General features: G+C 63.6%; 212 protein-coding genes and 1 pseudogene (2 of these 213 only partly in view). 119 read left to right on the top strand and 94 right to left on the bottom strand.

The features are described from left to right. Positions 1 to 276, top strand: the end of a protein-coding gene (locus AC1RCO_RS24940) for a mechanosensitive ion channel family protein (RefSeq protein WP_041120721.1). Its footprint begins 1,830 nt before the window's first position; 276 of the gene's 2,106 nt are visible here — the last part of the coding sequence; its start codon lies beyond the left edge, outside the window; it ends in the stop codon at positions 274 to 276. Between the two features lie 89 nt (positions 277 to 365). Here the strand turns inward: AC1RCO_RS24940 and AC1RCO_RS24935 are convergent, their stop codons facing one another. Continuing rightward, positions 366 to 4,652, bottom strand: coding sequence for a DEAD/DEAH box helicase (locus tag AC1RCO_RS24935; RefSeq protein WP_492618142.1), 4,287 nt, complete (start codon positions 4,650 to 4,652; stop codon positions 366 to 368). Between the two features lie 189 nt (positions 4,653 to 4,841). Here AC1RCO_RS24935 and AC1RCO_RS24930 point away from each other — a divergent pair, with 189 nt between their 5' ends. Together AC1RCO_RS24930 and AC1RCO_RS24925 are read left to right on the top strand one after the other, a co-directional pair. After that, complete coding sequence (locus AC1RCO_RS24930) at positions 4,842 to 5,726, top strand: sugar nucleotide-binding protein (protein WP_036995925.1); 885 nt, start codon at positions 4,842 to 4,844, stop codon at positions 5,724 to 5,726. Further along, positions 5,719 to 6,648 carry an NAD-dependent epimerase/dehydratase family protein gene (locus AC1RCO_RS24925; protein ID WP_492618141.1) on the top strand — a complete coding sequence of 310 codons (930 nt, stop codon included), beginning with the start codon at positions 5,719 to 5,721 and terminating at the stop codon, positions 6,646 to 6,648. The genes AC1RCO_RS24930 and AC1RCO_RS24925 overlap by 8 nt, the downstream gene beginning before the upstream one ends. Positions 6,649 to 6,706: 58 nt before the next feature. Here the strand turns inward: AC1RCO_RS24925 and AC1RCO_RS24920 are convergent, their stop codons facing one another. The 5 genes from AC1RCO_RS24920 to AC1RCO_RS24900 all read right to left on the bottom strand — a co-directional run bounded on the left by AC1RCO_RS24920 (position 6,707) and on the right by AC1RCO_RS24900 (position 10,773). Beyond that, complete coding sequence (locus tag AC1RCO_RS24920; RefSeq protein WP_011063748.1) at positions 6,707 to 7,405, bottom strand: OmpW/AlkL family protein; 699 nt, start codon at positions 7,403 to 7,405, stop codon at positions 6,707 to 6,709. Positions 7,406 to 7,572: 167 nt separating this feature from the next. Further along, positions 7,573 to 8,094: a DUF3299 domain-containing protein gene (locus tag AC1RCO_RS24915; RefSeq protein ID WP_169893459.1), complete on the bottom strand. Its 522-nt coding sequence runs from the start codon at positions 8,092 to 8,094 to the stop codon at positions 7,573 to 7,575. A gap of 25 nt (positions 8,095 to 8,119) precedes the next feature. Beyond that, positions 8,120 to 9,385 (bottom strand): ABC transporter permease, encoded by a 1,266-nt coding sequence (locus AC1RCO_RS24910; RefSeq protein WP_015637208.1) that lies wholly within the window; start codon positions 9,383 to 9,385, stop codon positions 8,120 to 8,122. Between the two features lies 1 nt (position 9,386). Then, on the bottom strand, positions 9,387 to 10,097 hold the full coding sequence (locus AC1RCO_RS24905) for an ABC transporter ATP-binding protein (RefSeq protein ID WP_019093216.1): 711 nt from the start codon (positions 10,095 to 10,097) through the stop codon (positions 9,387 to 9,389). Between the two features lie 61 nt (positions 10,098 to 10,158). After that, the gene (locus AC1RCO_RS24900; RefSeq protein WP_220223345.1) at positions 10,159 to 10,773 is read right to left on the bottom strand and encodes a DUF2796 domain-containing protein; all 615 of its coding nucleotides are present in this window, start codon (positions 10,771 to 10,773) and stop codon (positions 10,159 to 10,161) included. 134 nt (positions 10,774 to 10,907) lie between these two features. On the opposite strand from AC1RCO_RS24900, the gene AC1RCO_RS24895 reads away from it, so the two are divergent. Continuing rightward, entirely contained in the window at positions 10,908 to 11,249 is a 342-nt protein-coding gene (locus AC1RCO_RS24895) for a hypothetical protein (RefSeq protein WP_015637205.1), read from the top strand. A 90-nt stretch (positions 11,250 to 11,339) separates the two neighbouring features. Here the strand turns inward: AC1RCO_RS24895 and trxA are convergent, their stop codons facing one another. The 3 genes from trxA to AC1RCO_RS24880 all read right to left on the bottom strand — a co-directional run bounded on the left by trxA (position 11,340) and on the right by AC1RCO_RS24880 (position 13,386). After that, on the bottom strand, positions 11,340 to 12,212 hold the full coding sequence (gene trxA / locus AC1RCO_RS24890) for a thioredoxin (RefSeq protein WP_492618140.1): 873 nt from the start codon (positions 12,210 to 12,212) through the stop codon (positions 11,340 to 11,342). Between the two features lie 62 nt (positions 12,213 to 12,274). Next, on the bottom strand, positions 12,275 to 12,931 hold the full coding sequence (locus AC1RCO_RS24885; protein ID WP_072444890.1) for a class I SAM-dependent methyltransferase: 657 nt from the start codon (positions 12,929 to 12,931) through the stop codon (positions 12,275 to 12,277). Then, positions 12,928 to 13,386 (bottom strand): hypothetical protein, encoded by a 459-nt coding sequence (locus AC1RCO_RS24880; protein ID WP_011063740.1) that lies wholly within the window; start codon positions 13,384 to 13,386, stop codon positions 12,928 to 12,930. Before AC1RCO_RS24880 ends, AC1RCO_RS24885 begins: the two co-directional genes overlap by 4 nt. Positions 13,387 to 13,515: 129 nt before the next feature. On the opposite strand from AC1RCO_RS24880, the gene nrdR reads away from it, so the two are divergent. The 12 genes from nrdR (at position 13,516) to AC1RCO_RS24820 (ending at position 22,190) form a co-directional block, all read left to right on the top strand. Beyond that, the gene (gene nrdR, locus AC1RCO_RS24875) at positions 13,516 to 13,980 is read left to right on the top strand and encodes a transcriptional regulator NrdR (RefSeq protein WP_019095943.1); all 465 of its coding nucleotides are present in this window, start codon (positions 13,516 to 13,518) and stop codon (positions 13,978 to 13,980) included. Further along, the gene (gene ribD, locus AC1RCO_RS24870) at positions 13,977 to 15,110 is read left to right on the top strand and encodes a bifunctional diaminohydroxyphosphoribosylaminopyrimidine deaminase/5-amino-6-(5-phosphoribosylamino)uracil reductase RibD (protein WP_072444894.1); all 1,134 of its coding nucleotides are present in this window, start codon (positions 13,977 to 13,979) and stop codon (positions 15,108 to 15,110) included. The genes nrdR and ribD overlap by 4 nt, the downstream gene beginning before the upstream one ends. 47 nt (positions 15,111 to 15,157) lie before the next feature. Next, positions 15,158 to 15,820: a riboflavin synthase gene (locus AC1RCO_RS24865; protein WP_011063737.1), complete on the top strand. Its 663-nt coding sequence runs from the start codon at positions 15,158 to 15,160 to the stop codon at positions 15,818 to 15,820. A 16-nt stretch (positions 15,821 to 15,836) separates the two neighbouring features. Beyond that, positions 15,837 to 16,928, top strand: a complete 1,092-nt coding sequence (gene ribBA, locus AC1RCO_RS24860; RefSeq protein ID WP_011063736.1) for a bifunctional 3,4-dihydroxy-2-butanone-4-phosphate synthase/GTP cyclohydrolase II — start codon at positions 15,837 to 15,839, stop codon at positions 16,926 to 16,928. A gap of 91 nt (positions 16,929 to 17,019) precedes the next feature. After that, entirely contained in the window at positions 17,020 to 17,496 is a 477-nt protein-coding gene (ribH, locus tag AC1RCO_RS24855) for a 6,7-dimethyl-8-ribityllumazine synthase (protein WP_011063735.1), read from the top strand. Beyond that, a complete protein-coding gene (gene nusB / locus AC1RCO_RS24850; protein ID WP_011063734.1) occupies positions 17,493 to 17,993 on the top strand; it encodes a transcription antitermination factor NusB in 501 nt (166 codons plus the stop codon). The genes ribH and nusB overlap by 4 nt, the downstream gene beginning before the upstream one ends. Positions 17,994 to 18,011: 18 nt before the next feature. Continuing rightward, positions 18,012 to 18,977, top strand: a complete 966-nt coding sequence (gene thiL / locus AC1RCO_RS24845) for a thiamine-phosphate kinase (RefSeq protein WP_011063733.1) — start codon at positions 18,012 to 18,014, stop codon at positions 18,975 to 18,977. Further along, positions 18,974 to 19,477: a phosphatidylglycerophosphatase A family protein gene (locus AC1RCO_RS24840; protein WP_011063732.1), complete on the top strand. Its 504-nt coding sequence runs from the start codon at positions 18,974 to 18,976 to the stop codon at positions 19,475 to 19,477. The genes thiL and AC1RCO_RS24840 overlap by 4 nt, the downstream gene beginning before the upstream one ends. Before the next feature lie 10 nt (positions 19,478 to 19,487). Further along, entirely contained in the window at positions 19,488 to 20,231 is a 744-nt protein-coding gene (locus AC1RCO_RS24835) for a substrate-binding periplasmic protein (RefSeq protein WP_015637198.1), read from the top strand. A 128-nt stretch (positions 20,232 to 20,359) separates the two neighbouring features. Beyond that, a complete protein-coding gene (gene ribA, locus AC1RCO_RS24830) occupies positions 20,360 to 20,977 on the top strand; it encodes a GTP cyclohydrolase II (protein ID WP_011063730.1) in 618 nt (205 codons plus the stop codon). Then, on the top strand, positions 20,974 to 21,393 hold the full coding sequence (locus AC1RCO_RS24825; protein WP_011063729.1) for a hypothetical protein: 420 nt from the start codon (positions 20,974 to 20,976) through the stop codon (positions 21,391 to 21,393). The genes ribA and AC1RCO_RS24825 overlap by 4 nt, the downstream gene beginning before the upstream one ends. Then, positions 21,393 to 22,190 (top strand): cobalamin-binding protein, encoded by a 798-nt coding sequence (locus AC1RCO_RS24820; protein ID WP_011063728.1) that lies wholly within the window; start codon positions 21,393 to 21,395, stop codon positions 22,188 to 22,190. Before AC1RCO_RS24825 ends, AC1RCO_RS24820 begins: the two co-directional genes overlap by 1 nt. A 68-nt stretch (positions 22,191 to 22,258) precedes the next feature. Here the strand turns inward: AC1RCO_RS24820 and AC1RCO_RS24815 are convergent, their stop codons facing one another. The 4 genes from AC1RCO_RS24815 to AC1RCO_RS24800 form a co-directional block, all read right to left on the bottom strand. Continuing rightward, positions 22,259 to 24,151, bottom strand: a complete 1,893-nt coding sequence (locus AC1RCO_RS24815; protein ID WP_492618139.1) for a TonB-dependent receptor plug domain-containing protein — start codon at positions 24,149 to 24,151, stop codon at positions 22,259 to 22,261. Between the two features lie 120 nt (positions 24,152 to 24,271). Further along, positions 24,272 to 26,173: a 1-deoxy-D-xylulose-5-phosphate synthase gene (gene dxs / locus AC1RCO_RS24810; protein ID WP_065363609.1), complete on the bottom strand. Its 1,902-nt coding sequence runs from the start codon at positions 26,171 to 26,173 to the stop codon at positions 24,272 to 24,274. A 112-nt stretch (positions 26,174 to 26,285) separates the two neighbouring features. Beyond that, positions 26,286 to 27,173, bottom strand: coding sequence for a (2E,6E)-farnesyl diphosphate synthase (gene ispA, locus AC1RCO_RS24805; RefSeq protein ID WP_019092778.1), 888 nt, complete (start codon positions 27,171 to 27,173; stop codon positions 26,286 to 26,288). Continuing rightward, positions 27,170 to 27,412 (bottom strand): exodeoxyribonuclease VII small subunit, encoded by a 243-nt coding sequence (locus AC1RCO_RS24800; protein ID WP_011063724.1) that lies wholly within the window; start codon positions 27,410 to 27,412, stop codon positions 27,170 to 27,172. Before AC1RCO_RS24800 ends, ispA begins: the two co-directional genes overlap by 4 nt. Before the next feature lie 367 nt (positions 27,413 to 27,779). Here AC1RCO_RS24800 and AC1RCO_RS24795 point away from each other — a divergent pair, with 367 nt between their 5' ends. The 7 genes from AC1RCO_RS24795 (at position 27,780) to nirK (ending at position 39,208) form a co-directional block, all read left to right on the top strand. After that, positions 27,780 to 28,571, top strand: coding sequence for a YfaP family protein (locus tag AC1RCO_RS24795; protein WP_019092777.1), 792 nt, complete (start codon positions 27,780 to 27,782; stop codon positions 28,569 to 28,571). Positions 28,572 to 28,608: 37 nt separating this feature from the next. Then, entirely contained in the window at positions 28,609 to 30,321 is a 1,713-nt protein-coding gene (locus AC1RCO_RS24790; protein WP_492618138.1) for a DUF2138 domain-containing protein, read from the top strand. Beyond that, positions 30,306 to 30,965 carry a DUF1175 domain-containing protein gene (locus AC1RCO_RS24785; RefSeq protein ID WP_015637191.1) on the top strand — a complete coding sequence of 220 codons (660 nt, stop codon included), beginning with the start codon at positions 30,306 to 30,308 and terminating at the stop codon, positions 30,963 to 30,965. Before AC1RCO_RS24790 ends, AC1RCO_RS24785 begins: the two co-directional genes overlap by 16 nt. Then, on the top strand, positions 30,962 to 35,539 hold the full coding sequence (locus AC1RCO_RS24780; RefSeq protein ID WP_492618137.1) for an alpha-2-macroglobulin family protein: 4,578 nt from the start codon (positions 30,962 to 30,964) through the stop codon (positions 35,537 to 35,539). The genes AC1RCO_RS24785 and AC1RCO_RS24780 overlap by 4 nt, the downstream gene beginning before the upstream one ends. A 1-nt stretch (position 35,540) precedes the next feature. Continuing rightward, positions 35,541 to 37,184, top strand: coding sequence for a DUF2300 domain-containing protein (locus AC1RCO_RS24775; RefSeq protein WP_492618136.1), 1,644 nt, complete (start codon positions 35,541 to 35,543; stop codon positions 37,182 to 37,184). Between the two features lie 3 nt (positions 37,185 to 37,187). Continuing rightward, positions 37,188 to 38,006 (top strand): YfaP family protein, encoded by an 819-nt coding sequence (locus AC1RCO_RS24770; protein WP_015637188.1) that lies wholly within the window; start codon positions 37,188 to 37,190, stop codon positions 38,004 to 38,006. A gap of 113 nt (positions 38,007 to 38,119) precedes the next feature. Then, positions 38,120 to 39,208, top strand: a complete 1,089-nt coding sequence (gene nirK, locus AC1RCO_RS24765) for a copper-containing nitrite reductase (protein ID WP_011063717.1) — start codon at positions 38,120 to 38,122, stop codon at positions 39,206 to 39,208. A gap of 33 nt (positions 39,209 to 39,241) precedes the next feature. On the opposite strand, the gene AC1RCO_RS24760 is transcribed toward nirK, so the two are convergent. From AC1RCO_RS24760 to exaC, 16 genes are all read right to left on the bottom strand, one after another. Then, positions 39,242 to 40,324: a dienelactone hydrolase family protein gene (locus AC1RCO_RS24760; protein ID WP_019092772.1), complete on the bottom strand. Its 1,083-nt coding sequence runs from the start codon at positions 40,322 to 40,324 to the stop codon at positions 39,242 to 39,244. 122 nt (positions 40,325 to 40,446) lie between these two features. After that, positions 40,447 to 40,896 carry a DUF3828 domain-containing protein gene (locus tag AC1RCO_RS24755; protein WP_011063716.1) on the bottom strand — a complete coding sequence of 150 codons (450 nt, stop codon included), beginning with the start codon at positions 40,894 to 40,896 and terminating at the stop codon, positions 40,447 to 40,449. Between the two features lie 10 nt (positions 40,897 to 40,906). Further along, positions 40,907 to 41,278 carry a hypothetical protein gene (locus AC1RCO_RS24750; RefSeq protein ID WP_011063715.1) on the bottom strand — a complete coding sequence of 124 codons (372 nt, stop codon included), beginning with the start codon at positions 41,276 to 41,278 and terminating at the stop codon, positions 40,907 to 40,909. Between the two features lie 156 nt (positions 41,279 to 41,434). Next, positions 41,435 to 41,923 (bottom strand): GGDEF domain-containing protein, encoded by a 489-nt coding sequence (locus AC1RCO_RS24745; protein ID WP_492618135.1) that lies wholly within the window; start codon positions 41,921 to 41,923, stop codon positions 41,435 to 41,437. Between the two features lie 138 nt (positions 41,924 to 42,061). After that, on the bottom strand, positions 42,062 to 42,538 hold the full coding sequence (locus tag AC1RCO_RS24740; RefSeq protein WP_258571616.1) for a hypothetical protein: 477 nt from the start codon (positions 42,536 to 42,538) through the stop codon (positions 42,062 to 42,064). Positions 42,539 to 42,590: 52 nt separating this feature from the next. Beyond that, a complete protein-coding gene (locus AC1RCO_RS24735) occupies positions 42,591 to 42,980 on the bottom strand; it encodes a hypothetical protein (protein ID WP_077934844.1) in 390 nt (129 codons plus the stop codon). A 15-nt stretch (positions 42,981 to 42,995) separates the two neighbouring features. Next, positions 42,996 to 43,523: an inorganic diphosphatase gene (gene ppa / locus AC1RCO_RS24730; protein ID WP_011063696.1), complete on the bottom strand. Its 528-nt coding sequence runs from the start codon at positions 43,521 to 43,523 to the stop codon at positions 42,996 to 42,998. A gap of 217 nt (positions 43,524 to 43,740) precedes the next feature. Then, positions 43,741 to 44,553: a M90 family metallopeptidase gene (locus tag AC1RCO_RS24725; protein WP_053160168.1), complete on the bottom strand. Its 813-nt coding sequence runs from the start codon at positions 44,551 to 44,553 to the stop codon at positions 43,741 to 43,743. A gap of 5 nt (positions 44,554 to 44,558) precedes the next feature. After that, on the bottom strand, positions 44,559 to 45,215 hold the full coding sequence (locus AC1RCO_RS24720; protein WP_011063694.1) for a DedA family protein: 657 nt from the start codon (positions 45,213 to 45,215) through the stop codon (positions 44,559 to 44,561). Positions 45,216 to 45,457: 242 nt separating this feature from the next. Beyond that, a complete protein-coding gene (locus AC1RCO_RS24715; protein WP_011063693.1) occupies positions 45,458 to 45,916 on the bottom strand; it encodes a GNAT family N-acetyltransferase in 459 nt (152 codons plus the stop codon). A gap of 106 nt (positions 45,917 to 46,022) precedes the next feature. Then, positions 46,023 to 46,847, bottom strand: coding sequence for an ethanolamine ammonia-lyase subunit EutC (gene eutC, locus AC1RCO_RS24710; RefSeq protein WP_041120010.1), 825 nt, complete (start codon positions 46,845 to 46,847; stop codon positions 46,023 to 46,025). 11 nt (positions 46,848 to 46,858) lie between these two features. After that, positions 46,859 to 48,253 (bottom strand): ethanolamine ammonia-lyase subunit EutB, encoded by a 1,395-nt coding sequence (locus tag AC1RCO_RS24705; protein ID WP_011063691.1) that lies wholly within the window; start codon positions 48,251 to 48,253, stop codon positions 46,859 to 46,861. Positions 48,254 to 48,304: 51 nt separating this feature from the next. Further along, positions 48,305 to 50,500: an ethanolamine ammonia-lyase gene (locus AC1RCO_RS24700; RefSeq protein WP_220223334.1), complete on the bottom strand. Its 2,196-nt coding sequence runs from the start codon at positions 50,498 to 50,500 to the stop codon at positions 48,305 to 48,307. A gap of 29 nt (positions 50,501 to 50,529) precedes the next feature. Next, positions 50,530 to 51,966, bottom strand: coding sequence for an ethanolamine ammonia-lyase reactivating factor EutA (locus tag AC1RCO_RS24695; RefSeq protein WP_011063689.1), 1,437 nt, complete (start codon positions 51,964 to 51,966; stop codon positions 50,530 to 50,532). A gap of 25 nt (positions 51,967 to 51,991) precedes the next feature. Beyond that, positions 51,992 to 53,272 carry an ethanolamine utilization protein EutH gene (eutH, locus tag AC1RCO_RS24690; RefSeq protein WP_011063688.1) on the bottom strand — a complete coding sequence of 427 codons (1,281 nt, stop codon included), beginning with the start codon at positions 53,270 to 53,272 and terminating at the stop codon, positions 51,992 to 51,994. 177 nt (positions 53,273 to 53,449) lie between these two features. Beyond that, positions 53,450 to 54,970: an acetaldehyde dehydrogenase ExaC gene (gene exaC / locus AC1RCO_RS24685; protein WP_011063687.1), complete on the bottom strand. Its 1,521-nt coding sequence runs from the start codon at positions 54,968 to 54,970 to the stop codon at positions 53,450 to 53,452. Positions 54,971 to 55,345: 375 nt separating this feature from the next. On the opposite strand from exaC, the gene AC1RCO_RS24680 reads away from it, so the two are divergent. The 4 genes from AC1RCO_RS24680 to AC1RCO_RS24665 all read left to right on the top strand — a co-directional run bounded on the left by AC1RCO_RS24680 (position 55,346) and on the right by AC1RCO_RS24665 (position 59,658). After that, positions 55,346 to 57,268, top strand: coding sequence for a sigma-54-dependent Fis family transcriptional regulator (locus tag AC1RCO_RS24680; RefSeq protein WP_065363617.1), 1,923 nt, complete (start codon positions 55,346 to 55,348; stop codon positions 57,266 to 57,268). 131 nt (positions 57,269 to 57,399) lie between these two features. Further along, positions 57,400 to 58,749: a UDP-N-acetylmuramate:L-alanyl-gamma-D-glutamyl-meso-diaminopimelate ligase gene (gene mpl / locus AC1RCO_RS24675; protein WP_011063685.1), complete on the top strand. Its 1,350-nt coding sequence runs from the start codon at positions 57,400 to 57,402 to the stop codon at positions 58,747 to 58,749. Continuing rightward, positions 58,746 to 59,378: a flavin prenyltransferase UbiX gene (ubiX, locus tag AC1RCO_RS24670; protein ID WP_011063684.1), complete on the top strand. Its 633-nt coding sequence runs from the start codon at positions 58,746 to 58,748 to the stop codon at positions 59,376 to 59,378. The genes mpl and ubiX overlap by 4 nt, the downstream gene beginning before the upstream one ends. Then, a complete protein-coding gene (locus tag AC1RCO_RS24665; protein ID WP_011063683.1) occupies positions 59,371 to 59,658 on the top strand; it encodes a YceK/YidQ family lipoprotein in 288 nt (95 codons plus the stop codon). Before ubiX ends, AC1RCO_RS24665 begins: the two co-directional genes overlap by 8 nt. A gap of 60 nt (positions 59,659 to 59,718) precedes the next feature. Here the strand turns inward: AC1RCO_RS24665 and AC1RCO_RS24660 are convergent, their stop codons facing one another. From AC1RCO_RS24660 to AC1RCO_RS24650, 3 genes are all read right to left on the bottom strand, one after another. After that, positions 59,719 to 60,360 carry an oxidoreductase gene (locus tag AC1RCO_RS24660; RefSeq protein ID WP_011063682.1) on the bottom strand — a complete coding sequence of 214 codons (642 nt, stop codon included), beginning with the start codon at positions 60,358 to 60,360 and terminating at the stop codon, positions 59,719 to 59,721. 28 nt (positions 60,361 to 60,388) lie between these two features. Further along, positions 60,389 to 62,107 carry a C13 family peptidase gene (locus AC1RCO_RS24655; RefSeq protein ID WP_011063681.1) on the bottom strand — a complete coding sequence of 573 codons (1,719 nt, stop codon included), beginning with the start codon at positions 62,105 to 62,107 and terminating at the stop codon, positions 60,389 to 60,391. Positions 62,108 to 62,210: 103 nt separating this feature from the next. Next, positions 62,211 to 62,666 carry a MaoC family dehydratase gene (locus AC1RCO_RS24650; RefSeq protein WP_015637175.1) on the bottom strand — a complete coding sequence of 152 codons (456 nt, stop codon included), beginning with the start codon at positions 62,664 to 62,666 and terminating at the stop codon, positions 62,211 to 62,213. A gap of 178 nt (positions 62,667 to 62,844) precedes the next feature. On the opposite strand from AC1RCO_RS24650, the gene AC1RCO_RS24645 reads away from it, so the two are divergent. Genes AC1RCO_RS24645 through AC1RCO_RS24635 form a run of 3 tightly spaced genes read left to right on the top strand, consistent with a single transcriptional unit; the run spans position 62,845 to position 64,521 of the window. Continuing rightward, complete coding sequence (locus tag AC1RCO_RS24645) at positions 62,845 to 63,207, top strand: CidA/LrgA family protein (protein WP_011063679.1); 363 nt, start codon at positions 62,845 to 62,847, stop codon at positions 63,205 to 63,207. Then, positions 63,204 to 63,920, top strand: coding sequence for an LrgB family protein (locus AC1RCO_RS24640; protein ID WP_011063678.1), 717 nt, complete (start codon positions 63,204 to 63,206; stop codon positions 63,918 to 63,920). Before AC1RCO_RS24645 ends, AC1RCO_RS24640 begins: the two co-directional genes overlap by 4 nt. Before the next feature lie 10 nt (positions 63,921 to 63,930). Beyond that, on the top strand, positions 63,931 to 64,521 hold the full coding sequence (locus AC1RCO_RS24635) for an LON peptidase substrate-binding domain-containing protein (RefSeq protein ID WP_011063677.1): 591 nt from the start codon (positions 63,931 to 63,933) through the stop codon (positions 64,519 to 64,521). Between the two features lie 42 nt (positions 64,522 to 64,563). Here AC1RCO_RS24635 and AC1RCO_RS24630 read toward each other — a convergent pair whose 3' ends face one another. Together AC1RCO_RS24630 and AC1RCO_RS24625 are read right to left on the bottom strand one after the other, a co-directional pair. Further along, positions 64,564 to 65,880 (bottom strand): bifunctional DedA family/phosphatase PAP2 family protein, encoded by a 1,317-nt coding sequence (locus tag AC1RCO_RS24630; RefSeq protein ID WP_015637173.1) that lies wholly within the window; start codon positions 65,878 to 65,880, stop codon positions 64,564 to 64,566. 45 nt (positions 65,881 to 65,925) lie between these two features. Continuing rightward, entirely contained in the window at positions 65,926 to 66,612 is a 687-nt protein-coding gene (locus AC1RCO_RS24625) for a DNA-3-methyladenine glycosylase (RefSeq protein WP_019094179.1), read from the bottom strand. A gap of 176 nt (positions 66,613 to 66,788) precedes the next feature. Between AC1RCO_RS24625 and AC1RCO_RS24620 the strand changes: the two genes are divergently transcribed. From AC1RCO_RS24620 to AC1RCO_RS24560, 13 genes are all read left to right on the top strand, one after another. Further along, on the top strand, positions 66,789 to 68,054 hold the full coding sequence (locus tag AC1RCO_RS24620; RefSeq protein ID WP_011063674.1) for a glutamate-5-semialdehyde dehydrogenase: 1,266 nt from the start codon (positions 66,789 to 66,791) through the stop codon (positions 68,052 to 68,054). Continuing rightward, positions 68,054 to 68,698: a nicotinate-nucleotide adenylyltransferase gene (gene nadD, locus AC1RCO_RS24615; protein ID WP_011063673.1), complete on the top strand. Its 645-nt coding sequence runs from the start codon at positions 68,054 to 68,056 to the stop codon at positions 68,696 to 68,698. The genes AC1RCO_RS24620 and nadD overlap by 1 nt, the downstream gene beginning before the upstream one ends. A gap of 60 nt (positions 68,699 to 68,758) precedes the next feature. Further along, positions 68,759 to 69,181 (top strand): ribosome silencing factor, encoded by a 423-nt coding sequence (rsfS, locus tag AC1RCO_RS24610; protein WP_015637171.1) that lies wholly within the window; start codon positions 68,759 to 68,761, stop codon positions 69,179 to 69,181. A 9-nt stretch (positions 69,182 to 69,190) separates the two neighbouring features. Continuing rightward, positions 69,191 to 69,658, top strand: a complete 468-nt coding sequence (rlmH, locus tag AC1RCO_RS24605; protein ID WP_011063671.1) for a 23S rRNA (pseudouridine(1915)-N(3))-methyltransferase RlmH — start codon at positions 69,191 to 69,193, stop codon at positions 69,656 to 69,658. Between the two features lie 12 nt (positions 69,659 to 69,670). Further along, positions 69,671 to 71,566: a penicillin-binding protein 2 gene (mrdA, locus tag AC1RCO_RS24600; protein WP_011063670.1), complete on the top strand. Its 1,896-nt coding sequence runs from the start codon at positions 69,671 to 69,673 to the stop codon at positions 71,564 to 71,566. A 31-nt stretch (positions 71,567 to 71,597) separates the two neighbouring features. Then, entirely contained in the window at positions 71,598 to 72,701 is a 1,104-nt protein-coding gene (gene rodA, locus AC1RCO_RS24595; RefSeq protein ID WP_015637169.1) for a rod shape-determining protein RodA, read from the top strand. A 17-nt stretch (positions 72,702 to 72,718) separates the two neighbouring features. Then, a complete protein-coding gene (gene mltB / locus AC1RCO_RS24590; protein WP_011063668.1) occupies positions 72,719 to 73,729 on the top strand; it encodes a lytic murein transglycosylase B in 1,011 nt (336 codons plus the stop codon). Next, positions 73,729 to 74,727, top strand: a complete 999-nt coding sequence (locus tag AC1RCO_RS24585) for a septal ring lytic transglycosylase RlpA family protein (protein WP_492618134.1) — start codon at positions 73,729 to 73,731, stop codon at positions 74,725 to 74,727. The genes mltB and AC1RCO_RS24585 overlap by 1 nt, the downstream gene beginning before the upstream one ends. A gap of 186 nt (positions 74,728 to 74,913) precedes the next feature. Continuing rightward, positions 74,914 to 76,071 carry a D-alanyl-D-alanine carboxypeptidase family protein gene (locus AC1RCO_RS24580; RefSeq protein WP_011063666.1) on the top strand — a complete coding sequence of 386 codons (1,158 nt, stop codon included), beginning with the start codon at positions 74,914 to 74,916 and terminating at the stop codon, positions 76,069 to 76,071. An 81-nt stretch (positions 76,072 to 76,152) separates the two neighbouring features. Then, a complete protein-coding gene (locus AC1RCO_RS24575; protein WP_011063665.1) occupies positions 76,153 to 76,428 on the top strand; it encodes a DUF493 domain-containing protein in 276 nt (91 codons plus the stop codon). Continuing rightward, complete coding sequence (gene lipB, locus AC1RCO_RS24570; RefSeq protein WP_015637167.1) at positions 76,428 to 77,075, top strand: lipoyl(octanoyl) transferase LipB; 648 nt, start codon at positions 76,428 to 76,430, stop codon at positions 77,073 to 77,075. The genes AC1RCO_RS24575 and lipB overlap by 1 nt, the downstream gene beginning before the upstream one ends. Before the next feature lies 1 nt (position 77,076). Next, complete coding sequence (gene lipA, locus AC1RCO_RS24565; protein WP_011063663.1) at positions 77,077 to 78,099, top strand: lipoyl synthase; 1,023 nt, start codon at positions 77,077 to 77,079, stop codon at positions 78,097 to 78,099. Between the two features lie 151 nt (positions 78,100 to 78,250). Continuing rightward, complete coding sequence (locus tag AC1RCO_RS24560) at positions 78,251 to 79,198, top strand: S66 peptidase family protein (protein ID WP_220223329.1); 948 nt, start codon at positions 78,251 to 78,253, stop codon at positions 79,196 to 79,198. Positions 79,199 to 79,244: 46 nt separating this feature from the next. Here AC1RCO_RS24560 and AC1RCO_RS24555 read toward each other — a convergent pair whose 3' ends face one another. The 5 genes from AC1RCO_RS24555 to leuS form a co-directional block, all read right to left on the bottom strand. Beyond that, on the bottom strand, positions 79,245 to 80,567 hold the full coding sequence (locus AC1RCO_RS24555; protein ID WP_015637165.1) for a lytic murein transglycosylase: 1,323 nt from the start codon (positions 80,565 to 80,567) through the stop codon (positions 79,245 to 79,247). A gap of 63 nt (positions 80,568 to 80,630) precedes the next feature. Beyond that, positions 80,631 to 80,792, bottom strand: coding sequence for an alternative ribosome rescue factor ArfA (gene arfA, locus AC1RCO_RS24550; protein WP_015637164.1), 162 nt, complete (start codon positions 80,790 to 80,792; stop codon positions 80,631 to 80,633). Between the two features lie 112 nt (positions 80,793 to 80,904). Further along, on the bottom strand, positions 80,905 to 81,942 hold the full coding sequence (gene holA / locus AC1RCO_RS24545; RefSeq protein WP_065363623.1) for a DNA polymerase III subunit delta: 1,038 nt from the start codon (positions 81,940 to 81,942) through the stop codon (positions 80,905 to 80,907). A 40-nt stretch (positions 81,943 to 81,982) separates the two neighbouring features. Beyond that, positions 81,983 to 82,588, bottom strand: a complete 606-nt coding sequence (locus AC1RCO_RS24540) for an LPS-assembly lipoprotein LptE (RefSeq protein WP_015637163.1) — start codon at positions 82,586 to 82,588, stop codon at positions 81,983 to 81,985. Between the two features lie 89 nt (positions 82,589 to 82,677). After that, the gene (gene leuS, locus AC1RCO_RS24535) at positions 82,678 to 85,284 is read right to left on the bottom strand and encodes a leucine--tRNA ligase (protein WP_065363624.1); all 2,607 of its coding nucleotides are present in this window, start codon (positions 85,282 to 85,284) and stop codon (positions 82,678 to 82,680) included. Positions 85,285 to 85,544: 260 nt separating this feature from the next. On the opposite strand from leuS, the gene AC1RCO_RS24530 reads away from it, so the two are divergent. After that, complete coding sequence (locus tag AC1RCO_RS24530; protein WP_011063656.1) at positions 85,545 to 85,865, top strand: hypothetical protein; 321 nt, start codon at positions 85,545 to 85,547, stop codon at positions 85,863 to 85,865. Between the two features lie 127 nt (positions 85,866 to 85,992). Beyond that, positions 85,993 to 86,754 (top strand): YdcF family protein, encoded by a 762-nt coding sequence (locus AC1RCO_RS24525; protein ID WP_015637160.1) that lies wholly within the window; start codon positions 85,993 to 85,995, stop codon positions 86,752 to 86,754. A 44-nt stretch (positions 86,755 to 86,798) separates the two neighbouring features. Here the strand turns inward: AC1RCO_RS24525 and lnt are convergent, their stop codons facing one another. The 5 genes from lnt to miaB form a co-directional block, all read right to left on the bottom strand. Then, a complete protein-coding gene (gene lnt, locus AC1RCO_RS24520) occupies positions 86,799 to 88,322 on the bottom strand; it encodes an apolipoprotein N-acyltransferase (protein WP_053160199.1) in 1,524 nt (507 codons plus the stop codon). Positions 88,323 to 88,512: 190 nt separating this feature from the next. After that, the gene (locus AC1RCO_RS24515) at positions 88,513 to 89,352 is read right to left on the bottom strand and encodes a CorC family transporter (RefSeq protein ID WP_011063653.1); all 840 of its coding nucleotides are present in this window, start codon (positions 89,350 to 89,352) and stop codon (positions 88,513 to 88,515) included. A gap of 42 nt (positions 89,353 to 89,394) precedes the next feature. Further along, positions 89,395 to 89,853: an rRNA maturation RNase YbeY gene (ybeY, locus tag AC1RCO_RS24510; RefSeq protein ID WP_011063652.1), complete on the bottom strand. Its 459-nt coding sequence runs from the start codon at positions 89,851 to 89,853 to the stop codon at positions 89,395 to 89,397. Beyond that, positions 89,846 to 90,865, bottom strand: a complete 1,020-nt coding sequence (locus tag AC1RCO_RS24505; protein ID WP_011063651.1) for a PhoH family protein — start codon at positions 90,863 to 90,865, stop codon at positions 89,846 to 89,848. The genes ybeY and AC1RCO_RS24505 overlap by 8 nt, the downstream gene beginning before the upstream one ends. Positions 90,866 to 90,978: 113 nt before the next feature. Then, positions 90,979 to 92,307 (bottom strand): tRNA (N6-isopentenyl adenosine(37)-C2)-methylthiotransferase MiaB, encoded by a 1,329-nt coding sequence (miaB, locus tag AC1RCO_RS24500; RefSeq protein WP_011063650.1) that lies wholly within the window; start codon positions 92,305 to 92,307, stop codon positions 90,979 to 90,981. Positions 92,308 to 92,441: 134 nt separating this feature from the next. Here miaB and AC1RCO_RS24495 point away from each other — a divergent pair, with 134 nt between their 5' ends. Next, positions 92,442 to 92,768, top strand: coding sequence for a DUF1820 family protein (locus AC1RCO_RS24495; RefSeq protein ID WP_007927079.1), 327 nt, complete (start codon positions 92,442 to 92,444; stop codon positions 92,766 to 92,768). A gap of 77 nt (positions 92,769 to 92,845) precedes the next feature. On the opposite strand, the gene AC1RCO_RS24490 is transcribed toward AC1RCO_RS24495, so the two are convergent. The 4 genes from AC1RCO_RS24490 to AC1RCO_RS24475 all read right to left on the bottom strand — a co-directional run bounded on the left by AC1RCO_RS24490 (position 92,846) and on the right by AC1RCO_RS24475 (position 96,359). Next, on the bottom strand, positions 92,846 to 93,400 hold the full coding sequence (locus AC1RCO_RS24490; RefSeq protein ID WP_011063648.1) for a tetratricopeptide repeat protein: 555 nt from the start codon (positions 93,398 to 93,400) through the stop codon (positions 92,846 to 92,848). A 218-nt stretch (positions 93,401 to 93,618) separates the two neighbouring features. After that, positions 93,619 to 94,902: a glutamate-1-semialdehyde 2,1-aminomutase gene (gene hemL, locus AC1RCO_RS24485; RefSeq protein ID WP_492618133.1), complete on the bottom strand. Its 1,284-nt coding sequence runs from the start codon at positions 94,900 to 94,902 to the stop codon at positions 93,619 to 93,621. A gap of 17 nt (positions 94,903 to 94,919) precedes the next feature. Then, a complete protein-coding gene (thiE, locus tag AC1RCO_RS24480; RefSeq protein ID WP_492618132.1) occupies positions 94,920 to 95,543 on the bottom strand; it encodes a thiamine phosphate synthase in 624 nt (207 codons plus the stop codon). Positions 95,544 to 95,561: 18 nt separating this feature from the next. Next, complete coding sequence (locus AC1RCO_RS24475; protein WP_492618131.1) at positions 95,562 to 96,359, bottom strand: hydroxymethylpyrimidine/phosphomethylpyrimidine kinase; 798 nt, start codon at positions 96,357 to 96,359, stop codon at positions 95,562 to 95,564. Positions 96,360 to 96,648: 289 nt separating this feature from the next. Here AC1RCO_RS24475 and AC1RCO_RS24470 point away from each other — a divergent pair, with 289 nt between their 5' ends. The 4 genes from AC1RCO_RS24470 (at position 96,649) to AC1RCO_RS24455 (ending at position 103,027) form a co-directional block, all read left to right on the top strand. After that, positions 96,649 to 99,015, top strand: a complete 2,367-nt coding sequence (locus AC1RCO_RS24470; protein WP_053160197.1) for a hybrid sensor histidine kinase/response regulator — start codon at positions 96,649 to 96,651, stop codon at positions 99,013 to 99,015. Positions 99,016 to 99,089: 74 nt separating this feature from the next. Then, positions 99,090 to 100,742, top strand: coding sequence for an acyl-CoA dehydrogenase family protein (locus tag AC1RCO_RS24465; RefSeq protein ID WP_065363626.1), 1,653 nt, complete (start codon positions 99,090 to 99,092; stop codon positions 100,740 to 100,742). 99 nt (positions 100,743 to 100,841) lie between these two features. Next, positions 100,842 to 102,314, top strand: a complete 1,473-nt coding sequence (gene amn, locus AC1RCO_RS24460) for an AMP nucleosidase (RefSeq protein WP_015637154.1) — start codon at positions 100,842 to 100,844, stop codon at positions 102,312 to 102,314. A 146-nt stretch (positions 102,315 to 102,460) separates the two neighbouring features. Next, positions 102,461 to 103,027 carry a pseudouridine synthase gene (locus AC1RCO_RS24455; protein ID WP_161466734.1) on the top strand — a complete coding sequence of 189 codons (567 nt, stop codon included), beginning with the start codon at positions 102,461 to 102,463 and terminating at the stop codon, positions 103,025 to 103,027. Here AC1RCO_RS24455 and AC1RCO_RS24450 read toward each other — a convergent pair. Next, positions 103,022 to 103,231, bottom strand: a complete 210-nt coding sequence (locus AC1RCO_RS24450) for a DUF2788 domain-containing protein (protein ID WP_003228500.1) — start codon at positions 103,229 to 103,231, stop codon at positions 103,022 to 103,024. The two genes, AC1RCO_RS24455 and AC1RCO_RS24450, sit on opposite strands and share 6 nt — an antisense overlap. A gap of 110 nt (positions 103,232 to 103,341) precedes the next feature. Then, positions 103,342 to 103,821, bottom strand: a complete 480-nt coding sequence (locus AC1RCO_RS24445) for an Lrp/AsnC family transcriptional regulator (RefSeq protein WP_011063640.1) — start codon at positions 103,819 to 103,821, stop codon at positions 103,342 to 103,344. 416 nt (positions 103,822 to 104,237) lie between these two features. Here AC1RCO_RS24445 and AC1RCO_RS24440 point away from each other — a divergent pair, with 416 nt between their 5' ends. After that, positions 104,238 to 105,338 (top strand): DUF6515 family protein, encoded by a 1,101-nt coding sequence (locus AC1RCO_RS24440; protein ID WP_011063639.1) that lies wholly within the window; start codon positions 104,238 to 104,240, stop codon positions 105,336 to 105,338. On the opposite strand, the gene AC1RCO_RS24435 is transcribed toward AC1RCO_RS24440, so the two are convergent. Further along, positions 105,332 to 106,228: a cation diffusion facilitator family transporter gene (locus tag AC1RCO_RS24435; RefSeq protein WP_019093824.1), complete on the bottom strand. Its 897-nt coding sequence runs from the start codon at positions 106,226 to 106,228 to the stop codon at positions 105,332 to 105,334. The two genes, AC1RCO_RS24440 and AC1RCO_RS24435, sit on opposite strands and share 7 nt — an antisense overlap. A 27-nt stretch (positions 106,229 to 106,255) precedes the next feature. Continuing rightward, positions 106,256 to 106,675 carry a polyribonucleotide nucleotidyltransferase gene (locus AC1RCO_RS24430; RefSeq protein ID WP_125062961.1) on the bottom strand — a complete coding sequence of 140 codons (420 nt, stop codon included), beginning with the start codon at positions 106,673 to 106,675 and terminating at the stop codon, positions 106,256 to 106,258. Between the two features lie 130 nt (positions 106,676 to 106,805). Between AC1RCO_RS24430 and hrpB the strand changes: the two genes are divergently transcribed. Beyond that, entirely contained in the window at positions 106,806 to 109,325 is a 2,520-nt protein-coding gene (gene hrpB / locus AC1RCO_RS24425) for an ATP-dependent helicase HrpB (RefSeq protein ID WP_492618130.1), read from the top strand. Positions 109,326 to 109,362: 37 nt separating this feature from the next. On the opposite strand, the gene AC1RCO_RS24420 is transcribed toward hrpB, so the two are convergent. Further along, on the bottom strand, positions 109,363 to 110,439 hold the full coding sequence (locus tag AC1RCO_RS24420) for an endonuclease/exonuclease/phosphatase family protein (RefSeq protein ID WP_342403776.1): 1,077 nt from the start codon (positions 110,437 to 110,439) through the stop codon (positions 109,363 to 109,365). Between the two features lie 88 nt (positions 110,440 to 110,527). Beyond that, complete coding sequence (locus AC1RCO_RS24415) at positions 110,528 to 111,190, bottom strand: hypothetical protein (RefSeq protein ID WP_492618129.1); 663 nt, start codon at positions 111,188 to 111,190, stop codon at positions 110,528 to 110,530. Between the two features lie 181 nt (positions 111,191 to 111,371). Here AC1RCO_RS24415 and AC1RCO_RS24410 point away from each other — a divergent pair, with 181 nt between their 5' ends. From AC1RCO_RS24410 to AC1RCO_RS24400, 3 genes are all read left to right on the top strand, one after another. After that, positions 111,372 to 112,154 carry a DUF2076 domain-containing protein gene (locus tag AC1RCO_RS24410; protein ID WP_053154073.1) on the top strand — a complete coding sequence of 261 codons (783 nt, stop codon included), beginning with the start codon at positions 111,372 to 111,374 and terminating at the stop codon, positions 112,152 to 112,154. Positions 112,155 to 112,290: 136 nt separating this feature from the next. After that, a complete protein-coding gene (locus AC1RCO_RS24405) occupies positions 112,291 to 112,770 on the top strand; it encodes an NYN domain-containing protein (protein WP_011063632.1) in 480 nt (159 codons plus the stop codon). A gap of 27 nt (positions 112,771 to 112,797) precedes the next feature. Next, positions 112,798 to 113,409: a 3'-5' exonuclease gene (locus AC1RCO_RS24400; RefSeq protein ID WP_011063631.1), complete on the top strand. Its 612-nt coding sequence runs from the start codon at positions 112,798 to 112,800 to the stop codon at positions 113,407 to 113,409. 10 nt (positions 113,410 to 113,419) lie between these two features. Here the strand turns inward: AC1RCO_RS24400 and AC1RCO_RS24395 are convergent, their stop codons facing one another. After that, on the bottom strand, positions 113,420 to 113,866 hold the full coding sequence (locus AC1RCO_RS24395; protein WP_011063630.1) for an Lrp/AsnC family transcriptional regulator: 447 nt from the start codon (positions 113,864 to 113,866) through the stop codon (positions 113,420 to 113,422). A gap of 161 nt (positions 113,867 to 114,027) precedes the next feature. On the opposite strand from AC1RCO_RS24395, the gene yedA reads away from it, so the two are divergent. Beyond that, positions 114,028 to 114,936, top strand: coding sequence for a drug/metabolite exporter YedA (gene yedA, locus AC1RCO_RS24390; RefSeq protein WP_220223324.1), 909 nt, complete (start codon positions 114,028 to 114,030; stop codon positions 114,934 to 114,936). Here the strand turns inward: yedA and AC1RCO_RS24385 are convergent, their stop codons facing one another. Continuing rightward, the gene (locus tag AC1RCO_RS24385; protein ID WP_492618128.1) at positions 114,937 to 115,986 is read right to left on the bottom strand and encodes an alpha/beta hydrolase family protein; all 1,050 of its coding nucleotides are present in this window, start codon (positions 115,984 to 115,986) and stop codon (positions 114,937 to 114,939) included. Positions 115,987 to 116,063: 77 nt separating this feature from the next. Beyond that, positions 116,064 to 116,522: a hypothetical protein gene (locus AC1RCO_RS24380; protein ID WP_041119988.1), complete on the bottom strand. Its 459-nt coding sequence runs from the start codon at positions 116,520 to 116,522 to the stop codon at positions 116,064 to 116,066. A 215-nt stretch (positions 116,523 to 116,737) separates the two neighbouring features. On the opposite strand from AC1RCO_RS24380, the gene rhlE1 reads away from it, so the two are divergent. Further along, a complete protein-coding gene (gene rhlE1, locus AC1RCO_RS24375; protein WP_011063626.1) occupies positions 116,738 to 118,072 on the top strand; it encodes an RNA helicase RhlE1 in 1,335 nt (444 codons plus the stop codon). Positions 118,073 to 118,149: 77 nt separating this feature from the next. On the opposite strand, the gene AC1RCO_RS24370 is transcribed toward rhlE1, so the two are convergent. Both AC1RCO_RS24370 and AC1RCO_RS24365 read right to left on the bottom strand, forming a co-directional pair. Next, positions 118,150 to 119,391, bottom strand: coding sequence for a TIGR03862 family flavoprotein (locus AC1RCO_RS24370; protein ID WP_492618127.1), 1,242 nt, complete (start codon positions 119,389 to 119,391; stop codon positions 118,150 to 118,152). Positions 119,392 to 119,845: 454 nt separating this feature from the next. Then, positions 119,846 to 120,766 (bottom strand): histone deacetylase family protein, encoded by a 921-nt coding sequence (locus AC1RCO_RS24365; RefSeq protein ID WP_125062942.1) that lies wholly within the window; start codon positions 120,764 to 120,766, stop codon positions 119,846 to 119,848. 75 nt (positions 120,767 to 120,841) lie between these two features. On the opposite strand from AC1RCO_RS24365, the gene AC1RCO_RS24360 reads away from it, so the two are divergent. The 3 genes from AC1RCO_RS24360 (at position 120,842) to AC1RCO_RS24350 (ending at position 122,972) form a co-directional block, all read left to right on the top strand. Continuing rightward, positions 120,842 to 121,411 (top strand): GNAT family N-acetyltransferase, encoded by a 570-nt coding sequence (locus AC1RCO_RS24360; RefSeq protein WP_011063622.1) that lies wholly within the window; start codon positions 120,842 to 120,844, stop codon positions 121,409 to 121,411. Positions 121,412 to 121,512: 101 nt separating this feature from the next. Next, positions 121,513 to 122,382 carry an acyl-CoA thioesterase II gene (gene tesB, locus AC1RCO_RS24355; RefSeq protein ID WP_011063621.1) on the top strand — a complete coding sequence of 290 codons (870 nt, stop codon included), beginning with the start codon at positions 121,513 to 121,515 and terminating at the stop codon, positions 122,380 to 122,382. Next, a complete protein-coding gene (locus AC1RCO_RS24350; protein WP_015637140.1) occupies positions 122,379 to 122,972 on the top strand; it encodes an HAD family hydrolase in 594 nt (197 codons plus the stop codon). Before tesB ends, AC1RCO_RS24350 begins: the two co-directional genes overlap by 4 nt. 72 nt (positions 122,973 to 123,044) lie before the next feature. Here the strand turns inward: AC1RCO_RS24350 and AC1RCO_RS24345 are convergent, their stop codons facing one another. Both AC1RCO_RS24345 and ypfJ read right to left on the bottom strand, forming a co-directional pair. Continuing rightward, complete coding sequence (locus AC1RCO_RS24345) at positions 123,045 to 124,016, bottom strand: alpha/beta hydrolase (protein ID WP_492618126.1); 972 nt, start codon at positions 124,014 to 124,016, stop codon at positions 123,045 to 123,047. Further along, positions 124,017 to 124,919, bottom strand: a complete 903-nt coding sequence (gene ypfJ / locus AC1RCO_RS24340; RefSeq protein WP_492618125.1) for a KPN_02809 family neutral zinc metallopeptidase — start codon at positions 124,917 to 124,919, stop codon at positions 124,017 to 124,019. A gap of 139 nt (positions 124,920 to 125,058) precedes the next feature. Between ypfJ and pcaQ the strand changes: the two genes are divergently transcribed. The 3 genes from pcaQ (at position 125,059) to pcaG (ending at position 127,427) form a co-directional block, all read left to right on the top strand. Continuing rightward, a complete protein-coding gene (gene pcaQ / locus AC1RCO_RS24335) occupies positions 125,059 to 125,988 on the top strand; it encodes a pca operon transcription factor PcaQ (RefSeq protein ID WP_492618124.1) in 930 nt (309 codons plus the stop codon). 103 nt (positions 125,989 to 126,091) lie between these two features. After that, positions 126,092 to 126,811 (top strand): protocatechuate 3,4-dioxygenase subunit beta, encoded by a 720-nt coding sequence (gene pcaH / locus AC1RCO_RS24330; protein WP_492618123.1) that lies wholly within the window; start codon positions 126,092 to 126,094, stop codon positions 126,809 to 126,811. 10 nt (positions 126,812 to 126,821) lie between these two features. Further along, the gene (gene pcaG, locus AC1RCO_RS24325; protein WP_011063615.1) at positions 126,822 to 127,427 is read left to right on the top strand and encodes a protocatechuate 3,4-dioxygenase subunit alpha; all 606 of its coding nucleotides are present in this window, start codon (positions 126,822 to 126,824) and stop codon (positions 127,425 to 127,427) included. An 80-nt stretch (positions 127,428 to 127,507) separates the two neighbouring features. Here the strand turns inward: pcaG and AC1RCO_RS24320 are convergent, their stop codons facing one another. After that, positions 127,508 to 128,356, bottom strand: a complete 849-nt coding sequence (locus AC1RCO_RS24320) for an aldo/keto reductase (RefSeq protein ID WP_220223317.1) — start codon at positions 128,354 to 128,356, stop codon at positions 127,508 to 127,510. A gap of 320 nt (positions 128,357 to 128,676) precedes the next feature. Here AC1RCO_RS24320 and AC1RCO_RS24315 point away from each other — a divergent pair, with 320 nt between their 5' ends. The 4 genes from AC1RCO_RS24315 to AC1RCO_RS24300 all read left to right on the top strand — a co-directional run bounded on the left by AC1RCO_RS24315 (position 128,677) and on the right by AC1RCO_RS24300 (position 132,544). After that, the gene (locus AC1RCO_RS24315) at positions 128,677 to 129,453 is read left to right on the top strand and encodes an IclR family transcriptional regulator (protein WP_492618122.1); all 777 of its coding nucleotides are present in this window, start codon (positions 128,677 to 128,679) and stop codon (positions 129,451 to 129,453) included. A gap of 236 nt (positions 129,454 to 129,689) precedes the next feature. Further along, positions 129,690 to 130,742 carry a Gfo/Idh/MocA family protein gene (locus AC1RCO_RS24310; RefSeq protein WP_492618121.1) on the top strand — a complete coding sequence of 351 codons (1,053 nt, stop codon included), beginning with the start codon at positions 129,690 to 129,692 and terminating at the stop codon, positions 130,740 to 130,742. A 7-nt stretch (positions 130,743 to 130,749) separates the two neighbouring features. Further along, complete coding sequence (locus AC1RCO_RS24305) at positions 130,750 to 131,565, top strand: sugar phosphate isomerase/epimerase family protein (protein ID WP_492618120.1); 816 nt, start codon at positions 130,750 to 130,752, stop codon at positions 131,563 to 131,565. Positions 131,566 to 131,665: 100 nt separating this feature from the next. Beyond that, the gene (locus AC1RCO_RS24300; RefSeq protein ID WP_492618119.1) at positions 131,666 to 132,544 is read left to right on the top strand and encodes a DMT family transporter; all 879 of its coding nucleotides are present in this window, start codon (positions 131,666 to 131,668) and stop codon (positions 132,542 to 132,544) included. Positions 132,545 to 132,550: 6 nt separating this feature from the next. On the opposite strand, the gene AC1RCO_RS24295 is transcribed toward AC1RCO_RS24300, so the two are convergent. The 3 genes and pseudogenes from AC1RCO_RS24295 to AC1RCO_RS24285 all read right to left on the bottom strand — a co-directional run bounded on the left by AC1RCO_RS24295 (position 132,551) and on the right by AC1RCO_RS24285 (position 135,599). After that, on the bottom strand, positions 132,551 to 133,339 hold the full coding sequence (locus AC1RCO_RS24295) for a methyl-accepting chemotaxis protein (RefSeq protein ID WP_401402786.1): 789 nt from the start codon (positions 133,337 to 133,339) through the stop codon (positions 132,551 to 132,553). A 66-nt stretch (positions 133,340 to 133,405) separates the two neighbouring features. Next, positions 133,406 to 134,173 (bottom strand): annotated as a pseudogene (locus tag AC1RCO_RS24290) (MCP four helix bundle domain-containing protein); the annotation flags it as partial. 91 nt (positions 134,174 to 134,264) lie between these two features. Then, on the bottom strand, positions 134,265 to 135,599 hold the full coding sequence (locus AC1RCO_RS24285) for an MFS transporter (RefSeq protein ID WP_011063608.1): 1,335 nt from the start codon (positions 135,597 to 135,599) through the stop codon (positions 134,265 to 134,267). A 537-nt stretch (positions 135,600 to 136,136) separates the two neighbouring features. On the opposite strand from AC1RCO_RS24285, the gene quiC reads away from it, so the two are divergent. The 3 genes from quiC (at position 136,137) to AC1RCO_RS24270 (ending at position 139,166) form a co-directional block, all read left to right on the top strand. Beyond that, complete coding sequence (gene quiC / locus AC1RCO_RS24280) at positions 136,137 to 138,047, top strand: 3-dehydroshikimate dehydratase QuiC (protein ID WP_492618118.1); 1,911 nt, start codon at positions 136,137 to 136,139, stop codon at positions 138,045 to 138,047. Between the two features lie 102 nt (positions 138,048 to 138,149). Beyond that, positions 138,150 to 138,827 (top strand): TetR/AcrR family transcriptional regulator, encoded by a 678-nt coding sequence (locus AC1RCO_RS24275; RefSeq protein ID WP_011063606.1) that lies wholly within the window; start codon positions 138,150 to 138,152, stop codon positions 138,825 to 138,827. Positions 138,828 to 138,941: 114 nt separating this feature from the next. Continuing rightward, entirely contained in the window at positions 138,942 to 139,166 is a 225-nt protein-coding gene (locus tag AC1RCO_RS24270) for a hypothetical protein (RefSeq protein WP_015637127.1), read from the top strand. A gap of 67 nt (positions 139,167 to 139,233) precedes the next feature. On the opposite strand, the gene AC1RCO_RS24265 is transcribed toward AC1RCO_RS24270, so the two are convergent. Further along, positions 139,234 to 140,088: a shikimate dehydrogenase gene (locus AC1RCO_RS24265; protein ID WP_011063605.1), complete on the bottom strand. Its 855-nt coding sequence runs from the start codon at positions 140,086 to 140,088 to the stop codon at positions 139,234 to 139,236. Continuing rightward, entirely contained in the window at positions 140,085 to 140,534 is a 450-nt protein-coding gene (gene aroQ, locus AC1RCO_RS24260) for a type II 3-dehydroquinate dehydratase (RefSeq protein ID WP_011063604.1), read from the bottom strand. Before aroQ ends, AC1RCO_RS24265 begins: the two co-directional genes overlap by 4 nt. Before the next feature lie 259 nt (positions 140,535 to 140,793). On the opposite strand from aroQ, the gene AC1RCO_RS24255 reads away from it, so the two are divergent. From AC1RCO_RS24255 to AC1RCO_RS24225, 7 genes are all read left to right on the top strand, one after another. Next, complete coding sequence (locus AC1RCO_RS24255) at positions 140,794 to 141,315, top strand: RNA polymerase sigma factor (RefSeq protein ID WP_011063603.1); 522 nt, start codon at positions 140,794 to 140,796, stop codon at positions 141,313 to 141,315. Between the two features lie 63 nt (positions 141,316 to 141,378). After that, the gene (locus tag AC1RCO_RS24250; protein ID WP_015637124.1) at positions 141,379 to 142,392 is read left to right on the top strand and encodes a FecR family protein; all 1,014 of its coding nucleotides are present in this window, start codon (positions 141,379 to 141,381) and stop codon (positions 142,390 to 142,392) included. A gap of 131 nt (positions 142,393 to 142,523) precedes the next feature. Continuing rightward, the gene (locus AC1RCO_RS24245; protein WP_492618117.1) at positions 142,524 to 145,229 is read left to right on the top strand and encodes a TonB-dependent receptor; all 2,706 of its coding nucleotides are present in this window, start codon (positions 142,524 to 142,526) and stop codon (positions 145,227 to 145,229) included. Between the two features lie 83 nt (positions 145,230 to 145,312). Further along, on the top strand, positions 145,313 to 145,930 hold the full coding sequence (locus tag AC1RCO_RS24240; RefSeq protein ID WP_011063600.1) for a heme acquisition protein HasA: 618 nt from the start codon (positions 145,313 to 145,315) through the stop codon (positions 145,928 to 145,930). Between the two features lie 218 nt (positions 145,931 to 146,148). Further along, positions 146,149 to 147,945, top strand: a complete 1,797-nt coding sequence (locus AC1RCO_RS24235) for a type I secretion system permease/ATPase (protein WP_210671129.1) — start codon at positions 146,149 to 146,151, stop codon at positions 147,943 to 147,945. Further along, positions 147,942 to 149,291, top strand: a complete 1,350-nt coding sequence (locus AC1RCO_RS24230; RefSeq protein ID WP_077934818.1) for an HlyD family type I secretion periplasmic adaptor subunit — start codon at positions 147,942 to 147,944, stop codon at positions 149,289 to 149,291. Before AC1RCO_RS24235 ends, AC1RCO_RS24230 begins: the two co-directional genes overlap by 4 nt. Further along, on the top strand, positions 149,288 to 150,628 hold the full coding sequence (locus tag AC1RCO_RS24225; RefSeq protein ID WP_220223310.1) for a TolC family outer membrane protein: 1,341 nt from the start codon (positions 149,288 to 149,290) through the stop codon (positions 150,626 to 150,628). Before AC1RCO_RS24230 ends, AC1RCO_RS24225 begins: the two co-directional genes overlap by 4 nt. A 390-nt stretch (positions 150,629 to 151,018) precedes the next feature. On the opposite strand, the gene trmA is transcribed toward AC1RCO_RS24225, so the two are convergent. Both trmA and AC1RCO_RS24215 read right to left on the bottom strand, forming a co-directional pair. Further along, positions 151,019 to 152,098 carry a tRNA (uridine(54)-C5)-methyltransferase TrmA gene (trmA, locus tag AC1RCO_RS24220; protein ID WP_492618116.1) on the bottom strand — a complete coding sequence of 360 codons (1,080 nt, stop codon included), beginning with the start codon at positions 152,096 to 152,098 and terminating at the stop codon, positions 151,019 to 151,021. Continuing rightward, positions 152,095 to 153,387 carry an NCS2 family permease gene (locus AC1RCO_RS24215; protein ID WP_015637118.1) on the bottom strand — a complete coding sequence of 431 codons (1,293 nt, stop codon included), beginning with the start codon at positions 153,385 to 153,387 and terminating at the stop codon, positions 152,095 to 152,097. Before AC1RCO_RS24215 ends, trmA begins: the two co-directional genes overlap by 4 nt. A gap of 206 nt (positions 153,388 to 153,593) precedes the next feature. Between AC1RCO_RS24215 and AC1RCO_RS24210 the strand changes: the two genes are divergently transcribed. Both AC1RCO_RS24210 and AC1RCO_RS24205 read left to right on the top strand, forming a co-directional pair. After that, positions 153,594 to 154,043 carry a DUF4879 domain-containing protein gene (locus AC1RCO_RS24210; protein WP_015637117.1) on the top strand — a complete coding sequence of 150 codons (450 nt, stop codon included), beginning with the start codon at positions 153,594 to 153,596 and terminating at the stop codon, positions 154,041 to 154,043. Positions 154,044 to 154,109: 66 nt separating this feature from the next. Beyond that, positions 154,110 to 154,661: a DJ-1 family glyoxalase III gene (locus AC1RCO_RS24205; protein ID WP_053154012.1), complete on the top strand. Its 552-nt coding sequence runs from the start codon at positions 154,110 to 154,112 to the stop codon at positions 154,659 to 154,661. Positions 154,662 to 154,664: 3 nt separating this feature from the next. On the opposite strand, the gene AC1RCO_RS24200 is transcribed toward AC1RCO_RS24205, so the two are convergent. Next, entirely contained in the window at positions 154,665 to 154,955 is a 291-nt protein-coding gene (locus AC1RCO_RS24200; RefSeq protein ID WP_053154009.1) for a HigA family addiction module antitoxin, read from the bottom strand. Positions 154,956 to 154,970: 15 nt separating this feature from the next. Then, positions 154,971 to 155,249, bottom strand: a complete 279-nt coding sequence (locus AC1RCO_RS24195) for a type II toxin-antitoxin system RelE/ParE family toxin (protein ID WP_011063591.1) — start codon at positions 155,247 to 155,249, stop codon at positions 154,971 to 154,973. A gap of 437 nt (positions 155,250 to 155,686) precedes the next feature. On the opposite strand from AC1RCO_RS24195, the gene AC1RCO_RS24190 reads away from it, so the two are divergent. Further along, on the top strand, positions 155,687 to 155,983 hold the full coding sequence (locus AC1RCO_RS24190; protein WP_019096028.1) for a hypothetical protein: 297 nt from the start codon (positions 155,687 to 155,689) through the stop codon (positions 155,981 to 155,983). Positions 155,984 to 156,017: 34 nt separating this feature from the next. Here AC1RCO_RS24190 and AC1RCO_RS24185 read toward each other — a convergent pair whose 3' ends face one another. After that, positions 156,018 to 157,256, bottom strand: coding sequence for an MFS transporter (locus AC1RCO_RS24185; protein WP_065363648.1), 1,239 nt, complete (start codon positions 157,254 to 157,256; stop codon positions 156,018 to 156,020). A 572-nt stretch (positions 157,257 to 157,828) separates the two neighbouring features. On the opposite strand from AC1RCO_RS24185, the gene AC1RCO_RS24180 reads away from it, so the two are divergent. The 3 genes from AC1RCO_RS24180 (at position 157,829) to AC1RCO_RS24170 (ending at position 160,559) form a co-directional block, all read left to right on the top strand. Then, positions 157,829 to 159,268: a cytochrome ubiquinol oxidase subunit I gene (locus AC1RCO_RS24180; RefSeq protein WP_011063588.1), complete on the top strand. Its 1,440-nt coding sequence runs from the start codon at positions 157,829 to 157,831 to the stop codon at positions 159,266 to 159,268. A gap of 3 nt (positions 159,269 to 159,271) precedes the next feature. Continuing rightward, complete coding sequence (gene cydB / locus AC1RCO_RS24175) at positions 159,272 to 160,279, top strand: cytochrome d ubiquinol oxidase subunit II (RefSeq protein ID WP_011063587.1); 1,008 nt, start codon at positions 159,272 to 159,274, stop codon at positions 160,277 to 160,279. A 112-nt stretch (positions 160,280 to 160,391) separates the two neighbouring features. Then, complete coding sequence (locus tag AC1RCO_RS24170) at positions 160,392 to 160,559, top strand: DUF2474 domain-containing protein (RefSeq protein ID WP_011063586.1); 168 nt, start codon at positions 160,392 to 160,394, stop codon at positions 160,557 to 160,559. A gap of 96 nt (positions 160,560 to 160,655) precedes the next feature. Here the strand turns inward: AC1RCO_RS24170 and AC1RCO_RS24165 are convergent, their stop codons facing one another. Further along, positions 160,656 to 161,780, bottom strand: a complete 1,125-nt coding sequence (locus tag AC1RCO_RS24165) for a methyltransferase (RefSeq protein ID WP_072444993.1) — start codon at positions 161,778 to 161,780, stop codon at positions 160,656 to 160,658. A 214-nt stretch (positions 161,781 to 161,994) separates the two neighbouring features. Here AC1RCO_RS24165 and AC1RCO_RS24160 point away from each other — a divergent pair, with 214 nt between their 5' ends. Next, positions 161,995 to 162,771: a ferredoxin--NADP reductase gene (locus tag AC1RCO_RS24160; protein ID WP_492618115.1), complete on the top strand. Its 777-nt coding sequence runs from the start codon at positions 161,995 to 161,997 to the stop codon at positions 162,769 to 162,771. 47 nt (positions 162,772 to 162,818) lie between these two features. Here the strand turns inward: AC1RCO_RS24160 and mscL are convergent, their stop codons facing one another. Then, positions 162,819 to 163,232: a large-conductance mechanosensitive channel protein MscL gene (gene mscL / locus AC1RCO_RS24155; protein ID WP_011063583.1), complete on the bottom strand. Its 414-nt coding sequence runs from the start codon at positions 163,230 to 163,232 to the stop codon at positions 162,819 to 162,821. Positions 163,233 to 163,519: 287 nt separating this feature from the next. Between mscL and katB the strand changes: the two genes are divergently transcribed. From katB to AC1RCO_RS24135, 4 genes are all read left to right on the top strand, one after another. Beyond that, entirely contained in the window at positions 163,520 to 165,061 is a 1,542-nt protein-coding gene (katB, locus tag AC1RCO_RS24150) for a catalase KatB (protein ID WP_053160119.1), read from the top strand. A 66-nt stretch (positions 165,062 to 165,127) separates the two neighbouring features. Beyond that, the gene (locus AC1RCO_RS24145; protein WP_015637109.1) at positions 165,128 to 165,688 is read left to right on the top strand and encodes an ankyrin repeat domain-containing protein; all 561 of its coding nucleotides are present in this window, start codon (positions 165,128 to 165,130) and stop codon (positions 165,686 to 165,688) included. Between the two features lie 45 nt (positions 165,689 to 165,733). Further along, complete coding sequence (gene radA / locus AC1RCO_RS24140; RefSeq protein WP_011063580.1) at positions 165,734 to 167,101, top strand: DNA repair protein RadA; 1,368 nt, start codon at positions 165,734 to 165,736, stop codon at positions 167,099 to 167,101. Between the two features lie 34 nt (positions 167,102 to 167,135). Then, positions 167,136 to 167,864, top strand: coding sequence for a hypothetical protein (locus AC1RCO_RS24135; protein WP_492618114.1), 729 nt, complete (start codon positions 167,136 to 167,138; stop codon positions 167,862 to 167,864). A 7-nt stretch (positions 167,865 to 167,871) separates the two neighbouring features. Here the strand turns inward: AC1RCO_RS24135 and AC1RCO_RS24130 are convergent, their stop codons facing one another. After that, the gene (locus AC1RCO_RS24130) at positions 167,872 to 168,240 is read right to left on the bottom strand and encodes a PilZ domain-containing protein (protein ID WP_011063578.1); all 369 of its coding nucleotides are present in this window, start codon (positions 168,238 to 168,240) and stop codon (positions 167,872 to 167,874) included. Between the two features lie 54 nt (positions 168,241 to 168,294). Then, positions 168,295 to 168,756: a methyltransferase family protein gene (locus AC1RCO_RS24125; protein ID WP_015637107.1), complete on the bottom strand. Its 462-nt coding sequence runs from the start codon at positions 168,754 to 168,756 to the stop codon at positions 168,295 to 168,297. A gap of 216 nt (positions 168,757 to 168,972) precedes the next feature. On the opposite strand from AC1RCO_RS24125, the gene AC1RCO_RS24120 reads away from it, so the two are divergent. From AC1RCO_RS24120 to yjiA, 3 genes are all read left to right on the top strand, one after another. Beyond that, positions 168,973 to 171,039: a carbon starvation CstA family protein gene (locus tag AC1RCO_RS24120; protein ID WP_011063576.1), complete on the top strand. Its 2,067-nt coding sequence runs from the start codon at positions 168,973 to 168,975 to the stop codon at positions 171,037 to 171,039. Between the two features lie 16 nt (positions 171,040 to 171,055). Further along, entirely contained in the window at positions 171,056 to 171,253 is a 198-nt protein-coding gene (locus tag AC1RCO_RS24115; protein WP_007937254.1) for a YbdD/YjiX family protein, read from the top strand. A 114-nt stretch (positions 171,254 to 171,367) separates the two neighbouring features. Next, entirely contained in the window at positions 171,368 to 172,339 is a 972-nt protein-coding gene (gene yjiA / locus AC1RCO_RS24110; RefSeq protein ID WP_015637106.1) for a GTPase, read from the top strand. A gap of 6 nt (positions 172,340 to 172,345) precedes the next feature. Here yjiA and AC1RCO_RS24105 read toward each other — a convergent pair whose 3' ends face one another. From AC1RCO_RS24105 to AC1RCO_RS24085, 5 genes are all read right to left on the bottom strand, one after another. Continuing rightward, entirely contained in the window at positions 172,346 to 173,041 is a 696-nt protein-coding gene (locus AC1RCO_RS24105) for a GntR family transcriptional regulator (RefSeq protein WP_011063574.1), read from the bottom strand. 35 nt (positions 173,042 to 173,076) lie between these two features. Then, a complete protein-coding gene (locus AC1RCO_RS24100) occupies positions 173,077 to 173,790 on the bottom strand; it encodes a FadR/GntR family transcriptional regulator (RefSeq protein WP_011063573.1) in 714 nt (237 codons plus the stop codon). Between the two features lie 79 nt (positions 173,791 to 173,869). After that, the gene (locus AC1RCO_RS24095; protein ID WP_011063572.1) at positions 173,870 to 175,183 is read right to left on the bottom strand and encodes a C4-dicarboxylate transporter DctA; all 1,314 of its coding nucleotides are present in this window, start codon (positions 175,181 to 175,183) and stop codon (positions 173,870 to 173,872) included. 352 nt (positions 175,184 to 175,535) lie between these two features. Continuing rightward, positions 175,536 to 176,789 (bottom strand): serine hydroxymethyltransferase, encoded by a 1,254-nt coding sequence (gene glyA / locus AC1RCO_RS24090; protein ID WP_019096025.1) that lies wholly within the window; start codon positions 176,787 to 176,789, stop codon positions 175,536 to 175,538. A 196-nt stretch (positions 176,790 to 176,985) separates the two neighbouring features. After that, a complete protein-coding gene (locus AC1RCO_RS24085) occupies positions 176,986 to 180,834 on the bottom strand; it encodes a bifunctional diguanylate cyclase/phosphodiesterase (protein ID WP_011063570.1) in 3,849 nt (1,282 codons plus the stop codon). A gap of 282 nt (positions 180,835 to 181,116) precedes the next feature. Between AC1RCO_RS24085 and ettA the strand changes: the two genes are divergently transcribed. Then, positions 181,117 to 182,781, top strand: a complete 1,665-nt coding sequence (gene ettA, locus AC1RCO_RS24080; protein WP_011063569.1) for an energy-dependent translational throttle protein EttA — start codon at positions 181,117 to 181,119, stop codon at positions 182,779 to 182,781. Positions 182,782 to 183,068: 287 nt separating this feature from the next. Continuing rightward, entirely contained in the window at positions 183,069 to 184,406 is a 1,338-nt protein-coding gene (gene gdhA, locus AC1RCO_RS24075) for an NADP-specific glutamate dehydrogenase (RefSeq protein ID WP_019093991.1), read from the top strand. Positions 184,407 to 184,412: 6 nt separating this feature from the next. On the opposite strand, the gene AC1RCO_RS24070 is transcribed toward gdhA, so the two are convergent. The 4 genes from AC1RCO_RS24070 to AC1RCO_RS24055 all read right to left on the bottom strand — a co-directional run bounded on the left by AC1RCO_RS24070 (position 184,413) and on the right by AC1RCO_RS24055 (position 187,928). After that, complete coding sequence (locus AC1RCO_RS24070) at positions 184,413 to 184,904, bottom strand: GreA/GreB family elongation factor (RefSeq protein WP_019093992.1); 492 nt, start codon at positions 184,902 to 184,904, stop codon at positions 184,413 to 184,415. 73 nt (positions 184,905 to 184,977) lie between these two features. Continuing rightward, complete coding sequence (locus AC1RCO_RS24065) at positions 184,978 to 185,334, bottom strand: hypothetical protein (RefSeq protein WP_011063566.1); 357 nt, start codon at positions 185,332 to 185,334, stop codon at positions 184,978 to 184,980. Positions 185,335 to 185,493: 159 nt separating this feature from the next. Beyond that, positions 185,494 to 187,347 carry an Lnb N-terminal periplasmic domain-containing protein gene (locus AC1RCO_RS24060; RefSeq protein WP_492618113.1) on the bottom strand — a complete coding sequence of 618 codons (1,854 nt, stop codon included), beginning with the start codon at positions 187,345 to 187,347 and terminating at the stop codon, positions 185,494 to 185,496. A gap of 92 nt (positions 187,348 to 187,439) precedes the next feature. Next, entirely contained in the window at positions 187,440 to 187,928 is a 489-nt protein-coding gene (locus AC1RCO_RS24055; RefSeq protein WP_011063564.1) for a DUF3015 domain-containing protein, read from the bottom strand. A gap of 276 nt (positions 187,929 to 188,204) precedes the next feature. Here AC1RCO_RS24055 and AC1RCO_RS24050 point away from each other — a divergent pair, with 276 nt between their 5' ends. Together AC1RCO_RS24050 and AC1RCO_RS24045 are read left to right on the top strand one after the other, a co-directional pair. After that, complete coding sequence (locus AC1RCO_RS24050; protein ID WP_015637098.1) at positions 188,205 to 190,643, top strand: Lon protease family protein; 2,439 nt, start codon at positions 188,205 to 188,207, stop codon at positions 190,641 to 190,643. 214 nt (positions 190,644 to 190,857) lie between these two features. Next, positions 190,858 to 191,199, top strand: a complete 342-nt coding sequence (locus tag AC1RCO_RS24045; RefSeq protein WP_015637097.1) for a PA4575 family protein — start codon at positions 190,858 to 190,860, stop codon at positions 191,197 to 191,199. A 3-nt stretch (positions 191,200 to 191,202) separates the two neighbouring features. Here the strand turns inward: AC1RCO_RS24045 and AC1RCO_RS24040 are convergent, their stop codons facing one another. Then, positions 191,203 to 193,029, bottom strand: coding sequence for a hypothetical protein (locus tag AC1RCO_RS24040; RefSeq protein WP_019093993.1), 1,827 nt, complete (start codon positions 193,027 to 193,029; stop codon positions 191,203 to 191,205). 162 nt (positions 193,030 to 193,191) lie between these two features. Here AC1RCO_RS24040 and AC1RCO_RS24035 point away from each other — a divergent pair, with 162 nt between their 5' ends. From AC1RCO_RS24035 to bamJ, 3 genes are all read left to right on the top strand, one after another. Then, positions 193,192 to 193,680 carry a TIGR00645 family protein gene (locus tag AC1RCO_RS24035; protein WP_015637095.1) on the top strand — a complete coding sequence of 163 codons (489 nt, stop codon included), beginning with the start codon at positions 193,192 to 193,194 and terminating at the stop codon, positions 193,678 to 193,680. A gap of 135 nt (positions 193,681 to 193,815) precedes the next feature. Beyond that, entirely contained in the window at positions 193,816 to 194,121 is a 306-nt protein-coding gene (locus tag AC1RCO_RS24030; RefSeq protein WP_011063559.1) for a DUF6482 family protein, read from the top strand. Between the two features lie 127 nt (positions 194,122 to 194,248). Then, entirely contained in the window at positions 194,249 to 194,866 is a 618-nt protein-coding gene (gene bamJ, locus AC1RCO_RS24025; protein ID WP_007924751.1) for a BamJ family beta-barrel-assembly machinery protein, read from the top strand. A gap of 90 nt (positions 194,867 to 194,956) precedes the next feature. On the opposite strand, the gene AC1RCO_RS24020 is transcribed toward bamJ, so the two are convergent. From AC1RCO_RS24020 to AC1RCO_RS24010, 3 genes are all read right to left on the bottom strand, one after another. Further along, complete coding sequence (locus AC1RCO_RS24020; RefSeq protein WP_011063558.1) at positions 194,957 to 195,226, bottom strand: PA4570 family protein; 270 nt, start codon at positions 195,224 to 195,226, stop codon at positions 194,957 to 194,959. 206 nt (positions 195,227 to 195,432) lie between these two features. Continuing rightward, a complete protein-coding gene (locus AC1RCO_RS24015) occupies positions 195,433 to 195,774 on the bottom strand; it encodes a zinc ribbon domain-containing protein YjdM (protein ID WP_492618112.1) in 342 nt (113 codons plus the stop codon). 122 nt (positions 195,775 to 195,896) lie between these two features. Further along, positions 195,897 to 196,865: a polyprenyl synthetase family protein gene (locus tag AC1RCO_RS24010; protein ID WP_011063556.1), complete on the bottom strand. Its 969-nt coding sequence runs from the start codon at positions 196,863 to 196,865 to the stop codon at positions 195,897 to 195,899. Positions 196,866 to 197,243: 378 nt separating this feature from the next. Between AC1RCO_RS24010 and rplU the strand changes: the two genes are divergently transcribed. From rplU to AC1RCO_RS23985, 5 genes are all read left to right on the top strand, one after another. Beyond that, positions 197,244 to 197,555: a 50S ribosomal protein L21 gene (rplU, locus tag AC1RCO_RS24005; protein ID WP_003228361.1), complete on the top strand. Its 312-nt coding sequence runs from the start codon at positions 197,244 to 197,246 to the stop codon at positions 197,553 to 197,555. Positions 197,556 to 197,590: 35 nt separating this feature from the next. Next, positions 197,591 to 197,848, top strand: a complete 258-nt coding sequence (gene rpmA / locus AC1RCO_RS24000; RefSeq protein WP_003228360.1) for a 50S ribosomal protein L27 — start codon at positions 197,591 to 197,593, stop codon at positions 197,846 to 197,848. A gap of 195 nt (positions 197,849 to 198,043) precedes the next feature. Next, positions 198,044 to 199,267, top strand: coding sequence for an Obg family GTPase CgtA (gene cgtA / locus AC1RCO_RS23995; protein ID WP_011063554.1), 1,224 nt, complete (start codon positions 198,044 to 198,046; stop codon positions 199,265 to 199,267). Positions 199,268 to 199,453: 186 nt separating this feature from the next. After that, complete coding sequence (proB, locus tag AC1RCO_RS23990) at positions 199,454 to 200,572, top strand: glutamate 5-kinase (protein ID WP_011063553.1); 1,119 nt, start codon at positions 199,454 to 199,456, stop codon at positions 200,570 to 200,572. A gap of 19 nt (positions 200,573 to 200,591) precedes the next feature. After that, positions 200,592 to 201,053, top strand: a complete 462-nt coding sequence (locus AC1RCO_RS23985; RefSeq protein WP_011063552.1) for a CreA family protein — start codon at positions 200,592 to 200,594, stop codon at positions 201,051 to 201,053. Between the two features lie 116 nt (positions 201,054 to 201,169). Here AC1RCO_RS23985 and rpsT read toward each other — a convergent pair whose 3' ends face one another. After that, the gene (gene rpsT / locus AC1RCO_RS23980; protein WP_007924739.1) at positions 201,170 to 201,448 is read right to left on the bottom strand and encodes a 30S ribosomal protein S20; all 279 of its coding nucleotides are present in this window, start codon (positions 201,446 to 201,448) and stop codon (positions 201,170 to 201,172) included. A gap of 252 nt (positions 201,449 to 201,700) precedes the next feature. Here rpsT and murJ point away from each other — a divergent pair, with 252 nt between their 5' ends. From murJ to ispH, 6 genes are all read left to right on the top strand, one after another. Then, positions 201,701 to 203,239, top strand: a complete 1,539-nt coding sequence (gene murJ / locus AC1RCO_RS23975; RefSeq protein ID WP_492618111.1) for a murein biosynthesis integral membrane protein MurJ — start codon at positions 201,701 to 201,703, stop codon at positions 203,237 to 203,239. Between the two features lie 128 nt (positions 203,240 to 203,367). Continuing rightward, on the top strand, positions 203,368 to 204,312 hold the full coding sequence (ribF, locus tag AC1RCO_RS23970; protein WP_041119943.1) for a bifunctional riboflavin kinase/FAD synthetase: 945 nt from the start codon (positions 203,368 to 203,370) through the stop codon (positions 204,310 to 204,312). 13 nt (positions 204,313 to 204,325) lie between these two features. Next, complete coding sequence (gene ileS, locus AC1RCO_RS23965; protein ID WP_011063549.1) at positions 204,326 to 207,157, top strand: isoleucine--tRNA ligase; 2,832 nt, start codon at positions 204,326 to 204,328, stop codon at positions 207,155 to 207,157. After that, positions 207,150 to 207,662: a signal peptidase II gene (lspA, locus tag AC1RCO_RS23960; protein WP_011063548.1), complete on the top strand. Its 513-nt coding sequence runs from the start codon at positions 207,150 to 207,152 to the stop codon at positions 207,660 to 207,662. Before ileS ends, lspA begins: the two co-directional genes overlap by 8 nt. Continuing rightward, the gene (gene fkpB / locus AC1RCO_RS23955; RefSeq protein WP_011063547.1) at positions 207,655 to 208,107 is read left to right on the top strand and encodes an FKBP-type peptidyl-prolyl cis-trans isomerase; all 453 of its coding nucleotides are present in this window, start codon (positions 207,655 to 207,657) and stop codon (positions 208,105 to 208,107) included. Before lspA ends, fkpB begins: the two co-directional genes overlap by 8 nt. Before the next feature lie 102 nt (positions 208,108 to 208,209). Further along, positions 208,210 to 209,157 carry a 4-hydroxy-3-methylbut-2-enyl diphosphate reductase gene (gene ispH / locus AC1RCO_RS23950; RefSeq protein ID WP_011063546.1) on the top strand — a complete coding sequence of 316 codons (948 nt, stop codon included), beginning with the start codon at positions 208,210 to 208,212 and terminating at the stop codon, positions 209,155 to 209,157. On the opposite strand, the gene AC1RCO_RS23945 is transcribed toward ispH, so the two are convergent. Continuing rightward, entirely contained in the window at positions 209,158 to 209,682 is a 525-nt protein-coding gene (locus tag AC1RCO_RS23945) for a GspH/FimT family protein (RefSeq protein ID WP_492618110.1), read from the bottom strand. It lies immediately after the preceding gene. Between the two features lie 130 nt (positions 209,683 to 209,812). On the opposite strand from AC1RCO_RS23945, the gene AC1RCO_RS23940 reads away from it, so the two are divergent. The 7 genes from AC1RCO_RS23940 to thiO are packed head-to-tail and all read left to right on the top strand — an operon-like array spanning position 209,813 to position 216,532. Then, complete coding sequence (locus tag AC1RCO_RS23940; RefSeq protein ID WP_492618109.1) at positions 209,813 to 210,283, top strand: GspH/FimT family pseudopilin; 471 nt, start codon at positions 209,813 to 209,815, stop codon at positions 210,281 to 210,283. Then, positions 210,280 to 210,723 carry a type IV pilus modification protein PilV gene (gene pilV / locus AC1RCO_RS23935; RefSeq protein WP_410036955.1) on the top strand — a complete coding sequence of 148 codons (444 nt, stop codon included), beginning with the start codon at positions 210,280 to 210,282 and terminating at the stop codon, positions 210,721 to 210,723. The genes AC1RCO_RS23940 and pilV overlap by 4 nt, the downstream gene beginning before the upstream one ends. Then, on the top strand, positions 210,720 to 211,430 hold the full coding sequence (locus tag AC1RCO_RS23930; RefSeq protein ID WP_174395143.1) for a PilW family protein: 711 nt from the start codon (positions 210,720 to 210,722) through the stop codon (positions 211,428 to 211,430). The genes pilV and AC1RCO_RS23930 overlap by 4 nt, the downstream gene beginning before the upstream one ends. Then, positions 211,430 to 211,912, top strand: a complete 483-nt coding sequence (locus AC1RCO_RS23925) for a pilus assembly PilX family protein (protein WP_246883223.1) — start codon at positions 211,430 to 211,432, stop codon at positions 211,910 to 211,912. Before AC1RCO_RS23930 ends, AC1RCO_RS23925 begins: the two co-directional genes overlap by 1 nt. Then, positions 211,899 to 214,961, top strand: coding sequence for a pilus assembly protein (locus AC1RCO_RS23920; RefSeq protein ID WP_492618108.1), 3,063 nt, complete (start codon positions 211,899 to 211,901; stop codon positions 214,959 to 214,961). The genes AC1RCO_RS23925 and AC1RCO_RS23920 overlap by 14 nt, the downstream gene beginning before the upstream one ends. A gap of 15 nt (positions 214,962 to 214,976) precedes the next feature. Next, positions 214,977 to 215,378, top strand: a complete 402-nt coding sequence (locus AC1RCO_RS23915) for a type IV pilin protein (protein ID WP_015637084.1) — start codon at positions 214,977 to 214,979, stop codon at positions 215,376 to 215,378. A gap of 53 nt (positions 215,379 to 215,431) precedes the next feature. Next, positions 215,432 to 216,532 carry a glycine oxidase ThiO gene (thiO, locus tag AC1RCO_RS23910; RefSeq protein ID WP_410036958.1) on the top strand — a complete coding sequence of 367 codons (1,101 nt, stop codon included), beginning with the start codon at positions 215,432 to 215,434 and terminating at the stop codon, positions 216,530 to 216,532. Here thiO and AC1RCO_RS23905 read toward each other — a convergent pair. The 3 genes from AC1RCO_RS23905 to AC1RCO_RS23895 form a co-directional block, all read right to left on the bottom strand. Further along, positions 216,529 to 217,863, bottom strand: coding sequence for a sigma-54-dependent transcriptional regulator (locus AC1RCO_RS23905; protein WP_492618107.1), 1,335 nt, complete (start codon positions 217,861 to 217,863; stop codon positions 216,529 to 216,531). The genes thiO and AC1RCO_RS23905 overlap by 4 nt on opposite strands. 425 nt (positions 217,864 to 218,288) lie before the next feature. Beyond that, positions 218,289 to 218,522 (bottom strand): PP0621 family protein, encoded by a 234-nt coding sequence (locus AC1RCO_RS23900; protein ID WP_015637081.1) that lies wholly within the window; start codon positions 218,520 to 218,522, stop codon positions 218,289 to 218,291. 124 nt (positions 218,523 to 218,646) lie between these two features. Further along, positions 218,647 to 219,672, bottom strand: a complete 1,026-nt coding sequence (locus AC1RCO_RS23895; RefSeq protein ID WP_011063536.1) for an outer membrane protein assembly factor BamD — start codon at positions 219,670 to 219,672, stop codon at positions 218,647 to 218,649. 150 nt (positions 219,673 to 219,822) lie between these two features. Between AC1RCO_RS23895 and rluD the strand changes: the two genes are divergently transcribed. From rluD to clpB, 3 genes are all read left to right on the top strand, one after another. Then, positions 219,823 to 220,785 carry a 23S rRNA pseudouridine(1911/1915/1917) synthase RluD gene (rluD, locus tag AC1RCO_RS23890; protein ID WP_011063535.1) on the top strand — a complete coding sequence of 321 codons (963 nt, stop codon included), beginning with the start codon at positions 219,823 to 219,825 and terminating at the stop codon, positions 220,783 to 220,785. Next, positions 220,782 to 221,507: a peptidoglycan editing factor PgeF gene (gene pgeF / locus AC1RCO_RS23885; protein WP_065363663.1), complete on the top strand. Its 726-nt coding sequence runs from the start codon at positions 220,782 to 220,784 to the stop codon at positions 221,505 to 221,507. Before rluD ends, pgeF begins: the two co-directional genes overlap by 4 nt. Before the next feature lie 130 nt (positions 221,508 to 221,637). Continuing rightward, positions 221,638 to 222,833, top strand: partial view of an ATP-dependent chaperone ClpB gene (clpB, locus tag AC1RCO_RS23880; protein WP_011063533.1) — the beginning only. The gene runs 1,369 nt beyond the window's last position; 1,196 of the gene's 2,565 nt are visible here — the first part of the coding sequence; it begins with the start codon at positions 221,638 to 221,640; its stop codon lies off the right edge, out of view.

Below are 222,833 nucleotides of genomic sequence, written 5' to 3'. Positions count from 1 at the left end.
AACCTGCAAGGCGGCCTGGACGTGTTCGGGGTGGACAAGATGGACCTCAACGGCGTGGTGCTGACGGCCCAGTTCCGCACGGTGTCCGGCGGCCAGTACGCGGTGAGCCGGGCCTTCAACCAGCGTCTGAAAAAGCTTGTGGATAACTGCCCCTGGGTGCATTTCGCCCAGACTTATCCACAACCGGTGGTGCTACCGGCGCGGCGGGTGCATGAAGACGAACCGGAACAGGACGACTCGGCGCTGCTGCTCCCCGAATCCCCCCGCCCGCAATGATTGCGCAACGACGGCCAGCGTAAGGGCCGCTGGATCTGGCGCAGGGCTCACGGGCCCTTTCGCCGGCAGCCGGCTCCTACGGGGGGAGGTCAGTGCCGGATGAGCTTGTTGCGCAGGGCCTGGGCGGCCAGGGGTTCCAGCTCCAGCCACAGGTGCTGGGTGCCGCCGATGTCGGCGGCCGCCGGCAGGCCGTCGCGGAACACCAGGCGGTTGCCGCTCAGGGCCGGGACCTTGGGCCCGGGCAGCAGGGTCCCGGCAAGGTTCAGCGGGTCGACGCCGCACACCGCGATCAGGCTGCCGTCATGGGGCCGGCGGCGCACTTCGCGCAGTAGCGGGATGGCTTCCGGCAGGGCGAACTGCTCGCCGGCCAGGCCGCTGACGAAGCGCCCGCCGCGAATTTCTCCGCGGGCTTCCAGGCGATGGAAGGTACGCAGCAAATCGCGCCAGTTGGGCAGCCAGTCGGCCTCGCGCTCCAGCAGGCGCCAGAACACCACGCCATAGCGGCGTAGCAGGGTCATGGCCACGTGCTCCAGGGTGGCGGCGCTATCCTCGCTGGCGGCGCGGCGCAACAAGGCCCAGCGCCCCGCGTCGTCCATTCCTCCGACGAAGGCGCCGCGACCCCGTCGGCTGCTGCGGTTCTGGCGCTTGCTGGCCGGGGTGATCAGGGCCCGCAGCCCGGCGAAGCTGTCGGCGTTCACCCATCCGGCGCCTACCAGTTCCTGCAGCACGGTTTCCAGTTCGCTGCGCAGCAGGTGGGCTTCCTGCAGCAGTTCATCGAAAAACAGTGCGCCCAGCTGGCTCAGTACGGCGTGAACCTTCTGGGCTTTGGGTGACAGGTCACTGCTGTCGATGGGGCAGGTCAGGGCGTTCCAGAGCGCCACGCGGGCCCGGGGCAGCAACACGATGGGAGTGCTGCGCAGGGCGCTGCCGGCGATCTTGCCGCTGCTGTTGATCCGGCTCCAGACCACCTTGCCGCTGCGGCACAGGTCATCCAGCCAACTGGCGGAGTAATCCTTCAGGCGCGCCGGCAGCAGGTCGCTGTCCCAGGCCGAGGCCGCTGCGGGGTAGCCTTCGAACTGCGCGACCACCTCGGCCAGCATGGCGCTGCCCTGGCCCTGGGTACCCGGCGACAGGTGCTGCCAGTCGAACAGAAAGCGCATGAAATCCTGCAAGGCCACCGGTTCGATTTCCCGGCGCAGGCGCTTCACCGTGTAGCGGTGGATCCGCGCCAGCAGGTGACGTTCGCACCATTGTTCTTCATCGCCGCCAGGGCTGAAGCGCCCCCGCAGCACATAACCTTCGCTCTCCAGCTGGATCAGCGCCTGGTGGATGCTGGAAGCGGGCAGGCCCAGGGGCGCGGCGATCTGCGCCAGGGTCAGGGGAGCGAAGCCGCTGAGGCGGGCGCGAATCAGCTCCACCAGGGCCGGCTGTGCCTCCCAGGCCTGGTCGAAACCGGGCACCGGTTGCAGCGCGGGTTGCAAGGCGGCCTGAGGGTACAGCGCCCGCAGACAGCAGATGCGCTCCAGGGCCAGCCACAAGCCGCCGCCCGGGCCGGCCTGCAAGCGGCAGGCGCGGCCCTGGCTGGAAAGGGCTTGCAGCCACTCGGGCCAGTGGAGGTTGGCCTGGGCCTCGGCTTCGCTGATACAGGCCAGGCTCATCAGCGCTTCGTGCATTTCATCGGCACTGGCCGGGGCTGGCCAGGCTTCGGCGGCCACCGCGGCAATCGCTTCGGCATCCAGGGCGCCCAGGTCGTCGGTGGCTTGCGGGTCGCTCCAGCGCCGGGCCAGCACCGCCTGGGTACGGCGTTCCTCCAGGGGCGCGTCATCGAGAAAGGTGTAGGGCTTGGCGCTGAGGATTTCCGCCGCCAGGGGCGAGGGCGCCGGCAGTTCGCGGCTGAGCAGGCGCACCTGGCCCTGTTCCATGCGCCGCAGCAGGTTCAACCAGCCTTCGCTGTCCATGGCTTCGTGCAGGCAGTCGTCGAGGGTCTGCTCCACCAGCGGATGGTCGGGAATCTCGCGCTCGCCGGCCAGGTTTTCCAGGCAGGCGATCTGGTCGGGAAACACGCTGGCGATCAGGTCTTCGCTTTTCATGCGCTGGATCTGCGGCGGCACTTTGCGCCCGCCGCTGTAGCGCGGCAGGGCTAGCGCCACTCCGGCGTTCCAGCGCCAGCGCACGCCGAACAGCGGTGCGTCCAGCAGCGCCTGGACCAGGATGTGTTCGGCGCTGTTGCTGTGCAGGTAACGCCAGACCTCGTCCAGGGCGAAGCTGTGGCTGGTGGACAGGGAAAGGACGATCGCGTCCTCGCTGGCGGCAGCCTGCAATTCGAAATTGAAGGTGCGGCAGAAACGCTTGCGCAGGGCCAGGCCCCAGGCGCGGTTGATGCGGCTGCCGAAGGGGCTGTGGATCACCAGTTGGGTGCCGCCGGACTCGTCGAAGAAGCGCTCCATGATCAGCGTGTCCTGGGACGGCAGCGCGCCCAGGGCCAGGCGCGCCGGTGCCAGGTAATCCACCAGTTGCTCGGCGCTGGCCAGGTTCAGGCCCAGTTCGTGGTGCAACCAGTGGATGGCCGCTTGCAACTGGCCGGGCGTGGCGCCGAGCAACTCGTCGAGTTGGGCCAGCAGGCGCGCCACGGCACCGGAGAGTTCGGCGCTGCGCCCGGGGGCTTCGCCGAGCCAGAAGGGAATGTTCGGCGGCTGGCCCTGGGCATCCTCGACCCGCACCTTGCCGGTTTCCACCCGCAGGATGCGATAGGAGGTGTTGCCCAGCTGGAACACGTCGCCGGCAATGCTTTCCACGGCGAAGTCTTCGTTGACGCTGCCAATGTTCAGCCCCTGGGGCTCCAGCAGCACGCTGTAGTCGGCGTTGTCGGGGATGGTCCCGCCGCTGGTCAGCGCGGTCAGTTGGGCGCCTCGGCGCCCGCGCAGGGTGCGGGCCAGGGCGTCGCGGTGCAGGTAGGCGCTGCGCAGGCCCTGGCGCCCGTTGAAGCCCTCGGCGAGCATCTGCAACAGCGCCTGGTAGTGGGCCTGATCCAGGTCGGCGTAGGACGCGGCCTGGCGCAGCATGTCCAGCAGCGCGGCTTCCGACCACTCCTGGCAGCTGACTTCAGCGACGATCTGCTGGGCCAGCACATCCAGGGGGGCATGGGGAATCAGTAGAGTGTCCAGTTCGCCCCGGCGCACGCAGTCGAGCAGGGCGGCGCATTCGATCAGGTCGTCGCGGGTCAGGGCGAACAACCGGCCCTTGGGCGTGCCGCCCACCTGGTGACCGGAGCGGCCGACCCGCTGCAGAAAGGCCGAGATCGAGCGCGGCGAGCCGATCTGGCACACCAGGTCGACATCACCGATATCGATCCCCAGCTCCAGGGAAGCGGTAGCGATCAGCACTTGCAGGTCGCCGGCCTTGAGCCGCTGCTCGGCTTCCAGGCGCTGCTCCTTGGCCAGGCTGCCGTGGTGTGCGGCCACCGCCTGCTTGCCCAGGCGCTCGCTGAGGTGGCGGGCCAGGCGCTCGGCCAGGCGCCGGGTGTTGACGAATATCAGCGTGGTGCGGTGTTCCCTGGCCAGGTTGGCGAGGCGCTCGTACACCAGCTCCCAGACGTCATTGGCCATGACCGCCGACAGCGGCACCGGCGGCACTTCGATGTCCAGGTCCCGGGGCCGGGCGTGGCCGATATCGACAATTTCGCAAGGGCGGCCGTGGCCCACCAGAAAGCGCGACACGGCTTCGATGGGCTTCTGCGTGGCGGACAGGCCGATGCGCAGCAAGGGTTCGGCGCACAAGGCCTGCAAGCGTTCCAGGCTCAGGGCCAGGTGGCTGCCGCGCTTGCTGCCGGCCAGGGCGTGGATTTCGTCGACGATCACGCTGCGGGTGCTGGCCAGCATCCTGCGGCCGGAATCCGAGCCCAGCAGCACGTAGAGGGATTCCGGGGTGGTGACGAGGATCTGCGGCGCGCTCTTGCGCATGGCGTTGCGGTCTTTCTGCGGGGTATCGCCGGTGCGCACCGCGGTGCTGATGGACAGTTCCGGCAGGCCCATGCGGCGCAATTGCTCGGTGATGCCCGCCAGTGGCTGCTGCAGGTTGATCTGAATGTCATTGCTCAAGGCCTTGAGTGGCGACACATACACCACCAGGGTGGCGTCCGGCAGCTGGCCACCGCCGGCCAGCCCCTGGCGCACCAGGTCATCGATCACCGCGAGAAAGGCGGTCAGGGTCTTGCCGGAGCCGGTGGGCGCGGCGATCAGGGTCGAGCGGCGCTGGGCGATCAGCGGCCAGGCGCGGGCCTGGGCTGGGGTCACAGCGGCAAATGTATGCTTGAACCAGGCGCTGACAGCGGGGTGGAAGCCGTCCAGCACCGGATTCACGGATTGGGCAAGGTTCATGGATGGATTTATGCGGCCGCACCCGGCAACTTGCAAGCACCGTTGATTCCATGGGGCCTCGACACTTTCTGAGTGACGCTTGCGCCACAAACCCGCAAAATGCAACGATTCCGGCAATTATCGACGGCCAGCCCCACGAGACTGGCCGACTCCAACCATCGTTCTGAACAGACTGGGCCTGCTGACTCTATGCGAATGCGCCTTATGTTACTGGGCGGCGGAAATGCCCTTGGGCAGGCGCTGATTCGCCTGGGTGCGGAGGAAGACATCGGTTTCCTCGCCCCCCGTCCGCCGCAAGACGGCTGGGATGCCGCGAGCCTTACGCAACTGCTCGACGACACCCGCCCGGATGCCTTGATCAACCTGGCTTACTACTTCGACTGGTTTCAGGCGGAGAGCGTGAGCGAGGCGCGCTTGAGCGGCCAGGAACGGGCGGTCGAGCGCCTGGCAGAGCTTTGCCAGCATCACAACATCATCCTCCTGCAACCTTCGAGCTACCGGGTGTTCGACGGCTCCCGGGCGACTGCCTACAGCGAAAAGGACGAGCCGGTGCCCCTGGGCCTGCGCGGCCAGGCTCTGTGGCGGATCGAGCAAAGCGTTCGCGCCACCTGCCCGCAGCACGTGCTGCTGCGTTTCGGCTGGCTGCTGGATGACAGCCCGGACGGCATTCTCGGGCGTTTCCTGGCCCGGGCCGAATCCCCGGACGAACTGTTGATGGCCGACGACCGGCGGGGTAATCCGACTCCGGTGGACGATGCCGCGCGGGTGATCATCTCGGTGCTCAAGCAGCTCGATTGCGCCGCGCCGCTTTGGGGCACCTACCACTACGCCGGCCAGGAAGCCACCACGCCCCTGGCCCTGGGGCAGGCGGTGCTGACCGAAGCCCGGCAATTGCACCCGCTGGCCATCGAGGCGCCGACCGCCCAGGCCCATGCCGCCAGCGCCGATGCCGCCGAGGAACCGCAGCACGCAGTACTGGCCTGCAAGAAAATCCTTCATACCTTCGGGATCAAGCCGCGCGCCTGGCGTGCCGCGCTCCCGGCTTTACTGGATAGGTTTTATCGTCATGGCTGAAGGCCTCGTATTGATCACCGGCGGTGCCGGTTTCATTGGCTCGCACCTGGCCGATGCCCTGCTCGCCAAGGGCTACGCGGTGCGGGTGCTGGACGACTTGTCCACCGGCAAACCGAGCAACCTGCCGCTGGCTGATCCGCGGGTCGAGCTGATCGAGGGCAATGTGGCCGATGCGTCGCTGGTCAGCCAGGCCATGCAAGGCTGCTGCGCTGTGGCGCACCTGGCAGCGGTGGCCTCGGTGCAGGCCTCGGTGGACGACCCGGTGCAGACCCACCAGAGCAATTTCATCGGTACCCTGAATGTCTGTGAGGCCATGCGTGAGCACGGCGTCAAGCGAGTGCTGTTCGCTTCCAGCGCCGCGGTGTATGGCAACAACGGGGAAGGCCAGTCCATCGACGAGGACACGGCCAAGGCGCCGCTGACCCCTTATGCCGCGGACAAGCTGGCCAGCGAGTACTACCTGGATTTCTACCGGCGCCAGCACGGGCTGGAACCGGCGATCTTTCGCTTCTTCAACATCTTCGGCCCGCGCCAGGATCCCTCTTCGCCCTATTCCGGGGTGATCAGCATCTTCAGCGAACGGGCCCAGCAAGGCTTGCCGATCACCGTGTTCGGCGATGGCGAGCAGACCCGGGATTTCGTCTACGTCGGCGATCTGGTTCAGGTGCTGGTGCAGGCCATCGAGGCGCCGCAGTTGGAAGTGGGAGCGGTCAACGTTGGCTTGAACCAGGCCACGACCCTCAAGCAGATGCTCGCGGCCCTGGCCGAGGTGGTGGGTGCCTTGCCACCCATCAGCTACGGCCCGGCTCGGGCGGGCGATATCCGCCATTCGCGGGCTGGCAACCAGCGCCTGCTGCAGCGCTTCAAGTTCCCCGAGCCGACCCCGATGAGCGTCGGCCTCGCCCGCCTGATGGGGCGCTGAGGGAAAACACGCACATGAAAAAGGCGCCTTGCAGGCGCCTTTTTTATTGCTGGCGGGTTTAGAACTTGTAACCCAGGCCCACCATGTAGACCCATGGGTCGACGTCCACATTGACCTTGGCACGAGTGCCGGCGGCCAGGGCGTTGTTGTCCACGTAGGCGCGGGTATCGATGTCGATGTAGCGTGCCTGGGCGTTGATCATGATGTTGTCGGTCAGCATGTAGTCGGCACCGATCTGCCAGGCCAGGCCCCAGGAGTTCTTGGCGCGGAAGTTGTCGAAACCTTCGGACTGGGCGCGGCTGCCGACGTGCTCGTCGTAGATCCAGGTGTAGTTGATACCGGCACCGACGTAGGGTTGGAACACCGACTTGTGGTCCAGCGGGTAGTACACCACGCTCAGGGTCGGTGGCAGGTGCTTGAGAGTACCCAGCTTGCCGTTGGCCGGAGCCAGGGACGTGTTGCGGATCTTCACGTCGTGTTCGAACGGGGTGGCGGCCAGCAACTCGATACCGATGTTGTTGGTCAGCATGTAGGCGAAGTTCAAGCCCAGCTGAGTGTCGCTGTCCATGGTCGCCTTGCCGCCCAGGTTGGCGCCAGCCAGTGGGCCGCTGTCGACCTTGACGTCGGAGCTGTTGGCTTTGGGTTTGACGGTAATCGCACCAGCACGAACGATGATGTCACCAGCTTCGTGGGCGTTGGCAATCGGGGCGGCGAGTGCGAGCGCGATCAGGGAGGCGCTAAGCAGAGACTTGTGCATGGGAGCTCCAAAGGACGATTCAGATTGGCTATGTCCAATGGTAAGGATCGTCAAGTTGACCGCCTTGACTCAGCTCAATGAAATGGCAAACCCCGGTTGGCGGGGTGAACTATTCTTTTGCCCCGCACTCTTTTGACGTTCCCCGGGCGTCGCCCGCCCGCACTCTTTTACTCCGGCAACTCGTAGACGTAGATCTTCTGCGCCACCATCTGGTAGCCGGCATCCGCCAGCTCGCTGGTGGAGGGCTTGACCTGCATGTCGCCTTCGATCCAGTACGGCTGGTACAGCTCATCGAGTTTCACCCCGACTTCGCTGGTGACGTGGACGATCTGGTTCGACGGCGGTGGCGGTACGTGGATGCAGGCGCCGAAGTAGGGCACCAGCAGGAAGTCTGTGGTGCGTCCTTCCTCGCTCACTTCCAGGGGCACGATGTAGCCGGGCAGGCGCACCGATTGGCCGTCGAGGCTCTTTACCACCGGGGCATTGGGCAGGTCCTGCTTGGCAGCGGGAGCCGATTCGGCGGACAGCGCATCGCTCATCTGCGACAGGTCGTGCAGCGGCTTCATGTTCGGCACTTCCGGCGGCGCGTCCGGCGGGATCATTTCCGACCAGGTCAGGTCCTTCGGAGCCCCCGCCGCCCACAGCGGCGAGCTGAACAGCAGCGACAGGGCAAGCAGAGAGCGCAGCAAGCGTTGGGTCTTCATAAACCAGGGCTCATAAACGAATCGACAGGCCATCGGCCAGGGATTGCCGGTAGGCGCGCCAGGCCGGCACGCTGCCCATCAGCAGCGCGGCGATCAGAATACCGCCCAGCAGCGTCCACTCATACTGGCTGGGCCAGGACAGTGGCAGGTACAGGCCGTAATTCGACTGCACGTAGCCCTGGGCCAGGGCGATGCCCAGGTACAGCAGGCCAAGCCCGGCCAGCACCCCGAACAGCGCCAGGGCGAAGGCTTCGAAGATCAGCAGGGTCGCAATGTGCCAGGGGCGCGCGCCCACCGAGCGCAGGATGGCCATCTCCCGCCGGCGTTCATTGAGGCTGGTGAGGATCGCCGTGAGCATGCCGATCAGGCCGGTCAGGACCACGAACAGCGACACCACGAACAAGGCTTTCTCGGCGGTGCCCATCAGGCTCCAGAGTTCCTGCAGGGCCACGCCGGGCAGGATCGCCAGCATCGGCTCGCCGCGGAATTCGTTGATCTCCCGTTGCAGGGCGAAGGTCGAGATCTTGCTGTTGAGGCCCAGCATGAAGGCGGTGATGGCCTGGGGCGTCAGGTCCATGTTGCGCGCCTGGTCGGCGCTGATGCGCCCCTCGCCACGGGCCGGCACGCCGTTGTGCCAGTCGATGTGGATCGCCTCCATGCCGCCCAGGCTGATGTGCAGGGTGCGGTCCACCGGAGTGCCGGTGCGCTTGAGGATGCCGACCACGGTGAAGGGCTTGTCGTCGTGCTTGACCAGGCTGATGGCCGCAACGCCATGGGCCAGTACCAGCTTGTCCCCCAGCTTGTAGTGCAAGGCATCGGCGACTTCGGCCCCCAGCACCACTTCGAAGGGGTCGCTGGCGAAGGCCCGGCCCACCGCCAGTTGCAGGTTCTGCTGGTGGCCGTACTGGTAGTGCTGGAAGTAGGCGTCGGTGGTGCCCATCACCCGATAGCCGCGGTGGGAGTCGCCCAGGGAAATCGGGATTGCCCATTTCACCTTGGGGTTGCTGGCGAAGTGCTCGAAGCTGTCCCAGCGGATGTTGTTGGTGGCGTTGCCGATGCGGAATACCGAGTACAGCAGCAGGTTCACCGAACCGGAACGGGCGCCGACGATCAGGTCGGTGCCGCTGATGGTGCTGGCGAAACTGGCCCGGGCTTCGGTGCGCACCCGCTCCACCGCCAGCAGCAGGCAGACCGAGAGGGCAATGGCGAAGGCGGTGAGGATCGCGGTGAAGCGACGGTTAGCCAGGCTGGCCATGGCTAGACGGAACAGATACATCTCAGACCTCTGCGGGCTTGGCGGCGCGATTGAGTTCGGCCAGCGATAGGTTGCGATCGAACAGCGCTGCCAGGCTCTGGTCGTGGCTGACGAACAGCAGGCTGGCCCCGGCTTCGCGGCATTCGGCGAACAGCAATTGGAGGAAGGCTTCCCGGGCGTCGTGGTCCAGCGCCGAAGTCGGTTCGTCGGCAATCACCAGTTCCGGCTGGCCGATCAGCGCCCGGGCCGCAGCGACCCGCTGCTGCTGGCCGATGGATAGCGAATCGGCGCGGCGGCCGAGCAGCTCCGGGTCCTTCAGCCCCAGGTGGGCCAGCAGGGTGGCTGCGGCCTGGTCGACGCTGCCATGGCGCTGTGCGGCGCGGCCGGCCCGTAGCTTGGAGAAGTGGCAGGGCAGCTCGACGTTCTCGCGTACCGAGAGAAACGGCAGCAGGTTGAACTGCTGGAAGATGTAGCCGGTGTGATCGACGCGAAAGCGGTCGCGGGCGCCGGCCGAAAGCTCGGTCAGCTCCTGGCCCAGCAGGCGAATGCTGCCCTGGTTGGGTTTCTGCACGCCGCCCAGCAGGCCCAGCAGGGTGGTCTTGCCGCTGCCGCTGGGGCCCTTGAGGAACAGGGTTTCGCCGACTTCCAGGCGAAAGTCCGGGATGTCCAGTAACGGTGGATGACCGGGCCAGTTGAAGCCCAGGTTGGACAGTTCGATAAGTGCTTGGGTCATGTCGGGTCGATCATCGGATGAGTGTTGTAGCCGCCGAAGGCAGCGGCTACAGGGTTGGCGCTCAGAACTTCAGGGTTGCCGCCGTGGCGCTGGCTTCGACGCCCTGCTGGCCATTCGGCGAAATGAGTTGTACCTGAATTTTCTGGGTGGCGGGGAAGGTCTTGAAGACCTGCCCCAGATCGAGGGTCTTCAGGGCATCCGGCTTGGCGCAGGTGAACTGGTAGTGGGCGTGGATCTCGCTGTGCTCATGGTGATGCTCGTGGCCAGCGGTGTCCTTGGCATCTTCGTCGTGGTCGTCGTCATCGTGATCATCGGCATCGGGCTTGTCGCCGAACAGCGGGCTCTCCAGCTCCTGCTTGGCCACCACGCACGCCGCTGCCTTGGGCAGGCTGAACAGCACCAGCGGCTGTTCCAGCTGGGTGCGGGCGGCAGCCACCTTGGCCTTGTCGGCGTCGGTGCTCGGAGCGTGTTCGAAGCCCACCAGGTTCATTGCCGGGCTCTCCAGCTCCAGTTCCAGGGTCTGGCCGTCGAGCACTGCGTTCAAACGGCCGACTCCATGTTCGTGGGCGCCGAGGCTGCCATGTTCATGTTCATGCTCGTGATCATGGGCTTGCGCGGCCTGGGCGGCGGCCAGCGGCAACAGGGCGAACGGCAGGGCGAGTAGCAGACGGCGCATAGCAAGTCTCCGGAGCGAAGATGAAATAAATGTTATGTGATCTTATAACAATCGGCCGCTGAGTTTGACCGGCCGCTTGGCGTTGCGCAAGACGCGTGGGAGCATGCTCGTCAGAAAAATTCAGGAGCACAGCAATGTTGCGGATTCGTGGAAGCATCGGCGACTGGCCGGTGGATTTGACCCTGGAACTGGACGAAGGCGACTGGGCGCAACTGGGTGCGCAGTTGCAGGCGGCCAAGCCCGAGAGCGTCGCGGTGGCGGCGAAGCCGGCCAGCCAGGACGATGCCCTGTGGCAGACCACCAAGGAGTTGCTGCGCAAGGCCGGGCAGCTCAGCGGGCCGGAGTTGCTGGAGCAACTGGAAGGGCTGGCCGGTAGCGCTGCGGCAGGCAAGCGCTTGTTGGTGCGCTTGCGCCACTGCGCCGAGGTCAAGGTGGTGAGCGGCGCCGATACGCCGATCTACAGCTGGGTGCAATGACCCTGTAGGAGCCAGCTTGCTGGCGGGCGCGTTCGACCTGTGAACGCTTTCGCTGGCAAGCCAGCTCCTACACAAGCCAGCTCCTCCGGCTCAGTACAGGGCGGCGAACAGCTTGCGGCGGTAGGCGGTCACCAGCGGGTGGTCGTTGCCCAGCAGGTCGAAGACTTGCAGCAGGGTCTTGTGGGCGATGCCTTCGTTGTAGCTGCGGTTGCGCATGAACAGCTTGAGCAGGGCTTCGAGCGCCGCTTCATATTGCTGGCGCGCCAGTTGCTGGATCGCCAGTTGGTACAGCGCTTCATCGTCCTGCGAGTCCTTGGCCAGGCGCGCCTTGAGCTCGGCGGCGTCCGGCAGGTCCGCGGCCTGCTTGAGGAAGGTGATCTGCGCCTTGGCTCCGGCCAGGGCCGCCTTGTGCTCATCGCTCTTGACCGCGTCGAGCACGGTCTGGGCTTCACCCAGCTCGCCACGCTCGGCCAGGCAGCGGGCGTAGAGGATCAGCGCCTTGGCGTTGCTGTTGTCTTCGCCCAGCAGCACCTTGAGCAGGGCCTCGGCATCGCCGATACGACCTTCGGCAAACAGGGCTTCGGCCTGTTCCAGCAGATCGGCGGCCGGCGGTGGCGGCATCTGCACATGGGGTTCGAGCATGGCCCGCACCGCGGATTCCGGTTGCGCACCGGCAAAGCCGTCTACGGGCTGGCCGTCCTTGAACAGCACCACGGTGGGCAGGCTGCGGATGCCGAAGCGGGCGACGATGTCCTGCTCGATGTCGCAGTTGACCTTGGCCAGCAGCAGTTCGCCCTGATAGCTCTCGGCAATTTGCTGCAGCATCGGCATCAGCGCCTTGCAGGGCGCACACCACTCGGCCCAGAAGTCCACCAGGACCGGCTTGTGAAAGGAGTTCTCGATCACCGACTGGTCGAAATCAGCGGTGCGGGCGTCGAAGATGTAGGGCGTTTCCTGACTCATGGGGTATCTCGAATAAGCGGGAATGGAACCACTATAAAGGCTGGCCGGGAGGCTGAAAATCGCTATCGCCGCTGTGCGTGATAGAGGCTCACGTTGCGAAATTCCCAGGGTTCGGCCAGGTCGGGCAGGGTGAGGGCATTGAGCATTTCCAGGCGCTGATAGAGCGGGTGCTGGAAGTCCCGTACGCGGGAATCCGCCACCAGGGCCTGGCGGCCACGGCTGAGGAACTGGTCCAGCAGCGGCAGGTTGGCCCGGTCGTAGAGTACGTCCGCCACCAGGATCAGGTCGAAGCGGTCGGCCTCGGCGAAGAAATCCATGGAATAGCTCAGCTCGACGCCATTGAGTCGGGCATTCGCCCGGCAGGCGGCAATGGCCAGCGGGTCAAGGTCACAGGCCACCACTTCCCGGGCCCCGGCCTTGGCCGCGGCAATCGCCGCCACGCCGGAACCGGCACCGAAATCCAGCACCCGCTTGCCCGCGACCCAATGCGGCTGCTGGGCCAGGTAGCGCGCCAGGGCCAGGCCGCTGGCCCAGCAGAAGCTCCAGTAGGGCGGCTCGTGGAGGATGCGCCGGGTTTCTTCCGGGGTGAAGGCGCGGTCCATGTTGTCGGCGTCGATCAGCCAGAGCTTCAGCGTGGTATCGGGCAGCTCGCAGGCTACCAGTCGCGCGTCCCCCAGCAGTTCGCTGAGGGCAGCTTGCAGGTCGAGCGGGACATTCATGGGGCTTTGACAAATTGCAGTTGGCCCAGGGCCTGGCTGGTGGGTTGGTCGATGCGTTGGGCCGGCAGGTGCAGGATCAATTGGCCGGACTGGCTGGCGCGGCCGCGCAGTTCGACCCGGGCGCCGGCCGGAAAGGCTTCGGTGGCAAAGCGCAGGCGGAACGGCAGGGCCTGGCTGGTGCCGCTCAGGTTGCTGCTGGCCAGCAGGCGTTGCGGACGGCCGCGCTCATCGATCACCAGCAGGGCCAGCTCGACGTCGGCGCCGGCCGGTACGCCCTCGAGGGTGCCACTCAACTCGCGCTGGTAGGCCGGCAAGGGGCCTGGATCGGCCGGTTCCTGATTTTTTTTCACCGCCTGCTGCTGTGAAGTGGAGGGGGCCGCGGTTTTTGGTGCATCGCTGCTGCAAGCGACCAACAGGCTGACAAGACTGAGCAGAACGAGCGGTCTGAGCGGCATCTGAAGCTCCAACAAGGCGAATTTCCGTGTGCGAAACATAATAGTCGGTCTGTATACCGTAAAGGCTATGGCTTGTCTTGCCAGTGGGATGCGCTACCATGGCCCTCCCTTTTTTTGTTGCCTGCCACCATGCACTGTCCCTTCTGCGGTGCCAACGACACCAAGGTCATCGACTCGCGTCTGGTCGCCGAGGGCGAACAGGTGCGCCGCCGGCGTGAATGCCTCGCCTGTGGTGAACGTTTCACCACCTTCGAAACCGCCGAACTGGTGATGCCGCGCCTGATCAAGACTGACGGCAGCCGTCAGCCCTTCGACGAAGAAAAACTGCGCGCCGGTATGCAGCGCGCCCTGGAAAAACGCCCGGTGAGTGTCGAGCGTCTGGAGGCGGCGCTGGTGCACATCAAGCACAAGCTGCGCGCCACCGGCGAGCGCGAGGTCAAGTCGCTGGTCGTGGGTGAGCTGGTGATGACCGAGCTGCAGAAGCTCGATGAAGTCGCCTACATCCGCTTCGCCTCGGTCTATCGCCGTTTCCAGGACCTCAACGAATTCCGCGAAGAGATCGACCGTCTCGCCCGTGAGCCGGCCAAGCAATGAGCCAGCCTGCCGAGCAAGCGGTCCTCGACGCCCACTACATGGCCCGTGCTCTGGAACTGGCGCGCAAGGGTCGCTACTCCACCCATCCCAACCCACGTGTCGGCTGCGTCATCGTGCGCGACGGCCAGGTAGTGGGCGAGGGCTGGCACGTGCGGGCCGGCGAGCCCCATGCCGAGGTGCATGCCCTGCGCGCGGCCGGTGAACTGGCCCGTGGCGCCACCGCCTATGTGACCCTCGAACCCTGCAGCCATCACGGGCGTACGCCGCCCTGCGCCGACGCCCTGGTGAATGCCGGTGTGGCACGGGTGGTCGCGGCCATGCAGGACCCCAACCCGGAAGTGGCCGGCCGTGGCTTGCAGCGCCTGGCCCAGGCCGGCATCGACACCCATGGCGGTGTGCTGGAAGGCGAGGCGCGGGCGATCAATAAAGGCTTTCTGAAACGCATGGAGCACGGCTTGCCTTATGTGCGGGTCAAGCTGGCCATGAGCCTGGATGGCCGCACCGCCATGGCCAGTGGCGAGAGCCAGTGGATCACTGGCCCTGCGGCGCGCTCTGCAGTGCAGCGCCTGCGGGCCGAGTCCAGCGTGGTACTGACCGGCGCCGACACAGTGCTGGCGGACGACGCGCGGCTGACCGTGCGCGCCGCCGAACTGGGCCTGGATGCCGAGCAGACCGCCCTGGCCATGAGCCGGCCGCCGTTGCGGGTGCTGATCGACGGCCGCCTGCGGGTGCCTCTGGATGCGCCATTCTTCAAGGCCGGCCCAGCGTTGGTTGCCACTTGTGCGGCGGTGGAAGAGCAATACGCCAACGGCCCGGAATGCCTGATTGTTCCCGGCCCCGATGGCCAGGTGGATCTGCGTCGCCTGCTGTTGGAGCTGGCGGCCCGTGGGGTCAACGAAGTGCTGGTGGAAGCCGGCCCACGCCTGGCCGGGGCCTTTGCCCAGCAGGGCCTGGTGGACGAGTACCAGATATTCGTCGCCGGCAAGTTCCTCGGTTCCTCTGCGCGGCCGTTGCTGGACTGGCCGCTGGCGCAGATGAGCCAGGCGCCATTGCTGAAGATCATAGAAATGCGTGCGGTGGGCGATGACTGGCGAGTCACTGCCATCCCGGCCCCGCCAGCGAGCGTATAATTCCCGACTTTCGCCTACCCGGCGGCCCTGTTCTCGAGGAGGACTCCATGTTCACCGGCATCATCGAATCCATCGGCAGCATTCGCGCATTGACCCCAAAAGGCGGAGATGTGCGGGTCTATGTAGAAACCGGCAAGCTTGATCTGGCCGACGTCAAACTGGGCGACAGCATCGCGGTGAACGGCGTCTGCCTGACCGCTGTTGAACTGCCTGGCGATGGTTTCTGGGCCGATGTCAGCCGTGAAACCCTGGACTGCACCGCCTTTCATCAGTTGAAGGCCGGCAGCCGGGTGAACCTGGAGAAAGCCCTGACCCCGACCACCCGCCTGGGCGGTCACCTGGTCAGTGGCCATGTCGACGGCGTCGGTGAAGTGGTGGCGCGGGAAGAAAATGCCCGGGCCATCCAGTTCCGCATCCGCGCACCGAAAGAGCTGGCCAAGTACATCGCCCATAAAGGCTCGATCACCGTCGACGGCACCAGCCTGACGGTCAACGCGGTCAATGGCGCCGAGTTCGAGCTGACCATCGTTCCCCACACCCTGGCGGAAACCATCATGGCCGACTACCGGCCGGGTCGGCAGGTCAACCTTGAGGTGGACCTGCTGGCGCGCTACCTGGAGCGCTTGCTGCTGGGCGACAAGGCGGCCGAGGCCACGGGCGGCACCATTACCGAAAGTTTTCTGGCCGCTAACGGCTATCTCAAATCCTGACTCAAGGGGGTGCCGAGTGGCGCTCAACAGCATCGAAGAACTGGTTGAAGACATCCGCCAAGGCAAGATGGTCATCCTCATGGATGACGAAGACCGCGAGAACGAAGGCGACCTGATCATGGCCGCCGAGTGCTGCAAGGCCGAACACATCAACTTCATGGCCAAGCACGCCCGCGGCCTGATCTGCATGCCCATGAGCCGCGAGCGCTGCGAGCTGCTCAAGCTGCCGCTGATGGCGCCGCGCAACGGTTCGGGGTTTGGCACCAAGTTCACCGTCTCCATCGAGGCCACCGAAGGCGTGACCACCGGCATCTCCGCCGCTGACCGCGCCCGTACCGTGCAGGCCGCCGCTGCCAAGGACGCCAAGGCCGAGGACATCGTCAGCCCGGGCCACATCTTCCCGCTGATGGCCCAGCCCGGCGGCACCCTGGCCCGCGCTGGCCACACCGAGGCCGCCTGCGACCTGGCGCGCATGGCCGGTTTCGAGCCCAGCGGGGTGATCTGCGAAGTGATGAACGACGACGGCACCATGTCCCGTCGCACCGAACTGGAAGCCTTCGCCGCCGAGCACAACATCAAGATCGGCACCATTGCCGACCTGATCCACTACCGGATGATCCACGAACGCACCGTTCAGCGGATTGCCGAGCAGCCGCTGGATAGCGAACTGGGCCAGTTCAACCTGGTGACCTATCGTGATTCCGTGGAAGGCGACGTGCACATGGCCCTGACCCTGGGCGAGATCTGCGCTGAAGAGCCGACCCTGGTACGGGTGCACAACATGGATCCGCTGCGCGACCTGCTGATGGTCAAGCAACCGGGCCGCTGGAGCCTGCGGGCGGCCATGGCCACGGTGGCCGAGGCCGGCAGTGGCGTGGTGCTGTTGCTCGGGCACCCGCTGGATGGCGACGTGCTGCTGGCGCATATCCGTGAAACCGCGGAGCACCAGCCGGCGAAGAAGCCCACCACCTATAGCATCGTCGGTGCCGGTTCGCAGATCCTGCGCGACCTGGGTGTACGCAAAATGCGCCTGATGAGTGCGCCGATGAAGTTTAATGCGATATCCGGTTTCGACCTGGAAGTTGTAGAATACGTGCCCTCCGAATAAAAGCCGCCTGTTTCCGGCAGCCTATTCGCGGTTCAAATATCACTGAAGAGCGTGTACTAGACACGCTCTGGCTCTTTAAGAGATTTGTCGAATGACCCTGAAGACCATCGAAGGTACCTTCATCGCCCCTAAAGGCCGCTATGCCCTGGTGGTCGGCCGTTTCAACAGCTTCGTCGTCGAAAGCCTGGTCAGCGGCGCGGTTGACGCCCTGGTTCGCCACGGCGTGAGCGAAAGCGACATCACCATCATTCGTGCTCCTGGCGCCTTCGAAATTCCGTTGGTTGCACAGAAAGTGGCACAAAAGGGTGAGTTCGCGGCAATCGTCGCCCTGGGCGCGGTCATTCGTGGCGGTACTCCGCACTTCGAATACGTGGCTGGCGAGTGCACCAAGGGCCTGGCCCAGGTGTCCATGGAGTTCGGCGTGCCAGTGGCCTTCGGCGTGCTGACCGTTGACTCGATCGAACAAGCCATCGAGCGTTCCGGCACCAAGGCCGGCAACAAAGGTGCTGAAGCTGCCCTGTCCGCCCTGGAAATGGTCAGCCTGCTGGCGCAGTTGGAGGCCAAGTGATTAGCGACGATAGCGATCGTTTCAACCCGCGCGATCCCAAGCCTGCCAATGCCGGCAAGCCATCCAAGAGCGCCAAGCGTCGCGAAGCCCGTCAGCTCGCGACCCAGGCGCTGTACCAATGGCACATGGCCAAGCATTCGCTGAACGAGATCGAAGCGCAGTTTCGGGTCGACAACGATTTCACTGACATCGATGGCGCCTACTTCCGTGAGATCCTGCACGGGGTTCCGGCCAACAAGAACGAGATCGACACCGCGCTCGTGCCTTGCCTGGACCTGGCCATCGATGAGCTGGACCCTGTGGAACTGGCGGTTCTGCGCCTGTCCACCTGGGAACTGCTCAAGCGCGTCGACGTGCCGTACCGCGTTGTGATCAACGAAGGTATCGAACTGGCCAAGGTCTTCGGTTCCACCGATGGCCACAAGTTCGTCAATGGCGTACTCGACAAGCTGGCCCCACGCCTGCGCGAAGCTGAAGTGAAGGCGTTCAAGCGCTGAACCGCGCTTGCAGCTGCCATGGGCGAGTTTGAGCTGATCCGCAACTTCTTCGCTGCCGCGCCTTGTGCGCAGGGCGGCGAGGGTGTTGCCCTGGGGATCGGCGACGACTGCGCCTTGCTGGCAGTTGCCCCTGGCGAGCAGTTGGCGATTTCCACCGACACCCTGGTGGCCGGTGTGCATTTCGCCGATCCCTGCGAGCCCTTTCTTCTTGGCCAACGCTCCCTGGCGGTGGCTGTCAGCGACCTGGCCGCCATGGGCGCCACGCCACTGGCCTTTACCCTTGCCCTGACCCTGCCGACGGTAAGCACCGATTGGCTGCAGGCCTATGCCCAAGGCTTGAATGCCATGGCGCAGAACTGCGGGGTGCGCCTGATCGGTGGCGATACCACCCGCGGCCCCTTGACCCTGACCCTGACGGTATTCGGCCGGGTACCTGCCGGCCTGGCCCTGACCCGCAGCGGTGCTCGGGCAGGCGATCTGCTGTGCGTCGGCGGTGACCTGGGCAACGCCGCCGGCGCCTTGCCGCTGGTTCTGGGCCAGCGCAGCGCCGAGCCGGCGCTGGCTGAGCCACTGCTGGCCCATTACTGGTCGCCGCAACCGCAACTGGCCCTGGGCCAGGCGCTGCGGGGCAAGGCCACGGCGGCGCTGGACATCTCCGATGGCTTGCTGGCCGACTGCGGCCATATCGCCACGGCCTCGGCGGTTGGTTTGCAGGTCGAGGTCGAGAAGCTACCGCTGTCGCCGGCGCTGCTGGGCTTTCTCGGCCAGCAGGGCGCTCGCGCCGCGGCCCTGAGTGGCGGTGACGACTACGTCCTGGCCTTCACCCTGCCACCGGCCGAACTGGCGCCGCTACTGACGGCCGGCTGGCCAGTGCGGGTGGTCGGGCGAGTGGTGGCCGGGCAGGGGGTGACCCTGCTGGATGCCGATGGGCAGGACATCACCCCCGGCACCCGGGGTTATCAACACTTTCCGGAGACACAGTGACAGATCATCCCAAACAGGTCCCGGCGGAGTTCGTACCGCCGTCGGTGTGGCGCAACCCCTGGCATTTCCTGGCCTTCGGCTTTGGTTCCGGCACCTTGCCCAAGGCGCCGGGCACCTGGGGTTCGCTGGTTGCGCTACCCTTTATCCCGCTGTGGCAGATGTTGCCGGACTGGGGCTACTGGCTGATGCTCGGCATCACCATGCTGTTCGGCTTCTGGCTGTGCGGCAAGGTAGCCGACGATCTGCGAGTGCATGACCATGAAGGCATCGTCTGGGATGAAATGGTCGGCATGTGGATCACCCTGTGGCTGGTGCCCGAAGGCTGGTACTGGCTGCTGGCAGGTTTCCTGATGTTCCGCTTCTTCGACATTCTCAAGCCCTGGCCGATTCGCTGGATCGACCGGCATGTGCATGGCGGCGTCGGCATCATGCTCGACGACGTCCTCGCCGGGGTGTTTGCCTGGCTGGCGATGCAAGGGCTGGTGTGGTGCTTCAGCTGAGGAAATAGGCATGGGTGTGTGCCGCGCGCTGCTGGTATTGCTGGTTGCCTTGAGCTGTTGCAGCGTTCGGGCCGCGGAGCCGCAGGCGCAGCCCAGGCACATTCGCATCGCCAGCGAGGTCTGGAGCGATTACACCGAAGCCAACGGCGAGGGGCTGGGCTGGGACATCCTGCGCGAAGTCTTCGAGCCGCTGGGTGTGACCATCGAACGTTGCAGCGTGCCCTATACCCGTTCGGTCGGGCTGGTACAGCGCGGCGAAGTGGACGCCCACATGGGTGCCTACCGTGATGAGTCGCCGGGTGTGCTTTACCCCCACTGGAACTACGACACCGATCACATCTACGCCCTGGGACTGGCCAGCAACCCCGAGTTGAGCCTGGCGACTATCGCCAGTTACCGACTGGTCTGGGTGCGCGGCTACAAGTACCAGGACTACCTGCCCAATATCCGTCGCTACAACGAGATCCGCCGGCGCATCGGCATCCTGCCGATGCTGCTGTACAGCCGCGCCGACTATTACATCGATGCCCAGACCGAGATCGACTACGTGCTGGGGCAGGCCTCCGATCCGAGCCAGTTCAAGCGTACCCACCTGACCGAGCTGCCGCTGTACCTGGGGTTCGCCAGCAACCCGCGCGGGCGGGAAATGCGCGAACTGTACGACCAGCGCATGGCACAGCTGGTGAGCACCGGGCGTTTGCGGCCGATCTTCGAGCGCTGGAAACAGCCTTATCCCTTTGACGGGAGCCCTTAGCCGGCGGTGCGTTGATCAAACTTATCGATCTTTATCTCCGATAATTCAGCCTAAGCGTCCAGTGGAGGCTGCTGTTACAATGCCGCCTCTGCGAATCTCCAGTCCTCATACAGATCAGGAGCACAACAGTGCCCGTCGTTTTTGTTGCTGCTTGCAAGCTGCCTACGCCTTTTGCGCAATTCACCATGCATGGTTTTCTCGATGAAGCTACCGGCCGCGAGCATGTGGTGCTCAGCCTGGGCGATATCGCCGACGGCGCTCCGGTTCTCGGCCGCCTGCACTCCGAGTGCCTGACCGGCGATGCACTGTTCAGCCAGCGTTGCGACTGCGGCTCGCAACTGGAAGCCGCCCTGCAGGCCATTGCCCGCGAAGGTCGTGGGGTGTTGCTGTACTTGCGCCAGGAAGGCCGGGGTATCGGCCTCTTGAACAAGATCCGCGCCTACGAACTGCAGGACGGTGGCGCCGACACCGTGGAGGCCAACGAACGCCTGGGCTTTGCCGCCGACCAGCGCGACTACGCCATGTGCCTGCCGATGCTGGAGCACCTGGGGGTCAAGTCCCTGCGCCTGATGACCAACAACCCGCGCAAGGTCAAGGCCTTGACCGAGATGGGGATCCAGGTCGCCGAGCGCGTCCCGCTGCACACCGGCCATAACCCGCACAACAAACTCTACCTGGCGACCAAGGCCAGCAAGCTCGACCACATGATGGGCAACGAGCACCAGGGCGAGGTCGACCGCGCGTGACCCGGGGCCAAGTCAAGCGGCGCCTGACCGTCAGTTGGTGGCAATACCTGGCCCTGGGCCTGTTGCCGTTGTTCGTGATCAACGCGCTGTTCGGCCAGGGCGAGCCCATCCTGCCGGTGCTGGCGATGCCGTTCTTCATTGCCGGGGTGGCATCGATGTTCGTCAGCCTGCGCTTCTTCGGCGGCTACAAGCACGCCCTGATCGCCACCCAGAAAGCCCTGGACACTCCCGAGGAACCGGCGGCCTGGATCAACCTTGCGGCCAGCCGGCGGGTGGCGTTCCTGGCGGCGTCGCTGCCGGCCTGGATCGGCACCCTGGCGGTGTTCGTCGGCCTGGAAGCGGTGCCGCTGATGCTTCTGGCGGTGTCCACGGCGGTGCTGTTCTACCTCTATCGCATTCCGCGTCAACTGGGCTGATGCTGCGCTGGCTGGCGGTCCTGTGCCTGCTGGCCAGTGTTCCGGCGCTGGCGGCGCAGCGGGTGGTGAGTCTTGCGCCATCGCTCTCGGAAATCGTTGTAGAGCTGGGGGCTGCCGAGCTGCTGGTGGGCGTGCTGGATGCCGGTGAACGGCCCGCGCCGCTCAAGGACCTGCCTTCGGTGGGGCGCTACGGCCAGCTGGATATCGAGCGCTTGCTGAGTCTCAAGCCTGATCTGCTGTTGCTCTGGCCGGGCAGTGTCGGCCCGGCCCAGCGCGATCAACTGGCGCGCCTGGGGATCCCCACCCTGGTTGCCGAACCCCATGACTTCCCGCAACTGACCGCGCAGATTGCCGAGATCGGCGAGCGCCTGGGTCGCCCGGCGGCCGGCCGCGAGCTGGCCGCCGAGTTGAACGGGCAACTGGCTGCATTGCGCGTCCGCTATCACCGCGAACCGCCGTTGCCGGTGTTCTATCAGGTCTGGGACCAGCCGCTGTATACCGTGGGTGGTGGGCAGATCATCAGCGAAGCCTTGAGTGTCTGCGGCGCGCGCAATGTGTTTGCCGACCAGCAACTGCCGGCGCCCCAGGTCAGTATCGAGTCGGTGTTGCAGCGCAATCCGCAGGCGATCCTCGCCACCGCCCAGGGACAACTGGATGCCTGGAAGGACTGGCCGCAGGTCGCGGCGGTGCGGCAAGGGCGGTTGCTGCTGGTAAGGGACAAGGGCCTGGAGCGGCCCAGCGGGCAGATGATTGCCGCGACGGCCAGGCTCTGTGCCTTGATCGCACCTGAGCGCTGAGCCCCTTCACCGGCAGGCCTTGCCCTAGGGGCCTGTAGGAGCCGGCTTGCCGGCGAAGGCGGCGGATCTTACAGCTCAGGCGTCCAGGTCACGCCGAGCATCCAGGTACGGCTTTCGCTGCGGTAGCCATAGTCGTTGCCGTTGTACTCGTAGAGCGCGCGGCTATAGGACTTGTCGAAGATGTTGTCGAGTTTCAGGTCCAGCTTCACTTCCTGATTGATCGCCCAACTGCTTCGCAGTCCGAGCAGGCCGTAGCCGCCAATCGGGACCTGCTTTTTCGTGCTCAAGTCCTCACGGCTCTTGCTCACCAGTTGCCAGCTGGCACCTAGCGCCAATTGGTCGAACTGCCGGTCTAGATCCAGATTCAAGGTGCGGCGGGCACGGCGCGGCAGTTGATGGCCATCCTTGCGATTGCGCGGATCAATGATCGCGGTGCCGATGCTGGTCTGCCAGCCGAACAGTTCCTGTTTCAGGGCCGCTTCGAAACCGTTGATTCTCGCTGCGCCAACGTTTTCCGGGCGTTGGGCTATGCGGTCATAAATGATTGCGTCCTTGATATCGGTGCGGAAGATCGAGGTCTCCAGGCGAGTGCTTTGCGTCAGTTGGTTACGCCACTGCAATTCATAGCTCTTGGAGTGTTCCGGCTTGAGGTCGGGGTTGCTGAAGCCGGGGTAATACAGGTCGCTGAAGTTGGGCGCTCGGAAACCTTCGCTATAGGAGAGCAGCAAGTCATTGTCCGGGTTGAGCGGCAGGGTAAAGGTGCCGCTCCAGGTGTTCTGGCTGCCATATTGCTGGTTCTGGTCGCGGCGCAGACCCAGCTCGGTGGAGAAACTGTCACCGCGAAAGCGGTGCTGAATGAAGGCCGCCCGGTTCCAGCGGCTGTCTTCGGCAAATCGCGCCGGGCTGGTATTGAGCCGGTCTTCGTACCAGTCAGCGCCGAGGATCAGGCTGTTGTGTTCGTCCAGGCGCAGATCGTTCTGCCAGTTCAGCGAGTCCCGGTAGGTATTGAATACGTTTCGTTCGTCACTGAGTTTGTCGCGCTTGAGGTCGCGGTTCTCGCTATGCCCCAGCTCTACTCGCGACGTCCAGTAATCATTGATGTGCGCATCGAGATAGCCGCTGACGCTGCTGACACTGAAGTCGGTGTAAGGATCCTGGGCGAAGACGTCGTAGCTTGAGTCGTAGCGCCCGAAGGGGTTGTCATAGCGCGTGCGACCACGGTTATCCAGCAGGTTGAGGCCTACCTCCAGGTCATCGTTCAGCGCATGGCTGAGGGTGAAGCTCAACGACTTGTTGCGGTAACCATCATGGTCGGCATCGCTGGGGAACGATTCCTGGGTCCAGTCGATCCCGGCGGTTTCATCCAGGTTGGCGCCGAGGCTGAAGCGTGTCTGTTGATCTCCACCGGACAGTCCCAGGCTGCGCTCCCAGGTCTGGTTGCTGCCAGCGGCGACGCGCATGCGCCCATGGAGCCCCGAGTCCGCTCCGCGCCGGGTGAAGATCTGGATCACCCCGCCAATGGCGTCGCTGCCATAGATCACTGAGCGCGAGCCACGCAGTACTTCCACCCTTTCTATCTGCTCGATACTGATGAACTGCAGGTTACTGTCGCCGCTCGATGAGCTGCTGATGCGCTGGCCGTCCACCAGCACCAGGCTCTGGGCCGAGTTGGTGCCGCGGATGAAGATATTCGGCAGGTTGCCGCGCCCGCCGCCATGGGCTACCTGCACCCCCGGCACCCGCTGCAGCAGGTCGGTGAGGCTGCCGGGTTGCAGGCGGTCGATGTCTTCCCGGGTGAATACGGTGTTGGCGGCGCTGCTGTCATTGCGCGCTTCCACCTGGCGGTTGGCGCTGATCAGCATTTCGGGCAGTTTCAGGGCCTGATCGCGGTCGGGGGTGTCGGCAAAGAGTTCGGCGCAGGGCAAAAGGCAAAGCGGCAGGGCCAGGCGAGAGAGTTTCATGGCTATTCCGTTGGCGCGGCTCGGCCTTCGCCGCAAAGTGGGAGAGGCTGCACAGTGAAGGCCAAAAAGCGACGCCCGCATGGCGGGCGTGCAACAGCGGCTACAGCTGGCCGTTGTGGATCAAGCCAGGCCCAGCAGCGCCAGGCGCTGGCGCACCGAGGCCTCGATGCCGGCTTCGTCGAGGCCGCACTCGGCGAGCATCTGCGCCGGTTTGGCGTGCTCGACGTAGGCGTCCGGCAAGCCCAGGTGGAGGATCGGCTTGAGGATGTTTTCCCGTGCCAGGTATTCGCTGACCGCACCGCCGGCGCCACCCATGATGGCGTTTTCCTCGATGGTCACCAGCAGTTCGTGGCTGCTGGCGATCTCGCGTACCAGGGCTTCATCCAGTGGCTTGACGAAGCGCATGTCGACCACCGTGGCGTCGAGGTTCTCGGCCACTTGCAGGGCTTCGGCCAGTTGCACGCCGAACACCAGCAGGGCCACTTGCCTGCCCTGGCGGCGGATCACGCCCTTGCCGATCTCGATCGGTTCCAGGCTCTTGTCGATCGGTGCGTTGGGGCCGGTGCCGCGCGGGTAGCGCACGGCCGCAGGGCCGTTGTACAGGTGCCCGGTGCTGAGCATCATGCGCAGCTCGTTCTCGTCGCTCGGGGTCATCACCAGCATGCCGGGGATGCAGCGCAGGTAGGAGAGGTCGAAGCTGCCGGCGTGGGTCGGGCCGTCTTCGCCCACCAGGCCGGCGCGGTCGATGGCGAACAGCACGTCGAGGTTCTGTACCGCCACATCGTGGATCAGCTGGTCATAGCCGCGCTGGAGGAAGGTCGAATAGATCGCCACCACCGGCTTGGCGCCCTCGCAGGCCATGCCGGCCGCCAGGGTCACGGCGTGCTGCTCGGCAATTGCCACGTCGAAGTAGCGCAGCGGGAAACGCTCGCTGAAGGCCACCAGGTCCGAACCTTCCTTCATCGCCGGGGTGATGCCCACCAGGCGCGGGTCGGCGGCGGCCATGTCGCACAGCCATTCGCCGAACACACCTGAATACTTCGGCCCGCCGGCCTTTTTCGGCGCGGCCGCCGGGGCGTCCAGGGGTTCCAGCTTGGTGATGGCGTGGTAGCCGATCGGGTCGACTTCCGCCGGGGCGAAGCCCTTGCCCTTCTTGGTCACCACATGCAGGAACTGCGGGCCCTTGAGGTCGCGCATGTTGCGCAGGGTGGCGATCAGGGTCGGCAGGTCATGGCCGTCGATGGGGCCGATGTAGTTCCAGCCCAGTTCTTCGAACAGGGTGCCGGGGACCAGCATGCCCTTGGCGTATTCTTCGGTGCGGCGAGCGATTTCCCAGGCCCCGGGCAGGCGCGACAGCACTTTCTTGCTGCCTTCGCGCATGCTGGCGTAGGTGCGGCTGGAGAGAATCTTGGCCAGGTAGTTGGACAGCCCGCCGACATTGCGCGAGATCGACATGTCGTTGTCGTTGAGGATCACCAGCATGTTGGCGTCCACTTCCGGCGCGTGGTTCAGGGCCTCGAAGGCCATGCCCGCGGTCAGGGCGCCGTCGCCGATCACGGCGATGGCCTTGCGCTCGCTGTTCTGCAGGCGGGCGGCGATGGCCATGCCCAGGGCAGCGCTGATGGAGGTACTGGAGTGGCCGACGCCGAAGGTGTCGTACTCGCTCTCGGAGCGCCGCGGGAAGGCGGCCAGGCCGTCTTTCTGGCGCAGGCTGGCCATCTGCTCACGGCGCCCGGTGAGGATCTTGTGCGGATACGCCTGGTGACCCACGTCCCACACCAGCCGGTCGTCCGGGGTGTCGAACACGTAATGCAACGCGATGGTCAGCTCGATGACCCCGAGGCCGGCACCGAAGTGCCCGCCGGTCTGGCCGACCGTGTAGAGCAATTCCAGGCGCAACTCATCGGCCAGGGTTTCCAGCTCGGCTTCGCCTAACCGGCGCAGGCCGTCCGGCGTCTGGGCGCGGTCGAGCAGCGGCGTGGTCGGGCGTTTGCGGGGAATCTCATGAAACGTCGTGGGCATCAGGCGAATCGTTATAGGTATAGAAAGAGGCGGCAGTTTACCTTATGCATCGCAAGCTGCCCACGCAGAGCGCCGAACTTGGCCGATATGCGGTCCTGCTGCGGACCGCCGATCAGCTGCGGCGTTCGACGATATAGCGCGCCAGCTCGCGCAGCGGCTCGGCCGCTGCGTCAAACGGACGCAGGGCATGCAGCGCCTGGTCGCGCAGTTCCAGGGCGTACTCCTTGGCTGCGGCCAGGCCCAGCAAGGCCGGGTAGGTCGGCTTGTCCCGGGCGATATCGGCGCCCTGGCGCTTGCCCAGGGTGGCGGTATCGCTTTCGACATCGAGAATGTCGTCCTGCACCTGGAACGCCAGGCCAATGGCCTGAGCGTAGGTTTGCAGGGCCTTGAGCTCGTCCTTTTCGGCCCGGCCGCTGGCCAGGGCGCCAAGGATCACGCTGGCTTCGATCAGTGCCCCGGTCTTGTGCCGATGCATGTATTCCAGGGCCTGCTGGTCCAGCTTGAGCCCCACGGAGCCGAGGTCGATGGCCTGGCCGCCGACCATGCCCGCCGGGCCCGCGGCCTGGGCCAGGGTGGTGACCATGCGCAGGCGGATCTCGGCGCTGGCGTCGCTCAGGGCCGGGTCCAGCAGGGCGCTGAAGGCCAGGCTCTGCAGGCCGTCGCCGGCGAGGATCGCGCAGGCTTCATCGAAAGCCTTGTGGGTAGTGGGCTGGCCGCGGCGCAGGTCGTCATCGTCCATGGCCGGCAGGTCGTCGTGCACCAGGGAATAGGCGTGGATCAGCTCCACCGCGCAGGCGGCGCCGTTGGCTTGCTCGGGCTTGCCGCCCAGGGCCTCGCAGGCGGCGTAGGCCAGCAGCGGGCGCACGCGCTTGCCGCCATTCATCACGCTGTAGCGCATGGCTTCATAGAGGCGGGCAAGTTCGGGGCTAGGGGCGGTGAACAGGGTGTGCATTGCAGCGTCGACGCGGGCCTGGCTGGAGGCCTGATAGGCGGTAATCATTCCGGCTGTTCCGCATCGAAGGGCTGTTCCGCCAGTTCGCCATCGCGCTCCAGGAGGATCTGCACCTTCTGCTCGGCCTGGGCCAGGGCCGCCTGGCAATCGCGGGTCAGGCCGATGCCTTGCTCGAAGGCGGTCAACGAGTCTTCCAGCGACAGCTCGCCGTTCTCCAGACGCTCGACCAGGGTTTGCAGGTCGGCGAGGGATTGTTCGAAATCTAAGGCAGCTTTTTTGCGGGCCATGGCGGCTATCCCGGTTGACGTTAAACCGGCGCGACACTAGCAGACAGCGGGGTTTCGGGCAAATGAGAAGCGCCCGCTGGCGGGCTTCGGACGGGGGGCGTTGGGGTAGGGGGGCTGGGGTTTTCACGACGCGCATTGCTCCCGGGAGTGGAGGGGGTGATGGCGCTGTAATGGCACTTGCTGCGGGGGTTTCAGGGCATTGCCGATTCCCTCGCAAATTCCTTTTTCGGCAATTGTGCAACAGGCGCCAAGTCGCTAATCTGCGGCCTTTCCAACGCCCTTTGTTGCCGGGCACTCTTTCTGAATATTTGCAGCCGCGCCGAGGATCTGGCGCCAGGGTTTTCCCATGCATGGCAGGACGCATTACATGCGCGCTCTATCCTCCCTTCTGCTGACCTTGCTGCTGGCCGGGCCGGCATTCGCCGAGCCTTCTGCCGAGCTGCAGGAACCCCTGGCCGGCTGGCGTTATTCCGGCCTGCTGGACCGCACCGAGCAGGATCGCGTGGCCTATCCGACGCCGCCCATCGACCGCGGCATCCAGCGCAACCGCACCCTGATCGAAGGCCAGCTCAAGGCCATTGGCCATTTGCGCCAGCCCCACAGCCTGTCGGTCAACGGCAACCCGTTGAATCTCTACACCGACGAGCAGGGCCGTTTTGCCCGGCCCTATGCGTTCGGTGCCGGCTCCAACAGCGTCGAAGTGCGCAGCTCCGAGGGCAAGTCCCTCAAGCGCGTGCAGTTCTATGAAGCCAACCTGAACAAGACTCCACCGCGCATTCGCGTAGTGCTGGGCTGGGACGATCCCAAGGCCGAGCTGGACATGCACATCATTACCCCGGACGGTCAGCACGCCTTCTTCGGCCACCCCGGCCTGACCAATGGCGGCGGCCTGGACCCGGACGGCGTCGATGGCCCGGGCCCGGAAATGTTCACCATGACCGCACCGCTGCGGGGCACCTACCTGATCTACGTGAACTACTGGGGCAACTTCGGCAGCGGCGGATACAACTTCGACGAAGGCAGCAATCAGAACGAGGTGATCACCTCGCAGATCAACCTGATCCTTAACGAAAACACCGTCGATGAGAAACGCGAGACCTTTATCGTGCCCATGCGGGCCATCGGCGACCTGTTGCTGGTCAAGTCTTTCAACTATTGAACATCCCGCACCACGGATGAATTGGGCTTTGTGAATCATGAGCGAAAACACAGCATCCCCGGCAGCCGGCGTGCCCGGTACTGAACAACCCGCCAGCAAGCGGCGCTGGCCGGTCCTGGTCATGGGCCTGTGCCTGGTGGCGGCCGCGGTCACCGGCGTGGGCTGCAAGCCCAAGACTCCGGTGGCGGAGCTGGCCGGCGACAAGCTGGGCCTGAGCCGCCCCGATGGGCTGCTGGAAACCCATTCCCTGGCGCAGTTGCCCAAGGACCTGCTGGCGGTGCCTTTCCTCAAGGAAACCCTGACCGAGGATTTCGTCTTCTATTACCAGACCCACGCCGACCGCCTGGGCCTGATCGGTAGCCTGCGGCGGATCATCTACGAGCATGACCTGAAGCTGCAGGACAACCTGATCGAGCAGTTGTTCGACCAGCCGGCCGACGTGGCGCTGTGGCGCGGCGCCGACGGGCGTCTCAAGGACTTCCTGCTGGTGATGGACCGCGGCGGCCTGGCCAAGCTGCTGGAGCCCCTGGCCAAGGTGGCCCTGGATGACACCCAGTTGAGCAAGCTGGCGGACCTGAAGGTCGGTGGCGATGCGGTGACCCTGTACCAGTTGAATTACAACGCCAGCCGGTCCCTGGCATTCGCCTCCCACGGCGACAAGCTGGTGGTGCTGTCCAACCCCGCCAAGCTGTACGACCCCGCCACCGGCGCCGACGACGAGCATGGTGCGGTGTCCACCACCGCCCTGGAGGCCCTGCTCAACGGCGACAAACTGTTCCCCGAGGCCTTTGGCCTGGAAGCGCGCAAGCCTGAAGTGCAGCAGCGGCTGGCAGTCAATTCCAGCGTTTTGGCCATGGGTTACCAGCGCTTTATCCCCAACTTCGCCGGCCTGCGCTTCGACATGGACGACAAGGGCTGGCACAGCTACCTGGCCATGCAAGAGCAGGACAACCAGCCGGCGTTCGACTTCAAGCCGATCTGGCAGGCCATGCCCATGGGCGCCAGCGCCTGCGTAGCCTTGCCCCTGGCGGCGGAGCAGCAGAAGCCGTTGCTGGTCAAACTGGGCGCCGAAGAAGCGGTGGCCACCACCCTGACCGAGCACATGGCCGGGACCGCCGGCCTGTGCTGGTACGCCGACTCGCGGCTGTACACACCGCTGCTGGTGGCCAGCCTCAAGGACAAGGACAATGCCAAGCTCGATACGGACCTGGGCAAGCTGTTCGGCTCCATGGTCGGCACCCGGGAAAGCAAGGTGGCGGAGCGCATCTTCCCGGTGGTCGAGCAGCAGAACGGCGACGTGCACCAGTGGCAGCGCCAGGTCAGTTCCAACTTCGGCCAGTACCCGGCCAAGGAAGCCAAGGACCCGCAAACCATCACCGGTCGCGCCTTCATGCAGGTCAGCCTGGCCCGCCATGGCTCGACCCTGGTCTTCTCCCTGGATGACAAGTTGGTGAACAAGGCCCTGGGCACCCTGGACAAGCGCTTCCCGCCCCTGGCGGACGTGGTGCCCAAGGATGCACTGATGCCGGTGTACCTGGGCCCGCAGTCCCTGGCCCAGTTGATCCAGCAGGAAACCTTCGACAGCCTGCCCCAGGACATGGAGCCGGTGTTCAACAACGCCGCGCAAACCTACCTGGTGCCCAAGCTGCGTACCCTCGGCGGTTATGGCAAGTACGCCCTGACCCTGCCCGAAGGCAGCGAGCCCGACGGTCACTGGCAATGGCTGCCCCTGCAATGGCGTGCCCTGTGAGTGCACTGCGCAAAGGTCTGAGCAGCCTTGGCCTGTTGGCCTTGTTGCTGAGCAGCGCCGTGGGCGCGACCCAGGCTCCGCCCCTGGACGTGCAGCAGTCCCAGGTGTTCCGTGCCTGGTTCGTGCGCATCGCCCAGGAGCAGTTGAGCCAGGGCCCGAGCCCGCGCTGGTACCAGCAGGATTGCGCGGGCCTGGTGCGCTTTGCCGCCAACGAAGCGCTCAAGGTCCACGACAACAAATGGCTGCGGGCCAACGGCATGTCCAATCGCTACCTGCCGCCGGAGCTGCAACTGAGCGAAGGCCAGCGCGGCCTGGCCCAGCAGTGGCAGCAGGGCGGCGGCCAGACCGGGCCCTACGTCAATGCCATCAAGCTGATCCAGTTCAACAGCCATCTGGTGAGCCGTGACCTGGGGCAGGCGCGCCCCGGTGACCTGTTGTTCTTCGACCAGGGCGACGACCAGCACCTGATGATCTGGATGGGCCGCAACATCGCCTATCACACCGGCACCACCACTCCCACCGACAACGGCATGCGCTCGGCTAGCGTGCAGCAACTGATGACATGGAAGGACACTCGATGGATACCCGACTCAGCCAACCCCAACTTCATCGGCATCTATCGACTGAACTTCCTCACCCAATGAGCGAATCCCGTATGTCCCGTTTTCTGTTTCGCCTGACCCTGGCCTTGACCCTGCTCACCCCCGTGGCCCTGGTCAACGCCGAAGACTCGGTGCCGCCCAGCGACTATGCGGCGGTCTCCGGCGAGAGTTTCTTCCTCCTGGCCGACAGCAGTTTCGCCAGCGACGAACAGGCCATGGTGCGCCTCGAGGCCCCGGGCCGTGACTACCGGCGCTTTCGCATGGAGCCCTATGGCGGCGCGGACATCCGGGTGTACCGGATCGACCAGCCGCTGGACTTTCTCAAGCGCCAGAAGAACCTGCACCGGGTGGTCAGCGACGGCCAGTTCAAGGGCGAGGGCCTGTCCAACACCCTGGCCTACCTGTGGGACAACTGGTACCGCAAATCTCGCCGGGTGATGCAGCGCGCCTTCTCCTACGAGTCACGCAAGCAGGTCACCGAAGAGGTGCCGGAACTGAAGGTGGGCAACTCCATGCTGGCGCCGACGCCGTATGACGCCCAGCCGCAATTCGCCCTGATCCCGGGGCTGCCCCTGGTGACCCAGTTCCGTTATCCGCTGTGGCAGGCCAAGCCGATCCAGCCGCCGGCCGGGGTAAACCTGTCCGGTTCCTCCAGCCAGTTCATCAACGTCGCCCCGGGCAACGTCTACATCCCGCTGGGGCAGCTCAAGCCCGGCCTGTACCTGGTGGAGGCCCTGGTGGGCAAGTACCGCGCCACCACCATGGTCTTTGTTTCCAACACCGTGGCGGTGAGCAAGATCGCCGGCGACGAACTGCTGGTCTGGGCCGCGGGCAAGCATGAAGGCAACTCGGTGTCCAAGGTCAATGTGCTGTGGACCGACGGCCTCGGCGTGATGAACAGCGGCGCCACCGACGAACAGGGCCTGGTGCGCCTCAAGCACGTCAGCCCCGAGCGCTCCTACGTGATCGGCGAAGACCAGGAAGGCGGGGTGTTCGTCTCCGAGAACTTCTATTACGACAGCGAAATCTACGACACCAAACTGTATGCCTTCACCGACCGGCCGCTGTATCGCCCCGGGGACTGGGTATCGCTGAAGATCGTCGGTCGCGAGTTCAAGAACGCCCGGGACTCGGTACAGCCGGGTGCCGGCACGGTGAACGTCAGCGTGCTGGATGCCGCCGGCACCGCCCTGCAGAACATGACCCTGAACCTGGATTCCAAGTCCGGCGCCCAGGGCCGCTTCCAACTGCCGGAAAATGCCGTGGCCGGTGGTTATGAACTGCGTTTTGGCTACAAGGGCCAGGTCTACAGCAGTGCCTTCCGCGTGGCCGAGTACATCAAGCCGCACTTTGAGGTTTCCCTGGCCCTGGCCAAGCCGGACTTCAAGACCGGCGAGCCGGTGAAGGGCAACCTGGTGCTGCTCTACCCCGACGGCAAGCCGGTGGCCAACGCTCGCCTGCAACTGAGCCTGCGGGCCCAGCAGCTGTCCATGGTGGACAACGAACTGCAGTACATGGGCCAGTTCCCGGTGGAGTTGACCAGCGCCGAACTGACCACCGATTCCAAGGGCAGTGCGACCCTCGACCTGCCGGCGGCGGACAAGCCCAGCCGCTACATGCTCACCGTATTCGCCAGTGATGGCGCTGCGTATCGGGTCAAGACCACCAAGGAAATCCTCATCGAGCGTGGCGCGGCGAGCTTCAGCCTCAGCGCGCCGCAGCGTTTCAGCGCGGCCGGCGACAAGGTGCAGTTCAGCTACGCCAACCAGAACACCGGCGAGCAGAGCAAGAACGTCAAGCCGAGCCGCTACGGCTGGGTGCGCATGGAGGACCAGTCCACCGGCGAGGGCAAGCTGGCTGCCGCCGACAGCGGTTTCGCCCTGGCCTTCGAGCGCCCCGGTACCTACAACCTGACCCTGCGCGACGAGCACGATCGTGTACTGGGCGGCACCAGCCACTCGGTCACTGGCGAGGGCGTGAAAGCGGTGCCGGGCACCGTGGAAATCGTCCTCGACAAGCCCGAGTACAAGGCTGGTGACGAAGCCCTGGCGCTGATCACCTTCCCGGAGCCGATCAACGACGCCCTGCTGTCCCTGGAGCGGGACAAGGTCGAGGCCACGGCGCTGCTGTCCAAGGGCGGCGATTGGCTCAAGGTGGAAAAACTCAGCCCCACCCAATACCGCGCCCGGGTGCCGGTGAAGGACGGCTTTGCGCCGAACCTGACCTTTTCCGTGCTCTACACCAAGGGCGGCGAGTACAGCTTCCAGAACGCCGGGATCAAGGTGCTGACGCCGCAGATCGATGTGGCCATCCATACCGACAAGGACAAATACCAGCCGGGTGACATGGTCACCGTCGACCTGTCTACCCAGTTCGCCGGCAAGCCGGTGCCCGCACACCTGACGGTCAGCGTGGTGGACGAAATGGTCTACGCCCTGCAACCGGAAGTGGCGCCGAGCATCGACCAGTTCTTCTACCACCCGCGGCGCAACAATGTGCGCACCAGCGCCAGCCTGTCGTTCATCAGCTACGACGTGGCCCTGCCGGGCAGCCCCACCGCCCCGGGCAAGGCCAACCGCAGCGAACGCGGGGTCAAGGTACTGGAGCGTCCGCGGCGCGAAGACGTCGACACCGCTGCCTGGCAGCCTGAGCTGGTCACCGACGGTAGCGGCAAGGCGCGTTTCACCTTCCGCATGCCGGATTCCCTGACCCGCTGGCGCATCACTGCCCGGGCCATCGCCGATGATGGCCAAGTGGGGCAGAAAAAGCAGTTCGTGCGTTCCGACAAGGCCCTGTACCTGAAGTGGAGCGGTCCGACCCGCTTCCGCACGGGTGACAAGCCGGACCTGGGGGTATTCGCCTTCAGCCAGTCCGAACAACCCACCAAGGCCGAACTGGTGATCCATTACGCCGGTGAGTCCCAGCGCCTGCCGCTGACCCTCAACAGCGGGATCAACTATGTGGCGCTGCCGGCCATTGCCCCGGGCAATGGCGAGTGGAGCGCCGAGCTGGTGCAGGGCGGCAAGACCGTGGATGCCCTGGCGGTGCGCCTGGTGAGCAGTGCGGCCGGCTGGCAGAGCGTGCAGACCCAGAGCCTGGACGTGGTCACCATCAGCACGCCGCTGGGCCTGCCGGCCGATGCTGCGGACATTCGCCTGCGCCTGGACGACAGCCCGCAAGCGCTGTTCCGTTCGGCCTTGGATGACCTGCTGGAATACCCGTATGGCGGCGTCGAACAGACCGCCAGCCAGTTGCTGCCGCTGAGCGTTGCCTACCCGGCGCTGGCCAGCAATCCGCAGATCCGCGACCGGCTGCGGCTGATGATGCAGAACAGCCGTCTGCGCCTGGTGCACATGGCCGGGCCGGAAGCGGCATTCACCTGGTGGGGCGAAGATGCCGAGCCGGATGCCTTCCTCACCGCCTACGCCTATTACGCCGACTGGAATGCGAGCAAGGTGCTGGACCTGAACCTGCCGCCGGAGCACTGGCAGCGGGTGCTGGAGGTCTACGCCAAGCAGGCTGGCAATACGCCGTTGCTGCAACGGGCGCTGATCCTGTCGTTCGCCCGTGAAATGAAACTGCCGATCAACACCCTGGTCAGCGGTCTGATGGACGACCTGGCCAAGGCCGGTAGCGGCCCGGCAGCCAGCATGCAGGACAACGGCAGCGACAGCCTGGTGATGGACGATCCGGATTCGGCCCTCGGCCTGGCCAGCGCCCGGGTGCTGGCCGCGGCCCTGGCGCGGGATGCCAAGGTCACGCCACCCGCGGCGTTCGTCGCCCAACTGGAAGCGGCGCAGCAGCAATTGGATATCAGCTCCCAGCCGTTCACCCAGGCCCTGAGCCTGTCGCTCAAACCGTTCGACCAAGGCGCGGCGCGTGCCTTGCTGCAACGCCTGCTGCCGTCGCAATCGACCCTGGAACGGGCCCTGGCCCTGACCTGGCTGCAGCGCAGCATCGCCCAGTCGACCCCGGCGGTGGCCTTGAACCCGGGGCAGGGCTGGCAACAGCGCCAGGGCGCCAGCGGTGAAAGCTACTGGCAGTGGCAAGGGGCGCAGGTGCCGACGGTACTGGCCCTGGGCTCTGTGCCGGAACGTCCGCTGCGGGCGTCGGTGAGCTACCTGAGCAAGCTGGACATGGGCACGCCGTCGCCGGTGAACATCACCCGCCGCCTGTTGCGCCTGGTGCCGGGGGACGAAGCCTTCACCTTCAAGCTGGAACCGGTGGGCAACAAGCCGATCGCCAGTGACGGCCTGTACCTGGACGAAGTGATCATCGCCAACGAAGGCAACCGACCGCTGCTGTACGGCATGCTGGAAGTGCCGCTGCCGCCGGGTGCCGATGTCGAGCGCACCACCTGGGGCATCAAGCTGGCCGGCCCGGCCGGTACGGAGGCGGCGTCCCTGGAGAAGGCTCGTTCCGAACCTGGGCAGATGAGCTACGCGGTGCCGCTGGATGCGTTGAACGACGGCAGCGAAGTGCGCCTGCGCCATCTGGTTCGCTTCTCCCAGAAAGGCCAGTTCAATCTGCCGCCGGCACGTTTCTACCAGGTGTACGCACCGGAGCATCAGGCTCAGGAACGTACCCCGGCCCTGGGTCAGGTCACGGTCAAATAACATGGTGCGGTGCTGGGCCTGGCTATGTCTGTGTTTGCTTCCTGGGTGGGTGACGGCCCAGGACGAGCCTCTGCGCCTGGCCTGGAAAACCGCCCCGGACAGTGAGCTGGTGAGCCTGAGCAAGACCCAGGTTCTGTCTCGCGAGCCGTTGCCCAAGGATCTGCAAGCGCCCCTGGGCAGTGTCTGGAAACTCTTTGTCTACGCCTGGCTGGTGGACACCGGCGCCCAGGAGCCGGCCTATGCCTGCCAGGGCAAGTCCAAGGAAGAGGTCTATTGCTGTGCGGTGGGCGCCAGCATCGCCCGTGATCAGGCGCTGGTACGTTCCTGCGGTTTGTATTTCGAGCCCCAGCGCTTGCAACTGTCCGCCGCTGACTGGCGCCATTACTGGCGGGCCCGCAACGCTCCCGACTGGTTGCAGGACCTCAACCAGCTGCAGCCCCAGACCCGGGTCCCGGTGGCGGAGCTGCTGCAGGTGCTGGCGCTGTTGCCGGCCCGGGACACGGCCCGGCGCGTGCTGCTGGATGTGGTGCTCAATGCCGCCGACGGCGCAGTAGTGGGCGCCTTGGGCGGGCGCTTGCGGGTCAAGACCTGGAGCTGGCTGGCGGATCAGGACCCGCAATCGCGCCAGGGTGGTTTTGCCGGCTGGCTGGTGGATGGCACACCGCTGTGGGTGGGCGGGCGCGGCACCAGCCAACGGGTGTTGAAGGACTACGCCCAGGCCCTGAACCAGGAACTGCCGGACAACCCGCCTGTGGATAAAGGCCGCTGTGTGGAGGTCAGCCTGTTTTCCCGCTACCCGCTCAGAAGCGTCAGCCAGGGCGGCCAGCCGGCTAAACCGGGTGCCTTGCAAGGGGATTACCGGGTGGAGTTTGCCAACGGCAACCAGCTGGATATCCACAGCGCCGGCGAGCTGTTCCTGCAGCAAGACCCTGCGGCCCAGCGACTGGTGGCGCGCCTGGACCGTGAGGAATATGTCGCTCGGGTACTGCAGCGCGAAGCCACCAGTGAGCCAGTGGAGGCCGCCAAGGCGCTGGCCGTGGCCATCCGTACCTACCTGTTGCAGAACGCCGGGCGCAGCGGCGAATGCCTGAGCATCGACGACAGCAGCAACCGCCAGCGGGTCGCGCCGCGCCCGGCCACTGCCCAGGCCCGGGCCATAGCCGCCTGGACCAGCGACCTGGTGCTGGCCGGCACTCAAGTCACCTACCACTCGGACCTGAAGGCGCCGGACAAACTGTCCTGGCAACAGGCCGTGGAGCAGGCCCGGTCCGGGCAACGCTACGACGCCATCCTGCTGCACGCCTATCCCCGGGCCAGCCTCAGCCGCTGGGACAACCCCGTGGCCTCCTGCGAACCCTTGCCGGCGGCCCAGGAGTGGCTGCTGCAGCAGCGCCGGCGCTGGCGCCAACCGCTGGAGCAAGAGATCGGCTACAACGAAATCAGCCAGTTCGCCGTGTGCCGCCTGAGTTTCGGCCGGCCCTACGTCGACCGTGAACGGCAACGCATCTATGTGCGGGGCGTGCTCTCGCTGCAAGACCGCCTCGACCTGACTCACGAATACCTGCACCTGGCCTTTGAAGCTCATCCCAACGGCCAGGATGAAACCTACATCGAAGGGCTCGCCCGTCATCTTTTATTGGAATAGGCCATGAAACTTCCTGCTCCCCCGGTCCTCCTGTTCCTTTGTGGAATGTTCAGCCTGCCCATGGCCCTGGCCGACAGCGGCATCCAGCTCGACACCCCCAAGGGCGGCTGGCGCACTCGAGCCATGGATGGTGAACAGTACATTCAGGAGGTCAACTATCCGGCCTCCTCGGTGAATACCCCCCAGGGCCAGGCCGATACCGCGCGTATTCGCGGGCAGATCAAGGGTGCGCCCAAGGCGAACAAAGAGCCCGGCAAGCTGATCGTCAATGGCGTCAGCATGCCGCTCAAGTTCGATGAGCAAGGCAGCTTCGACCGGCCGTACGCCTTCCCCAACGGCAGCAACAGCGTCGAAGTGCGCAGCCCGGATGGCCAGCAGCGCAAGCGCGTGCAGTTTCTCAACACCGGCGGTGGCGTGACCCCGCCCAAGTTGCGCGTGCTGCTGTCCTGGGACAGCGACAATACCGACCTCGACCTGCACCTGGTAACCCCGGACGGCGCGCACATCTGGTACGGCGACCGCGTGGCTCCCAACGGCGCGACCCTGGATGTGGACGTGACCACGGGCTACGGCCCGGAGATCTTCTCCATGCCGGCGCCGCTCAAGGGCCAGTACCTGGTCTATGTGAACTACTACGGTGGCGGTTATCGCAGTGACGACGATGAAGACGGCGGCCAGGAAAATGCCGTGCAGCCCCTGACCACCGCCCAGGTCACAGTGATTACCGAGGAAGGCACGCCGGATGAAAAGAGCGAGACCTTTGTGGTGCCGATGCGCGCCCCCGGGGAACTGACCCTGGTGCGCAGTTTCAGTTATCCATGACCGGGCTCAACGGATGCGCTTTCCCGGCCATCCGTTCATTGCCCTGAGACAATACGGGCCCCCGGTGTTTGCCTTGCAATGAATCACCATTCATTGGCAGGGAAATGCAGAACATGGGTGCTTTTCAATCGTGGTTGAAGTGCTGTGTAGTGGCCGGAAGCTGTGCCTCCAGCCTGGTGTTGGCCGCGGGCGCCGACGGTTTGCAGCGGGTCAAGGTAGACCTGGTGGCGCCGCCCCAGGTGCATGCTCATGAGCAGGCTGTCAGCGGGCCGCCGAAGGTCGTGCAGTTCCGCATGAACGTGGAAGAGAAAAAGATGGTGGTGGACGATCAGGGCACCACCCTGCAGGCCATGACCTTCAACGGCTCCATGCCGGGGCCGACCCTGGTGGTGCACGAGGGCGACTACGTCGAGCTGACCCTGAGCAATCCGGCCAGCAACAGCATGCCCCACAACATCGACTTCCATGCGGCCACCGGTGCCCTGGGCGGTGCGGCCCTGACCCAGGTGCTGCCGGGGCAGGAAGTGGTGCTGCGTTTCAAGGCTGACCGCAGCGGGACCTTCGTCTATCACTGCGCGCCGCCGGGCATGGTGCCCTGGCACGTGGTTTCGGGCATGAGCGGGACCTTGATGGTGCTGCCGCGCGAAGGCTTGCAGGACCCTGCCGGCAAGCCCTTGCACTATGACCGGGCCTACACCATCGGCGAGTTCGACCTGTACATCCCCAAGGACAAGGACGGGCATTACAAGAGCTACCCGGACCTGGCCTCCAGCTACCAGGACACCCGTGAAGTGATGCGTACCCTGACCCCGAGCCACGTGGTGTTCAACGGCCGTGTCGGCGCCTTGACCGGAGCCAACGCCCTGACCGCCAAGGTCGGCGAAAGCGTGCTGTTCATCCACTCCCAGGCCAACCGCGACAGCCGTCCGCACCTGATCGGCGGCCATGGCGACTGGGTCTGGACCACCGGCAAGTTCGCCAACGCCCCGCAACGCAACCTGGAGACCTGGTTCATCCCCGGCGGTTCCGCCCTGGCGGCGCTCTACACCTTCAAGCAGCCGGGCACCTACGTGTACCTCAACCACAACCTGATCGAGGCCATGGAGTTGGGGGCCCTGGCTCAGGTCAAGGTCGAGGGGCAGTGGGACGATGACCTGATGACCCAGGTAAAGGCCCCCGGGCCCATGACTCCGGCCAAGTGATAGCAGCCGGGGCTCAAGCCCCGGCACCTGGCATCAGAGGTTCAGGGCGAACTTCAGGTAGCCCGGATACACCTGGCGCCAGTCGTCCTGGAAGGTATGGCCTTGCTCATGCTCATGGCTCTGGACCTGGTTGCCGGGTTCCAGGGCCTGTTGCGTGGCGGCGGTGAGCTTCTGGTTGCTCTCGTGCTCCTTGGCGCCATGGACGATGACGATGCGCTTGTCCCGAGCCTTGGTTTCGCCGAAGGGAATCCGGTAGCCGCCGGGTGACAGCAGCAGCGCGCCGCTGTAATGCTGCGGGTACTCGGCGATCAGGTGCGAGGCGTGCTCGGCACCTTGGGAGAAACCCATCAGGACGATGCGCGAGCGATCGATACGGGTCTGCTTTTCCAGTTTCTTCAGCGCTGCGCTGACCGCTTCTTCGGTCGGTGCTACCGAATGCTGCTGCCACATGAATTGGTGCTCGTCGCGCTTGAGAGTGCCGTTGATGCCCACCAGCACGGCTTTTTCCCCCACAAGGTCCGTGCGCATGTCGATACCGTCGCTGCCTTCGGTACCGAACCCCGACAGCCAGACCACTACCGGCCAGCCCTCGCTCGGGGCCTTGCCCTGGGGAATGCTGAAGGCCGCAAGGCCCGCATCCCTGGCCTTGGCCGGGTAGTTCTTCTCGGCGGCCTGCAACAGCTTCTTGTAGGCCGGGTCCTGCTGCAACGATTCCAGTTCGTCGTCTTCCTTGAGCAGCACCAGCTGCCAGAAGCCACGCTCGCGGGCCTGGTCGAGGTATTCGGCGGCGCGCTTGTTCTTGTCCATGGCCGCCAGGCTGCCGGCGGCCTGGTAGGAGGCGTAGGCATTCTTCGGGTCGAGGCGGGCAGCGGTCAGGTAGTAGGCGAGGGCGCCGGCGTAGTTGTCGTGCTGGCTCTTCTCATTGTCCCCGGCCTCGATGAAATCCGCTGGCGTGGCTTCGTCCAGGTACAGGTTGGCCATGCCGGCCAGGCCTTGCCAGCGCCCCTTGGCGACGTCCTGTTGCGCATCGGCATGGGCCCAGGAACTGCTGAGGCTGAGAACGCTGAACAGCGAGAGAAATGACAGGGGCAGGCGTACTGCGGCCGGCAACGACATGACTGAGAGTCCTTTTTCAGTGAGGTCCCGGGCCGTTGCCCGAAACGGCGCGCAGCTTAGCATGGCGGATCGCCCGGATGGACGACCCGCGCTGTGGCCGGAGTCAGCGCCGAAGCGGTAGGTCAATCGCTCTGGTCGGCGGTGGAAATCACTTCATCGATCTTCCAGCAGCCCTTGTCCTTGATCATCCGCACATCGACGATCTGGGTGGTGTCCGGGGTGTTGCCCAACGTCACTTGCTCCTTGGCGCTGGAGCCCTGGACTTGTGGTTCGCTGACCTTGATCTGGGTCAGCCACTCATCCATGTAGTCCTGGGCCTTGAGGAAGTAGTCCTCTTCCAGGCCGTCGGGGCTGGCCATCTGTTTCTTGATCTTGGTGATCAGTGAGTCGGAGACGTACTTCTTCATTTCCGCCACGTTGTCGGTCAACGGATCCTTGTCTTCGCTGAAGGTTTGCAGGTACCAGCTATAAAACGCCTGGGTTGCGGGCTTTGGCGAACTGGCGCAGTCGGCCAGGGCGACCGACTGATGCATCGCGACCGCTGCCAGAAGCGAGCAGAACAGCATTCTCATGGAGGACCCCTTACGGATGGCGATAGATTTTGTAGGCAGGTTTCTGCACCCGGTAGGAATGCCCCGGGTAGAAACCGTGCAGTTGCTTGAAGTCTGACACCCAGAGTGTGCCGTTGAACATCGCCATGTGACCGTGGGGGTGCCCGGGAATGGGCTGGATGATCACCACATCGCCCGCTGCGGGCGTCTGGCCGGCCGGTTGTTCGATGAAACCGGCAGAAGTCAATGATGAGCCGAAGTCCTTGGCCGAGTGCTTCCTGTGCAGAATCACCCCACCGCCACCGGCTTCGATCGCCTGGCGAGTATAGGCCGCACAGCGCCCCGTACTACCGGCGTGAGCGTGAGCGTTCAAGTGACTGATAGCGGCTTCTTTATTCCACATTCCTTGTCATCCGAGAGTCCTGGAGAGCGGCGAGTTTATTCTTGCCCAAGGGCGCCGGAAATACTGGCTAAGTGCCTTATTTGCCGCCTTTGGGGGGCGTATCACAGTTATCCCGCTGATTGGTAAAACCACGCAGGAGCCAGGCGGCCTGGCCGTTCAGTCCGGCTGCAACTCCAGGGCGCTGCGCGATACCCTGTGCACTCGGTTGCGCCCCTGGTGCTTGGCGCCATACAGGGCTTCGTCGGCCAGGGACAACAGGCGCGGCAGGTCGTAGCCCCGGGTTTCACTGCTGACCACACCGATGCTGACGCTGAGCAGCCTGGGTTCCAGCAGAGGCAAGCGGGCAAAAGCCTGGCGAACCCGCTCGGCTACCGTTACTGCGGCCTGCTCATCGGTCGCGGCCAGGAGGCAGGCGAACTCTTCACCGCCAATGCGGGCAAATACGTCTTTTGTACCCAGGGCTTCTGCAAGCACCTGGCTGAATGCGACCAGCACCACGCCCCCCGCCGCCAGCAGCATCATGCCGCCCAGATAAGCCAGTGGCCGCTCACGGGTTTCCCGTAGCCAGGCGTGGAAGGTCAGCAGGCTCATCAGAAAGAAAATGAACACCGAGACTACGAGCAGGGTGGGGATGTGCAGGGCCATGTCCGGAATTCTCGTTAACGTCGCGCTCAAGGGGCAGGAGTCGAAGCCGGCCGCTGCAGAGCGGGCGAATTGCCATCAATGGGCGGGATTGTAGCGAGAACTTGAGGGTCTTGGTGTGGGGGCCAAGGAGGGAAGGGCCTAGCGGAACCTCCCGCAAAGCGCGTTGCCCTGGTAACCGTGCGCGATTGGCCCGAGGAACATGAATGGGCCACAGGCGTAGAAGTCCGAACTGACTTTCTGGTTCACATACAGCAACGCAGCTTCGGCGCCGTTTATATCGTTGCCGTACGAGGTGGCGCTGTAGGACTCGCAAACCGGCAGTTTCAGCGGGATTGGCAGGATCACGAGCAAAACGGTGGTGCCGCACCACTGGCGTTCGGCGGGGCTCTTCTGCGTGCGGGTGATGACCGGGGTCATGGAGTGGCCCACCAGCGTTTGGTGAGCGTCGGTCTTGGTGACTTGCCTTTCGGGCATATCCATCCAGGCACCCACGCACCCGCAAAGGCCAAGGGCTGTCAGCGCCGCCAGCAATGCACCGTTGATGGCTCGCCGCAGGGGCTGAAAATTCACCGCAGGGGATCTTCTGGGAGCTGCAAAGCTGCGTAGGTCGTGCATCCTGCACCTGCTGTAGGAGTGGCCGGTCCTTCCCGTGCCCGGGTTCCAGGCATTAAAAAGCCGGCTTGTGGCCGGCTTCTCGGGGACTGGCTTGGTTCATTTTTGGTAAACCGCACCAGCCTTCAAAACGTACACCCAGCTCTTGCGGCTGGCTGTGGGACTGGGCGAGAAAGTCATCCGCTTCGTCAGGCGCTCTGACCGCTTGAAGGGTCGATGCGCAAATGTGGGGCGCAGCATACGCATATTCGCCGGGAATTCCCAGTGCGAAGCGCGTTCCAGAGGCCTTGAAGCAGTAAAAAGTGCGAAGAATATGTTGCTGGATGCGTGGTCGGCCGAGAAAGCGGTTCACCGGCAAGCCGGCGCCAGCAGGCAACCGGTGCTGCGTGCAGGCATAAAAAAGCCCCGGATGACCGGGGCTCTTTCTTGAAGCTTGTTGCTCCAAGCGTGCAGTTGCTTCTTAGCCTTTGTAGGCAGCAACCGACTTCAGGATCTCGGCGCGGGCTGCATCGGCATTGCCCCAACCGTCGATCTTCACCCACTTGCCTTTTTCGAGGTCTTTGTAGTTCTCGAAGAAGTGCTTGATCTGTTCCAGCAGCAGGGCTGGCAGGTCGGTGTATTCCTTCACGTCGACATACAGCTGGGACAGCTTGTCGTGTGGTACCGCGATCACTTTGGCATCGCCGCCGCCGTCGTCGGTCATGTTCAGGATGCCCACTGGACGGGCACGGATCACCGAGCCTGGCGCTACTGGGTAAGGGGTCACGACCAGTACGTCGAGGGGGTCGCCGTCGTCAGCCAGGGTGTTGGGGATGAAGCCGTAGTTGGCCGGGTAGAACATCGGGGTGGCCATGAAGCGGTCAACGAACAGGCAGTCGCTGTCTTTGTCGATTTCGTACTTGATCGGCGCGTGGTTGGCCGGGATTTCGATAGCGACGTAGATGTCGTTCGGCAGGTCTTTGCCCGCCGGAATCTTGCTGTAGCTCATTGGGCGTTGCCCCCGTTAGTTGACCAAATGACTTGGCCGGATTGACCAAAAAGTGGCGGCGATTATAGACACACTCCGCTACCGATGCCACGTACCAAGGGTCGTAGAACCTTGGTTGTACTGTGTCGCGGGCGTGTTCGGGTTTACCGAGCGACCGGCGGCCTGGTTGTCAGGTAACCGGTCTTCAGATGAACAGCTTAAATAGCGCGACAGGACATTAGTGGTGCGTTTGATAGACCGGATCTTCTGCTTGAAGTTGCTGTAACCGGGCCAGTGGATTCTGCCGATAAAACAGCTGTAGTTGTGCATAGACTTTCGGATAGGCCGCCACCAGCAAGTCCGGGGCGCTGAAGAAGTATTCGCTGGTGACGGCGAAGAATTCCGCCGGGTTTTCCGCGGCGTAGGGGTCGATGGCGGTTTCTGCGTCCGGATTGCGGTCCAACTGGTGGTTGAGGTCGTCGTAGGCGCTTTGCATCACTTGCGCCCACTCGCTGACCCGCATGTCGCTGTGCAGCGGCGGCAGGCCGTTGGCGTCGCCGTTGAGCATGTCCAGCTTGTGGGCCAGTTCGTGGATCACCAGGTTGTAGGCTTCCCAGCCACCGCTGGCCAGGACTCCGGGCCAGGCGAGGATGATCGGCCCCTGCTGCCAGGCTTCGCCACTGTGCTCGCCATCCCATTCGTGCTCGATACCGCTGGCGTCGCGATGGCGTTGCGGGCTGAGGAAGTCGTCGGGGTAAAGGATGATTTCGTGGAAGCCCTGATACCAGTTCAGGTCCCCCAGGTGCAGCAGCGGCAGCTGTGCCTGGGCCGCCAGTAGCAGGCGCTGTTCCTGGTGCAGCTCGACCCCGGGCAGGGCGGTGAGGTGCTTGTCGTCGAGAAACAGCACGCTGGCCTCGCGCAGCCACTGGTCCTCGGCGGCACTGATGCCGTCGAGGAAGGGCAGGTGCTGGCGTACCCGCTGCCAGGTTTCATCGCTGACCGGGTGCCTGGCCAGCCGGCGCTTGCGGCGCCAGGCGCTGAGGGACCACATGGTGCTTAGCGGGTTTCGGCTTTTTCGGTACTGCGGCCAAAACGGCTGCGCAGTACGCCAATGATCATCGGCACCAGGGACAGGAGGATGATGGCCACCACCAGCAGCGAGAGGTTTTTCTTGATGAAGGGCACGTTGCCGAAGAAGTAGCCCAGGGTCACCAGGCCGCCGACCCAGAGGATGGTGCCGGCCACGCTGAAAGCGAAGAACCGTGGGTAAGGCATGCGCGCCACGCCGGCGACGAAGGGCGCGAATGTGCGGATGATCGGCAGGAAGCGCGCCAGGGTCACGGTCTTGCCGCCGTGCTTTTCATAGAAGTCGTGGGTTTTCTGCAGGTAGTCGCGACGGAAGATCTTCGAGTTGGGGTTGCTGAACAGCCGTTCCCCTGCCGTTCGTCCAATCACATAGTTGGTGCTGTCGCCAAGGATCGCCGCCAGCATCAGCAGGCCGCCCAGCAGCACCGGGTCCATGCCGCCGCCTGCGGCCACCGCGCCGGCGATGAACAGCAAGGAGTCGCCGGGCAGGAAGGGGGTTACCACCAGGCCCGTCTCACAGAAAATCACCAGGAACAGGATGGCGTAGATCCAGGGCCCGTAGTTGGTCACCAGCATGTCGAGATAAACGTCGAGATGAAGGATTAGGTCGATCGGGTTGAAATCCATTGGGGCACCTGTGATGACAGCCTGGCTCGGCAGGCCTGTGCGATGACTCGGAGAAAGGGACTACAGGGGTGTGTAGCTTTTCTTACGATCCGAAAAGGTCGGCATTATAAGGGCTGACAAGTGAAATGCGTGTTCAGATTGTAGCGGGGCGTTTCGGCTTGGCCGGTGCTTGGTAGGTTGCCGGGAGGGCGCGCGTCAGGGGCGGAAATACCAAAGCGGCCCTGGGGCCGCTGTCTGCAGAGTCAGTCGTCGCTGAGGGGCAGGACGTAGTTCTTGAACTCGGTATCTTCGCGAAAACCCATGGACTCGTAGGTTTTGCGTGCCACTTCGTTGTTGCTGCTGGTGGACACCCGTAGGCGCACGGCGTTGGTTTCCTTGGCCATCTTCTTCGCGGTGCGCATCAGGTTGTCCGCCACCAGCTGGCGTCGGGCGTCTTCGGCAACGTAGATATCGTTGAGAATCCACACACGCTTGAGGGAGAGGGAGGAAAAGCTCGGGTACAGCTGGCAGAAGCCCAGCAATTTGTTGCTGTCGTCGTCGGCCAGGGCCAGGTAGATCACCGATTCCTTGCGCCGCAGGCGTTTTTCCAGGAAGGCCCTGGACGAATCCGGGTAGGGCAGTGCGCCATAGAATTCGCGGTATTTGACGAATAAGGGGGTCAACAGATCCAGGTGCTCGAGGGTTGCTTGAGTAATCCGCATGGTGGCTCTCAACTTCAAGTGGATGTGACGGCACAGGTTGGATGACTCGGGCAGCCGTGTTGCGATGCTGCCCAAAGCGGCGAAAAAGCGCAATCGTCTTGCAAAATCACGCTTGGGGCGGGCCCAGGAGGAAGTTGCCCTTCATATCTGCCGGCTCGTCGCTGTCCAGGGTCTGCACTTGCGCCTCGTCTTTGAGGTTCACCCCCGACAGTTGGCGGCGGCAGGCTTCACGCATCAGGTAGAGCAGGCGGTGAGCGGCCATGCCGTAGCTCAGGCCCTCCAGGCGCACATTGGAGATGCAGTTGCGATAGGCGTCGGTGAGGCCGATTTTCGGCTGGTAGGTGAAGTAAAGCCCCAGGCTGTCGGGGGAACTGAGCCCCGGGCGTTCGCCGATCAGGATCACCGTCATCTTCGCCCCCAGCAGTTGCCCGACCTCGTCGGCCACCGCCACCCGGCCCTGTTCCACCAGCACCACGGGCGACAGCGACCAGCCTTCGGCGGCGGTCTGTTCCTCCATGCGTGCCAGAAATGGCAGGGTATGGCGATGCACCGCCAGGGCCGACAGGCCATCGGCTACCACCACTGCCAGATCGAACCCGCCGGGATGGGCGCTGGCGTAGTCGCGCAGGGCCTGGGCCGAGTCGTCACTGAGCCGGCGTCCCAGGTCGGGGCGTTGCAGGTAGCTGTGGCGGTCGGTGGCGGCGCTGTGCAGCAGCAGGCTGTCACGTCCGCGCTCGGCCAATTGAGCGCTCAGGCCGGCGTGGTCGAAGGGCAGGTGCACGGCGTCCCGGGCCTGGGCGTGGGCGTATTGGAAGTCCAGTTGAGCATCGGTGGGCAGGCTGGTGCCGGTACGGCCCAGGGCAATGCGTGCCGGAGTCAGGCGGCGCAGTTCCAGCCAGGGGTTCTGCGAATCGGTCGGGTGTTTTTGCATGAGCCTGTTCCTTATCCCAACTGGGCCAGCGCCTGGCGGAAAGCCGGCGGCAGGTTGTTGCCGAAATGCACCTTGCCGTCGGCCTGAGTGAAGATGCCGGTCCTGGCCAGCCATTGCTCGAATTCGGGAGCGGGTTTCAGGCCAAGGGTCTGCCGGGCATAGAGCGCGTCGTGGAAGGACGTGGTCTGGTAGTTGAGCATGATGTCGTCGGACCCGGGGATGCCCATGATGAAGTTGATTCCTGCCACCCCCAGCAGGGTCAGCAGGTTATCCATGTCGTCCTGGTCGGCTTCGGCGTGGTTGGTGTAGCAGATGTCGCAACCCATGGGCACGCCCAGCAGCTTGCCGCAGAAGTGGTCTTCCAGGCCGGCACGGATGATCTGCTTGCCGTTGTACAGGTACTCGGGGCCGATGAAGCCGACCACGGTATTGACCAGGAACGGCTTGAAGTGCCGGGCCACGGCGTAGGCGCGGGTTTCGCAGGTCTGCTGGTCGATGCCGAAGTGGGCGTTGGCCGACAGGGCGCTGCCCTGGCCGGTCTCGAAGTACATCAGGTTCTGCCCCAGGGTGCCGCGGTTCAGGCTCAGGCCCGCCTCGTAGCCTTCCTGGAGCACGTTGAGGTTGATGCCGAAGCTGGCATTGGCCGCTTCGGTGCCGGCAATCGATTGAAAGACCAGGTCCAGGGGCACGCCGCGATTGATCGCCTCGATGGAGGTGGTGACGTGGGTCAGCACGCAGGCCTGGGTGGGGATCTCGTAGCGCTGGATGATGGCATCGAGCATTTCCAGCATGGCGCAGATCGAGGCGATGCTGTCGGTGGCCGGGTTGATGCCGATCATCGCGTCGCCGTTGCCGTACAGCAGGCCGTCGAGAATGCTTGCGGCGATGCCCGCCGGCTCGTCGGTGGGGTGGTTGGGCTGCAGGCGGGTGGACAGGCGTCCACGCAGCCCCAGGGTGCCGCGAAACTTGGTCACCACGCGGATCTTCTGCGCCACCAGGATCAGGTCCTGCACGCGCATGATCTTCGACACCGCGGCGGCCATTTCCGGGGTCAGGCCCGGCGCCAGGGCCCGCAGGCTCTGTTCGTCGGCGGCGTCACTGAGCAGCCAGTCGCGAAAGCCGCCCACGGTCAGGTGGCTGACCGTGGCGAAGGCCTCGCGGTCATGGGTGTCGATGATCAGCCGGGTGACTTCGTCGGACTCATAGGGAATCAGCACCTCTTCGAGAAAGTGCTTGAGGGGGATATCCGCCAGGGTCATCTGGGCGGCAACCCGCTCGCCGTCGTTGAGGGCGGCAACCCCGGCCAGAAAGTCGCCGGAACGGGCCGGGCTGGCCTTGGCCATGACGTCCTTGAGGCTGTCGAAGCGATAGGTCTGAGAACCTACGCTGTGGGAAAATTGGGCCATCTCAGTCTCCGTTTCAACGATGTAGGGGCGTTGCCGAGTGCTGGCGGATCATCAGGATGCCACCTTCTTCAGCAGGTTTTCCAGACGGTTGCCGGCAGCCCGGTGATGGAGGATGGCAAAGGCCTTTTCCGCCACCAGGCTGCCGCCTTCCAGCGGCGGCAGGCCACCGCTGTAGATGTTCGAGATCACTGTGTATTCATAGCGAATGTCGGCATTGCCGCTGAACTGGGCGGCGGCGCGGCGCGCCTGGTCGTCCGGCAGGCGGTAGCCCAGGTAGGCGGACATGCTCCGTGAGGCCAGGGCGTCGCCGCCGGGCCGCTCGCCGATCAGCACGATGATCAGCTGGGGTTGCAGGGCCTCGCCCACCGACTCCGCCAGCTTGACCCGGCCATAGGGCGCGAGGATCGGCTGGCCGATGCGCAGCTCGCGGCTGTGCAAGCCGTCCAGCAGCACCGGCAGCAGCTCGGGAATGTTGTGGTGGATGGCCTCGGCACTGAGGCCGTCGGAAATCACGATCTGCACGTCGTTGTATTCCGGTTTAAGGCGCCGCAGCACTTCCTCGGTCAGCCGCGCGCCCAGCTCCGGGTCTTGCAGATGGGCCAGCTTGTCCGGGGCGGCGGTGTGCAACTCACGCAGGGGAATGGCGCCGATTTCGCTGGGGCGCAAGTCGACGTAGATTGCCTCGCGGGCCACTGCCAGGTTGGCGCGCACAGTACGCGACACGCTGTTGGCCGGGCGCGGCCCGGCGTTGTCGAAGCCGTAGGTGGCCGGGGTGGATTCCAGCAGGCGCTGGAAGTCGATGTCCGACTGGCAGAAAATCCTCGGGTTGCCCCAGTTCGGCCCGCGTTCCACGTTGCCGTGGGCGTCTTCCTGGAAAATCCCCTTGCCCAGGGCCCAGCGCAGGTATTCCGGGGCCGGTGCCAGGTCGTGCACCTCGCGCAGGGTCTGGTTGTCGTGGGCGCTGGTGTCGAAGTAGGCGAGCATGCGGTCGGTGCTCAGGTACACGTCCATGAAGAAGTTGGCGCCTGCGGCAGTCAGCAATTCGGTGGCCATCTGCTGGCCTTCCAGGGTCACTTGCGAGTGCAGGGTGTAGCAGGGGGCCATGCCCATGGGCAGCCCCAGCAACTTGCCCATGAACTGGTCCTGCAGGCAGGAATAGGTCATCTCGAAGTTGTCGAGGTGGGTTTCCGGGCCGATGAAGCCGGTGACGTTGTTCACCATGTACGGCCGGTAGCGCCGGGCAAGCCCATAGCACAGGGCTTCGCAGGTGGTCATGTCGATGCCTTCGTGCTTGCCGTAGGTCAGCTCGCTGCCCTGGCCAGTCTCGAAGTACATGAAGTTTTCCGCCACGTCCCGCAGCGGGCCGCGCTCGGCCATGGTCTGCCAGGCCTGGTCCAGCAGTTGCACGGTAACGTCGAACTCGTCGGTCAGGGTACGTTCGGTGCCCGCCAGGCTCTGGAACATGATCTCTACTGGAGCGCCCTGGTCGAGGCAGGCCAGTTGGGTCTTGATATGGGACAGCACGCAGATTTGGGTGGGTGCTCCGGTTTCCCGGCGCAGCTTGTCCAGGTGGTGGAGCGTGGCGCTGATGTTGTCCACGGTGTCGATGGCCGGGTTGAGGCCGATCAGTGCATCCCCCGAGCCCATGCTCAGGCCGGTGTAGACCAGCAGGGTGATGCCGCTGAGGTTGTCGGTGGGATGGTTGGGCTGCAGGCGCGACGACAGGGTCCCGGGCAGGCCCACCAGGGTTCGGGCCTTGGCGGCCGCGCCACTCTTGAGCTTTTTCGACAGCAGGATCAGTTCATGCACATCCAGCAGCTTGGCCAGGGCGGCCACCATCACCCCGGTCAGGGCGCGGCCGATGCGGCGTATTTCGGTGCCGTGGCTGCGCAGCAGGCGATCTTTCAGGGCGCCCAGGGTAAGAGGGGCGATTTCCCCGAACACTTCGTGGTCGATGTCGTAGTTGACCTGCATGACACTGTCGATATGGCCGTGGCGGTCGGTCAGCGGGTGCTGGAAATAGTGATCCAGGGTCAGTTCCGAGAGCACCTTGCGCGCTGCTTCGCGAGTGATTTCATCCACGGCTGCCAGCCCCGCCACACGGTCCCCGGCCTTGCTGATGTCGGCGGCGCCGAGCACCGCCTTGAGGCTTTCGAAGGCGATCTGGCGATCCAGCACCCGGGTGCTGTAGCCACGTTCGGCCGGGACGACGGGAAGGCGGATGTGCTGCAGTTCGGTGAGTGACATGGCAAGACTCTCCTTGGCCGGCATCGGCATCAGTGCACACCGTAAAAGGCGACGGGCACTATGTGCTGATGGGGTGTTCCCAGATTGATGAAGTGCGCCGAGCGTTCACGTACTTCGTCGATGACGATCAGGTTGCAAGAACTGCGCCCCCAATCCGTGGCGTAGTTGCCCAGGACCTTGCCGACGTTGCTCTCCAACAGCAGCACCAGCGGCCATTGGGGAGCCGGGCGGGCAGTGCCCAGGGCCCGGCACAGCAGGGCGCCGAGGTGGCGTATTTCTTCCAGGCCTGGCGCCTGGCCGCCATCGAGCAGTTGCAGGCAGGCACCGTCGCGGCTGCTCAGGGCCAGTTCCAGGGCCGCCTCCAGTTGCTGCCGGGAGGCGCGCACCGATAGACGGGCAACGATGGGCAGGTCCTTGAGCGGCAGTGCTTCGGGCCGGGGCAGGAACAAGGTGCTGCCTGAGATTTCGGTGTTGTGCAGGGTCAGCCCGTAGACCGTGGCCCGGCCACGGTTTTCCGGGACCAGGCGGCGGGCGTCACGCACCAGCCGCGGCTGGCGGGCAATGGCCAGGGCCAGGTCGATGCCCAGGTCGCCGTAGTGGGTGGTGCCGGGCAGGGTTTCACCCTGCAAGTGCCGATACAGCAACTCGCCGACGCCACCGGAAAAGGTCAGCGCCACATCAGGTTCGTGAGCCGGAAGGTTCAGCGGCAGTTGCTCCGTCAACCGGCCCAGCGGGCTGGCAAAGAACGCTCGGTCCCCCGACACGAGCGCCAGCAGGGCGTCGATGTACCAATCCAGCACGGCCTGCAGTTGTGAGCTGTCGAGGAGTTGTCCGGATGTTTTGCCAATCGCCAGGTGATCGAGCAGGGCCCGGCCGAACTCCGACATTCCGCTGAGCCGATAGCTGCCCGGCTCGAATTGCAGGTGCCGGGCACCGATGAAATGGCAACCGCTGGCCAGCACATTGCCCTCCAGGCCCCAGGCGGCATTGGTGGTGCCACCGCCGATATCCAGGTTGAGCATGGGCTGCTGCGCGTGAAAGCGGCTCAGGGCCGAGCAACTGCCCATGAACGCCAGCCAGGACTCCAGCCCGCCATCGTCGGCACGGGTGATCAGTGCGTTACCGATCAGTTGCCCCACCAGTTGCGCCAGGGCCTGGGCGTTGTGCCGCCGGGCCGCCAGCCCGGTGATGATCACCCCGCCGGAAAACAACTGCTGCGGGCGCACGTCCGCCTGTTCAAGCCAGGTTTCGATCAGGCCGCGGATCGCGGCTTCATCGATGACCTCATCCTTGAAGGGCGTGAACACCGGGTCGCCGCGAAACAGCACCCGGGGTTCGTTGAGGGCCATGCGCCCGGTGATGCAGTGGCTGCTGAGGCTGGCCTGGGCAATCAGCACGCTGCTGGTGGTGGACCCGAAGTCCAGCCCCAGCAGCAAGACCTGGGCGCCGCCGGTGAAGGCTTGCATGCAGGCGTTCCTCGCCGCGCCGGAGTCAGGCCGTGGCCTTCTGGCCTGCCGGTTCCGGGGTTTCCAGGGCTGTACCGCCCAGGTACTCGCCTTCGCCGATGATTCCGGCAGCCCGGTCCTGGGCTTCCAGTTGCAGGGCCTTGGGCACCGATAGCCAATAGGCCAGTCCCACCGCGACGAAGCCGGCGCTGATCTTGCCGATCAATACCGGGAGGATGATGGTCGGCTGGAAGTTGGCGGTGAAGGACAGGTGGTCCCCCAGCAGGAAGGCGGCGCAGACACCGAAGGCGATGTTCACCACCTTGTCCTTGGGCGGCATGAAGCGCACCAGGCGGAACATGGCCAGGATGTTGGCGATGGTGGCCAGCATACCGGCACTGCCTACCGCGCTGAGGCCGATCTTGCCGCCGAGGTTTTCCAGGGGCTTGCCCAGGTACTTGCGCAGCAGGTAGACCATGGGGAAGGCGCCGGCCAGCATGATGCCGATGTAGCCGGCGGTTTCCAGGGCGCGGGTCTGGTCCTCGGCGTCGGCGATGATCGGGTGGAAGCCCCAGCCGCCGAACACCGCGGAGAAGGCCCCGGTGAAATACTCGACGATGGAGAACACCAGTACCAGCTTGATCGCCGCGTCCATGGCCCGGCCGAAGATGATGAAACCCTTGATCATCATGTCCGGCAAAAAGCGCAGGCCCAGGGCCAGGGCCACGACGAAGATCAGGATCGGCAGCAGGTTGGCGAAGATGCTGCCCAGGCCCAGGGCCAGTTGGTAGCTGGCTTCGCCGCTGGTGCTGACCAGTTCGCGTACCTGCGGGTTGCTGAAGGCCAGGATCAGGCTGGCGATCATTACGCCCACGGGAATGGTGAGGATCCCGGACATGATCCCCAGGGCCATGTACTTGTGGTCGCGCTTGTCGAGCATCGCCAGGCCCATGGGGATCGAGAAGACGATGGTGGCGCCACCCATGAAGCCGGTGATCAGCGCCATTACCAGCGCTTCCTTGCTGGCGGCCAGGGCCGAGGCCAGCTGATAGCCGCCCATGTCCGAGGCGATGATCATGGTCGCCGCCAGGGCCGGATCGGCTCCCAGGGAATTGAAGAACGGTCCGAAGACGGTTTCGATGACCACGGTGAGATAGGGGATGGAGGCCATGATGCCCGCGGCCGGCACGAAGATGTAGCCGGTGGCGTGAATGCCTTCCATGAATTCCTTGCCCAGGCCTCGCTCGCTGTCATAGATGGCGGCGAAGGCGCCAAGTACGGCGCAGAGCATGATGAGGTAGAGCACGTAGTTGCCGATCTGATCCATTGCGTTTGTCCCTTGTTATTGTTTTTCAAGCAGGGTCTGTGCACGACTGGTTTGGCGCAGAACTTCCGACAGCAGTGTCCCGTCCGGCAAGCCGTCGGCACCGGATCAGAGCAGGTGAACCTGTGCGGCAAGGCCGCGAAAAGGCCTCCCGGCGGCCTGGGCCGCCGGGAGGATCGATCAGAAGAAGCCCAGCGGGTTGATGTCGTAGCTCACCAGCAGGTTCTTGGTCTGCTGGTAGTGGTCGAGCATCATCTTGTGGGTTTCACGGCCGACACCGGATTTCTTGTAGCCACCGAACGCGGCGTGGGCCGGGTACAGGTGGTAGCAGTTGGTCCAGACGCGGCCGGCCTTGATCCCGCGGCCCATGCGGTAGGCGCGGTTGATGTCGCGGGTCCAGACCCCGGCACCCAGGCCGAACTCGGTGTCGTTGGCGATCGCCAGGGCTTCGGCTTCGTCCTTGAAGGTGGTGACGCTGACCACCGGGCCGAAGATTTCCTCCTGGAACACGCGCATCTTGTTGGTGCCCTTGAGCAGGGTCGGCTGGATGTAGTAGCCGCTGGACAGGTCGCCCTCGAGTTTTTCCACCTTGCCGCCGGTGAGCAGCTGCGCACCTTCATTCTTGGCGATGTCGAGGTAGGAGAGGATCTTGTCGAACTGCTGCTCGGAAGCCTGGGCGCCGACCATGGTGTCGGTGTCCAGTGGGTCGCCACGCTTGATCTGCTCGATCTTCTTCATCACCACTTGCATGAATTCGTCGTAGATCGATTCCTGCACCAGTGCGCGGGATGGGCAGGTGCAGACTTCACCCTGGTTGAAGAATGCCAGCACCAGGCCTTCGGCGGCCTTTTCGATGAACTTGGGCTCGGCCTGCATGATGTCTTCGAAGAAGATGTTCGGCGACTTGCCGCCCAGTTCCACGGTGGACGGAATGATGTTCTCGGCGGCGCACTTCATGATGTGCGAGCCCACCGGAGTCGAGCCGGTGAAGGCGATCTTGGCGATGCGCTTGCTGGTGGCCAGGGCCTCGCCGGCTTCGCGGCCAAAACCTTGCACCACGTTGAGTACGCCGGGTGGCAGCAGGTCGCCGATCACTTCCATGAGCACGGTGATGCCCAGCGGGGTCTGCTCGGCGGGCTTGAGTACCACGCAGTTGCCCGCTGCCAGGGCCGGGGCGAGTTTCCAGGCGGCCATCAGGATCGGGAAGTTCCACGGGATGATCTGCCCGACCACGCCCAGGGGTTCATGGATGTGATAGGCCACGGTGTTGCCGTCGATTTCCGCAGCGCTGCCTTCCTGGGCCCGCAGGCAACCGGCGAAGTAGCGGAAGTGGTCGGCGGCCAGGGGAATGTCGGCGTTCAGGGTTTCACGCACGGCCTTGCCGTTGTCCCAGGTTTCGGTGATGGCCAGCAGTTCGAGGTTCTGTTCGATGCGGTCGGCAATCTTCAGCAGGATCAGCGAGCGCGCCTGCACCGAGGTCGCGCCCCAGGCGTCAGCGGCGGCATGGGCGGCGTCCAGGGCCTTGTCGATGTCTTCGGCAGTGGAGCGGGGGAATTCGGCAATCGGCTGGCCGTTGACCGGCGAGGTGTTGGTGAAGTACTGGCCTTTGACAGGCGCGACGAACTCGCCGCCGATGTAGTTACCGTATTTGCTCTTGAACGAAACGATAGCGCCTTCAGTACCGGGGTGTGCGTAACGCATGGTGGGTATCTCCTGGCTTTTATGCTTATGGGGGAGGACGCGCCGTAGCGCATATCAAGCGTAGAGCAAAGGTCGGGCCAGCGTGCTACAGGCCATATGCATCAAGGGTTTGCGGATGTTTCGAGGGGACCGCTACGGGGCGCTGTGACGGATCCGGTACAGGCTTGAGTGACAGTTTGTAACCTAAGTGGCACAACCTGTGACTCGGGAGTCAAGCCGGCATTGCAATGCAGCAGCGCCTGGAGGATGCTGGTTCGCGTGTCGAATCTTGTCGGACAAGTCTGATGAGCATTCCTCCTTCGTAGTCGATTGCAGCCCGGCAGTGGCGACAGTATTTCGTCTGAGCGTGACAGCGCAGCAGGAGAATAATAAGAAATGCACACTAGCAATTACTTGAGCCGGCATGCCCAGCAGGTGCTCACCGTGGCCCAGGGCAAGGCTCATTTGCAGGGCCCGGGCAGCGATCCTTCCATTGCCCGCTCCTGGCTGCGCTGCCTCGAGGACTATCATCTCGACCCGGCCCAGGTCATGGCCCCTACGGTGCTTGAACATGGCCGCCTGTTGGAGAGCCGCGAGCGCCTGCAAGATGTCTTGCAGATTGCCGGCACCGAGATGGCCAACCTGCACCAACAACTGTCCGGCGCCGGGCATGCGGTGCTGCTGACCGATGCCCGGGGCGTGATCCTCAACTGCATTACCGCCCCCAGCGAACGCAAGATCTTCGAGCATGCCGGACTGTGGCTGGGCGCCGATTGGAGCGAGGCCCGGGAGGGCACCAACGGCATCGGCACCTGCCTGGTGGAGCGTCAGCCGCTGACCATTCACCAGGGTGAGCATTTCCGCGGCCGGCACACCGGCCTGACCTGCTCTGCGAGCCCGGTGTTCGACCCCCATGGCGAGTTGCTGGCGGTGCTGGATGTGTCGTCGGCGCGCCAGGACGTGTCCCGGCAGAGCCAGTTCCATACCATGGCCCTGGTCAATCTGTCGGCGAAGATGATCGAGAGCTGCTATTTCCTGCGTTATTTCGAGAACCAGTGGCTGCTGCGCTTTCATCTGCAGGCGGAGTCGGTGGGGCTGTTCAGCGAGGGCCTGCTGGCGTTCGATGGCGATGGCCGGATCTGTGCGGTGAACCAGAGCGCCCTGAACCTGCTGGGGCATATTCGCGGCGGGTTGCTGGGCAAGCCGGTGGAAAGCTTTTTCGACTGCTCCCTGGATGAACTGCTCGGCCGCGCCAGTATCAATGCCAGCGCCAGTTGGCCATTGCGCACCCGGGACGGGCGACGCCTGTTCGCCTTGTTGCGCGGCCAGCCACAGCCGGCCGCACAACCAGCGGTGCTGCGGGCACCGCAGGCCATTGCGCCGGCGCGGCCCTCGGGGATCTGCCTGGGGGATGACGGCCTGCAGAACGATTTTCGCCGCGCCTCGCGAGTGTTCGAGCGCGATGTGCCGTTGCTGATCAATGGCGAGACCGGCTCCGGCAAGGAGGCCTTCGCCAAGGCGGTGCACCAGGGCAGCGCGCGGGCGGGCAAGGCCTTTGTCGCGCTCAACTGCGCGGCTATCCCGGAAAGCCTGATCGAGAGCGAGCTGTTCGGTTATCGCGGCGGCAGCTTTACCGGGGCGCGCAAGGAGGGCATGCGCGGCAAGTTGCAGCAGGCCGATGGCGGTACCCTGTTCCTCGATGAAATCGGCGATATGCCCCTGGCCCTGCAGACCCGTTTGCTGCGGGTACTGGAGGATCGGCTGGTGGTGCCGATCGGCGGCGAGCCGCAACCGGTCAACGTGCGCATCATCAGCGCGACCCACCGTGACCTGCTGGAGCGGGTGCGCGACGGTAGCTTCCGTGAGGACCTGTATTACCGGCTCAATGGCCTGGAGATCGCCTTGCCGGCCTTGCGCGATCGCAGCGACAAATCCCAGTTGCTGGATTTCCTCCTGGCCGAAGAGGCGGGCGGCCAGCCGGTGATGCTGGAGGAAGCGGTGCGCCAGAGCCTGTTGAGTTATTCCTGGCCGGGTAACGTGCGGCAATTGCGCAACGTGCTGCGTACCCTGGCGGCCTTGTGTGAAAACGGCCGCATTGGCCTGGATGATCTGCCGCCGCTGATCCGCCACAGCCGCCCGGCGCCGCTGGGCGAAGCGGTAGCAGAGGTGCCGGAGCGGCCACTGGAGGACGCCGAGCGGGTGGCGTTGCTGGCGGCCCTGGAGCAGCAGCGCTGGCACATGACCCATACCGCCGAGCAGTTGGGCGTGAGCCGCAACACCCTCTATAGAAAGCTGCGCAAGCACGGCATCGCGCGATAGTCCGAGCTGCCGGCCGCTGCTGGCCCGTCGGGCTTGCGCCGGCGCAGGCCAGCAGCAACCTCCCGGTCAGCTAATGGGTGCGATTTGCAGCCCTCTACGCTAACCTGCGCCGATGTTTTTCGAGGTCGACTATGCACATCCATATTCTCGGTATCTGCGGCACTTTCATGGGGTCGATGGCGGTTCTGGCCAAAGAGCTGGGCCATCACGTCACCGGTTCCGACGCTAACGTGTATCCACCGATGAGCACCCAGTTACAGGCCCAGGGCATCGAGCTGACCCAGGGCTACGATCCTGCCCAGCTGGACCCGGCGCCGGACCTGGTGGTGATCGGCAATGCCATGTCCCGCGGCAACCCGGCGGTGGAGTACGTGCTGAACAAGGGCCTGCCCTATGTGTCCGGCCCGCAATGGCTGGCCGACCATGTGCTGCAGGGGCGTTGGGTACTGGCGGTGGCCGGGACCCACGGCAAGACCACCACCAGCAGCATGCTGGCCTGGGTCCTGGAGCATGCGGGCATGAGCCCGGGCTTCCTGATCGGCGGCGTGCCACAGAATTTCGCCGTCTCCGCGCGCTTGGGCGGTACGCCGTTCTTCGTGATCGAGGCTGATGAGTACGACAGCGCCTTCTTCGACAAGCGCTCGAAGTTCGTCCACTACCGCCCACGGACCGCGATCCTCAATAACCTGGAATTCGATCATGCGGACATCTTCCCTGATCTTCCGGCTATCGAGCGGCAGTTCCATCATCTGGTGCGGACCATTCCCAGCGAAGGCCTGGTGATCCATCCCACTACCGAGCCTGCCTTGCAGCGGGTGATCGAGATGGGCTGCTGGACCCCGGTGCAGACTACCGGCGCCGGTGGCCAGTGGCAGGTCAAGTTGCTGAGCGCCGACGGTTCGGCCTTCGAGGTGATGTTCGAAGGCGTGAGCCAGGGCGTGGTGGAGTGGGAGCTGACCGGCCAGCACAACGTCGCCAATGCCCTGGCCACCCTGGCTGCGGCACGCCATGTGGGCGTGGTGCCATCGATGGGCATTGCCGGCCTGAGCGCGTTCAAGAGCGTGAAGCGGCGCATGGAGAAAGTCGCCGAAGTGCATGGCGTGACCATCTACGATGACTTCGCCCATCACCCGACGGCCATCGCCACTACGCTGGATGGCTTGCGCAAGCGGGTTGGCGATGCCCCGGTGATCGCCATCATCGAGCCGCGCTCCAACTCCATGAAGCTTGGCGCGCACCGCGATGGCCTGCCGGAAAGCGTCAACCAGGCCGATCAGGTGATCTGGTATGCCCCGGCCAACCTGGGCTGGGACCTGGCCGCCACGGCGGCCTTGTGCACGGTGCCGTCGATTGTCAGCGACTCTCTGGAAGGCATCATCGAGCGGGTGAAGAGCCAGGCCAAGCCGGGCACCCAGGTGGTGATCATGAGCAACGGCGGCTTTGGCGGCCTGCACGGCAAACTGGCCGAGGCGCTGCGATGAACAACGGCCCGGAACGCATCACCCTGGCCATGACCGGTGCCTCGGGCGCCCAGTACGGCCTGCGCCTGCTGGACTGCCTGGTGCGTGAGGACCGGGAGGTGCATTTTCTGATCTCCAAGGCTGCGCAGTTGGTCATGGCCACGGAAACCGATGTGACCCTGCCGCCCAAGCCGCAGACCATGCAGGCCTTCCTCACCGAATACACCGGTGCGTCGGCGGGGCAGATCCGCGTTTATGGCAAGGAGGACTGGATGTCGCCGGTGGCCTCGGGCTCCGGCTCGCCGGCGGCGATGGTAGTGGTGCCGTGCTCCACCGGCACCTTGTCGGCGATTGCCACCGGTGCCTGCAACAACCTGATCGAGCGCGCCGCGGACGTGACCCTCAAGGAGCGCCGGCAGTTGATTCTGGTGCCTCGCGAGGCGCCGTACTCCAGCATTCACTTGGAGCACATGCTCAAGTTGTCGAACATGGGCGTGACCATTCTGCCGGCCTCGCCGGGCTTCTATCACCAGCCGCAGACCATCGATGACCTGGTGGATTTTGTCGTCGCGCGGATTCTCAATCTGTTGAACATCCCGCAGGACATGTTGCCGCGCTGGGGCGAGCATCATCTGAGCAGCGATGAGTAAGTCCCTGCTGGTGCTGTTGGCCGCCCTGCAACTGGGCGGCTGTGCCACGGCCCGGACCTTGAATGCCGCCCAGCCCGGGGCGCCGGTGGTGTATTCGGGGACGCGCCTGGACTTGTATGCGATGCAGGGTGGGTGCTGCGCCATGGACCGCTTTGGCGCCGAGGCACCGAGCTATCCTGGCGTGGATCTGCCAGCCAGTGCCCTGCTCGATACCCTGTTGCTGCCGCTGTCGGTGCTGACGGTATTGGGGGTGGGGTTTCAGGCAACAGGCGGGTTGTAGTGCTTCGCCGGCAAGCCGGCTCCTACAGGTACGTGCGGGAGCGGCTTGCGGGCGAGCGATTCATTTGCCCAGCTTGCGTAGTTCGTCGGACTCGACGATCCGCGTGCCGGTCTGCTCTTCCAGGGCCAGGCGCCACATGGCCCGGGCCAGTTGGCAGGCTTCGATCCCGCGGTACTTGCCCGGTATCAGCCGCGACAGTGGTCCGGCCAGCTGTTCGCCCAGGCGCGGCTCGATGCGATCCCCCAGCAGCAGTGATGGCCGGCAGATGGTCAGTTGTGGCCAGCCCTGCAGTTTCAGCGCTTCTTCCATCTCACCTTTGACCCGGTTGTAGAAGATCGACGACTTGGGGTCGGCGCCCAGGGCGCTGATCACGATCAGGTGCCGTGCGCCCAGCTCCCGCGCGCGCTTACCGAAGGCCACCACCATGTCCAGGTCCACCGCGCGAAAAGCGGCTTCGGAACCGGCCTGCTTGAGGGTGGTACCCAGGCAGCAGAAGGCGATTTCCACTTTGCCGCTGAGTTGCGGCAGGAATACGGCGGGGTCGCCGACCGGGTTTTCCAGGCGTGGGTGTTCGCTCAGTGGGCGTCTGCTGGGCGCGAGGACGCGGGTGATGGTGGGCTCGTTGAGCAGACGATCGAGCAGTTGCTCCCCGGTCAGGCCGGAGGCGCCGGCGAGCAGGATATGCTGAGGCGTCAAGTACATGGTCATTCCCCCTTGATACTGTTTCAGCTTAGTTGCTCTGTGCTTCCTTGCTGCTTATAGAGACACTCTGCAGGGCCTTTCGTGCCTGCTGTTTGCGCAATTGTTGCCAATGGGCAATGACGCCTCTGGGCGCCCAGATCTGCGGTTCCGACGCTTCGAAGCCGTCTGCCTGCTCACGCTCGGCAACGATGCCCCGGGCCAGCTTGAATGCATGCTCCAGGTCGTCGGTCTGGTTCAGCGCCTGGGCGAACAGGGCATCGCCAAAGTAGGTGAAGTCGGCCTCTTCCGAGCAGCCGAAGGACACTCGGTCTGCCTGGGATGCGGTCATGATCAGGGTTCGCTCATCCTTGAGGGCCGGGATGAAGCCGCCGGAGTAGCAGGAAGAGATGACGATGATCTTGTCGCGGTTCTTCAGCGGGGCCAGGGCGGTGGCCAGTTCATCGGCGGGCAGGTCTGCCAGCTCCAGGCGCGGCTGGTCCAGCACCAGTTCGTGGGCGCTGGTGCCGTGGCTGGTGAGGTAGATGAACACCAGGTCTTCCGGGCCGCTGCGTTCGGCCAGGGTCTGGGCGGCGCGGCGCAGGTTTTCCCGGGTGGCCATGGGCCGGTTCATCAGGTGGTCGCGGTGATTGACCAGGCGGATCTGGCCGTAGGCGCCGAAGCGACTGGCGAGCATGTTGCTGACATAGTCGGCCTCGCGCAGGAACACGCTCTGCTTGCCGTCGCCGGCCAGGGTCAGGCTGTAGAGTTCGATGGCCGGGGTGGAGGCGGGCACCGTATCGAGGGCTTCCTTGAGCAAGCGGCCCTGGACCAGCAGCGCAGTTTCCAGCGGGTCTGGCAGTAGCTTGCCATCGGCGTCGCGAACCCGCAGGCCGTTGTTCCATACACCGCTTTGCACGCTGCCATCGCGCAGTACCAGTACGCCGTGGCCTTGGTAGTTGTCACTGTCGAAGCCGCCAACGTAGAAGCTGCCATCGCTGAGGTTGAGCCGCCCCTCACCGCTGAAGCGCCAGTCGCTGAAGGTGCCGACATAGTGGCTGCCGTCGGCGCCGGTCAGTTCGCCCTTGCCACTCAGGGCGCCTTCCTTGAACTGGCCGATCCAGACGTCGCCGTCGGAGTTTTCGTAGCGGCCCTTGCCGTTGAGCTGGTTGTGCTTGAAGCCGCCGACGTAGATGTCGCCTTCGGCACTGTTGAAGGTGCCGTTGCCTTCCAGCTGGCCGTTGACGAAGTTGCCGGTGAACTGGTTGCCGCTGGCGTCGCTGCGCTGGCCTTCGCCATTGGGCTTGCCCTTGGCGAACTGGCCCTGGTACTGGCTGCCGTCGTCCAGTTCCAGGCGCCCGAGGCCCGAATACAGGTCGGCCTTGAATTCGCCGCGGTAGGTCATGCCGTCTTCTTTGAGGGTGCCTTCGCCATCCCGGCGGCCGAGCTTGAAGCCGCCGCTGTAGCTGCTGTCCTTGGTGGTCAGGGTGCCCTGACCATGGAACAGCCCTTGCTGGAACTGGCCGCGATAGACCTCGCCGTTGCTGCCGTGCCATTCCCCCTGGCCATGCCACTGGCCCTTGTCGAACTGGCCGGCGTACCAACTGCCGTTGGGGTAGTCGATGCGCCCTTGTCCCTGGAGCAGGCCATTGACCAGGTCGCCTCGATAGCGCCCGCCATCCGGCAGGCGGGCATCGGGTGGCAACAGCGATTCGCCGTCGCCACAGGCACTGAGCAATAGGGTCAAAACCAGGGGTGCAAGTGGGCGCATAACGGGTTCCGGATAATTAGGGGACCGAGTATGCCGCAGCGGTGTGTCTTATATATAGAGAGGTTGAGCGAAACAGCGTGAGCTGTTTCGCATCGGAGGGATTTCAGACGAAACAGAGCGACAGCGGCTCGGCGATATAGGCCGGTTTTTCCTGGCCGTCGATTTCCAGGGTGGCGGTCGCCTTGAGCAGCCACTGACCGGGTTTCTTTTCGGTAACTTCAGTCAGGTCGACCTTGAGCCGCACCTTGGAATTGACTGGCACCGGCTGGATGAAACGCACGCTGTCCAGGCCGTAGTTGACCACCATCTTCAGGCCCTGGGGCAGCACGAGGATGTCTTCCATCAGTTTGGGGATCAGCGACAGGGTCAGGAAACCGTGGGCAATGGTGCTGCCGAACGGGGTCTGTGCGGCCTTGACCGGATCCACGTGGATGAACTGGAAGTCACCGGTCGCCTCGGCGAAGAGGTTGATGCGCTCCTGGTCGATGGTGAGCCATGGGGAACGTCCGAGTTCCTTCCCGACATAATCTTTGAGCTCTGCAACAGGAACATGGGGCATTGAGACTCTCCTTGGATCAACGATTTATTAGTATTCGACGTTGTGTGGTGCGCTCTGAAACTTCCACTTTAGATCATCATGGCGATCCTTCCCGGTAAACATCCATGCTTTTGGCGAATGCCGGTTCATAGCACCTGCGTGCTTATAATGCGCGACGGGATCTGGCTGGAGAGGCGGTATGTTGTTACGCGGTTTGACATGGCTGGTGCTGTTCCAATTGCTCGGAACGGCGCTCAATCACCTGCTGTTGCCCGTGCTTCCCGGGCCCATCATCGGCCTGTTGCTGCTGCTGGTTTTCCTGGTGGTGCGCGGTGAAGTGGGCGAGCCGCTGAATCTCGCGGCTGGCAGCCTGCTGCGTTACCTGCCGCTGCTGCTGGTGCCGCCTGCGGTGGGGGTCATGGTCTATGCCCGTGACATCGCCGCGGACTTCTGGGCCATTACCGGCGCGCTGGTGTTGTCCCTGGTGATCTCGATGGCCTTTGTCGGCGTGCTGATGCAGCGCCTGGTCAAGCGCCAGGGCCGGCAGGAGGACAGTCAATGATCTTCGATTGGCAGGGGGCCTGGGCCGCGGTGATCCATCACCCGCTGTTTGGCATCGGCATCACGCTGGGTGCCTATCAACTGGTGCTGGCGGCGTTCGAGAAGACCCGCTGGATGTTCCTGCAGCCGGTGCTGGTGTCCATGCTACTGGTGATCGGCGTGCTGCTCGGCTGCGGCCTGAGCTATGCCGAGTACCGCAAGAGCACCGAAATCCTGAGCATTCTGCTGGGCCCGGCGACGGTAGCCCTGGCGGTGCCGCTGTACCTCAACCTGCGACGGATCCGCCAATTGTTCTGGCCGATATTGGCTACGCTGGTGGTGGGTGGCGTCGTGGCTACCAGCCTGGGCGTACTGCTGGGATGGTGGTTTGGTGCCGAGCACATGATCCTAATGACCATGGCGCCCAAGTCGGTGACCTCGCCCATTGCCATGCTGGTGGCCGAGCAGATTGGTGGCGTGGCGGCGTTGGCGGCGGTCTTCGTGCTGATTACCGGAGTGATCGGAGCGATATTTGGCCCGGGCCTGCTCAACCGTTTGGGGGTGCATGGCCCGGAAGCGCGAGGCATGGCCCTGGGCATGACCGCCCACGCAGTGGGCACCTCGGTGGCCTTGCAGGAAAGTGAGGAGTGCGGCGCCTTTGCGGCGCTGGCGATGAGTCTGATGGGCGTGGCCACGGCAGTGTTGCTGCCGTTGGCGGTGTCGTTGCTGGTTTAAGGAAGGAAGTATGAACCTGGCGCTTTTTCCTCTGAATACCGTGCTGTTTCCCGATTGCATTCTCGATCTGCAGATTTTCGAGGCGCGTTATCTCGACATGATCGGGCGCTGCATGAAGCAGGGCAGCGGGTTTGGGGTGGTGTGCATCCTTGAAGGGGAGGAGGTCGGGACGGCCGCCCAGGGCTATGCGCAAATTGGCTGTGAAGCCTTGATCACCGACTTCCACCAGCAGGACAACGGGCTGCTGGGAATCAGGGTCAAGGGCGGTCGGCGTTTTCGCATTCTGCAAAGCGAAGTGCAGAAAGACCAACTGACGGTGGCTCGGGTGCAATGGCTTGAAGAGGCCCCCGAACAGCCGTTGCAGGATGAGGATGCGGACCTGATTGCGCTGCTCAAGGCCTTGGCCGAACATCCGATGGTCGAGGCCCTGGATATGGGGGTCGAGGCTACGGGGCAGCTGTCACTGGCCAATCAGTTGGCCTATCTGCTGCCTTTTTCCGAACAGGACAAGATCGACCTGCTGCAACTGGATGATCCACAGCAGCGTCTGGATGCCATCCAGCAGTTGCTGGACGAGCTGCAAGGCGAACTCTTCGCCTGAGCCGCAGCCTGTAGTGGCGGCTGCAGCTTGCCTCTGGCGTTTTTAATAGGCGTACCGCAGCAGGGCGTGAGGCAAGTGCCGTGTCGCCATGTATCCGCACATCAACAGCATGACCGGCAGTAGCAGCCACCAGGCCCTGGCCGGCATCGGCTTGAGCGGGCCTTGCCATTGGCTCAGGGTCAGGCTGGCGGCGCAGACACAGGCCGCGAGCATGGCGCCGGCGAGAATGTCGGTTGGCCAATGGGCCCCCAGATAGACCCGCGACAAGGCAATGGCGGCCGCCGGCAGGCAGCCCAGCAACAGCCAGGTCAGGCGCATGCGGGGTGGCTGGCCACGGCCGGCCAGAACTGCCAGGGTCAAGAACAGGGCGAAGGAGCCGGAAGAGTGACCGCTGGGCATGCTGAAACTGGTGAGAGGCTCGCTCAGCACTTCAGGGCGTACCCGTGCGAAGAACCATTTGCTGCCGGTGTTGGCCAGGGCAGTACACAGCAGGGTCGCTCCGGCGAACGCGGCCTGGCGCCATTGGCGCAGGGCCAGGAGCAGCAGGGTCAGCACTGCGCTGAGGATGAACATGGCGCGGAACTCGCCGATCTGGGTGACCATGACCATGATCTTGTCCAGAGCCGGGTCCCGGTGCTCCTGTACCAGGGCGATCAGGCCCTGGTCGAACTGCGTCAGGTACGGATAGCCGATGAACAGCCCTGCCAGAATCAGCAGGCTCAGGCCGGACATCAACAGGGTTGCCCGGCGATGGCGCCGCAGGCTGCTGTTGACGCTCAGGCCGACAAGCACCACCAGGCTGCCAATGACGATGCCCGCCTGGGGCCAGAAGCCTTCGGGCAGGGGCAGGCGAATCGCCGCGCCAGTGGCCCAGCCCGGCAGCAGATAGGCCAGCGACCAGCCCGCCGCCGCCAGCAGGCTGACGGCGAGGAAGCGTGGGAACGGCATGTCGAACATTCCGGCCACCATCGGCAGCATCGGTCGTAGCGGGCCGATGAAGCGGCCCACCAGCAGGCTGGCGATGCCATAGCGCTGGAAGTAGCTTTCCGCACCGCTGATCCATTCAGGGTGATGACGAAGGCCGGGCAAGCGGCGAATGCCTTGGTGGAAATGCCGTCCCAGCAGATAGGACATCACGTCCCCCAGCAATCCGCCGGCAGCACCCAGGAGCAGGGTTTCCCCCAGTGACAGGGCGCCATTGCCGGCCAGTACCGCAATCGCGAACAGCAGGACCGTGCCCGGCACGATCAGGCCCACGATCGCCAGGCACTCCATGCAGGCCACGATGAACACTGCGGCTGCCAGCCATTGGGGGTTGCTGGTTAGCCAGGCGGTCACGCTGTCGAGCCATGGGCCCATAAATTCAACTCCGTTGTTGTTTTTTGCTGAGGTGGGACGGTGGCGTCAGCCGAGCACCAGGTAGTCGCGCCCTTCGACCTGGCCGCGACGCAAAGGGTTGCGCGTGCAGTAGGGGGCGTAGGCGGCATCGACAAAGCGATACATCAGGTGTTCGTCACGCCCATGGGGGATGCCCAGGCGGGTGGTTTGGAGGATGTGTGGCACGGCGGCACCCACATCTTCGACGAAGAGAATCTCGTGATCGAAGCGTTTCGCATCCCAGACCGGAACCTTCAGGCCCAGGGCCTTGCACAGCAGGGTCTGGCCGGCGCAGAGCTTTTGCGCGGGGCGCGGCCGGCCACTGGCGTCCGGATTGTTCAGCAGCATCTGCGCCAGGCTGGCAGGGCCGGAGACTTCATCGACCCAGGGATAGGCGGACTTGATCAGTACGGCATTGCCAGGGCCCCGGGCGCTGAAGTTCAGGGAGTCGCCGCCGCGGGCGTAGTACATATAGATGTGGCCGCCGTCCAGAAACAAAGCCTTACGCTTTTCTGTGTAGCCGAGGGAGGCGTGGCTGCCTTTTTCCTCGCAGTAATAGGCTTCGGTTTCGATAATGCGCGCGGACAGCCACAGATCGCCGACTTTATGGCGGATGACTTTGCCCAACAGTTCGCGGGCCAAAAGCTCGGCATCACGGTCGAAAAAGCCGTCCGGCAGGGCTTTTGGCAGTTTTGCAGAGGTCAGAATGGACATGGTGGCGAAGGGTTATGGCGGAAAAGGTGACGCAATGGTAACAACTCCAGGCTTAATTCAGGCTGAACGCCGGGTATTTGCACTCCATTTCGACCATCCGCCCGTGACCGCTGTCCGTGGGCCGGCGCGACAGCTATAATCAGCCGCTTTCCTCTTTGCCAAGACCACACCAGACCATGACTGAGTCCGTTCTTGACTACATGACCCGCCTGGGTCGCGCTGCCCGCCAGGCTTCCCGGGTGATCGCCCGTGCCACCACCGCGCAAAAGAATCGTGCGCTGCTGGCGGCTGCCGATGCGTTGGACGCGGCACGACCGGAACTGACTGCGGCCAACGAGCAGGACCTGGCCAACGGCCGGGCCAATGGTCTGGAACCGGCCCTGCTGGATCGCCTGGCGCTGACCCCGGCGCGTATCGACGAAATGATCGAAGGCCTGCGTCAGGTGGCCAAGCTGCCTGACCCCATCGGTGAAATCCGCGACATGCGCTACCTGCCGTCGGGCATCCAGGTGGGCAAGATGCGCGTGCCCCTGGGGGTGATCGGCATCATCTACGAGTCGCGCCCGAACGTGACCATCGATGCGGCCAGCCTGTGCCTGAAGTCGGGCAACGCCACCATCCTGCGCGGCGGTTCCGAGGCGATCCATTCCAACCGCGCCATCGCCACCTGCATTCAGCAGGGCCTGGCGGCGGCCGACCTGCCGCCTCACGTGGTGCAGGTAGTGGAAACCACCGACCGCGCTGCGGTTGGAGCGCTGATCACCATGCCCGAGTTCGTCGACGTGATCGTGCCCCGTGGCGGCAAGAGCCTGATCGAGCGGGTCAGCCGTGACGCCAAGGTGCCGGTGATCAAGCACCTGGACGGCGTCTGCCACGTGTATATCGATGTCGCGGCGGACCTGGACAAGGCCATTCGCATTGCCGACAACGCCAAGACCCAGCGCTATGCACCGTGCAACACCATGGAAACCCTGCTGGTTCATTCCGCCATTGCCGAGCGCGTATTGCCGCCATTGGCCGCGATCTATCGCGACAAGGGCGTCGAGCTGCGTGGCTGTGCGCAAACCCGCGCACTCCTCGGTGCCGGTGTGTTGGAAGCAACCGAAGAAGACTGGCGCACCGAGTACACCGCGCCGATCCTCTCGATCCGCGTGCTGGACAACCTGGAGCAGGCCATCGAGCACATCAATACCTATGGCTCGCACCACACCGACTCGATCGTCACCGAAAACTTCAGTGACGCCCGGCGCTTCCTTAACGAAGTGGATTCCAGTTCGGTCATGGTCAATGCCTCGACGCGCTTTGCCGACGGCTTCGAGTACGGCCTGGGCGCGGAGATCGGCATTTCCACCGACAAGCTGCACGCCCGTGGCCCGGTTGGGCTGGAAGGGCTGACCAGCGAGAAGTACGTAGTCTTTGGCGACGGTCACGTGCGTACTTGATGGGCAAACGTATCGGTCTGCTGGGCGGCACCTTCGATCCAGTGCATATCGGCCACCTGCGTGGCGCGCTGGAGGTGGCGGAATCCATGCAACTCGATGAGCTGCGCCTGGTACCCAGTGCCAGGCCGCCCCATCGGGATACACCGCAGGTGTCGGCCCTCGATCGTCTGGCGATGGTCGAGTGTGCGGTGGCGGGCGTTTCACCCCTGGTGGTGGACGACCGTGAGCTGAAACGGGACAAGCCGTCCTACACCATCGACACCCTGGAACAGATGCGGGCCGAGCTGGCCGCAGATGACCAGTTGTTTCTGTTACTGGGCTGGGACGCGTTTTGCGGCCTGCCCACCTGGCATCGTTGGGAAGAGTTACTCCAGCATTGCCACATCCTGGTGCTGCAACGCCCGGATGCCGACAGCGAACCGCCGGATGCCTTGCGCAACCTGCTGGCAGCGCGTTCGGTGAGCGACCCTTTGGCCCTGCAAGGGCCTGGGGGACACATTGCATTCGTCTGGCAGACGCCGCTTGCGGTGTCCGCCACCCAGATCCGTCAACTGCTGGCCAGCGGTAAGTCGGTACGTTTCCTGGTGCCTGACGCGGTCCTGGCCTATATCGATGCACACGGGCTTTACCGTGCGCCGAACTGAAGGAGCGCTGCCGGCCTGTGCTGAGCGGCGTTCCAAACATACGAGCTAAACGAGTTTTATATGACTAACCAAGTAATGAAAGGCGAAGATCTGGTCAAGGTGGCTGTCGCCGCGCTGGAAGACGTCAAGGCCCAGGACGTCCTGGTGATCGATGTTCGCGACAAGCAGAGCATCACTGACTACATGATCATCGCTACCGGTACCTCCAACCGCCAGATCGGCGCGATGCTGGAAAAGGTCCGTGAAATGGTCAAGGCCCAGGGCGTGCGCCCATTGGGTGAAGAAGGCAAGGGCGACAGCGACTGGGTGCTGCTGGACCTGGACGACGTGATCGTGCACATGATGACCGCCTCGGCCCGCCAGTTCTACGACCTGGAGCGTCTGTGGCAGGGCGCCGAGCAGAGCCGCGCGGCCGATGGCAAGCACCACAGCCCGGAGCATGGCCACGAGCACTTCACCAAGCTCAACAAAGACCAGCAATAAGGGACGGCTGTGCGCCTGCGTCTGATCGCTGTCGGTTCACGCATGCCCAAGTGGGTGGAAGAGGGTTGGCACGAGTATGCCAAGCGTCTGCCATCCGAGCTGGCGTTGGAACTGGTGGAAATTCCGCTCAATACCCGGGGCAAGAACGCCGACGTGGCTCGCTTCATCCGTCAGGAGGGCGAGGCCATGCTGGCCAAGGTCGGGCATAACGAGCGCATCGTCACCCTCGAGGTGCATGGCAAACCCTGGAGCACCGAGCAACTGGCGGTGGAACTGGATCGCTGGCGTCTCGATTCGCGCACCGTGAATTTCATGGTCGGCGGCCCGGAAGGGCTGGCGCCGGAGGTCTGTGCGCGGGCGGATCAGCGCTGGTCGCTGTCGCCGCTGACCTTGCCGCACCCGCTGGTGCGGATTCTCATCGGTGAACAGCTGTATCGCGCCTGGACCGTGCTGTCCGGGCACCCTTACCACAAGTAGCCCGCGCCCCTCATGTCCCAGCCGATCCGCATCAAGGACCACGAAAAAGACGCCCGTCTGGTGCGTGGCCGTGTCGTGTTCGGCGCCATCATGGTGGTTTGCCTGATCGGTGTGCTGATTGCCCGGCTGTATTACCTGCAGGTGATCCAGTACGACTATCACTCCACCCTTTCGGAGAACAACCGAGTCCACGTGCAGCCGATTCCACCGACTCGCGGGTTGATTTTCGACCGCAATGGCGTGGTGGTGGCGGACAACCGGCCCAGCTTCAGCCTGAGCATGACCCGCGAGCGTTCCGGCGACTGGCAGCAGGTGCTCGACGTGATCGTCGAGGTGCTGGAGCTGACTCCGGAAGACCGGGTGCTGTTTGAAAAGCGCATGAAGCAGGGGCGTCGGCCTTTCGAGCCGGTGCCGATCCTGTTCGAGCTGACGGAAGAGCAGATCGCCCGGATCGCGGTGAACCAGTTCCGCCTGCCCGGTGTGGAAGTGGTGGCCCAGCTGGTCCGGCATTACCCCCAGGGCGCGCACTTTGCGCACTCCGTGGGCTATATGGGGCGGATCAACGAGAAAGAGCTCAAGTCCCTCGATCCGGTGAACTACAGCGGCACCCACCATATAGGCAAGACCGGCATCGAGCGCTTCTACGAGCCTGAGCTGCACGGCCAGGTGGGTTACGAAGAGGTCGAGACCAACGCCCGTGGCCGGGTGCTGCGGGTGCTCAAGCGCACCGACCCGATTCCCGGCAAGGACATTGTCCTGAGCCTGGACATCAAGTTGCAGGAAGCCGCGGAACTGGCTCTGGGCGGGCGCCGTGGCGCGGTGGTAGCCCTGGACCCGAGTACCGGTGAAGTGCTGGCGATGGTCAGCCAGCCGAGCTTCGACCCCAACCTGTTCGTCACCGGCATCAGCTTCAAGGCCTATGCCGAGCTGCGCGATTCCATCGACCGGCCGCTGTTCAACCGGGTGCTGCGTGGCCTCTATCCGCCGGGTTCGACCATCAAGCCGGCGGTGGCCATTGCCGGGCTGGATGCCGGCGTGGTCACGGCTTCGACCCGGGTCTACGACCCGGGCTACTACCAGTTGCCCAACTACGACCACAAGTACCGCAACTGGAACCGTACCGGTGACGGTTATGTCGACCTGGATACCGCGATCATGCGGTCCAACGACACCTATTTCTACGACCTGGCCCACAAGCTGGGGATCGACCGGCTGTCCGCCTACATGAGCAAGTTCGGTATCGGCCAGAAGGTCTCTTTGGACATGTTCGAGGAGTCGCCGGGCTTGATGCCGACCCGCGAATGGAAGCGCGCCACCCGGCGCCAGGCCTGGTTCCCGGGGGAGACCCTGATTCTCGGGATCGGCCAGGGCTACATGCAGTCCACGCCGTTGCAACTGGCCCAGGCCACCGCCCTGGTCGCCAGCAAGGGCAAGTGGAACCGGCCGCACCTGGCCAAAAGCATCGAGGGCGAGAAGCCGGTGGATCACAACCCGATGCCGGACATTGTCCTGCGTGACCCCTCGGACTGGACGAAGGTCAACCATGGCATGCAGCAGGTGATGCACGGTGCCCGGGGCACCGCGCGCAAGGCTGCGGCCGGTTCGCCGTACCGGATTGCCGGCAAGAGTGGTACCGCCCAGGTGGTGGCGATCAAGCAGGGCGAGAAGTACGACCGCTCCAAGGTCCAGGAACGGCATCGTGACCACGCCTTGTTCGTCGGCTTCGCTCCGGCGGAAAACCCCAAGATCGTGGTCTCGGTCATGGTCGAGAACGGTGAGTCGGGCTCCGGCGTCGCGGCACCGGTAGTGCGTCAGGTGATGGATGCCTGGCTTCTCGGCCAGGACGGCCAGCTCAAGCCCGAGTTCGCCAGCCCTATCAGCGCGGAGGCTACGGCCCGTGAAGAGTAATTTTGACCGCATCCTCTCCAGTGAGGATGTGATGCGTCGTCGCGCGACGCTGTTGCAGCGCCTGCATATCGATGGCCCGCTGCTGGTGCTGCTGCTGACCCTGGCTGCCGGCAGCCTGTTCGTGCTGTATTCCGCCAGCGGCAAGAGTTGGGACCTGCTGGCCAAGCAGGCCACTTCATTCGGTATCGGCCTGGTGTCGATGATCGTCATCGCCCAGTTCGAGCCGCGCTTCATGGCCCGCTGGGTGCCGCTGGGCTACGTGTTCGGCGTGGTGCTGCTGGTGGTGGTAGATGTCATGGGCCACAACGCCATGGGGGCGACCCGCTGGATCAACATCCCCGGGGTGATCCGCTTCCAGCCGTCGGAGTTCATGAAGATCATCATGCCGGCGACCATCGCCTGGTACCTGTCCAAGCGCACCCTGCCACCCCATCTCAAACATGTGGGGATCAGCCTGGTGCTGATTGGCATTCCGTTCATCCTGATCGTGCGTCAGCCTGACCTGGGTACGGCCTTGCTGATCCTGGCCGGCGGCACCTTCGTGCTGTTCATGGGCGGCCTGCGCTGGCGCTGGATCCTCAGCGTGCTGGCGGCTGCGGTTCCCGTGGCCATCGCCATGTGGTTCTTCATCATGCACGACTACCAGAAGCAGCGGATCCTGACTTTCCTCGACCCGGAGAGCGATCCGCTGGGCACCGGCTGGAACATCATCCAGTCCAAGGCCGCCATCGGCTCCGGTGGGGTGTTCGGCAAGGGCTGGCTGCTGGGCACCCAGTCGCACCTGGACTTTTTGCCGGAGAGCCACACCGACTTCATTATCGCTGTCATGGGCGAGGAGTTCGGCCTGGTGGGCATCTGTGCGCTGCTGCTGATCTACCTGCTGCTGATCGGGCGCGGGCTGGTGATCACCGCCCAGGCCCAGACACTGTTTGGCAAATTGCTCGCGGGCAGTCTGACCATGACGTTTTTTGTTTACGTTTTCGTCAACATCGGTATGGTCAGTGGCTTGTTGCCGGTCGTAGGGGTGCCGTTGCCGTTCATTAGCTACGGAGGAACTTCGCTGGTGACGCTACTGTCAGCGTTTGGGGTTTTGATGTCGATCCATACCCATCGCAAGTGGATCGCGCAGGTTTGATTAAGGTGAAGAATTCAATGCAAGCAATGCGTGGCTGGGCCGCTCGGCAGGCGCCGTGGGTCGGTCTGGTAAGCATCCTTGGTGCAGCGCAGCCCGCGTTCGCCGGTGATTACGAAGGTTCGCCCCAGGTGGCCGAATTCGTGGGCGAAATGACTCGGGACTATGGTTTTGCCGGGGAACAGCTGATGGCTGTGTTCCGCGAGGCCGAGCGCAAGCAGTCGATTCTTGACGCCATTTCGCGGCCCGCCGAGCGGGTCAAGCAGTGGAAGGAATACCGGCCGATGTTCATCACCGACGCGCGCATTGCCCGCGGTGTGGATTTCTGGCGCCAGCATGAAGCGGTGCTGGCCCGTGCCGAGCAGGAATATGGCGTACCGGCCCAGGTAATTGTGTCGATCATCGGCGTTGAAACCTTTTTCGGTCGAAATACCGGGAATTACCGGGTGATCGACGCATTGTCCACCCTGGGGTTCGATTATCCGCCCCGTGCCGAGTTCTTCCGCAAGGAACTGCGCGAGTTTCTGTTGCTGGCGCGTGAGGAGCAGGTCGATCCATTGAGCCTCAAGGGTTCCTACGCCGGAGCCATGGGCCTACCACAGTTCATGCCCAGCAGTTTTCGGGCTTATGCGGTGGACTTCGACGGTGACGGCCACATCAATATCTGGACCAACCCCGATGATGCCATCGGCAGTGTGGCCAGCTATTTCAAACGCCACGGCTGGGTGGCCGGCGAACCGGTGGTCAGTCGCGCCGATGTGCGTGGCGATCGGGTAGATGAAGGCTTGACCACCGGGATCGAACCGACGAAAACCGTCGGGGAGTTGCGGGCCCTGGGCTGGTCGAGTCATGATGCGCTGCGCGATGATATGCCGGTCACCGCTTTCCGTCTGGAAGGTGACAATGGCCCGGAATACTGGATGGGCCTGAAGAATTTTTACGCGATCACTCGCTATAACCGCAGCGTGATGTACGCCATGGCCGTACATCAGTTGTCTGAACAGCTGGTCCAAGCACGGGGCGTCAAGTAATGCTGGCAATGCCAATTCGCAAACCCCTGAAGCTGGTGGCTTTTGCCGCGTTGTCCTTGCTGGTGGTCAGTTGCTCGACGAGTCGCTCGCCGCAGCAGAAATCTTCCTCCGCTGTGCGTTCCATGCCGGGCCTGGACGTCAACCGCGCCCACAAGGATGGCGCGCCGTGGTGGGATGTCGACGTTTCGCGCATCCCCGATGCGACCCCGACCCTGCATACCGGCCCCTACAAGGCCAACCCCTACACGGTACTGGGCAAGACCTATTTCCCCATCCAGGAATCGAAGAACTACGTGGCCTCCGGCACGGCATCCTGGTATGGCACCAAGTTCCACGGCCAGAACACCGCCAATGGCGAGGTCTATGACCTGTACGGCATGAGTGCCGCGCACAAGACCCTGCCGTTGCCCAGTTACGTGAAGGTCACCAACCTGGACAACAATCGCAGCGTGATCCTGCGGGTCAACGACCGTGGGCCGTTCTATTCCGACCGGATCATCGACCTTTCCTACGCCGCGGCCAAGAAGCTCGGCTATGCCGAGACCGGCACCGCCCGGGTCAAGGTCGAGGGCATCGATCCGCAGCAATGGTGGGCTCAGCGTGGCCGTCCGGCGCCGCTGATGCTCAACGAGCCGCAAGTGGCGCAGAATAGCGCGCCGGTGGTTACGGCCTCGGCCGGCACTGTCGAACAATGGACCCCGCCGCCCCAGCAGCACGCGGCGGCTGTGGTTCCCGTACAAGTGAAAAACACGGCAGCAGCTTCTGGCCAGTATCTGCAGGTGGGCGCCTTCGCCAACCCTGACGCTGCCGAGCTGTTGAGGTCGAAATTGAGTGGCATGGTGAGCGCCCCGGTGTTCATCAGCTCGATCGTCCGCAATCAACAGACGCTGCATCGGGTCCGCCTGGGGCCATTCGGCACGCCGGGTGAGGCCCAGCAAGCGCAGAACAGCGTACGCCTGGCGAACCTTGGGCAGGCCAGCGTGGTCTCTGCCGAGTAAGAATACTGAAGATTGAAGATCCGCTTGCGGTATTGGGGGGTGGGTCCTGGTTGTTGGCTCGTCGAACAACAAAAGCCCGGCAAGGGTCAGTGAGTGAACAACTGCACACGCGACAGCCCTTTAGAAGGCTGTCTGAAATAGTTTTGCCCGCAAGGGCAAGTTTCCATTAGCAACTTCGAGAGACGGATGAACATCACCACCTTTGCCAAACGCCTGTGCCTGCTTGTCCCGCTGATCATCACGCCCGCCGCCTGGGCGGTCGAAGCGATGCCGTCGCCACCGCAACTGGCCGCCAAATCCTATGTGCTCATGGACGCCAGCAGCGGTAACGTGCTGGTGGAGAACAATGGTGACCAGCGCCTGCCGCCGGCCAGCCTGACCAAGCTGATGACCGCCTACATCGCGACCCTGGAAATCCGTCGCGGCCAGATCGGCGAGAACGATCCGGTGACCGTCAGCGAGAACGCCTGGCGTACCGGCGGCTCGCGGATGTTCATCAAGGTGGGTTCGCAAGTCACCGTCAGCGACCTGCTGCACGGCATCATCATCCAGTCGGGCAACGACGCCAGCGTCGCGGTTTCCGAGCATATCGCCGGTAGCGAAGACGCGTTCGCCGACATGATGAACAAGACGGCTACCGACCTGGGCATGAGCAACAGCCACTTCATGAACCCTACCGGCCTGCCGAACCCAGAGCATTACTCGTCGGCCCACGACATGGCGGTGCTGGCTCGCGCGATTATCCACGAAGACCCTGCGCACTACGCGATCTACTCGCAGAAGGAGTTCTTCTGGAACGGCATCAAGCAACCCAACCGCAACCTGCTGCTGTGGCGCGACAAGACCGTTGATGGCCTGAAGACCGGCCATACCGACGAAGCCGGCTACTGCATGGTGTCCTCGGCGGTGCGTGATGGCATGCGCCTGATCGCCGTGGTGTTCGGAACCAACAGCGAACAGGCTCGTGCTGCTGAAACCCAGAAGCTGCTGACTTACGGTTTCCGTTTCTTCGAAACCCAGACCTTCTACCAGAAGGGCACCGAGCTGGCCCAGGCCCAGGTCTGGAAGGGCACCACTCATCAGGTCAAAGCCGGTCTGGCCGAAGACCTGACCATGACTATGCCTAAAGGCCAATTGAAAAAGCTCGCCGCCAGCATGACCATGAACCCGCAACTGATCGCGCCGATCGCCAAGGGCGACGTGATTGGTAAAGTCGAAGTGAAACTGGACGACAAGGTGGTGCACAGCGCTGACCTGATCGCCCTGGAAGCGGTCGACGAAGGTGGTATCTTCCGTCGCATGTGGGATAGCATCCGTCTATTCTTCTACGGCTTGTTCAACTGATATTGTCGACCTGCGTGGCCCTCGTTCCCCAGTGGAGCGGGGGCCATGTCCGTCGTCCGGCTATACGAGGCCGTTACTGCCATGACAGACACTGACGTTAAGTCGCACAAGATTGAGTTTCCCGTCGATGACTATCCGATCAAGGTGATCGGTGACACGGTTGTCGGCTTCAAGGACACCGTGATCGAGATCCTTGCCAAGTACGCCAAGCTGGACATCAAGTCCCTGGCCGAGCGTCAAAGCAGCAACGGCAAGTACACCACCGTACAACTGCACATCACCGCCACCGGTGAAGACCAACTGCGTGATATCAATAGTGCCCTGCGTGCTACCGGTGTCGTCCACATGGTGCTGTGATGCCACAGACGCTGGGCTTTCGTGAGCTTGGCCAGATGGCTTACGAGCCGGTCTGGCAAGCGATGCAGCGCTTTACCAATGAACGCGGTAGCGATGCACCGGATGAAGTCTGGCTGGTGCAGCATCCACCGGTATTCACCCAGGGCCAGGCCGGCAAGGCCGAGCACCTGCTGCTCCCGGGGGATATCCCCGTGGTGCAGGTGGACCGCGGCGGCCAGGTGACCTATCACGGCCCTGGCCAGCTGGTGGCCTACCTGCTGCTGGATGTGCGCCGATTAGGTTTCGGTGTGCGTGACCTGGTCAACCGCATGGAGCACTGCCTGATCGAGCTGCTGGCCAGCTACGGCGTGCCGGCGGCGGCCAAGCCCGATGCACCGGGCGTCTACGTCAATGGGGCGAAAATCGCCTCCCTGGGCCTGCGTATCCGTCACGGATGCTCTTTTCACGGTCTGGCCTTGAACGTGGACATGGATTTGCAGCCGTTTCGACGGATTAACCCCTGTGGTTATGCCGGGTTGGCGATGACCCAGCTGAGCGACCATGCAGGGCCGATTGAATTTGCCGAGGTAAGTGCCCGGCTGCGTGCGCAGCTCGTCAAACACCTCGACTATGCTGAGCAGACGACCCTAACGGGCGGAATCGACTGATATGACTACTGCGCAAGACGCTGTTCAAACCCTGATCCCGACGCTGGATATCTCCGAGCGAGCGGCCCGTCCGAAAGTTGAAACCGGCGTCAAATTGCGCGGTGCGGAAAAGGTCGCGCGCATTCCGGTGAAGATCATTCCGACTACCGAACTGCCGAAGAAACCGGACTGGATTCGCGTACGCATCCCCGTCTCCCCGGAAGTCGATCGGATCAAGCAGCTGCTGCGCAAGCACAAGCTGCACAGCGTCTGCGAAGAGGCGTCCTGCCCGAACCTGGGCGAGTGCTTCTCCGGCGGCACCGCGACCTTCATGATCATGGGCGACATCTGCACCCGTCGCTGCCCCTTCTGTGACGTTGGTCATGGCCGTCCGAAGCCTCTGGATGTCGACGAACCGATGAACCTGGCGGTGGCCATCGCCGATCTGCGCCTGAAATACGTGGTGATCACCTCGGTGGACCGCGATGACCTGCGTGACGGCGGTGCCCAGCACTTTGCCGACTGCATCCGTGAAATCCGCAAGTTGTCGCCGAACGTGCAGTTGGAAACCCTGGTTCCCGACTACCGTGGCCGCATGGATGTTGCCCTGGAAATCACCGCCGCCACGCCGCCGGACGTGTTCAACCACAACCTGGAAACCGTGCCGCGCCTGTACAAGGCCGCCCGTCCTGGCTCGGACTACCAGTGGTCGCTGACCCTGCTGCAGAAATTCAAGCAACTGGTGCCGCATGTGCCGACCAAGTCCGGGCTGATGCTGGGCCTGGGTGAAACCGATGACGAAGTCATCGAGGTCATGAAGCGCATGCGCGAGCACGACATCGACATGCTGACCCTTGGCCAGTACCTGCAACCGTCGCGCAACCACCTGCCGGTCCAGCGCTTCGTGCACCCTGACACCTTCGCCTGGTTCGCCGAGGAAGGTTATCGGATGGGGTTCAAGAACGTTGCTTCCGGCCCGCTGGTACGTTCTTCGTACCATGCCGACGAACAAGCGAAACTGGCCAAGGCAGGCCTGGTTTCCTGATTTGCCTGCCCGCAAGGCGCACGTCTTGCGGGCAGTTCCCCGGCTCTTTCGAGCACTTTCGCAGCGCCCGCCGCTTTTTAAATCCCGCCTCTTCTGTTTGACACCATTCATGGCTACTGTGCTTGGGTGAATTCACACAGGGAGAATCTGCATGCCTATCCAACCGACTGCTGCGCTGAACGCCCACCTGCCGGTGCCGGCGCTGGCCGCAGAAGGCGTTATCGGCCTTATTGCACCTGCCGGTCCCGCAGCGCTGGATACTGAAAAAGCCCACCAATGGATGCGCTCCAGGGGATACAGCCTACGGATTTTCCCGGGTGTCGGGTTGCAGGAGGGGTACCTGGCCGGTAGCGACGAAGCGCGCCTCAAGGATCTGCATGAGGCTTTCGCCGACACGGACATAGACGCCATTCTGTGCCTGCGTGGCGGCTACGGCAGCCCCCGCCTGCTGGACAAGATCGATTTCGATCTGTTGCGGCGCAATCCCAAGCCCTTTGTCGGCTACAGCGATATCACCGCCCTGCACCTGGCGATCAACCGTTATGCCGGCTTTGTGAGCTTTCACGGGCCGATGCTCAACGCCGACCTGCTGGGCGACAAGCAGGCGCCCACCGAGGCCTCCTTTTTCAATCTGCTTCGAGGCCAGGCCCGGGCTGGCAGCCTGCTGCCCCATCCCGTGGCCTTCCCCTTGACCACCATCGAGCCGGGCATTGCGCTGGGCTCCCTGCTGGGCGGGAACCTGTCGCTGATCGCCAGTACCCTGGGTACCCCGTATGAGATCAATACCGACGGCATCATCCTGTTTATCGAGGATGTCAATGAGCCGCTGTACCGCATAGATCGCCTGCTCAATCACCTGCGCCTGGCCGGCAAGCTGGAAAGTCTGCGTGGGGTATTGGTGGGGGATGTGGCCGGTGTGGATTTTGCGGCGTTGTGCGCTTTGCTCAAGCAGACCTTCGAACCGCTGCGGATTCCGGTGCTGGCGGGATGGCGCAGTGGTCACTGCGACCCCAACCTGACCTTGCCCATGGGCGCGCTGGTCAGGCTGGATGCGGGAGCCAGGGAACTGACCCTGGCGCAGGATGTGGTCTTCAAGTAATCGCAGGGCCGGCGAGGGGAGTGTTTCCCCTGCGCCGGACCGGCTCCTAACGATTGCGCAGGCTTTCCAGCAGCTTGTGGGTCGGATAGCCATCCGCGGGCCAGCCCAGTGCCTGTTGGGCATTGCGAATGGCCTTGCGGGTGTTGGCGCCGATGATGCCATCGGGATTGCCGGCGTCATAGCTGTTGGCACTGAGCAGTGTCTGTAGCTCGATGCGCTCGGAGCGGCTCAGGGGCAGGTCGTCCTTGGGCCAGCTGCCGCTGATCTGGCCGGCTCCGCCGAAGCGTTCGGAGAGCAGGTTCACCGCCAGGGCATAGGACGAGGAGTTGTTGTATTTGAGCACTGCCCGGAAGTTGTCCAGGATCAGGAACGCCGGGCCGCGGTAACCCGCTGGCAAGAGCAGTGAGGCCGACAGGTGTTCCGAGCCGTAAGGCAGGGCCTTGCCATTGGCAGGAGTCATGCCCAGGCGCATCCATTCGCCTACAGTCTTGCGGGTGGAGGCGTCGGCCAGGGCGTAGTCGAAACCACTGTTGAGCTGTACTTCAAGACCCCAGGGCTGTCCCTGCTGCCAGCCGGAACTCTGCAGATAGTGCGCGGTGGAGGCCAGTGCATCGGCCGGGCTGTTCCAGATATCCCGGCGGCCATCGCCGTCGAAGTCCACGGCGTGGGTGTTGTAGGTGGTGGGAATGAACTGGGTCTGGCCCATGGCTCCGGCCCAGGAGCCGAGCATTTTCTCGGGCTGTATATCGCCATGCTGGATGATCTGCAGCGCAGCGATCAATTGGCTGTTGGCAAAGGCCGGGCGCCGACCTTCATAGGCCAGGGTGGCCAGGGAGCGAATGACCGATTTGTTGCCCTGGAAGTCGCCGAAATTGCTTTCCATGCCCCACACCGCCACCAATGCCTGGCGGTCGACGCCGTAGCGCTGTTCGATCCGTTGCAGGATGTCGCTGTACTGCACCAGCAGTGCCTGGCCCTTGCGTACTCGGACCGGGGACAGCGCCCCCTCCAGGTATTCCCATACTGGGCGGCTGAACTCGGGCTGGCTGCGGTCGGCCTTGATCACGCTCATGTCCGGGGTCACGCCGGCAAAGGCGCGATCAAATACTTCGGCACGGATACCGGCGCCCAAGGCTTCGGCGCGGAAGGCGTTCAACCATTGGTCAAAGGTCTGGGTGGGCTGGATATCCAGGTTGTCGACGGTGAGGGGCGCGACAGTGGCAGGTGCGGCAAGAGGGGCTGCCTGGAGGCTGGGCAGTGGCTGGGCGTCGGCGGCGGTGGGTTTTTCCGCGCAGGCGACTAGCAGAATAAGGCTGGAGGCAGCGATCAGTTGGCGCATGTGCCAACGACGGGAAAGACAAAAGGGCATGCACGGGTCCAGAGAGAATAACAATCAGGTGCAGACCTTATCATGCCGGCGGGGTTCTGGGCTTCAGGCAGCCAGAAAGTAAGAAGCCTCCCAGCTTTTAGACTGGAAGGCTTCGCGGCGGTAGCTGCCTTTGCCCTTGGCCGGGCGTTCCTGACGGCTGCGGAACAGTGGCTGGGCGACGATGGATTTGGCCTTGTTGGGGCCATGCTTGGATGGCTTGCTCATGCTCAATACTCACTTTGGGAGGGAGGTGTTGCGGCGCAGATCATCGGCCAGAGTCGGGCCGCTGTCCAGCATCATGGATGCAGAAAATTGTAAGCGTGACGGGGTGGCAGCTTTACTCGGCCGCAAGCGTCAGGCGCTGGCCGGCCATCAGCAGCGATAAGCGGCTCAGGCTGCTCCAGGGCGAGCCACTGGCCTGTCCCTTGATCTGCGCATCAATGCGCTGGGCATCGAGCAGCAGTTGGCCCCAGCGTTGTGCGGAGTAGCGCTGCAGGGCTTTGCTCATCAGGGGTTTGCGTTTGTCCCAGACGGGCGGGCGAGCCTGGCTGAAGACCTTGTCCAATGGCACGCCCTGGCTGAACTGCAGGGCCAGGTTGGCCAGCAGGCGCAGTTCCCGGGACAGTGCCCAGAGAATCACCGGTGGTTCCACGCCTTCGCCGCGCAAGCCTTCCAGCATGCGCAGGGCATGGGCCGCTTCACCATTGAGGATGGCGTCCACCAGGCCGAATACGTCGAAGCGGGCACTGTCGGCCACCGCCGCCTGGACCGTTTCGACGGTGATCTGGCCGCCCTCGGCCATCAGCTTGAGCTTCTCGATTTCCTGGGCGGCAGCCAGCAGGTTGCCTTCGACCCGGGCGGCGATCAATTCGACGGCATCCTGGCTGGCGGACAAGCCGGCCTGGGACAGGCGCTGGCGAATCCACTGCGGCAGCTGGTTGGCATCCACCGGCCAGATCTGTACGAACTGAGTCTGGGTACCCTCGACCAGCGCCTTGCCCCATTTGGTTTTCTGCGCGCTGCCATCGAGTTTGGGCAGGCTGATCAACAGCACCGTGTCTTCGGCAGGCCGCGAACAGTATTCGATCAGCGCTGCTGCGCCCTTGTCACCGGGCTTGCCCGAGGGCAGGCGCAATTCCAGCAGGCGTTTTTCGGCGAACAGCGACATGCTGGCGCCTGCTTGCAGCAGGGTGCCCCAGTCGAAACTGGCGTCGGCGCTGAATACCTGGCGCTCATCGAAGCCCTGCTGGCGTACGGCAGAGCGAATGGCGTCGGCGGCTTCCTGACAAAGTAGTGGATCATCACCGCTGATCACGTAGATCGGTGCGAGAGTGCCTTGCAGGTGTTTGCCGAGTTGGGCGGGGGCTAGTTTCATAGGCGGGTGCCAGGGGGGGCGCCGGAGCGCCCCGCATGGCTTACTGGTTCGGCAGTTCCATAGGGGACTGTCGCGGGGTTTCCGCCTCAGCCTTGCGTGCGGCTTCCAAGGCGTCGGCTTCTGCCTTGGCCTTGGCTTCGGCGGTCGCCTGCAACTGGGCAAGCTGTTCCGGGGTCAGCAATTGCAGACGGATCAGCATGCGCTGGATCAGGTCACGACGCATTTCCTTGCGGGTCTCGGAAGACTCCTGGTCGGAACCGGTGATGTTGTTGCCGTCGTGCAGGAAGACTTTCTGCACTTCCAGTTTGTCATCCAGCAGGTGCAGGTTGTCGTGAGTCAGGATCTCATACCTGAGCGTGGTGCCGATCTCGTACTCGGCCGAGCTGCCACCGCCGGTGTAGCTGAGGGTACGCTGGGAGTTCTCCTCGCTCAGCAGCACCAGCTTGTAAGGTGCGCCGGCATGGACTCGCACACCGCTGCTTTCCAGCTGCTGCTTGAGCATCTTGATGGTGGTGCCGTAGGCGTCCCGGGCGCTCAGGTCCAGTTCCTTGATGGACAGCTCCTGGGTTCCAGTACCGCGCAGCTGGAAGCCGCAGGCGCTCAGCAGCACGGCCAGGCCCATCACCAGCAGATTACGTTTGATCATGTATTGCTCCCCTTGAAACCAGATGGGCCAACCTTGTGGCCCTGGAGGTTTTATTCGGCGCCCGATCCCGGACCGGGCGCCTGATCCAATTAGCTGGCGACGATGTTGACCAGTTTGCCCGGCACCACGATGACCTTGCGAATCGTAAGGCCTTCGGTGAAGCGCAGTACGTTCTCGTTGCTGCGAGCGGCCGCTTCGACTTCTTCACGGCTGGCGCTGGCTGGCATCTCGATCTGGCCACGCAGTTTGCCGTTAACCTGGATCACCAGTTGCAGGCTGTCCTGCACCAGCGCGCTTTCGTCCAAGGCTGGCCAGCCGGCATCGATGATCGCGCCGCCTTGACCCAGCTGGCCCCACAGCTCATGGCTGATGTGTGGAGTGATCGGGGCGAGCAACAGGGCTACGGTCTGCAAGCCTTCCTGCAGCAGTGCACGGTCCTGTTCGCTGCCTTGCGGCGCTTTTTCCAGGACGTTCATCAGAGTCATCACCTGGGCGATGGCGGTGTTGAATTTGTGATGCTGGCCTACGTCCTGGCTGGCCTGCTTGATGGCCAGGTGGATTGCGCGGCGAATGGCTTTCTGCTCGTCGCTCAGGGTCGCTACATCCAGAGCCCCCGGCAGCCCCTGGCTGACGTGGGCCTGGGCCAGGCGCCAGACGCGCTTGAGGAAGCGGTGCGCACCTTCAACGCCAGAGTCGGACCATTCCAGGCTCATGTCGGGCGGCGAGGCAAACATCATGAACAGGCGGCAGGTATCGGCGCCGTATTGTTCGATCATCGATTGCGGGTCGACGCCATTGTTCTTCGACTTGGCCATCTTCTCGGTGCCGCCGATCTCCACCGGCAGGCCGTCGGAGATGAGTTTGGCGCCAATGATCTTGGCCTTGCTGTCACGCTCCAGCTCGACATCCGCCGGGTTGTACCAGGTGTAGCTGCCATTGGCTTCGCGACGGTAGTAGGTCTCGGCAATCACCATGCCCTGGGTGAGCAGGTTCTTGAACGGCTCGTTGGAACTCACCAGGCCTTCGTCACGCATCAGCTTGTGGAAGAAGCGCGCGTAGAGCAGGTGCAGGATGGCGTGTTCGATACCGCCGATGTACTGATCCACCGGCAACCAGTGGTTGGCCGCGGCCGGATCTACCAGGCCGGCTTCATAGTGCGGCGAGGCGTAACGGGCGTAGTACCACGAGGACTCGACGAAGGTGTCCATGGTGTCGGTTTCACGCTTGGCAGGTGCTCCACATTTCGGGCAGCTGCACTCGTAGAACTCGGGCATGCGCGCCAGTGGCGAACCGGCGCCATCGGGAACCACGTCTTCCGGCAATACCACCGGCAACTGCTCTTGCGGGACGGGTACATCGCCGCAGCTGTCGCAGTGGATGATCGGGATCGGGCAGCCCCAGTAGCGCTGGCGGCTGATGCCCCAGTCCCGCAGGCGGAACTGGGTGCGCGATTGGCCGAGGTTCTTCTTCAGCAGCGCCACTTCGATGGCATCGAACGCGCCAGGGAAGTCCAGGCCGTTGAACTCGCCGGAGTTGATCAGCTCGCCATGCTCGCCGTAAGCGTCCTGCCAGGGCGCCGGAGTTTCATCGCCAGCGCTGGTGCGTACCACGGCCTTGATCGGCAGGTTGTACTTGGTGGCGAACTCGAAGTCGCGCTCATCGTGGGCCGGTACCGCCATGACTGCGCCGTCGCCGTAGTGCATGAGCACGTAGTTGGCGACCCAGACCGGGAGTTTTTCACCGGTCAACGGGTGCTCGACGAACAGCGAAGTCGGCAGGCCTTTCTTTTCCTGGGTCGCCATGTCGGCTTCGGCGACGCTGCCACCCTTGCATTCGGCGATGAAGGCCTGCAGCTCGGGGTTGTCCTGTGCTGCCAGGGTGGCCAGCGGGTGCTCGGCTGCCACGGCAACGTAGGTCGCGCCCATCAGGGTGTCTGGACGGGTGGTGAAGACTTTCAGGGTCCCGGCTTCGCCGATGGAGGCCTGGTCGTAGGGAAATTGCACTTCCATGCCACGGGATTTGCCGATCCAGTTGCGTTGCATGGTCTTGACCTGCTCGGGCCAGCCCGGCAGTTCGTCGAGGCTCTCCAGCAGCTCATCCGCGTAGGCGGTGATCTTGAAGTAGTACATCGGAATTTCGCGCTTTTCGATCAGCGCGCCGGAACGCCAGCCGCGGCCGTCGATCACCTGTTCGTTGGCCAGCACGGTCTGGTCGATGGGGTCCCAGTTCACGGTACCGTTCTTGCGGTAGATCACGCCTTTTTCGAACAGGCGGGTGAACAGCCACTGTTCCCAGCGGTAGTAGTCCGGCTTGCAGGTGGTGACCTCGCGGGACCAGTCCACCGCCAGGCCCAGGCTGCGCAGCTGGGTCTTCATGTAGGCGATGTTTTCGTAGGTCCACTTGGCGGGAGCCACGTTGTTTTTCATCGCGGCGTTTTCCGCCGGCATGCCGAAGGCGTCCCAACCCATGGGTTGCAGAACGTTCTTGCCTTGCATGCGCTGGTAGCGGGAGATCACGTCGCCGATGGTGTAGTTACGCACGTGCCCCATGTGTAGTTTGCCGCTGGGGTAAGGGAACATCGATAGGCAGTAGTAAGTTTCCTTGCCTGGCTGTTCACTGACTTCAAAGGACTTTTGCTCGTCCCAGAACGACTGGGCGGCGGCTTCGATTTCACGGGGCTGATAGTGTTCGTGCATGGCTACTTTTGTACTGAATAGGGGTGGCCTAATCCTCTTCAACGCAACTTCGGGTGGCGATGACGCCAAATGCGGCGTTTTTCAGTGCCCGATGGAGCTGGAAGTGGAGTTACAGGAAGCGCCGTAGCATACATGACCGCACTCTGCCGAGGGAAACCCTGATTGCTCGGGCGGGCCGTTGGTCGCGGCGGCGCGTCGCTTTCGGCTGTCCGACTAAGCTCAAAAAGGGGAGTGAGTCTTATCTTCGATGAGGTGAACGGATGCTTGAATCGCAGCGAAAAGCAACAGAACCGGAGGTGTATGAAAGGCTCCTCAATCGACTGGCTCTGGCCCTGGATGCGGCAAAAACGGCGGATCGACTGCGCAATGAGCGGCCTATCGAGCTGGAGCTGCGGGGGTTGAGCCGGGCGGAGTTTGAATTGATCAGGGCCTATCTGGCCCGCCATCAACGTGAAATGCAGATCAATCCAATGGGCAGTCTGCAACACCAGGAGGTGCCTCGTTCGGCCAAGATCATTTGGCTGAAGGATCAGGCGCCCGTCAAGGCATCGGTGAAAGTCCGATCTCAGCAGTTCAAGTAGGTCCCAGGGCCCCTTATCGGGTCGAGCGAGGTCGCGGCCGAGGACCTCGGGAGCAAAAATACCAGGCATTGGTTGTTGCCGGACAGGTATCCCCTTTAGGCTTCGGGCATCTTGTTGGAGATGCTCGATGCCTTTTCGCTATTTCATCAAACAGTTGCTGCTGCCGCCCGGCATTCTATTGCTGTTGCTGCTGCTTGCCTGGGGCTTGCGCCGTTCCCGGCCACGGCTGGCAGGTTGGTGTTTTGCCTTGGGGCTGGGTGGTTTCTGGTTGATGAGCCTGCCGGTCATGGTGGAGTGGGGCGCGCGCGGTCTGGAGCGCCTGCCGCCCTTGCCCCAAAGCCAATGGGCGAGCCTGGCCGAGCAGGCGGATGTGATTGTGGTGCTGGGTTCGGGGCGGGAGCGGGGCGATCCGGCGTGGGGCTCCGATCAGCCCACCGGCGTGGGCCTGGAGCGCGAACGCTATGCCGCGCGCCTGGCCAAGGCCTCCGGGTTGCCGGTGCTGACCAGCGGCGGCTTGCATTACGGTACGCCGCCCACCGAGGCTGCGTTGATGGCGCAATCCCTGCTCGATGACTTTGGCGTGACGGTGCGCTGGCAGGAAGGCCGCAGCCGCACCACCTGGGAAAACGCGCAGTTCAGCGCCGAAGTCCTGCTGCCATTGGGGATCAAGCGTGTGGTGGTGGTGACCCAGGCCTGGCACATGCCCCGCTCGGTGTGGAGTTTCGAGCACGCCGGGTTTGAAGTGGTCCCTGCACCCGTGGGGTTCCTGGGAATGGATAACGCCCGTCCGCTGGGAGGCTGGATGCCTGAGTTCAAGTCGATCTGGCAGAGCGGGCAGTTGCTCAATGAGGCAATGGGCCAATTGGGCTACCGGTTGTTCTATCGCTGATGGCAATCCGGCTCCCTCGGGAGCCGGATTGCCAGTGAGGGCCCTCAAACGGTCTTGGCAATACGGCTGGCCAGCAAGGCCCAGCCAAACAGCAGGGTGCAGAGCACCACCAGCGGCCAGGAGCGCCATTGCAGATACGGCGTCAGGTTGTGCATGGGCACGACTTCGCCGTACAGAATGCCGCGCTCGAACTGGGGAATCTGCACCGTGATCCTGCCGAACGGATCGATCAGCCCGGTGACGCCGTTGTTGGTCGCGCGAATCATCCAGCGCCCGGCTTCCAGGGCGCGCATCTGCGCCATCTGCAAGTGTTGCAGGGGGCCGATGGAAGTGCCGAACCAGGTGTCATTGCTGATGGTCAGTAGCAGGTCGCTACGGGCCGAAAGGCTGGCGGCGAATTCGGGGTAGACCACTTCGTAGCAGATGAACGGCGCTATCTGATAGCCCTTGGCCTGCAGCAGCGGCTGGTCGGCCGGGCCGCGGGCGAAGTCCGACATCGGCAGGTTGAAGAAGTCGATCAGGCCGCGCAGCACTTCCTGCAGGGGCACGTACTCGCCAAAAGGCACCAGCTTCTGCTTGAGGTAGGTGCCGTCCCCTTCGCCGGTCACGGTGATGCCGTTGAAGTAGCGTTTTTCATGGCGTACCAGTTGGCGCACCGGAACGCCGGTAATCAGCGCGGAATGACGGTCGGCGGCAAAGTTGCCCATCATCGTCAGGTAGCCTTCGGCCGACTCCTTGAGCACCGGTACTGCGGTTTCCGGCCAGACCAGCAGGTCTACGCGCTTGCTGCGAAAACTCATGTCGCGATACAGCGCCAGCTGGGCGTTGAGCTCGGCCGGGTCCCACTTCATGCTCTGTTCGATATTGCCCTGGATGGCGGCGACCGATAGCGGCTCTCCGGCCGGGCTGGTCCAGGCATGGCCTTTCAGGGCCAGGCCCACGACCCAGGGGGCTGCCAACAGGAGCACGCCCGCAACGATGAAGGCTTTGCGCCCGGCCTTGATCAGTCGCGGCAGGTTGTAGAGCAGCGCTGCGGTGAGGGCCAGGGAGAAGGAGATCAGCCAGATGCCGCCCAGCGGCGCAAGCCCGGCCAGTGGGCCGTCAAGCTGGCTGTAGCCGGAATACAGCCAGGGAAAACCGGTGAGGAACCAGCCGCGAAAGGCTTCCTGGCCCAGCCACAGGGCCGCGAATGCCAGGGCGTCCGCCAGCGGCGCTTCATTGCGTCGCAACCAGCGGGCCCAGAGCCAGGCAGGCAGTGCGAAAAACCAGGCGATGGCGGCGATGAAGGCCAGCATCAGCAGGCCGGCAAGCAGGGCCGAGGCGCCTCCATAGGTGTGAATGCTGACGTAGATCCAGCTGGTGCCGGCCCCGAACAGGCCGAAGCCGAAGCACCAGCCGCGGCCCAGGGCCTGGCGCGGTGTCAGCTCGCGCAGCCCGGCATAGAACAGGCCGACTGCTAGCAGCGCCAGAGGCCAGATGTTGTAGGGGGCCAGGGCCAGGGTGGTGATGGCGCCGGCGATCACGGCCAGCAGGTTGCCGGGCCAGCCGGGGCGGGTTGAGCGCTGCAAGAGGCGTTTCATCAGCTCTTTCCTGTGTCGTACCGGGCGAGGCACGAGGAGAATGGTTGGGTTGTTTCAGATGAGCGTCGAGTCTCGCAGCGCTGCTCGGCCGATGCGTCCCCGCACTGTATCGCCTGAGGCCGGGCAAGTGGCCTCAAGACGATATCGCGGTGCGGGGGAGGGCAGATGACCCGTTTCCTCAGCGGGAAATGGGGGTCAGGCGCAGCAGATGAATCCGCCGGCTGTCGGCGTTGAGCACGCGGAAGCGATAGGCGCCGATTTCAGTGATTTCGTTGCGTTTTGGCAAGTGGCCGAACGCACTCATGACCAGGCCGCCTACGGTGTCGAATTCGTCGTCGGAAAAGTCGCTGTCGAAAAACTCGTTGAAGTTCTCGATGGGCGTCAGCGCCTTGATCAGGAAGTCGCCGCTGGGCAGTGGCTTGATGTAGCTGTCTTCCTCGACGTCATGCTCGTCCTCGATGTCGCCGACGATCTGTTCCAGCACGTCTTCGATGGTCACCAGGCCCGCCACGCCGCCGTACTCGTCGATGACGATGGCCATGTGGTTGTGGTTGGCGCGGAACTCGCGCAGCAGCACGTTCAGGCGCTTGGACTCGGGGACGAAGGTCGCCGGGCGCAGCAGGTCCTTGATGTTGAAGCTGTCACCGTTCTCCTTGAGGATCAGCGGCAGCAGGTCCTTGGCCAGCAGGACGCCCATCACGTCGTCATGGCTTTCGCCGATCACCGGGTAGCGCGAGTGCGCCGAATCGATGACTGCGGGCAGGAACTCCCGAGGGGTCTGGGTCGCCTTGATGCTAATCATTTGCGAGCGCGGAACCATGATGTCCCGGACTTGCAGGTCAGCGACCTGGATGGCGCCTTCGACGATGGCCAGCGCTTCGCTGTCCAGCAACTTGTTCTGATGGGCTTCGCGCAGCAGCTCCAGCAGCTCCTGGCGGTTTTTCGGCTCATGGGCAAAAGCCTGGGTCAGTTTGCCCAGCCATGACTTTTGCCCGTTGCTCGATCGATCTTCGCTCATAGCGATTGCTCTGAATCCTTGGTTGTTACAGGGGGTTGTTGATCAGCTTTCGTCATCTGCATAAGGGTCCGGATGACCCAGTTCTGCAAGCAACGTTCGTTCCAGCGCTTCCATTTCTTCGGCTTCGTCGTCATCTATATGGTCGTAGCCCAACAGATGCAAGCAGCCGTGAATCACCAGATGGGCCCAATGGGCCTGAAGTTCCTTGCCTTGTTCAGCCGCTTCGCGCTCGACCACCGCAATGCAGATCACCAGGTCCCCCAGCAATGGGATATCCAGCAGCTCATCCGGTACATCGGCAGGAAATGACAGCACATTGGTGGCGTAATCCTTATGACGCCAGGTGTGGTTCAGCTCACGCCCTTCTGCTTCGTCCACCAGGCGGATGGTCAGTTCCGAATCGGCGGTGCGCTGGCGCAGGGCCAGCTCGCACCACTGGCGGAACTGTTCATCGCTGGGGGCCGGCTGTTGGCTGGCGCGCTGCAGGTCAAGCTCAAGCATCGTGGCGGTTGCCTCGGTCTGCGGCAGCCTTGGCGGCCTCGTCGGCAGCGTGCAGTTCGAAGCGCTCATAGGCTTCGACGATGCGTTGCACCAGCGGATGGCGCACCACGTCCTTGGGCATGAAGTGAGTGAAGCTGATACCAGGCACATCCTTGAGTACGTTGATCACATGGGCCAGGCCGGACTTGGTGCCCTTGGGCAGGTCGACCTGGGTGATGTCGCCGGTGATCACCGCAGTGGAGCCGAAACCGATCCGTGTCAGGAACATCTTCATCTGTTCCACGGTGGTGTTCTGGCTCTCATCGAGGATGATGAAGCTGTTGTTCAAGGTGCGGCCGCGCATGTAGGCCAGGGGCGCGATCTCGATGACCTGGCGTTCGATGAGCTTGGCCACGTGTTCGAAACCGAGCATTTCATACAGGGCGTCGTACAGCGGGCGCAGGTAGGGGTCGATCTTCTGGGCCAGGTCGCCGGGCAGGAAACCGAGCTTTTCGCCGGCTTCTACCGCCGGGCGCACCAGCAGGATGCGTCGCACCTGCTCGCGTTCCAGGGCGTCCACGGCGCAGGCCACGGCCAGGTAGGTCTTGCCGGTACCGGCCGGGCCAATGCCGAAGTTGATGTCGTTGCCGAGGATCTCTTTGACGTAGCGCTGCTGATTCAGGCCGCGGGGGCGAATCATGCCTTTCTTGGTGCGCAGGGCCACGGCGGCATCGGCTACCGAAGGGTTGTCCAGCTCTTGCACGGCAGACTCCTGCAAGAACAGGTGGACCAGGTCCGGCGACAGCTCGGTGCCCTTGGTTTCCCGGTAGAGACGGCGCAGAAGGTTTTCCGCGGAGGTGGTTTGCTTGGGTTCGCCGATCAGTTCGAACTGATTGCCGCGGTTGCGGATCTCGATCGTCAGGCGCTGTTCGATCAAGCGCAGATGCTCGTCGAATTGCCCGCACAGATTGGCGAAGCGGCGAGCCTCGAAGGGCTCGAGGATGAAACGATGAGGTTCTATGGGTGCGTTCAAGGTCGTTTTTAGCCGCCCAACGGCAATTAAGATGAATTCAAGGATAACGCCAGCAGCCTGGGTGCGAAAGCTCTTATGCGGAGCAAGGGCTGCTGGGGCTTTTCCCTGCCAGGTTATTGCAGCAGGGAGCCGCGCAGCGAGTGAGGCTGCGCCGAGTCGATGTACACGTCGGCGAACTGGCCGATCAGCGTGGGATTGTCACAGCGGAAGTTGACGATGCGGTTGTTCTCGGTCCGTCCCTGCAGTTCGCCCGGGTCTTTCTTCGAGTAGTCGGTCACAAGGATGCGCTGGGTAGAGCCGACCATTTGTCGGCTGATTTCAAAACCTTGCTGGTTGAGGCGGTGCTGCAAGGCGTTGAGCCGTTCCTTTTTCACCGCCTCCGGTGTTTCGTCGGCCAGGTCGGCGGCCGGTGTTCCCGGCCGTTGGCTGTAGACGAAGGAGTAGGAGAAGTCGAAACCGACGTCTTCGATCAGTTTCATGGTCTGCTGGAAATCCTTCTCCGTCTCGCCTGGGAAGCCGACGATAAAGTCCGAACTGATGCAGATTCCCGGAACAGCCGCCCTGAGCTTGCGCAGCTTGGACTTGTACTCCAGGGCGGTGTGATTGCGCTTCATGGCCGCGAGGATCCGGTCCGAACCGGATTGCACCGGCAGGTGCAGGTGCTTCACCAGTTCTGGTACTTCGGCATGCGCCTGGATCAGGCTGTCGGAGAACTCCAGCGGATGTGAGGTGGTGTAGCGGATTCGCTCGATGCCATCGATCGCGGCAACCACACGAATCAATTCGGCCAGGTCGGCCATGCGCCCGTCGTGGGTTTGGCCGCGATAGCCGTTGACGTTCTGGCCCAGCAGGGTCACCTCGCGGACGCCGTTTTCCGCCAGGTGGATGATCTCGGCGATCACATCGTCGAAGGGCCGGCTGACTTCTTCGCCGCGGGTGTAGGGCACGACGCAGAAGGTGCAGTACTTGCTGCAGCCTTCCATCACCGAGACATAGGCGCTGGGGCCATCGATCCGGGGCTCGGGCAGGTGGTCGAACTTTTCGATTTCCGGGAACGAGACGTCGACCTGCGGCAATTTGGTGATGCGCGCGACGTCGATCATTTCCGGCAGGCGGTGCAGGGTCTGCGGGCCGAAGACCACGTCCACATAGGGTGCGCGGTCGCGGATGGCCGCGCCCTCCTGGCTGGCCACGCAGCCGCCTACGGCGATCACCATGTCCGGATTGGCCAGCTTGAGCTCACGCCAGCGCCCGAGCTGGGAGTACACCCGGTCCTGGGCGCGTTCGCGAATGGAGCAGGTGTTGAGCAGGATGACGTCCGCATCTTCGGCGCGTGCGGTGACTTCCAGGGCCTGATGTTCGCCCAGCAGGTCCACCATGCGCGAGCTGTCGTACTCGTTCATCTGGCAACCGTGGGTTTCGATGTAAAGCTTCTTGGCCATGGACGGGATCATCACGTGATTCAAAGAACCGCGCATTATAGGGGCCATGCCCACAGGTTCCTAGGGTTGTGCATCGGGTAGCTATGCTATAGTTCGCGCCCTATTTTTGTCCCCCGATGTGTTACCCGCCCGCCATGACCAAACGTGAAGCTCCAATCTACAAGGTGATTTTCCTCAACCAGGGCCAGGTGTTCGAAATGTACGCCAAGCAGATCTATCAGAGTGATCTGTGGGGTTTCCTGGAAGTGGAAGAGTTCGTCTTTGGCGAGCGCACGCAAGTGGTCGTTGACCCGAGCGAGGAGAAGCTCAAGGCCCAGTTCGAAGGTGTAGTGCGCAGCTTTGTGCCGATGCATTCGATCGTGCGCATCGATGAAGTCGAGCGCCTGGGTACGCCGAAGATCAGCGAGGCCCGCGGGGTGAGCAATGTCATGCCGTTCCCGATGCCGATGCCGGAAAAGTAAGCCTGGCCGATTCCGTCTTTCCGGGAGGGCGGTTGTCTGTGTGGAAGCCGGCTCACCGGCGACTGAGGCGCAAATGCCTACGGCAGGGGCGAGAAGGGTGAACGCCCATCGGCGCTCTGCAGTTCCATCAGGTATTTGCGGAAAATCTGTCCCAGTACCTGGGTCGCAACTTCCAGTTCGTCGCGCTGCATGTGTTCGGCGACTTCGTCGGCGGTGTCCAGGGCGTCTTCGGCGCCATTGACCGCAGCCATCTTCAGCACGATGTAAGCCTGCACGTTATTGGCCGGCACGCCTTCACCGTGGAAGAACATGGTGCCCAGCTTGAATTGCGCCTGGGCATGGCCTTGCAAGGAGGCCTTTTCGAAGTAGCTCAGGGCTTGATTGAAATCTTGCGGCGCACCTTTGCCCTCGTAGTAGAACTCGCCCAACTCGTATTGCGCCTCGGCATCCCCCTCGTCGGCGGCCTTCTGGCAGGCGGTGAGGGCCTCGGCCTGGTCCTGAGCCTGGGGATCGAGGGTGCAGCGACCCAGCGCCGGGATCAACAACGAGTTGCCACCTGCTTGTGCATGCGCGAGCAGGGGCTGAAGGAGCAACAGGCAGCCCAGTGTCAGGGCGCGGCCGGTGCGGTTCATGGGAATCGACTTACCTCTGAGGGGCGCGGGGCCCAGCGTGGGGCCCAATAAGCGCGCATTATGAAATAAGCAGGGCCCACCTTACAAAGTCTTTACTCGTTTTTCTGCTGCGTGGGCGCTATATCCCAAGGATTCATCAGCATTTCCAGGTTTCACTGGAGAAAATTCAAGTAAAGACTACAACGGGCGTGATGTTTCACACGCCCGCCGTCCAGCGCTTACTTCAGGGCGGCGAATGCCCGCTCTGCCGCATCCAGCGTCAGCTGCAACTCGGCCTCGCCGTGGGCGATGGAGGTGAAGCCCGCTTCGAAGGCACTCGGCGCCAGGTACACGCCGCCTTCCAGCATCAGGTGGAAGAAGCGCTTGAACAGGTTGGCGTCGCTGGCCATCACATCGTCGAAGGTGACGATGTCATCGGCACCGCTGAAGTACAGGCCGAACATGCCGCCAGCCTGGGTGGTGACGAACGGAATGCCTGCTGCATCGGCGCGTTGTTGCAGGCCTTCGAGCAGACGGCTGGTGTAGTCGCTCAGTTCGGCGTGGAAGCCCGGGCGGCTGATCAGGCGCAGAGTGGTCAGGCCAGCGGCCATGGCCAGCGGGTTGCCGGACAGGGTGCCGGCCTGGTAGACCGGGCCCAGGGGCGCGATGTGCTCCATGATCTTGCGCTTGCCGCCGAAGCAGCCTACCGGCATGCCGCCGCCGATGATCTTGCCGAAGGTCGACAGGTCGGGTGTCACGCCGTAATGGGCCTGAGCGCCACCGAGGGCAACACGGAAACCGGTCATCACTTCGTCGAAGATCAGCACTACGCCGTGCTGATCGCAGAGGCGACGCAGGCCTTCGAGGAAACCCGGTGCCGGGGGTACGCAGTTCATGTTGCCGGCCACTGGTTCAACGATGATGCAGGCCACTTCCTGGTCTACTTCGGCGAGCATTTTTTCCACCGCCGCAATGTCGTTGAAGGGCAGGGTCAGGGTGTGCTTGGCGAAAGCCGCGGGCACACCGGCGGAGCTCGGCACGCCTTGGGTCAGGGCGCCGGAGCCAGCCTTCACCAGCAGGCTGTCGGAGTGGCCGTGGTAGCAGCCTTCGAACTTGATGATGCTGTCCCGGCCGGTGAAGCCTCGGGCCAGGCGAATGGCACTCATGGTGGCTTCGGTGCCCGAACTCACCATGCGCACCATTTCCATCGACGGCACGATGGAGCACACCAGGTCGGCCATTTCGGTTTCCATGGCGGTCGGTGCGCCGTAGGACAGGCCGTGTTCCAGTTGCTTGCGCACGGCGTCCAGGACATCAGGGTGGCTGTGGCCAAGAATCATCGGGCCCCAGGAGCCAACGTAGTCGACATAGCGCTTGTCGTCTTCGTCGGTGACGTAGGCACCTTCTGCGTGTTTGAAGAACAGCGGGGTGCCGCCCACGCTCTTGAAGGCGCGGACAGGCGAATTGACGCCACCCGGGATGTGTTTCTGGGCGTTGGCAAACAGGGTTTCGGAACGAGACATGATCGGGCTCTCAAAAATCAGCTGTTGAATAGGGCGTTGAAGGCGCGGGCGCGGCGGGTCACTTCTTCGGCGCTCTCGGCACCGAACAGGCCGTGGACCACCGCCAGCAGGTCGGCGCCGTGGTTCACCAGTGGCGCGGCGTTGTTCAGGGTGATGCCGCCGATCACGCAGATCGGCAGGTGCAGGCTGGCCCGGGCCTGGTCCAGCAGCTCCAGGCTGGCCGCAGGCGCGCCGGGCTTGGTGGTGGAATTGAAGAAACGGCCGAAGGCGACATAGCTGGCGCCTTCCTTGGCGGCTTGCTCGGCCAGTGGCAACTGGCTGTGGCAGGTGGCACCGATGATCGCCTGGCGGCCCAGCAAGGCTCGGGCCGGGGTCAATGGGCCATCAGTCTGGCCCAGGTGCACGCCGGCACCGATACGCGCCGCCAGCTCGGCATCATCGTTGATGATCAAACGGGTCTTGTAGCGCTCGCACAAGGCCAGCAGGGTTTCGGCTTCCCGCAGTCGGCGGGCCTGGTCGTCGCTTTTGTCGCGGTACTGCAACAGCGTGACACCGCCTTCCAGCGCCGCCTCCACGTACTTCAGAAACTTGCCGGCCAACAGTTGGCTGTCGGTGATGGCGTACAGACCACGTAGTTTCATTGAGCAGGCCTCATGACATTACGAGCAGAAATCCAGCGGCAAACGGCGCGGAACGAACTGGCCACGGCCAAGCTGTTCGGCATCGCGCAGGGTGCGCCAGGTGTAATCCAGGGTGGACTTCACCGCACTGGCCAGGTGTTCACCTTGGGCCAGGCGGCCGGCCAGTGCGCTGGCCAGGGTGCAGCCGGAACCGTGGTAGCTGCCCGGCAAGCGCTGGCAGGTATAGGTTTTGCGCAGGCCGTCACGGCTGTACAGGCGATTGTGGACTTCGTGTTCATCGCCGTGGCCGCCGGTGATCAGCAAATGCTTGACGAAGGGCAGGAGTTTTTCGGCGCATTGGTCGGCGCTGCCTTCAGGCAGTTCCGCGAGAATTCGAGCTTCGGGAAGGTTGGGGGTGGCAATGGTTGCCAGGGGCAGGAGGCGCTCGCGCATGGCGTAGCCGACCTCATCCTTGCCCAGCCGGCCACCGCCGCCGGCGCGCAACACCGGATCGCAGACCACTGGCAGGTGCGGGTGGGCCTGGAGCAGCTCGACCACGGTGTCGACCATCTCCAGGGAACCGAGCATGCCCAGCTTGACCGCCGCTACCGTGGAGTCGTTGAGCACGGCATTGGCCTGGGCCAATACCCACTCGCGATCCAGGACGCGGAAGTCGCTGACATTGACCGTGTCCTGCACGGTCAATGCGGTGACAGCCGGAGCTGCATGACAACCCTGAGCCAGCAGGGCTTCGATATCTGCCTGCAGGCCGGCGCCACCACTGGGGTCGTGGCCGGAGAGACAGAGGACAACGGGGCGAGAGCTGTAGATATTCATGGGCGGCGAGCTTACCACCAAACGTTTTTTTTCGCGGCGCTCGACATATAAGAGAGGGGCGATCTGGCGCCGGCCAGCCCACTTGACCGAAGCAACAGCTCTAGCCCGCTGGATTGCGCTGAAAGCCCCGTTCTAGAGCCTTTAGACTAAAACTTACAATGGTGTTCAATGGCCATCAGCGGCTATGCTAGAGTGGATTCAAATCAATAACAGGTCATGCCGGTTCTACGTCTGCTCAAGGGAAATGGGGGACTTCCTGACACCACCGGACAAGCCACGCTGGGGCTTTATGCACTATTTGCTGATGTTGCTGTTGAGCTTGCCGATGCTGGCTGGCGCCGCCGAGTTCGACGAGTTCACTCAACGCCTGCCCTTGGGCCGAGTGATGCAAGTACTCGAAGACGCGGGGGGTGAGGCGACCATTGCCGATGTCAGCTCGGGGCCTCTGGCTGAACAATTCAGACCCCACGACAAAGACACCCTCAACGCCGGTTATTCGCGCTCGGCGTTCTGGCTGAAGATCGACCTCGACTATCGCCCCGCCAACCCGAGCGCACAACGCAGCTGGTTGCTGGAGTTGGCCTATCCGCCTCTGGACCACCTTGAACTGTACGTCCCTGACGAGTCTGGTGGTTATCGCCTGGCGGGTCGTACCGGGGATGCCTTGCCCTTCGACAGTCGAGAGATTCGCCAGAACAACTACCTGTTCAACCTGAATTTTTCTCCCCACGAGCACAAGACCGTCTACCTGCGGCTGGCCAGTGAAGGCTCGATCCAGGCGCCGGTGAGCCTGTGGTCCAGCAGTGCTTACCTGGAAGCCCAGCCGGTGCGGTTGTATGTGCTCGGGCTGATTTACGGCGTGCTGCTGGGGATGCTGGTGTACAACCTGTTCATCTACCTCAGCGTGCGGGACACCAGCTACCTCTACTACATCGTCTATATCGCTTCCTTCGGTCTCTATCAGCTGTCGGTCAACGGCGCCGCAGTGGAGTACTTCTGGCCCGACAGCCCCTGGTGGGCCAATGCCGCGACACCGTTCTTCATCGGTTCGGCAGGTTTGTTCGGCAGCCAGTTCGCCCGCAGCTTCCTGCAGACTTCCCGCCACAGCCCCTGGGTCGACCGTGTGCTACTGGCCTTGATGGCCTTTGGCGCGCTGGTCATGGCGCTTTCACTGATGACCAGTTATGCCCTGGCATTGCGCCTGGCCACCACCCTGGCCCTGGTGTTCACCGTGGTGATCTACGTGGCCGGGATTGTCGCCTGGTGTCGAGGCCTGCGCGTGGCACGCTATTTCATCATCGCCTGGTCGGCCTTTTTGTTTGGAGGGGTGATCAACACCTTGATGGTGCTGGGTTACCTGCCGAATGTGTTCCTGACCATGTACGCCAGCCAGATCGGCTCGGCGATCGAAGTGGCGTTGCTGTCCCTGGCCCTGGCCGATCGCATCAATGCCATGCGTGAGCAACAGGCCCAGACACTGCTCGAAGCCGGGCAGAAGCTTGAAGTGCTGAACCAGCAACTGGCCCACAGCAACCGGCTCAAGGACGAATTCCTGGCCACCCTGACCCATGAGCTGCGGACCCCGATGAATGGCGTCATCGGCTCCCTGGAACTGATGCAGACCCTGGAACTGGATCCGGAGCTGGAGCAATACCAGCAGACAGCGGCCGGCTCGGCGCGGGACATGATGCGCATGGTCAACGGCATTCTGACCCTGACCGAGCTGCAGGCCGGCAAGCTCAGCGCCCAGCGTCAGCCGTTCAGCCTGCGCTCCCTGCTGACGACACTGCAGACCCAATACGGCGCCAGTGCCGCCGCCAAGTCGCTGGCTTTCCAGATTGACTTGAGCGCCGGGCTGCCCGATCGCTTGCAGGGCGACCGCTGCAAACTCAGCCACTGCCTGGAGTGCCTGCTGGACAATGCCATCAAGTTCACCCCTTCGGGCAGCGTGGTGCTGCGGGTGCTCACGCGTTCCGTGTCAGCGCAGCGGGTCAGCCTGAGTTTCGAGGTGATCGACAGCGGTATTGGCTTCGTCAACCTGGATGAAGCGACCCTGTATCAGCGTTTCTTCCAGCTCGATGGTTCCATGACCCGCGAATATGGCGGGCTGGGTATCGGCCTGGCGATCTGTCGGCAGTTGGTGGAGTTGCTGGGCGGGCAATTGACCCACGAATCCACGCCAGGCCGGGGCAGTTGTTTCCGCCTGCTGGTGGAGTTCGACGCCCAGGAACCCGCCCCGCGCTCGCCGGCGGCAGTGGCGCGACGCTTGCCCCGGGACTGCACCGTGCTGCTGGTGGACGACAACGACGTCAATCAGTTGGTGGTCAGGGGCATGCTGCTCAAGCTGGGCTACCAGGTGCGCACCGCCGGTAGCCCTACTGATGCCCTGCAATTGCTCGGGCGTGAGCTGGTCAGTGCGGTGTTGATCGATGGCGAGATGTCCACGGCGCAACTGGGGGCGTTTCGCTTGCAGGCCCAGGCGCTGCCCGGCTATTCCCAATTGCCCATCCTGCTGGCCTGCGTGCCCGGCAAAGAGGGCTGCCCGGCGGGGGCTGGCTCCGACTATCTGGCTAAACCGGTGAAGTTCGAGGCCTTGCAAACGGCATTGTCGAGATATGTGCTCTCTGTGGAACAGGGCGAAAGCGCCGACATTTAGGCAGGTATGCCACTTTGTTCGGGGTGGGGGCGGTGCTTAACTGGGGTCTTGGCACACCCTGAAGGAGCCCCGCGATGAACCTCCACCAGTTCGCTGAAACCCACGAAGTCACCAACCAGCCGCCAGCTTTGGACGGCGCCAATCTCTATCGGATCGACCTGCCGCTGCAGCAATGGATGCGCCGTTTCGATGCCGGTTGGGCCGAGTCGCGGGTCGACGCCTATGGCGCCCTGGCCGGTGGTCCGTTGATGGAGGCGGGGTTCCTGGCCAATCAGAACAAACCGGTATTTTCCAGCCACGACCGCTTTGGCCACCGGATCGATCTGGTGGAGTTTCATCCCGCCTATCACCAATTGATGCAGGCGGCGATCGAAGCCGGCCTGACCTCACTGCCCTGGACCGATCCGCAAGCGGGGGCCCACGTTGCCCGCGCCTCCATGACCTATCTGCACAGCCAGGCCGAGGCCGGCAGCGGCTGCCCGCTGACCATGACCTTCGCCTGTGTACCGGCCTTGAAGCTGCAACCTGATATCGCCGACCAGTGGCTGCCCAAGATCCTTGCCACCCGGTACGACCCGCGCAATGTCGGCATGCAACACAAGGCCGGGCTGACCATCGGCATGGCCATGACCGAGAAACAGGGCGGCACCGATGTGCGTGCCAACACCACCCGGGCCTACCCGGTGGGGGCTGGCGGCCCCGGGCAGGCGTACGAGCTGGTGGGCCACAAATGGTTCTGTTCGGCGCCGATGTGCGATGCCTTCCTGACCCTGGCCCAGACCGACAAGGGCCTGACCTGCTTCCTCCTGCCCCGGCACCGTCCCGATGACACGCGCAACCAGTTCTATATCCAGCGCCTGAAGAACAAGCTCGGCAACCTTTCCAACGCTTCCAGCGAAGTGGAGTTCCGCGGTGCCCTGGCCTGGATGATCGGCGAGGAAGGCCGCGGCGTGCCGACCATTATCGAGATGGTGGCCATGACCCGTTTCGATTGCATGGTCGGCTCCAGCTCCCTGATGCGCCAGGCCCTGACCCAGGCCAGCCATCACTGTGCCCATCGCACCGTGGGCGGGCGGGTGCTCAGCGAGCAGCCCCTGATGCAGAACGTGCTGGCCGACCTGGCCCTGGAAAGCGAAGCGGCCCTGGCCCTGAGCATGCGCATGGGGCGGGCCCTGGATCATCTGGACGATGCCCAGGAGGCGAAGTTTTCCCGGCTGGTGACGGCGGTGGGCAAGTACTGGATCTGCAAGCGGGCCCCGGCGATGATCAACGAGGCGGCGGAGTGCATGGGCGGTGCCGGTTACGTCGAGGACAGCATCCTGCCACGGCTGTACCGCGAGGCGCCGGTGAACTCCACCTGGGAAGGTTCCGGCAACGTGCAATGCCTGGATGTGCTGCGAGCCTTGTCGAAGGAGCCGGGCGTGCTGGACGCCTTGTTCGCCGAATTGGGCGATGGCCATGGCGACAAGCGCCTGGCCGCCCATATCAACGGGCTGAAGGAGAGCTTCAAGGACACCGGCGACATTCAATACCGTGCTCGTCAACTCACCGAGGACATTGCCCTGGGCCTGCAGGCCAAGCTCTTGCTGGAAGCCGGCAACCAGGTGGTCAGCGACGCTTTTATCGCCAGCCGCCTGGGCGGCCAGGGCGGGCGGGTCTACGGCACCTTGCCGCGTGGCCTGGACGTGGCGGCCATTGTCGCCCGCTCCTCCCCTCAGGGCTTCTGACCCTCCCCGGCGCCGGCTTCCCGGCGCCAGCGGTGATTACGCTGTTCCCGTGGGACGGTCTTGCAGGCAAGATGAACGCCTGCAAGTTCAGAACACAGGATGCTTATCGTGACCGAAGCTTTTATTGTCGTTCAAACCGCCGAGCAAGCCGTGGACCGGCTTGCCGCCCTGCATGAGCGGGCCACCACGGCGCTGAGCCAGGCGCTCAAGCGTTATCTCAAGGACCGGGTCGAGCCGGATGCCGAGCAACGAGCACTGTTTCGCTACCCTGAGTTGCGCCTGACCTACCACTGCCACGGCGAAGTCCCACAGACCACAAGGGCCTATGCCAAGGTCCAGTTGCCGGGCACCTACAGTGTCACCGTGACCCATCCTGCAGCCTTCCGTAATTACCTGCTCGAACAATTGGTGCCGTTGATGCACGACTTCACCGTGACGGTGGAAGTGGGCGTCAGTGAGCAGAACATTCCTTATCCCTATGTCGTGGAGCAGGGCGACGAGCTGGCAGGTTCCGGCGTGACCGCTGCGGCGCTGGCGCGGGTGTTCCCGAGTACCGACCTGTCGGCCGCCACCGATGGCATCGCCGATGGCCTCTACGATTGGGAAAATACCCATCCGCTGCCCCTGGCGCTGTTCGATGCCGCGCGAGTGGATTTCTCCCTGCGGCGCCTGGTGCACTACACCGGTAGCGACTGGCGTCATGTGCAGCCGTGGATCCTGCTGACCAACTATCACCGCTATGTGGACCAGTTCATCGTTCATGGCCTGGAGCAGTTGCGCAGCGATCCGCGCTTTGTGCGCATGGTCCTGCCGGGCAACGTGATCATCGAGAAAAGCATGGATCACGGCGAGGCCTCGGCCATCGCCGCCGGTGTGGTCTGGCACCGCTACCAGATGCCGGCCTACCACTTGCAGGCCAGCGATGGCCACGGTGTGACCCTGGTGAATATCGGTGTCGGCCCGTCCAACGCCAAGAACATCACCGACCACCTGGCGGTGCTGCGTCCGCATTGCTGGCTGATGATCGGCCACTGCGGCGGCCTGCGGCAGTCCCAGACCATTGGCGACTACGTGCTGGCCCACGCTTATATGCGGCGCGACGGCATTCTCGACCGCGTGGTGCCGCCGAACATTCCGATTCCGGCCCTGGCCGAAGTCCAGCTGGCGTTGCAGCAGGCGGCGGCCAATGTCACCGGGGAAAAGGGCGAACAACTGAAGAAACGCCTGCGCACCGGCACCGTGCTGACTTACGACGACCGCAACTGGGAGTTGCGTTGGGCCGAAGAACGTCCGCTGATCAACCTGTCCCGGGCCGTGGCGGTGGACATGGAAAGCGGCACCATCGCCGCCCAGGGGTATCGCCTGCGGGTGCCGTACGGCACCTTGCTGTGTGTCTCGGACAAGCCATTGCACAGTGAAATCAAGTTGCCGGGCGCGGCCAACGCCTTTTATGAGCGTGCGGTCAGCCAGCATCTGAAGATCGGTATCGAAGCGGTGGACCTGATGCGCAGCGAGCTCAACTCCCTGCACTCGCGCAAACTGCGCAGCTTCGACGAGCCGCCTTTCCGCTAAGCGTTTAAGCCATGGTCATTTGGCGGTCAGGCCACTAGCATTGTCGGTCCTGATCGCTGAATGTTCCTGCTCCCATGTCCCGTCCGCCCCGTCCCGCTTCCCGCCGCCCTGGCGCCAAACCGTTTTCCTCCTCTCCCGCCAAGCGTGTGGCCAAGGCCGCGCCGGTCGAGCCGAAGCTGATCCTGTTCAACAAGCCTTTCGATGTGCTGACCCAGTTCAGCGATGGCGAGGGGCGGGCCACGCTCAAGGACTTCATTGCGGTTCCCGGGGTCTACCCGGCCGGGCGCCTGGATCGCGACAGTGAAGGGTTGCTGCTGTTGACCAATGACGGGCAGTTGCAGGCGCGCATCGCCGATCCCAAGCACAAGCTGGCCAAGACCTATTGGGTGCAGGTCGAGGGCGAGCCCAGTGCCGAGCAGTTGCAGCGCTTGCGCGAAGGTGTGCAGTTGAATGACGGCATGACCCTGCCGGCCGAGGCGCGTCAGCTCGAAGAACCGACGCTATGGCCGCGCAACCCGCCGGTGCGCTTTCGCAAGAGCGTGCCCACCAGTTGGCTGGAGCTGGTGATACGCGAGGGGCGCAACCGCCAGGTAAGGCGCATGACCGCTGCGGTGGGGCTACCGACCTTGCGCCTGGTGCGGGTCAGGATCGGCGACTGGACCCTGGATGGCCTGGAGCAGGGCCAGTGGAAAGAGGTGGCGGCGCGCTTATAAGGCGCCGGACTCGATCAGGCCGATCACCACGCTCTTGATGATGAATGCTGCAACGCCCAGGCCCAGCACGAAGAACAGGATGAACGAGCCGAAGCGCCCGGCCTTGGACTTCTTGGCCAGGTCCCAGACGATGAAACCCATGAAAATGATCAGGATGCTGACCAGGCCGGTCATCATCCACTCTTCGAATACTGCTGGGTCCATCACTCATCTCCAGTGCAGGCAGGGCAAAAAATGCCGGGCGAGTATACGCCAACGCCCGCGGCCCAAGCATTGATCTGCATGCGTTATGTCGCCACAGCGGGGGCCGGGATTCAGTTGCGCAGGTGGGTCAGCGGCAGTTCGGTGCTGTTGAGCACCTGATTGAGCACGAAGCTCGAACGCACGCTGGTCACGCCCTCGATACGGGTCAGATGGCCGAGCAGCAGCTTCTGGTAATGGTCCATGTCCGGTACCACCACCTTGAGCTGGTAGTCGGCATCGACCCCGGTCACCAGGCTGCACTCCAGCACTTGGGGCAGGCTGCGGATCGCGGCTTCGAAATTCTCGAAGCGTTCCGGCGTGTGCCGGTCCATGCCGATCAGGACATAGGCGGTCAGGCTCAGACCGAGCATCTTGCGGTCCAGCAGGGCGACCTGGCGGGAAATGTAGCCATCGTCCTCCAGCTGCTTGACCCGGCGCGAGCAAGGGGAGGGCGACAGGCCGATGCGCTCGGCCAGTTCCTGGTTGGAGATACGGGCGTCGCGTTGCAACTCCGCCAAAATGCTCAGGTCGTAGCGGTCGAGTTTGCTCATCAATCAGGCCTTTGTCGTAACTATTGCGTTTAATTATCTATCTTGAGTTAAAAATTGCGCAAGTGGTGTTTTTACAAGCAATCTTCGCAATCCTCTGTCTTCGCTGCGCGCCTATTCTTATCACCAGAATCACTGCCCGGACATAGAGTCCACTGCGGCCCGCCGAATCAGGCCTGCCGCGGCCGCCAATCCCACAGGGTTGAGCCGGCCCCCGGGCTACACACTGTCCAGAAGACGGAGTGAGGTGAGCCGGTGTCAAAAGCGCCGAGCACGGACAAAATCTCAAAGGGCGGCCGACGGGCCGCCCTTTTTTATTGCCTGCGAAATAAGTCTCGTGACTGATAACCTGATGCAGAACCGCCCAGGGCTTTTTCAGTCTTATGTACAGGCCCCCCCTATCCGCAGTGAGGAATAGCATGAAGTCGCGCATCTGGCGTATGGCAGGTGTTGGTGTGTTGTGCCTGAGCGTCAACGCTCAGTTGCTCGCCGATGAGCGAGACGAGAATCGGCCGCCTGCGCAGCATGGCGCTCCCGGGGGCGAGCAGCGAGAGCATCAAGGCCAGGGCCGCCCGGAAAATGCCCCGCCGCGGCCCGCCAATGTTCCCAACCGTCCACCACCCAGTGCGCAGCCACAGCGGCCGCAGAATGAAATCATTCGCGGCGATAACAGCCGTCAGTTCGAGCACAACGGCCAGAACCCGGGAGGGCAGTGGCAGAACCGGCCTCAGCACGATCCCAATCAGCAGGTTCGCCCGGCCCCTGTGCCACAACCCCAGGTGCAGCAGCCAAACAACCTGCCGATCCAGGGCCGCCCCGACACCGTGCGCCAGACCCAGGAGCCACAGCGTGGCTACTATCAGGACATTCCCCGGCGCAACGACTACAACCAGCATTGGCAGGCTGGCGGCCCGGGCTCTCGGCCAGGTGGCGGCCATCCCAACGACTACCGCTGGCCGGGCCGCCCTGATGGCCATGGCAATGGCTGGGGCCCCGGGCCGCAGTACCGCCCCGGGTATGTGATCGACCGCTTCCCCGGGCGCAATGACCGGGTCGCCTATCGCGGCCAGGATTACTTTTTTTCCGGTGGTTACTGGTACCGCCCGCAAGGCCCGCGCTATGTGGTGGTGCGCCCGCCCTATGGCATTCGCGTGACGTACCTGCCCGACTATGCGCGGGAAGTCTGGATCGGCAGCGCGCTGTTCTTTCTGGCGGCAGGGGCCTACTACACCTACGAAGCCAACACCCAGCAGTACGTGGTGGTCGAGCCACCTGCCGGCGTGCCGGTTGCGGACCCGCAGCAGAGCGGCAATGGCTATGACGTGCTGGCCTACCCGGTCAACGGCCAGTCGCCGCAGCAGATCGACCAGGACCGTTACGACTGCTATCGCTGGGCGGTGCAGCAGAGCGGCTTCGATCCTGCGAGCGTGACCTATCAGCCGGCCCCGCAAGTGGTCCAGGCCTACCGCCAGGCCCAGGGCAACTGCTTGAGCTCACGGGGCTATCAGGTGACCTACTGAGCCCTGGCTGCCTTCACCACTTCCTGCGGGTCGGCGTGCACCAGCACTTCGGCCCGTGGATAGGCCTTCTGGATGGCATCGGCGGCCTGGTCGCTGATGCCATGGGCCACCGAAAGGGTCAGTTCCCCGGGTAATTCCAGGTGCAGTTGGACAAACCAGTGGCTGCCGGAAATCCGTGTGCGCAGGTCATGGGCCCCCAGTACTCCCGGCACACTGCACGCCAGCTCCAGCATGTGCTGGCTGACGTCCGGTGGCAGCTCCTGGTCCATCAGCACCGAGAAGCTCTCCCGGGCGATCTGGATCGCGCTCCAGAGAATGTAGACGGCAATCCCCAGGCCGAACCAGGCGTCCACCTGATGCAGGCCGAACGCCGCCAGCACCAGGGCCAGCAGGATGCTGCCGTTGAGCATCAGGTCGGAGCGGTAGTGCAGGGAGTCGGCGCGCACTGCATTGGAGCCGGTCGCCCGGATCACCCGGTGCTGCAGGAGCAGCAGGGCGATGGTCAGCGCCAGCGACAGGACGATCACCCCGATGCTCAGCCAGGGCGCGCCTACCGGTTCCGGATGTTGCAGGCGTTGCGCCGCCTGGAAGGCAATCAGAACCGCGCTGCCGGCGATGAACAATGCCTGGGCCATGCCCGCCAGGGACTCGGCCTTGCCGTGGCCATAGCGGTGGTCGTCGTCTGCCGGGCGCAGGGCGTAATGCACTGCCAGCAGGTTGAGCAGCGAGGTGAAACCGTCCAGCACCGAGTCGGTGAGCCCGGCGAGCATGCTCACCGAGCCGCTGAGCCACCAGGCGACAGCCTTGGTCACGATCAGTATCCCCGCCACGGTGACCGAGGCGCGGGTGGCCAGGCGCAGGAGGCGGGCGTGTTCCGAGTTGGCGGTCATCGATGGCGGGTTCCTGGGTAAAAGTGATCAGGCAGCAGGTTGCAGGCCGTACAGCGCCAGTTGTTGCACGCTGCCCTTGTGCTGGATCAGGCGTGGGTCATCCAGGGGGAAGTTGCCCCCCAATTCGCTTTCCAGGATGGCCTGCAGCTTGCGGTTGTCGACTTTACCGTCGGCGCCGATGGCCTGTTGCAGTTTTTCCGGCGCGATCTGCGCGGTCTTGCCCGGCTCCAGGTAGATGGCCCCGGTGGCGAAGTCGACGCCGAAGGCGATCAGCCCTGGGATCACGTAGAACAGCAGGCCAACGGCATCCAGCACAGCCACCAGGGGATCGATCTTGCCGTCGATCTGGCCGCGCCGGTCGGGGAAGAAGATCGAGCCGCAGGCGGTGAGTTGGGTCAGCAGGGTGGCCACCAGAACGCCGCCGATGACACGGTGGGAAATACGCATGGAAATCTCCTAGCAAGCACGAAAGCAACGAGGGATGAAGCGGGGTGTTGAGTCTTGTCGATCAGCACTCAGACCATGATTAACCCCAGGCAGTTCGCCGTTATACTCGCGCCTCTGTTTTGGAGCCAGCATGAATTCTTTGCCAATTGATGAAGTTTTGCCTGCACTGCGTACCGCCCTGGCGACACGCCATGAAGCGGTGCTCGAAGCCCCGCCCGGTGCCGGCAAGACGACCCGCGTGCCCCTGGCGCTCCTGGACCAGGACTGGCTGGCCGGACAGACCATCCTCATGCTCGAACCCCGGCGCCTGGCCGCCCGGGCCGCCGCCGAGCGCCTGGCCAGCGAGTTGGGAGAGAAAGTCGGCGAGACCGTGGGTTATCGCATCCGCCTGGACAGCAAGGTCGGCCCGCGTACCCGCATCGAGGTGGTCACCGAAGGCATCCTCACCCGGCGCCTGCAGGATGACCCGGCCCTGGAAGGCGTCGGCCTGCTGATTTTCGATGAGTTCCACGAACGCAGCCTGGACGCCGATCTGGCCCTGGCCCTGAGCCTCAGTGGCCGCGAGCTGTTTCGTGACGAGCAGCCACTGAAGATCCTGCTGATGTCGGCGACGCTGGAAGGCGAGCGCCTGTCGACCCTGCTCGGCGATGCGCCGATCCTGCGCAGTGAAGGGCGCATGTACCCGGTGACCCAGCGCTGGGGCCGACCCTTCCAGCCCGGTGAATTCATCGAGCCAAGGGTGGTGCAGACCGTGCTCGAGGCCCTCAACGATGAAAGCGGCAGCCTGCTGGTGTTCCTCCCCGGCCAGGCGGAGATCCGCCGGGTGCACCAGCAGTTGGCCGAAGCCCTGGGTGAGCGCAGTGAGATCCTGCTCTGCCCGTTGCATGGCGAGCTGGACCTGGCAGCCCAGCGCGCAGCCATCGACCCGGCGCCGTCGGGCAAGCGCAAAGTGGTGCTGGCCACCAACATTGCCGAAACCAGCCTGACCATCAATGGCGTGCGGGTGGTGGTGGATGCCGGGCTGGCGCGGGTGCCGCGTTTCGATCCCGGCAGCGGCATGACCCGCCTCGATACCCAGCGTATCTCCCGGGCCAGCGCCACCCAGCGCGCCGGGCGTGCCGGGCGTCTGGAGCCCGGCGTGTGCTACCGCTTGTGGTCGGCCGATCAACAGGAGCAACTGACCGCCTATGCCAGTGCGGAAATCCTCCAGGCGGACCTGGCCGGACTGGCCCTGCAACTGGCGCGCTGGGGCGTGACGCCAAATCAACTGGTATGGCTGGACGCTCCCCCCAGTGCCGCTTATGCCCAGGCCCAGGACTTGCTGGTGCGCCTGGGGGCGTTGAATGACGATGGCAGCCTGACCCGCCACGGCCAGGCCATGGCCGAGTTGCCGGCTCACCCGCGCATCGCCCATCTGCTGCTGCGCGGCCAGTCCCTGGGGTTGGCGCCGATGGCTTGCGATGTCGCGGCGCTGCTGGGGGAGCGGGATATCCTGCGCGGCGCCGGCGCCGACCTGCACAGCCGCCTGGTGCTGCTTGGCGGGGAAGAGCGTGCCGCTCGCGGAGCCCAGGGCGGGGTGCAGCGTGCCCGACAACTGGCGCGCCAGTACCGGGGCTATCTGCGCGGGCAGCCCGAGGCTGCGGTGGCCGACCCCGAGCACCCGCGCTGGCTCGGCGCCCTGTTGGCCCTGGCCTATCCCGATCGGGTGGCCCAGCAGCGGCGCCCCGGCGGTGCCGAATACCGCCTGGCCAACGGTCGCGCGGCGCTGTTCAGCGAAACTGACAGCCTGATGAAGCAACCCTGGCTGGTGATCGCCGACCTGGGCAGCCGCCAGGGGCAGCGCGAGGAGCGCATCTACCTGGCGGCGGATTTCGATCCGGTGTTGTTCGATTCGGTACTGGCGGAGCAGGTGCGGCAAGTCGATCAGCTGGATTGGGACGAGCGCGAAGGCGTGTTGCGGGCCGAACGCCAGCGCAAGGTCGGCGAACTGGTGCTCAGTCGCGAACCGCTAAGCGGGCTGGATGAGTCCACCCGCACCCAGGCCCTGGTCAATCTGGTCCGGCGCAAAGGCCTGGAGCTGCTGCCCTGGACCCCGGAGCTGCGCCAGTGGCAGGCCCGGGTAGCGTTGCTGCGCCAGCTGGACCTGGAGGCCATGGGCACCAGCCAATGGCCGGATGTCAGTGACGGGGCCTTGCTCAAGGGGCTGGAGCAGTGGTTGCAGCCCTACCTGGGCAAGGTCTCGCGGCTCAGCCACTTCGCCAACCTGGAACTGGCCGGAATTATCCACAACCTGCTGCCCTGGCCACTGCCTCAGCGCCTGGATGAGCTGGCCCCCCATCACCTGACGGTGCCTTCCGGGTCGTCGATTCGCCTGGACTACAGCGAGCATCCACCCATCCTGGCAGTACGCCTGCAGGAGCTGTTCGGCCTGGCGCAAACACCGCGCATTGCCGGTGGCCGCCAGGTGGTCAAGTTGCACCTGCTGTCTCCGGCACGACGTCCGGTACAGGTCACCCAGGATCTGGCGAACTTCTGGCGCAGCACCTACGCCGAGGTGAAAAAGGACCTCAAGGGCCGTTACCCCAAGCACTACTGGCCGGATGACCCGCTGATCGCCGAAGCCACGGCGCGGGTCAAACCGCGCAAATAACCCGAACTCCCGTACTGCCCTGTAGCCGCTCTGGGGTTTATTGCGCCGGCAAGAGGAAACGGGCCAGCACCGGCAGGTGGTCGGAGATGCGCAAGGTGTCGTCCTGGCGCACCCGGGATTCGACTCGCTTGAGCCGCGGGCTGTAGAACAGGTAGTCCACCGTGCGATCCGGGCCGTCGAGGCTCGGGTCGTTGGGGTAGTGGGTCAGCCAATGTGCGCGGTCGACGCCGCTGGCCTGGGTGTTGCTGGGGATCATCGGGTATTTGTCCCACAGCAGGTGCAGCGGGCTGTCGGCACTGTAGGGCGCCCGTTGCACGTCGCTCAGTCGCTGGTACTGGCCCAGGGGCAACAGGTTGAAATCCCCGCCAATCAGCCAGGGCGTGCCGCGGCCTTCGAGTTTATCCAGGACTTTGCCAATGGCTGCGACCTGCCTTGATTGCGTCTGGCCAGGCGTGCGAGCACGTTCCAGATGGGTATTGAGCACCGCCACCTGGCCGCCGTCGTTCAGGGGCAGGTAGCTCAGCAGCAGGGCCTCCCTGGGCTGGAACTGCCGGCCGATGAAGCCGTGTTCGGCTGTGGGCAGTTGCAGGCGTTCGGCGTGGTCGATGCGATAGCGGCTGAGGGTGGCCAGTTGTCGGCCGACGCTGCCGAAGATATGCGGCGATGGTACGAAATCGGCTTTCCAGTCGTACGCCTGGGTGCTGCAGGGGTAGAGATCGGTGAGGCGTTCCTGCAGGAGTTTGAGCTGGTCCTGGTAGGCGCTGGCCTTGGCGCCGTTGTCCACTTCCTGCAGCAGCACCAGGTCCGGTTGTTCGTCGCGGATCACGCGAGCCACTTCGTCGAGGCTGAAGGCCATGTCCTCCAGGGTCGGCTGCTCGTCCTCGCCCTGTGCCTGGTCGTTCCAGAACACATAGCGCTTACCCGCCAGGTACTGCAGGTTCCAGGTCATCACTTTCAGGGCCTGGCCCGGCACCAGCGGCGCGGCCTGGGCACTGCAACTGACAGCGAGGCTTTCCTTGGCTTCCGGGCGCCAGGTCAGGTTGTAGACCAGCCCGGCCAGCACCAGACCGATCAACAACAGGCTCAACAGGGTGATGCGAAGTAGACGGATCATCGGCTCGGCTTATGGCGTTGCAGGATGGCCCCGGAGCATAACCGAGAGCACGGCCGTCACCCAAGGGGCAGAGCGGCCGGGGGAGGATTCAGCGCTTGTCCGGCTGCTCGCTGATCAGCATGAACAGGCGGAACAGCACCACGCTGGTGAACAGCTGCAGGAAGCTGTAGGCGCTGTCGATGGCCAGGGACAGCAGCGGGTTCAGCGGTTCGGAATAGGCCGCTTCACTGGCACCCTTGAGCAGCCACAGCGGGGTCATTACCGCCAGGATGCACACCAGGATCCGCAGGAAGTGCCCACGGCTGAGGCGGAAACTTTCACTGATGGCCGCCAGCGGCGCCATGCCCTTGAGCACCAGCAGGTACTCGGCGAAAGCCAGTACCACCATCAGCCACAGCCCCGGCAGGAAATACAGCGACAACCCCACCAGGATCAGCAGGGTGCTGACCGCCGTCAGCAGGGCAAAACGCGGCCACAGGGCCAGGGCCATGGCCAGCAGGTCCCGGGTACGCGGCGACTCGCCCCGGGTGCGGGCGTCGAGAAACAAGATCAGCGCACCGGTGTACAACGGATACACCAGAAGGCCCACCACCACGCTGTAGCCCGGGAAGGTATCGGGGCCCAGGGCGCTGTTGACCCCTTGTTGCAGCAAGGCTTCGAGAATCACCAGCGGCAGGCACAGCTGGGCGATCTGCCCGAGGTTGCGCTGGAAGAAATACAGAGAGTCACGCAGTACATCTAACGGATTCATTCGATGAGATCGCAGTTGAAGAAGCGGTTGCACACTTTAACCGATGCAGGCCCCGCCCGAGCAAACGTAAACCTTGGGTAAAGACCATTGAAAGTCGTCGCACCAGCCCCATAACTGGTGCGTACCACCGCTCTGTCCGAGCGGCGGACCAGATTTCTACCGGCAATCTAAAGAGGTCGCCATGAACAACCAAGAGCAAACCCTGATCGATGGACTGTTTTCACGGTTGCAGCAAGCCGAAACGGATTCAGCCCCGCGCGACGCCCAGGCAGAGGCGCGGATCAAGGAGCATCTGACCCGCCAGCCTGCGGCCGGGTATTTCATGACCCAGGCGATCCTGGTGCAGGAGGCCGCACTCAAGAGCCTCAACGAGCAGAACCAGCAGCTGACCCAGCAAGTCCAGCAATTGCAGGCTGACCTGCAACAGGCCCGGGCCCAGGCCAGTGCTCCGGCACCGGCGGCCGGTGGCGGTTTCCTGTCGAGCATCTTCGGCGGTTCCCGCGAGCCACAGCCGGCACCGAGCCAGAGCGCGCCGCCGCCGTCGTCCGGTGGTGGCTGGCGTGAACCGGCGCGCTCTTCCTTTGGCGCCCCCGCGCAACAGAACTTCGGCGCGCCGCAGCAGAATTACGCCGCACCGCCACAGAACTATGCACCGCAGCAGGCACCGGCGGCGGGTAGCAGTTTCCTGGGCGGCGCCTTGAAAACTGCCGCCGGCGTTGCGGGCGGGGTCATGCTGGCCCAGGGCATCAGCAGCCTGTTCCACAACAACCAGCAGCCCCAGGAAATCGTCGAAGTCATCAAGGAAGAACCGGCGCCGGCCAGCGACAACAGCGGCTGGGGCAATGACGACCAGCGCCTGGCCAACAACGACTCCTGGGGCAACAACGACCAGGGTGGCTTCAGCAACGCCGACTACGACAACGACGACAGCTCGTTCTTCTCCGACGACGACTCCTTCGTCTGACCTGCGTCGGTCCGGGGCAGACACCTGCCCCGGACCGATTATTCGCGGAACAATCCCTGCGACTGGCATACTGGGCGACTTTTCGGGGCCTGAGGCCCGATCCAGCCCTTGCGCTGCTGCGCCATGAGGATTAGCGGTGAAGAAAATCGCTGTGTTCGCCGATGTCCAGAACCTCTACTACACCGTTCGTCAGGCCTATGGTTGCCACTTCAACTATGCGGCGCTGTGGGCGGATATCAGCAAGCAAGGGCAGATAGTCGAAGCCTATGCCTATGCCATCGACCGTGGTGACAGCAAGCAACAGCAGTTCCAGCAGATCCTGCGCAACCTGGGCTTCACGGTAAAACTCAAGCCCTACATCCAGCGCAGCGACGGCTCGGCCAAGGGCGACTGGGACGTGGGCATCACCATCGACATCATGGACGCTGCGGCCCATGTCGACGAAGTGGTGCTGGCTTCCGGCGACGGTGATTTCGACCTGCTGCTGGAGCGCATCATCCACAAGCACGGGGTCAGCGCGGTGGCCTATGGGGTGCCTGGGCTGACCGCCAATTCGCTGATTCGCGCGGCTACGCGCTATGTGCCGATCGAAGGCGCCTTGCTGCTTAAAAGCTGATCAATTTTCATACGGAGCAGGACAGGTTTGGAACGCATTGCCGTCATCGACTTTGAAACCACCGGGATCTCCCCGAGCAGCAGTTGCCGGGCCACGGAAATCGCCGTGGTGATCCTTGAGCAGGGGCGCATCGTCGAGCGTTACCAGAGCCTGATGAATGCCGGCGTGCGGGTGCCGGCCTTTATTGAGCAACTGACCGGCATCAGCAATGCCATGTTGCGCAGCGCACCCCCGGCAGAGCAGGTGATGAACGAGGTCAACGAGTTCGTCGGCATCACGCCGTTGCTGGCGCACAACGCGGCCTTCGACCAGAAGTTCTGGGATTTCGAGCTGGGCCGGATCAAGCGCACCCGCCTGCAGAACTTCGCCTGTTCCCTGCTGCTGGCGCGGCGCCTGATGCCGGCGGCTCCTAATCACAAGCTGGGCACCCTGACTTCATTCGCCGGCCTGCCGCACACCGGCCAGGCTCACCGGGCCATGGCCGATGCGGAAATGGCAGCCAACCTGGTGGCCCACCTGGCCGGCGAACTGAGGCACAAGCATGGCCTGCGCGAGCTGTCCCATGACTTCCTGTGCAAACTGCAGAAGGTTCCCGCGGCCAAAGTCCCCGAACACCTCAAGCGCCACCGCGGGTTCTGAGCCCCGAGGTTCATTTGCTTTCCAGTTGCCCCAGGGGCACGCGCCGTTCAATGGCGCTGGAGAGCACGATGGAGGTCTTGCTGAAACCGAACTGGGCCACGCGGTTGATCAACTCCTCCAGCTCCGGCATCGATCCCACTGCGGCCTGCATGATCACGCAAGGGTCGCCGGTGACCCGGTGGCACTCGGTGAGCTGGGGAATCTTGATCAGTTCGTCATAGGCCTTCTGGTTGCCGTGCTGGGCCAGGCGCAGTTCGATCACGCACTGGATCGGCAAGCCGACCTTGGCCATGTCGACTTTGGCCTGGTAGCCGGTGATCACTCCGCTGGCCTCCAGCTTGGCCACGCGTTCGGCCACCGCCGGTGCCGAGAGATTCACCTTGCGTGCCAGCTCGGCGTAACTCGCCCGGCCATTTTCCAGCAGGCTGGCCAGGAGCATGCGGTCGTACTTGTCCATGGAAGGCTCTCGATCTATCCAGCTTTCGAAAGCACGGTATATAGCCCTTATCTCCATCTTTTGGAAAGTGTACGGGCGTTATAAACAGGTTTTGTAACTTAAGTTCCCTGGGCCGAGTTTCTAGAATAGACCTCCCCCTGCCTGCCTCAGAGCCGCCTCCCATGCCTGGCCAAAGCCGTTTTCCGCTGCCATTGATCGCCGCCTTTTTTGCCCTCTATGTAATCTGGGGCTCGACGTACCTGGTGATTCGCATCGGTGTCGAATACTGGCCGCCACTGATGCTCGGCGGCATTCGCTTCATCATCGCCGGTAGCCTGATGTACGCCTTTCTGCGCTGGCGCGGAGTACCGGCGCCGACCTGGGCGCAATGGAAGGCCGCAGGGATCATCGGTGTGCTGCTGTTGAGCTGTGGCAATGGCGCGGTAACGCTGGCCGAACACTCCGGGGTGACCTCCGGCGTCGCGGCGCTGGCGGTGGCCACGGTGCCTTTGTTCACCTTGCTCTGCGGGTATTTCTGGGGTGCACGCAACACGCGCCTGGAGTGGGCCGGGATCATCCTCGGGATGATTGGCATCGGCATGCTCAACCTGGGGTCCAACCTGCAGTCGAGCCCGATGGGCGCCGCCTTGCTGCTGTTCGCTGCGGCGGCCTGGGCTTTCGGCTCGGTGTGGAGCAAGCATCTGCCGCTGCCCCAGGGCGCCATGGCCAGTGCCGCGGAAATGCTTGTCGGTGGCGTGGTGCTGATGATCGGCAGTGCCCTGAGCGGTGAGCATCTGGACACCCTGCCTCCGATGGAAGGCTGGCTGGCCCTGGCCTACCTGGCCGGTTTCGGTTCGATCATCGCCTTCAACGCCTACATGTACCTGCTCAAGCACGTGCGCCCAGCCGCGGCCACCAGCTACGCCTATGTCAACCCGGCGGTGGCGGTGCTGCTGGGCATCGTCTTCGTCGGCGAAACCATTGGCATCGAGGAGGCCATGGCCATGCTGGTGATCATCAGTGCCGTAGTGCTGATCGGCCTGCCCCAATGGCGCAAGCCCAAGGCCGCGGCCCAGGAAGAGGCGGCCTGATCACTGTCCCGGTGGCAGGCCGGCCAGGCTCCGTTGGAGAAAGTCGCCGATGACCTGGCTCGCTTGCTGGTGAATCGCTTCGCGGCTGCGCTGGCCGCCGTCCCGGCAGATGATTTCATCCTCGGGGTTCTCTTCCCGGAGCAGGGCCGTGGCGCCTGGCTTGCAGATTTGCATGAAGCTGAAATGGCTGGCATCGGCGATCACCAGCAGGCTGGAGGTGGCCGACGGCAGGTGGGTTCCCAGGTAGCCCGACTCCTGCTCCACCGGCATGCTGGCAATATCGACTCCTGCTCCCAGGATCAGGGTCGGCGTCTGCACCGCTGACAAGCTTTGCGGGGTGAACCCACGGACCAGCCCCGGGTCCAGGGAGACGACCGCCTTGACTCGCGGGTCCCGCAGGTCGGTGCCCAGAGAGCCCTGGTTTTGCGGTGCAATCCCCAGTTCCGGAGCCAGCCCGCACAGACGCGGGTTGGGATGCAGCCGACATTCCTCAAGGAAGCGTTGCGGGCTATAGCGGGCGCCGGCCAATGCGGTGACCGTCCAGCCGCCCAGCGAATGGCCGATGGCGGCGATGCGCTGCGGGTCGACCGCGCCTGCCAGGGACTGGTCAGCGCTGAGGGCGTCGATGACCCGGCTCAGGTCCCGCGGCCGCTCCCAGAGCCTTGCGGCTTGCACCGGGCGCTTGTCGAAGGTGCTGGTGCCCGGATGATCAGGTGCCGCCACTATATAGCCCTGGCTGACCAGTGACGGTACCAGCCAACTGAGGTTGCGCCAGTTGCCGCCATAGCCATGGGACAGCACCACCAATGGATGGGCGGGGGAGGTGGGGTGGGCATCCTTGATCGCCGGCACCCCCTGGAAAACCGGATTTTCCGAGGAGTTGGCAGGCGTTGCCCCGTCCTCGGTGGGGTACCAGAGGCCGACATGCAGCTCACGGTTGTGGCTGGAATCCCCTAGCTGGATTTCACGAAAGCCGATGGATTCGGCTGCATAGGCGTGTGGCAGGCAAAGCCCCACTAGCATTGAGGTGTACAGGACAAGATTGCGCATCGCTCACTCCATTGAGCCAGGCCGCAAGAGGCTGCCCGGTGGGGGCTTGTGGCGGCCGAAAGGGCCGCCAGGGGGCCTTACTCGAACCCGCTCAGCAGGACGAGGGCGAATAACACTGCCGCCAGGGCCAGGGAAAACAGCAGGCTGATTCCCGCCACTCGCCATAGCGAGAAGAAGCGCCCGTTGCCGGCCTTGTGCTCTATCACCTGGGGGCCGAACAGTTGGCGTGCGTAAGCGTTCATCCCGTAGATCGGCGGCAGGATGAACACCACCGCAGGGATACTTTCCGGAAGGAAAAAGCCTGCCACGCTCATGGCAATGAAAAGGCCGATGCCCATGGCCCAGACTTTGTTCACTTCGCTCTCGCGGCCCATGGCCTTGAGGTTCTGGCTGATGAAATAGGCGCCGGCCACGGAGGTGCCGATGAAGGTGCTCAGGCCAATGGCCGCCACGCTGTAGAGGCACAGGCTCTGATCGGTTGGCTTGCTGGCCAGGAGTTCGGCGGCAGGGGCCTGGAAGGGGTTTTGGTTGTCCATGCGCGGTGAGGCTCCTTGGGAAGGGCAAAGGGGCGGTTGAGTGCCAGCTCGGGTGTTGCGCCGCCCTTGTACGCGACCCGTGGCAAACAGTGGGGCGAGCATACACTCACCGGGGCGGGCTTGGCAGGCCTGGGGCGGCCCGGGAGCGAGCCCCTGAATTAGGGTAAACTGCCGCCCATTGCGTCCCTGTGCTGACTTTTTCCTACGGTACCCCCATGACATTCGCCACTCTTGGCCTGATCGAACCCCTGCTGCGCGCCCTCGAAACCCTCGGCTACCAGACCCCGACCCCGGTGCAGGCGCAAGCCATTCCGGCAGTGCTGGGCGGGCGTGACCTGATGGCCGCGGCCCAGACCGGCACCGGCAAGACCGCCGGTTTCGCTCTGCCGCTGTTGCAGTTGCTGACCCTGGAAGGGCCGAAAGTCGATAGCAACTCGGTACGCGCGCTGATCCTGGTGCCGACCCGGGAACTGGCCGAGCAGGTCCACGAAAGCGTGCGCCAGTACGCCGAACACCTGCCGCTGCGCACCTATGCGGTGTACGGCGGGGTCAGCATCAACCCGCAAATGATGAAGCTGCGCAAAGGCGTGGACCTGCTGGTGGCGACTCCGGGGCGTCTGCTGGACCTGTTCCGTCAGAATGCGGTGAAGTTCAGCCAGTTGCAGACCCTGGTGCTGGATGAGGCCGACCGCATGCTCGACCTGGGGTTCTCCGAAGAGCTCAAGAGCATCTACGCGGCCCTGCCGAAGAAACGCCAGACCCTGTTGTTCTCCGCCACCTTCTCCGACGCCATCCGCCAGCTGGCCGGGCAGATGCTCAACGATCCGCTGAGCATCGAGGTCAGCCCGCGCAACGTGGCTGCCAACACGGTCAAGCAATGGGTGGTGCCGGTGGACAAGAAGCGCAAGCCGGAGCTGTTCAGCCACCTGCTGCGCAAGAATCGCTGGAAGCAGGTGCTGGTGTTCGCCAAGACCCGCAACGGTGTGGATGCACTGGTGGAGAAACTCCAGGGCCAGGGCGTGAACGCCGACGGCATCCATGGTGACAAGCCCCAGGCCACGCGTCAGCGCGCCCTGGACCGGTTCAAGGCCAGTGAGATCCAGATCCTGGTGGCCACCGATGTGGCGGCCCGCGGCCTGGACATCGAAGACCTGCCGCTGGTGGTCAACTTCGACCTGCCGATCGTGGCCGAGGACTACATCCACCGCATCGGGCGTACCGGCCGTGCCGGTTCCACCGGCGAGGCGATTTCCCTGGTGTGCGCCGACGAGGTGAACCTGCTCTCGGCGATCGAGATGCTCACCCGCCAGACCCTCAAGCGCCATGAGGAACAGGATTTCGAACCCGAGCACCGGGTGCCGGAAACCGACGCCAGTGGCCAGGTGGTGAAAAAGCCGAAGAAGCCCAAGAAACCGAAAACCTCCGGCGGTGGCGGCAAGCGCAACCTGGGCAAGTGGGTGGACAGTGGCGAAGTGGCTGAAGCCCCGGCGGTGAAGCCGGTGCGCAAGGTGCCGGCTTTCAACACCGGGCCGCGCAAGCGCAAGCCTTGATTTGACATCGCGCCGGGCCCTTCGCCGGCAAGCCGGCTCCTACCCTTGCGTAGGTGCCGACTTGCCGGCGAAGCTGTTTATGGCTGGCGCCGCAACCACTTCAGCATCCCCAGCCCCGCCTGGCGCCCGCTGGCAAAGCAGGCGGTCAGCAGGTAGCCGCCGGTCGGCGCTTCCCAGTCGAGCATTTCCCCTGCGCAAAACACTCCAGGCAACTGCCGGAGCATCAGGTCGTCGTCCAGGGCTTCAAACATTACGCCGCCGGCGCTGCTGATGGCTTCGTCCAGTGGGCGAGGCTTGATCAGCGTCAGGGGCAGGGCCTTGATGGCTGCCGCCAAGAGCGCCGGATCGTTGAAGCTCTCTGCCGGGGCCAGCTCCCGCAGCAACGCCGCCTTTACCCCCTCGATTCCCAACTGGCCCTGCAAGTGCTTGGCCATGGACCGCGAGCCGCGTGGCTTGGAAAGGGCGGCCTGGACCTTGTCCAGGGGCTTGTTCGGTAGCAGGTCGATATGGATCGTCGCCTGCCCGTGCCGGTTGATGGATTCGCGAATCGGCGCCGCCAAGGCATAGATCAGGCTGCCCTCGATGCCGCTGGCGGTGATCACGCATTCACCCAGCCGTGGTGCGTCGTCATCAAGGCCGATGGCCACGTTCTTCAGCGGCGCGCCGGCGAATTTGCTGCGCAGCAGCTCGCTCCAGGCGCTGACCTCAAAACCGCAATTGCTCGGTTGCAAGGGCGCAAGCTGCACACCGCGCTGTTCCAGCAGGGGCAGCCAAGCCCCGTCGGAACCCAGTCGTGCCCAACTGCCGCCGCCCAATGCCAGCAGGACCCCATCCGCCCGTACCGCACTTTCACCCTCGGCATGCCGGATGCGCAGGCTGCCGTCGGCATTCCAGCCCAGCCAGCGGTGCCGAGTGTGGATAACGACTCCGGCATCGCGCAGGCGCTTGAGCCAGGCGCGCAGCAGCGGCGCAGCCTTCATGTCGGTAGGAAACACCCGGCCGGAGCTGCCGACAAACGTCTGGATACCCAGCTCATGAATCCATTGGCAGAGTGCCTCGGCGCCGAACTCGCGCAGCAGCGGGGCGATTCGCGGCGCACGCTCGGCATAGCGGAAAAGGAAGGCCGGATAGGCTTCGGAGTGGGTGATGTTCATGCCACCGACCCCGGCCAGGAGGAATTTTCGGCCCACCGATGGCATGCCGTCGTACAGGTCGACCTGAACCCCGGCCTGGCTCAGTACCTCGGCGGCCATCAGGCCGGCGGGGCCACCGCCGATAATCGCGACGTGGTGGGGCGTGGAAGAGTGCGATGCAGTCATGGCAGAGGCGGGGCTGAGGAAATAGGTCGGGCATTCTACCCGAGGTGCAGGGGGCGTGCTGGGGCGATGATGCCTGGTCAAAAACTAGGCAGCGGGCTGCGGGCCTTGTGTCCCGTGGGCTGGCGTGACTTTCGCGCAGGTTGTCCACAGGCGGCTCCACAGCGATTGGGGGTAAGCGCTACGGCGTCGCCGGAGGCCTGCTGCGCCTGATCAAAAAACAGGCGCCACGCTGCAAGTCACGCCGATAGCGAGCTGTAGCGTGTTTCACGCAGGTTATCCACAGGCGGCTCCACAGGGATTGGGGGTAAGACGCTCACAACTGTATGACCGTCTGATGTCACTGATCAAAAAACAGGCGATGGCCTTGAGGCCCCGTGGGACATGGGCTGCAGAGGCTTTCTCCCAACTTATCCACAAGCGGTTCCACAGTGGATGTGGGTAAGGCCTGCGGATGTCAGTAGCACCCTGACGATTCCCAGACCTTCTGGGCACTGTGGTGAAGAATGCCGTGGCGCCGGGCCAGGGCCTGGCGGTCCTTGCTGTAGCCGCCGCCGATCACGCCGACCACCGGGATGTCGCGGCCCAGGCAATGGCGCATGACCCGTTCGTCGCGTTCGGCCACGCCGGCATCGGTGAGTTTGAGGTAGCCCAGGGCGTCGTCCTGATGCACGTCGACCCCAGCGTCGTACAACACCAGGTCCGGCTGGTACAGGGGCAGCAGGTAGTTGAGCGTGTCGTCCACCACGTTCAGGTAGTCGGCGTCGCCCATGCCCATGGGCAGCGGGATATCCCAGTCGCTCTGGGCCTTGCGCGCGGGGAAGTTCTTTTCACAGTGCAACGAGACGGTCACCGCGTCGGCGGTATGTTGCAGGATCCGCGCGGTGCCATCGCCCTGGTGCACATCGCAGTCGAATATCAGCACCCGGCCCACGCGCCCGCTTTCCAGCAGGTAATGGCTGATCACCGCCAGGTCGTTGAAGATGCAGAACCCCGCCGGGTAGTCATAGTGGGCGTGGTGGGTGCCGCCGGCCAGGTGGCAGGCCAGGCCATGTTCCAGTGCCTGTTCGGCGGCCAGCAAGGAGCCGCCGACCGCACGCACCGTGCGCCGGGCCAAGGCTTCGCTCCAGGGCAGGCCAAGGCGCCGCTGGTCCTCCCGGGGCAACTCGCCGCTCATGTAGCGTTCGATATAGGCCGGGTCGTGGGCCAGGGCGAGGATTTCTGCCGGGCACAGCTCGGGGCGCAGCAGGTCGGCGTCGCGGGTCAGGCCACTGTCCACCAGGTGATCGCGCAGCAGGCGGAACTTGTCCATGGGGAAGCGGTGCTCCGCCGGGAACTCGGGGCTGTAGTCGTCGTGATAGATCAATGGCAATGGCATGGCATTTTCTTAGAGGAACCCGTGAAGGATCCTACCAGCGATGTAGACTTGTACCCACGGAAACGGAGGGCACTGATGGAGCCGATACTGCAACTCGAAAGCGCGCGCCTGCTGCTGCGTCAATGGCGCGACGATGATTTGCCGGCATTTGCGGCGATGTGTGCCGATCCGCAGGTCATGCGCTACTTTCCGGCGCCCTTGAGCCGTCTGGAAAGCGCGGCGCTGATCGGCCGGGTGCGTGGGCATTTCGCCGAACATGGCTTCGGACTCTGGGCCCTGGAGCGTAAGGATAGCGGTGAGTTCATCGGTTTTACCGGTCTGGGCGTCGTGGGTTTCGAAGCGCCCTTCACGCCGGCGGTGGAAATCGGCTGGCGCCTGGCCCGCGAGCACTGGGGCCTGGGTTACGCCAGTGAGGCCGCCTGGACCGCCCTGCGCTGCGCTTTCGATCGTCTGGCGCTGGAGGAGGTGGTGGCGTTCACGACCCGGACCAATCTGCCGTCGCAGAAGGTCATGCAGGCCATTGGTATGCATCACGCCGTCGAGGATGACTTCGAACACCCGAACCTCGCTGGCGATCACCCGCTGCGCGAGCATGTGCTGTACCGCATTACCCGCGAACAATGGTTGGAAACCTTGCATGGATAGCAAGCGCGCACGTTTAGAATGTGCCGATGAGGTGCGACCCCAATTGATTTGACCGCCGCAGCCGAGATTGCGCGGTTTTGCTCTGTGTGAGGAGAGTCTGAATGAGTCATGTGCTGGATGATCTGGTCGATCTGTTGACCCTGGAAGCCATCGAGGAAAACCTGTTTCGCGGTCGCAGCCAGGACCTCGGTTTTCGCCAGCTGTTTGGCGGCCAGGTGCTCGGCCAGTCGTTGTCCGCGGCCAGTCAGACGGTGGAGGAGGCGCGCCATGTGCACTCCATGCACGGCTATTTCCTGCGCCCCGGGGATGCCGCGCTGCCGGTGGTCTACCAGGTGGACCGGGTGCGCGACGGTGGCAGCTTCAGCACCCGGCGAGTGACGGCGATCCAGAAGGGCAATCCGATCTTCACCTGCAGCGCCTCGTTCCAGTACGACGAACAGGGTTTCGAGCACCAGAACAGCATGCCCCAGGTGGTCGGGCCGGAAAACCTTCCATCGGAGCTGGAGATCACCACCCAGCGTGCGCACCTGATTCCCGAGCACATGCGCGAGAAACTGCTGTGCCCCAAGCCCATCGAAGTGCGCCCGGTGACCGAGAAGGACCCCTATAACCCGCAGCCCATGGATCCGGTGAAGTACGTCTGGTTCCGCGCCGACGGCGCCCTGGCCGACAGTCCGGCGCTGCACAAGTACCTGCTGGCCTACGCTTCGGATTTCGGCCTGCTGACCACCTCGATGCTGCCCCACGGCAAGTCGGTGTGGCAGAAGGACATGCAGGTCGCCAGCCTCGACCACGCTCTGTGGTTTCACGCCGACCTACGCGCTGACGACTGGCTGCTGTATGCCATGGACAGCCCCTGGGCCGGAAACTCCCGGGGCTTCTCCCGGGGCAGCGTGTTCAACCGTGCCGGGCAGTTGGTGGCCTCGGTGACTCAGGAAGGGTTGATCCGCCATCGCAAGGATTGGGCATGAGTCTTTCAGAGATAAAACATTGGGTGTTCGACATGGACGGCACCCTGACCATCGCTGTGCATGATTTCGCGGCGATCCGCGAGGCGCTGTCGATTCCTGCCGAGGATGACATCCTCACACACCTGGCGGCCTTGCCGGCGGACGAATCCGCGGCCAAGCATGCCTGGCTGCTGGAACACGAGCGCGACCTGGCCCAGGGTTCGCGCCCGGCGCCGGGTGCGGTGGAACTGGTGCGGGAACTGGCCGGGCGCGGTTATCGCCTGGGCATCCTCACCCGCAATGCGCGGGAGCTGGCCCATGTGACCCTGGAGGCCATCGGCCTGGCGGACTGCTTTGCCGAGGCCGACGTGCTGGGCCGCGACGAAGCACCGCCCAAGCCCCATCCGGGCGGTTTGCTGAAGCTGGCCGAAGCCTGGGATATCTCGCCGTCACGGATGGTCATGGTGGGGGACTACCGCTTCGACCTGGACTGCGGGCGGGCCGCCGGGACCCGTACGGTGCTGGTCAACCTGCCGGACAACCCCTGGCCGGAGCTGACCGACTGGCATGCCCGGGATTGTGCGCAGTTGCGCGACCTGCTGTCGGCCTGAGGGCTCTGTTCGCCGGCAAGGCTCCCGTCGGAGCCTTGCCGGCGAAAGCGTCTTTCCAGGCAGTGCCTTTCTTTACTTGAACATTGCCGCCTGCCCCTCGGGCGAGGTGAACATCCGGTCACCGTCATGCCCGACCCCGGGCACCTCCACCAGCCGTTGCAGCAAGCCTTGCGGATGACGCCGCACCAGGTAGTCGAAGTAGTTGTGCCCGCGAATCAACCGGTACGCGCCCTGGGTCTCGGCGGCGCAGCTCTTGTCCAGGGCGGGATGGTTGGGATCGGTGTCCTGCTGGCCCAGCAGGTAGGTGATGTCGCGCGTCACGTAGCCCTGTTCAAGCTGCGCCGGGGAATGGCCGCCGGCATAGGCCGGTAGCCGGTTCAGGCCGTACTTCCAGTCGTTGAAGCCCGGGCAATTGGCCGGTTCGAATGCCACCGGGCGGCATGCGTCGAAGTAGGCGTAGGACGACGGATTGGCGATCACGTAGCGCAGGCCGATCCCGGCCTTTTCCAGCTCGGGGTGGCTGCCGGTGCTCAGCGCATAGCGCTGCACCACCTGGGCGCCGCCGGAGTGACCGGCGATCACCACTTCCTTGAGTGCCGGAAAACGTTTGCGGTCTTCCAGGCGCTGGAGGATGGCATCGAGCACCGCATAGGAGCTGACGGCCTGCGGGCCCACTGAAGGCTCGCCGGCCATCCAGCCATTGCCCTTCCAGCGCAGTAGCGCGTCTGGCAATTGATGGCGGGTGATGTCGCTCTGGTTGAGAAACTGCGGGGCGATCACCAGGGTTGTTGTGCTTTGCCCGGCCTGCCCGGCAGCGCTTTGCCCACTGTGCAGATACGTCTGGGCGTTGCGCAGCCGGCCGTGAACGATGATCAGGGCCCGCTCTACGCCCGGCAGCGGCTGGCGCCAATCCTGGCTCAGGCCCAGGGCCAGTTGCCCGCCCTCCAGGGGCAGGCGTTGCGGGCTGATGACCTTGACCCCCTGTTCCGCCGCCTGGACGCCGCAGCCACCCAGGCACAGCAGCAGGACCAGCAAGCGGCGCATCTACAGGCTCCTGGCGCTGAAGGTATCGCACTGGCTGACCTGGCCCTGGCTGAAGCCGGTCTTGAACCAGCGCACTCGCTGCGCCGAGGTGCCGTGGGTGAAGGAGTCCGGCACCACCCGGCCCTGGCCTTGCTGCTGCAGGCGGTCGTCACCGATGGCATTGGCGGCGTTCAGGGCTTCTTCCACATCCCCGGGTTCCAGCCAGTTCAGGCGCTTCTGTGCGTGATAGGCCCAGACCCCGGCAAAGCAGTCGGCCTGCAGCTCCTGGCGTACCAGCAGGCCGCCATCGCCTTGCATCTGCTGGCCCTGCTGGCGCGCGGCCTGGATTTTTGCCGAGACCCCGAGCAGGGTCTGCACGTGGTGCCCGACCTCATGGGCAATCACGTAGGCCTGGGCGAAGTCGCCGGCGGCGGAAAAGCGCTGGGCCATCTCCCGGAAGAAGTCCATGTCCAGGTACACCTGGCGGTCGGCGGGGCAGTAGAAGGGCCCGCTGGCGGAAGTGGCCGCGCCACAGGCGGAATTGACCCGGCCCCGGAACAGGATCAGCTTGGGCGGCTGATACTGGCGGCCGGCTTGCTGGAAGATCTGGCCCCAGGTGTCTTCGGTGTCACCGAGGATGGCGCGGACAAACTCTGCCTGTTCGTCATTGGCCGGTGGTGCCTTGCGTGCCTGGGTGGTGGCCGGCGCTGAAGTCTGCCCGCTCTGCTGGCCCAGCAGTTGCCCGAGGATCTGCAGCGGATCCTGGCCGGTGGCCCAGCCGATGCCGACGATCAGTACGATCGCCGTCAGGCTCAAGCCCTTGCCTCCACCGAACCGCATGCCACCGCCACCGCCACCGCCGGCGCTGCTGTCATCTCGCGCGTCCACGACGTTGTCGCTGCGCCGGCCTTTTTTCCAAAGCATGGGGGTGTCCTCGTTTTTTCTGCTGGTCAGTGTTGCTGGTGGCTCGAACCGGCGCCAGTCCGGTCGTCAGGGATTTTTCTGCACGCTACCATGGCCCGGTTACGGATCGATCCGGTCCAGGCGCATTCGGGGCTCCCTATTGAACATCGATACCCGCATCAAATTCCGTCACTTGGTGTGTTTTCTTGAAATGGCCCGCCAGGGCAGCCTGGCCCGGGCGGCCGATGTCCTGGCGGTGAGCCAGCCGGCGATGTCGAAAACCCTCAAGGAACTGGAAGCGTTGCTGGAGACCCGGCTGTTTGCCAGGAGCAAGGCCGGCCTCAGCCTGACCGAGGCCGGGCGGGCCTTCCTGCGTTATGCCGGGCCTTCGGTGCAGGCCCTGCGGGAGGGTGTCAGCAGCCTGCGCGGCGGTGAGTACGCCGCCGGGCTGGTGCGCATCGGTGTGCTTTCCACGGTGGAAAGCCTGCTGCTGCCGGAGGTGATGCGGCGCCTGCATCAGCGCCATTCGGCGCTGACCGTGAGTGTGCTGACCGGCCCCAGTGCTTACCTGCTGTCGCAATTGCGGGTCGGCGACCTGGACCTGGTGGTGGGGCGCATGACCGAGAGTCCGGAGATCCACGGCCTGAGCTTCGAGCACCTGTACAGCGAATCCATGACCCTGGTGGCCCGCCCGCAGCATCCACTGGCAACCGGCCCTCTGGACCGCGACGCGGTGAGCGCCTATCCCCTGGTGCTGCCCCTGGCCGGCACCAGCATTCGCAAGCACGCCGACAGCCTGTTCATCCAGTGCGGCATTGCCCCGTCGCAGCAGCGTCTGGAAACCCTCTCGGTGGCCCTGAGCCGGCGCTACACCTTGTCCAGCGACGCGCTGTGGATCGCGCCGCTGGATGCCGTGCGCCTGGACCTGGCCAATGGCGAGTTGCAGGAGCTGGACCTGGGCCTGCGCGAACCCGGCGGCTCGGTGGGGATTTCCAGCAATGCCAGCCTTCCCTTGTCCCTGGCGGCGCAATGGGTGGTGGAGGTGCTCCGGGAAGTGGGGCTGGCCTATCGCGAGGGCAGTTATCCATAACCATTTGGTTATTGATTGAGGGCGGCATTTCAATTTTCCCCGCTCCTGGTTTGTTTGAAACTGCGCCGGCTGCGCTCCATAAATCAAACAACAGGAGATCGACATGTCTGATGCAGACAGCAGTCGCTTCGTGATTCGCGACCGTAATTGGCACCCCAAGGCCCTGACCCCCGACTACAAGACCTCCGTCACTCGCTCCCCGCGCCAGGCGCTGGTGGGCATCCCACAATCGGTCAGTGAAACCACAGGCCCGGACTTTTCCCACCTGCGCACCGGGCGTTTCGACAACGACCTGCTGCTCAACTTCAACAACGGTGGCTTGCCCGTGGGCGAGCGGATCATCGTTTCCGGGCGGGTCTGCGATCAGTACGGCAAACCCATTCCCCATACCCTGGTGGAAATGTGGCAAGCCAACGCCGGCGGCCGCTACCGGCACAAGAACGACCGCTACCTGGCGCCCCTGGACCCGAACTTCGGTGGCGTCGGCCGGGCCCTCACCGACCGTGATGGCTACTACAGTTTCCGCACCATCAAGCCCGGCCCCTACCCGTGGCGCAACGGCCCCAATGACTGGCGCCCGGCGCATATCCATTTCTCCATCAGTGGCCCGTCGATCGCCACGCGCCTGATCACCCAGCTGTATTTCGAAGGCGACCCGCTGATCCCGCTGTGCCCGATCGTCAAGTCCATCGCCAACCCGGACGCGGTACAGAGCCTGATCGCGCGCCTGGACATGGGCGGCGCCAACCCCATGGATTGCCTGGCCTACCGCTTCGACATCGTGCTGCGCGGCCAGCGCAAGACCCACTTCGAGAACTGCTGAGGAGCCTGACATGCCTGTTCAACTGCTGCCTGAAACCCCCTCGCAAACGGCCGGCCCCTATGTGCATATCGGCCTGGCCCTGGCGGCCGCGGGAAACCCGCCGCGCCCCGAGGAAATCTGGAACCAGATGGCCAAGGCCGATGCGCCGGGTGAGCGCATCCTGCTGATCGGCCACGTCTACGATGGCAATGGCCACCTGGTGCGCGATTCATTCCTGGAGTTCTGGCAGGCCGACCACGCCGGGGTCTACGACCCGGTGTTCGATACGGAGAAACCGTTCAACTGCTTCGGTCGCACCGCCACCACCTTCGATGCCGGGGAATGGACACTCAACACGGTCAAGCCCGGGGTGGTGAGCAACGCAGCTGGCGTGCCCATGGCGCCGCACATCAACCTGTCGCTGTTTGCCCGGGGGATCAATATCCACCTGCACACCCGGCTGTACTTTGCCGATGAGCCGGAAGCCAACGCCCAGTGCCCGGTGCTGAACCTGATCGAACAGCCCCAGCGCCGGGAAACCCTGCTGGCCCATCCCTGTGAGGTCAATGGCCAGCGTGCCTACCGTTTCGATATCCGCATCCAGGGTGAAGGCGAGACAGTGTTCTTCGATTTCTGAAGCATCGCCAAGCCAGGGATGGCCAGCGCTCGAGAATCCGCCCCCTGACGCCACGCTGCGGTGTCAGGGGGCGTTTCGTTTCAGTGGTCGAAGTGGTCCCACACCGGAGCGAAATCCGGGCTGACCTGACGCTGGTCCTTGGGCAGGGCGGCGATCAGCGCCCGGTCTGCATCGTCCAGGTGGATCTTCAGGGACTCCAGGTTGGCCAGCTGGTTGGCCCGGCTGCTGGCCTTGGGGATGGCTGCCACATTGTCCTGGTCGAGCAGCCACTTGAGGGCCACCTGGGTCGGCAGCACGCCGTGCTTGGCGGCGATCTGCTGGATTTCGGCCACCTCTGAGACCTTGTTGCGCGCCAGCGGGGTATAGGCGGTCAACACCATGTCGCGCTCGCGGGCGTAGTCCAGAAGGCCGCTCTGGCCCAGCAGCACGTGGTACTCCACCTGGATCGCCGACAGCGGCGCGCCCAGCCCTTCGACCACTCGGCGCAGCAGGGCCAGGGGAAAGTTGGCCACGCCAATGTGTTTCACCAGCCCCTGCTCCTTGAACGACACCAGGGTTTCGATGCTGCGTTCCAGTTCCCAGTCGCTGGTGGGCCAGTGAATGTGGAACAGGTCGATGTAGTCGGTTTGCAGGGCTTTCAGGCTGCGCTCCAGTGAGTGGCGCATGGCGGTGGGGTGCAACTGGTCCCACCAGACCTTGGTGGTGACGTGGATCTGCTCCCGGGGCACAGGAGTGTTGGCCAGGGCCTGGCCCACCGCTTCTTCGTTGTTGTAGGCCTGGGCGGTGTCGATATGCCGGTAACCCAGTTCCAGTGCCTGTTCCACGGCGCGGGTGCATTCCTGGTCGAGCATTGGCCAGGTGCCCAGGCCGAGCTTGGGCATGTGCAGGCCGCTGTGGGTGAGGACGGGGCAGTCAAGGGTATGAGGCATGGGCAATCTCCCTGTGGATAAAAGAGCACAGCCGGTTGAGGGGCGAGTGACGATCCGGGCTGCGGGGGTGTTGCTGAAGGTTGGACAGCATTGGCGGGCGGAAAATGCCCGGAAAATCGATGCGGCGGGCAAGCCGTTATTTTGCGTTTTATGGAAGCGGGTTCCAAAAAATATACGAGCTCGGCTACCCTGCCACAAGGCGCCGTGCCGGGTACAAGACTCGATCGGCGCCGATTCCGGGCGGTAATCGAACACCGCCGCCCGGTTCCCCAACCGGCCGCTTGTCTCTAGAATCGGCCAAATTTTGTCGGGACCCGACCATGGCTGGCAGTCAAATCGAACGCGTCTTCAGTGTTCTCGAACGTCTTACCGCTGATCCCCGTGGGCTGCCGTTGCAGACCCTGGCCGAGCAACTGGAGATTCCCAAAAGCGCCACCCACCGCTTGCTGGCGGAGCTGATCCGCCTGGGTTATGTGCGGCAGAACCCGGACAACCTGCGCTACCAGCTGTCCACGCGGCTGGTAGCCATGGGCTTTCGCTACCTGTCCGCCAGCGGCGCCGATATCGTTCAGCCAGTACTGGACCGCCTGGCGGTCGAATCCGGCGAGCTGGTGCGCCTGGGCGTGATCGAAGGCGAGCGCCAGACCTGGATCGCCAAGTCCCAGGGCGCCCGTTCCGGCTTGCGCTACGACCCGGACATGGGCCGTGAGGCACCGTTGTTCTATACCGCCTCCGGGCATGCCTGGCTGGCCACCCTGAGTGATGCCGAGGCCCTGTCCCTGGTGGAGCGCCAGGCGGCCGAGCCCCCGACGGACCTGGGGCCCAACGCTCCGCGCTCGAACATCGAACTGCTGGAGCGCCTGCGCCTGGCCCGGGAGCAGGGCTATGCCTGGGTCGAAGAAAGCTCCGCCGTGGGGACCTCGGCGATCGCCGCGGTGGTGCGCCATCCCATTGATGGCCGGGTCGTGGGCGTGCTCAGCGTTGCCGGGCCCAGCGCACGCCTGCCTCTGGCGCGGCTGCACGAGCTGGCGCCACTGCTGTTGCAGTTTGTCGAGGAACTGTCGGCCGCCAGTCAGGCGTCCGAGTTGTTCAATTGAGATAACGCCGCAGGGCCTTGCTTGGCGATCTGCCGCAGGGCCGGTGGTGGCCTTGATACCGCCGCGTCTGTATCACAGCCGTTCGCAGCCTGCGGCAGCGGCTACGTAGACCTCGACTCGGCACAAAGCTGTTCGATAATCGGACGGTATTTTTTATCCCTCTTGTGTGAAAGTGGAACTGAGTTCTAAATATTTGAAATTCAGTGTCCCTATAACAATCACAAGAGGATCTTCCATTGAGCACGCCACTGCGCATCGCCCTGATCGGCGTCGGCAATATGGGGCAGCAGCACTATCAGCACCTCAAGACTCTGGCCGAGGCCTGCCTCTGCGCGGTGGCCGATCCCGGACCCCAGGCGGCGGCTGTCGCCGCACAATGGCAGGTGCCGCACTTTGCCGATCACCAGACCCTGCTCCGGGAAGTCCGCCCGGATGCGGTGATCGTTGCCAACCCTAACAACCTCCATGTCAGCACCGCCCTGGATTGCCTCGCCGCAGGCGTGCCGGTGCTGCTGGAAAAACCGGTGGGCGTGCATCTGGATGAAGTGCGCGAATTGGTAGCGGCCACGCGGACTACTGGGGTCCCGGTGCTGGTGGGGCATCATCGACGGCACAACCCATTGATCGCCCGCGCCCATGAACTGCTGCGCAGCGGCGCCCTGGGGCGCCTGACCAACGTCACCGCACTCTGGCAATTGCAGAAGCCCGAGCACTATTTCGACATTCCCTGGCGCCGCGAGGCCGGGGCCGGCATGTTGCTGACCAACCTGATCCACGACCTGGACCTGCTGCGCCACCTGTGCGGCGAGGTGCGCCAGGTCCAGGCCATCACCAGCAACAGCGTGCGCGGCTACGCCAACGAGGATTGCGCAGCGGTGCTGCTGCAATTCGACAACGGCGCCCTGGGCAGCCTGACCGGTTCCGACGCCGCGGCCGCGCCCTGGAGCTGGGAGCTGGATTCCGGGGAAAACCCGGTGTACCCGCGCCAGCCGGACCAGCCCTGTTACTTGCTGGCCGGGACCGCAGGCGCCTTGAGCATTCCCCAACTCAAGCGCTGGCACTACGCCAAAGCCGGGGCCGGCTGGCATGAGCCTCTGCTGATGGAGCAGGAGGCCTTTGACCCGGGCGAAGCCCTGCGCCTGCAGTTGCAGCACTTTGTCCAAGTGGCCCGGGGCGAAGTCGAGCCTCTGGTCAGTGCTGCCGATGCCGCGCGCACCCTGGCGCTGATTGAAGCGATTCGAGAGGCCGCCGCCACCGGCCGTGCCTGCACCCCAACCCTGATTGAGTGAAGAACGCATGAGTGAGCGGATTTTCTCCCTGGCCAGCCTGACCGTGCTGGAGCTTTCCCCGCCGCAGATGGTCGAGGTGGCGGCCCAGGCCGGCTACAGCCACGTTGGCCTGCGGCTGGTGCCGGCGACGCCGCAAGAGCACCATTTTCCCTTGGTGGCGGATGCCGATCTACGCCGCCAGACCCTGGCCCGGTTGCGTGATACCGGGGTGCGGGTGCTGGATGTGGAAATCCTGCGGCTCAAGCCGCAGACCCGGATCAAGGACTTCGAGGGCGTGCTGGCAGTGGGCGCCGAGTTTGCCGCCAGCGAGTTGCTGGTGGCGGGCAATGATCCGGATGAAACCCGCATGACCGACAACTTTGCCGCCTTGTGTGATCTGGCGGCGCAGTATGGCTTGCACCCCCATCTGGAGTTCATGCCCTGGACCGATGCGCGCAACCTGGAGCAAGCCGTGCGCGTGGTGGAGAACGCCGCTCGCAGCAACGGCTGCGTGCTGGTGGACGCCTTTCACTTCGACCGCTCGGGATCGCGCCTGGAGGACCTGGCCAAGGTGGCTCCGGCGCGGTTGCGGTATGCCCAGTTGTGCGACGTGGCCGGGCCGCGGCCGGACGATATGCAGGAAATCTTGCGCCAGGCCCGTAACGAGCGGCGTTTTCCGGGGGAGGGCGATTGCGATCTGGCGGGGCTGCTCAAGTGCCTGCCGGAAAACCTGCCCCTGAGCCTGGAGATTCCTACGGTGCAATTGCTGGAGCAGGGCGTGAGTGCCTTGCAGCGAGCACAGATGGCCCTGGACAGAACCCGGGAGTTGCTGGCTCGGATTTGAAGCCGCGCAGGCCTTTCGCCGGCCTGCCGGCTCCTGCCAACATCCGGTAGGGGCCGGCTGGCCGGCGAAGCCGTTTCTACACTTGCCCCAAGGAAAGCCCATGACCCGCAGCACGCCCCTTTCCGGGACCAACCACCCTTTCAAGGGCATTGTGCTGATCGTTCTGGCGACCTTTCTGTTCGCCAGCCACGATGCCCTGTCCAAATACCTCTCGGGATTCTTTCCGGTGATCATGGTGGTCTGGGCCCGTTACCTGATCCACACCCTGCTGATGGCCGGGATCTTCCTGCCGCAATCCGGCCTGCGGGTACTATGTAGCAAGCGACCGCTGCTGCAACTGCTGCGGGCTCTGTGTTTGCTGAGCACCAGCCTGTTGTTCACCTCGGCGCTGCTGTTCATTCCCCTGGCCGAAGCCACGGCGGTCAACTTTCTCGCGCCGGTACTGGTCACCGCGTTGTCGGTGCCTTTGCTTGGCGAGCAGGTGACCCGGGGCCAGTGGCTGGCGGTAATCTGCGGTTTCGTCGGGGTGCTGATCATCGTGCATCCGGGCGGCGAGCTGTTCACGCCGGCGGTGTTGCTGCCGTTCTGTTCGGCGCTGTTCTTCTGTTTCTATCAACTGCTCACACGCAAGCTGGCCGAGCATGACAGCCCCACCACCAGCAACTTCTTTGCCGGGCTGTGCAACACCCTGGTGATGACGGCGCTGGTGCCGTTCTTCTGGCAGACCCCCGGGTTCCTCCATGGCTTGCTGATGCTGGCGCTGGGCGCCTGCGGCATGAGTGCCCATCTGTTCCTGACCCAGGCCTTTCGTCATGCGGCGCCGGCGCTGCTGGCGCCCTTCGGTTATTGCCAGATTGTCTTTGCCGGGTTGCTGGGCTGGTTGCTGTTCGGCCACGCGCCGTCGTTGATCACCCAGGTGGGCATCGCCGTGATCTGCCTCAGCGGGCTGGCGGCGGCCTGGCAGCAACGCCACCGCTGAGACGGCTCAAAAGCGCAAGCGCACCACCAGGTTCTGCAGGCCGGCCGCCAGGTGCGACAGCTCCTGGCTGGTGGCGTTGGTGCGGGTGGCGGCGTCGGCGCTTTCCAGGGACAGGTCGCGGATGTTCAGCAGGTTGCGGTCCACTTCACGGGCCACCTGGGCCTGTTCTTCCGAGGCACTGGCGATCACCAGGTTGCGCTCGTGGATCTGTTCCATGGCCCGGGTGATTTGCCCCAGGGCCAGCCCGGCCTGCTCGGCGATGGACAGGGTCTGGGCCACCCGCTGACTGTTGCCGTGCATGGACTGCACCACGCTGTCGGTGTCGCCCTGGACCCGGCCGATCATCTGTTCGATTTCCTGGGTCGACTGCTGGGTGCGATGGGCCAGGGCCCGCACTTCGTCTGCCACTACGGCAAAACCACGGCCGGCTTCCCCAGCCCGCGCGGCCTCGATGGCGGCGTTCAGGGCCAGCAGGTTGGTCTGTTCGGCAATGGCGCGGATCACGTCCAGCACCTTGCCGATTTCCCGTGACTGCTCGGCCAGGGTCTGCACTTGCTGCAGGGCGATGCCGACATCGCTGCTCATGGCCTGGATCGCGTCCAGGGTCTGGGTCACCCGGGTTTGCCCCTGGGTGGCCTGGGCGGTGGACTGGCGGGTGGTATCGGAGGTGGACACTGCGTTGCGTGCCACTTCCTCGACGGCCGCGGTCATCTCGTTGACGGCCGTGGCTGCTTGCTCGATTTCGTTGTGTTGCTGCTGCAGCCGGCTGGAGTCCTGATGGGTGCTCTGGCTCATCTGTTGCGCGGCGGCGGCCAGTTGGGTCGAGGTGCTGCTGATCAGTTGCAGGGTTTCACGCAGGCTGGCCTGCATCCTGGCCAGGGCCTTGAGCAGGCGCGCGGTTTCATCGCTGCCCTCGCAGTGGATGGGGCGGCCGAGATCGCCGGCGGCCACTTGCTCGGCCACGTCCACAGCCTGGCGGATGGGCACGACGATGCTGCGAATCAACAGCCAGGCCAGGCACAGGGTCAGCAGGGCGACGGCGATCAGGGCGCCGATCACCGTGATTTTTACTTGGGTGTAGAGCGCGTCTGCATGCTGGGCCGACTGGCTGACTTCCTCGGCAGTCAGGTTCATCAGCTCGGCGAACTGATCGCCGGTCTGGGTCGAGTAATCCTGGATCTTGCCGTTGAGCAGCGCTGTCATCTCGCTGCTGCGATTGTCCCGGGACAGGGCTTCGTACTGGGCCAGGGCCTGTTGGTAGCTCTTGACCGTGGCGAGGAATGCTTCGTATGGCACCCGATTGTGATCGCCCACCAGCGGCGCGAACCTGGCCAGGGCCTGGTCGAGCCAGGCTTGTACCTGATGCAGGCGGGCAATGGTGCTTTCCAGCACTTGCGGTTCACGGTTGAGGGCCATGCGCAGGCTCAGCACGCGGATGCTCAACACGTAGTCGCGCACTTCTCCCAGGTAGCGAGTGCTGGGCAGGGAAATGTTTTCGGTGTGTTGGCCGGTGGCGCGGACTTCGGCCACTTGCTTGAGGGCGAACAGCCCCTGCAGCAGGACCAGCAGGGCAATCACGCCGAAGCTGATCACGGCGCGTTGGGGGATGCTCAGGTTACCGAGCGTCATGGGACGATCTCCGAGTCTGGAAAAACAAAAGGGGGGAGGGCGAGCCGATAAAAAAAACGCAGGCCCGGAGTGGGCCTGCGTGAAAGGAGCATCAGTCTTCTACGCGGGGAATCTTGCGCGGGGCCATGAAGTACATCCAGGTCAGGGCAATGAAGTACATCGCCGGGATCAGGGTGAACAGCAGGGTGTAGTTGTTGTTGGTCACGGTCAGGATGTGGCCGACGATCTGGGTCATGAACATGCCGCCGATGGCCGCGCACATGCCGCCGAAGCCGAACACCGTGCTCATCATGTGCTTGGGCGTGTAGTCCATCACCAGGCTCCAGATGTTGGCGGTCCAGGCCTGGTGCGCGCCGATCCCCAGGGAGATGGCGAACACGGCCAGCCACAGGTTGGCGGTGCCGGCGGCCATGATCACGCCGATGATGCAGCAGGCGAACAGGAACATCGACAGCAGCCGCGCCTTGATCGGGTTCATGCCGCGCCCGATCAGGAACGAGGAGAGGATGCCGCCGCCGACGCTGCCGAAGTCGGCGGTCAGGTAGATGATGATCAGCGGGATGCCCATCTGGGTCACGTTGATGCCCAGGTTGTACTGCTGGTTGAGGAACGGTGGCAGCCAGTACAGGTAGAACCAGAACACCGGCGCTGTCATCGCATAGGCCAGGGCGAAGGCCCAGGTGCCGCGCATGCGCAGGATGCGGCTGAAGGGTACGCGGGTTTCTTCCGGCTCCACCTGTTGCTGGATGTAGGCCAGCTCGGAGGCTTTGACGCTTGGATGATCTTCAGGGTTGAAGTACTTCAGGCCCCAGAACAGCAGCCAGATGCCACCCAGCGCGGCCATGCACAGGAACGCGGCCTGCCAGCCCCAGGCGTGGAGGATCAGCGGCAGCAGCATGGGCGTGAACATTGCGCCGACGTTGGTCCCGGCGTTGAAGATCCCGGTGGCCACGGCCCGTTCGCCGGCCGGGAACCACAGCCGCGTGGTCTTCACGCAGGCCGGGTAGTTGGCGGCTTCGGTGAGCCCGAGAATGAACCGGCAGACCATGAAGCCTGCCGCCGAAGTGGCGAGGCCGTGGGCGCCGGTGGCCAGGCTCCACAACAGCACGGCGAAGAAGAACACCCGCTTCACCCCAACCCGGTCGATCAGGCGGCCCTGGAGCACGAAGCCCACGGCGTAGCCGACCTGGAACCAGAAGTTGATGTTGGCGTAGTCCATCGCCGTCCAGTTCATTTCCTTGGCCAGGATCGGCTGCATCACGCCCAGTGCGGCGCGATCTATGTAGTTCAGGGTGGTGGCGAAGAACACCAGGGCGAGCATGCCCCAGCGGGTCTTGCCGACCGCCATGGCGCCGCGGATCTTGTCGCCGATGCCGCCGGCAACGCTGAGGCTCGGGGCGATGCGAGAGCTTTGGGAAGGAGTCATGTGGGCCATCCGTTCAGTGACTGGCGAGCCGGGGCTCGTCGGAACTCAAGGGCGCGTGATCAACCGTCGGCGGGGGCATGGCAGCCCGGGAACCTGCGGGTTGATCGGCTGGGGCGGCGCGTCGTTGCGGCAGATGCCGGGCAGGCGAACGCCATCGGGTCGGCTGCAGCTCAGGGCTGTAGCGCGGCGTATTCCAGGGTGCCGGTTGAGGCCGTTGGCGGTATCAGCCAAAGGGATGTGCAGCAGTGAAGGGCGTTGAGTGCAAGCATGAGGGTGTACCCGATTTTTGAAATTTTTATGGTGTGTTCTGGGTCTGGGTGATTGAAGCCGGGGGTTTGGGGCCGGCTCAACGTGCTATCGATGGTGCGCAGTGGCTGAAAAATCGTCAATTCGCCAATCTGTATTTTGTTCGATAATCGAACACAAAACTAACTGGTTCGTACACTTTAACAAGGCCTGTGGAATAATCCGCAACATCCAATAAAAAGCCGCGGTCCCCCTGTGCCCGACTGGCCGTCCTTACCCGGGAGTCGAATCATGCAGCGTTCCATTGCCACCGTGTCCCTGAGCGGTACCCTGCCGGAAAAACTCGAAGCCATCGCCGCCGCCGGGTTCGACGGCGTGGAGATCTTCGAGAACGACCTGCTCTACTACGACGGCAGCCCTCGGGAAATCAAGCAGATGTGCGCCGACCTGGGCATTGCCATCACCCTGTTCCAGCCATTCCGGGATTTCGAGGGCTGCCGTCGCGACCGTCTGCCGCGCAACCTGGAGCGCGCCGAGCGCAAGTTCGACCTGATGCAGGAATTGGGCACCGACCTGGTGCTGGTGTGCAGCAACGCCTCGGCGGACAGCCTGGGGGACCGGCAGATCCTCATCGACGACCTGCACCTGCTGGCCGAGCGTGCCGGTGCCCGGGGCCTGCGCATCGGCTACGAAGCCCTGGCCTGGGGCCGTCACGTGAATACTTATCAACAGGTCTGGGACATCGTGCGCAGCGCCGATCACCCAAGCCTCGGGGTGTTGCTGGACAGCTTCCACACCCTGTCGCTCAAGGGCGACCCGGCGGCGATTGCCGAGATTCCGGGGGACAAGATCTTCTTCGTGCAGATGGCCGATGCGCCGATCCTGGCCATGGATGTGCTGGAGTGGAGCCGGCATTTCCGCTGCTTCCCCGGCCAGGGCGAATTCGATCTGCCAGGCTTTCTGGCGCCGATCATCAAGAGCGGCTACACCGGGCCGCTGTCCCTGGAGATCTTCAACGACGGCTTTCGCGCCGCGCCGCCGCGGGCCAACGCCGCCGATGGCTTGCGCTCGCTGCTGTACCTGGAAGAGAAGACCCGCGAGCGCCTGCTGCAGGAAGGCCAGCCGGTGGCGAACATCGACACCCTGTTCGCGCCGCCTGCGGTGCAGGCCTATGGCGGCACCGAGTTTCTCGAGTTCGCCGTGGACGAGGCCCTGGGCGCCAAGCTCGGCGGCTGGCTGGAGCGCCTGGGTTTCGCCAGGGCCGGGCAGCATCGCTCCAAGAGCGTCAGCCTGATGCGCCAAGGGGATATCAACCTGATCCTCAACTCCGAGCCCTATTCCTTCGCCCACAGTTTCTTCGAGGCCCACGGCCCTTCGGTGTGTGCCACGGCAATCCGGGTCAAGGACAGCGCCAAGGCCCTGGAGCGGGCGGTGGCCTACAAGGGCCAGCCCTATCGCGGCCTGGTGGGCCCCAATGAGCTGGAGCTGGCGGCGGTGCGCGAGCCCGATGGCAGCCTGATCTACCTGGTGGATCAGCAGCAGGGCGGCCAGCACCTGTACGACACCGATTTCAATATGCACAGCGGCGTGGTGGCCAAGGGCGGCCTCAAGCGCATCGACCACATGGCCATGGCCCTGCCGGCGGACAGCCTGGACAGCTGGGTGCTGTTCTACAAGAGCCTGCTGGACTTCGAGGCCGACGACGAAGTGGTGCTGCCCGACCCCTACGGCCTGGTGAAAAGCCGCGCCCTGCGCAGCCGTTGCAGCTCGATCCGCCTGCCGCTGAACATCTCGGAAAACCGCAATACTGCGATCTCCCATGCTTTGTCCAGCTATCGCGGTTGCGGGGTGCACCACATCGCTTTCGATTGCGAAGACATCTTTGCCGAAGTCAGCCGGGCCAAGGAGGCTGGCGTGCCGCTGCTGGACATCCCGCTCAACTACTACGACGACCTGGCGGCACGCTTTGATTTCGACGACGAATTTCTCAGCGAACTGGCCTACTACAACGTCCTCTACGACCGCGATGCCCAGGGCGGCGAGCTGTTTCACGTCTACACCGAGCCCTTCGAAGGGCGCTTCTTCTTCGAGATCATCCAGCGCAAGAACGGCTATGCCGGCTACGGTGCGGCCAACGTCGCGGTGCGCCTGGCGGCCATGGCCAAATCACGCAGCGGTGCCGTGCGCCAGGCCAAGTTGTAGAAGATTGTTAACGACGGCGGTAACGGCCGCCGTCGCGCTTTCTTTCGCAGGGTGACGCGGCCCATAATCGCCCGCGTGTGCAGTGATGGCCGTGAGCCCAGAATGACAATGACCAGTGAACGCTCGATTGCGCCCGATGAGCCTGCTCTCGAACCGCGCAAGAGTCGCAAGAACAACCCGGAAAAGACCCGCGAGAACATCCTTCAAGAAGCCATTGTCGAGTTTGTCCAGCAGGGCTTGTCCGGCGCGCGAGTGGATGCGATCGCCGAACGCATCCATACCTCCAAGCGCATGATCTATTACTACTTCGGCAGCAAGGAGCAGCTGTACGTCGAGGTGCTGGAGAAGCTCTACGGCGATATCCGCAGCACCGAGAGCCGCCTGCACCTGGCAGAGCTGGCGCCGCAGGAAGCGATTCGCCGGCTGGTGGAGTTCACCTTCGATCACCACGACCGCAACGTCGATTTCGTGCGTATCGTCAGCATCGAGAACATCCACAAGGCCGAGTACGTGAAGCAGTCCGGCGTGATCAAGGCCATGAACAACACCATTCTCCATGCCCTGGGCGAGATCCTCGAGCGCGGCGCGCGCGAAGGCGTGTTCCGCGGCGGCCTGGATCCGCTGGATGTGCATTTGCTGATCAGCTCGTTCTGTTTCTACCGGGTCTCGAACCGCCACACCTTTGGCGAGATCTTCCAGATCGACCTGCCGGATGAAGGCATCAAGCAACGCCACCGGGAGATGATCTGCGAATCGGTGCTGCGCTACCTGCAGGCCTGATCCCACTCTTTGTAGGCGCTGGCTTGGCAGGCGCTGGCTTGCCAGCGAAAGCGCCCGTAAGATCGCCATCGCCACCAAGGCTTCTGCAACCTGCACCACGACAAGGAAGGCACCATGGGCAACCCCGTTCCAACCCTGAAAATAATCCTGATCCTGATGATCGTGGTCGACACGTTCTGGTTCGGCGAGCGCCTGCTGTCCCTCACCGGGTTCAGCATGTTCGACTGGTTGCCGTCGTCGGTGATCAGCCTGGTGGGCATCCTCGGCAGCCTGCTGATGATTCTCTTCAATGTGCTGCTGATCGGCCTGCTCTCGCGCCTGCAGCTCAAATCCGACTAAGCAGGCTGTAGCCGCTGCCGCAGGCTCGCCAGCGCCCTGAAGGCCGCAGCTGCTACCGAGCCCTGTCTCAGCCGTTCATGCTGTGAAAGTGCGCCAGCATGCGCTGCGGGTCCGCGCGTTGGCCGCTGAACAGCTCGAACGCCTTGACCGCCTGGAACACCGCCATGGTGCCGCCGTCCAGGGTCCTGCAACCCAGGGCCCGGGCGTTGCGCAGCAGTTCGGTTTCCAGGGGAAAGTAGACGATCTCGGCAACCCACAACTGCGCTCGCAGCAGTTCCACCGGCACCGGCATGCCCGGCAGCTTGGCCATGCCCATGGGTGTGGTGTTCACCAGCCCGTCGGCGCTGTGCAGGGCACTCGACAGATCACCGCCTGCCCGGGCCCGGGCGCTGCCGAAGTGCTGGTTGAGGTTGTCCGCCAGGCTTTGCGCCCGCTGCGGCTCCACGTCAAAAATGTTCAGTTGCTCCACGCCTTCACTCAGCAGGGCGTGAGCCACTGCGGCCCCGGCACCGCCGGCGCCCATCTGCACCACCTGGCGCCTTGCCACGTCCGGCAGGCCGCGGCGAAAGCCCTCGGCAAAACCCAGGCAGTCGGTGTTGTGGCCGACTCGTTTGCCATCCTTGAGCACCACGGTGTTCACCGCACCGATGCCCCGGGCTTCCGGGGACAGTTCGTCGAGCAGCGGCAGGATGCTCTGCTTGCAGGGAAAGGTGATGTTCAGGCCGGTGAAGCTCATCTGCTCGGCGGCGCGCAACAGTTCAGGCAGGGCGCTGCTGTCCAGGCCCAGTTGATCCAGGTCGATCAAGCGGTACAGGTAGCGCAAATGCTGGGCATCGCCCTCTTGTTCGTGCAGGGCCGGGGTGCGGGAGGCCTGGATGCCGGCGCCAATCAGCCCGGCCAGAACACTGGCTTGCCGGCTCATGCGCCTTGCTCCTTGAACCGCTGGCTGAAGTGTTCCAGCGCCAGGCGATAGCCATGGCTGCCAAAGCCGCACATCACCGCCTGTGCGATGGCGGAAACGAAGGAGTGATGACGAAACGGTTCGCGCGCGTGGACGTTGGACAGGTGCACTTCGATCACCGGCAGCTCGCTGGCCACCAGGGCGTCACGGATTGCCACCGAGGTGTGGGTCCAGGCGGCCGGGTTGATCAGGATGCCGGCGCAGCGACCACGCGCCCCGTGGATCCAGTCGAGCAACTCGCCTTCGTGGTTGGTCTGGCGAAACTCCACGGCGAGGCCGAACTCCTCGGCGGCGCGGCCGCACAGGGCGGAAATGTCAGCCAGGGTTTCGTGGCCGTAAGTGGCCGGCTCGCGGGTGCCGAGCAGGTTCAGGTTCGGGCCGTTTAGCACCAGAACGATAGGACGCATGGGGTAAATCTCCGTTGTTATTGTCGGCCTCGGGAGAGCGTACGAGGCGTTGAAAGGTAAATTGTACTAACTGGTTAATTTGGTCAATTGGCGGTAGATGCACAACGGGGGGCGGGCGGATTAAGTGTTCGGTAATCGAACGGCAGCGTAGGGCTCGCAGGTGCAAGGCTGCCGCCAATGAGTGCTTATATCAATTGAAAATCATTCTCGACTGACCGTAAGATGCCCGGCAATTTCCTTCATGTTCCAGGGAGTCGGTTTGTCGGACGTGGATCTCAAGGGACTGTTTCTCAAGCATGCCGCTGCCTTGCGTGGGTACCTGGCGCGCAAGATACGGGACCCGCAGTTGGCCGCTGATCTGGTGCAGGAGAGTTTCCTGCGGCTGGCCGAGCACACGCGCGGCGAGCGTATCGACAACTCCCAGGGCTATCTCTACCGCACGGCGAACAATCTGCTGATCGACCATGTACGTCAGGAGGCGCGGCGCAAGACCGAGACCGTGCCCCATGAAGTGCTGGCCGACATCGAGGATGAGGCGGCCGGGCTGGAGGCTCAGGCGATGGCGCAGCAACAGCGCAAGGCACTGAAACAGGCGATCATGGAACTGCCCCCGCGGACCCAGGAAATCTTTCGCCTCAACCGTATCGAAGGCATGACCCACGCCGAGGTGGCCCGGCACCTGAATATTTCCGACAGCTCGGTGCAAAAGCACCTGTCCCGGGCGCTGGCCTATGTGATGCAGCGTTTGCAGGCTACCGACGGTCGGCCGGTCGACGAGTGAGTTACGGTAAAAGTCGGGGTCAGACGTCACTGCTTATATATAACGAGAAATCGAGATTCACACGTGAATAGCCAGGGTCCGCAAGAGCGCAGTATCACCGAGGCCGCCGCCGACTGGGCGGTGCGTTTGCACGCGGGAGGCCTGAGCGCCACCGAGCAGGCGCAGCTTGCCCAATGGCAGGCCGCCGACCCGCGTCATCCCCAGGCTCTGGTGTTTGCCCGGCAGACCTGGGAGGCCCTGGGCGAGTTGCGCCTGGACCCCGAACTGGCGGCCACTGCCCCACCACGGCGCCAGGCGGCGCGGCCTGCGGCGACAATACCGCGCCCGCGCCGTCGACGCCGGCTGGTGCGGGCCGCCAGCGTGGCGATGCTGGTACTGGCGGTGGCCCTGGGCTGGCTGCAAGGGCCGCAGGCGCTGCTGTACCTGCAGGCTGACTACCTTACCGGCAAGGGCGAGGTGCGCACCGTACAACTGGCCGATGGCAGCCAGGTGGAGCTGGATTCGGGCAGCGCCATTCGCCTGGACTACAGCGGCGACAAGCGCCAGGTTCAATTGCTGGCCGGCTCCGCGGTGTTTGACGTGGCGCCTATGGCCGGCGAGGAAAAAAGACCTTTTATCGTGCAGAGTGCCGGCGGCCAGACCCGCGCCCTGGGCACCCGTTTCGTGGTCGGGCGCGAGAGTGCTCAACAGGCCTGGGTCGGCGTGTTGCAGCACAGTGTCGCGGTGAGCCTGGATGCCCCGGCGCAACGTGGGGCCTCCGAGCGGGTGCTGCAAGAGGGGCAGAGCGTGCGCTATGACCCGCAGTCGGGGGTGGTGGCGCTTGATGGGCTCGACCTGCAGCGGGCTACCAGTTGGCGGCGCGGCGTCCTGGTGTTCGACCGCCAGCCCCTGGGCCTGGTGGTGGAGCGCCTCAATCGCTATCGGCCCGGGCGAGTGGTGCTGACCAACAGTGCCCTGGCCCAGCGTCAGGTCAGTGGTGTCTTCCGCCTGGACATGCTCGATGCAGCCCTGGTTACCCTGACCCAGGAACTGCAGGTGCAGCGTTTCGACCTGGCCGGCGTCAGCCTGATTTACTGAGGCCTGCGGGCCTTTTTCCACCCTTGTGCAAAATAATTCAAAAAAACCTTACTGAGTTTTCCTGCCTGGCACGTCTAGCTAATTGAGATGCATTCGCATAAACAAAAATAGCCAGCGCAGGAACAAGGGACATGAGGGTAGGCAGTCGCACTGGAATTCACGCAGCAAGTCGTTTGGCCCTGGCCATTCACTTGGGCGTCGCAGGGCTGTTGGCAGGAGGCGGTTTGCTGCTCGCGGCAGAGCCTGTGGGTGCAGCCCCACAGAGCGCCCAGCAGCAACGCGAGATGGATTTCGATATCCCCGCCCAGGCCCTCGGCAGTGCGGTGCTGGTGTTTGCCGAACAGGCCGGGGTGCAGGTGCTGTTCGACAGCCTGCGCCTGCATGGCTTGCACAGCTCGCCGCTCAAGGGCCGCTACAGCGCCGAGGAAGGCCTGGCGCGGTTGCTGGGCAATGCGCCGGTGCAGTACCGCTTCACCGGCGAGCGCCAAGTGACCCTGAACCGGGTGGAAACCGGCCGTGACGGCGCCCTGGCCCTGGCGCCCACCACCATCTCCGGCAACCTCGAAGGCCGCCAGAGCGACTGGGTGTATAACGCGCCGCGTTCGGTGAGCGTGGTCGGCCGCGAGCAGCTCGATCGCAACCCGCCCCGGCACGCGGCCGACATGCTGGAGGAAACCTCCGGTGTGTATTCGGCAGTCAGTCAGCAGGACCCGGGCCTGTCCGTGAATATCCGCGGCCTCCAGGACTATGGCCGGGTCAACATGTCGGTGGACGGCATGCGCCAGAACTACCAGCAGAGCGGCCACCAGCAGCGCAACGGCACCCTCTACGTCGACCCCGAGCTGCTCTCCGAGGTGGTGGTGGAGAAGGGCGCCACTTCGACCATGGGCGGCGCCGGGGTGATTGGCGGGGTCGCCAATTTTCGCACCGTCGAAGCCCGTGACCTGCTCAAGCCCGGCCAGGAAATCGGTGGCCGGATCCGCGTAACCAGCGGCCTGGGTGGCCGCAGCAACGGCACCCATTTCATCGGCAGCACCGCCTTCGCCATCGGCACCGAGGTCTGGGACATGCTGCTGGCCGCCAGTGAACGGCACCTGGGGGACTACAACCCGGGGACCAAGGGCGGCATTGGCGAGCTGCGCACTGGCAGCTGGATGGACCCGTCGATCAATGACCGGGTGAAGAATTCCAAGGTGGCCTATTCCGCTTCCGTGATGCGTTCGCGCCTGGCCAAGCTGGGGCTCAACCTGCCCCAGGACCAGCGCCTGCAACTGAGCTACCTGACCACCCAGGTGTCCTACGACGACGCCAACATGATGAACGTCGAGAACAAGCAACAGCTCTGGGAAAAGCTCGGCAGCAGCGATGTGCGCTCGCAGAACTTCGGCCTCGACTACAGCTACACCCCGGACAACCCGCTGATCGACTTCAAGGCCAAGCTCTACTACGTCGACAACAGCAACGACCAGAGCACCCTGACCCGGCGCAGCAGCCCCGGCTACTCGATCACCTACCAGACCGACACCTATGGCGCTCAGGCGCAGAACACCTCGACCTTCGCGCTCGGCGAGCTGGCCACGCTGAAGGCCAACTACGGCCTGGAATTCTTCTATGACAAGGTCCGCCCCGACTCCCGCCAGCCGGTGCCCAAAGGATCGGCGGTCAGCGCTTCGCCCGCGGCCAGCATGACCCCCGAGGGCGATCGTGCCCTGGGCAGCCTGTTCACCCGCCTGGATTTCGACTACGACGGCTGGCTGAACCTCAACGCCGGTTTGCGCTACGACCGCTACCGCCTGCGGGGCGAGACCGGAATCAACACCCGCACCTTCGTGATCGGCAAGACGCCCCAGCAGATTTCGGTGCCGGTGGCCTATGACATCGACAACGAGGAAGGGCGCTTCTCGCCGACCTTCGGCCTGTCGGTCAAGCCGGGCGTCGAATGGCTGCAGTTGTTCGCCAGCTATGGCAAGGGCTGGCGGCCACCGGCGGTGACCGAAACCATGATCACCGGCCGGCCCCACGGCGGCGGCTCGGAGAGCACCTTCCCCAACCCCTTCCTCAAGCCGGAGCGTTCCAGCACCTGGGAAGCGGGGGTCAACGTCTTCAAGGAAAACCTCTGGTTCAACGATGACCGCCTGGGGATCAAGGTGGCGTACTTCGATACCCGGGTCGATGACTTCATCTACATGGCCATGGGTGTGCAGCCCCCTGGCTACGGCTCGCCCGGCATCGGCAACAGTGCCTATGTCAACGACCTCAGCAGCACCCGCTTCAAGGGCGTGGAGTACCAGCTGGACTATGACGCCGGCCGCGCCTACGGCCAGCTGAACTACACCCGCATGATCGGCGACAACGATTTCTGCACGAAAATCGCCTGGCTGGGGGGCGTGACCCAGCCGGTGAAGAATGGCAGCGGGCGTGGCGCGATCGTCACCGGCATGCGCCCCGATGATGCGGCCAACAACGCCAGCCGTTGCAATGCGGCGATCCTCGGTTCGGCCGAACACATGCCCATGGACCGCGGCACCCTGACCCTGGGCGCACGCTTTTTCGACCGCAAGCTGGATATAGGCGCCCGGGCCCGCTACAGCGCCGGCTATTCGATCGCCGGCTCCGCCACCGGCACCGTGAGCCAGACCGGCGTCTACCCGGCCGACTGGAAGCCCTACACCGTCTACGACCTGTATGGCAGCTACCGGGCCACTGAAGAACTGACCCTGCGCCTGGCCATGGAAAACGTCACCGACCGCGCCTACCTGGTGCCCCTCGGCGATGTGCTGGCCTTCACCCTCGGCCGTGGCCGGACCTTGCAGGGCACCGTGGAGTATCAGTTCTGACCGCTTTTGCCCATTGATGGGCAAAACCGCAGCAGGCAGTGGCGTGCTGCGGACATGACCCCCCTAATGTATTGGAGTTTTGCATGAGCATTTCGATCTCTTACAGCGCTACCTACGGCGGTAATACTGTTGCGCAATACCTGACTGACTGGTCGGCCTACTTCGGCGACGTCAACCACCGCCCAGGCGAAGTGGTCGACGGCACCAACACCGGTGGCTTCAACCCGGGCCCGTTCGACGGCACCCAGTACGCCATCAAGAGCACCGCCAGTGACGCGGCCTTCGTCGCCGACGGCAACCTGCACTACACCCTGTTCAGCAACCCGAGCCACACCCTGTGGGGCTCGGTGGACACTATCTCCCTGGGCGACACCCTCGCCGGTGGTTCGGGCAGCAACTACAACCTGGTCAGCCAGGAAGTCAGCTTCACCAACCTGGGCCTCAACAGCCTGAAGGAAGAAGGCCGTGCAGGCGAAGTGCACAAGGTGGTCTACGGCCTGATGAGTGGCGACAGCTCGGCGCTGGCCGGCGAGATCGATGCCCTGCTCAAGGCGATCGACCCAAGCCTGTCGGTGAACTCCACCTTCGACGACCTGGCCGCTGCTGGCGTTGCTCACGTCAACCCGGCTGCCGCAGCCGCTGCCGATGTCGGCCTGGTGGGTGTGCAGGACGTGGCCCAGGACTGGGCGCTGGCCGCCTGAGTGCAGGCCTGAGGCATAAAAAAGCGAATGCAGGATCGCTCCTCCATTCGCTGGCTTGACTCACCTCCGTCGCCCGAGTTTTCGAAGGCCAGGGCGGCGGCGGTGGCAAATTCTGGGGAGCGCCGTGGTGCCTGTCAACGCACCGGGCGCGCCTCTTGTCGTTCCGCTCTGCCCGAGCGGAAGGCCCTGTAACCCTAAACTCTCCACAGGACACCTTGATGAGCAGGCCGAATCCACTTGCCGCTTCCGAGACGCTGGCGGCCTTGACGGCCTACAAGGGCGGCTTTTTCAACATCGGCCTGTTCTCGGCGGTGATCAACCTGCTGATGCTGGCCCCGGCCCTTTACATGCTGCAGGTCTACGACCGGGTGCTGGCCTCGGGCAATCAGATGACCCTGCTGATGCTGACGCTGATGATCCTCGGCCTGTTCGGCCTGATGGGGGCGTTGGAGTGGGTGCGTAGCCAGGTGGTGATCCACCTCGGTACCCAGATGGACATGCGCCTGAACCAGCGGGTGTATGACGCCGCTTTCGAAGCCCAGCTCAAGGGCAGCCCCCAGGCCGCCGGCCAGGCCTTGAATGACCTGACCGCGCTGCGCCAGTTCGCCACCGGCAATGCCTTGTTCGCGTTCTTCGATGCGCCCTGGTTTCCGGTCTACCTGCTGGTGATCTTTCTCTTTCACCCCTGGCTCGGCCTGCTGGCCCTGGCCGGTGCGGTGCTGCTGGTGGTGCTGGCCTGGATCAACCAGCATATCTGCCAGGCACCCCTGGCCCAGGCCAGCCAGTTGTCGATCATCACCAGCCAGCAGGCCACCGCCAACCTGCGCAATGCCGACGCGATCGAAGCCATGGGCATGCTCGGCGCCCTGCGCGAGCGCTGGTTCATCGGCCACCAGGGCTTTCTGGCCCAGCAGAACCTGGCCAGCGAAAAGACCGCCACCATCAGCGCCTGGTCCAAGGGCGTGCGCATGGCCCTGCAGTCCCTGGTGCTGGGCCTGGGCGCCTGGCTGGCGGTGCAGGGCCAGATCACCCCGGGGATGATGATCGCCGGCTCGATCCTAATGGGCCGCGTGCTCAGCCCCATCGACCAGTTGATCGCGGTATGGAAGCAATGGAGTTCGGCGCGCCTGGCCTACGAGCGTTTGTCCGAGTTGTTGCAAGCCAACCCGCCACGGCCGGCGCGCATGAGCCTGCCGACGCCCAAGGGCAAGTTGAGTGTCGAGCAGCTGAGTGCCTGTGCCCCTGGCAGCCGGCGCCCGGCCTTGAGCAACCTTGGTTTCACCCTGGAGGCTGGCCAGGTCCTGGGGGTGATCGGCCCTTCCGGCTGTGGCAAGTCGACCCTGGCCCGGCTGCTGGTCGGTGCCTGGACGCCCCTGACGGGAAAGGTACGCCTGGATGGCGCAGACCTGGCTCAGTGGGACAGGCAGCAACTGGGGCCGCATATCGGTTACCTGCCCCAGGACATCCAGCTGTTCGCCGGCAGCATCGCCGAGAACATCGCGCGTTTTGCCCAGCTGGACTCGGATCAGGTCCTGCAGGCCGCGCAAATGGCCGGGGTGCACGAACTGATCCTGCAATTGCCCCAGGGCTATGACACGCGCCTGGGCGAGGGCGGTGCCGGGTTGTCCGGCGGCCAGCGCCAGCGCATCGGCTTGGCCCGGGCGCTGTACGGCCTGCCGGCGCTGATCGTCCTCGACGAGCCCAACTCCAACCTCGATGAGGCCGGTGAGCAGGCTTTGTTGCAGGCCATCAGCCAGCTCAAGCAACGGCAGCGGACCCTGGTGCTGATCACCCACAAGCCCAACGTGCTGACCCTGACCGACCAGTTGATGATCCTGCGCGACGGCCAGTTGCAGGCCTATGGTCCTACGGCGCGGGTGCTGGAGGCGAACCAGAAGGCCAAGGCCGCGCCGCCGCCGGCTGTACCGATGAGCAATCCGGCGAGCAGCCCGGTGACCAGCTTGAACATGAACTACCGCCTGGGCGTGGCCGGCGGCGAAGGGAAAAAAGCATGAAGGCGAATTTATCCACGGGTCCTGCTGCGCCGGTCGCGGGGCCGGCCGCCAGCAATGTGTTGTCCCTGGACGACAGGAAGTATTCGCGGCTCGGCTGGCTCCTGGTGCTGGGAGGTTTTGCCGGGTTTATCGGCTGGGCCGCCCTGGCGCCGCTGGACAAGGGCGTGGCGGTGTCGGGCAAGGTCATGGTCTCGGGCCATCGCAAGACCGTGCAGCACCAGAGCGGTGGCATCGTCGAGCGGATCGAGGTCAAGGAGGGCGACCGGGTCAGTGCCGGGCAGGTGCTGCTGCGCCTCAACGAGACGCCGCTGCGCACCCAGATGCAATCCCTGCGCAGCCAGTACCTGGGTTCCCTGGCCAGCGAAGCGCGGCTGAATGCCGAGCGCGATGGCGCCAGCGATATCGTCTTCGACCCGCAGCTCCAGGCCCTGGCCAGCGAGCCGGACGTGGCCGCCAGCCTGGCCCTGCAACGGCAGCTGTTCAGCAGCCGGCGCCAGGCCCTGAGCATGGAACAGCAAGGGATCGCCGAGACCATCGCCGGCTCCGAGGCGCAACTGCGGGGTACTCGGGATTCCCAGGCCAGCAAGCGGCAACAGCGCAGTGCCTTGAACGAACAGCTGCAAGGCCTGCGGGAACTGGCCCGGGACGGCTACATCCCGCGCAACCGGCTGCTGGACAGCGAGCGCCTGTACGCGCAGATCGACGGCTCGATCGCCGAGGACTTCGGCCGCATCGGCCAGTTGCAGCGGCAGATCCTCGAATTGCGCCTGCGCATCCGCCAGTCCAGCGAGGATTTTCAGAAAGACCTGCGTAGCCAGTTGGCCGATACCCGGATCCGTACCGAAGACCTGCGCAATCGCCTGGCGTCCGCCGAGTTCGAACTGGCCAACAGCCAGGTACGTGCCCCGGCCGCCGGGGTGGTGGTGGGGCTGGAGGTCTACACCGAGGGTGGGGTGATCAAGCCGGGCCAGCCGCTGATGGACATCGTGCCCCAGGATGAGCCGTTGCTGGTGGAGGCGCGGGTGCCGGTGCAACTGGTGGACAAGGTGCACCCGGGGCTGCCAGTGGAGCTGATGTTCTCGGCCTTCAACCAGAGCACCACGCCCAGGGTGCCGGGGGAGGTGACCCTGGTGTCCGCCGACCGGCAGGTGGACGAACGTACCGAAGAGCCTTACTACACCCTGCGGGCCACGGTCAGCGCCCAGGGCATGCAGCAGTTGCAGGGCTTGCAGATCCGCCCGGGCATGCCGGTGGAAGCCTTTGTCCGTACCGGCGAACGTTCGATGCTCAACTACCTGTTCAAGCCTCTGCTGGATCGGACTCACATGGCGTTGGTGGAAGAATGATTCGAGCCTGGTGCTACTACCTGCCCCTGCTGTGCCTGTTGGGCAGCCCGTCGGTCCAGGCCCTGGGGTTGCTGGACGCCTATGACCTGGCCTTGCGCAATGACCCGACCTTCCAGGCGGCGATCAAGGAGCGCGATGCCGGGGAAGAGAACCGGGCCATTGGCCGTGCCGGGCTGCTGCCGAACCTGTCCTGGAGCTACAACAATTCGCGCAACCAGTCCGAAGTGACCCAGGAGACCGTTCGCGGTGATGTCACCAATGACCGGGACTACCGCAGCTACGCCTCGACCCTGACCCTGCAGCAACCGCTGCTGGACTACGAAGCCTATGCGCGCTACCGCCAGGGCTCGGCCCAGGCGCTGTTTTCCGACGAACGCTTTCGTGGCAAGAGCCAGGAACTGGCGGTACGCCTGCTCAGTGCCTACAGCCAGGCGCTGCTGGCCCAGGAGCGTATCGAACTGAGCCGGGCGCAGAAGCGTGCCTACGCCGAACGCTTGCAGCTCAACGAACGCCTGCTCAAGGGCGGCGAGGGCACCCGCACCGATGTGCTGGAGACCCAGGCCCGGCTGAGCCTGGCCCTGGCGCAGGAGATCGAGGCCCAGGACCAGCAGGATGCCGCCCTGCGCGAGCTGCAAGCCATAGTCGGCGAACCGTTGCAGATCGACGAACTGGATCCGCTGACCCGGCAGTTCCAGATCCAGCCGCTGCTGCCCAACCGCTTCGACAGCTGGCGTGACCTGGCCATGGCCAACAACCCGGACCTGGCGTCCCAGCAGCAGGCGCTGCGAGTGGCGGAGTACGAAGTGGAGCGCAAGCGCGCCGGGCACCTGCCCAAGGTGAGTTTGTATGCCAGCAGCCGTCAGACCAGTTCCGATTCGGAAAGCTCCTACAACCAGAAGTACGACACCAATACCGTGGGCATCCAGGTCAGCCTGCCGCTGTTTGCCGGTGGTTCGGTATCGGCCTCGACCCGCCAGGCGGCCAGCCAGCTGTCCCAGGCCCAGTTCGAACTGGATGCCAAGACCGCCACCACCCTCAACGAACTGCGCAAGCAGTTCAACCTCAACACCAGCGCCGCGGCCAAGGTCCGGGCCTATGAAATGGCCGTCAGCTCCGCCGAGGCCCTGGTGACCGCGACCCAGAAGAGCGTGCACGGCGGCGAGCGGGTCAACCTGGATGTACTGGACGCCGAGCAACAACTGTTCACCGCCCGCCGCGACCTGGCGGATGCCCGTCATGCCTACCTCTTGGCGCGGATCCAGCTCAAGTACTACGCCGGCCTGCTCAACGAACAGGACCTGCAGCAACTGGCCGGTTACTTCCGCCCCACGGGCTGAACCCCATTGCCGTACCGCCCCCTGTAGGAGCTGGCTTGCCAGCGAAAGCGTCGGCCAGATTGGCGCAAGGCTCAAGGGCCCCTTCGCCGGCAAGCCGGCTCCTACGGAGGGGGGCGTTACGTCTGGTTTGGCCTTGTAGGAGCTGGCTTGCCAGCGAAGGCGTCGGCCAGATCGGTGCAGGTCTCAAGGGCCTCTTCGCCGGCGAGCCGGCTCCTACGGAGGGGGTGTCGCGTCAGGCTTGGCCTTGTAGGAGCTGGCTTGCCAGCGAAGGCGCCGGCCAGATTGGCGCAGGTCTCAAAGGCCTCTTCGCCGGCAAGCCGGCTCCTACAGGACGGGCATTGGAATGCAAACAGCCGTCACGAGGACGGCTGTTGGCGGGAGCGGGGCGGATCAGCGGCGGGTCAGCAGGACCCCGGATTCCATGTGGTGGGTCCAGGGGAACTGGTCGAACAGCGCGCAGCGGGTGATGCGGTGGGTGTCGTGCAGCTGGGCGATGTTGGCCGCCAGGGTCTCCGGGTTGCAGGAGATGTACAGGATGTTGTCGAAGCGCCGGGTCAGTTCGCAGGTGTCCGGGTCCATGCCGGCCCGGGGCGGGTCGACGAACACGCTGCCGAATTCGTAGCTCTTGAGGTCCACGCCCTGCAGGCGGCGGAACGGCCGAACTTCGTTCAGGGCTTCGGTCAGCTCTTCGGCCGACAAGCGCACCAGGGTGACGTTATCCACAGCGTTTTCGCTGAGGTTGCTCAAGGCGGCATTCACCGAGGTCTTGCTGATCTCGGTGGCCAGCACCTTGCGCACCCGGGTGGCCAGGGGCAGGGTGAAGTTGCCATTGCCGCAGTACAGCTCCAGCAGGTCGTCCTGGCGCTCGCCCAGGGCTTTATAGGCCCAGTTGAGCATCTTCTGGTTCACCGTGCCGTTGGGCTGGGTGAAGGCGCCTTCGGGCTGGCGGTAGCTGAAGGTACGCCCGCCGACTTCGAGCTTTTCCACTACGTAGTCCTGGCCGATGACCTCGCGCTTGCCCTTGGAACGGCCGATCACGCTGACCTTGAGGTCGGCGGCCAACTGGCTCGCGGCCTTGTGCCAGTGCTCGTCCAGCGGGCGGTGGTAGCACAGGGTGATCATCGCGTCGCCGGCCAGGGTGGTGAGGAACTCCACCTGGAACAGCTTGTGGCTCAGGGGCGCGCTGGCTTGCCAGGCGGCCTTGAGCCGGGGCATCAACTGGTTGATGCGCTGGCTGGCGATGGGGAACTCCTCGATGAGGATCGGTGTGCGCTTGTCGTCCTGGGAGAACATCGCGTAGTGCCGTTCCCCGGCCTCGCGCCACAGGCGGAACTCTGCCCGCAGGCGGAAGTTCTGCAGGGGCGAGTCGAAGACCTGAGGCTCGGGCGCATCGAAGGGGGCCAGCAGGTCGCGCAAGCGCGCGACCTTGTCATTCAACTGGGTGGTGTAGCTTGCGGCGTCAAAAGTCATGCGGGGTAACCGAGCTTGATCACGAACAGGATCGACAGGATCACCAGGGGCGCGTTCAGCTCACGGGCACGGCCCGACAGCAGCTTGATCACGGTCCAGGCGATGAAGCCGAAGGCGATGCCGTTGGCGATGGAATAGGTGAACGGCATGGCCAGGGCGGTGACGACCACGGGAGCGGCGACGGTGATGTCTTCCCAGTCGATTTCTGCCAGGCCCGAGGTCATCAGCACGGCGACGAACAGCAGGGCCGGTGCGGTGGCGAAGGCGGGCACGCTGGCTGCCAGTGGCGAGAAGAACAGCGCCAGCAGGAACATGATCGCCACCACGATGGCGGTCAGGCCGGTGCGGCCGCCGGCGCTCACGCCCGCCGCGGATTCGATGTAGCTGGTGGTGGTCGAGGTGCCCAGCAGGGAACCGGCCATGGCGGCGGTGCTGTCGGCGATCAGCGCCCGGCCCATTTTCGGCATGTGGCCGTCCTTGCCCATCAGGCCGGCGCGCTTGGCGACGCCGATCAGGGTGCCGGAGTTGTCGAACAGATCGACGAACAGGAAGGCGAAGATCACGCTGATCAGGCCGATATCCAGGGCGCCCTTGATGTCCAGTTGCAGGAAGGTCGGGGCCAGGGACGGTGGCATCGAGGTCACGCCGCCGAACGGGGTGACGCCCATGAGAATGGAGACGACGGTCACCGCGAGGATGCCGATCAGCACCGCGCCGCGCACTTTCAGGGCTTCCAGGGCCACGATCAGGGCAAAACCCAGGGCAGCGAGGATGGGGGCCGGTTTGCTGAGATCGCCCAGGCCGACCAGGGTCGACTCGTTGCCCACGACGATCTGGGCGTTATGCAGGGCGATCAGCGCCAGGAACAGGCCGATACCGGCGGCAATGGCCGAGCGCAGGGGCAGGGGGATGCTGTTGATGATCCATTCGCGGATGCGGAAGATCGACAGCAGGAAGAACAGCACCGCCGAGATGAATACCGCACCCAGGGCCACCTGCCAGGTGTGGCCCATGTGCAGGACCACGGTGTAGGTGAAGAAGGCGTTCAGGCCCATGCCCGGTGCCAGGGCGATCGGGTAGTTGGCGATCAGGCCCATGACGGTGGAACCGATGGCCGCCGCCAGGCAGGTGGCAACGAAGATCGCGCCCTTGTCCATGCCCGTCTCGCCGAGAATGCTCGGGTTGACGAAAAGGATGTAGGCCATGGCCAGGAAGGTGGTCACGCCCGCAAGAATCTCGGTGCGCACGTTGGTGTTGTGTGCCTTGAGTTGAAACAGCCTTTCCAGCATGTCTGCTCCCCGTGGCGCCGCCGGGCGCCGTGAATGTATCGACTCCAACAGCAAAGCACAGACTTTATAAGGTGCCTGCGGATTTGCTCTGGGTCGGAAAAAGCCGCGCATCATACCAGCAGCGTGGGCCAATGGCTGCGATCGTCGGCGATGTTTTGCCGCGCTGGCAAGTAGCGCATACTGCGCCCTGGTTTTAGGGGGGATTTATGCGCAGCACAGTGAAAATGACAGCCCTGGCATTGCTCGGCGCGACAGCCTGCTGGCTGGCGGCCCCGGCCATGGCGCGCTCGGCCCCGCCGCTGAGCCGGGTGGAGATTCTCAAGGTGCTGTCACCTTCCTGCGGCCTGGAGGATGTCTCCGACGGCCGTGAACGGACCCAGTGCGATCACAACGGCCCGAACATCAAGGTCTACGTGCTGGAGATCGGCTACGGTCGCGAGCCCCATGTGACCCTGGACGGCTTCGAGGTCGATGGCACCCGTTCGCCGGTGTGCGAGGACGGCTCCAGCTATGTGCCCTGCGGCAACTCGGGGACTACCGTCGGCTATGTCTATGTCTTCGACCTGGCGGGCAAGCAGGAGGGCACCTTCAGCTTTCGCAACACCTCGCTCAACGCCCCGGGCAACAGCCTGGGCGCGCAGATCTACATCAAGTGACGGCGCCCTGAACGGCAGCCGGCAAAGCTGACTAAGCTCTAAAGACCTCCACGCGGAGTCATCCCCATGACCTTCAGAGCCCTGGTCACCCTTGCCGAAGGCATCGACGACCTGCAAAGCGTGACCCTGATCGACGTACTGCGCCGTGCCGAAGTCGAAGTGCTGGCCGCCAGCGTCGAAGGCCGGCGCATGCTCACCTGCGCCCGGGGCACCCGATTGACCGCCGACGCCATGCTGGTGGACGTGCTGGCCCAGAACTTCGACCTGATCGTATTGCCCGGCGGCGCGGTGGGCGCCCAGCACCTGGCGGCCCATCAACCGCTGCAGCAACTGCTCAAGGATCAGGCCGCAGCGGGACGCCTGTTCGCCGGCATCGCCGAAGCCCCCGCCCTGGCCTTGCAAGCCTTCGGCGTGCTGCGCCAGCGGCGCATGACCTGCCTGCCCAGCGCCAGCCATCATCTGCTGGGCTGCACCTTTGTCGACCAGCCGGTGGTGGTGGATGGCAACTGCATCACCGCCCAGGGCTCCGCCGCGGCCCTGGCGTTTGCCCTGGCCCTGGTGGAAGCGCTGTGCGGTCGCGGCAAGCGCGCCAAGGTGGCTGGAGAGCTGCTGGTTTAGGGCTCAGCCAACATGGGCCACGATGGGCTCGATCAGCGGTTGCAGTTCCTGCTCGGTGTGCCAGATGTCGTAGTCGGCCTGCACCGCCAGCCAGACCTTGGCCTTGCCGATCCCGGCGCGTTCCAGCTTGACCGCCAGTTCCGCGCGGATTGGCGCATGGCCGTTCAGCACCTTGGACAGGTGCGGGCGGGCGTAGCCGATATGCCGCGCCAGCTCCGTCACGCTGATGCCCAGTTCGGGCAAGATATCCAGGCGCAGGGTGTCACCGGGGTGGGGCGGGTTGTGGATGGGCATGATCCTGCCTCCTGTTCAGTGGTAGTCCAGATAATCCACCAGCTCGATATCCGAACCTACGAAACGAAAGATCACTCGCCAGTTGCCGGACACCACCAGGGACCAGTAGCCAAGCAGGTCGCCCCTGAGCGGGTGCAGCCGCCAGCCCGGCAGATTGAGGTCTGCCGGTTCGCTGGCGTGATCCATGAACGACAGCTGGCGGGCCAACCGGCGTGCATGCTCGGCCCGTATTCCACGAGTCGATCCGGTTTCATAGAAGGCGCGCAGGCCTTTGTGCTGAAAGGACTTGATCATGGGGTGCGAGTGTAAGGCGATACCTTACACGCTTCGTAGTGGTTTTGTATTGCAGAGAATGATCAATAACCTGTTACGAGGCGCCCCACGGGGCGTTTCTCTGTCGCAGCTCGGTTCGGCAAGGAGTCGGGCACGGGGCTTGTGAACGGGTAACAAAGGCTAACCAGCCGCTTCTTGCACCGCCCGTCCCATCACCCCTATAGTTCGCGCCGTCGCTGCCAATTCAGCGGCCGGGTTTGGTCACCCGAAATTAGAAGGCGCACGCGCCACCCTGGTTTGCAGGCACTTTTTCGTGTCCGCACGCTTAATGGTGGGCTGTGCGCGGGACACCTTCGGGTGTGCCGGGTGCCTTCTTCCCGGTTGACCAACCTGTGCACAGTCCGCCACCCATCGTTTGGTCACGATTGGGGCGGTCATTCATAAAGAAGGATCTAATGATGAATACCCCGGAAACTGCTGCTCACTATGTGCCGCTTAAATCCAACATAAGCCGGCCAGGTGTGTTTTTTATCAACGCCAATGCCTCCCCTGAGGCGCTGCACGAAGCCGCCGAGCAACGCATGCGCACGGCTGCCAATCTGCTGGAAACCCTCTGCTGCCTGAATTTCAGCCACGGCGATGTGAAGGACATCCCGCACATCATCGACGTGCTCTATGTACTGACGCAGGATGGTTGCGACCTGCTGGAGGCGGCGAAATGGCGAGCCGCTGCTGAAGCTCAGCCCAGCCACTGAGGCTTGAACCTGGCCGCGCCAGCCCGGCGCGGCTTCAGGCCTTGGGTTGCTCGAGCCGTTCGATCATCCGATCGCGCTGGGCCAGGGTCGGAAACAGCTTGATCCAGACGCCGGTCACCAGCAGCGTGCCGACCCCGCCCAGCACCACCGCCGGCACCGTGCCGAACCAGTGGGCGGTCAGCCCGGATTCGAACTCCCCCAACTGATTCGAAGCGCCGATGAACAGGCCGTTCACCGCGCTGACCCGGCCGCGCATTTCGTCCGGGGTTTCCAGTTGCACGAAAGAGGCGCGGATCACCATGCTGATCATGTCCGCCGCCCCCAGCACCACCAGCACCGCCAGGGAAAACCAGAACGAGGTCGAGAGGCCGAAGGCGATGGTGGCCACGCCGAATACCCCGACCGCGGTGAACATCACCCGCCCGACCTTGCGCTCGACGCTAAAACGCGCCAGCCACAGGGACATCAGCAAGGCTCCCACCGCTGGCGCCGAACGCAGCAGCCCCAGGCCCCAGGGGCCGGTGAGCAGGATGTCCTTGGCGAACACCGGCAGCAGCGCGGTGGCGCCGCCCAGCAGCACGGCGAACAGGTCCAGGGAAATGGCCCCGAGGATGTCCGGGCGGCTGCGGATGAAGCGGATGCCCGCCAGCAGCGAATCGAGGGTGGCCTTGCCCTTGTTCAACGGGGTCTGCCGGGCCGGCAGGTTGAGCATCAGCACGCAGGCGATCAGGTACAGGACCACGGTGGGGCCGTAGACCCAGACGCTGCCGAAGGCGTACAGCAAACCGCCCAGGGCCGGGGCGACGATGGTCGCCGACTGCTGCGCCGATTGCGCGGCGGCCACCGCCCGGGGAAACAGCGCCGCGGGCACGATGCTCGGCAGCAGGGCCTGGGTGGTGGGCATTTCGAAGGAGCGGGCGCCGCCGAGCAGGAAGGCCAGAATGAAGATCATTTCCCGGGTGACGCTGTCGGTCAGGCTGCCGACGGCCAGGGCCAGGGCGATCAGGGCTTGCAGCGACTGGCAGATAGCCGCCACCCGGCGCCGGTCGTAGCGGTCGGCCACATGCCCGGTGTGCAGCATGAACAGCACCCGCGGGGCGAATTCCACCAGCCCCACCAGACCCAGGTCCAGCACATTGCCGGTCAGTTGGTAGAGGTTCCAGCCAATGGCCACGGTGAGCATCTGGAAGCCGCTGGCGGTAAAGATCCGCGCCAGCCAGAACGCGATGAACGGACGATGGTGACGGAGCAGCAGAGGGTCTTGGCTGGGCATCGGGCGCTAGATCTGAGCGGGGAGTGCCACGAGATTATCACCAAGATGTAACCAATAGTTGCGGCTCGGGGAAAATTCGTTAGCCGCGCATCTATCTTGTTTTTCGCTCGAACACCTGATCGCGAATCCTGTAGTCGCTGCCGCAGGCTGCGAACGGCTCCGGAGGAGACGCCAGGATCTTGAATACGCCGCAGGTTCGACGGGAAGTTGCCAGCCAAGGCCCTGCGTACCGAACGCGGCCCGGCCTTTCGCAGCTTCGCAGGCTCAGCAGCGGCTACAGGCGTTTTGTGTGGGAAAAGCCGGGAAAACCCCGGGCTTGAGAGGGTGAGGCAAGCTGTCACGCGGCAAATAACCACAGAGTTGCATGGCGAAATTAGGACTACTCTTTCAACGTTGCTTGATCCAGATCAAAACCTTTTTGCAAAGGCTGATGTGGTGGCCCAAGTGCCAGACTCCCTGCGTAGCGATGGTTTAAAAAAGAACGAATCCGAATTCGCCGCACTCCATATCCGTGGGGGCAGTGGGTGCAGGCCTCTGGCCGGCAGCCGGTATTACCTGATAGAGGAAAGCTTATGTTCGGTTTAGAGGCTCTTGATCTCGCCCGAATTCAGTTCGCGTTCACCATCTCGTTCCATATCCTGTTCCCGGCGATCACCATCGGCCTGGCGAGCTACCTGGCGGTACTCGAAGGCCTCTGGCTGAAGACCCGCGACGACACCTACCGCGATCTCTACCACTTCTGGTCGAAGATCTTTGCCGTCAACTTCGGCATGGGCGTGGTCTCCGGCCTGGTGATGGCCTACCAGTTCGGCACCAACTGGAGCCGCTTCTCGGACTTTGCCGGGTCCGTCACCGGCCCCTTGCTCACCTATGAAGTGCTCACGGCCTTCTTCCTGGAAGCCGGTTTCCTCGGGGTGATGCTGTTCGGCTGGAACAAGGTCGGGCGCAAGCTGCACTTCTTCTCCACGGTGATGGTGGCCATCGGCACCCTGATCTCGACGTTCTGGATCCTCTCGTCCAACAGCTGGATGCAGACCCCGCAAGGCTATGAAATCGTCAACGGCCAGGTGATCCCGGTGGATTGGCTGGCGGTGATCTTCAACCCGTCATTCCCCTATCGCCTGGCGCACATGGCTGTAGCGGCGTTCGTCGCCACGGCGTTCTTCGTCGGTTCGTCCGCAGCCTGGCACTTGCTGCGCGGGCGGGACAACCCGGCCATTCGTCGCATGCTGTCGATGGCCATGTGGATGGCCCTGATCGTGGCGCCGGTGCAGGCGGTGATCGGCGACTTCCATGGCCTCAACACCCTCAAGCACCAGCCGGCGAAAATCGCCGCCATCGAAGGCCACTGGGAGAACGTTGGCAACGAGCCGACCCCACTGATCCTCTTCGGCTGGCCGGACATGAAGGCCGAGAAAACCCGCTTCGCGGTGGAAATCCCTTACCTGGGCAGCCTGATCCTCACCCACTCGCTGGACAAGCAGGTGCCGGCGCTCAAGGAGTTCCCACCCGAGGACCGGCCCAACTCGACCATCGTCTTCTGGTCGTTCCGGATCATGGTCGGCCTGGGCATGCTGATGATCTTCACCGGCCTGTGGAGCCTCTGGCTGCGCAAGCGCGACACCCTCTACACCTCGCGCCCGTTCCTGTACCTGGCGTTGTGGATGGGCCCGTCCGGGTTGATCGCGATCCTGGCCGGCTGGTTCACCACCGAGATCGGCCGCCAGCCGTGGGTGGTCTATGGCCTGATGCGCACGGCGGATGCCTCTTCCGGCCACAGCTTTGTGCAGATGAGCATCACCCTGGCGCTGTTCGTGGTGGTGTACTTCTCGCTGTTCGGCGTGGGTATCGGCTACATGATGCGCCTGGTGCGCAAAGGCCCGGTTACCAACGAAGGTGCCGAAACCAGCCACGGTGGCCCCGGCCAGAAACGCACCCCGGCCCGTCCGCTGTCCGCAGCCGACGATGACCACGACGCCGACCACGGCACCCGCCTGAACAAGGGGAACTGAGTCATGGGTATTGATCTTCCGCTGCTCTGGGCCGTGATTATCATCTTCGGCATCATGATGTACGTGGTCATGGACGGCTTCGACCTGGGGATCGGGATTCTCTTCCCGTTCGTCAAGGACGACCGCGACCGTGACGTAATGATGAACACCGTCGCGCCTGTCTGGGACGGCAACGAAACCTGGCTGGTACTGGGGGGCGCGGCGTTGTTCGGCGCTTTCCCGCTGGCCTACTCGGTGGTGCTCTCGGCACTCTACCTGCCGCTGATCCTGATGCTGGTGGGCCTGATCTTCCGCGGCGTGGCCTTCGAGTTCCGCTTCAAGGCCAAGGAAGACAAGCGCCACATCTGGGACAAGGCCTTCATCGGCGGCTCGGTGGCGGCGACCTTCTTCCAGGGCGTGGCCCTGGGGGCATTCATCGATGGCCTGCCGGTGGTCAACCGCCAGTTCGCCGGCGGTTCCCTGGACTGGCTGACCCCGTTCACCCTGTTCTGCGGCCTGGCGCTGGTGGTGGCCTATGCCTTGCTCGGTTGCACCTGGCTGATCATGAAGACCGAAGGCAAGCTGCAACTGCAGATGCATGACCTGGCGCGGCCCCTGGCCTACGTGGTGCTGGCGGTGATCGGCGTCGTCAGCATCTGGACGCCCCTGGCCCACGCCGAGATTGCCGCGCGCTGGTTCACCCTGCCGAACCTGTTCTGGTTCCTGCCGGTGCCGATCCTGGTGCTGGTGACCATGTACGGCCTGCTCCGCGCCGTGGCCCGCAACGCCCACTACACGCCGTTCCTGCTGACCCTGGTGCTGATCTTCCTCGGCTACAGCGGCCTGGGCATCAGCCTGTGGCCGAACATAGTGCCACCGTCGATCTCCATCTGGGACGCCGCCGCGCCGCCGCAGAGCCAGGGCTTCATGCTGGTGGGCACCTTGTTCATCATCCCGTTCATCCTGGGTTATACCTTCTGGAGCTACTACGTGTTCCGCGGCAAGGTCACCCACGAAGACGGTTATCACTAGGTAGGAGCCGGCTTGCCGGCGAAGAGACCTTCGCGCCTTGCGCCGAGCTTGCGGTCGCTTTCGCTGGCACGCCAGCTTCTACGGGAATCCGGGTTAGGCAGGAGTTGAGGTCATGAGCGGTAAACACTCTTTGCAGGAAATCGAACAGGCGGAAAAGAAGCCGCTGTGGCAGCGCCTGGGTTGGCTGGTAATGATCTGGGGCGGCAGTGTCCTGGCCCTGTTCGTGGTCGCCAGCCTGATGCGCATGTTCATGAATGCCGCAGGCCTGACCACCCACTGATCATCCCATCCCGTTGCCTTGCGGCACGGTTTCAACCCTCCCTTGGTGGAGGGTCTTTTTTGCCTGTCGAAAAGGCCGCTGTGTTCTGGCGAGACCTTACTTGCGGGCCTTGAGGATGACGAACTTGGGGGTTGCCGCCACTTGCTCGACGCCGCGGAACAGCCGCGCCAGCTTGCTGTGGTAGCCCAGGTGGCGGTTGCCGACGATGTACAGTGCGCCCCCTACCACCAGGGCCTCCCGGGCCTGCTGGAACATGCGCCAGGCGAGGAAGTCGCCCACCACCTGCTGCTGGTGGAACGGCGGGTTGCACAGCACCACCTCCAGGGATTGCGCTGCCTGTCCGGCCAGGCCGTCGCCGGCTCGCATTTGGGCTTCGCGCTCGCCCAGCACGGCCTGCCAGTTCTCCCGGGCCGATTGCACCGCCATGAAGGATTCGTCCACCAGGGTGTAATGGGCCTGGGGGTTGTCCAGGGCGCTGGCAATGGCCAGTACGCCGTTGCCGCAGCCCAGGTCCGCGACCCGGGCGCTGCCGAGGTTCTGCGGCAGGTGCGGGAGGAAGGCGCGGGTGCCGATGTCCAGGCCTTCGCGGCAGAACACGTTGGCGTGGTTGAGCAGCTCGATGGCCGGCTGTTCCAGGCGATAGCGGGTCGGGTAGGGCGACACGACGGGCTGCTTGTCTTGCGGCGTGGCAATCAGCAGCCGAGCCTTTTTCACCGCCAGCGAGGCCTGGACCGGGCCGATGTAGCGCTCCAGCAAATCACCGGCGGCGCGGGGCAGGTGCTTGACCATCGCCGCCGCCACCACCTGGGCGCCGGGGGCCAGTTGCCCTTGCAGGCGGATCAGTTGCTCTTCCAGCAGGGCCAGGGTCTTGGGGACGCGGATCAGCACCCGGTCGAAGGGGCCGGCCAGGGGCTCGCTGGCCGGCACCACGCGCACGGCGTCGAAGGGCAGGCCGTTGCGCACCAGGTTTTTTTCCAGGGCCAGGGCGCCCAGGTAGGAGTCGCCACTGCTGCTGACCTGGACCTTGCCCAGCAGGCTCGCGGCCAGGGCGCCGAAGCTGTCGTTGAGCACCAGCACCCGGGTGTCGCTGGCCGGTTGTTGTTCGGCCAGGTGATTGAGCAGGTATTCGTCCGCCGCGTCGAAGGCTTGCAGTGGCTCGTTCTGCTGTTCGGGCTGGCGGATCAGGTCGAGTTGGGCGAAGGAGCTTGCAAGCAGGGGCATGGGGCGGACTCTAGGTAATCGGTGAATGTCCCGGCGGTGGGGGCTGTCGAGCGCACGGGAACCCTCGGACAGCGGCAGTGCGGGCTGTTCGAAGCGGGGCTAAATGGTACGTTTTTTTGTCGCTGATTGCCCGCGCTCTATGCCACTACAAACCGCCGGTGTTTCTGCGCGGCGCTTTGCGGGACACTAGCGCATCGGTTTTGTGGAGCCTGTCATGACTGCCAGTGAAGAAAAGTACACCCGCCAGACCCTGCTCGAGGTCCAGCCCCTGACCTCCAGCCTGTTCACCCTGCGCACCACCCGGGATGCGGGGTTTCGCTTTCGTGCCGGGCAGTTCGCTCGCCTCGGGGTGACCAAGGCCGACGGCAGTACGGTGTGGCGCGCCTATTCCATGGTGTCATCGCCGTTCGATGAGTTTCTCGAGTTCTTTTCCATCGTGGTGCCCGGCGGCGAGTTCACCAGCGAGCTGAGCCGCCTGGAAGTGGGGGACAGCCTGCTGGTGGATCGCCAGGCCTTTGGCTACCTGACCCTGGACCGTTTCGTCGATGGTCGCGACCTCTGGTTGCTATCCACCGGCACCGGGATTGCGCCGTTCCTGTCGATCCTCCAGGACTTCGAGGTGTGGGAAAAATTCGAACGCATCATCCTGGTCTACAGCGTGCGCGAGGCCAAGGAGCTGGCCTATCAGCGCCTGCTGGCCGAGTTGCCCCAGCGCGAATACCTGGCGGAATTTGCCCACAAGCTGCAATTCATCAGCACCGTGACCCGCGAGCAGCATCCGGGCAGCCTCAACGGGCGCATCACCCAGTTGATCGAGAACGGTGAGCTGCAGCGTGCCGCCGGCGTGGAGCTGAGCCCCGAGCACTCCCGGGTGATGCTCTGCGGCAACCCGCAGATGATCGATGACACCCGCGCCCTGCTCAAGCAGCGGGGCATGAGCCTGAGCCTGACCCGGCGACCGGGGCAGGTGGCGGTGGAAAACTACTGGTAATGAAAACGGCGCCATCAGGGCGCCGTTGTCGTATTGCGGGATCAGCCTCAGGGCTTGTTGTTCTGAGCCTTGAGCAGATCGCGGATCTCCCCCAGCAGCTCTTCTTCCTTGGTCGGCACCGGCGGCAGCGTCGGGGCCACGGCCTCTTCGCGCTTGAGACGGTTGATCACCTTGACCCCCATGAAGATGGCGAAGGCAATGATCACGAAGTCGATGATGCTCTGGATGAACTTGCCGTACGCCAAGACCACTGCCGGCGTATCGCCCGCAGCCGCCTTGAGCGTGACCGCCAGATCCCCGAAGTTCACCCCACCGATCAGCAGGCCGATTGGCGGCATGACCACGTCGCCAACAAAGGACGAGACGATCTTGCCGAACGCGGCGCCGATGATGATACCGACGGCCATATCGACCACATTACCTTTGACCGCGAAGGCCTTGAATTCACTTAGCACGCCCATAGGTTATTCCTTGCTACAGATGAGGTTGGTTACGGCAGTGTAATTCAGCAAAAAGCATTTTGCCGAAACAACTTTTTACAGCTCGCGGGGTTATCGACCGATAAAGAGGCAAATAGTTTATTCAAAGTGCCATCAAATCGCGCGCGATATACCCCGCGCCCCACGATATAACCAGTACATTCTGTCAATCGAGCGGTTACGGCCTTTCTATTTATCTTTCAAATATTTAGTCACTAGCCTCTAGCAGGCGCATCGAGATGCGCCTTATATAACTAGAGGAATACAACATGACCGCTTCTCTTGGCCTTGGGAGTCTTTCCCAGCGACGCGTACTGGGCGTGCTTGCCGCCAGTATGCTTTCCCTTTCCGTACAGGCCGCCACGCTGACCCGCGACAACGGTGCGGCAGTGGGCGACAACCAGAATTCGCAGACTGCGGGCGCCACCGGCCCGGTGCTGTTGCAAGACGTGCAGTTGATTCAGAAACTCCAGCGGTTCGACCGCGAGCGCATTCCAGAGCGTGTGGTGCATGCCCGTGGCACGGGTGCCCACGGTACTTTCACGGTAACCGACAACCTCACGGACCTGACCCGTGCCAAGGTGTTTGCCGCCGGCGAAGTGACCCCGGTATTCGTGCGTTTCTCGGCGGTGGTGCATGGCAACCACTCCCCGGAAACCTTGCGCGATCCACGGGGCTTCGCCACCAAGTTCTATACCGCGGACGGTAACTGGGACCTGGTGGGCAACAACTTCCCGACCTTCTTCATTCGTGATGCCATCAAGTTCCCGGACATGGTGCATGCGTTCAAACCCGATCCGCGCACCAATCTCGACGATGACTCGCGGCGTTTCGACTTCTTCTCCCATGTTCCAGAAGCCACCCGTACTCTGACCGAGCTGTATTCCAACTCCGGCACTCCGGCCAGTTACCGGGAAATGGACGGTAATGGTGTGCATGCCTACAAGTTGATCAACGCCAAGGGCGAAGTGCACTACGTGAAGTTCCACTGGAAGAGCCTGCAGGGTCTGAAGAATCTCGACCCGAAACAAGTGGTGGAGGTACAGGGCCGCGATTACAGCCATATGACTAATGACTTGGTAACCCACATTAATAAAGGGGACTTTCCCAAGTGGGACTTGTATGTCCAGGTATTGAAACCCGAAGACCTGGCCAAGTTTGATTTCGACCCGCTGGACGCTACCAAGATCTGGCCCGGTGTGCCCGAGCGCAAAGTCGGGCAGATGGTGTTGAACCGCAATCCGGCCAACGTCTTCCAGGAAACCGAGCAAGTGGCCATGGCACCGGCCAATCTGGTGCCGGGCATCGAACCGTCGGAAGACCGCCTGCTGCAAGGCCGGGTGTTCTCCTATGCCGATACCCAGATGTACCGCATCGGCGCCAATGCCCTGCAACTGCCGATCAACGCGCCGAAGAACCCGGTGAACAACGGCAACCAGGACGGTGCGATGAACCTGGGCCACAGCAGCACGGGGGTCAACTACCAGCCAAGCCGCCTGATGCCACGCGAAGAGCCGCAGACCGCGCGCTACAGCCAGATGGCGCTGGCGGGCAGCACCCAGCAGGCGAAGATCCAGCGCGAGCAGAACTTCAAGCAGGCCGGTGACCTGTATCGCTCCTTCAGCAAGAAGGAACGCCAGGACCTGATCGACAGCTTCGGCGGCTCCCTGGCCACCACTGATGATGAGAGCAAGCACATCATGCTGTCGTTCCTTTACAAGGCCGACCCTGAATACGGCACTGGGGTGACCAAGGTGGCCAAGGGCGACCTGGCCCGAGTCAAGGCCCTGGCGGCGAAGTTGAGCGACTGATCGAGCGAGCCTTACCCGTCACGCCCGTCCGGGCGTGACGTCTTTTTCCGACAGAGGAGTCGCGCCATGCGTCTTTTTATAGCGCTGCTGTCAGTGGCCTGGTCGTTTGCCGCCTACGCGCAGCCTACGGCCGAAGCAGCGGCCGCCGCCGACCCGGTGGCGGTCAAGGTCCAACTGGAAAACTACTATTTCGATGCCGCCCGCCGTGGCGATGTGGAAATGCTCGACACCTTTATCGCGGCCGGCTATTCCCTCGATACCCAGGATGAAAAGGGCTACACCGCGCTGATCCTCGCGGCCTATCACGGCCAGGGCCCGGCGGTGGAGCGCCTGCTGGCCGCTGGGGCCAACGCCTGCGCCCAGGACAAGCGTGGCAACACGGCCTTGATGGGGGCGATCTTCAAGGGCGAGGTGCAGATCGCCCGGCGCCTGCTGGCCGCCGATTGCAGCCCTGACCAGCGCAATGGCGCCGGGCAGACCGCCGCCATGTACGCCGGGTTGTTCAAGCGGGTCGAATTGCTCGACGCCCTGGCCGCCAAGGGCGCCGACCTGAATGCCGAGGATCCCCTGGGCAATAGCGCCACGCGCCTGGCCAGCGGGCAGATACGTACCGCCGCACCGCGCTGATCCGCGCCAGCTGAGCTATCATCGCGGTTTTTGCCGGGGGTTCAGATGGCCAAGGCCAAGCGCATGTACGGCTGCACCGAGTGCGGCTCCACCTTTCCCAAATGGGCCGGGCAGTGCGGTGAGTGCGGGGCCTGGAACACCCTGACCGAGACCATGATCGAAAGCGGCGGCGCGGCGGCACCTGCCGGGCGCACCGGCTGGGCCGGGCAGCAGGCGCAGATCAAGACCCTGGCGGAAGTCAGCGTCGAGGAAATTCCGCGTTTCTCCACCGCTTCCGGTGAACTCGATCGGGTGCTGGGCGGCGGCCTGGTGGACGGTTCGGTGGTGCTGATCGGTGGTGATCCGGGGATCGGCAAGTCGACCATCCTGCTGCAGACCCTGTGCAATATCGCCACGCGCATGCCGGCGCTGTATGTCACCGGTGAGGAATCCCAGCAGCAGGTGGCGATGCGCGCCCGGCGCCTGGGCCTGCCCCAGGACCAACTGCGGGTGATGACCGAGACCTGCATCGAAACCATCATCGCCACGGCCCGGGTAGAAAAACCCAAGGTCATGGTGATCGACTCGATCCAGACGATTTTCACCGAACAACTGCAGTCGGCCCCGGGCGGCGTGTCCCAGGTGCGCGAGAGCGCGGCCTTGCTGGTGCGCTACGCCAAGCAGAGCGGCACGGCGATCTTCCTCGTCGGCCACGTGACCAAGGAAGGCGCCCTGGCCGGGCCGCGGGTGCTGGAGCACATGGTGGACACCGTGCTGTATTTCGAAGGCGAATCCGACGGGCGCCTGCGCTTGCTGCGGGCGGTGAAGAACCGTTTCGGTGCGGTGAATGAGCTGGGTGTATTCGGCATGACTGACCGCGGATTGAAGGAGGTCTCCAATCCTTCGGCGATTTTCCTCACTCGTGCCCAGGAAGAGGTTCCGGGCAGCGTGGTGATGGCCACCTGGGAAGGCACCCGGCCGATGCTGGTGGAGGTCCAGGCGCTGGTGGATGACAGCCACCTGGCCAACCCGCGCCGGGTGACCCTGGGCCTGGACCAGAACCGCCTGGCCATGCTGCTGGCGGTGCTGCATCGCCATGGCGGCATCCCCACCCACGACCAGGATGTGTTCCTCAACGTGGTGGGCGGGGTCAAGGTGCTGGAAACCGCCTCCGACCTGGCGTTGATGGCCGCCGTGATGTCGAGCCTGCGCAACCGTCCGTTGCCCCATGACCTGCTGGTGTTTGGCGAAGTCGGCCTGTCGGGTGAGGTGCGCCCGGTGCCCAGCGGTCAGGAGCGCTTGAAGGAAGCGGCCAAGCACGGCTTCAAGCGAGCTATCGTGCCCAAGGGCAACGCGCCGAAAGAGGCGCCGCCGGGCTTGAAGATCATTGCCGTGACCCGCCTGGAGCAGGCGCTGGATGCACTTTTCGAGTAAGCATGCTGGTCTTTTTTGAAAGGAAGCAGGTGATATGGCCATGAGCGGATTCAGGAGGCGGGTGTTGGGTTGGGGGTTGCTGGGCTATTGCGGCCTGGCCCTGGCACAGCCGGTCGAGGTGCCGGAAGGCTATCGGATTGCCCAGCAGGTGCTGGTGGGCGACGGTTCGGTGCTGGAGGTGCTGGAGGATGTGCGCATCACCCCCCAGTTGCATGCCGATAGCTGGGGCAATGGCCTGGACGCCGACAGCTTTGCCGAGCCGGAGGGGGATCAGCCGAGCGCGCCGTTGGGAGCCCAGGCGCGCCTGGTGTCCGATAGCGGCGAGGTACTGGCGCAGAAGTCCCTGGGCTACCCGATGGCCACCGTGGAAAAGGCACCGCTGAACGGCCTGCCGTCCCCGGCGTTTTTCCTGACCATCGACCAGACCGCTCCCATGGGCAGCTACAGCGGCCCGGCCACCCAAGTGCTGATGCCGGAACAGAATCAGTTGGACCCGGTGCTGTGCCAGGGGGAGGGCGCGGAGAAGCAGCCGCTGGTGTTTGCCCAGACCGGCAAGGCGGCCTGGCAGATCGTACCGTCCGTTGGTGGTGGCACGGAAAGCATCCAGCAGGTGTCGTCCGCTTCATCGATGGAGAACGAAGAGTTCGTCACCACCTATCGCACCTTCCGTTATGCCGACGGCCAGTGGACTGTCACCACGCGCCAGCAGGCGGCTTACTGGGACACGGAAAGCGAGTTTCCCGAGCCCGCGCTGTTTCCCTGAAAGGCCATCAGATATCGATCAAGGCCCCGAGCTCGCGCTCAAGCTCCTCGGGGTCTCCCAGGTTCAACTCGATCAGGCGCCTGAGGTGCTCGATGGACTCCAGGCCGATGTGCAGGCAGACGAAGCCCAGTTGGCCCTTATTGTCATGGGCCAGTTGTACGTCCATGCGCACATCGGCGTCGGAGCTCAGGTGAATGTCGGCCTCGAAGGGGCGCGCCGGGTCGCCCAGCCACGGATCGGGGCGCTCGATCAGCAGGCCCTTCAGTGAAAGATCCAGCAGCCGTACCGGCCAGCGGTGGGTGCCTTGGCTGAGTTCGGTCCGGGCATCGAAGGCGATGCGTTTGAAGCGTCGGCGGTCGTCGTGTTGCTCGGTCATGGGCTGGCCCTCTGCATGGTGCCCTGAACTATAGACCCCGGTTCGCGCCTGTCGCTACAACCAGCGCCGGACCTTGCGGCAGTAGTCACGGTAGGGCTGGCCAAAGAGCTCCAGCAGTTGTCTCTCGTCCGGGCGGATTACCGTGCGGTTCATCAGGTACAGCAGCCCCGGCAGCAACAGCCAGGGCCACAGGTTGCCCAGCAGCAGGGCAATGGCGCAGTAGCCCAGGGTGTCGCCCAGGTTGATCGGGTTACGCGAGATGGCGAAGGGGCCATCGCGGAGCAACTGGTCGGGCTGGTCGAAGTTGCTGGAGGTGGTGCGCTGTTGCCGGAAACGCCACATGGCCCAGAACGACAAGCCCTGCCCGAAGACGATCAGGATCACTGCCAGGCTGCGCACGCCGTTATTGACCGGCAGCGGCAAGGGCAGCCAGCCGCTGAGAAACAGCGCCAGGGTCAGGCACAGTAAATACAGGAGTGGCGGTGGCAATGGCGGTTGTTCGGGTGGCGTTGACATGGAGGTTCCTGCACCAGGGCTCAAGCGTGCGACTGTCGGCAAGTGCCCAGGGTTCCGGTTTTTTCCTGGCGGGCGCCGCTCAGGCAGATCGGGAGCAAGAAAAAACGCCCTCATAAGTTAAAAGAAGGCTCTAGACCAACGTGGGGGGTGGTCTTTAAGAGCAGTAGCGCTACACTCGAAACGCGGTTTTTCTATCCTCCTGGCTGGAATAAAAAAATGAAAAATAATAATAGCCTGTTGCGCCATGTTCCTTGGCTGCTGCTGGCAATCGTAGGAGCTTGCGCCCTTGGCGTAGTTGCATTGCGTCGCGGCGAGGCGATCAACGCCTTGTGGATTGTGGTCGCCGCCGTGGCCATCTATCTGGTGGCGTACCGGTATTACAGTCTGTTCATTGCCAACAACGTGATGCAGCTGGACCCGGGCCGGGCCACGCCCGCCGTGGTCAACAATGATGGCCTGGACTACGTCCCGACCAACAAGCACATCCTCTTCGGTCACCACTTCGCGGCCATTGCCGGCGCAGGCCCCCTGGTGGGCCCGGTGCTGGCGGCGCAGATGGGCTACCTGCCCGGCACCCTGTGGCTGATTGCCGGGGTGGTCCTGGCCGGTGCGGTGCAGGACTTCATGGTGCTGTTCCTGTCCACCCGGCGTAACGGCCGTTCCCTGGGCGACATGGTCCGTGAGGAAATGGGCCGTATCCCGGGGACCATCGCGCTGTTCGGCTGCTTCCTGATCATGATCATCATCCTCGCGGTGCTGGCGCTGATCGTGGTCAAGGCCCTGGCCGAGAGCCCGTGGGGCATCTTCACGGTGATGGCGACCATCCCGATCGCGGTGTTCATGGGCGTGTACATGCGCTACATCCGCCCGGGCCGCATTGGTGAGATCTCGTTGATCGGCGTGCTGCTGTTGCTCGGCTCCATCTGGCTGGGTGGCCAGGTGGCGGCGGATCCGGTGTGGGGCAAGATGTTCACCTTCACCGGCGTGCAGATCACCTGGATGCTGATCGGCTACGGTTTCGTCGCGGCAGTACTGCCGGTGTGGCTGATCCTGGCACCGCGGGACTACCTGTCGACCTTCCTCAAGATCGGCACCATCATCGCTCTGGCGATCGGCATCCTGATCACCATGCCCGAGCTGAAGATGCCGGCCCTGACCCAGTTCACCGACGGCACTGGCCCGGTGTGGAAAGGCGGCCTGTTCCCCTTCCTGTTCATCACCATCGCCTGTGGCGCGGTCTCCGGCTTCCATGCGCTGATCTCCTCGGGCACCACGCCCAAGCTGCTGGATAACGAAGCCAACGCCCGCTACATCGGCTACGGCGGCATGCTCATGGAGTCCTTCGTGGCGATCATGGCCATGGTCGCGGCCTCGGTGATCGAGCCGGGCGTGTACTTCGCCATGAACAGTCCGGCGGCCATCGTCGGCGGCGACGTGGTGGCGGTAGCCCAGACTGTCAGCAGCTGGGGCTTTGCGATCAGCCCGGACCAACTGCAGGCGGTGGCCAAGGACATCGGTGAAAACACCATCCTGGCCCGTGCCGGCGGCGCGCCGACCCTGGCAGTGGGGATCGCGCAGATCCTCCACCATGTATTGCCGGGTGAGAACACCATGGCCTTCTGGTACCACTTCGCGATCCTGTTCGAAGCCCTGTTCATCCTCACTGCGGTGGACGCCGGTACCCGTGCCGGGCGCTTCATGCTCCAGGACCTGCTGGGTTCCTTCGTTCCGGCGCTGAAACGCACCGAGTCGTGGACCGCCAACCTGATTGCCACCGCAGGCTGCGTGGCGCTCTGGGGCTACCTGCTGTACCAGGGCGTGATCGATCCTCTGGGCGGCATCAACACCCTGTGGCCGCTGTTCGGCATCTCCAACCAGATGCTGGCCGGTATCGCCCTGATGCTGGGTACCGTGGTGCTGATCAAGATGAAGCGCCAGCGCTACATCTGGGTCACCCTGCTGCCGGCTGTGTGGCTGCTGATCTGCACCACCACCGCAGGCTTCATCAAGCTGTTCGACGCCAACCCGGCGATCGGCTTCCTGTCGCTGGCGAAGAAATACAGCGATGCAATGGCCAACGGCCAGATCATCGCCCCGGCCAAGGACATCACGCAGATGCAGCACGTGATCTTCAACGCCTACACCAACGCGACCCTGACAGCCCTGTTCCTGCTGGTGGTGTTCAGCATCCTGTTCTACGCGCTCAAGGTCGGCATCGCCGCCTGGGGCAGCAAGGAGCGTACGGATAAAGAATCGCCCTATCAGGCCGTGCCGGACGCGTAACTCGAGGATTGCAACGATGTTCAATGACCTGAGTCGCCTCGGTAAATACCTCGGTCAGGCCGCGCGCCTGATGGTCGGCATGCCCGACTACGACAACTACGTCGAGCATATGCAAACCAAGCACCCGGACAAGCCGGTGATGTCGTACGAGGCGTTCTTCCGGGAACGCCAGGAGGCGCGATACGGCGGCAAGGGCGGTCCGAAGTGCTGTTGAAACACAGCGTTTGAGCCACACCCCTGTAGGAGCCGGTTTGCCGGCGATAGCGGTTCTTCGGACGCCATCGCCGACAAGCCGGCTTCTACGTTTTTATGCGTGGGAGATCCTGTTTTGCACAACCCTATTCCCGTGACCGTGCTCAGCGGTTTTCTTGGCGCCGGCAAGACCACTTTGTTGCGCCACCTGCTCAAGGCCGAGCACGGCCTGAAAATCGCCGTGATCGAGAACGAATTCAGCGATGCCGGCATCGACACCCAGTTGCTGGGCGAGCAGCCGGTACAGGTCATGACCCTGTCCAACGGCTGCGTCTGCTGCACTATCCACACCGACCTGACCAAGGCCCTGTACCTGTTGCTGGAGCGTCTGGACAGCGGCGAGATCGACTTTGACCGGCTGGTGATCGAGTGCACCGGGTTGGCCGATCCGGCGCCGGTGGCACAGACCTTCTTCATCGATGAGGAACTGCGCGAACGCTATATCCTCGACGGCATCATCACCCTGGTGGACGCCAAGCACGCCGAGTTCCACCTGACCCAGACCATTGCCCAGGCGCAGATCGGTTTTGCCGACCGGCTGCTGGTGAGCAAGCGTGACCTGGTGGACGAGGCGACTTTCGAAGCCCTCGGCCAGCGCCTGACCCGGATCAACCGCCGGGCACCGATCCGCCTGGTGGAGCACGGCCAGATCGACCTGGCCGAACTGCTGGATGTGCGGGGGTTCAATCTCAATGCCGACCTGGGGGGCGGTCTCAGCCTGCGGCCAGTGAGCAAGGCGCCGTCAGTGGACCGGATTTCCAGCCTGGTGCTGCGCACCGAGCAAGCCCTGGACCTGGATCGCCTGAGCGAATTCATGAATGAGCTGCTGGAAGACCACGGCAAGCAACTGCTGCGCTACAAAGGTGTGCTGAGCGTTATCGACGAGCCCCGGCGCATGGTGTTCCAGGGCGTGCTCAAGCTCTATGGCTTCGATTGGGACAGCGAATGGGCCGAAGGCGAAGTGCGCGAGAGCGTGATGGTGTTCATTGCCGACGATCTGCCGGAAGAGAAGATCCGGCAGGGGTTCGAGCGGATGCTCGCGGGCTGATGGCGGCTACAGGCCGCCCAGCAGGCGCTGCTCCAGGTGCGCCAGGTGCTGGTTCATCAGGGTTTCGGCCTTTTCGGCATCGGCCTCCTGTAGTGCATCGATGATCTTCGAGTGTTCCTGCCAGGAGCAGTAGTTGCGGGCCTGGCCCTCGAACTGGGCGATGGCCAGTGAGGTCAGGGGCACCAGGCTGCCGAGGAACTGTGCCAGGGGCCCGTTGCCGGCGATTTCCGCCAGTTGCAGATGGAACTCCCCGGACAGGCGGATAGCCGGCCCGCGCTGGTCGCGGGCAATGGCCTCGCGCTCCTGGGCGATCAACTCGCGCAAGGGTTGCAACTGGCGCCGGGGCTGCTGGCAGGCCAGGCGCACCAGGGTGATTTCCGTCAGGCGCCGGGCATGCAGGATCTGCCGGGTCTGTTCCAGGTCCGGCGCCGCCACCTGGGGCCGGTAATTGGGCCGCAGGATCACCACTTGCTGATGGGAAAGCCGCGCCAGGACCTGGCGCACTATGCTGCGGCTGACGCCGAAGGCCTGCCCCAGGCTGTCTTCGGTGAAGCGGCTGCCGGGAGCGATGCGCTGTTCGAGAATGGCGTCGAAGATCTGCGGGTAGACATCATCCACCAGCAGCTTCCTTTCGCCCCGAGGGCGCCTTGGCAGGCTGGCCACCCGGGTGAAGGGATTGTTTTTCAGGGCGTAGCTGACCATGGCCTGTCTCCAGTCCGGTTGCTGACTCGGGGGGATTACTGGGCGCTGTTGCCCAGGTGATCGTCCGGGATATTCAGTTCGATGCCCATGCGCTGGCCTTCCTGGAGGATGTGCCGGCGCATCTCGGCGCTGGCCAGGGCGCTGTTCTTGTTGCGGATGGCCCGCACCACCGCCTCGTTTTCTTCCAGGCGTTCGGCCAGGTGCTCCGGTGAATTGCGCAGGATCTGTGCACTTTGCTTGAGGGCATTGCTGGTCTGTTGCACCACGTTCTGGAAGATCGGGTTGCTGGTCAGGGTGAACAGTTCCTCGTGGAAGGCGATGTAGGCGTTGACCCCGGCTTCGCTGTCGCCGGCTTCAAGGGCTTCGCGCATGTCCATCAGGGTCAGGCGCAACTGGCCGACTTCCTTGCTGCTGATGGATTGCGCCACCAGGCCGACGATGAAGGGCTCCAGGGTGTAGCGCAGTTGCAGCACGTCTTCGAGGCTGGCCCCGGCCACTGCACTGTCGCTGTTCTGCGCTTCGTCCAGGGGGGTGTCCAGCACCACCACGCCTTTGCCGGGCATGGAGCGCACCAGGCCCAGGGTCTCCAGGACGATCACCGCTTCGCGCAGGCTGGGGCGGCTGATGCCCAGTTGCTCGGCCAATTCGCGTTGCCCTGGCAGCATGTCGCCGGAGCGCCACTGGCCGCGGGCCAGGGCGGCCCGGAGCTTTTCTACCACTGAATTCACCACTGTTGACGAGCTGATCACTGTTGACTCCATGAACGATTAATAGCGCGCTGTTGCCGCGCCGAGTGTTGTGCCTGCCGATGACAGGCACAAGATCGGGTCAAAATTCCTGCTGGTGGGCGCCGGTCACCGGTTTTCGGGCCTGGAAGGTGTAGCCCTGCTGGCCGCTGAGCACCTTGTTGGCCCGCTGCACGTCGATGTCCTTTTCCCAGCGGGCGATGGCGACGGTGGCCACGCAGTTGCCGATCAGGTTGGTCAAGGCGCGGCCAATGCCCATGAACCAGTCCACCGCCAGCACCAGCACCAGGCCCACCACTGGAATCGCCGGAATTGCAGTCAGGGTTGCCGCCAGGATCACCAGCGCCGAGCCGGGGATGCCGTGGGCGCCCTTGGAGGTGATCAGCGACACCAGAAGAATGGTCAAGAGGTCCGACATGGACAGCGGAGTACCGGTGGCGTTGGCAATGAAGACGATGGCCAGGGTCAGGTAGATGGAGAAGCCGTCGAGGTTGAACGAGTAGCCGGTGGGAATTACCAGGCCTACGGTGGAACTGCCGATCCCCAGGTGTTCCAGCTTGCGCATGATCTGCGGCAGCACCGCGTCGGAGGAAGCGGTGCCGAGGACGATCAGCAACTCTTCGCGCAGGTACTTGAGAAAGGGCAGCATGCGCAGGCCCGACAAACGCATCACCAGGCCCAGGATCACCGCGACGAAGGCAAAGCAGGTCAGGTAGAACAGCCCCACCAGGCTGCCCAGGTGCTGCAGCGAATCCAGGCCGTACTTGCTGGTGGTGAAGGCGATGGCACCGAACACGCCGATGGGCGCCAGACGCACGATCATGCCCATGATGCGGAAGATCACATGGCTCAGTTCGTTGATCAGCCGGGAGATGCCCGAGGCGGCTTCACCCACCAGGTTAAGGGCGCTGCCGAACAGCACCGAGAACAGCAGCACCTGGAGGATGTTGTTCTCGGCGAAGGCACCGATCACCGAGGTGGGAATCAGGTCCATGAGGAACTGAGTGGTGGTGTGCATGTGCTGGCCACGCTGGGCGATGTCGCCCATGTCCGCGGTGGACAGTTGCTCCAGATGGATGTTGGCGCCGCTGCCGATGCCGGTGCTGAAGGCCATGACCAGGCCGATCACCAGGGCGATGGTGGTGAGTATTTCAAAGTAGATCACTGATTTGAGGCCGATGCGGCCGACCTTCTTCAGGTCGCCGGCACCGGAGATGCCGCTGACGACCACGCAGAACACGATCAGCCCGATCAGCATCTTGATCAGCTTGATGAAACCATCGCCTAGGGGTTTGAGCTGGGAGGAGTATTCGGGGAGGGTGAGTCCGCACACGATGCCGAGCATCAGTCCGAGGACAACCTGGAGGAAAATCGAACGCGAGCACCATCTGAGCATGGGGGGAATCCTGGTCGGTGTCCTGTCTGCCGTGCGCGGGGGATGCGCAGCGGATGGAGGACTTAATTATTGTGGTCTTACCGGTATGTCCAGTGCAGGCGCAGTCTACGCTCGGGTTTTATGGGTTTACAAGGGGGAGGGTGCAGATTGGCTTTACCGGTCTGACCAGTGGTTTTTCCTCCCCTGGCCACTGTAGCCGGTGTCGCAGGCTGCGATCGGCCGGACCAGCCGCCCGGGTATCCTGCGTTCGCAAGACCTCGCAGGCTCCTTTCACCGCCTGTCTGCGCGGCCCTGCGGGCACAAAAAAGCCCGGCACTGGGCCGGGCTTTTTCTGCTGCGGTCTGCGGGCTGATTAAGCGCCGTATACCGGCAGCTTCTTGCAGATGGCCTTGACCTTCTCACGCACGGCGTCGATCACCGCTTCGTTGTTCAGGTCCGCCAGGATGTCGCAGATCCAGCCGGCCAGTTCCTTGCACTCGGCTTCCTTGAAGCCACGAGTGGTCACGGCCGGAGTACCGAAGCGCAGGCCGGAGGTGACGAACGGGGAGCGTGGATCGTTTGGCACGGAGTTCTTGTTCACGGTGATGAAGGCTTTGCCCAGAGCGGCGTCAGCGTCCTTGCCGGAGATGTCCTGCTTGATCAGCGACAGCAGGAACAGGTGGTTCTTGGTACCACCGGACACCACGTCGAAACCGCGCTCGATGAACACTTCGGCCATGGCCTGGGCATTCTTCACCACTTGTTCCTGGTAAGCCTTGAACTCAGGCTGCAGTGCTTCCTTGAAGCAGATGGCCTTGGCGGCGATCACGTGCTCCAGTGGGCCGCCCTGGGCGCCAGGGAATACGGCGGAGTTCAGCTTCTTCTCGATGTCGGCGTTGGCGCGAGCCAGGATCAGGCCGCCACGTGGACCGCGCAGGGTCTTGTGGGTGGTGGTGGTGACCACGTCGGCGAATGGTACTGGGTTCGGGTAGACGCCAGCGGCGACCAGACCGGCCACGTGGGCCATGTCGACGAACAGGTAGGCGCCCACTTTGTCAGCGATTTCGCGGAAACGCGGGAAGTCGAGGATCTGCGAGTAGGCGGAGAAACCGGCCACGATCATTTTCGGCTTGTGCTCGACGGCCAGGCGCTCGACTTCGTCGTAGTCGATCAGACCGTTGGCGTCGATGCCGTACTGAACAGCGTTGTACAGCTTGCCGGAGGAGGAAACGGCAGCACCGTGGGTCAGGTGACCGCCGTGGGCCAGGCTCATGCCCAGGATGGTGTCGCCACCTTGCAGCAGGGCCAGGTAGACCGCGGCGTTGGCCTGGGAGCCGGCGTGTGGCTGGACGTTGGCGTAGTCGGCGCCGAACAGCTCCTTGGCGCGGTCGATGGCCAGCTGTTCAACCACGTCGACGTATTCGCAGCCGCCGTAGTAACGCTTGCCCGGGTAACCTTCGGCGTACTTGTTGGTCAGTACCGAGCCTTGAGCTTCCATCACCGCTGGGCTGGTGTAGTTTTCCGAAGCGATCAGCTCAATGTGCTCTTCCTGGCGCTGAGCTTCTTGCTCCATGGCGGCAAAGAGATCGGCGTCGTACTTGGCAATAGTCAAATCACGGCTGAACATGGCGGTCCTCAAGGATCGGGGGCAGAAAAGGGAGGCATTCTAACCCAATGGGTTTTAGATGGCATATGAAAGGACATCATGTCGCAGACAAGTGGCCTTCACTTGGGTACGGGCTTGTATAGGAGCTGGCTTGCCAGCGAAGAGGCCCCTGAGACCGCCTTCGCCGGCAGGCCGGCAATTACGCAAGCAGGGGATGTTAGTCGAACATGAACAGGGCGTCGTTGCTGAACTGCGCCTCGAAGCGGTTGGCCGGCATCGGCCGGCCGAACAGGTAGCCCTGGACCTCGTCGCAGCCATGTTCGCGCAGGAACTCCAGCTGTTCGTGGGTTTCCACGCCTTCGGCGATCACCGCCAGGTTCAGGCTGTGGGCCATGGCGATGATGGCGCGGGCGATCTGCGCATCCTGCTCGCCGGACGGCAGGCCGTCGACGAAGGTGCGGTCGATCTTCAGCACGTCGATGGGGAACTGCTTGAGGTAGTTCAGCGATGAGTAGCCGGTGCCGAAGTCGTCCACCGCGATGCTCAGGCCGAGGTTCTTCAAGCCATCGAGAATCTGCATCGCCTCGCTGACTTCGCGCATCAGGATACTTTCGGTCAGTTCCAGCTCCAGGCACGCCGGTGGCAGGCCGGTGTCCTTGAGGATGGTGGCGATGCGCATGCCCAGCTGGCCGTCGGAGAACTGCCGGGCGGAGATGTTCACCGAAACCTTCGGCACCCGCACCTTGGCCTGGTGCCAGGACTTGAGCTGGCGGCAGGCTTCGCTGATCACCCAGTCGCCCACATCCACCACCAGCCCCAGTTCTTCGAGCACCGGAATGAAGTCACCCGGCGGTACCAGGCCGCGACGCGGGTGGCGCCAGCGCAGCAGCGCCTCGGCGCCGGTCAGGCGCTTGCCGTCACCGCTGAACTGCGGTTGGTAATAAAGCACGAATTCCTCCTGCTCCAGGGCGTGGCGCAGGTCGCTTTCCAGTTCCAGGCGCTCCAGGGCGCTGGCGTTCATGTCTGCCTGGTAGAACTGGAAATTGTTCTTGCCGCGTTCCTTGGCGTGGTACATCGCGGTGTCGGCGTTCTTCATCAACTGGCTCAGCTCGTTGCCATCCTGGGGGCTCAGAGCGATGCCGATACTGGCGGTAACAAAGAACTCGCGGCCTTCGAGGACGAAGGGTTTGACCAGGCTGGCGAGAATCTGCTCGGCCACATGGATCGCCCGGTTCAGGGCCATCTCGCGGCTGGAGCGCGGCTGCAGGAGCAGGGTGAATTCGTCGCCGCCCATGCGTGCCACGGTGTCGTCGTCATCGACGCAGCCCAGTAGGCGCGTGGCCATTTCCTTGAGCATGCGATCGCCGGCGGCATGGCCCAGGGAGTCGTTGATCGGCTTGAAGCGGTCCAGGTCGAGGAACATCAGCACCACCCAGGACTTCTGTCGTTCTGCCGATTGCAGGGCGGTGTGCAGGCGGTCCTGGAACAGAGTGCGGTTGGGCAGGTGGGTCAGGGCGTCGTAGTAGGCCAGGCGGTGGATGCGCTGTTCACTGGCCTTGCGTTCGCTGATGTCGCTGAAGAAGCACACGTAGCTGGCCAGGTCGCCTTCATCGTCGAGCACTGCGGTGATCCCGACCCACGCCGGGTAGTGCTCGCCATTGCGGCGCTTGAGCCAGACTTCGCCTTCCCAGGTGCTGTGCTGGTTCAGTTGCTTGAGTACATAGCGCAGGTGGGCTTCCTGCTGGTCGTCCACGGTGAGCATGTTCGGCAACTGGTCGAGCACCTGGGACACCGCGTAGCCGCTGACCCGGCTGAACGCCTCGTTGGCCTGGACGATATAGCCGGCGGGGTCGGTGATCAGGATCGCCGAGGTCGAGTGCTCGAATACCGTGGCCGCCATGCGCAGGTCCTTTTCCGCTCGGCGCTGCTGGCTGATGTCGCGGCCGACCCCGAGCACACCCTCGAAGGCGCCATGCTCGTCCCACACCAGTACCAGGCGCAGCTCGATGGGGATCTTGCGGCCATCGGCCCGCAGGCAGTCGAACAGGAACAGCTGGGTCTGCACTTGGCTGCGCAATTGCGCCAGTTGCTCGGGTTTGTCCAGGGCCTTGCTGACCCGGTCCATGAGGGTGTAGATGCCGCTCAGCTGCTGCGGGTTGGCGATGGTCGACTGCCAGCCGTTCTGGAAGATCCACTCCACGTCGTAGCCGAGCACCGCGTGCACCGAAGGGCTGACGTAGTTCAGCGAAAGCTTGCTGTCGGTGGAGAAGATCACATCGCTGATGCTTTCGGCGAGCATGCGGTAGCGCTGCTCGCTGTCACGCAGGGACTCGCTGGCCTCGATCTGGTCGGTGATGTCCTTGGCCACGCCGATGATCCGTGTCACCTGGTCGTAGCGGTCCCGGGCCAGGGCCTGCTCGCGGATCTCGAAGCGCCGCCACTGGCCGCTGCGGTGGCGGAAGCGCAACTGGCATTGCAGGAGTTGGGCGTAGGCCGAATGCCGCTGCTCCTGGCGCAGGCGGTGATAGAGGTCGGCGTCTTCCGGGTGCAGGAGGATTTCCCAGAAGTATTCGCCCATCTGGTGCAGCTCGGTCTTGTTGTAGCCCAGGGTCTGGCCCAGGTGGTGGTTGCTGAAGATCATCCGTTGGCTGATCACGTCCTGCACGTACAGGTGATCGGGCACGGTGCGCACCACGTCCGACCAGAAACCTTCGCGCTCCAGCAGTGAAAGTTCGATCAGCTTGCGGCTGGTGATGTCGCTGATGCTGAGGATCACCGCGCTGTAGTCCGCGATGGCCTCGGGCAGGCGCAGGACCAGCCACAGATGCTGGTCGTTGCCCTGGGCGTCGCTGAGCTTGATCTCCAGTTCCAGCTGTTTCTGCTGGTTGATCACGGCTTCGAGCAACTGGCTGCCGATGGCGTTGCCGTTCTTCGGGCTGCCTTCGATCAGCAGTTGCCAGGCCTGCTCGCTGGATTCGACGTTGAGCAGGCGCAGGGCAACCTGGTTGACCTCGGTGATGCGCAATTCACTGAGCAGTTGCAGGCGGTGGCCAGGATCGCTGGCCTGCCAGCGCTTGAGTTGGTCGCTGTTGTGCAGGTTGTGCTTGTCGAGCAACCCTGGAAGCCCGGAGATATCCATGACGCACAAGGCCACGCCGGTGCCTTCGAAAATATCCTGATAGCGCCGCCGGCCTTCGTGCAGTTGGCGCTGGCGCCGGCGCATGTTCAGCAGGGCGATCACCGGCAGCAGGGAGAAGGCCAGGCCCAGCAGGCACTTGCCAATGAAGGCCGGCAGCAGCGCCTCGAGCACGGCCCGCTGGTCGAACAGGCCGCGCAGTTGCCAGTCGCTGTTGCTCAGGGGCACCAGCAGTACGCTGCTGGCCATTTCGTCGGGATCCAGCATGCCTGGGGTCGAAGTGCTGCGCTCATCGCGCTTGATCACCTGGTGGCTGAGGCGGTTCTCGATCACCCAGGTGGGCTTGAAGCCTTCTTCGCTTTGCCGTACCAGGGTCTGCAGAAAGCTTGGAGCCAGGCGCAGGACCCAGTAGCCGCGGCTCCCGCCGCTGGACTGGTGCAGCAGGACATGCACCACCGAGCCATCGGCGGGGTTGCTGTAGTAGTAGCGTTGGGCACGGCTGCGCTGGACCAGCTCGGCGAGCCACAGGGCGTCCTGGCTATCGGTGGCGCTGTCGCTGAGGATCTGCCCCTTGCTGTCCAGCAGGGCAAAGCTGCGTACGTCCGGCAGCGAGCGCTGGAGTTTCTGAAGCAGTTGCTGTTGCTGCTGGCTGTCTTGCGGTGCCTCGATGATGGGCAGCAGATTGAGGGCGATCTGGGCGTTGAGCGCCAGGTTCAGGCTCAGGTGGTCGGCCAGGTCGGCGCTGTAGTCGATGGCATGCTGACGCTGGTCCTGGCGGGTCTGTTGCAGTTGATCGAGCAACTGCCAGAATAACAGGGCCAGCAGCAACAGCACCAGCGTCGCCAGTGCGCCTTTGAGTGTGCCACGCATAGGATAGGCCGGCCCGGGGGCAGCGGCGCGCGCGGGCTTTGGCGAAGTGACGTTGAACAAGCTGTGATCCTGCGGTTTGGCTGGGCTGGCGCGACGTGCACTATAAGCCGGACGCCCGAAGGGCGGCTAGCATGCCTTGAGTTGTGGCAAAGTGCCAGTCCCGCCTGGCTGGACCTGGATCGTGCATTGAGGTAGTTTTGCCGGTTACGCGGGAGCGTTCCAGCTCCAGACAATCAGGCTTTTTCCGCCCGTCGGTATTGATCATGGTCAATGCCGGCGCAGCGCATGGCCTGGCCCGGGCCCGGCCCGTTCTATTCATCTGTCACTGACGCTAGGTTCACCATGGCTCAATACGTCTTCACCATGCATCGGCTGGGCAAGGTTGTTCCGCCGAAGCGGGAAATCCTGAAAAACATCTCCCTGTCCTTTTTCCCTGGCGCCAAGATCGGCGTGCTGGGCCTCAACGGTTCGGGCAAGTCCACGCTGCTGAAGATCATGGCCGGCGTCGACACCGAGTTCGAGGGCGAAGCCCGCCCGATGCCGGACCTGAACATCGGTTACCTGCCCCAGGAACCCCAGCTGGACCCGGCCAAGACCGTGCGTGAAGTGGTCGAGGAAGCGGTCAGCGTGATCAAGGACGCCCAGGCGCGCCTGGACGAGGTCTACGCCGCCTATGCCGAGCCGGATGCCGACTTCGACAAGCTGGCCGCCGAGCAGGCCAAGCTGGAAGCCATCCTGCAGGCCAGCGACGGCCACAACCTGGAGCGCCAGCTGGAAGTGGCCGCCGACGCCCTGCGCCTGCCGGCCTGGGACGCCAAGGTCGAGCACCTGTCCGGTGGCGAGAAGCGTCGTGTGGCCCTGTGCCGCCTGCTGCTGTCGGCCCCTGACATGCTGCTGCTCGACGAACCCACCAACCACCTGGACGCCGACTCCGTCGCCTGGCTGGAGCACTTCCTCCACGACTTCCCGGGCACCGTGGTCGCGATCACGCACGACCGTTACTTCCTGGACAACGTTGCCGGCTGGATTCTGGAACTCGACCGCGGCGCCGGCATTCCTTACGAGGGCAACTACTCCGGTTGGCTGGAAGCCAAGTCCGACCGTCTGGCCCAGGAATCCAAGCAGCAGTCGGCCCATGAAAAGGCCATGAAGGAAGAGCTGGAGTGGGTGCGCAAAGGCGCCAAGGCCCGCCAGTCGAAATCCAAGGCTCGTCTGCAACGCTTCGAGGAAATGCAGTCCCAGGAATTCCAGAAGCGCAGCGAAACCAACGAGATCTACATCCCGGCCGGCCCGCGCCTGGGTGACAAGGTCATCGAATTCAAGAACGTCACCAAGGGCTACGGCGATCGTGTGCTGATCGACAACCTGTCGTTCTCCATGCCCAAGGGCGCCATTGTCGGCGTGATCGGCGGTAACGGTGCCGGTAAATCGACCCTGTTCCGCATGCTCATGGGCAAGGAAACCCCGGATTCGGGCAGCATCGAGATCGGTGAAACCGTGCAGCTTGCCTGCGTGGACCAGAGCCGTGAGGACCTGGACGGCAGCAAGACCGTGTTCCAGCAGATCTCCGACGGCTCCGACCAGATCCGCATCGGCAACTACGAGATCCCGTCTCGTACCTACGTCGGCCGTTTCAACTTCAAGGGCGGCGACCAGCAGAAGTTCGTCAAGGACCTGTCCGGTGGTGAGCGCGGCCGTCTGCACCTTGCCCTGACCCTGAAGGAGGGCGGCAACGTCCTGCTGCTCGACGAACCGTCCAACGACCTCGACGTCGAAACCCTGCGTTCCCTGGAAGAAGCCCTGCTGGACTTCCCGGGCGCCGCGATTGTGATCTCCCACGATCGGTGGTTCCTGGACCGGGTGGCGACTCACATCCTGGCGTATGAAGACGACTCCCAAGCGGTGTTCTTCGAAGGCAACTACACCGAGTACGAAGCCGACCGCAAGAAGCGCCTGGGCGAAGCCGCAGCGCAACCGCACCGGGTACGGCACAAGAAGCTGGCCTGATCGGGCAGCTGCTTGAAAAAACGGAGCCTTCGGGCTCCGTTTTTTTATGCCTGGCAGAAACCTGGGCGGTTCATTCGGGGGCGTGGCTCAACGTTCAAAGTGAGTGCAAAGCAGTCAATTTTTGTCACCAATTCGGTGCGTAAAACACCTGTAGAACCGGGCTATTTATATTTATTGCACCATTTAAATTCATATCTGCGACATTTTGCGCTGTCGCGGTGCGGATTGAATTGATAAAGTCCCGGGCAAATCTCTTCTTAACGACAATAAATTTGCCGAGACTTCCCATGATCGAATCCGTCGAAGACTTCCTCGCCCGCCTGAAAAAACGCGACCCGGACCAGCCTGAATTCCATCAGGCGGTGGAAGAGGTCCTGCGCAGCCTCTGGCCGTTTCTCGAAGCCAATCCGCACTACCTGAGCTCCGGTATTCTCGAGCGGATCTGCGAGCCGGAACGCGCGGTGGTGTTTCGCGTGTCGTGGGTCGACGATCAGGGCAAGGTCCGGGTCAACCGCGGCTTCCGCATCCAGATGAACAGCGCCATCGGCCCGTACAAGGGCGGCCTGCGCTTCCATCCCTCGGTCAACATGGGCGTGCTGAAATTCCTCGCCTTCGAGCAGACCTTCAAGAACTCCCTGACCTCCCTGCCCATGGGCGGCGGCAAGGGCGGTTCGGACTTCAACCCCAAGGGCAAGAGCGACGCCGAGGTGATGCGCTTCTGCCAGGCCTTCATGAGCGAGCTGTACCGGCATATCGGTGCCGACGTTGACGTCCCGGCCGGTGACATCGGCGTGGGTGCCCGGGAAATCGGTTTCCTCTTTGGTCAGTACAAGCGCCTGAGCAACCAGTTCACGTCGGTGCTGACCGGCAAGGGCATCAGCTACGGCGGCAGCCTGATCCGCCCCGAGGCCACGGGCTTTGGCTGCGTGTACTTCGCCGAGGAAATGCTCAAGCGCCGCGGTGATCGGGTCGAAGGCAAGCGCGTGGCGATCTCCGGCTCCGGCAACGTGGCCCAGTATGCGGCGCGCAAGGTCATGGACCTGGGTGGCAAGGTGATCTCCCTGTCCGATTCCGAAGGCACCCTGTATTGCGAGTCGGGCCTGAGCGAAGAGCAGTGGCTGGCGGTACTGGAACTCAAGAACGTGCAGCGTGGGCGTATCAGCGAGCTGGCGAGCCGGTTCGGCCTGGAGTTCCGTGCCGGCAAGACTCCGTGGGACCTGCCGTGCGATATCGCCTTGCCTTGCGCCACGCAGAATGAACTGGACGCCGAGGCGGCCCGTACCCTGCTGCGCAACGGCTGTACCTGTGTCGCCGAAGGTGCCAACATGCCGACCACTCTGGAGGCTGTGGATATCTTTATCGACGCGGGCATCCTCTTCGCCCCGGGCAAGGCGTCCAACGCCGGTGGCGTGGCGGTGAGTGGCCTGGAAATGTCGCAGAACGCCATGCGCCTGCTGTGGACCGCCGGTGAAGTGGACAGCAAGCTGCACAACATCATGCAGTCGATCCACCACGCTTGCGTGCACTATGGCGAAGAGAATGGCCGGATCAACTACGTGAAGGGTGCGAACATCGCCGGCTTCGTCAAGGTCGCCGATGCCATGCTGGCCCAGGGCGTGGTCTGAACCGTCTCAGGCCGGTTCGATGCGGATGATCTCGATCAACTGATTGCCCGCCGGCCTTTGCCACAGGACTTCGTCCCCCGGTTGCGCTCCCAGTAGGGCACGACCCAGGGGCGAGGCCCAGTTGATCAGCCCCTTGGCCGCATCCGCTTGATCCTCCCCCACCAATTGCACGCTTTGCTGGCGATCCTGTTCATCGGCGAAGGTCACCCGGCTGCCGATCTGCACCTTGTCGGTTGAATTGGCCGGCGTCACCACTTGGGCGCTGTGCAGGCGCTGGGTGAAATAGCGCAGGTCGCGCTCAAGTTCGGCCATTCGCTGCTTGTCGGCGTCATCCCCCAGGTCGTTTTGCTCGCTGTGCTGGCTGTGCAGCAGGGCAACCCTGGCCTGCAATTCGGCAAGGCCCTGGGGCGTGACGTAATTGGGCTGGGCGCTGATCTGGCGCTCCACCGGCTGCTCGGCCTGGGCGGCTTGATCTTCATTGACGAAAGCGCGGCTCACGGTTTTCTCCTTGAAGGGAGGCGGGTGGACCATGGTTGCAGGCTTTTCACCTGGGCGGTTACCTGAAAGCGACCTACGGCGAACGATAGGCCCGGGCCGCATCGCGGTCCTTTTCCTGCTGCCAGGCTCGCTCGCGCTCGTCCCAGTGCCGCTCTCGATACTCGTTGCGGTCCTGGTTCTCCAGCATGGCCTGGCATTGGCGGAAACCATCGTTCCAGCCTTCGGCGTATTGCGCGTCCTTGAGGTAGCGCGGTACGTCCTTGCGAAACTCTCCGCTCATGGAGCCTGCCGCCTGGCGGCCGCTGACGCAGCCGGCATCGAAGCCATCGGCAAAGGCCGGCGGATAGCCCTGCGCCAGCAGATGCTCATGGGTTGATTCACAGCCACCGACTAGCGCCAGCAACAGCGCTGCCCACCCGTACCGCCACATTTTCGTCTCCCAGGCTTCCTCTGCGTGAAGTCTAGAAGGGCGTTTGTCAGCAAGCCGTGAAAGCCGGGTGATCAACCCATTTATCCGTGGCCGCTGGTGCAGGCTGCGACAAGGTTCGCAGCACCTTCCAGGGCCCTTGAGAGCGGCCTCTGGCTGCCTTTAGTAGTGATACCACTTGAGTTCGAGCATGACCTCGTTGACCGGAGTCGCCAGTTGGCTGAACTCCCGCTGTGCGCTCAGGCGCAGGCCCAGGTTGCGCGACAGCTCCCACTGCTGGTTGAGGCTCAGGCTGCGGCGTACCTCGCCATTGGTGAAGTAGTCGCCCTTGGCCTCAAGGCTGAAGTTGCCCAGCGGGTTTTTCCACAGCAGCCCGGAGTTGAAGCCCGCTGCCGGGGCGATGAAACCGGCGAAGTCGGCGTTGTGCTCGACCCGCACCGTGCCCAGGACAAAGCCCAGGGTGTCCTCGCCCAACTGCCAGGTGCCGCCGGCCCCGCCGTTGACGTGGCTGACCAGGGTCTCGTCGTCGTGTTTGCCCGGTACTCGCTCCAGGCCGCCGGTGACCTGCCAGGACCAGGGTTGCAGCAGGTCGTTGCGTGGGGTCAGGGAACGGATGGTCGCCAGGTCCAACTGTTGCAACTGCCAGTGGTTGCCTTCGTACTGGCGCAGCTTCATCTGCAGGATCTCGATCTGCGCCCCCAGGGGGAAGCCTTCGGCGTTGTCGTTGAGGTCGTGATAGGCCATGCGCAGGCCGTACTCGGCGAAGGCCTTGTCGTCCCGGGTGCCGACTCCCAGCTGCCAGGTGCGCGACTGGTGGCCGTCTTCCGGCAGGCCGGGGCGCTGGATCTGCAGCTCCGGTGCCGGGTTCTGGTTGATTGCCCGCAGCAGTTCGAAACTGCGTTGCGAGCGCTGCGCATCTCGTTCCAGGCCGTTGGCCCGGTAGCGTTCAAGACGGTAGGCGGCATCCACGATCAAGGCCTGGCGATCCCGGGGCAGAGCCTTCAGCTCAGGCGCCTGCAATTGCTTCTGGTCAGCGCTGACCTTGAGCACCCATTGCTGTTCTTCCGGGTCCAGGGGCTGGGCGCGGCTCAGCAGCTCCCGCTCCCGGGACGGGCGATAGTCGATGCGTTCCACCAGCCCGGCGTCCTTGACTGCCTTGACCGTATCGGTAGGGATCGCCGTCAGCGGGAACTGTTCGGTCAGGCGCAGGCTGGGGCGCGCCACTTGCAGCAGTTCCAGCAGCCGGTAGGAGCAGTTTTCATCGAAGAAGAAGTAGTCGAACTTGATCTGCTTGAGTTCCCAGACATGCTCCACCATGCGTTCGGTTTCGGCCTGGGTCAGGTTCAGGCGGTACTCCCACAGGTCGCGGTTTTCCAGGCTGCGGTATTCCGAGAGCTTCTCCTGGTAGGGCACCAGAGCAAACAGCCCCGGATAGCCGCCCATCAGGCCTTTCCAGGCGTAGAGAATGCTGTTGTCCGAGCCCTCGATATAGGCCCCGAAGTTGATTGCGTAGCTGAGCAGCGCGGTGTTGTTGCTCTGTACGTCCGCCTGATCGATGCGCAGCAGGGTGTGGCCGAACATCGACGAGGGGCTGTTCAGGTAGGCCGCGGGAAAGATCATCACCGTGCTGTGGGGCGAGACATCCTTGAACCATTGCTTGAACTCGGCGCACTCCACCGCAGGCAAGTCATTCAGGCCCAGTTGCGCCTTGAGCCAGCGGGTGCGGGACGGGTAGACGCACTGGGCATGCTGGTCACCCGCATCGGCGGGGGCATAGAGGGCGTTCAGGGTCGCGGCCAGCTCAGCGTCGGGATGATGGGCACCGTCGGCAGCGAGGAAGAATTTCGGGTCGCTGACATAACTGCGCCAGCCGCCGAGCTTGGCAGTTTCGTAGTGACCTATGGATATCCAGAAGGGGTCATTGGCCAGTTGCTGCAAACGTTGAGGGTCGATGTGAGGCGCGGCATGCAGCGGGGCGCAGACACAGAGCGCCAGGTAGGCAAGGCGTTTGAGCATGTTGGGCAACTTAAGTCGGAAATACAAAGACCCAAGGTGGGCAAGGTCCGGAAAATAAAACCCGCTCCTCGCGAGGAGCGGGTGGGGCGAGCTTAAGCTGGGGTTGCGTACTTGGCCAGGCGCGCGTCGTTTTTCAACACGGCCAGGGTATTGGTGTGCACATCTTCCGCGGTCACGTCAGCCTTGCTGAAGATCTGTTGGAAGTGCTCGTGGGTAACCGCGGCAAAGTGCGCGCGATCCTCAGGGGCTACACCGAGTACCACGGCGTAGGTGGTCAGGGCTTCGCCTTGACCCTTGGCCATGTCTTCGGAGAGCTCGTTCATCATGCCGTTCATGGCGAACCAGGACTTGCCGCCATAGGTCAGCGAGGCATTGGTCGAGCAGCCGTTGGTACCGGAGGTCATGCCGAAAGTGGCGTTGCCTGAGGTGCCGTTGGTGGTGGATGCGAGGAAGTGCGCCGGAGTGCCGCGCTGGCCTTCGAACAGCATGTTGCCCCAGCCGCAATCCGGGCCGCCTGGCGCCTGGGCCATGGCGTTGAGGGATACAGCGGTGAAAAGAGTACCGAGAAGAATCCGTTTCATAGCGTTGTTCTCTTTGTGTGCATACCAATGGACAGGGAGACTGGCCCGTGCGGGCGCCAGTGGGCCGGTTATCTATCCAGCCGCGCAGTTTGGAGTTTAGGCAGGTTCCTCAGGTTCCGTAACTATTTACAAAACAATACCTGAAACAGCTGGTTTTACTTGGTGCGGGTCGTGGCCTGCGGCTTGTCTATGCTTTCCCCTGAGGCGCGCCTTGCCAGCCGGGCATACCCGGCGCCAGAATGCCGCCATCTGCCCCGCCTGATGTAAGGAAGCCCGATGCCTGATCCTGTTGCTGCCAGCCTGCGTCTTGCGCCTGAAGCGCTGACCCGTCCTTTCTCTGCTGAACAGTTCAGCTTCTCCACCACCAATGATCTGGAGCCCTTCCGCGGTGTGCTAGGCCAGGAACGTGCGGTCGAAGCCTTGCAGTTTGGCGTGGCCATGCCGCGCCCCGGCTACAACGTCTTTGTCATGGGCGAGCCGGGCACCGGCCGCTTCTCTTTCGTCAAACGCTATCTGAAGGCCGAAGGCAAGCGCCTGCAGACCCCGTCGGACTGGGTCTACGTCAACAACTTCGACGAGCCCCGGGAACCCCGGGCACTGGAGCTGCCAGCGGGGGCCGCGGGCAGTTTCATCAGCGACATCAACGGCCTGATCGATAACCTGCTGGCCACCTTTCCGGCGGTCTTCGAGCACCCTTCGTACCAGCAGAAGAAGAGCGCCATCGATCGCGCCTTCAACCAGCGCTATGACCGCGCCCTGGATGTGATCGAGCGCCTGGCCCTGGAAAAGGACGTGGCGCTGTACCGCGACAGCAGCAACATCGCCTTTACCCCGATGTTCGAAGGCAAGGCCCTGGACGAGGCTGAGTTCGCCCAGTTGCCCGAGGCCGATCGCGAACGCTTCCACGAGGACATTTCCGCCCTGGAGGAGCGCCTCAACGAAGAACTGGCGAGCCTGCCGCAATGGAAGCGCGAGTCGAGCAACCAGTTGCGCCAGCTCAATGAAGAAACCATCACCCTGGCCCTGCAGCCCTTGCTCGCGCCGCTGTCCGAGAAGTACGCGGAAAACGCCGCGGTCTGCGGTTACCTGCAGGCCATGCAGGTCTATCTGTTGAAGACCGTGGTCGAACAACTGGTGGACGACAGCAAGACCGACGCCGTGGCGCGCAAGCTGCTGGAAGAACAGTACTGCCCGAGCCTGGTGGTCGGTCACCCGGCCAGCGGTGGCGCCCCGGTGGTATTCGAGCCCCATCCGACCTACGACAACCTGTTCGGGCGTATCGAGTACAGCACCGACCAGGGGGCGCTCTACACCACCTACCGGCAGTTGCGCCCTGGCGCCTTGCACCGGGCCAATGGCGGTTTCCTGATTCTGGAAGCCGAGAAGATGCTCAGCGAGCCCTTTGTCTGGGACGCGCTCAAGCGTGCCCTGCAATCGCGCAAGCTGAAGATGGAGTCGCCACTGGGCGAGATGGGCCGCCTGGCCACTGTGACCCTGACGCCGCAGGTGATTCCGCTGCAGGTCAAGGTCATCATCATTGGCGCCCGCCAGTTGTATTACACGCTGCAGGACCTGGATCCGGACTTCCAGGAGATGTTCCGGGTACTGGTGGATTTCGACGAAGACATTCCGATGGTGGACGAAAGCCTGGAGCAGTTCGCCCAGTTGCTGAAAACCCGCACCTCGGAAGAGGGCATGGCGCCACTGACCGCCGACGCCGTGGCGCGGCTGGCCACCTACAGTGCGCGCCTGGCGGAGCATCAGGGACGCTTGTCGGCGCGTATCGGTGATCTGTTCCAACTGGTCAGCGAAGCCGATTTCATCCGGCACCTGGCTTCGGATGAAATGACCGACGCCGGGCATATCGAGCGCGCGCTGAAGGCCAAGGCCACGCGTACCGGGCGGGTGTCGGCGCGGATTCTCGACGACATGCTGGCGGGCATCATCCTCATCGACACCGATGGTGCCGCGGTAGGCAAGTGCAACGGCCTGACGGTGCTGGAGGTCGGGGACTCGGCCTTTGGCGTGCCGGCGCGGATCTCGGCCACGGTCTACCCCGGCGGCAGCGGTATCGTCGACATCGAGCGCGAGGTCAATCTCGGCCAGCCGATCCACTCCAAGGGGGTGATGATCCTCACGGGTTACCTGGGCAGCCGTTACGCCCAGGAGTTCCCCCTGGCGATTTCCGCGAGCATCGCCCTGGAGCAGTCCTATGGCTATGTGGACGGTGACAGTGCTTCGCTGGGCGAGGCCTGCACGCTGATTTCGGCGCTCTCCAAAACCCCGCTCAAGCAGTGCTTCGCCATTACCGGCTCGATCAACCAGTTTGGTGAGGTGCAGGCGGTCGGCGGGGTCAACGAGAAGATCGAGGGCTTCTTCCGTCTGTGCGAGGCCCGTGGCCTGACCGGGGAGCAGGGGGCGATCATTCCCCAGGCCAACGTCGCCACACTGATGCTCGACGAGAAGGTCTTGCAGGCGGTGCGAGCCGGGCAGTTCCATGTGTATGCGGTGCGCCAGGCCGATGAGGCCCTGAGCCTCCTGGTGGGCGAGCCTGCTGGCGAGCCGGATGCCGAAGGGCAGTTCCCCGAGGGCAGCGTCAATGCGCGTGTGGTGGAGCGGCTGCGGGTGATTGCCGAGATGATCAGCGAAGACGACCTGAAGGAGGCCGAGAAGGAACAGGCCCAGGAGGCGTTGGCCGATACCAAGCCGGCGTGATGCTGTTCGATGGCGAGGGGGGTGTTCCCTCGCCATCGGCGCCAGGCCGCTGACGCCAATTTTTCAAAATAGACCATTCGGCGCCTGTTGGATCGGTCAACTTTGTTTATCAGGCTTTTCTTCTATTCTCAGGGCAAGGAGAACGACAGTCGTCGCTGGATCGAAACAGCCTTGCGTTGAAGGCTGAATAGTGGATCTACCGAGGGTCGCCGCCATGTCGCGCAACCTTTGCCTTACTCGCCAATGCCTTGGCCTGGTTACCCGTATCGAATGCATTGTTCGCCCTTTGGCGGGGGACAACGGTATGTGGACCCTTCTCTTCGCCGCCGGAATGGCCGGTGAACAACCCTCGGCGATCAAGTCCCAGGGGCCGTTCTGCGGACCTGTGGTGGCCGAATCGATCCTCGATTCGATCGTTGAAAGCCTGACTACCCACGGTTACCAACTGGCCGACGATCCGCAGATATGGTGCCTGCATCTGCAGGCCCAACTGCGGCAGATCAACGGTGAGCGGGGGCGTCACGCCGGGGATTTCCAGTTCCATCCCGAACATTGATGGCTAGGGTGGTGTCGGCTCGGCTTTGTCGAGTTTGACCTCGAAGCCGTATTCGACGGCATTGAGTTCGCTGCGCTCGTAGCTTTCCAGTTGGCTGGGCTGGCCGTAGAAGTAATGCACGTCGAACAGCGCGGGCCCGTTGTTCGAGGCGCCGTGGCTGACGGCAAGGATCTCCTTCAGGTACTGGCCACTGTCGTCCTTGGCATAGAAGCGCCAGGCATCCCCGGGAAAGAGCTTCTGGTCGACTATCAGGGCATTGCCCTTGAGCTCCAGGCCCTTGGGCAGTTGCTGGGCACTGATGGTCTTTTTCTCGATGTTGGCGAGAAACAGCGGGATAGAGCCGACGGCATAGGCCGGGGTTTCCGGGAACAGGTTCAGGTCGTAGGTGATGACGCCACGCATGGGGTCGATTTCAAAGGCCTCGTCCGGCAGTTCGATCGGTTCGCCACGCTGGCCCTTGTCGTCCTGAGTGAAGAAGGTCAGCGGGGTGTCGCCGGCATTGAACTCCGAGCCCAGCAGTTCGTCGTTGAAGGTCCGCGGATGGCTGAACTCAATGCGTGCTGCACTGGCATCTTCCACCGATTGGCTGATGGTCACGGACTTTTTCAATGAATCCTCATCAAGCTCCGCGCCCTTGAGGTAGCTGGCGGCCTGATCGTCATAGACCACCACCGGCATCGGCAGTGGCTGGATGTTCTTGTCGGTGGTGAGCCGATCGAAGCGGTGTACCGGCAGGTCGAGGTCCTTGCGGGTCACGCTGGCCTGAGCGAAGTCGAGTACGGCGACCTCCAGCTTGTCGATCTGGCCGTTGAAATACACCTTGGCGTAATGCTGGGTGTGCTGCTGGTCGAAGGCTTTCTGCTCATCCTCCAGTTGCTTCTCGAAGACCTCGCTCCAGCTCTTCTGCTTCTGCATCTCGGCCAGTTGCTGGCGGTAAAAGGCGACCTGCTGGGCGCTCTCATTGATCGAGCCCGACCGAGAGAGGATTTGCCCGCTGCTGTCCCGAGCCTGCGCCAGCAAGGGGTTGAGGGAGGCGTCGTCGGCTTCCTCAGGCAGGGCGGCGTTATTGCTCAGTTCGATCTCGGCGACATTCTTTTCCAGCGCCAGCAAGGTCAGGCTGATGTTGCCGTCCTGGCGTGGCTTGCCGATGTCGGCCCGGGTCAGTTCGAAGGTCAGGGTGCGGCCGGGAGCTATCACTTCCAGCTTGCCCTGCAGCGAGACCGGCTGCGGCTGGTTCTTGTTGTCCACTTCCAGGCCCTCGATGAAGGGATAGGTCACGGTCAGGTCATCCGGGTTGGTCAGGTTGGAACTGGACGGGCTGAGTTGAATCCCCGGGTCGGTTTCCGACCATTCGGGCTGAAAGGGGATGACCTTCTTGTTGCTCAGGGTGACGGACTGCCACTCCAGGCCATGGGGAAAGGGGAACTGCGCGGGCATGTTGAAGCTGAAGGGGAACACCGGCTGCAGGTCGGTCAGGTAGTCCGAGCTGGAGGGCTTGCGCAGCACGAACAGGCCATTGACGTAGGTGTCCACCAGCGCCTGGGCCGTGGGGTAGTGCTTGAGCAGGGCCAGGCTGTCGTCACCGTATTCGGTTTCGATCGGCTTGCTGTCGAGCTTGATCTGCGCACGCTCGAGCAGCAGCAGTGAGCCGCCGAGGTCGGCGATGGCGTCCTTGAGCTTGGGGTCCTGGATGGCGTCCAGGGATTTTTCAAACTGTGCGGTCCTCTCTTCGAGGCTGGCCTGCTTCTTTTCGTCGCTGGGTGAACAGCCGCCGCTGATCAGCAGCGCCAGACCAAGGCCGAAGCTGGCCAAAGGCAATCGCAAATCCATTTTCCAGTCTTCCTGTCCAGTGTCGGTGGGCGGTGGCAATGGCTTCGACACTAGCAGAAAAAACGTTCGGAAAAACCCGTGGGTCAGGGGATCGTCTGTGGTTTATGGGCTTTTGGCGCGCTGATATACTCGCCGCCGTTTTTACACCGGGTACGAGATTCAATGGAACGTTTTATCGAAAATGCAATGTATGCCTCACGCTGGCTGCTGGCGCCGATCTACTTCGGATTGTCCCTGGGCCTGCTGGCACTGGCATTGAAGTTTTTCCAGGAAGTCTTCCACGTTATTCCCAATGTGTTCTCCATGGCCGAGTCCGACCTGATCCTGGTGCTCCTGTCGCTGATCGACATGGCGCTGGTGGGTGGCCTGCTGGTGATGGTGATGATTTCCGGCTACGAAAATTTCGTGTCGCAGCTGGACATCGATGAGGACAAGGAAAAGCTCAGCTGGCTGGGCAAGATGGATTCTTCGTCGCTGAAGATGAAAGTGGCGGCGTCCATCGTCGCGATCTCCTCGATCCACCTGCTGCGGGTGTTCATGGACGCCAAGAACACCCCCACCGAGTACCTGCTGTGGTACGTGGTGATCCACATGACCTTCGTGATCTCGGCATTTGCCATGGGGTACCTGGACAAGCTGACCAAGCACTGACCGCCCCCTGCCCACCGGACACCTGCCGCCCGGCCGTTGCGAAACGGACGGGCGGCGTTGTTTGTGGCTTGTGCTTTTTCCGGGCGGGGCATATGCCTGTAGGGGTCATGGCTTTCAATTGCACGAGGTGCGCTCATGAACCTGCAGGAAATGAATGCCTACGCCATTGCCGGAAAAGTCGATGAGTTGAACCTGATTTCGCTGGAAGGCGGAATCTACCTGCTTGAGGCGCGCATGCACGGGGCTGCATACCCGTTGAGCGATGCCCATGGGCAGATGTTTCATCTGCGTTCGGTGGAGCATGCCCGTGAAGTGCTGCAGTCGTTTCCCAAGCTGCCGTTCAACCTGATCCACACCTCGGTGCATGACGAGATGTGCGGGTTGTCTGCCAGCGCCGAGGAAAGCCTCAAGGTGCCGATCACCCTGCACTCCGGCTGGTAGCGCCGGGGTTGCGCTGATTGTCGCCGGACTTCTGTGCTAGTCTGCTCGCCCTTTTGGTTCCGGGCGCTCCGGAAGGTGCTGTGTTTCCACGGCCTTTCCCGAGCCGTCCGCACAGCGGAGCAGTGTCATGTCCGAAGTAAATCTGTCCACCGACGAAACCCGCGTCAGCTACGGCATCGGCCGTCAGCTGGGCGACCAACTGCGTGACAACCCGCCCCCGGGCGTGAGCCTGGATGCAATCCTGGCCGGTCTGACCGACGCTTTCGCCGGTAAGCCGAGCCGTGTGGGTCAGGAAGAAATGTCTGCCAGCTTCAAAGTCATCCGCGAAATCATGCAGGCTGAAGCCGCTGCCAAGGCCGAAGCGGCTGCCGGTGCCGGTCTGGCATTCCTGGCGGAAAACGCCAAGCGTGAAGGCATCACCACCCTGGCTTCCGGCCTGCAGTTCGAAGTGCTGACCCAGGGCGAAGGCGCCAAGCCATCCCGTGAAGACAGCGTTCGCACTCACTACCACGGCACCCTGATCGACGGCACTGTGTTCGACAGCTCCTACGAGCGCGGCCAGCCTGCCGAATTCCCGGTTGGCGGCGTGATCGCTGGCTGGACCGAAGCGCTGCAACTGATGAACGCCGGTAGCAAATGGCGTCTGTACGTGCCGAGCGAACTGGCTTACGGCGCACAAGGCGTGGGCAGCATCCCGCCGCACAGCGTCCTGGTGTTCGACGTCGAGCTGCTGGACGTTCTGTAACCCCTGTAGGAGCCAGCTTGCTGGCGATGAAGGCTGCGCACTCGCGGTCTGCTCATCGCCGGCAAGCTTGCCCCTTGATCGGCTTAGGTTTCATAGACGGATTTTTGCGCCCAGGCTTTGACCATCGGTGCCGGTCGGCCGCAAGGCTCTGGCGTAGCAGAACAAAAACAGGTTGCGCACCAATTCCTTGAGTACCAGCGGTTCGCTGGAGCTCAGGCCGTTCAGGTCCAGATCTCCCTGGTCCTGCAGCTCGTTCAGGGCTTCCTCTTCCAGTACCGCACAGACTTCCCCGGTTTCCCGATGCAGGATTCGCAGGTAAGGGTGTGGGCGGTCCAGCCAGGCATCAATCAAATAAGTCATGGTCGTCATCTCCTTGAATGGGGTTCAATGAGAATAATTCTTATTCAATGAATAGCAAGTGCCTATTGGCGGTTTCTGCTTTTTTCTGTGCAGAAATTGTTTTCGATCAAATCGACTGGCTTTCTGCTAGCAAGGTTGCGGGTTGACCGAGCGGGGAGGGGCGTAGGGGGGGGACCCTCTCGCGGCGGGCGCGAGAGGGGGTGGATTCAGACCTTGCGGACGAAATCGGACTTGAGTTTCATCGGGCCGATACCGTCGATCTTGCAGTCGATGTCATGGTCGCCATCGCACAGGCGGATGTTCTTGACCTTGGTGCCGACCTTGACCACCAGCGAGGTGCCCTTGACCTTGAGGTCCTTGATCACGGTAATGGTGTCGCCGTCTTGCAGCACGTTGCCCACCGAATCTTTCTTCACGGCTTCATCGGATACGGCTTCGGCTTCACCGCTGGCGGACCACTCGTGGGCGCACTCAGGGCAGATCAGCTGGGTGCCGTCCTCGTAGGTGTATTCGGAATTGCATTTTGGGCAGGGTGGCAAAGTGCTCACTTAAGCTCCTCAAAGTCAGGATGGCTAAAAAGCGCACATTGTATAGGGTTTTGTGGGCGAGAGGGGATGAAGGGGGGGCAGGGCAACGAGCCGGCTCCTGTGATGAGCAGGAGCCGGGCTGTTTAGTGGGTGCGGGCGACGGCGAATTCGCTCAGTTCCACCAGGGCATCGCGGTACTCGCTCGGTGGCAGGGCTTCCAGGCAAGTGATGGCGCGCGCAACGTAATCGCGGGCCAGTTGTGCGGTGTAGTCCAGGGAGCCCGAGGCCTCGACGGCGGCACGGATGCTTTCCAGATCTTCGATGCCGCCTTTCTGGATCGCCTGGCGAACCAGGGCTGCCTGCTCCGGTGTGCCTTCGCGCATGGTGTAGATCAGCGGCAGCGTCGGCTTGCCTTCTGCCAGATCGTCACCGACGTTCTTGCCCAGGGTCTCGGCATCGCCGCGGTAGTCCAGCAGGTCGTCCACCAGTTGGAAGGCCACGCCCAGATGGTCGCCAAAGGTGCGCAGGGCCTCGGCCTGTTCCTCGGTGGCGCCGGCCAGTGCGGCGGCGCTGTGGGTCGAGGCTTCGAAGAGCATCGCGGTCTTGCCGCGGATGACTTCCATGTAGGTTTCTTCGGTGGTGCTGGCGTCACGCACCTTGGAGAGCTGCAGGACTTCGCCTTCAGCGATGATCCGGGTGGCCTGGGACAGGATGCGCATGACCGGCATCGAGCCGAGCTCGACCATCATTTCGAACGAGCGCGAGTACAGGAAGTCGCCCACCAGTACGCTGGGAGCGTTGCCCCACATGGCGTTGGCGGTTGAGCGGCCACGGCGCATGCCGGACATGTCGACCACGTCGTCATGCAGCAGAGTGGCGGTGTGCAGGAATTCGATGGTAGCGGCCAGCAGGCGCAGGTCGTCGCCTTCACGGCCCAGGGCCTTGCCGCACAGCAGCACCAATAAAGGACGCAGGCGCTTGCCTCCGGCCGAGGTGATGTAATCGCCGATTTTGGAAACCAGCGGAACTCGGGAGGTCAGCTGTTTCTTGATGATGCCGTCGACGGCGCTAAAATCGTCCGCCACCGCGCGGTAGAAAGCTTGGGGTTGCATCAGCGACAGGTGCTCCAGAAGGGTTGCGCGGCATGCTAGGACCCACGTCCGCGGGTGTCAAGGCGCGGTCCCGCACGGCTAAAGCCCCGACGGGCTGTAATTTGTCAGGGTAAAACACTGGGGTATAGTCGCGTGCTGCCATTAAACCCTGGTTTCAGGGGGTTAGGTCCCCGGCGCCAGGGCTGGCAGCGTTGTCCGACGTGGCCTGAACGGCACTTGCAAGGCCATTGAGCCTTGCGTACAATCGCGCACCCTGAACTTCCTGGGCAGCACCTGCCTTACGCAATTGCACTTGGGCCGTTCCAGCCCCATGCAGCCATGCCAGCCAATACCTCTTCTTATAAAGAGCTGGGTGAGCAGGATTATCGGAGAAATACCATGTACGCAGTAATCGTTACCGGCGGTAAGCAATACAAGGTCGCTGAAGGTGAATACCTGAAGATCGAAAAACTGGAAGTCGCTACTGGCGAATCCGTGACTTTTGACCGCGTTCTGTTGGTCGCCAACGGCGACGACGTGAACATCGGCGCACCTGTTGTTGCTGGCGCAACCGTCAAGGCTGAAGTGATCTCCCAAGGTCGTCACGATAAAGTCCGCATCATCAAGTTCCGTCGCCGTAAGCACCACATGAAGCGTATGGGCCACCGCCAGTGGTTCACCGAGATCAAAATCACCGGTATTCAGGCTTAATTTCAGCCTAATTCCTCACTAGGAGAATTGAACTCATGGCACACAAAAAAGCTGGTGGTAGTACCCGTAACGGTCGCGACTCAGAAGCCAAACGCCTTGGCGTGAAGATGTATGGCGGCCAGGTCATCAAGGCCGGCAACATCATCGTGCGTCAGCGCGGCACTCAATTCCACGCTGGCTACGGCGTTGGCATGGGTAAAGATCACACTCTGTTCGCGAAAATCGAAGGCGTGATCAAGTTTGAAGTAAAAGGCGCCTTCGGTCGTCGTTACGTGAGCGTCGTCGCAGCTTAATTGCGCGATCGCTGGAAAAGCCCTGTCTCGCGACGGGGCTTTTTCGTTTGTGGGATGAGTCTCTTGCAAAACTGTTTGTACGAGCTGCCAGCGTTGGATGTTTCGGTCGTTGATTGAGGTCGCTGCGCTCATTTTTGCAAGAGTCTTATGTCTTAGTGCTTTTCAGCTCGCCCGTGTGGCGAGAGGCGTTTGAACATGAAGTTTGTTGATGAAGTATCGATTCGAGTAAAGGCTGGCGACGGCGGCAATGGTTGCATGAGTTTCCGTCGGGAAAAGTTCATCGAGAACGGTGGTCCCAACGGTGGTGATGGTGGTGATGGCGGCTCGATCTACATGGTCGCCGACGAAAACCTCAATACCCTGGTGGACTACCGCTACACCCGGCACTTCGATGCCGAGCGCGGCTCCAACGGCGGCAGTACCGACTGTACCGGCAAGAAGGGTGAGGATCTGGAGCTGCGGGTTCCGGTCGGTACCACGATCATTGATGCGGGCACTCAGGAAGTCATTGGCGACCTGACCAAGGCTGGCCAGCGGTTGATGGTGGTGCAGGGCGGCTGGCACGGTTTGGGTAATACCCGTTTCAAGTCCAGTACCAACCGTGCGCCGCGCCAGACCACTCCGGGCAAGCCGGGTGAGCAGCGTGATCTCAAGCTGGAGCTGAAGGTGTTGGCGGACGTGGGTCTGCTGGGCTTGCCGAATGCGGGCAAAAGTACCTTTATCCGCTCGGTGTCCGCGGCCAAGCCGAAGGTGGCCGATTACCCGTTCACCACCCTGGTGCCGAACCTGGGTGTGGTCAGCGTCGATCGCTGGAAGAGCTTCGTGATCGCCGATATTCCGGGTCTGATCGAGGGTGCTTCCGATGGTGCTGGCCTGGGGATTCGCTTCCTCAAGCACCTGGCGCGTACGCGCATCCTGTTGCATCTGGTGGACATGGCGCCGCTGGATGAAAGCAGCCCGGCGGATGCGGCAGAGGTGATTGTCAATGAGTTGATGAAGTTCAGCCCGTCCCTGGCCGAGCGCGAGCGCTGGCTGGTGCTGAACAAGTCCGATCAGATCCTCGAGGAAGAGCGTGAAGAGCGGGTCAAGGAAATCGTTGATCGCCTGGAGTGGACGGGGCCGGTATACGTGATCTCGGCCATCTCCAAGGATGGTACCGAGCGCCTGAGCCGCGACATCATGCGTTACCTGGAGGATCGTGCCGATCGCCTGGCAGCCGACCCTGCCTATGCCGACGAGCTGGCTGAGCTGGATCAGCGCATCGAAGACGAGGCGCGTGCCCAGTTGCAAGCCCTCGACGATCAGCGTGCTCTGCGCCGCAGTGGCGTGAAGAGCGTCCATGACATCGGTGATGATGACTGGGACGAAGAAGACGTTGACGATGAGGATGGTCCGGAAATCATTTACGTCCGCGACTGATTCGGCAGGAGCGGGCTTGCCCCGCGAAGACGGTTTATCTGGCAGGGTGCGGTGTTATCATCGCTGCCAAGCCAGCTTCCAAGGCGCCGCTCATTTGAGCGGCGTTTTGGTGTCTGCAGGATACAAATACGAATAACCCCATGAGTGGCGCTCGGTCGCGTCGCTCGCTGGCAAAGGTTGAATAAGATGCGGAGCAAGGTGACAGGTGCGCAGCGCTGGGTCGTTAAGATCGGCAGTGCGCTGCTGACGGCGGACGGCAAGGGGCTGGATCGCACGGCAATGGGTGTGTGGGTGGAGCAGATGGTGGCCTTGCATGAGGCTGGCGTCGAGCTGGTACTGGTTTCCTCCGGTGCTGTAGCGGCCGGCATGAGTCGCCTGGGCTGGACCGCACGACCGAGTGCGATGCATGAGTTGCAGGCCGCTGCGGCCATCGGCCAGATGGGGCTGGTGCAGGCCTGGGAGTCGAGCTTTGCCGAGCATGGCCGGCATACTGCACAGATTCTCCTGACCCATGACGACCTCTCCGATCGCAAGCGCTACCTCAATGCTCGCAGTACCTTGCGTGCCCTGGTGGAACTCAAGGTGATCCCGGTGATCAACGAGAACGACACCGTGGTGACCGACGAGATCCGCTTTGGCGACAACGATACTCTGGCGGCGCTGGTGGCCAACCTGGTTGAGGCTGATCTGCTGGTGATTCTTACCGACCGTGACGGCATGTTCGATGCCGACCCGCGTAACAATCCTGATGCCCAGCTGATCTATGAGGCGCGGGCCGACGACCCGGCGCTGGATGCGGTGGCCGGTGGTACGGGCGGTGCGCTGGGGCGTGGCGGCATGCAGACCAAGTTGCGTGCGGCGCGGCTGGCTGCGCGTTCCGGGGCGCATACGATCATCGTTGGTGGGCGTCTGGATCGCGTGCTGGACCGCCTCAAGGCTGGCGAGCGCATCGGCACCTTGCTGTCGCCGGAGCGCGGCATGCTGGCGGCGCGCAAGCAGTGGCTGGCCGGGCATCTGCAGACCCGCGGCACCCTGGTGCTGGATGAGGGGGCGGTGTCGGCTCTGTCCCAGGGTAACAAGAGCCTGTTGCCGGTGGGGGTCAAGCAGGTCCAGGGTGGTTTCCGGCGTGGTGAGATGGTGGTGTGCGTAGCGCCGGATGGTCGTGAGATTGCTCGTGGTCTGGCCAACTACAGTGCGCTTGAGGCGCAGAAGATCATTGGTCAGCCGTCCGACGCTATTGTCGGTGTCCTGGGGTATATGGCGGAGCCTGAACTGGTACACCGCGATAACCTGATTCTGGTGTAAGTGGCGTAAGGAAAAGCGTATGCGCGTAGCAAAAGGATTGTTGGGCTTGCTCTTGGCGATGCCGTTCATGGCTTCGGCCGAGGAGATTGGCCAGGTGTCCACGGTGTTCAAGTTTGTCGGGCCGAATGACCGGATCGTGGTCGAGGCGTTCGATGATCCCAAGGTCGATGGGGTGACGTGCTATCTGTCGCGAGCCAAGACGGGTGGGCTCAAGGGTGGCCTGGGTCTGGCGGAAGATCGTGCGGAGGCCTCCATTGCCTGTCGTCAGGTGGGGCCTATTGCGTTCAAGGGTGAGCTCAAGGATGGCGACGAGGTATTCAAGGAGCGCACCTCGCTGGTATTCAAGACCATGCAGGTGGTGCGTTTTCTGGATAAGAAGCGCAATACCCTGGTGTACCTGGTCTACAGCGATCGCCTGATCGAGGGCAGTCCGCAGAATGCGGTGACGGCTATCCCGATCCTGCCCTGGCCGCACCCGTAACGGAGTTTCTCCTGGCATGCTGGCCCTCTGTTGAAGGCGGGGCTGGTTTGCCGGGTGGGTAAATCGCGGGCAATAAAAAACCGACCCTTGGGTCGGTTTTTTAACAAGCGTGTCGCTTAGGCTGCAGCGGCAAGGTTCAGAGCCTTGATGTGGCCATTCAGACGACCTTTATGGCGAGCAGCCTTGTTCTTGTGGATGATGCCTTTATCGGCCATGCGGTCGATAACTGGCACAGCCAGAACATAAGCAGCTTGCGCTTTTTCAGCGTCTTTTGCGTCGATGGCTTTAACTACATTCTTGATGTAGGTACGAACCATGGAACGCAGGCTGGCGTTGTGGCTGCGACGCTTCTCAGCCTGTTTTGCACGTTTTTTGGCGGAAGGTGAGTTGGCCACCGTCGAGCTCCTCGAAAGACTTTTTGGGAAATAGCAAACAAAATAGGCCGCGAATCATGCCGATGAGTTGAAGTCTTGTCAAGGGCGGGTGATGCGTTCCGCTGAGTGGTCGATCTGAAGAGGCGGGATATTTATTTCCGGCGCTTGACCTGTAAACTCGCGAGCTTTGGCTCTGTGCTGTTGCGGCGCGGAGTATCGCATAAGTGGGTGTCTTTTCGCCTGCTGTTTATCTACAAGGCGCAAAACCTTTTCATGAACCTGCTCAAGTCGTTGGCCGCCGTCAGCTCTATCACGATGCTTTCCCGGATACTGGGGTTTGTGCGTGACACCATCATCGCGCGCACTTTCGGTGCCGGGATGGCCACCGATGCCTTCTTCATTGCCTTCAAGCTGCCCAACCTGCTGCGGCGCATCTTTGCCGAAGGAGCGTTCTCCCAGGCGTTCGTGCCGATCCTGGCGGAATACAAGAGCCAGCAGGGGGAAGAGGCGACCCGTACCTTCATTGCCTATGTCTCGGGTCTGCTGACCCTGGTCCTGGCGCTGGTGACGGCTTTGGGCATCATCGCCGCGCCCTGGGTGATCTGGGCCACGGCACCGGGGTTCGTCGACTCTCCGGAAAAGTTCGCCCTGACCTCTGACCTGTTGCGGGTGACCTTTCCTTATATATTGCTGATCTCGCTGTCGTCTCTGGCCGGGGCAATCCTCAATACCTGGAATCGTTTCTCGGTGCCGGCCTTCGTGCCGACCCTGCTCAACGTCAGCATGATCATTTTTGCGGTGTTTCTGACGCCGTATTTCGATCCGCCAGTGATGGCTCTGGGCTGGGCGGTGCTGGCTGGTGGCCTGGCGCAGTTGCTGTATCAGCTGCCGCACCTGAAGAAGATCGGCATGCTGGTGCTGCCACGCCTGAACCTGCGGGATACCGGGGTCTGGCGGGTGATGAAGCAGATGCTGCCGGCGATTCTCGGGGTTTCGGTGAGCCAGATCTCGTTGATCATCAACACCATCTTCGCCTCTTTCCTGGTAGCCGGTTCGGTGTCGTGGATGTATTACGCCGACCGCCTGATGGAGCTGCCGTCCGGTGTGCTGGGGGTGGCGCTGGGCACCATTCTTCTGCCGACCCTGGCCAAGACCTACGCCAGCAAGGACCGCCACGAGTATTCGCGGATTCTCGATTGGGGCCTGCGCCTGTGTTTCATCCTGGTGCTGCCGTGCTCCCTGGCCCTGGGTATCCTCGCCGAGCCGCTGACCGTGTCACTGTTCCAATACGGTGAGTTCAGTGCCTTCGATGCGTCCATGACCCAGCGTGCGCTGGTGGCTTATGCCGTGGGTTTGCTGGGGATCATCGTGATCAAGGTGCTGGCGCCGGGCTTCTATGCGCAGCAGAACATTCGTACACCGGTGAAAATCGCCATCTTTACGCTGATCGTCACCCAACTGCTGAACCTGGCCTTTATCGGCCCCCTGAAACACGCGGGCCTGGCCCTGGCCATCAGCGCCGGGGCCTGTATCAACGCCGGACTGCTGTTCTACCAGTTGCGCAAGCAGCAGATGTTCCAGCCGCTGCCGGGGTGGGGGCGGTTCACCTTGAAGTTGCTGTTGGCGGTAGCGGTCATGTCCGCGGTATTGCTGGGCCTGATGCATTTCATGCCGGCCTGGGATCAAGGCCACATGCTCCAGCGGTTCCTGCGCCTGGGCGTGCTGGTGGTGGCTGGGGTGTTGGCATATTTCGGCATGCTGGCGCTGCTGGGCTTCCGTTTGCGCGACTTCAATCGCAAAGCCTTGAACTGACGGCTGTTTAGTCGCCAGGGCAGGGCAGGCATCGGTTTTGTCGGATCAACCACATTGGGTGCGGTGCTGCCTGTCGTCGGCCGCCGGGTGTGGTTATAATCGACCACTTTATGAGCAAGAAGCGCGTTATGCAGCTGGTTCGAGGCCTCCACAATCTGCGCCCCCAGCATCGGGGCTGCGTCGCCACTATTGGCAACTTTGACGGTGTTCACCGTGGTCACCAGGCTATCCTGGGCCGGCTGCGCGAACGTGCGCTCGAGTTGGGCGTGCCCAGCTGCGTGGTGATTTTCGAGCCCCAGCCGCGGGAATTCTTTGCCCCCGAGACGGCTCCGGCGCGTCTGGCCCGCCTGCGGGACAAGCTGCAGTTGCTGGCTGACGCCGGTGTCGACCGGGTGCTGTGCCTGGCCTTCAACCAGCGCCTGAGCAAACTCAGCGCCAGCGAGTTCGTCGAGCGAATCCTGGTGGATGGCCTGGGTGTACAGCACCTGGAAGTGGGTGATGACTTCCGCTTCGGTTGCGACCGGGTCGGTGATTTTGACTTCCTGCAGCAGGCCGGAGCCACCCACGGCTTTACCGTGGAGGCGGCGCAGACCGTCGAGCTCGACGGCCTGCGGGTGAGTAGTACCCAGGTCCGCAATGCCCTGGCCGCCGCCGATTTCGATCTGGCCGAGCGCCTGCTGGGTCGCCCGTACCGCATTGCCGGGCGGGTGTTGCACGGCCAGAAACTGGCGCGCCAGTTGGGTACGCCCACTGCCAATGTGCAGTTGAAACGCCGTCGCGTGCCGCTTTCCGGGGTGTACCTGGTGAGCGTCGAGCTCGATGGCAAGACCTGGCCCGGCGTCGCCAATATCGGCGTGCGACCCACGGTTGCAGGTGATGGCAAGGCCCACCTGGAAGTACATCTTTTAGATTTTGCCGGCGATCTGTATGACCGGCGTTTGACGGTGGTTTTCCACCACAAGCTGCGTGAAGAGCAGCGTTTCGCCTCCCTGGAGGCGTTGAAGACGGCGATCAATGCGGATGTTGCCGCCGCCCGTGCCCAAGTGGCACGTATCCATAGCGCCAATCGCTAATGAAGAGCCTTAAATGACCGACTATAAAGCCACGTTAAACCTTCCGGACACCGCCTTCCCAATGAAGGCCGGCCTGCCTCAGCGCGAACCACAGATTCTGCAGCGTTGGGACAGCATTGGCCTGTACGGAAAGTTGCGCGAGATTGGCAAGGATCGTCCCAAGTTCGTACTGCACGACGGTCCTCCCTATGCCAACGGCTCGATTCACATCGGTCATGCGGTCAACAAGATTCTCAAGGACATGATCATCCGCTCGAAAACCCTGGCGGGTTTCGACGCGCCTTACGTTCCTGGCTGGGACTGCCACGGTCTACCGATCGAGCACAAGGTCGAGGTGACCCACGGCAAGAACCTGTCCTCGGACCAGACCCGCGAGCTGTGCCGCGCCTACGCTTCCGAGCAGATCGAAGGGCAGAAGGCCGAGTTCATCCGCCTGGGTGTGCTGGGCGACTGGGCCAATCCCTACAAGACCATGAACTTCGCCAACGAGGCCGGCGAGATCCGTGCCCTGGCGGAAATGGTCAAGGGCGGCTTCGTGTTCAAGGGCCTGAAGCCGGTGAACTGGTGCTTCGACTGCGGCTCGGCCCTGGCTGAAGCAGAAGTCGAGTATCAGGACAAGAAGTCCGCGACCATCGACGTGGCCTTCCCGGTCGCCGACGAAGCCAAGCTGGCCGGCGCCTTCGGCCTGGCCAAGCTGGCCAAGCCTGCTGCCATCGTGATCTGGACCACCACCCCCTGGACCATCCCGGCCAACCAGGCGCTGAACGTACACCCTGAGTTCAACTATGCCCTGGTCGACACCGGCGAACGCCTGCTGGTGCTGGCCGAAGAGCTGGTGGAATCCTGCCTGGCCCGCTACAACCTGGAAGGCTCGGTGATTGCCACGGCTCCAGGTTCGGCCCTGGAACTGATCAATTTCCGTCATCCGTTCTACGATCGTCTGTCGCCGGTGTATCTGGCCGAATACGTGGAGCTGGGTGCCGGCACTGGCGTGGTTCACTCGGCCCCGGCCTATGGTGAAGACGACTTCGTGACCTGCAAGCGTTATGGCATGGTCAACGACGACATCCTCAACCCGGTGCAGAGCAACGGTGTCTACGCGACATCGCTGGAGTTCTTCGGCGGCCAGTTCATCTGGAAGGCCAACCCGGCCATTGTCGACAAGCTGAGCGAAGTCGGTGCGTTGCTGCACACCGAAACCATCAGCCACAGCTACATGCACTGCTGGCGCCACAAGACCCCGCTGATCTATCGCGCCACCGCGCAGTGGTTCGTTGGCATGGACAAGCAGCCGGCAGCCGGCGACACCCTGCGCCAACGCGCCCTGCAAGCCATCGAAGACACCCAGTTCGTACCGGCCTGGGGCCAGGCACGCCTGCACTCGATGATCGCCAACCGCCCGGACTGGTGCATCTCCCGCCAGCGCAACTGGGGTGTGCCGATCCCGTTCTTCCTGAACAAGGAAAGCGGCGACCTGCACCCACGCACTGTCGAGCTGATGGAAGAAGTGGCCCAGCGCGTCGAGCAGGAAGGCATCGAGGCCTGGTTCAAGATGGACGCCGCTGAGCTGCTGGGCGACGAAGCCGCCCAGTACGACAAGATCAGCGACACCCTGGACGTCTGGTTCGACTCCGGCACCACTCACTGGCACGTGCTGCGCGGTTCGCACCCCATGGGCCACGAAAGCGGTCCGCGGGCCGACCTGTACCTGGAGGGCTCCGACCAGCACCGTGGCTGGTTCCACTCGTCCCTGCTCACCGGTTGCGCCATCGACAACCACGCGCCGTACCGCGAACTGTTGACCCACGGCTTCACCGTGGACGAGAACGGCCGCAAGATGTCCAAGTCCCTGGGCAACGTGATCGCGCCACAGAAGGTCAACGACACCCTGGGTGCCGACATCATGCGCCTGTGGGTCTCGGCCACCGACTACTCCGGCGAGATGGCGGTTTCCGATCAGATCCTGCAGCGCAGCGCCGACGCCTACCGGCGGATCCGCAACACTGCGCGTTTCCTGCTTTCCAACCTGAGCGGCTTCAACCCAGCCACCGACCTGCTGCCGGCCGAAGACATGCTGGCCCTGGACCGTTGGGCCGTGGACCGTACCTTGTTGCTGCAGCGCGAGCTGGAGCTGCACTACGGCGAATACCGCTTCTGGAACGTCTACTCCAAGGTGCACAACTTCTGCGTGCAGGAGTTGGGCGGCTTCTACCTCGACATCATCAAGGACCGCCAGTACACCACCGGCGCCAACAGCAAGGCGCGCCGCTCGGCGCAGACCGCGCTGTACCACATCTCCGAAGCGCTGGTGCGCTGGATCGCACCGATCCTGGCCTTCACCGCCGATGAGCTGTGGGAATACCTGCCGGGCGAGCGTAACGAATCCGTGATGCTCAACACCTGGTACGAAGGCCTGACCGAATTGCCCGCTGACTTCGAACTGGGCCGCGAGTACTGGGAAGGCGTGATGGCCGTCAAGGTTGCAGTGAACAAGGAGCTGGAAGTTCAGCGCGCGGCCAAGGCCGTCGGTGGCAACCTGCAAGCCGAAGTCACCCTGTTTGCCGAGGATGGCCTGGCCGCTGACCTGGCCAAGCTGAGCAACGAACTGCGTTTCGTGCTGATCACTTCGACCGCCAGCCTGGCCCCGTTTGCCCAGGCACCAGCGGACGCCGTGGCCACCGAAGTACCGGGCCTCAAGCTCAAAGTCGTCAAGTCGGCCTTCCCCAAGTGCGCCCGGTGCTGGCACTGCCGTGAAGACGTCGGCGTGCACCCTGAGCATCCGGAAATCTGCGGTCGTTGCGTAGACAACATCAGCGGAGCAGGCGAGGTCCGTCACTATGCCTAACGCCGCAGGCCGTTTCGGCCGTCTGGGCTGGCTGTGGTTGAGCGTGCTGGTCCTGGTCATCGACCAGGTCAGCAAGCTGCACTTCGAAAGTTCGCTGAGCATGTACCAGCAGATCGTGGTGATCCCGGATTACTTCAGCTGGACCCTGGCCTACAACACCGGCGCCGCCTTCAGCTTCCTCGCCGACGGCTCCGGCTGGCAGCGCTGGCTGTTCGCCCTGATCGCGATTGCGGTCAGTGCGGTGCTGGTGGTCTGGCTCAAGCGTCTGGGGCGCAATGAAACCTGGCTGGCCATCGCTCTGGCGCTGGTGCTGGGCGGGGCCCTGGGTAACCTGTACGACCGCATCGCCCTGGGCCATGTGATCGATTTCATCCTGGTGCACTGGCAGAACCGCTGGTACTTCCCGGCATTCAACTTCGCCGACAGTGCCATTACCGTTGGCGCGGTGATGCTGGCCCTGGATATGTTCAAGAGCAAGAAAACCGGAGAAGCCGTTCATGACTGAACAGGTATTGACTGAACAACGCATCGGTCAGAACACGGAAGTCACTTTGCATTTCGCATTGCGCCTGGAGAACGGCGACACCGTAGACAGCACGTTCGACAAGGCCCCGGCGACCTTCAAGGTCGGCGATGGCAACCTGCTGCCAGGGTTCGAGGCGGCGCTGTTCGGCTTCAAGGCCGGCGACAAGCGCAACCTGACCATCGAGCCGGAAAACGCCTTCGGCCAGCCCAACCCGCAGAACGTGCAGGTCATCCCGCGTTCGCAGTTCCAGGACATGGAGCTTTCGGAAGGCTTGCTGGTGATCTTCAACGATGCGGCGAACACCGAGTTGCCAGGTGTGGTCAAAACTTTCGATGACGCGCAGGTGACCATCGATTTCAACCACCCGCTGGCCGGCAAGACCTTGACCTTCGACGTTGAAATCATCGACGTCAAAGCGCTTTAAAAGCATCGCCGGCATGCCGTCTTCTATTATCCAGGAGCCGGCTGCCGGCGATCCGCTGTCTACAACGATCTAACTTCTTGCGCGCAAGACACGAGGCACAGCATGCAAATCAAACTCGCCAACCCCCGTGGCTTCTGCGCCGGCGTGGACCGGGCGATCGAAATCGTCAATCGCGCCCTGGAAGTCTTCGGGCCGCCGATCTACGTCCGGCATGAAGTGGTGCACAACAAATTTGTCGTCGAAGACCTGCGCAATCGTGGAGCGATCTTCGTCGAAGAGCTGGACCAGGTGCCGGATGATGTCATCGTCATCTTCAGCGCCCACGGTGTTTCCCAGGCGGTGCGCAGCGAGGCTGCAGGTCGTGGCCTCAAAGTGTTCGACGCCACCTGCCCGCTGGTGACCAAGGTGCATATCGAAGTGGCGCGCTACAGCCGCGACGGCCGTGAATGCATCCTGATCGGCCACGCTGGCCACCCCGAGGTCGAAGGCACCATGGGCCAGTACGACGCCAGCAATGGCGGCGCCATCTACCTGGTGGAAGACGAAAAGGATGTGGCCGAATTGCAGGTGCGCAACCCCGAGCGCCTGGCATTCGTGACCCAGACCACCTTGTCCATGGATGACACCAGCCGGGTGATCGATGCCTTGCGCACGCGCTTTCCGGCCATCGGCGGGCCACGCAAGGACGACATCTGCTACGCCACGCAGAACCGTCAGGACGCGGTCAAGCAACTGGCCGACGAATGCGACGTGGTGCTGGTGGTCGGCAGCCCCAACAGCTCCAACTCCAACCGCCTGCGCGAGCTGGCCGAACGCATGGCCACCCCGGCCTACCTGATCGACGGTGCCGAAGACCTGCAGCGCAGCTGGTTCGATGGTGTGGAGCGCATCGGCATTACCGCCGGCGCCTCGGCCCCGGAAGTGCTGGTGCGTGGCGTGATCCAGCAACTGCAGGCCTGGGGTGCCACCGGCGCCGATGAGCTGGCCGGCCGCGAAGAAAACATCACCTTCTCCATGCCCAAAGAGCTGCGGGTTCGCTCGCTGCTCTGATCAGCCGACGCCTGCACACAAGGCCTGCTCGGCGTTTTCGCTGCGCAGGCTGACCCTCCCGCTACGTGACAGCACCACTTGATGGCGGCTGTACTCCTGGCCTGCCTGGCAGACATGGAGTGTTCCGGCCTGGAAGGCGCCACTGGGCAGCAGCGGATGGCCCAGGGCACTGAAGCGCACGAAGTGCTGCACCGGGCGATTGCCCACGATCAATACCTGCCCACTGCCTTGGCGCTCGATCAGTTGCGGGTTGCGTGCGTCCTGGGCGCCCTTGCCGCTGATATCCAGGATGATCCTCCAGCCCCGGCTCCAGTCGTCCTCCAGCCCATGGATCAGGACCGTGCGCTGGTGCAGGATCGCTGCCGCCCGGGCGTTGCGCAGGCCACTGGCGAGCATCTGCGCGGCGTCCTGCTGGCGATTGGAGCGCAGCAGCTCACTCATGGCGCTACCGGAAAGCGGCAGCAGCAGGGCCAGCAGAAGCAGTGCGGTCAGCAGTTCAATCAGGCTGAAGCCTTTCTCATGCATGGGGTCTCCCTCCCTGGGGACGACGGTTTCACGCAATCCGTGCGTGTTCATTGAGCAAATGGCCAAAGCGCCGGTCTATGGAGGGTCCGGGCGCTGCCTGTTATAGCCGATGACACTTCCAAGGCCGGCCATGAATTTGCATACAAAGGGTTTCACCTTGCTGGAATTGCTCGTCGCCCTGGCGATCACGGCCCTTCTTCTGGGCCTGGTGGTGCCAGCCTATCGCGCCACCGTGCAGCGAGTGCGTGCCGACACCGAGATCAATCAACTACGTCAGGCCCTGGCTTACGCACGGTTGGAAGCGATCAATCGCCGACAGAGGGTCGGGATTCGCCCGGCTGCCAAGGACGCTCCCTGGAACGGCGAATTGATGGTGTATGCGGGGCAGGACCCCGGAGGCGATGTATTGCGGGTTGTTCCAGCCATCAGTCCGGGGGCCACCCTGACGCTAACCTCAGATGACCACAGCATCGATTTCAATCGCCTCGGCGGCTTGGCGGCCAGTGATGCGCTGCACATCGTCTATGGACTGGACCAGCAGCGGCGGGTGATCAGTGTCTGTCTCAATGGGCGGGTGATAGCAGCGGAGAACTGCGGATGAACGTGCGGGATGCACAGGATGGCATGACCCTGATCGAGGTGCTGGTGGCGCTGTTGATACTGGCGGTGGGCCTGCTGGGTGCGGCGGCGGTGCAGATCAAGGCGCTGCAGTACACCGACAGCTCGCGGATGAGCACCCAGGCCAGCTTTATCGCCTATGACATGCTCGACCGGATCCGCGCCAACGCCGCCGCCGACTACAGCGTGGCGATGCCGGCCGAGGGAAACCCGGGCAATGTGCGGGATCAGGACCTGTACGACTTCGCCGCCAATATCGCGAGCTTCGCCGGCCCCAGCGGCAAGGGCAGCATCAGCGTCAAGCAGCATGTCTACACCATTCGCATCACCTGGGACGACTCCCGTGCCGAAGGCCGGGGGGGCAGCCTGCGTAGCCTGGAGCTCAGCAGCCGGGTTGCAGCGCAACCGGGAGGCTTGCCGTGAACCGGGCCGATAGTGGCTTCGGCCTGGTGGAGATGATGCTGGCACTGGCCTTGAGCCTGGTGCTGGTACTGGGGGTGGCCCAGGTATTCATTGCGGCGAAGAACACCTACCAGAGTCAGAGCGCTGCCGCCTACCTGCAGGAGGATGCTCGCTTTGTCCTGAGCAAGATGCTTCAGGAAATCCGCATGGTGGGGCTGTTCGGTTGCCTGCGGACCATCAGTGATGCCAGCACGGCACGGGAGTTCTCGCACTATGCGGCGACACCGATCCAATGGGACAACGCCGAGCAGAAACTGACCCTGATCACCGCCGATGTCGGGGACGATGGCGGTACGCCGACCTGGAGCCTGGTCAGCGACTGCCAGCACAGCGCCGTAGCCTATTCAGGCGCTCATCGAGGGGCCGGCGCTGAGCAGGTGTTCGCCCTGCGCCGGCTGTTCTACAGCCTGAAGAATCGCCAGTTGCTGCTGGGCAGCGGCCTTGGCAAGCAGCAAGCGGTGCTGCTGGACAACGTCGAAGCCTTTGATGTGAGTTTCGGCATGGCCCGTTCGGCCACCGACATTGCCGCCTCCAGCTACAGTCGCAACCCGTTGGACCCGGAACGGATCCGCAGTGTGCGCTTGCGCCTGACCCTGGTCGACCCCCATGACCGCGTGCGCCCGCAGACCTATAGCGTGGTCGCGGCCCTGCGCAACAGGTTGCCCTGATGACGCGCTTGCGAGGTCGGGTTCCTCTCGGGCAGCGGGGCATGGCGTTGCTGGTCAGCCTGGTGTTCCTGTTGCTGCTGACCCTGATCGGGCTCTCGTCGCTGCAGAACGCCACCCTGCAGGAAAAAATGGCCGCCAGCCTGACTCTGCACAACCGCGCATTCCAGGCCGCCGAAGCCGCGCTGCGTGTGGGGGAGAGTGCGGTGCAGCAGGATGATTTTCGCTTGCCGGTATGTGCCAGCCCTGCTCAGTGTGCGCCTCCCGCCGAATCAGCGCTGGTCAAGGCTCCGGGAGTCAATGCTGCTTCGGCGGTGCTGTGGATCGCTAGCGGCTCTGGCTTCTACGGGGTGCAGAACCTCGGTGTTTCACAGGATGCGGTGAATGTGCCGAGCAATACTCCAGCCACCTTGTATCGCGTGACCGCTGTCGGTCTGGCCGGGCAATCTCGCAGTGTGCTGGAGAGCATCTATGCCAAGTATTGATCGGGGCATGCGTCGGCCTGGCTGGCGAAGCCTGGGCGCGCTGCTGCTGAGCCTGTTGCCGGTACCTCTAGCCATGGCGTTCAATCCTGCCAGCACCCCGCTTCTTGGTGCCGCGGCGGTGGCGCCGAACGTGATGCTGATGCTGGATGACTCCCTGGGCATGAACAGCATTGTCCATGCCCGGGAGTTCGATCCGCTGCTCGCCCGGGCTGCGGTCTGGCGCTGTGCCGGAGTGGGGGGCGAGTGTGCTCGGGGTGAGCGACTTGCAGGCCAGGCGATTGCCTTGTCCAGCCTCGGAGAGTCGGGGTGCCGGGCAGGCTTTCACAGCTTCCATGATCCCGAGCGTGGGGTGCGCTGCCTGAAGCTGCCGGACCCGGTTGGGGCTGGAAATACGCTGTACTCCGCGGACTACCTGTCCTGGCTACTGGCGCAGGCCAAGGGACGGGAGCGAGACTTCACTGACGGTTCCATTCCCAACGACTACCGGATGAATGTGGCGCGGCGGCTGGCCACGGCCCTGGTGACCCGGTATCGCTGGCTGCGCCTGGGGTTGGCCACCTTCAACCCGCCGGCCCCGGGTGATCCGGGCCCTGGGGGTTACATTGCCCGTCCCATCAGCGACCTGTCGGCCATTGAAGGCGCTGTGAGCCCGGCCCAGGCCGAGGCCAATTACCAGGCCCTGCTGGCGACAATCAACGGCCTCAAGGCCGGCGGTCATACGCCGTTGGCGGAAACCTACTACGAGATCACCCGCTACCTGCGCGGCATGGTGCCGTACTACAACCTTTCACCGGCGCTCTACAGCAGCCCCATTCAATACCGTTGCCAGAAGAACTACGGAGTGGTGATCAGTGCCGGCGCGGCGGATCACGATACTCAGTTCCCGCTCAACGACCCTTTGGGGGCGGGGCGCCTGCCCAACTGGGACGGGGTCGGCAACGATGGTGGCGAGCGCGATGGGCAGACCCTGTTCCTCGATGATCTGGCCAAGTTCGCCTTCGATATCGACTTGCGTGGCCCAGGAGTGGATGAGGCCGGGAAAAGCTGGGCGGCGGTGGATTTCCCCCGTCAGTACCTGAATACCTTCACGGTGGGTTTCCAGGCCCACAATCCTCTGCTGATGGGCGCTGCGGACTACGGCCAGGGTGAGTATTTCCAGGCCCGCAGCAACCTTGAACGCGTGCTGGCAGGCGTTCTGGGCGAAGGCGTAGCCAGTGCCGTGACTGCCGGCAGTGGTGTACTGGATGCCGCCAGTGGTCGTTATTACCAGAGCCAGTACGACCCGGTCGATTGGCATGGCACGATCCGCGCCTACGGCATCGACAATCAGGGCCGAGTGGCTGTCGGTTCGCCGTTGTGGAGCAGCGACAGTGACGTGGATGGTGCCGGCGCGGCGGTAATCCATGAGACCTGGAACACTGCCAGCCGGCGTCCGGTGAGCCTGGCCTACGGCAACTTGTCCACCGCTCAGCGTGGCGAACTTGAGCAGTCGTTGCCTGCAGGTGTCAGTGGCGCCGAGTTACTGCGCTGGAGCCAGGGCCGCTCCGTGAGCGGGCTCAGGGAGCGCCGCTATCAGTTGGGAGATATCGTCAATTCGCCGCTGGTGCTGGCAACTGCCGGGCAGCGCAGTACTGTCGATGGGGCTGCCGGGGGCGACTACAGCCGTTACCTGGCACAGAAAGCCACGGCCATGGCGACGCGCTTGTTGGTGAACAGCAATGACGGGTTGTTCAATGTGCTGGACCCGGCCAGCGGGGAGCGCCTGTATGGCTACATGCCCTCCAGCGCGTTGGGTGCCCTGGCGCAGGTCGCCGATCCCGGTTATCGGCGGGGCGAGCGCCATCGCTATCTGGTGGATGGTCCCCTGGCGGTGTTCGATGGGCAGCGGGGCGGTGCCTGGCAAACCCTGGCCCTGGGGGGCGTCGGGGCGGGCGGCAAGAGTTTCTTTGCGGTGCGTCTGTTCGACGCCGTGCACGGCAATACGCCTGGCGCCTTGTGGGAAATCGGCGCTCCTCCCGAGCCGGACCGCAATCATCCTTTCAATGACCTGGGGTATGCCTATGCCCGCCCACAGGTAGCGCGCTTGGCCGATGGTCGCTGGGCGGCCTTCATCGGCAATGGCTACGGCAGCCATTCCGGGGTGGCAGCGCTGTATGTGGTGGACCTGAATGATGGCTCGCTGATTCGCGAGATCGCCATTGACGACCAGCCTGACAATGGCCTGTCGTCCGTCACCCTCAAGGTCAATGCACGCAACGAAGTGCAGGCGGCCTATGCGGGCGACCTCAAGGGGCGACTGTGGAAATTCGAGCTGTCCGGCAACGATAGCGCCAGCTGGCATCTGGCATTTGCCGGGCAGCCCTTGTTCCGCACCGCGGGAGGCGCCAGCCAGCCGATCAGCGTACCGCCGCGCCTGCTCGATCATCCCCGTGGTGGCCAATTGGTGCTGTTCGGTACGGGCAAGCTCAACGAGACCCGGGACAAGCAAAGCCGGGCGCGCCAGGGATTCTATGGCGTGTGGGACGCCGAGGGCGGTCCTGGGGGCATTGGCGAAAGTCAGTTGCAGGTGCAGCACCTTGAGGCCGGGTTCAGCGCGGCGGCCGGCAGTTTCCTGCGCAGCACCCTCAACGAGGTGCGTTATCCGGCGCAGCGCGGCTGGTACCTGCCCCTGGTACAAGGTGGCCTGGCAGCCGGCGAGCGGGTGCTCAACGAGGCGACCCTGGTGGCCGGCAGGGTGGTGTTCAGCACCCTGCAACTGGAGCCCGACGACCCTTGTTCGAGTGCCGGCAGTGGGAAATTGATCGAGCTGGAGGCGTTCAGCGGTAAGATGCTCGACGCTGCGGTGCTCGACACCAATGGCGACGGGGTCGTGGATGACCAGGACCAGCCCTCCAGCGGCGTGCGCTACGTCGGCACCGTACCCAGCCTCGGCGGAGTTGCCAGCAATGGCGCCCGCAAGATCATCAGTGACTCCAGGGGTGGCATCAGCACCCTGGTGGAAAGGCCCGGCGGTGGTAGCCGGCGCATCCTGTGGCGACAAATCCAGTAAGCGAGATTCTTGACCATGCGCAGATCCAACCAAGGTTTTACCCTGATCGAAATCATGATCGTGATTGCGATCATCGGTCTGGTCCTTACCTTGAGCCTTCCCAGCATCACCGAATACGTGAAAAAACCGCACCGCAGCGAAATCGCGGTACTGCTTACCGAGCAGGCGCAACAGCTTGAACGGCATTTCTCCAAGGCTGGGGTCTACAGCAACGCCCCGGACCTGAGCGCCGGCAATGAGTACTACAGCATTGCCGCAACCCTGACCGACACCGGCTTCTCCCTGACCGCGACCCCGAAGGACGATGGGCTGATGGCGGCGGACAAGTGCGGCAGTTTCAGCATCGACCAGACCGGCGCGACCCGCATCAGCGGCCAGGCCGAAGGGCTGACCGCCAAGGATTGCTGGGGGCGCTGAGCACCTGATTCGGGCCGCGGCGCCCACTGTCTTTCTCATGATTGGATCGGACTATGGCTAAGCAACAGCAAGTGCTGGTGGTGGGCGGCGGGGTGATCGGCCTGCTCACCGCCTTCAATCTGGCGTCCCAGGGCCAGCAGGTACGGCTTCTGGAACGTTCGGACCTGGGGCGTGAATCGTCCTGGGCCGGTGGTGGGATCGTCTCGCCGCTTTACCCCTGGCGCTACAACCCGGCGGTCACTGCCCTGGCGCACTGGTCGCAGGATTTCTACCCACAACTGGCCCAGCAACTGTTCAGTGCCACCGGTGTCGACCCGCAAGTGCATGTCACCGGCCTCTACTGGCTGGACCTGGAGGATGAAGCCCAGGCCCTGGAGTGGGCCAAGCGTGAAGGCCGGCCGCTGAGTGCTGTGGATATCTCGGCGGTGCATGACGCGGTGCCGGTGCTGGGTAATGGTTATCAACAGGCGATCTACATGGCCGATGTGGCCAACGTGCGCAACCCGCGCCTGGTCAAATCCCTGAAAGCGGCGTTACAGGCGTTGCCTAATGTGCAAATCGATGAGCAATGCACCGTCAGTGGTTTTATCCGCGAAGGCCAGCAAGTGGTGGGGGTCGATAGCTCGCTGGGCGAGGTTCGTGCTGATCAGGTGGTGCTCTGCGCGGGGGCCTGGAGTGGCGAACTGCTGGGCAGCCTGGGCCTGGAACTGCCGGTGGAGCCGGTGAAGGGGCAGATGATCCTCTACAAGTGTGCTGCCGACTTTCTGTCCTGCATGGTCCTGGCCAAGGGGCGCTATGCCATCCCGCGGCGCGATGGCCACATTCTGGTGGGCAGCACCCTGGAGCATGAAGGTTTCGACAAGACCCCGACCGTTTCGGCCCTGGAGAGCCTCAAGGCCTCCGCGGTCGAGCTGATTCCCGCCCTCGCCGAGGCCGAGGTGGTCGGGCACTGGGCCGGGCTGCGCCCGGGCTCTCCGGAAGGCATTCCCTACATCGGGCCGGTTCCGGGCTTTGCAGGCCTGTGGCTCAACTGCGGGCACTACCGCAATGGCCTGGTGTTGGCGCCGGCCTCCTGCCAGCTGTTCTGCGACCTGCTGCTGGGGAACCCGCCGATCATCGACCCGGCGCCTTATGCGCCTGAAGGTCGGATCTAGTCCAGCCCGAGCTTCTTCATGCGGTAACGCATCGAACGAAACGACAGGCTCAGCCGCCGGGCCGCCGCCGTGCGGTTCCAGCGGGTTTCCTCCAGGGCCTGGAGCAGCAGCTGGCGCTCCACCTGTTGCAGGTGCAGCGCCAGGTCTAGCTGGGTGGCCGCCGCCGATGATCGGGCGTCAGGGCTGTCGGCTCTGGGCAACTGCAGGTCGTCTGTTTCTATCCAGCGTCCTTCGCATAGGGTCTGCGCCCGTTCCAGCAGGTTTTCCAGCTCTCGCACGTTGCCCGGAAAGTCATAGCGCTCCAGGGCTTGCAGGGCTTCGGGACGTAGCTGGACGGCAGGCTGGCCGCTGTCCCTGGCCAGGCGCTGCAGGACGTGCCCGGCCAGTGCGGGGATGTCGCCACGGCGCTCGCGCAACGCAGGGACTCGCAACTCGATGACGTTCAGGCGGTAGTAGAGGTCCTGGCGAAAGCGTCCGGTCTCTACCTCGTTTTTCAGGTCCTTGTGGGTGGCACAGAGAATCCGCACGTCGACGGTTTTTTCCTGTTGGCTGCCTACAGGGCGCACGGATTTTTCCTGCAAGGCTCGCAGCAGTTTTACTTGCATGGCCAGGGGCAGGTCGGCGACCTCATCAAGAAACAGGGTGCCGCCGTGGGCGGCCAGAAATAACCCGGGCTGATCGCTGACGGCGCCACTGAAGCTGCCTTTGCAATGGCCGAAGAGTTCACTCTCCATCAATTCGGAAGGAATCGCCCCGCAGTTGACCGGGACGAACGGGTATCGGGCCCTGGGGCCAAGCTGGTGGAGCAGACGGGCGACCCGTTCCTTGCCACTGCCGGATTCACCGCTGATATAGACCGCCGCCAGGCTGTGGGCCAGCTTGTCGATGTGGCGACGCAGGGCATTCATGGGTGCCGAGTCTCCCAGCAATTGCCGGGCTGGGTCCTCCGTTGCGCAGTCCGTGGCCTGCTTCAGGCTGGCACCTACCCAAGCGCGCAGTTGCTTGAGGTCCAGAGGCTTGTGCAGCAACTGGCAGGCTCCGGCCTGCAGGGCGCCGGCGCTGGCCTGTGCACAGGCGCCGTTGCTTAGCAGCGCCACAGGAAGGTTGGGGTGGGACTGGCGGATGTGCCGCAGTAGCTCCAGCCCGCTGCCGTCCGGTAGCTGCAGGTCGGTCAGGCACAGGTCAAAGCGCTCACGGGCCAGGCGGCCACGGGCTTCCTGCAGGGTGCGCGCACTTTGGGTGTGCAAGCGCATTCGGCCCAGAGTGATCTCCACAAGGGCGCGGGTTTCCGTGGCGTCATCGACCACCAGCACCGATTGCCGTGGGTTCATGGCGGCTGCAGTTTTCATCCGTGAGTGAGGAGCGGGCGACAGTGCTCTCCCGATGGGCGTGAACTCAAGTCTAGGCCCGACGGGGTAGCGGCGCAGGAGATGGGCCACTGGTCATACTGCCGGGCGTCCTGAAGGTGCGCGTCGTCGGGACGTTGTGGTGCCCATGGATGGGGGGCTACAGCGCTCTGCCCGAGAGCGAAACGGCGAGTGGGCGCCCACAGGCTATTTTGTCGCCAATTGTTCGGCCGGGGTTGGCACTTGGGCCTTCTCGTTCCTGAGTAGAGGTTCGAAGCCTGGGAGAGGCGAGGGAGGAAGGGGGCGACGAGCCGGTTCATGCGCTGACCAAGGCCTGGAATAGTCCGTGTCAGACGCCATTTTTCGCCCCCGAGTTCCTTGCCTCGGGTATCCGCAGTGGGCCTGGGGGCTCAGCGGTCCTGGTTTCCCGGCCCTTGTTGCAGGTGTGCCTGGCTGCAGTACCACTGTTGCGACTGGCTCAGGGCCCGGTCCTGGGGCAGGTGCACGCCGCAATGGGCGCAACGCACCATGGGCGTAGTGGCCGGTTCATTGGGGGAGCGAGGGGCGGCGACAGGACGCTTGAACTTGCGCCAGAACCATACCGCGGCGGCAATCAGAGCGATCCAGAACAGTAGACGAACCATGGCAACCAGCTTTTTGAAGGGGGAGGGGGCAGTTTAGCCAAGCGCCCGTCGGGCGCACAGGCCCATCAGTGTGCGGGCATAAAAAAGGGAGACTTCAAGTCTCCCTTTCCGGCCTGCGGGGTGATCAGTCGAACACGCCGAAGGTCATGTAGCTGAACCAGGAACGGTCGCTATTGTTGTTGCCGGCAGCCTCGTGCTCTTCTTCCTCGACCACGTCGCCGTTGCTGTCTTTAGGCTTGAGCTCGGACGGAATGGCGTCCTTGGCATCCTGGTACTGCTTCATCACGTCCTGGTTGGCGCGGGTTTCTCCCGGCGGCAGCGGAGGACGGGACTCGATCAGGCCCAGGGTGGCCTTGCTCAGCCAGGAACGGTTGTCGGCTTCAGCCACGCGTGGCACGAACTGACCGTCCACCAGGCTTGGGTGGTTGGGGTAGTTGAGCTTGAGAGTTTCCAGGCTGGTGGCAGCCAGTTCGTCCAGGTGCAGGCGCTGGTAGGCCTCGGTCATCACCGCCAGGCCGTCGCCGACCGATGGGGTTTCCTGGAAGTTCTCCACTACGTAGCGGCCACGGTTGGCGGCGGCGACATAGGCCTGGCGGGTCAGGTAATAGTCGGCTACGTGGATCTCGTAGGCAGCCAGCAGGTTGCGCAGGTAGATCATGCGCTGCTTGGCGTCCGGCGCGTAGCGGCTGTTGGGGAAGCGGCTGGTCAGCTGGGCGAACTCGTTGTAGGAGTCGCGGGCGGCACCCGGGTCACGCTTGGTCATGTCCAGCGGCAGGAAGCGCGCCAGCAGGCCGACGTCCTGGTCGAACGAGGTCAGGCCCTTGAGGTAGTAGGCGTAGTCCACGTTCGGGTGCTGGGGGTGCAGGCGAATGAAGCGCTCGGCGGCGGACTTGGCGGCCTCCGGCTCGGCATTCTTGTAGTTGGCGTAGATCAGCTCGAGCTGTGCCTGATCGGCGTAGCGACCAAAGGGATAGCGCGATTCCAGGGCCTTGAGCTTGGCAGTGGCGCTGGTATAGCTGTGGTTGTCCAGGTCGGTCTGCGCCTGCTGGTACAACTCGACTTCGCTCAGGTTTTCGTCAACGACTTCCTTCGATGAGCAAGCAGCGGTCAGTGCGAGGATGGCGATCAGCAGCAGGTGTTTCACTTGCATGGCGGCTTGCGTCCCTATGACGGCCGCTGTCTTGGGCGGGGCCGTCCTGTTATGATGAGCGCCCCGTTGAAAGCCTCGGGGCAAAAGACGCCGTATTTAACCACAAGCGCGCAGCCGAAACCAAAGGCTGTGCCGACGCCCAGTCCGAGCATGTCCGATAAAATTGAACTTCGCGCAGAGGTGCCGTCCGAACTGGGCGGTCAACGCCTCGATCAAGTCGCCGCCCAACTATTCGCTGAGCATTCGCGCTCGCGCCTTTCCGCCTGGATCAAGGACGGCCGCCTGACTGTGGACGGAGCGGTCATCCGCCCGCGGGACATCGTGCACGGCGGCTCCATTCTTGAGCTGACTGCCGAGCAGGAGGCCCAGGGCGAGTGGATCGCCCAGGATATCGAGCTGGACATCGTTTATGAAGATGACGACATCCTGGTGATCAACAAGCCTGCGGGCCTGGTGGTGCACCCGGCTGCCGGCCATGCCGACGGCACCCTGCTCAATGCCCTGCTGCATCACATCCCGGACATTATCAATGTGCCGCGGGCCGGTATCGTCCACCGCCTGGACAAGGACACCACAGGACTGATGGTGGTGGCCAAGACCATCCAGGCGCAGACCCAACTGGTGGCCCAGCTGCAAAGCCGCAGTGTCAGCCGCATCTATGAATGCATCGTGATCGGCGTGGTAACCGCCGGGGGCAAGATCAACGCTCCGATCGGCCGTCATGGCCAGCAGCGCCAGCGCATGGCGGTGATGGAAGGCGGCAAGCAGGCCGTCAGCCACTACCGGGTCCTGGAACGTTTCCGTTCCCACACCCATGTGCGGGTCAAGCTGGAAACCGGTCGTACCCACCAGATCCGGGTGCACATGGCCCACATCAACTTCCCGCTGGTGGGGGATCCAGCCTACGGCGGCCGCTTCCGCATTCCGCCGGCGGCGAGCCAGACCATGGTCGACTCGCTGAAGAACTTCCCGCGCCAGGCCCTGCATGCACGCTTCCTGGAGCTGGATCATCCGACCACCGGTATCCGCATGAGCTGGGAATCGCCGCTGCCGGACGATTTCGTCTGGCTGCTGTCGCTGCTCAAGCAGGACCGTGAGGCGTTCATCGGATGAATGACTGGCTGATTCCCGACTGGCCCGCGCCGGCCGGAGTCAAAGCCTGTACTACCACCCGCGCTGGCGGCGTCAGCCTGACGCCGTTCGACAGCCTCAACCTGGGCGACCATGTCGACGATCAGCCGCAAGCAGTGGCCGAGAATCGCCGTCGCCTGAGCGAACACTTCGGCATCGCCCCGGCCTGGCTGCAACAGGTGCACGGGGTGGCCGTGGCCCACGCCGACCCTTCCATGGTCGCGACCGCGGACGCCAGTTGGTCCGCCACCCCGGGCGTTGCCTGTGCGGTGATGACGGCCGACTGCCTGCCGGCACTGTTCTGCAACCGTGCCGGAACCCGAGTCGCCGCGGCCCATGCCGGCTGGCGCGGGTTGGCGGCGGGCGTGCTGGAAGCCACCCTCGACAGCCTGCATACGCCCTGCGCCGAGGTGCTGGTGTGGCTGGGGCCGGCCATTGGCCCGCAGCGCTTTGAAGTGGGGCCAGAGGTGCGTGAAGCCTTCGTCGCCCAATTGCCGGCAGCCGAGCAGGCCTTTGTGCCGAGCGCCAATGCCGGGCGCTTCATGGCCGATATCTATCAGCTGGCGCGCCTGCGCCTGGCTGCCTGTGGTGTGACTGCCGTGTACGGTGGTGGCTACTGCACCGTCAGCGATCCCCGCTTCTTTTCCTACCGGCGCAGCCCGCGCACCGGGCGTTTTGCCTCCCTTATCTGGCTTGAGCACTAGACTAATCTGACTTGTGTCAAGCTGCTGACGCTTGAATCTCCCAGAATCGACCGCATCTAGTGAAACATCTGGCAGGTTTCTCTATTTAGGTGTGTCCATCGCTCCGGCCTGCTCAAAAGGAAGGTGACTAATGCGTATAGACCGATTAACCAGCAAATTGCAGCTGGCCTTATCCGATTCTCAATCTCTGGCGGTTGGCCTCGATCATCCGGCCATTGAACCGGCGCACCTGATGCAGGCGCTGCTGGAACAGCAGGGCGGCTCGATCAAGCCTCTGCTGATGCAGGTGGGCTTCGACGTCAACAGCCTGCGCAAGGAACTGAGCAAAGAGCTCGACCAGCTGCCGAAAATCCAGAACCCCACTGGCGACGTCAACATGTCCCAGGATCTGGCGCGCCTGCTCAACCAGGCCGACCGCCTGGCGCAGCAGAAAGGCGACCAGTTCATCTCCAGCGAGCTGGTGCTACTGGCCGCCATGGATGAGAACAGCAAACTCGGCAAATTGTTGCTGGGCCAGGGCGTGAGCAAGAAAGCCCTGGAGAACGCCATCAACAACCTGCGTGGCGGTGAGGCGGTGAATGACGCCAACGTCGAAGAGTCGCGCCAGGCCCTGGACAAGTACACCGTCGACCTGACCAAGCGCGCCGAAGACGGCAAGCTTGATCCGGTAATCGGCCGTGACGACGAAATTCGCCGGACCATCCAGGTGCTGCAACGCCGGACCAAGAACAACCCGGTGCTGATTGGTGAACCAGGCGTGGGTAAGACCGCCATCGCCGAAGGCCTGGCCCAGCGGATCATCAACGGCGAAGTGCCCGATGGCCTCAAAGGCAAGCGCTTGCTGTCCCTGGACATGGGCGCCTTGATCGCCGGTGCCAAATACCGTGGCGAGTTCGAAGAACGCCTGAAGTCTTTGCTTAATGAACTGTCGAAGCAGGAAGGGCAGATCATCCTGTTCATCGATGAGCTGCACACCATGGTCGGCGCTGGTAAAGGCGAAGGCTCGATGGATGCGGGCAATATGCTCAAGCCGGCCCTGGCCCGTGGCGAGCTGCACTGCGTGGGCGCCACCACGCTCAACGAATACCGCCAATATATAGAGAAGGACGCAGCCCTCGAGCGGCGCTTCCAGAAAGTGTTGGTGGATGAGCCGAGCGAGGAAGACACCATTGCTATCCTGCGCGGCCTGAAAGAGCGCTATGAGGTGCACCACAAGGTGGCGATCACCGACGGCGCGATCATTGCCGCGGCCAAGCTCAGCCATCGTTACATCACTGACCGGCAACTGCCGGACAAGGCCATCGACCTGATCGACGAGGCCGCCAG

Source organism: Pseudomonas sp. GW823-FHT03E05, from assembly GCF_058796855.1.
Note: the sequence above shows the minus strand (reverse complement) of the source record. Positions and strands in the feature narration are given on the sequence as shown.

Excerpts from the sequence above, each read along its gene's own strand:
- AC1RCO_RS24935 (WP_492618142.1), bottom strand. The coding sequence starts at position 4,652 with ATGAACCTTGCCCAATCCGTGAATCCGGTGCTGGACGGCTTCCACCCC.
- AC1RCO_RS24930 (WP_036995925.1), top strand. The coding sequence starts at position 4,842 with ATGCGAATGCGCCTTATGTTACTGGGCGGCGGAAATGCCCTTGGGCAG.
- AC1RCO_RS24925 (WP_492618141.1), top strand. The coding sequence starts at position 5,719 with ATGGCTGAAGGCCTCGTATTGATCACCGGCGGTGCCGGTTTCATTGGC.
- AC1RCO_RS24920 (WP_011063748.1), bottom strand. The coding sequence starts at position 7,405 with ATGCACAAGTCTCTGCTTAGCGCCTCCCTGATCGCGCTCGCACTCGCC.
- AC1RCO_RS24910 (WP_015637208.1), bottom strand. The coding sequence starts at position 9,385 with ATGTATCTGTTCCGTCTAGCCATGGCCAGCCTGGCTAACCGTCGCTTC.
- AC1RCO_RS24905 (WP_019093216.1), bottom strand. The coding sequence starts at position 10,097 with ATGACCCAAGCACTTATCGAACTGTCCAACCTGGGCTTCAACTGGCCC.
- AC1RCO_RS24900 (WP_220223345.1), bottom strand. The coding sequence starts at position 10,773 with ATGCGCCGTCTGCTACTCGCCCTGCCGTTCGCCCTGTTGCCGCTGGCC.
- AC1RCO_RS24895 (WP_015637205.1), top strand. The coding sequence starts at position 10,908 with ATGTTGCGGATTCGTGGAAGCATCGGCGACTGGCCGGTGGATTTGACC.
- trxA (WP_492618140.1), bottom strand. The coding sequence starts at position 12,212 with ATGAGTCAGGAAACGCCCTACATCTTCGACGCCCGCACCGCTGATTTC.
- AC1RCO_RS24885 (WP_072444890.1), bottom strand. The coding sequence starts at position 12,931 with ATGAATGTCCCGCTCGACCTGCAAGCTGCCCTCAGCGAACTGCTGGGG.
- AC1RCO_RS24880 (WP_011063740.1), bottom strand. The coding sequence starts at position 13,386 with ATGCCGCTCAGACCGCTCGTTCTGCTCAGTCTTGTCAGCCTGTTGGTC.
- nrdR (WP_019095943.1), top strand. The coding sequence starts at position 13,516 with ATGCACTGTCCCTTCTGCGGTGCCAACGACACCAAGGTCATCGACTCG.
- ribD (WP_072444894.1), top strand. The coding sequence starts at position 13,977 with ATGAGCCAGCCTGCCGAGCAAGCGGTCCTCGACGCCCACTACATGGCC.
- AC1RCO_RS24865 (WP_011063737.1), top strand. The coding sequence starts at position 15,158 with ATGTTCACCGGCATCATCGAATCCATCGGCAGCATTCGCGCATTGACC.
- ribH (WP_011063735.1), top strand. The coding sequence starts at position 17,020 with ATGACCCTGAAGACCATCGAAGGTACCTTCATCGCCCCTAAAGGCCGC.
- thiL (WP_011063733.1), top strand. The coding sequence starts at position 18,012 with ATGGGCGAGTTTGAGCTGATCCGCAACTTCTTCGCTGCCGCGCCTTGT.
- AC1RCO_RS24835 (WP_015637198.1), top strand. The coding sequence starts at position 19,488 with ATGGGTGTGTGCCGCGCGCTGCTGGTATTGCTGGTTGCCTTGAGCTGT.
- AC1RCO_RS24820 (WP_011063728.1), top strand. The coding sequence starts at position 21,393 with ATGCTGCGCTGGCTGGCGGTCCTGTGCCTGCTGGCCAGTGTTCCGGCG.
- AC1RCO_RS24815 (WP_492618139.1), bottom strand. The coding sequence starts at position 24,151 with ATGAAACTCTCTCGCCTGGCCCTGCCGCTTTGCCTTTTGCCCTGCGCC.
- dxs (WP_065363609.1), bottom strand. The coding sequence starts at position 26,173 with ATGCCCACGACGTTTCATGAGATTCCCCGCAAACGCCCGACCACGCCG.
- ispA (WP_019092778.1), bottom strand. The coding sequence starts at position 27,173 with ATGATTACCGCCTATCAGGCCTCCAGCCAGGCCCGCGTCGACGCTGCA.
- AC1RCO_RS24800 (WP_011063724.1), bottom strand. The coding sequence starts at position 27,412 with ATGGCCCGCAAAAAAGCTGCCTTAGATTTCGAACAATCCCTCGCCGAC.
- AC1RCO_RS24795 (WP_019092777.1), top strand. The coding sequence starts at position 27,780 with ATGCGCGCTCTATCCTCCCTTCTGCTGACCTTGCTGCTGGCCGGGCCG.
- AC1RCO_RS24790 (WP_492618138.1), top strand. The coding sequence starts at position 28,609 with ATGAGCGAAAACACAGCATCCCCGGCAGCCGGCGTGCCCGGTACTGAA.
- AC1RCO_RS24785 (WP_015637191.1), top strand. The coding sequence starts at position 30,306 with ATGGCGTGCCCTGTGAGTGCACTGCGCAAAGGTCTGAGCAGCCTTGGC.
- AC1RCO_RS24780 (WP_492618137.1), top strand. The coding sequence starts at position 30,962 with ATGAGCGAATCCCGTATGTCCCGTTTTCTGTTTCGCCTGACCCTGGCC.
- AC1RCO_RS24775 (WP_492618136.1), top strand. The coding sequence starts at position 35,541 with ATGGTGCGGTGCTGGGCCTGGCTATGTCTGTGTTTGCTTCCTGGGTGG.
- AC1RCO_RS24770 (WP_015637188.1), top strand. The coding sequence starts at position 37,188 with ATGAAACTTCCTGCTCCCCCGGTCCTCCTGTTCCTTTGTGGAATGTTC.
- nirK (WP_011063717.1), top strand. The coding sequence starts at position 38,120 with ATGGGTGCTTTTCAATCGTGGTTGAAGTGCTGTGTAGTGGCCGGAAGC.
- AC1RCO_RS24760 (WP_019092772.1), bottom strand. The coding sequence starts at position 40,324 with ATGTCGTTGCCGGCCGCAGTACGCCTGCCCCTGTCATTTCTCTCGCTG.
- AC1RCO_RS24755 (WP_011063716.1), bottom strand. The coding sequence starts at position 40,896 with ATGAGAATGCTGTTCTGCTCGCTTCTGGCAGCGGTCGCGATGCATCAG.
- AC1RCO_RS24750 (WP_011063715.1), bottom strand. The coding sequence starts at position 41,278 with ATGTGGAATAAAGAAGCCGCTATCAGTCACTTGAACGCTCACGCTCAC.
- AC1RCO_RS24745 (WP_492618135.1), bottom strand. The coding sequence starts at position 41,923 with ATGGCCCTGCACATCCCCACCCTGCTCGTAGTCTCGGTGTTCATTTTC.
- AC1RCO_RS24740 (WP_258571616.1), bottom strand. The coding sequence starts at position 42,538 with ATGCACGACCTACGCAGCTTTGCAGCTCCCAGAAGATCCCCTGCGGTG.
- ppa (WP_011063696.1), bottom strand. The coding sequence starts at position 43,523 with ATGAGCTACAGCAAGATTCCGGCGGGCAAAGACCTGCCGAACGACATC.
- AC1RCO_RS24725 (WP_053160168.1), bottom strand. The coding sequence starts at position 44,553 with ATGTGGTCCCTCAGCGCCTGGCGCCGCAAGCGCCGGCTGGCCAGGCAC.
- AC1RCO_RS24720 (WP_011063694.1), bottom strand. The coding sequence starts at position 45,215 with ATGGATTTCAACCCGATCGACCTAATCCTTCATCTCGACGTTTATCTC.
- AC1RCO_RS24715 (WP_011063693.1), bottom strand. The coding sequence starts at position 45,916 with ATGCGGATTACTCAAGCAACCCTCGAGCACCTGGATCTGTTGACCCCC.
- eutC (WP_041120010.1), bottom strand. The coding sequence starts at position 46,847 with ATGCAAAAACACCCGACCGATTCGCAGAACCCCTGGCTGGAACTGCGC.
- AC1RCO_RS24705 (WP_011063691.1), bottom strand. The coding sequence starts at position 48,253 with ATGGCCCAATTTTCCCACAGCGTAGGTTCTCAGACCTATCGCTTCGAC.
- AC1RCO_RS24700 (WP_220223334.1), bottom strand. The coding sequence starts at position 50,500 with ATGTCACTCACCGAACTGCAGCACATCCGCCTTCCCGTCGTCCCGGCC.
- AC1RCO_RS24695 (WP_011063689.1), bottom strand. The coding sequence starts at position 51,966 with ATGCAAGCCTTCACCGGCGGCGCCCAGGTCTTGCTGCTGGGGCTGGAC.
- eutH (WP_011063688.1), bottom strand. The coding sequence starts at position 53,272 with ATGGATCAGATCGGCAACTACGTGCTCTACCTCATCATGCTCTGCGCC.
- exaC (WP_011063687.1), bottom strand. The coding sequence starts at position 54,970 with ATGCGTTACGCACACCCCGGTACTGAAGGCGCTATCGTTTCGTTCAAG.
- AC1RCO_RS24680 (WP_065363617.1), top strand. The coding sequence starts at position 55,346 with ATGCACACTAGCAATTACTTGAGCCGGCATGCCCAGCAGGTGCTCACC.
- mpl (WP_011063685.1), top strand. The coding sequence starts at position 57,400 with ATGCACATCCATATTCTCGGTATCTGCGGCACTTTCATGGGGTCGATG.
- ubiX (WP_011063684.1), top strand. The coding sequence starts at position 58,746 with ATGAACAACGGCCCGGAACGCATCACCCTGGCCATGACCGGTGCCTCG.
- AC1RCO_RS24665 (WP_011063683.1), top strand. The coding sequence starts at position 59,371 with ATGAGTAAGTCCCTGCTGGTGCTGTTGGCCGCCCTGCAACTGGGCGGC.
- AC1RCO_RS24660 (WP_011063682.1), bottom strand. The coding sequence starts at position 60,360 with ATGTACTTGACGCCTCAGCATATCCTGCTCGCCGGCGCCTCCGGCCTG.
- AC1RCO_RS24655 (WP_011063681.1), bottom strand. The coding sequence starts at position 62,107 with ATGCGCCCACTTGCACCCCTGGTTTTGACCCTATTGCTCAGTGCCTGT.
- AC1RCO_RS24650 (WP_015637175.1), bottom strand. The coding sequence starts at position 62,666 with ATGCCCCATGTTCCTGTTGCAGAGCTCAAAGATTATGTCGGGAAGGAA.
- AC1RCO_RS24645 (WP_011063679.1), top strand. The coding sequence starts at position 62,845 with ATGTTGTTACGCGGTTTGACATGGCTGGTGCTGTTCCAATTGCTCGGA.
- AC1RCO_RS24640 (WP_011063678.1), top strand. The coding sequence starts at position 63,204 with ATGATCTTCGATTGGCAGGGGGCCTGGGCCGCGGTGATCCATCACCCG.
- AC1RCO_RS24635 (WP_011063677.1), top strand. The coding sequence starts at position 63,931 with ATGAACCTGGCGCTTTTTCCTCTGAATACCGTGCTGTTTCCCGATTGC.
- AC1RCO_RS24630 (WP_015637173.1), bottom strand. The coding sequence starts at position 65,880 with ATGGGCCCATGGCTCGACAGCGTGACCGCCTGGCTAACCAGCAACCCC.
- AC1RCO_RS24625 (WP_019094179.1), bottom strand. The coding sequence starts at position 66,612 with ATGTCCATTCTGACCTCTGCAAAACTGCCAAAAGCCCTGCCGGACGGC.
- AC1RCO_RS24620 (WP_011063674.1), top strand. The coding sequence starts at position 66,789 with ATGACTGAGTCCGTTCTTGACTACATGACCCGCCTGGGTCGCGCTGCC.
- nadD (WP_011063673.1), top strand. The coding sequence starts at position 68,054 with ATGGGCAAACGTATCGGTCTGCTGGGCGGCACCTTCGATCCAGTGCAT.
- rsfS (WP_015637171.1), top strand. The coding sequence starts at position 68,759 with ATGACTAACCAAGTAATGAAAGGCGAAGATCTGGTCAAGGTGGCTGTC.
- mrdA (WP_011063670.1), top strand. The coding sequence starts at position 69,671 with ATGTCCCAGCCGATCCGCATCAAGGACCACGAAAAAGACGCCCGTCTG.
- rodA (WP_015637169.1), top strand. The coding sequence starts at position 71,598 with ATGCGTCGTCGCGCGACGCTGTTGCAGCGCCTGCATATCGATGGCCCG.
- mltB (WP_011063668.1), top strand. The coding sequence starts at position 72,719 with ATGCAAGCAATGCGTGGCTGGGCCGCTCGGCAGGCGCCGTGGGTCGGT.
- AC1RCO_RS24585 (WP_492618134.1), top strand. The coding sequence starts at position 73,729 with ATGCTGGCAATGCCAATTCGCAAACCCCTGAAGCTGGTGGCTTTTGCC.
- AC1RCO_RS24580 (WP_011063666.1), top strand. The coding sequence starts at position 74,914 with ATGAACATCACCACCTTTGCCAAACGCCTGTGCCTGCTTGTCCCGCTG.
- AC1RCO_RS24575 (WP_011063665.1), top strand. The coding sequence starts at position 76,153 with ATGACAGACACTGACGTTAAGTCGCACAAGATTGAGTTTCCCGTCGAT.
- lipB (WP_015637167.1), top strand. The coding sequence starts at position 76,428 with ATGCCACAGACGCTGGGCTTTCGTGAGCTTGGCCAGATGGCTTACGAG.
- lipA (WP_011063663.1), top strand. The coding sequence starts at position 77,077 with ATGACTACTGCGCAAGACGCTGTTCAAACCCTGATCCCGACGCTGGAT.
- AC1RCO_RS24560 (WP_220223329.1), top strand. The coding sequence starts at position 78,251 with ATGCCTATCCAACCGACTGCTGCGCTGAACGCCCACCTGCCGGTGCCG.
- AC1RCO_RS24555 (WP_015637165.1), bottom strand. The coding sequence starts at position 80,567 with ATGCCCTTTTGTCTTTCCCGTCGTTGGCACATGCGCCAACTGATCGCT.
- arfA (WP_015637164.1), bottom strand. The coding sequence starts at position 80,792 with ATGAGCAAGCCATCCAAGCATGGCCCCAACAAGGCCAAATCCATCGTC.
- holA (WP_065363623.1), bottom strand. The coding sequence starts at position 81,942 with ATGAAACTAGCCCCCGCCCAACTCGGCAAACACCTGCAAGGCACTCTC.
- AC1RCO_RS24540 (WP_015637163.1), bottom strand. The coding sequence starts at position 82,588 with ATGATCAAACGTAATCTGCTGGTGATGGGCCTGGCCGTGCTGCTGAGC.
- leuS (WP_065363624.1), bottom strand. The coding sequence starts at position 85,284 with ATGCACGAACACTATCAGCCCCGTGAAATCGAAGCCGCCGCCCAGTCG.
- AC1RCO_RS24530 (WP_011063656.1), top strand. The coding sequence starts at position 85,545 with ATGCTTGAATCGCAGCGAAAAGCAACAGAACCGGAGGTGTATGAAAGG.
- AC1RCO_RS24525 (WP_015637160.1), top strand. The coding sequence starts at position 85,993 with ATGCCTTTTCGCTATTTCATCAAACAGTTGCTGCTGCCGCCCGGCATT.
- AC1RCO_RS24515 (WP_011063653.1), bottom strand. The coding sequence starts at position 89,352 with ATGAGCGAAGATCGATCGAGCAACGGGCAAAAGTCATGGCTGGGCAAA.
- ybeY (WP_011063652.1), bottom strand. The coding sequence starts at position 89,853 with ATGCTTGAGCTTGACCTGCAGCGCGCCAGCCAACAGCCGGCCCCCAGC.
- miaB (WP_011063650.1), bottom strand. The coding sequence starts at position 92,307 with ATGGCCAAGAAGCTTTACATCGAAACCCACGGTTGCCAGATGAACGAG.
- AC1RCO_RS24495 (WP_007927079.1), top strand. The coding sequence starts at position 92,442 with ATGACCAAACGTGAAGCTCCAATCTACAAGGTGATTTTCCTCAACCAG.
- AC1RCO_RS24490 (WP_011063648.1), bottom strand. The coding sequence starts at position 93,400 with ATGAACCGCACCGGCCGCGCCCTGACACTGGGCTGCCTGTTGCTCCTT.
- hemL (WP_492618133.1), bottom strand. The coding sequence starts at position 94,902 with ATGTCTCGTTCCGAAACCCTGTTTGCCAACGCCCAGAAACACATCCCG.
- thiE (WP_492618132.1), bottom strand. The coding sequence starts at position 95,543 with ATGAAACTACGTGGTCTGTACGCCATCACCGACAGCCAACTGTTGGCC.
- AC1RCO_RS24475 (WP_492618131.1), bottom strand. The coding sequence starts at position 96,359 with ATGAATATCTACAGCTCTCGCCCCGTTGTCCTCTGTCTCTCCGGCCAC.
- AC1RCO_RS24470 (WP_053160197.1), top strand. The coding sequence starts at position 96,649 with ATGCACTATTTGCTGATGTTGCTGTTGAGCTTGCCGATGCTGGCTGGC.
- AC1RCO_RS24465 (WP_065363626.1), top strand. The coding sequence starts at position 99,090 with ATGAACCTCCACCAGTTCGCTGAAACCCACGAAGTCACCAACCAGCCG.
- amn (WP_015637154.1), top strand. The coding sequence starts at position 100,842 with ATGCTTATCGTGACCGAAGCTTTTATTGTCGTTCAAACCGCCGAGCAA.
- AC1RCO_RS24450 (WP_003228500.1), bottom strand. The coding sequence starts at position 103,231 with ATGGACCCAGCAGTATTCGAAGAGTGGATGATGACCGGCCTGGTCAGC.
- AC1RCO_RS24445 (WP_011063640.1), bottom strand. The coding sequence starts at position 103,821 with ATGAGCAAACTCGACCGCTACGACCTGAGCATTTTGGCGGAGTTGCAA.
- AC1RCO_RS24440 (WP_011063639.1), top strand. The coding sequence starts at position 104,238 with ATGAAGTCGCGCATCTGGCGTATGGCAGGTGTTGGTGTGTTGTGCCTG.
- AC1RCO_RS24435 (WP_019093824.1), bottom strand. The coding sequence starts at position 106,228 with ATGACCGCCAACTCGGAACACGCCCGCCTCCTGCGCCTGGCCACCCGC.
- AC1RCO_RS24430 (WP_125062961.1), bottom strand. The coding sequence starts at position 106,675 with ATGCGTATTTCCCACCGTGTCATCGGCGGCGTTCTGGTGGCCACCCTG.
- hrpB (WP_492618130.1), top strand. The coding sequence starts at position 106,806 with ATGAATTCTTTGCCAATTGATGAAGTTTTGCCTGCACTGCGTACCGCC.
- AC1RCO_RS24420 (WP_342403776.1), bottom strand. The coding sequence starts at position 110,439 with ATGATCCGTCTACTTCGCATCACCCTGTTGAGCCTGTTGTTGATCGGT.
- AC1RCO_RS24415 (WP_492618129.1), bottom strand. The coding sequence starts at position 111,190 with ATGAATCCGTTAGATGTACTGCGTGACTCTCTGTATTTCTTCCAGCGC.
- AC1RCO_RS24410 (WP_053154073.1), top strand. The coding sequence starts at position 111,372 with ATGAACAACCAAGAGCAAACCCTGATCGATGGACTGTTTTCACGGTTG.
- AC1RCO_RS24395 (WP_011063630.1), bottom strand. The coding sequence starts at position 113,866 with ATGGACAAGTACGACCGCATGCTCCTGGCCAGCCTGCTGGAAAATGGC.
- yedA (WP_220223324.1), top strand. The coding sequence starts at position 114,028 with ATGCCTGGCCAAAGCCGTTTTCCGCTGCCATTGATCGCCGCCTTTTTT.
- AC1RCO_RS24385 (WP_492618128.1), bottom strand. The coding sequence starts at position 115,986 with ATGCGCAATCTTGTCCTGTACACCTCAATGCTAGTGGGGCTTTGCCTG.
- AC1RCO_RS24380 (WP_041119988.1), bottom strand. The coding sequence starts at position 116,522 with ATGGACAACCAAAACCCCTTCCAGGCCCCTGCCGCCGAACTCCTGGCC.
- rhlE1 (WP_011063626.1), top strand. The coding sequence starts at position 116,738 with ATGACATTCGCCACTCTTGGCCTGATCGAACCCCTGCTGCGCGCCCTC.
- AC1RCO_RS24370 (WP_492618127.1), bottom strand. The coding sequence starts at position 119,391 with ATGACTGCATCGCACTCTTCCACGCCCCACCACGTCGCGATTATCGGC.
- AC1RCO_RS24365 (WP_125062942.1), bottom strand. The coding sequence starts at position 120,766 with ATGCCATTGCCATTGATCTATCACGACGACTACAGCCCCGAGTTCCCG.
- AC1RCO_RS24360 (WP_011063622.1), top strand. The coding sequence starts at position 120,842 with ATGGAGCCGATACTGCAACTCGAAAGCGCGCGCCTGCTGCTGCGTCAA.
- tesB (WP_011063621.1), top strand. The coding sequence starts at position 121,513 with ATGAGTCATGTGCTGGATGATCTGGTCGATCTGTTGACCCTGGAAGCC.
- AC1RCO_RS24350 (WP_015637140.1), top strand. The coding sequence starts at position 122,379 with ATGAGTCTTTCAGAGATAAAACATTGGGTGTTCGACATGGACGGCACC.
- AC1RCO_RS24345 (WP_492618126.1), bottom strand. The coding sequence starts at position 124,016 with ATGCGCCGCTTGCTGGTCCTGCTGCTGTGCCTGGGTGGCTGCGGCGTC.
- ypfJ (WP_492618125.1), bottom strand. The coding sequence starts at position 124,919 with ATGCTTTGGAAAAAAGGCCGGCGCAGCGACAACGTCGTGGACGCGCGA.
- pcaH (WP_492618123.1), top strand. The coding sequence starts at position 126,092 with ATGTCTGATGCAGACAGCAGTCGCTTCGTGATTCGCGACCGTAATTGG.
- pcaG (WP_011063615.1), top strand. The coding sequence starts at position 126,822 with ATGCCTGTTCAACTGCTGCCTGAAACCCCCTCGCAAACGGCCGGCCCC.
- AC1RCO_RS24320 (WP_220223317.1), bottom strand. The coding sequence starts at position 128,356 with ATGCCTCATACCCTTGACTGCCCCGTCCTCACCCACAGCGGCCTGCAC.
- AC1RCO_RS24315 (WP_492618122.1), top strand. The coding sequence starts at position 128,677 with ATGGCTGGCAGTCAAATCGAACGCGTCTTCAGTGTTCTCGAACGTCTT.
- AC1RCO_RS24305 (WP_492618120.1), top strand. The coding sequence starts at position 130,750 with ATGAGTGAGCGGATTTTCTCCCTGGCCAGCCTGACCGTGCTGGAGCTT.
- AC1RCO_RS24300 (WP_492618119.1), top strand. The coding sequence starts at position 131,666 with ATGACCCGCAGCACGCCCCTTTCCGGGACCAACCACCCTTTCAAGGGC.
- AC1RCO_RS24295 (WP_401402786.1), bottom strand. The coding sequence starts at position 133,339 with ATGAGCCAGAGCACCCATCAGGACTCCAGCCGGCTGCAGCAGCAACAC.
- AC1RCO_RS24285 (WP_011063608.1), bottom strand. The coding sequence starts at position 135,599 with ATGACTCCTTCCCAAAGCTCTCGCATCGCCCCGAGCCTCAGCGTTGCC.
- quiC (WP_492618118.1), top strand. The coding sequence starts at position 136,137 with ATGCAGCGTTCCATTGCCACCGTGTCCCTGAGCGGTACCCTGCCGGAA.
- AC1RCO_RS24275 (WP_011063606.1), top strand. The coding sequence starts at position 138,150 with ATGACAATGACCAGTGAACGCTCGATTGCGCCCGATGAGCCTGCTCTC.
- AC1RCO_RS24270 (WP_015637127.1), top strand. The coding sequence starts at position 138,942 with ATGGGCAACCCCGTTCCAACCCTGAAAATAATCCTGATCCTGATGATC.
- AC1RCO_RS24265 (WP_011063605.1), bottom strand. The coding sequence starts at position 140,088 with ATGAGCCGGCAAGCCAGTGTTCTGGCCGGGCTGATTGGCGCCGGCATC.
- aroQ (WP_011063604.1), bottom strand. The coding sequence starts at position 140,534 with ATGCGTCCTATCGTTCTGGTGCTAAACGGCCCGAACCTGAACCTGCTC.
- AC1RCO_RS24245 (WP_492618117.1), top strand. The coding sequence starts at position 142,524 with ATGAGGGTAGGCAGTCGCACTGGAATTCACGCAGCAAGTCGTTTGGCC.
- AC1RCO_RS24240 (WP_011063600.1), top strand. The coding sequence starts at position 145,313 with ATGAGCATTTCGATCTCTTACAGCGCTACCTACGGCGGTAATACTGTT.
- AC1RCO_RS24235 (WP_210671129.1), top strand. The coding sequence starts at position 146,149 with ATGAGCAGGCCGAATCCACTTGCCGCTTCCGAGACGCTGGCGGCCTTG.
- AC1RCO_RS24230 (WP_077934818.1), top strand. The coding sequence starts at position 147,942 with ATGAAGGCGAATTTATCCACGGGTCCTGCTGCGCCGGTCGCGGGGCCG.
- AC1RCO_RS24225 (WP_220223310.1), top strand. The coding sequence starts at position 149,288 with ATGATTCGAGCCTGGTGCTACTACCTGCCCCTGCTGTGCCTGTTGGGC.
- trmA (WP_492618116.1), bottom strand. The coding sequence starts at position 152,098 with ATGACTTTTGACGCCGCAAGCTACACCACCCAGTTGAATGACAAGGTC.
- AC1RCO_RS24215 (WP_015637118.1), bottom strand. The coding sequence starts at position 153,387 with ATGCTGGAAAGGCTGTTTCAACTCAAGGCACACAACACCAACGTGCGC.
- AC1RCO_RS24210 (WP_015637117.1), top strand. The coding sequence starts at position 153,594 with ATGCGCAGCACAGTGAAAATGACAGCCCTGGCATTGCTCGGCGCGACA.
- AC1RCO_RS24205 (WP_053154012.1), top strand. The coding sequence starts at position 154,110 with ATGACCTTCAGAGCCCTGGTCACCCTTGCCGAAGGCATCGACGACCTG.
- AC1RCO_RS24200 (WP_053154009.1), bottom strand. The coding sequence starts at position 154,955 with ATGCCCATCCACAACCCGCCCCACCCCGGTGACACCCTGCGCCTGGAT.
- AC1RCO_RS24195 (WP_011063591.1), bottom strand. The coding sequence starts at position 155,249 with ATGATCAAGTCCTTTCAGCACAAAGGCCTGCGCGCCTTCTATGAAACC.
- AC1RCO_RS24190 (WP_019096028.1), top strand. The coding sequence starts at position 155,687 with ATGAATACCCCGGAAACTGCTGCTCACTATGTGCCGCTTAAATCCAAC.
- AC1RCO_RS24185 (WP_065363648.1), bottom strand. The coding sequence starts at position 157,256 with ATGCCCAGCCAAGACCCTCTGCTGCTCCGTCACCATCGTCCGTTCATC.
- AC1RCO_RS24180 (WP_011063588.1), top strand. The coding sequence starts at position 157,829 with ATGTTCGGTTTAGAGGCTCTTGATCTCGCCCGAATTCAGTTCGCGTTC.
- cydB (WP_011063587.1), top strand. The coding sequence starts at position 159,272 with ATGGGTATTGATCTTCCGCTGCTCTGGGCCGTGATTATCATCTTCGGC.
- AC1RCO_RS24170 (WP_011063586.1), top strand. The coding sequence starts at position 160,392 with ATGAGCGGTAAACACTCTTTGCAGGAAATCGAACAGGCGGAAAAGAAG.
- AC1RCO_RS24165 (WP_072444993.1), bottom strand. The coding sequence starts at position 161,780 with ATGCCCCTGCTTGCAAGCTCCTTCGCCCAACTCGACCTGATCCGCCAG.
- AC1RCO_RS24160 (WP_492618115.1), top strand. The coding sequence starts at position 161,995 with ATGACTGCCAGTGAAGAAAAGTACACCCGCCAGACCCTGCTCGAGGTC.
- mscL (WP_011063583.1), bottom strand. The coding sequence starts at position 163,232 with ATGGGCGTGCTAAGTGAATTCAAGGCCTTCGCGGTCAAAGGTAATGTG.
- katB (WP_053160119.1), top strand. The coding sequence starts at position 163,520 with ATGACCGCTTCTCTTGGCCTTGGGAGTCTTTCCCAGCGACGCGTACTG.
- AC1RCO_RS24145 (WP_015637109.1), top strand. The coding sequence starts at position 165,128 with ATGCGTCTTTTTATAGCGCTGCTGTCAGTGGCCTGGTCGTTTGCCGCC.
- radA (WP_011063580.1), top strand. The coding sequence starts at position 165,734 with ATGGCCAAGGCCAAGCGCATGTACGGCTGCACCGAGTGCGGCTCCACC.
- AC1RCO_RS24135 (WP_492618114.1), top strand. The coding sequence starts at position 167,136 with ATGGCCATGAGCGGATTCAGGAGGCGGGTGTTGGGTTGGGGGTTGCTG.
- AC1RCO_RS24130 (WP_011063578.1), bottom strand. The coding sequence starts at position 168,240 with ATGACCGAGCAACACGACGACCGCCGACGCTTCAAACGCATCGCCTTC.
- AC1RCO_RS24125 (WP_015637107.1), bottom strand. The coding sequence starts at position 168,756 with ATGTCAACGCCACCCGAACAACCGCCATTGCCACCGCCACTCCTGTAT.
- AC1RCO_RS24120 (WP_011063576.1), top strand. The coding sequence starts at position 168,973 with ATGAAAAATAATAATAGCCTGTTGCGCCATGTTCCTTGGCTGCTGCTG.
- AC1RCO_RS24115 (WP_007937254.1), top strand. The coding sequence starts at position 171,056 with ATGTTCAATGACCTGAGTCGCCTCGGTAAATACCTCGGTCAGGCCGCG.
- AC1RCO_RS24105 (WP_011063574.1), bottom strand. The coding sequence starts at position 173,041 with ATGGTCAGCTACGCCCTGAAAAACAATCCCTTCACCCGGGTGGCCAGC.
- AC1RCO_RS24095 (WP_011063572.1), bottom strand. The coding sequence starts at position 175,183 with ATGCTCAGATGGTGCTCGCGTTCGATTTTCCTCCAGGTTGTCCTCGGA.
- glyA (WP_019096025.1), bottom strand. The coding sequence starts at position 176,789 with ATGTTCAGCCGTGATTTGACTATTGCCAAGTACGACGCCGATCTCTTT.
- ettA (WP_011063569.1), top strand. The coding sequence starts at position 181,117 with ATGGCTCAATACGTCTTCACCATGCATCGGCTGGGCAAGGTTGTTCCG.
- gdhA (WP_019093991.1), top strand. The coding sequence starts at position 183,069 with ATGATCGAATCCGTCGAAGACTTCCTCGCCCGCCTGAAAAAACGCGAC.
- AC1RCO_RS24065 (WP_011063566.1), bottom strand. The coding sequence starts at position 185,334 with ATGTGGCGGTACGGGTGGGCAGCGCTGTTGCTGGCGCTAGTCGGTGGC.
- AC1RCO_RS24060 (WP_492618113.1), bottom strand. The coding sequence starts at position 187,347 with ATGCTCAAACGCCTTGCCTACCTGGCGCTCTGTGTCTGCGCCCCGCTG.
- AC1RCO_RS24055 (WP_011063564.1), bottom strand. The coding sequence starts at position 187,928 with ATGAAACGGATTCTTCTCGGTACTCTTTTCACCGCTGTATCCCTCAAC.
- AC1RCO_RS24050 (WP_015637098.1), top strand. The coding sequence starts at position 188,205 with ATGCCTGATCCTGTTGCTGCCAGCCTGCGTCTTGCGCCTGAAGCGCTG.
- AC1RCO_RS24045 (WP_015637097.1), top strand. The coding sequence starts at position 190,858 with ATGTCGCGCAACCTTTGCCTTACTCGCCAATGCCTTGGCCTGGTTACC.
- AC1RCO_RS24040 (WP_019093993.1), bottom strand. The coding sequence starts at position 193,029 with ATGGATTTGCGATTGCCTTTGGCCAGCTTCGGCCTTGGTCTGGCGCTG.
- AC1RCO_RS24035 (WP_015637095.1), top strand. The coding sequence starts at position 193,192 with ATGGAACGTTTTATCGAAAATGCAATGTATGCCTCACGCTGGCTGCTG.
- AC1RCO_RS24030 (WP_011063559.1), top strand. The coding sequence starts at position 193,816 with ATGAACCTGCAGGAAATGAATGCCTACGCCATTGCCGGAAAAGTCGAT.
- bamJ (WP_007924751.1), top strand. The coding sequence starts at position 194,249 with ATGTCCGAAGTAAATCTGTCCACCGACGAAACCCGCGTCAGCTACGGC.
- AC1RCO_RS24020 (WP_011063558.1), bottom strand. The coding sequence starts at position 195,226 with ATGACTTATTTGATTGATGCCTGGCTGGACCGCCCACACCCTTACCTG.
- AC1RCO_RS24010 (WP_011063556.1), bottom strand. The coding sequence starts at position 196,865 with ATGCAACCCCAAGCTTTCTACCGCGCGGTGGCGGACGATTTTAGCGCC.
- rplU (WP_003228361.1), top strand. The coding sequence starts at position 197,244 with ATGTACGCAGTAATCGTTACCGGCGGTAAGCAATACAAGGTCGCTGAA.
- rpmA (WP_003228360.1), top strand. The coding sequence starts at position 197,591 with ATGGCACACAAAAAAGCTGGTGGTAGTACCCGTAACGGTCGCGACTCA.
- cgtA (WP_011063554.1), top strand. The coding sequence starts at position 198,044 with ATGAAGTTTGTTGATGAAGTATCGATTCGAGTAAAGGCTGGCGACGGC.
- proB (WP_011063553.1), top strand. The coding sequence starts at position 199,454 with ATGCGGAGCAAGGTGACAGGTGCGCAGCGCTGGGTCGTTAAGATCGGC.
- AC1RCO_RS23985 (WP_011063552.1), top strand. The coding sequence starts at position 200,592 with ATGCGCGTAGCAAAAGGATTGTTGGGCTTGCTCTTGGCGATGCCGTTC.
- murJ (WP_492618111.1), top strand. The coding sequence starts at position 201,701 with ATGAACCTGCTCAAGTCGTTGGCCGCCGTCAGCTCTATCACGATGCTT.
- ribF (WP_041119943.1), top strand. The coding sequence starts at position 203,368 with ATGCAGCTGGTTCGAGGCCTCCACAATCTGCGCCCCCAGCATCGGGGC.
- ileS (WP_011063549.1), top strand. The coding sequence starts at position 204,326 with ATGACCGACTATAAAGCCACGTTAAACCTTCCGGACACCGCCTTCCCA.
- lspA (WP_011063548.1), top strand. The coding sequence starts at position 207,150 with ATGCCTAACGCCGCAGGCCGTTTCGGCCGTCTGGGCTGGCTGTGGTTG.
- fkpB (WP_011063547.1), top strand. The coding sequence starts at position 207,655 with ATGACTGAACAGGTATTGACTGAACAACGCATCGGTCAGAACACGGAA.
- ispH (WP_011063546.1), top strand. The coding sequence starts at position 208,210 with ATGCAAATCAAACTCGCCAACCCCCGTGGCTTCTGCGCCGGCGTGGAC.
- AC1RCO_RS23945 (WP_492618110.1), bottom strand. The coding sequence starts at position 209,682 with ATGCATGAGAAAGGCTTCAGCCTGATTGAACTGCTGACCGCACTGCTT.
- AC1RCO_RS23940 (WP_492618109.1), top strand. The coding sequence starts at position 209,813 with ATGAATTTGCATACAAAGGGTTTCACCTTGCTGGAATTGCTCGTCGCC.
- pilV (WP_410036955.1), top strand. The coding sequence starts at position 210,280 with ATGAACGTGCGGGATGCACAGGATGGCATGACCCTGATCGAGGTGCTG.
- AC1RCO_RS23925 (WP_246883223.1), top strand. The coding sequence starts at position 211,430 with ATGACGCGCTTGCGAGGTCGGGTTCCTCTCGGGCAGCGGGGCATGGCG.
- AC1RCO_RS23920 (WP_492618108.1), top strand. The coding sequence starts at position 211,899 with ATGCCAAGTATTGATCGGGGCATGCGTCGGCCTGGCTGGCGAAGCCTG.
- AC1RCO_RS23915 (WP_015637084.1), top strand. The coding sequence starts at position 214,977 with ATGCGCAGATCCAACCAAGGTTTTACCCTGATCGAAATCATGATCGTG.
- thiO (WP_410036958.1), top strand. The coding sequence starts at position 215,432 with ATGGCTAAGCAACAGCAAGTGCTGGTGGTGGGCGGCGGGGTGATCGGC.
- AC1RCO_RS23905 (WP_492618107.1), bottom strand. The coding sequence starts at position 217,863 with ATGAACCCACGGCAATCGGTGCTGGTGGTCGATGACGCCACGGAAACC.
- AC1RCO_RS23900 (WP_015637081.1), bottom strand. The coding sequence starts at position 218,522 with ATGGTTCGTCTACTGTTCTGGATCGCTCTGATTGCCGCCGCGGTATGG.
- AC1RCO_RS23895 (WP_011063536.1), bottom strand. The coding sequence starts at position 219,672 with ATGCAAGTGAAACACCTGCTGCTGATCGCCATCCTCGCACTGACCGCT.
- rluD (WP_011063535.1), top strand. The coding sequence starts at position 219,823 with ATGTCCGATAAAATTGAACTTCGCGCAGAGGTGCCGTCCGAACTGGGC.
- pgeF (WP_065363663.1), top strand. The coding sequence starts at position 220,782 with ATGAATGACTGGCTGATTCCCGACTGGCCCGCGCCGGCCGGAGTCAAA.